The 221188-nt window shown below is 64.9% G+C and carries 220 protein-coding genes, 3 tRNA genes and 1 riboswitch (2 of these 224 only partly in view); of the genes, 125 read left to right on the top strand and 98 right to left on the bottom strand.

What is annotated here, in order from left to right; translation table 11 throughout:
- The 3 genes in view from bhcC to bhcA are tightly spaced (at most 1 nt apart) and all read right to left on the bottom strand, a layout consistent with a single transcriptional unit that may run on beyond the window.
- Positions 1-908 carry the 5' portion of a 3-hydroxy-D-aspartate aldolase BhcC gene (gene bhcC, locus OEW28_RS12375; RefSeq protein ID WP_263735082.1) on the bottom strand. It extends 259 nt beyond the left edge of the window, so the window shows 908 of its 1167 coding nt (coding positions 1-908); the start codon lies at positions 906-908; its stop codon lies beyond the left edge, outside the window.
- On the bottom strand, positions 905-1891 hold the full coding sequence (gene bhcB, locus OEW28_RS12380) for a beta-hydroxyaspartate dehydratase BhcB (RefSeq protein ID WP_263735083.1): 987 nt from the start codon (positions 1889-1891) through the stop codon (positions 905-907). The genes bhcC and bhcB overlap by 4 nt, the downstream gene beginning before the upstream one ends.
- A gap of 1 nt (position 1892) precedes the next feature.
- Complete coding sequence (gene bhcA / locus OEW28_RS12385) at positions 1893-3083, bottom strand: L-aspartate--glyoxylate aminotransferase BhcA (protein WP_263735084.1); 1191 nt, start codon at positions 3081-3083, stop codon at positions 1893-1895.
- Positions 3084-3262: 179 nt separating this feature from the next.
- Between bhcA and bhcR the strand changes: the two genes are divergently transcribed.
- Both bhcR and OEW28_RS12395 read left to right on the top strand, forming a co-directional pair.
- Positions 3263-4114 carry an HTH-type transcriptional regulator BhcR gene (bhcR, locus tag OEW28_RS12390; RefSeq protein WP_263735085.1) on the top strand — a complete coding sequence of 284 codons (852 nt, stop codon included), beginning with the start codon at positions 3263-3265 and terminating at the stop codon, positions 4112-4114.
- A 31-nt stretch (positions 4115-4145) separates the two neighbouring features.
- Complete coding sequence (locus OEW28_RS12395) at positions 4146-4466, top strand: antibiotic biosynthesis monooxygenase family protein (RefSeq protein WP_263735086.1); 321 nt, start codon at positions 4146-4148, stop codon at positions 4464-4466.
- A gap of 5 nt (positions 4467-4471) precedes the next feature.
- Here OEW28_RS12395 and OEW28_RS12400 read toward each other — a convergent pair whose 3' ends face one another.
- Entirely contained in the window at positions 4472-5380 is a 909-nt protein-coding gene (locus OEW28_RS12400) for a zinc ABC transporter substrate-binding protein (RefSeq protein ID WP_263735087.1), read from the bottom strand.
- Between the two features lie 75 nt (positions 5381-5455).
- Between OEW28_RS12400 and OEW28_RS12405 the strand changes: the two genes are divergently transcribed.
- From OEW28_RS12405 to OEW28_RS12415, 3 genes are read left to right on the top strand one after another with little or no spacing between them, the layout of a single operon-like run.
- The gene (locus OEW28_RS12405; RefSeq protein WP_412174800.1) at positions 5456-5950 is read left to right on the top strand and encodes a transcriptional repressor; all 495 of its coding nucleotides are present in this window, start codon (positions 5456-5458) and stop codon (positions 5948-5950) included.
- Positions 5941-6729, top strand: a complete 789-nt coding sequence (locus OEW28_RS12410) for a metal ABC transporter ATP-binding protein (protein WP_263735089.1) — start codon at positions 5941-5943, stop codon at positions 6727-6729. Before OEW28_RS12405 ends, OEW28_RS12410 begins: the two co-directional genes overlap by 10 nt.
- Positions 6722-7507, top strand: a complete 786-nt coding sequence (locus OEW28_RS12415) for a metal ABC transporter permease (protein ID WP_263735366.1) — start codon at positions 6722-6724, stop codon at positions 7505-7507. Before OEW28_RS12410 ends, OEW28_RS12415 begins: the two co-directional genes overlap by 8 nt.
- A 60-nt stretch (positions 7508-7567) precedes the next feature.
- Here OEW28_RS12415 and OEW28_RS12420 read toward each other — a convergent pair whose 3' ends face one another.
- The 4 genes from OEW28_RS12420 to OEW28_RS12435 form a co-directional block, all read right to left on the bottom strand.
- Positions 7568-8188 carry a trimeric intracellular cation channel family protein gene (locus OEW28_RS12420; RefSeq protein ID WP_263735090.1) on the bottom strand — a complete coding sequence of 207 codons (621 nt, stop codon included), beginning with the start codon at positions 8186-8188 and terminating at the stop codon, positions 7568-7570.
- On the bottom strand, positions 8175-8654 hold the full coding sequence (rnhA, locus tag OEW28_RS12425) for a ribonuclease HI (protein WP_263735091.1): 480 nt from the start codon (positions 8652-8654) through the stop codon (positions 8175-8177). The genes OEW28_RS12420 and rnhA overlap by 14 nt, the downstream gene beginning before the upstream one ends.
- A 68-nt stretch (positions 8655-8722) precedes the next feature.
- Positions 8723-9670: a 4-hydroxy-3-methylbut-2-enyl diphosphate reductase gene (gene ispH, locus OEW28_RS12430; protein WP_263735092.1), complete on the bottom strand. Its 948-nt coding sequence runs from the start codon at positions 9668-9670 to the stop codon at positions 8723-8725.
- Positions 9671-9950: 280 nt separating this feature from the next.
- Positions 9951-10511: a LabA-like NYN domain-containing protein gene (locus OEW28_RS12435; RefSeq protein WP_263735093.1), complete on the bottom strand. Its 561-nt coding sequence runs from the start codon at positions 10509-10511 to the stop codon at positions 9951-9953.
- 110 nt (positions 10512-10621) lie between these two features.
- On the opposite strand from OEW28_RS12435, the gene folK reads away from it, so the two are divergent.
- From folK to OEW28_RS12485, 10 genes are all read left to right on the top strand, one after another.
- A complete protein-coding gene (folK, locus tag OEW28_RS12440) occupies positions 10622-11203 on the top strand; it encodes a 2-amino-4-hydroxy-6-hydroxymethyldihydropteridine diphosphokinase (protein ID WP_263735094.1) in 582 nt (193 codons plus the stop codon).
- A 79-nt stretch (positions 11204-11282) separates the two neighbouring features.
- On the top strand, positions 11283-11636 hold the full coding sequence (gene rpoZ / locus OEW28_RS12445; RefSeq protein WP_263735095.1) for a DNA-directed RNA polymerase subunit omega: 354 nt from the start codon (positions 11283-11285) through the stop codon (positions 11634-11636).
- 28 nt (positions 11637-11664) lie between these two features.
- A complete protein-coding gene (locus OEW28_RS12450) occupies positions 11665-13785 on the top strand; it encodes a RelA/SpoT family protein (protein ID WP_263735096.1) in 2121 nt (706 codons plus the stop codon).
- Between the two features lie 25 nt (positions 13786-13810).
- On the top strand, positions 13811-14467 hold the full coding sequence (locus OEW28_RS12455; RefSeq protein ID WP_263735097.1) for a DUF2062 domain-containing protein: 657 nt from the start codon (positions 13811-13813) through the stop codon (positions 14465-14467).
- Between the two features lie 39 nt (positions 14468-14506).
- The gene (locus tag OEW28_RS12460) at positions 14507-15298 is read left to right on the top strand and encodes a pyridoxine 5'-phosphate synthase (protein ID WP_412174797.1); all 792 of its coding nucleotides are present in this window, start codon (positions 14507-14509) and stop codon (positions 15296-15298) included.
- Positions 15295-15720, top strand: coding sequence for a holo-ACP synthase (gene acpS / locus OEW28_RS12465; protein WP_263735099.1), 426 nt, complete (start codon positions 15295-15297; stop codon positions 15718-15720). Before OEW28_RS12460 ends, acpS begins: the two co-directional genes overlap by 4 nt.
- 52 nt (positions 15721-15772) lie before the next feature.
- Positions 15773-16555, top strand: coding sequence for a signal peptidase I (gene lepB, locus OEW28_RS12470; protein WP_263735100.1), 783 nt, complete (start codon positions 15773-15775; stop codon positions 16553-16555).
- On the top strand, positions 16552-17241 hold the full coding sequence (gene rnc / locus OEW28_RS12475; protein ID WP_263735101.1) for a ribonuclease III: 690 nt from the start codon (positions 16552-16554) through the stop codon (positions 17239-17241). The genes lepB and rnc overlap by 4 nt, the downstream gene beginning before the upstream one ends.
- Complete coding sequence (gene era / locus OEW28_RS12480; protein WP_263735102.1) at positions 17234-18145, top strand: GTPase Era; 912 nt, start codon at positions 17234-17236, stop codon at positions 18143-18145. The genes rnc and era overlap by 8 nt, the downstream gene beginning before the upstream one ends.
- A complete protein-coding gene (locus OEW28_RS12485) occupies positions 18135-18476 on the top strand; it encodes a DUF1491 family protein (protein ID WP_263735103.1) in 342 nt (113 codons plus the stop codon). The genes era and OEW28_RS12485 overlap by 11 nt, the downstream gene beginning before the upstream one ends.
- Positions 18477-18568: 92 nt before the next feature.
- On the opposite strand, the gene OEW28_RS12490 is transcribed toward OEW28_RS12485, so the two are convergent.
- The 7 genes from OEW28_RS12490 to OEW28_RS12520 form a co-directional block, all read right to left on the bottom strand.
- Complete coding sequence (locus tag OEW28_RS12490) at positions 18569-19666, bottom strand: BMP family ABC transporter substrate-binding protein (protein WP_263735104.1); 1098 nt, start codon at positions 19664-19666, stop codon at positions 18569-18571.
- A 69-nt stretch (positions 19667-19735) separates the two neighbouring features.
- Positions 19736-20668, bottom strand: a complete 933-nt coding sequence (locus OEW28_RS12495; protein WP_263735105.1) for an ABC transporter permease — start codon at positions 20666-20668, stop codon at positions 19736-19738.
- Entirely contained in the window at positions 20668-21756 is a 1089-nt protein-coding gene (locus OEW28_RS12500; protein WP_263735106.1) for an ABC transporter permease, read from the bottom strand. Before OEW28_RS12500 ends, OEW28_RS12495 begins: the two co-directional genes overlap by 1 nt.
- Positions 21743-23272 (bottom strand): ABC transporter ATP-binding protein, encoded by a 1530-nt coding sequence (locus OEW28_RS12505; protein ID WP_263735107.1) that lies wholly within the window; start codon positions 23270-23272, stop codon positions 21743-21745. Before OEW28_RS12505 ends, OEW28_RS12500 begins: the two co-directional genes overlap by 14 nt.
- Positions 23269-24222: a xanthine dehydrogenase accessory protein XdhC gene (xdhC, locus tag OEW28_RS12510; protein WP_263735108.1), complete on the bottom strand. Its 954-nt coding sequence runs from the start codon at positions 24220-24222 to the stop codon at positions 23269-23271. Before xdhC ends, OEW28_RS12505 begins: the two co-directional genes overlap by 4 nt.
- Positions 24219-26624 carry a xanthine dehydrogenase molybdopterin binding subunit gene (gene xdhB, locus OEW28_RS12515; RefSeq protein ID WP_263735109.1) on the bottom strand — a complete coding sequence of 802 codons (2406 nt, stop codon included), beginning with the start codon at positions 26622-26624 and terminating at the stop codon, positions 24219-24221. Before xdhB ends, xdhC begins: the two co-directional genes overlap by 4 nt.
- A complete protein-coding gene (locus OEW28_RS12520) occupies positions 26621-27985 on the bottom strand; it encodes a xanthine dehydrogenase small subunit (RefSeq protein WP_263735110.1) in 1365 nt (454 codons plus the stop codon). The genes xdhB and OEW28_RS12520 overlap by 4 nt, the downstream gene beginning before the upstream one ends.
- Positions 27986-28251: 266 nt before the next feature.
- On the opposite strand from OEW28_RS12520, the gene OEW28_RS12525 reads away from it, so the two are divergent.
- The 3 genes from OEW28_RS12525 to OEW28_RS12535 are packed head-to-tail and all read left to right on the top strand — an operon-like array spanning position 28252 to position 34188.
- Entirely contained in the window at positions 28252-29064 is an 813-nt protein-coding gene (locus OEW28_RS12525; RefSeq protein WP_263735111.1) for a DUF6544 family protein, read from the top strand.
- 46 nt (positions 29065-29110) lie between these two features.
- Positions 29111-32614 (top strand): DNA polymerase III subunit alpha, encoded by a 3504-nt coding sequence (gene dnaE, locus OEW28_RS12530; RefSeq protein ID WP_263735112.1) that lies wholly within the window; start codon positions 29111-29113, stop codon positions 32612-32614.
- Positions 32611-34188 carry a phospholipase D family protein gene (locus OEW28_RS12535; RefSeq protein ID WP_263735113.1) on the top strand — a complete coding sequence of 526 codons (1578 nt, stop codon included), beginning with the start codon at positions 32611-32613 and terminating at the stop codon, positions 34186-34188. Before dnaE ends, OEW28_RS12535 begins: the two co-directional genes overlap by 4 nt.
- A 15-nt stretch (positions 34189-34203) precedes the next feature.
- Here the strand turns inward: OEW28_RS12535 and OEW28_RS12540 are convergent, their stop codons facing one another.
- From OEW28_RS12540 to OEW28_RS12550, 3 genes are all read right to left on the bottom strand, one after another.
- On the bottom strand, positions 34204-35280 hold the full coding sequence (locus OEW28_RS12540; RefSeq protein WP_263735114.1) for an AbrB family transcriptional regulator: 1077 nt from the start codon (positions 35278-35280) through the stop codon (positions 34204-34206).
- Between the two features lie 88 nt (positions 35281-35368).
- Positions 35369-35575, bottom strand: coding sequence for a SlyX family protein (locus tag OEW28_RS12545; RefSeq protein ID WP_263735115.1), 207 nt, complete (start codon positions 35573-35575; stop codon positions 35369-35371).
- Between the two features lie 28 nt (positions 35576-35603).
- Positions 35604-37868, bottom strand: a complete 2265-nt coding sequence (locus tag OEW28_RS12550) for an adenosylcobalamin-dependent ribonucleoside-diphosphate reductase (protein ID WP_263735367.1) — start codon at positions 37866-37868, stop codon at positions 35604-35606.
- Between the two features lie 112 nt (positions 37869-37980).
- Between OEW28_RS12550 and OEW28_RS12555 the strand changes: the two genes are divergently transcribed.
- The 4 genes from OEW28_RS12555 to hisG all read left to right on the top strand — a co-directional run bounded on the left by OEW28_RS12555 (position 37981) and on the right by hisG (position 41826).
- Positions 37981-38412 carry a DUF1489 family protein gene (locus tag OEW28_RS12555; protein ID WP_263735116.1) on the top strand — a complete coding sequence of 144 codons (432 nt, stop codon included), beginning with the start codon at positions 37981-37983 and terminating at the stop codon, positions 38410-38412.
- Positions 38413-38519: 107 nt separating this feature from the next.
- Complete coding sequence (gene hisS, locus OEW28_RS12560) at positions 38520-40031, top strand: histidine--tRNA ligase (protein WP_263735368.1); 1512 nt, start codon at positions 38520-38522, stop codon at positions 40029-40031.
- On the top strand, positions 40031-41119 hold the full coding sequence (locus OEW28_RS12565; RefSeq protein WP_263735117.1) for an ATP phosphoribosyltransferase regulatory subunit: 1089 nt from the start codon (positions 40031-40033) through the stop codon (positions 41117-41119). Before hisS ends, OEW28_RS12565 begins: the two co-directional genes overlap by 1 nt.
- On the top strand, positions 41116-41826 hold the full coding sequence (gene hisG, locus OEW28_RS12570) for an ATP phosphoribosyltransferase (protein ID WP_263735369.1): 711 nt from the start codon (positions 41116-41118) through the stop codon (positions 41824-41826). Before OEW28_RS12565 ends, hisG begins: the two co-directional genes overlap by 4 nt.
- A 132-nt stretch (positions 41827-41958) precedes the next feature.
- Here the strand turns inward: hisG and OEW28_RS12575 are convergent, their stop codons facing one another.
- Positions 41959-43047 (bottom strand): GlxA family transcriptional regulator, encoded by a 1089-nt coding sequence (locus OEW28_RS12575; RefSeq protein WP_263735118.1) that lies wholly within the window; start codon positions 43045-43047, stop codon positions 41959-41961.
- A gap of 148 nt (positions 43048-43195) precedes the next feature.
- Here OEW28_RS12575 and OEW28_RS12580 point away from each other — a divergent pair, with 148 nt between their 5' ends.
- Together OEW28_RS12580 and OEW28_RS12585 are read left to right on the top strand one after the other, a co-directional pair.
- Positions 43196-44617, top strand: a complete 1422-nt coding sequence (locus OEW28_RS12580) for an FAD-binding oxidoreductase (RefSeq protein ID WP_263735119.1) — start codon at positions 43196-43198, stop codon at positions 44615-44617.
- 412 nt (positions 44618-45029) lie between these two features.
- Positions 45030-45554 (top strand): hypothetical protein, encoded by a 525-nt coding sequence (locus OEW28_RS12585; protein ID WP_263735120.1) that lies wholly within the window; start codon positions 45030-45032, stop codon positions 45552-45554.
- 39 nt (positions 45555-45593) lie between these two features.
- Here OEW28_RS12585 and OEW28_RS12590 read toward each other — a convergent pair.
- Positions 45594-45667, bottom strand: a tRNA-Cys gene (locus OEW28_RS12590).
- A gap of 141 nt (positions 45668-45808) precedes the next feature.
- Here OEW28_RS12590 and OEW28_RS12595 point away from each other — a divergent pair.
- The 3 genes from OEW28_RS12595 to OEW28_RS12605 all read left to right on the top strand — a co-directional run bounded on the left by OEW28_RS12595 (position 45809) and on the right by OEW28_RS12605 (position 48922).
- Positions 45809-46462 (top strand): protein-L-isoaspartate O-methyltransferase family protein, encoded by a 654-nt coding sequence (locus OEW28_RS12595; RefSeq protein ID WP_263735121.1) that lies wholly within the window; start codon positions 45809-45811, stop codon positions 46460-46462.
- Between the two features lie 44 nt (positions 46463-46506).
- Positions 46507-47862, top strand: coding sequence for a TolC family outer membrane protein (locus tag OEW28_RS12600; RefSeq protein ID WP_263735122.1), 1356 nt, complete (start codon positions 46507-46509; stop codon positions 47860-47862).
- A gap of 70 nt (positions 47863-47932) precedes the next feature.
- Positions 47933-48922, top strand: coding sequence for a hypothetical protein (locus tag OEW28_RS12605; RefSeq protein WP_263735123.1), 990 nt, complete (start codon positions 47933-47935; stop codon positions 48920-48922).
- Between the two features lie 69 nt (positions 48923-48991).
- On the opposite strand, the gene OEW28_RS12610 is transcribed toward OEW28_RS12605, so the two are convergent.
- Positions 48992-49312 carry a DUF6280 family protein gene (locus tag OEW28_RS12610; RefSeq protein ID WP_263723030.1) on the bottom strand — a complete coding sequence of 107 codons (321 nt, stop codon included), beginning with the start codon at positions 49310-49312 and terminating at the stop codon, positions 48992-48994.
- 214 nt (positions 49313-49526) lie between these two features.
- Between OEW28_RS12610 and efp the strand changes: the two genes are divergently transcribed.
- Positions 49527-50090: an elongation factor P gene (gene efp, locus OEW28_RS12615; protein WP_263735124.1), complete on the top strand. Its 564-nt coding sequence runs from the start codon at positions 49527-49529 to the stop codon at positions 50088-50090.
- A 57-nt stretch (positions 50091-50147) separates the two neighbouring features.
- Here the strand turns inward: efp and ygfZ are convergent, their stop codons facing one another.
- Together ygfZ and OEW28_RS12625 are read right to left on the bottom strand one after the other, a co-directional pair.
- On the bottom strand, positions 50148-50900 hold the full coding sequence (gene ygfZ / locus OEW28_RS12620; protein ID WP_263735125.1) for a CAF17-like 4Fe-4S cluster assembly/insertion protein YgfZ: 753 nt from the start codon (positions 50898-50900) through the stop codon (positions 50148-50150).
- Positions 50897-52690, bottom strand: coding sequence for an ABC transporter ATP-binding protein (locus OEW28_RS12625; RefSeq protein ID WP_263735126.1), 1794 nt, complete (start codon positions 52688-52690; stop codon positions 50897-50899). Before OEW28_RS12625 ends, ygfZ begins: the two co-directional genes overlap by 4 nt.
- Before the next feature lie 152 nt (positions 52691-52842).
- Here OEW28_RS12625 and OEW28_RS12630 point away from each other — a divergent pair, with 152 nt between their 5' ends.
- Positions 52843-54027 carry a pyridoxal-phosphate-dependent aminotransferase family protein gene (locus tag OEW28_RS12630; protein WP_263735127.1) on the top strand — a complete coding sequence of 395 codons (1185 nt, stop codon included), beginning with the start codon at positions 52843-52845 and terminating at the stop codon, positions 54025-54027.
- Between the two features lie 7 nt (positions 54028-54034).
- Here the strand turns inward: OEW28_RS12630 and OEW28_RS12635 are convergent, their stop codons facing one another.
- A complete protein-coding gene (locus OEW28_RS12635) occupies positions 54035-54400 on the bottom strand; it encodes a DMT family protein (RefSeq protein WP_412174798.1) in 366 nt (121 codons plus the stop codon).
- A gap of 208 nt (positions 54401-54608) precedes the next feature.
- On the opposite strand from OEW28_RS12635, the gene OEW28_RS12640 reads away from it, so the two are divergent.
- The 8 genes from OEW28_RS12640 (at position 54609) to scpA (ending at position 63778) form a co-directional block, all read left to right on the top strand.
- On the top strand, positions 54609-56141 hold the full coding sequence (locus OEW28_RS12640) for an acyl-CoA carboxylase subunit beta (RefSeq protein WP_263735128.1): 1533 nt from the start codon (positions 54609-54611) through the stop codon (positions 56139-56141).
- A gap of 79 nt (positions 56142-56220) precedes the next feature.
- Positions 56221-56598 (top strand): DUF6497 family protein, encoded by a 378-nt coding sequence (locus OEW28_RS12645; protein ID WP_263735129.1) that lies wholly within the window; start codon positions 56221-56223, stop codon positions 56596-56598.
- Positions 56599-56800: 202 nt separating this feature from the next.
- The gene (locus OEW28_RS12650) at positions 56801-56929 is read left to right on the top strand and encodes a hypothetical protein (RefSeq protein ID WP_263735130.1); all 129 of its coding nucleotides are present in this window, start codon (positions 56801-56803) and stop codon (positions 56927-56929) included.
- A 108-nt stretch (positions 56930-57037) separates the two neighbouring features.
- Complete coding sequence (locus OEW28_RS12655) at positions 57038-57391, top strand: hypothetical protein (RefSeq protein ID WP_263735131.1); 354 nt, start codon at positions 57038-57040, stop codon at positions 57389-57391.
- 325 nt (positions 57392-57716) lie between these two features.
- The gene (locus OEW28_RS12660; RefSeq protein ID WP_263735132.1) at positions 57717-57917 is read left to right on the top strand and encodes a hypothetical protein; all 201 of its coding nucleotides are present in this window, start codon (positions 57717-57719) and stop codon (positions 57915-57917) included.
- A gap of 129 nt (positions 57918-58046) precedes the next feature.
- A complete protein-coding gene (locus tag OEW28_RS12665; RefSeq protein ID WP_263735133.1) occupies positions 58047-60047 on the top strand; it encodes an acetyl-CoA carboxylase biotin carboxylase subunit in 2001 nt (666 codons plus the stop codon).
- Positions 60047-61576, top strand: coding sequence for a hypothetical protein (locus OEW28_RS12670; protein WP_263735134.1), 1530 nt, complete (start codon positions 60047-60049; stop codon positions 61574-61576). Before OEW28_RS12665 ends, OEW28_RS12670 begins: the two co-directional genes overlap by 1 nt.
- A 72-nt stretch (positions 61577-61648) precedes the next feature.
- Positions 61649-63778, top strand: a complete 2130-nt coding sequence (scpA, locus tag OEW28_RS12675) for a methylmalonyl-CoA mutase (protein ID WP_263735135.1) — start codon at positions 61649-61651, stop codon at positions 63776-63778.
- A gap of 219 nt (positions 63779-63997) precedes the next feature.
- On the opposite strand, the gene OEW28_RS12680 is transcribed toward scpA, so the two are convergent.
- On the bottom strand, positions 63998-64705 hold the full coding sequence (locus OEW28_RS12680) for a sulfotransferase family protein (RefSeq protein WP_263735136.1): 708 nt from the start codon (positions 64703-64705) through the stop codon (positions 63998-64000).
- A 128-nt stretch (positions 64706-64833) separates the two neighbouring features.
- Between OEW28_RS12680 and OEW28_RS12685 the strand changes: the two genes are divergently transcribed.
- The 5 genes from OEW28_RS12685 to OEW28_RS12705 are packed head-to-tail and all read left to right on the top strand — an operon-like array spanning position 64834 to position 68109.
- The gene (locus tag OEW28_RS12685) at positions 64834-65475 is read left to right on the top strand and encodes a VOC family protein (RefSeq protein WP_263735137.1); all 642 of its coding nucleotides are present in this window, start codon (positions 64834-64836) and stop codon (positions 65473-65475) included.
- The gene (locus tag OEW28_RS12690) at positions 65472-65960 is read left to right on the top strand and encodes a GNAT family N-acetyltransferase (RefSeq protein WP_263735138.1); all 489 of its coding nucleotides are present in this window, start codon (positions 65472-65474) and stop codon (positions 65958-65960) included. The genes OEW28_RS12685 and OEW28_RS12690 overlap by 4 nt, the downstream gene beginning before the upstream one ends.
- A gap of 39 nt (positions 65961-65999) precedes the next feature.
- Positions 66000-66683, top strand: coding sequence for a molecular chaperone DjiA (locus OEW28_RS12695; RefSeq protein ID WP_263735139.1), 684 nt, complete (start codon positions 66000-66002; stop codon positions 66681-66683).
- 3 nt (positions 66684-66686) lie between these two features.
- A complete protein-coding gene (locus tag OEW28_RS12700; RefSeq protein ID WP_263735140.1) occupies positions 66687-67718 on the top strand; it encodes an endonuclease/exonuclease/phosphatase family protein in 1032 nt (343 codons plus the stop codon).
- 46 nt (positions 67719-67764) lie between these two features.
- The gene (locus tag OEW28_RS12705; protein ID WP_263735141.1) at positions 67765-68109 is read left to right on the top strand and encodes a hypothetical protein; all 345 of its coding nucleotides are present in this window, start codon (positions 67765-67767) and stop codon (positions 68107-68109) included.
- A 34-nt stretch (positions 68110-68143) separates the two neighbouring features.
- On the opposite strand, the gene OEW28_RS12710 is transcribed toward OEW28_RS12705, so the two are convergent.
- The 5 genes from OEW28_RS12710 to OEW28_RS12730 form a co-directional block, all read right to left on the bottom strand.
- The gene (locus OEW28_RS12710) at positions 68144-69718 is read right to left on the bottom strand and encodes a Ppx/GppA family phosphatase (RefSeq protein ID WP_263735142.1); all 1575 of its coding nucleotides are present in this window, start codon (positions 69716-69718) and stop codon (positions 68144-68146) included.
- 9 nt (positions 69719-69727) lie between these two features.
- Positions 69728-71893: an RNA degradosome polyphosphate kinase gene (locus OEW28_RS12715; RefSeq protein ID WP_263735143.1), complete on the bottom strand. Its 2166-nt coding sequence runs from the start codon at positions 71891-71893 to the stop codon at positions 69728-69730.
- Positions 71894-71935: 42 nt separating this feature from the next.
- Positions 71936-72622, bottom strand: coding sequence for a P-loop NTPase family protein (locus OEW28_RS12720; protein ID WP_263735371.1), 687 nt, complete (start codon positions 72620-72622; stop codon positions 71936-71938).
- A 1-nt stretch (position 72623) separates the two neighbouring features.
- A complete protein-coding gene (locus OEW28_RS12725; RefSeq protein ID WP_263735144.1) occupies positions 72624-73691 on the bottom strand; it encodes an AI-2E family transporter in 1068 nt (355 codons plus the stop codon).
- A gap of 166 nt (positions 73692-73857) precedes the next feature.
- Positions 73858-74637, bottom strand: coding sequence for a hypothetical protein (locus tag OEW28_RS12730; RefSeq protein ID WP_263735145.1), 780 nt, complete (start codon positions 74635-74637; stop codon positions 73858-73860).
- 218 nt (positions 74638-74855) lie between these two features.
- On the opposite strand from OEW28_RS12730, the gene OEW28_RS12735 reads away from it, so the two are divergent.
- The 9 genes from OEW28_RS12735 (at position 74856) to OEW28_RS12775 (ending at position 84082) form a co-directional block, all read left to right on the top strand.
- Positions 74856-75740 carry a serine acetyltransferase gene (locus tag OEW28_RS12735; RefSeq protein WP_263735146.1) on the top strand — a complete coding sequence of 295 codons (885 nt, stop codon included), beginning with the start codon at positions 74856-74858 and terminating at the stop codon, positions 75738-75740.
- A 23-nt stretch (positions 75741-75763) separates the two neighbouring features.
- Positions 75764-77323 (top strand): AMP-binding protein, encoded by a 1560-nt coding sequence (locus OEW28_RS12740; protein WP_263735147.1) that lies wholly within the window; start codon positions 75764-75766, stop codon positions 77321-77323.
- A 75-nt stretch (positions 77324-77398) separates the two neighbouring features.
- The gene (locus OEW28_RS12745; protein WP_263735148.1) at positions 77399-77623 is read left to right on the top strand and encodes an acyl carrier protein; all 225 of its coding nucleotides are present in this window, start codon (positions 77399-77401) and stop codon (positions 77621-77623) included.
- 15 nt (positions 77624-77638) lie between these two features.
- Positions 77639-78877 (top strand): type III PLP-dependent enzyme, encoded by a 1239-nt coding sequence (locus OEW28_RS12750; RefSeq protein ID WP_263735149.1) that lies wholly within the window; start codon positions 77639-77641, stop codon positions 78875-78877.
- A 55-nt stretch (positions 78878-78932) separates the two neighbouring features.
- Positions 78933-79988, top strand: a complete 1056-nt coding sequence (locus OEW28_RS12755; protein WP_263735150.1) for a glycosyltransferase 61 family protein — start codon at positions 78933-78935, stop codon at positions 79986-79988.
- Between the two features lie 202 nt (positions 79989-80190).
- Positions 80191-81528 carry a proline--tRNA ligase gene (gene proS, locus OEW28_RS12760; protein ID WP_263735151.1) on the top strand — a complete coding sequence of 446 codons (1338 nt, stop codon included), beginning with the start codon at positions 80191-80193 and terminating at the stop codon, positions 81526-81528.
- A 126-nt stretch (positions 81529-81654) separates the two neighbouring features.
- The gene (locus OEW28_RS12765; protein WP_263735152.1) at positions 81655-82941 is read left to right on the top strand and encodes a lipoprotein-releasing ABC transporter permease subunit; all 1287 of its coding nucleotides are present in this window, start codon (positions 81655-81657) and stop codon (positions 82939-82941) included.
- Entirely contained in the window at positions 82934-83611 is a 678-nt protein-coding gene (locus OEW28_RS12770; RefSeq protein WP_263735153.1) for an ABC transporter ATP-binding protein, read from the top strand. The genes OEW28_RS12765 and OEW28_RS12770 overlap by 8 nt, the downstream gene beginning before the upstream one ends.
- Before the next feature lie 66 nt (positions 83612-83677).
- Entirely contained in the window at positions 83678-84082 is a 405-nt protein-coding gene (locus OEW28_RS12775) for a c-type cytochrome (RefSeq protein WP_263735154.1), read from the top strand.
- On the opposite strand, the gene OEW28_RS12780 is transcribed toward OEW28_RS12775, so the two are convergent.
- Positions 84079-84525, bottom strand: a complete 447-nt coding sequence (locus tag OEW28_RS12780; RefSeq protein ID WP_263735155.1) for a DMT family transporter — start codon at positions 84523-84525, stop codon at positions 84079-84081. The genes OEW28_RS12775 and OEW28_RS12780 overlap by 4 nt on opposite strands.
- 128 nt (positions 84526-84653) lie before the next feature.
- Between OEW28_RS12780 and OEW28_RS12785 the strand changes: the two genes are divergently transcribed.
- The 4 genes from OEW28_RS12785 (at position 84654) to OEW28_RS12800 (ending at position 88118) form a co-directional block, all read left to right on the top strand.
- Complete coding sequence (locus OEW28_RS12785; RefSeq protein WP_263735156.1) at positions 84654-85055, top strand: c-type cytochrome; 402 nt, start codon at positions 84654-84656, stop codon at positions 85053-85055.
- A gap of 187 nt (positions 85056-85242) precedes the next feature.
- Positions 85243-85863, top strand: coding sequence for a 30S ribosomal protein S4 (gene rpsD, locus OEW28_RS12790; RefSeq protein ID WP_263735157.1), 621 nt, complete (start codon positions 85243-85245; stop codon positions 85861-85863).
- A gap of 249 nt (positions 85864-86112) precedes the next feature.
- On the top strand, positions 86113-87198 hold the full coding sequence (hisC, locus tag OEW28_RS12795; protein WP_263735158.1) for a histidinol-phosphate transaminase: 1086 nt from the start codon (positions 86113-86115) through the stop codon (positions 87196-87198).
- A complete protein-coding gene (locus OEW28_RS12800) occupies positions 87195-88118 on the top strand; it encodes a prephenate/arogenate dehydrogenase family protein (protein WP_263735159.1) in 924 nt (307 codons plus the stop codon). The genes hisC and OEW28_RS12800 overlap by 4 nt, the downstream gene beginning before the upstream one ends.
- Here OEW28_RS12800 and OEW28_RS12805 read toward each other — a convergent pair.
- On the bottom strand, positions 88115-89077 hold the full coding sequence (locus tag OEW28_RS12805) for a DUF2125 domain-containing protein (protein ID WP_263735160.1): 963 nt from the start codon (positions 89075-89077) through the stop codon (positions 88115-88117). The genes OEW28_RS12800 and OEW28_RS12805 overlap by 4 nt on opposite strands.
- A 72-nt stretch (positions 89078-89149) precedes the next feature.
- Here OEW28_RS12805 and OEW28_RS12810 point away from each other — a divergent pair, with 72 nt between their 5' ends.
- From OEW28_RS12810 to OEW28_RS12825, 4 genes are all read left to right on the top strand, one after another.
- Complete coding sequence (locus OEW28_RS12810; protein ID WP_263735161.1) at positions 89150-89704, top strand: gamma-glutamylcyclotransferase; 555 nt, start codon at positions 89150-89152, stop codon at positions 89702-89704.
- Positions 89705-89791: 87 nt separating this feature from the next.
- The gene (locus OEW28_RS12815) at positions 89792-91012 is read left to right on the top strand and encodes a biopolymer transporter ExbB (protein ID WP_263735162.1); all 1221 of its coding nucleotides are present in this window, start codon (positions 89792-89794) and stop codon (positions 91010-91012) included.
- Between the two features lie 3 nt (positions 91013-91015).
- Complete coding sequence (locus OEW28_RS12820) at positions 91016-92638, top strand: peptidoglycan -binding protein (protein WP_263735163.1); 1623 nt, start codon at positions 91016-91018, stop codon at positions 92636-92638.
- A 216-nt stretch (positions 92639-92854) separates the two neighbouring features.
- On the top strand, positions 92855-93124 hold the full coding sequence (locus OEW28_RS12825; RefSeq protein ID WP_263735164.1) for a RidA family protein: 270 nt from the start codon (positions 92855-92857) through the stop codon (positions 93122-93124).
- A 46-nt stretch (positions 93125-93170) separates the two neighbouring features.
- On the opposite strand, the gene clpA is transcribed toward OEW28_RS12825, so the two are convergent.
- On the bottom strand, positions 93171-95492 hold the full coding sequence (gene clpA, locus OEW28_RS12830) for an ATP-dependent Clp protease ATP-binding subunit ClpA (RefSeq protein WP_263735165.1): 2322 nt from the start codon (positions 95490-95492) through the stop codon (positions 93171-93173).
- A 189-nt stretch (positions 95493-95681) separates the two neighbouring features.
- Positions 95682-96449 (bottom strand): hydroxyacylglutathione hydrolase, encoded by a 768-nt coding sequence (gene gloB / locus OEW28_RS12835; protein ID WP_263735166.1) that lies wholly within the window; start codon positions 96447-96449, stop codon positions 95682-95684.
- A 67-nt stretch (positions 96450-96516) separates the two neighbouring features.
- On the opposite strand from gloB, the gene OEW28_RS12840 reads away from it, so the two are divergent.
- The 7 genes from OEW28_RS12840 (at position 96517) to OEW28_RS12870 (ending at position 102964) form a co-directional block, all read left to right on the top strand.
- Positions 96517-97263 (top strand): class I SAM-dependent methyltransferase, encoded by a 747-nt coding sequence (locus OEW28_RS12840; RefSeq protein ID WP_263735167.1) that lies wholly within the window; start codon positions 96517-96519, stop codon positions 97261-97263.
- A gap of 281 nt (positions 97264-97544) precedes the next feature.
- Complete coding sequence (locus tag OEW28_RS12845) at positions 97545-98105, top strand: F0F1 ATP synthase subunit delta (RefSeq protein ID WP_263735168.1); 561 nt, start codon at positions 97545-97547, stop codon at positions 98103-98105.
- Positions 98105-99643 carry a F0F1 ATP synthase subunit alpha gene (gene atpA / locus OEW28_RS12850; protein ID WP_263735169.1) on the top strand — a complete coding sequence of 513 codons (1539 nt, stop codon included), beginning with the start codon at positions 98105-98107 and terminating at the stop codon, positions 99641-99643. The genes OEW28_RS12845 and atpA overlap by 1 nt, the downstream gene beginning before the upstream one ends.
- Positions 99644-99666: 23 nt before the next feature.
- Positions 99667-100542 carry a F0F1 ATP synthase subunit gamma gene (locus tag OEW28_RS12855; protein WP_263722984.1) on the top strand — a complete coding sequence of 292 codons (876 nt, stop codon included), beginning with the start codon at positions 99667-99669 and terminating at the stop codon, positions 100540-100542.
- Between the two features lie 18 nt (positions 100543-100560).
- A complete protein-coding gene (gene atpD, locus OEW28_RS12860; RefSeq protein WP_263735170.1) occupies positions 100561-102003 on the top strand; it encodes a F0F1 ATP synthase subunit beta in 1443 nt (480 codons plus the stop codon).
- A 9-nt stretch (positions 102004-102012) separates the two neighbouring features.
- The gene (locus OEW28_RS12865; protein WP_263735171.1) at positions 102013-102411 is read left to right on the top strand and encodes a F0F1 ATP synthase subunit epsilon; all 399 of its coding nucleotides are present in this window, start codon (positions 102013-102015) and stop codon (positions 102409-102411) included.
- Positions 102412-102613: 202 nt separating this feature from the next.
- Entirely contained in the window at positions 102614-102964 is a 351-nt protein-coding gene (locus OEW28_RS12870; protein WP_263735172.1) for an H-type lectin domain-containing protein, read from the top strand.
- Between the two features lie 108 nt (positions 102965-103072).
- On the opposite strand, the gene OEW28_RS12875 is transcribed toward OEW28_RS12870, so the two are convergent.
- Positions 103073-104092, bottom strand: coding sequence for a ribose-phosphate pyrophosphokinase (locus OEW28_RS12875; protein ID WP_263735173.1), 1020 nt, complete (start codon positions 104090-104092; stop codon positions 103073-103075).
- Positions 104093-104208: 116 nt separating this feature from the next.
- Between OEW28_RS12875 and OEW28_RS12880 the strand changes: the two genes are divergently transcribed.
- Together OEW28_RS12880 and OEW28_RS12885 are read left to right on the top strand one after the other, a co-directional pair.
- Positions 104209-104820: a 2-hydroxychromene-2-carboxylate isomerase gene (locus OEW28_RS12880; RefSeq protein WP_263735174.1), complete on the top strand. Its 612-nt coding sequence runs from the start codon at positions 104209-104211 to the stop codon at positions 104818-104820.
- The gene (locus OEW28_RS12885; RefSeq protein ID WP_263735175.1) at positions 104820-105620 is read left to right on the top strand and encodes an alpha/beta fold hydrolase; all 801 of its coding nucleotides are present in this window, start codon (positions 104820-104822) and stop codon (positions 105618-105620) included. The genes OEW28_RS12880 and OEW28_RS12885 overlap by 1 nt, the downstream gene beginning before the upstream one ends.
- Here the strand turns inward: OEW28_RS12885 and OEW28_RS12890 are convergent.
- The 7 genes from OEW28_RS12890 to OEW28_RS12920 form a co-directional block, all read right to left on the bottom strand.
- The gene (locus OEW28_RS12890) at positions 105617-106669 is read right to left on the bottom strand and encodes a threonine aldolase family protein (RefSeq protein WP_263735176.1); all 1053 of its coding nucleotides are present in this window, start codon (positions 106667-106669) and stop codon (positions 105617-105619) included. The two genes, OEW28_RS12885 and OEW28_RS12890, sit on opposite strands and share 4 nt — an antisense overlap.
- Positions 106669-107133 (bottom strand): YcgN family cysteine cluster protein, encoded by a 465-nt coding sequence (locus OEW28_RS12895; protein WP_263735177.1) that lies wholly within the window; start codon positions 107131-107133, stop codon positions 106669-106671. Before OEW28_RS12895 ends, OEW28_RS12890 begins: the two co-directional genes overlap by 1 nt.
- A gap of 69 nt (positions 107134-107202) precedes the next feature.
- Complete coding sequence (locus tag OEW28_RS12900; protein WP_263735178.1) at positions 107203-108129, bottom strand: bifunctional riboflavin kinase/FAD synthetase; 927 nt, start codon at positions 108127-108129, stop codon at positions 107203-107205.
- A 29-nt stretch (positions 108130-108158) separates the two neighbouring features.
- A complete protein-coding gene (locus tag OEW28_RS12905; protein WP_263735179.1) occupies positions 108159-108602 on the bottom strand; it encodes a MaoC family dehydratase in 444 nt (147 codons plus the stop codon).
- Between the two features lie 123 nt (positions 108603-108725).
- Complete coding sequence (locus OEW28_RS12910; protein WP_263735180.1) at positions 108726-109607, bottom strand: TIGR01459 family HAD-type hydrolase; 882 nt, start codon at positions 109605-109607, stop codon at positions 108726-108728.
- 108 nt (positions 109608-109715) lie between these two features.
- Positions 109716-110636: a manganese-dependent inorganic pyrophosphatase gene (locus OEW28_RS12915; protein WP_263735181.1), complete on the bottom strand. Its 921-nt coding sequence runs from the start codon at positions 110634-110636 to the stop codon at positions 109716-109718.
- Between the two features lie 117 nt (positions 110637-110753).
- The gene (locus tag OEW28_RS12920; protein WP_263735182.1) at positions 110754-111755 is read right to left on the bottom strand and encodes a TraB/GumN family protein; all 1002 of its coding nucleotides are present in this window, start codon (positions 111753-111755) and stop codon (positions 110754-110756) included.
- Between the two features lie 195 nt (positions 111756-111950).
- On the opposite strand from OEW28_RS12920, the gene groES reads away from it, so the two are divergent.
- The 3 genes from groES (at position 111951) to OEW28_RS12935 (ending at position 114945) form a co-directional block, all read left to right on the top strand.
- Complete coding sequence (gene groES / locus OEW28_RS12925) at positions 111951-112238, top strand: co-chaperone GroES (protein WP_263735183.1); 288 nt, start codon at positions 111951-111953, stop codon at positions 112236-112238.
- Between the two features lie 48 nt (positions 112239-112286).
- A complete protein-coding gene (gene groL, locus OEW28_RS12930) occupies positions 112287-113930 on the top strand; it encodes a chaperonin GroEL (RefSeq protein WP_263735184.1) in 1644 nt (547 codons plus the stop codon).
- 157 nt (positions 113931-114087) lie between these two features.
- Positions 114088-114945 carry a DMT family transporter gene (locus OEW28_RS12935; protein WP_263735185.1) on the top strand — a complete coding sequence of 286 codons (858 nt, stop codon included), beginning with the start codon at positions 114088-114090 and terminating at the stop codon, positions 114943-114945.
- A 14-nt stretch (positions 114946-114959) separates the two neighbouring features.
- Here OEW28_RS12935 and OEW28_RS12940 read toward each other — a convergent pair whose 3' ends face one another.
- From OEW28_RS12940 to OEW28_RS12950, 3 genes are read right to left on the bottom strand one after another with little or no spacing between them, the layout of a single operon-like run.
- Positions 114960-115445 carry a GNAT family N-acetyltransferase gene (locus OEW28_RS12940; RefSeq protein ID WP_263735186.1) on the bottom strand — a complete coding sequence of 162 codons (486 nt, stop codon included), beginning with the start codon at positions 115443-115445 and terminating at the stop codon, positions 114960-114962.
- Positions 115439-115936 (bottom strand): GreA/GreB family elongation factor, encoded by a 498-nt coding sequence (locus OEW28_RS12945; RefSeq protein ID WP_263735187.1) that lies wholly within the window; start codon positions 115934-115936, stop codon positions 115439-115441. The genes OEW28_RS12940 and OEW28_RS12945 overlap by 7 nt, the downstream gene beginning before the upstream one ends.
- Positions 115933-116376, bottom strand: coding sequence for an NUDIX domain-containing protein (locus OEW28_RS12950; protein ID WP_263735188.1), 444 nt, complete (start codon positions 116374-116376; stop codon positions 115933-115935). The genes OEW28_RS12945 and OEW28_RS12950 overlap by 4 nt, the downstream gene beginning before the upstream one ends.
- Before the next feature lie 63 nt (positions 116377-116439).
- Here OEW28_RS12950 and OEW28_RS12955 point away from each other — a divergent pair, with 63 nt between their 5' ends.
- Complete coding sequence (locus tag OEW28_RS12955) at positions 116440-117165, top strand: alpha/beta fold hydrolase (RefSeq protein WP_263735189.1); 726 nt, start codon at positions 116440-116442, stop codon at positions 117163-117165.
- 5 nt (positions 117166-117170) lie between these two features.
- Here the strand turns inward: OEW28_RS12955 and OEW28_RS12960 are convergent, their stop codons facing one another.
- The 3 genes from OEW28_RS12960 to OEW28_RS12970 all read right to left on the bottom strand — a co-directional run bounded on the left by OEW28_RS12960 (position 117171) and on the right by OEW28_RS12970 (position 119023).
- A complete protein-coding gene (locus tag OEW28_RS12960; RefSeq protein ID WP_263735190.1) occupies positions 117171-118244 on the bottom strand; it encodes a 5-(carboxyamino)imidazole ribonucleotide synthase in 1074 nt (357 codons plus the stop codon).
- Entirely contained in the window at positions 118237-118722 is a 486-nt protein-coding gene (gene purE / locus OEW28_RS12965; RefSeq protein WP_263735191.1) for a 5-(carboxyamino)imidazole ribonucleotide mutase, read from the bottom strand. Before purE ends, OEW28_RS12960 begins: the two co-directional genes overlap by 8 nt.
- Positions 118723-118804: 82 nt before the next feature.
- Positions 118805-119023, bottom strand: coding sequence for a YdcH family protein (locus tag OEW28_RS12970; RefSeq protein ID WP_263735192.1), 219 nt, complete (start codon positions 119021-119023; stop codon positions 118805-118807).
- Positions 119024-119206: 183 nt separating this feature from the next.
- On the opposite strand from OEW28_RS12970, the gene OEW28_RS12975 reads away from it, so the two are divergent.
- Together OEW28_RS12975 and OEW28_RS12980 are read left to right on the top strand one after the other, a co-directional pair.
- Positions 119207-119620, top strand: coding sequence for an Hsp20 family protein (locus OEW28_RS12975; RefSeq protein WP_263735194.1), 414 nt, complete (start codon positions 119207-119209; stop codon positions 119618-119620).
- 11 nt (positions 119621-119631) lie between these two features.
- Positions 119632-119859 (top strand): DUF1150 domain-containing protein, encoded by a 228-nt coding sequence (locus OEW28_RS12980; protein WP_263735195.1) that lies wholly within the window; start codon positions 119632-119634, stop codon positions 119857-119859.
- Between the two features lie 74 nt (positions 119860-119933).
- On the opposite strand, the gene OEW28_RS12985 is transcribed toward OEW28_RS12980, so the two are convergent.
- The gene (locus OEW28_RS12985) at positions 119934-121640 is read right to left on the bottom strand and encodes a bifunctional sulfate adenylyltransferase/adenylylsulfate kinase (protein ID WP_263735196.1); all 1707 of its coding nucleotides are present in this window, start codon (positions 121638-121640) and stop codon (positions 119934-119936) included.
- Between the two features lie 258 nt (positions 121641-121898).
- Between OEW28_RS12985 and OEW28_RS12990 the strand changes: the two genes are divergently transcribed.
- Positions 121899-122480, top strand: coding sequence for a GNAT family N-acetyltransferase (locus OEW28_RS12990; protein WP_263735197.1), 582 nt, complete (start codon positions 121899-121901; stop codon positions 122478-122480).
- A gap of 18 nt (positions 122481-122498) precedes the next feature.
- Here OEW28_RS12990 and trxB read toward each other — a convergent pair whose 3' ends face one another.
- Complete coding sequence (gene trxB, locus OEW28_RS12995; RefSeq protein ID WP_263735198.1) at positions 122499-123443, bottom strand: thioredoxin-disulfide reductase; 945 nt, start codon at positions 123441-123443, stop codon at positions 122499-122501.
- Between the two features lie 164 nt (positions 123444-123607).
- Here trxB and OEW28_RS13000 point away from each other — a divergent pair, with 164 nt between their 5' ends.
- On the top strand, positions 123608-124108 hold the full coding sequence (locus OEW28_RS13000; RefSeq protein ID WP_263735199.1) for an Lrp/AsnC family transcriptional regulator: 501 nt from the start codon (positions 123608-123610) through the stop codon (positions 124106-124108).
- 48 nt (positions 124109-124156) lie between these two features.
- On the opposite strand, the gene OEW28_RS13005 is transcribed toward OEW28_RS13000, so the two are convergent.
- On the bottom strand, positions 124157-124798 hold the full coding sequence (locus OEW28_RS13005; RefSeq protein WP_263735200.1) for a Hint domain-containing protein: 642 nt from the start codon (positions 124796-124798) through the stop codon (positions 124157-124159).
- 442 nt (positions 124799-125240) lie between these two features.
- On the opposite strand from OEW28_RS13005, the gene OEW28_RS13010 reads away from it, so the two are divergent.
- On the top strand, positions 125241-125606 hold the full coding sequence (locus OEW28_RS13010; protein WP_263735201.1) for a hypothetical protein: 366 nt from the start codon (positions 125241-125243) through the stop codon (positions 125604-125606).
- A 29-nt stretch (positions 125607-125635) separates the two neighbouring features.
- On the opposite strand, the gene pgeF is transcribed toward OEW28_RS13010, so the two are convergent.
- Genes pgeF through lgt form a run of 3 tightly spaced genes read right to left on the bottom strand, consistent with a single transcriptional unit; the run spans position 125636 to position 128342 of the window.
- On the bottom strand, positions 125636-126391 hold the full coding sequence (pgeF, locus tag OEW28_RS13015; RefSeq protein WP_263735372.1) for a peptidoglycan editing factor PgeF: 756 nt from the start codon (positions 126389-126391) through the stop codon (positions 125636-125638).
- Positions 126388-127467 (bottom strand): class I SAM-dependent methyltransferase, encoded by a 1080-nt coding sequence (locus tag OEW28_RS13020; protein WP_263735202.1) that lies wholly within the window; start codon positions 127465-127467, stop codon positions 126388-126390. Before OEW28_RS13020 ends, pgeF begins: the two co-directional genes overlap by 4 nt.
- Complete coding sequence (gene lgt / locus OEW28_RS13025; RefSeq protein WP_263735203.1) at positions 127464-128342, bottom strand: prolipoprotein diacylglyceryl transferase; 879 nt, start codon at positions 128340-128342, stop codon at positions 127464-127466. Before lgt ends, OEW28_RS13020 begins: the two co-directional genes overlap by 4 nt.
- A 107-nt stretch (positions 128343-128449) precedes the next feature.
- Between lgt and OEW28_RS13030 the strand changes: the two genes are divergently transcribed.
- From OEW28_RS13030 to OEW28_RS13060, 7 genes are all read left to right on the top strand, one after another.
- A complete protein-coding gene (locus tag OEW28_RS13030; RefSeq protein WP_263735204.1) occupies positions 128450-128725 on the top strand; it encodes an accessory factor UbiK family protein in 276 nt (91 codons plus the stop codon).
- A gap of 256 nt (positions 128726-128981) precedes the next feature.
- A complete protein-coding gene (locus OEW28_RS13035; protein WP_263735205.1) occupies positions 128982-129485 on the top strand; it encodes a type III secretion system chaperone family protein in 504 nt (167 codons plus the stop codon).
- Between the two features lie 64 nt (positions 129486-129549).
- Positions 129550-130362, top strand: a complete 813-nt coding sequence (proC, locus tag OEW28_RS13040) for a pyrroline-5-carboxylate reductase (protein ID WP_263735206.1) — start codon at positions 129550-129552, stop codon at positions 130360-130362.
- On the top strand, positions 130359-130694 hold the full coding sequence (locus OEW28_RS13045) for a tRNA-binding protein (protein ID WP_263735207.1): 336 nt from the start codon (positions 130359-130361) through the stop codon (positions 130692-130694). Before proC ends, OEW28_RS13045 begins: the two co-directional genes overlap by 4 nt.
- Positions 130695-131648 carry a 2-hydroxyacid dehydrogenase gene (locus OEW28_RS13050; protein WP_263735208.1) on the top strand — a complete coding sequence of 318 codons (954 nt, stop codon included), beginning with the start codon at positions 130695-130697 and terminating at the stop codon, positions 131646-131648.
- 60 nt (positions 131649-131708) lie between these two features.
- Positions 131709-131915: a hypothetical protein gene (locus OEW28_RS13055; protein ID WP_263735209.1), complete on the top strand. Its 207-nt coding sequence runs from the start codon at positions 131709-131711 to the stop codon at positions 131913-131915.
- Positions 131916-132018: 103 nt separating this feature from the next.
- A complete protein-coding gene (locus tag OEW28_RS13060; RefSeq protein WP_263735210.1) occupies positions 132019-132315 on the top strand; it encodes a hypothetical protein in 297 nt (98 codons plus the stop codon).
- Between the two features lie 4 nt (positions 132316-132319).
- Here OEW28_RS13060 and OEW28_RS13065 read toward each other — a convergent pair whose 3' ends face one another.
- Complete coding sequence (locus tag OEW28_RS13065) at positions 132320-132910, bottom strand: thymidine kinase (RefSeq protein WP_263735211.1); 591 nt, start codon at positions 132908-132910, stop codon at positions 132320-132322.
- 298 nt (positions 132911-133208) lie between these two features.
- Here OEW28_RS13065 and OEW28_RS13070 point away from each other — a divergent pair, with 298 nt between their 5' ends.
- Complete coding sequence (locus OEW28_RS13070) at positions 133209-133670, top strand: hypothetical protein (RefSeq protein WP_263735212.1); 462 nt, start codon at positions 133209-133211, stop codon at positions 133668-133670.
- Positions 133671-133783: 113 nt separating this feature from the next.
- On the opposite strand, the gene carB is transcribed toward OEW28_RS13070, so the two are convergent.
- From carB to OEW28_RS13085, 3 genes are all read right to left on the bottom strand, one after another.
- Positions 133784-137113 carry a carbamoyl-phosphate synthase large subunit gene (gene carB / locus OEW28_RS13075; protein ID WP_263735213.1) on the bottom strand — a complete coding sequence of 1110 codons (3330 nt, stop codon included), beginning with the start codon at positions 137111-137113 and terminating at the stop codon, positions 133784-133786.
- Between the two features lie 76 nt (positions 137114-137189).
- On the bottom strand, positions 137190-138494 hold the full coding sequence (locus tag OEW28_RS13080) for a glycosyltransferase family 87 protein (RefSeq protein ID WP_263735214.1): 1305 nt from the start codon (positions 138492-138494) through the stop codon (positions 137190-137192).
- Between the two features lie 4 nt (positions 138495-138498).
- Positions 138499-139794 (bottom strand): glycosyltransferase family 87 protein, encoded by a 1296-nt coding sequence (locus OEW28_RS13085; RefSeq protein WP_263735215.1) that lies wholly within the window; start codon positions 139792-139794, stop codon positions 138499-138501.
- A gap of 172 nt (positions 139795-139966) precedes the next feature.
- On the opposite strand from OEW28_RS13085, the gene aspS reads away from it, so the two are divergent.
- Positions 139967-141748: an aspartate--tRNA ligase gene (gene aspS / locus OEW28_RS13090; protein ID WP_263735216.1), complete on the top strand. Its 1782-nt coding sequence runs from the start codon at positions 139967-139969 to the stop codon at positions 141746-141748.
- On the opposite strand, the gene OEW28_RS13095 is transcribed toward aspS, so the two are convergent.
- A complete protein-coding gene (locus tag OEW28_RS13095) occupies positions 141720-142655 on the bottom strand; it encodes a LysR family transcriptional regulator (RefSeq protein WP_263735217.1) in 936 nt (311 codons plus the stop codon). The two genes, aspS and OEW28_RS13095, sit on opposite strands and share 29 nt — an antisense overlap.
- Before the next feature lie 84 nt (positions 142656-142739).
- Here OEW28_RS13095 and OEW28_RS13100 point away from each other — a divergent pair, with 84 nt between their 5' ends.
- Entirely contained in the window at positions 142740-143507 is a 768-nt protein-coding gene (locus OEW28_RS13100) for a hemerythrin domain-containing protein (protein ID WP_263735218.1), read from the top strand.
- 367 nt (positions 143508-143874) lie between these two features.
- On the top strand, positions 143875-144594 hold the full coding sequence (locus tag OEW28_RS13105) for a GNAT family N-acetyltransferase (RefSeq protein WP_263735219.1): 720 nt from the start codon (positions 143875-143877) through the stop codon (positions 144592-144594).
- Here OEW28_RS13105 and OEW28_RS13110 read toward each other — a convergent pair.
- Positions 144591-145295 carry a response regulator gene (locus OEW28_RS13110; RefSeq protein WP_263735220.1) on the bottom strand — a complete coding sequence of 235 codons (705 nt, stop codon included), beginning with the start codon at positions 145293-145295 and terminating at the stop codon, positions 144591-144593. The genes OEW28_RS13105 and OEW28_RS13110 overlap by 4 nt on opposite strands.
- A 156-nt stretch (positions 145296-145451) precedes the next feature.
- On the opposite strand from OEW28_RS13110, the gene mce reads away from it, so the two are divergent.
- Positions 145452-145856, top strand: a complete 405-nt coding sequence (mce, locus tag OEW28_RS13115) for a methylmalonyl-CoA epimerase (protein ID WP_263735221.1) — start codon at positions 145452-145454, stop codon at positions 145854-145856.
- Positions 145856-146134 carry a DUF1467 family protein gene (locus OEW28_RS13120; protein WP_263735222.1) on the top strand — a complete coding sequence of 93 codons (279 nt, stop codon included), beginning with the start codon at positions 145856-145858 and terminating at the stop codon, positions 146132-146134. The genes mce and OEW28_RS13120 overlap by 1 nt, the downstream gene beginning before the upstream one ends.
- Before the next feature lie 12 nt (positions 146135-146146).
- Here the strand turns inward: OEW28_RS13120 and OEW28_RS13125 are convergent, their stop codons facing one another.
- From OEW28_RS13125 to OEW28_RS13140, 4 genes are all read right to left on the bottom strand, one after another.
- Positions 146147-146842 (bottom strand): EI24 domain-containing protein, encoded by a 696-nt coding sequence (locus tag OEW28_RS13125; protein WP_412174799.1) that lies wholly within the window; start codon positions 146840-146842, stop codon positions 146147-146149.
- Positions 146839-147417 (bottom strand): nitroreductase family protein, encoded by a 579-nt coding sequence (locus OEW28_RS13130; protein ID WP_263735374.1) that lies wholly within the window; start codon positions 147415-147417, stop codon positions 146839-146841. Before OEW28_RS13130 ends, OEW28_RS13125 begins: the two co-directional genes overlap by 4 nt.
- Positions 147418-147507: 90 nt before the next feature.
- Entirely contained in the window at positions 147508-148446 is a 939-nt protein-coding gene (locus tag OEW28_RS13135) for an ornithine cyclodeaminase family protein (RefSeq protein WP_263735223.1), read from the bottom strand.
- A gap of 16 nt (positions 148447-148462) precedes the next feature.
- Positions 148463-149563, bottom strand: coding sequence for a class II histone deacetylase (locus OEW28_RS13140; RefSeq protein WP_263735224.1), 1101 nt, complete (start codon positions 149561-149563; stop codon positions 148463-148465).
- A gap of 112 nt (positions 149564-149675) precedes the next feature.
- On the opposite strand from OEW28_RS13140, the gene OEW28_RS13145 reads away from it, so the two are divergent.
- The 5 genes from OEW28_RS13145 to OEW28_RS13165 all read left to right on the top strand — a co-directional run bounded on the left by OEW28_RS13145 (position 149676) and on the right by OEW28_RS13165 (position 154273).
- Positions 149676-149927 carry a DUF167 domain-containing protein gene (locus OEW28_RS13145; RefSeq protein WP_263735225.1) on the top strand — a complete coding sequence of 84 codons (252 nt, stop codon included), beginning with the start codon at positions 149676-149678 and terminating at the stop codon, positions 149925-149927.
- Between the two features lie 142 nt (positions 149928-150069).
- On the top strand, positions 150070-150942 hold the full coding sequence (locus OEW28_RS13150) for an AAA family ATPase (protein ID WP_263735375.1): 873 nt from the start codon (positions 150070-150072) through the stop codon (positions 150940-150942).
- Positions 150943-150951: 9 nt separating this feature from the next.
- Entirely contained in the window at positions 150952-152214 is a 1263-nt protein-coding gene (locus tag OEW28_RS13155; RefSeq protein WP_263735226.1) for a vWA domain-containing protein, read from the top strand.
- Between the two features lie 77 nt (positions 152215-152291).
- Positions 152292-153269, top strand: a complete 978-nt coding sequence (locus OEW28_RS13160) for an XdhC family protein (protein WP_263735376.1) — start codon at positions 152292-152294, stop codon at positions 153267-153269.
- Positions 153269-154273: a molybdopterin-binding protein gene (locus OEW28_RS13165; RefSeq protein ID WP_263735227.1), complete on the top strand. Its 1005-nt coding sequence runs from the start codon at positions 153269-153271 to the stop codon at positions 154271-154273. Before OEW28_RS13160 ends, OEW28_RS13165 begins: the two co-directional genes overlap by 1 nt.
- 7 nt (positions 154274-154280) lie before the next feature.
- On the opposite strand, the gene OEW28_RS13170 is transcribed toward OEW28_RS13165, so the two are convergent.
- The 3 genes from OEW28_RS13170 to OEW28_RS13180 form a co-directional block, all read right to left on the bottom strand.
- Positions 154281-156482, bottom strand: coding sequence for a hybrid sensor histidine kinase/response regulator (locus tag OEW28_RS13170; RefSeq protein WP_263735228.1), 2202 nt, complete (start codon positions 156480-156482; stop codon positions 154281-154283).
- Positions 156479-157654 (bottom strand): FIST N-terminal domain-containing protein, encoded by a 1176-nt coding sequence (locus OEW28_RS13175; RefSeq protein ID WP_263735229.1) that lies wholly within the window; start codon positions 157652-157654, stop codon positions 156479-156481. The genes OEW28_RS13170 and OEW28_RS13175 overlap by 4 nt, the downstream gene beginning before the upstream one ends.
- Before the next feature lie 91 nt (positions 157655-157745).
- Positions 157746-158420: a response regulator transcription factor gene (locus OEW28_RS13180; RefSeq protein ID WP_263735230.1), complete on the bottom strand. Its 675-nt coding sequence runs from the start codon at positions 158418-158420 to the stop codon at positions 157746-157748.
- Positions 158421-158568: 148 nt separating this feature from the next.
- On the opposite strand from OEW28_RS13180, the gene OEW28_RS13185 reads away from it, so the two are divergent.
- The 4 genes from OEW28_RS13185 to OEW28_RS13200 are packed head-to-tail and all read left to right on the top strand — an operon-like array spanning position 158569 to position 162805.
- Entirely contained in the window at positions 158569-159105 is a 537-nt protein-coding gene (locus OEW28_RS13185) for a CoxG family protein (RefSeq protein ID WP_263735231.1), read from the top strand.
- A 28-nt stretch (positions 159106-159133) separates the two neighbouring features.
- A complete protein-coding gene (locus OEW28_RS13190) occupies positions 159134-159619 on the top strand; it encodes a (2Fe-2S)-binding protein (RefSeq protein ID WP_263735232.1) in 486 nt (161 codons plus the stop codon).
- A 13-nt stretch (positions 159620-159632) separates the two neighbouring features.
- Positions 159633-162005: a xanthine dehydrogenase family protein molybdopterin-binding subunit gene (locus OEW28_RS13195; RefSeq protein WP_263735233.1), complete on the top strand. Its 2373-nt coding sequence runs from the start codon at positions 159633-159635 to the stop codon at positions 162003-162005.
- Between the two features lie 11 nt (positions 162006-162016).
- Positions 162017-162805 carry an FAD binding domain-containing protein gene (locus OEW28_RS13200; protein WP_263735234.1) on the top strand — a complete coding sequence of 263 codons (789 nt, stop codon included), beginning with the start codon at positions 162017-162019 and terminating at the stop codon, positions 162803-162805.
- A 70-nt stretch (positions 162806-162875) separates the two neighbouring features.
- On the opposite strand, the gene OEW28_RS13205 is transcribed toward OEW28_RS13200, so the two are convergent.
- On the bottom strand, positions 162876-163124 hold the full coding sequence (locus tag OEW28_RS13205; protein ID WP_263735235.1) for a hypothetical protein: 249 nt from the start codon (positions 163122-163124) through the stop codon (positions 162876-162878).
- Between the two features lie 132 nt (positions 163125-163256).
- Here OEW28_RS13205 and OEW28_RS13210 point away from each other — a divergent pair, with 132 nt between their 5' ends.
- From OEW28_RS13210 to OEW28_RS13220, 3 genes are all read left to right on the top strand, one after another.
- Positions 163257-163979 carry a M48 family metallopeptidase gene (locus tag OEW28_RS13210; protein WP_263735236.1) on the top strand — a complete coding sequence of 241 codons (723 nt, stop codon included), beginning with the start codon at positions 163257-163259 and terminating at the stop codon, positions 163977-163979.
- A 74-nt stretch (positions 163980-164053) separates the two neighbouring features.
- On the top strand, positions 164054-164332 hold the full coding sequence (locus tag OEW28_RS13215) for a DUF6455 family protein (RefSeq protein WP_263735237.1): 279 nt from the start codon (positions 164054-164056) through the stop codon (positions 164330-164332).
- A 48-nt stretch (positions 164333-164380) separates the two neighbouring features.
- Entirely contained in the window at positions 164381-164743 is a 363-nt protein-coding gene (locus OEW28_RS13220; RefSeq protein ID WP_263735238.1) for a YigZ family protein, read from the top strand.
- Here the strand turns inward: OEW28_RS13220 and OEW28_RS13225 are convergent.
- From OEW28_RS13225 to rimO, 3 genes are all read right to left on the bottom strand, one after another.
- On the bottom strand, positions 164722-164997 hold the full coding sequence (locus OEW28_RS13225) for a DUF6455 family protein (protein WP_263735239.1): 276 nt from the start codon (positions 164995-164997) through the stop codon (positions 164722-164724). The genes OEW28_RS13220 and OEW28_RS13225 overlap by 22 nt on opposite strands.
- Before the next feature lie 172 nt (positions 164998-165169).
- Positions 165170-165544, bottom strand: a complete 375-nt coding sequence (locus OEW28_RS13230) for a hypothetical protein (RefSeq protein ID WP_263735240.1) — start codon at positions 165542-165544, stop codon at positions 165170-165172.
- Between the two features lie 151 nt (positions 165545-165695).
- Positions 165696-167081 (bottom strand): 30S ribosomal protein S12 methylthiotransferase RimO, encoded by a 1386-nt coding sequence (gene rimO, locus OEW28_RS13235; protein ID WP_263735241.1) that lies wholly within the window; start codon positions 167079-167081, stop codon positions 165696-165698.
- Between the two features lie 389 nt (positions 167082-167470).
- On the opposite strand from rimO, the gene OEW28_RS13240 reads away from it, so the two are divergent.
- Positions 167471-167938: an MmcB family DNA repair protein gene (locus tag OEW28_RS13240; RefSeq protein ID WP_263735242.1), complete on the top strand. Its 468-nt coding sequence runs from the start codon at positions 167471-167473 to the stop codon at positions 167936-167938.
- Here the strand turns inward: OEW28_RS13240 and OEW28_RS13245 are convergent.
- On the bottom strand, positions 167913-168131 hold the full coding sequence (locus tag OEW28_RS13245) for a DUF6324 family protein (RefSeq protein WP_263735243.1): 219 nt from the start codon (positions 168129-168131) through the stop codon (positions 167913-167915). The genes OEW28_RS13240 and OEW28_RS13245 overlap by 26 nt on opposite strands.
- A gap of 285 nt (positions 168132-168416) precedes the next feature.
- Between OEW28_RS13245 and OEW28_RS13250 the strand changes: the two genes are divergently transcribed.
- Positions 168417-168493 (top strand) — tRNA-His (locus OEW28_RS13250).
- Positions 168494-168815: 322 nt separating this feature from the next.
- Here OEW28_RS13250 and OEW28_RS13255 read toward each other — a convergent pair.
- From OEW28_RS13255 to OEW28_RS13275, 5 genes are all read right to left on the bottom strand, one after another.
- Positions 168816-169379 carry a PqiC family protein gene (locus OEW28_RS13255; RefSeq protein WP_263735244.1) on the bottom strand — a complete coding sequence of 188 codons (564 nt, stop codon included), beginning with the start codon at positions 169377-169379 and terminating at the stop codon, positions 168816-168818.
- Between the two features lie 3 nt (positions 169380-169382).
- Positions 169383-171467, bottom strand: a complete 2085-nt coding sequence (locus OEW28_RS13260) for an MlaD family protein (RefSeq protein ID WP_263735245.1) — start codon at positions 171465-171467, stop codon at positions 169383-169385.
- Entirely contained in the window at positions 171464-172099 is a 636-nt protein-coding gene (locus OEW28_RS13265; RefSeq protein ID WP_263735378.1) for a paraquat-inducible protein A, read from the bottom strand. Before OEW28_RS13265 ends, OEW28_RS13260 begins: the two co-directional genes overlap by 4 nt.
- On the bottom strand, positions 172066-172722 hold the full coding sequence (locus tag OEW28_RS13270) for a paraquat-inducible protein A (RefSeq protein WP_263735246.1): 657 nt from the start codon (positions 172720-172722) through the stop codon (positions 172066-172068). Before OEW28_RS13270 ends, OEW28_RS13265 begins: the two co-directional genes overlap by 34 nt.
- A 357-nt stretch (positions 172723-173079) precedes the next feature.
- On the bottom strand, positions 173080-173310 hold the full coding sequence (locus OEW28_RS13275; protein ID WP_263735247.1) for a hypothetical protein: 231 nt from the start codon (positions 173308-173310) through the stop codon (positions 173080-173082).
- 101 nt (positions 173311-173411) lie between these two features.
- Here OEW28_RS13275 and OEW28_RS13280 point away from each other — a divergent pair, with 101 nt between their 5' ends.
- Positions 173412-175370, top strand: coding sequence for a BTAD domain-containing putative transcriptional regulator (locus OEW28_RS13280; RefSeq protein ID WP_263735248.1), 1959 nt, complete (start codon positions 173412-173414; stop codon positions 175368-175370).
- 102 nt (positions 175371-175472) lie between these two features.
- Here OEW28_RS13280 and OEW28_RS13285 read toward each other — a convergent pair whose 3' ends face one another.
- The 5 genes from OEW28_RS13285 to dctP all read right to left on the bottom strand — a co-directional run bounded on the left by OEW28_RS13285 (position 175473) and on the right by dctP (position 181164).
- A complete protein-coding gene (locus tag OEW28_RS13285) occupies positions 175473-176984 on the bottom strand; it encodes a malonate--CoA ligase (RefSeq protein WP_263735249.1) in 1512 nt (503 codons plus the stop codon).
- A gap of 8 nt (positions 176985-176992) precedes the next feature.
- Positions 176993-178240 carry a malonyl-CoA decarboxylase gene (locus OEW28_RS13290; protein ID WP_263735250.1) on the bottom strand — a complete coding sequence of 416 codons (1248 nt, stop codon included), beginning with the start codon at positions 178238-178240 and terminating at the stop codon, positions 176993-176995.
- Positions 178237-179556: a TRAP transporter large permease gene (locus tag OEW28_RS13295; RefSeq protein ID WP_263735251.1), complete on the bottom strand. Its 1320-nt coding sequence runs from the start codon at positions 179554-179556 to the stop codon at positions 178237-178239. The genes OEW28_RS13290 and OEW28_RS13295 overlap by 4 nt, the downstream gene beginning before the upstream one ends.
- The gene (locus tag OEW28_RS13300) at positions 179556-180113 is read right to left on the bottom strand and encodes a TRAP transporter small permease subunit (RefSeq protein WP_263735252.1); all 558 of its coding nucleotides are present in this window, start codon (positions 180111-180113) and stop codon (positions 179556-179558) included. Before OEW28_RS13300 ends, OEW28_RS13295 begins: the two co-directional genes overlap by 1 nt.
- A 64-nt stretch (positions 180114-180177) precedes the next feature.
- Positions 180178-181164, bottom strand: a complete 987-nt coding sequence (dctP, locus tag OEW28_RS13305; protein ID WP_263735253.1) for a TRAP transporter substrate-binding protein DctP — start codon at positions 181162-181164, stop codon at positions 180178-180180.
- Between the two features lie 134 nt (positions 181165-181298).
- On the opposite strand from dctP, the gene OEW28_RS13310 reads away from it, so the two are divergent.
- Both OEW28_RS13310 and OEW28_RS13315 read left to right on the top strand, forming a co-directional pair.
- Positions 181299-181955 (top strand): GntR family transcriptional regulator, encoded by a 657-nt coding sequence (locus OEW28_RS13310; RefSeq protein ID WP_263735254.1) that lies wholly within the window; start codon positions 181299-181301, stop codon positions 181953-181955.
- A 67-nt stretch (positions 181956-182022) separates the two neighbouring features.
- On the top strand, positions 182023-182229 hold the full coding sequence (locus tag OEW28_RS13315) for a hypothetical protein (RefSeq protein ID WP_263735255.1): 207 nt from the start codon (positions 182023-182025) through the stop codon (positions 182227-182229).
- Positions 182230-182384: 155 nt separating this feature from the next.
- Here OEW28_RS13315 and OEW28_RS13320 read toward each other — a convergent pair whose 3' ends face one another.
- The 6 genes from OEW28_RS13320 to OEW28_RS13345 all read right to left on the bottom strand — a co-directional run bounded on the left by OEW28_RS13320 (position 182385) and on the right by OEW28_RS13345 (position 190668).
- Entirely contained in the window at positions 182385-183095 is a 711-nt protein-coding gene (locus OEW28_RS13320; protein ID WP_263735256.1) for a cytochrome c family protein, read from the bottom strand.
- Positions 183096-183151: 56 nt separating this feature from the next.
- Positions 183152-184447 (bottom strand): sulfite oxidase, encoded by a 1296-nt coding sequence (locus OEW28_RS13325; protein ID WP_263735257.1) that lies wholly within the window; start codon positions 184445-184447, stop codon positions 183152-183154.
- A 187-nt stretch (positions 184448-184634) separates the two neighbouring features.
- The gene (locus tag OEW28_RS13330) at positions 184635-185627 is read right to left on the bottom strand and encodes an ABC transporter substrate-binding protein (protein WP_263735258.1); all 993 of its coding nucleotides are present in this window, start codon (positions 185625-185627) and stop codon (positions 184635-184637) included.
- Positions 185621-188368: an MFS transporter gene (locus tag OEW28_RS13335; protein WP_263735259.1), complete on the bottom strand. Its 2748-nt coding sequence runs from the start codon at positions 188366-188368 to the stop codon at positions 185621-185623. Before OEW28_RS13335 ends, OEW28_RS13330 begins: the two co-directional genes overlap by 7 nt.
- A 146-nt stretch (positions 188369-188514) precedes the next feature.
- Positions 188515-189030 (bottom strand): protein-tyrosine phosphatase family protein, encoded by a 516-nt coding sequence (locus OEW28_RS13340; RefSeq protein WP_263735260.1) that lies wholly within the window; start codon positions 189028-189030, stop codon positions 188515-188517.
- Positions 189031-189096: 66 nt separating this feature from the next.
- Entirely contained in the window at positions 189097-190668 is a 1572-nt protein-coding gene (locus OEW28_RS13345; protein WP_263735261.1) for an FAD-binding oxidoreductase, read from the bottom strand.
- Positions 190669-191300: 632 nt separating this feature from the next.
- Between OEW28_RS13345 and OEW28_RS13350 the strand changes: the two genes are divergently transcribed.
- The 3 genes from OEW28_RS13350 to OEW28_RS13360 all read left to right on the top strand — a co-directional run bounded on the left by OEW28_RS13350 (position 191301) and on the right by OEW28_RS13360 (position 193816).
- Positions 191301-191705 carry a hypothetical protein gene (locus tag OEW28_RS13350; RefSeq protein WP_263735262.1) on the top strand — a complete coding sequence of 135 codons (405 nt, stop codon included), beginning with the start codon at positions 191301-191303 and terminating at the stop codon, positions 191703-191705.
- Between the two features lie 78 nt (positions 191706-191783).
- The gene (locus OEW28_RS13355) at positions 191784-192674 is read left to right on the top strand and encodes a hypothetical protein (RefSeq protein ID WP_263735263.1); all 891 of its coding nucleotides are present in this window, start codon (positions 191784-191786) and stop codon (positions 192672-192674) included.
- Positions 192675-192682: 8 nt separating this feature from the next.
- On the top strand, positions 192683-193816 hold the full coding sequence (locus OEW28_RS13360) for an ATP-binding cassette domain-containing protein (RefSeq protein WP_263735264.1): 1134 nt from the start codon (positions 192683-192685) through the stop codon (positions 193814-193816).
- A 164-nt stretch (positions 193817-193980) separates the two neighbouring features.
- Here OEW28_RS13360 and OEW28_RS13365 read toward each other — a convergent pair whose 3' ends face one another.
- The 3 genes from OEW28_RS13365 to OEW28_RS13375 form a co-directional block, all read right to left on the bottom strand.
- Complete coding sequence (locus OEW28_RS13365) at positions 193981-194451, bottom strand: 6,7-dimethyl-8-ribityllumazine synthase (RefSeq protein ID WP_263735265.1); 471 nt, start codon at positions 194449-194451, stop codon at positions 193981-193983.
- Between the two features lie 70 nt (positions 194452-194521).
- Positions 194522-194651: riboswitch (FMN riboswitch) on the bottom strand.
- 91 nt (positions 194652-194742) lie between these two features.
- Positions 194743-194829, bottom strand: a tRNA-Leu gene (locus OEW28_RS13370).
- 116 nt (positions 194830-194945) lie between these two features.
- The gene (locus tag OEW28_RS13375) at positions 194946-196190 is read right to left on the bottom strand and encodes a peptidoglycan-binding domain-containing protein (protein WP_263735266.1); all 1245 of its coding nucleotides are present in this window, start codon (positions 196188-196190) and stop codon (positions 194946-194948) included.
- Positions 196191-196337: 147 nt separating this feature from the next.
- Between OEW28_RS13375 and lipB the strand changes: the two genes are divergently transcribed.
- The 4 genes from lipB to OEW28_RS13395 all read left to right on the top strand — a co-directional run bounded on the left by lipB (position 196338) and on the right by OEW28_RS13395 (position 200113).
- Complete coding sequence (gene lipB, locus OEW28_RS13380) at positions 196338-197009, top strand: lipoyl(octanoyl) transferase LipB (protein WP_263735380.1); 672 nt, start codon at positions 196338-196340, stop codon at positions 197007-197009.
- 230 nt (positions 197010-197239) lie between these two features.
- Positions 197240-197650, top strand: coding sequence for a c-type cytochrome (locus OEW28_RS13385; protein WP_263735267.1), 411 nt, complete (start codon positions 197240-197242; stop codon positions 197648-197650).
- A gap of 145 nt (positions 197651-197795) precedes the next feature.
- Positions 197796-199490 (top strand): cytochrome c oxidase subunit I, encoded by a 1695-nt coding sequence (gene ctaD / locus OEW28_RS13390; RefSeq protein WP_263735268.1) that lies wholly within the window; start codon positions 197796-197798, stop codon positions 199488-199490.
- 128 nt (positions 199491-199618) lie between these two features.
- Positions 199619-200113, top strand: coding sequence for a DUF2244 domain-containing protein (locus tag OEW28_RS13395; protein WP_263735269.1), 495 nt, complete (start codon positions 199619-199621; stop codon positions 200111-200113).
- Positions 200114-200203: 90 nt separating this feature from the next.
- Here OEW28_RS13395 and OEW28_RS13400 read toward each other — a convergent pair whose 3' ends face one another.
- Complete coding sequence (locus OEW28_RS13400) at positions 200204-200662, bottom strand: GatB/YqeY domain-containing protein (protein WP_263735270.1); 459 nt, start codon at positions 200660-200662, stop codon at positions 200204-200206.
- Between the two features lie 183 nt (positions 200663-200845).
- On the opposite strand from OEW28_RS13400, the gene carA reads away from it, so the two are divergent.
- Positions 200846-202012 (top strand): glutamine-hydrolyzing carbamoyl-phosphate synthase small subunit, encoded by a 1167-nt coding sequence (gene carA / locus OEW28_RS13405; protein WP_263735271.1) that lies wholly within the window; start codon positions 200846-200848, stop codon positions 202010-202012.
- A gap of 113 nt (positions 202013-202125) precedes the next feature.
- Complete coding sequence (locus tag OEW28_RS13410; protein ID WP_263735272.1) at positions 202126-204078, top strand: glycosyltransferase; 1953 nt, start codon at positions 202126-202128, stop codon at positions 204076-204078.
- 18 nt (positions 204079-204096) lie between these two features.
- Here the strand turns inward: OEW28_RS13410 and OEW28_RS13415 are convergent, their stop codons facing one another.
- Positions 204097-205257, bottom strand: coding sequence for an acetate/propionate family kinase (locus OEW28_RS13415; RefSeq protein ID WP_263735273.1), 1161 nt, complete (start codon positions 205255-205257; stop codon positions 204097-204099).
- Between the two features lie 3 nt (positions 205258-205260).
- Positions 205261-207036, bottom strand: coding sequence for a sulfoacetaldehyde acetyltransferase (gene xsc, locus OEW28_RS13420; RefSeq protein WP_263735274.1), 1776 nt, complete (start codon positions 207034-207036; stop codon positions 205261-205263).
- 159 nt (positions 207037-207195) lie between these two features.
- Between xsc and pdxR the strand changes: the two genes are divergently transcribed.
- Positions 207196-208680, top strand: a complete 1485-nt coding sequence (pdxR, locus tag OEW28_RS13425) for a MocR-like pyridoxine biosynthesis transcription factor PdxR (protein WP_263735275.1) — start codon at positions 207196-207198, stop codon at positions 208678-208680.
- 13 nt (positions 208681-208693) lie between these two features.
- On the opposite strand, the gene OEW28_RS13430 is transcribed toward pdxR, so the two are convergent.
- Entirely contained in the window at positions 208694-209590 is an 897-nt protein-coding gene (locus OEW28_RS13430; protein ID WP_263735276.1) for a LysR family transcriptional regulator, read from the bottom strand.
- A gap of 142 nt (positions 209591-209732) precedes the next feature.
- On the opposite strand from OEW28_RS13430, the gene OEW28_RS13435 reads away from it, so the two are divergent.
- Positions 209733-211094, top strand: coding sequence for an MmgE/PrpD family protein (locus OEW28_RS13435; RefSeq protein WP_263735277.1), 1362 nt, complete (start codon positions 209733-209735; stop codon positions 211092-211094).
- A gap of 138 nt (positions 211095-211232) precedes the next feature.
- Positions 211233-213650, top strand: coding sequence for a GcvT family protein (locus OEW28_RS13440; protein WP_263735278.1), 2418 nt, complete (start codon positions 211233-211235; stop codon positions 213648-213650).
- A 10-nt stretch (positions 213651-213660) separates the two neighbouring features.
- On the opposite strand, the gene OEW28_RS13445 is transcribed toward OEW28_RS13440, so the two are convergent.
- From OEW28_RS13445 to OEW28_RS13455, 3 genes are read right to left on the bottom strand one after another with little or no spacing between them, the layout of a single operon-like run.
- Positions 213661-214422 carry an aldolase/citrate lyase family protein gene (locus OEW28_RS13445; protein ID WP_263735279.1) on the bottom strand — a complete coding sequence of 254 codons (762 nt, stop codon included), beginning with the start codon at positions 214420-214422 and terminating at the stop codon, positions 213661-213663.
- A 38-nt stretch (positions 214423-214460) separates the two neighbouring features.
- Positions 214461-214901 carry a type II 3-dehydroquinate dehydratase gene (gene aroQ / locus OEW28_RS13450; RefSeq protein ID WP_263735280.1) on the bottom strand — a complete coding sequence of 147 codons (441 nt, stop codon included), beginning with the start codon at positions 214899-214901 and terminating at the stop codon, positions 214461-214463.
- The gene (locus OEW28_RS13455) at positions 214898-215620 is read right to left on the bottom strand and encodes a GntR family transcriptional regulator (RefSeq protein ID WP_263735281.1); all 723 of its coding nucleotides are present in this window, start codon (positions 215618-215620) and stop codon (positions 214898-214900) included. Before OEW28_RS13455 ends, aroQ begins: the two co-directional genes overlap by 4 nt.
- A 119-nt stretch (positions 215621-215739) precedes the next feature.
- Between OEW28_RS13455 and OEW28_RS13460 the strand changes: the two genes are divergently transcribed.
- From OEW28_RS13460 to OEW28_RS13485, 6 genes are all read left to right on the top strand, one after another.
- Entirely contained in the window at positions 215740-216414 is a 675-nt protein-coding gene (locus OEW28_RS13460) for a GntR family transcriptional regulator (RefSeq protein WP_263735282.1), read from the top strand.
- Between the two features lie 143 nt (positions 216415-216557).
- Positions 216558-217562 carry a sialic acid TRAP transporter substrate-binding protein SiaP gene (locus OEW28_RS13465; protein WP_263735283.1) on the top strand — a complete coding sequence of 335 codons (1005 nt, stop codon included), beginning with the start codon at positions 216558-216560 and terminating at the stop codon, positions 217560-217562.
- A gap of 24 nt (positions 217563-217586) precedes the next feature.
- Positions 217587-218135, top strand: coding sequence for a TRAP transporter small permease (locus OEW28_RS13470; protein ID WP_263735284.1), 549 nt, complete (start codon positions 217587-217589; stop codon positions 218133-218135).
- On the top strand, positions 218132-219427 hold the full coding sequence (locus tag OEW28_RS13475) for a TRAP transporter large permease (RefSeq protein WP_263735285.1): 1296 nt from the start codon (positions 218132-218134) through the stop codon (positions 219425-219427). The genes OEW28_RS13470 and OEW28_RS13475 overlap by 4 nt, the downstream gene beginning before the upstream one ends.
- Positions 219428-219432: 5 nt before the next feature.
- Positions 219433-220275, top strand: a complete 843-nt coding sequence (locus OEW28_RS13480) for a shikimate dehydrogenase family protein (RefSeq protein WP_318527551.1) — start codon at positions 219433-219435, stop codon at positions 220273-220275.
- A 207-nt stretch (positions 220276-220482) separates the two neighbouring features.
- Positions 220483-221188, top strand: partial view of an ATP-binding cassette domain-containing protein gene (locus tag OEW28_RS13485; RefSeq protein WP_263735286.1) — the 5' portion only. Its footprint extends 923 nt past the window's final position; the window shows 706 of its 1629 coding nt (coding positions 1-706); its start codon is at positions 220483-220485; the stop codon falls past the right edge of the window.

A 221188-nucleotide genomic window follows, 5' to 3' on the forward strand; every position in this document is an offset into this window, starting at 1 on the left:
CAGATCGCCTTGTCGGCCTTGGCGTGGCTCATGACGCTGGTCAGGATGAAGAAGGCGTTCTCCCACTCGCCGGCGTCGATGCGGCGGCCGTCCTGGTCGAGGATGCGGCCGTAGTCGGCATCCATGAAGGCGTAGGAGCCGCACTGAAGCTCGTTGTAAAGGCCCGAGTTCGACTCGAAGTAGTAGGATCCCGTGCCGCCGCCCGACACCAGGTCGGTCTCGATGCCCTCGGCCTTCAGCGCCTCGACGGCGTCCCTGACCTGGGCAATCGCCGCGTCGATCTTGGCCTTGCGGTCCTCGAAGCTGTCCATGTGCTGCATCGCGCCCTGATAGGCCTGGATGCCGCGGTAGACCAGGGCATCGGCGGCCATGACGGCCCGGGCGATCTCGACGACCGCCGGGGTCGTGGTCACGCCGCAGCGCCCCGCGCCGCAGTCGATCTCGATGAAGACGCCCAGCGTGGTGCCGTGCTTCGTCGCTGCCGCCGACAGATCGGCCACATTGGCCACGTCGTCGACACAGACGATCACCTCGCCGCCGCTGATCTTCGGCAGTTGCGCCAGCCGCTCGATCTTGGCCGCGTCGCGCACCTGGTTCGAGACGAGGATCTCCTTGATCCCGGCCCGGGCGAAGACCTCGGCCTCGGACACTTTCTGGCAGCAGACGCCGACCGCGCCGCCCAGCTCCATCTGCAGCTTCAGCACGTCCACCGACTTGTGCATCTTGCCATGCGCGCGGTGGCGCATCCCGTGCGCCCGGGCGTAGTCGCCCATCTTCCGGATGTTGCGCTCCAGCGCGTCAAGGTCGAGCACCAGGCAGGGCGTCTGGATGTCGGCCTCGTCCATGCCGGGCTTGGCGGGAATGTCGAAGCCCACTTCGCAGGCGTCGAAATCGACGAACTCTTTCATCGGAACTCTCCTTCTCGGCCCTGCATCCAGGGCAGTTTGTCCAGATCGACGTTGCCGCCGGTGATGATGACGCCCACGCGCTTGCCGGCGAAGCGGTCGCGGTTCTTCAGGATCGTGGCCAGCGGCACGGCGCTCGATGGCTCCATGACCACGCGCAGGTGTTTCCAGGTCAGCTTCATCGCCTCGACGATCTCGGGATCGGACGCGGTCAGGATGTCGCTGACATGGGACTTCACGAAGTGCCAGGTCAGGTCCTTGAGCGGCACCAGGAGCCCGTCCGCCACGGTCTTGGGCGCGTCGTCGGCGATGATGTGGCCGGCCTTGAAGCTGCGGTAGGCGTCGTCGGCCTGCTCGGGCTCGGCCGCGATCACCTTCGTTTCCGGCGCCAGCGTCGAAAGCGTCAGGCAGGTGCCTGAGATCATGCCGCCGCCGCCGATCGGGGCGACCACCCTGTCGAGCCCGTCCACCTGTTCCATGAACTCCTTCGAGCAGGTCCCCTGCCCGGCGATCACGCGCGGGTCGTTGTAGGGATGGACGAAGTCGCCCCCGGTCGCCGCCTGCACCTGCGCAAAGGTCGCCTCGCGCGAGCTTGTCGAGGGCTCGCATTCGGTGATCCGCCCGCCGTAGCGGCGCACCGTGTCCTTCTTGGCCTGCGGCGCCGTCCGCGGCATCACCACGTTGCACGGAATGCCGCGCAGCATCGCCGCATAGCTGAGGCACGAGGCGTGGTTGCCGGACGAATGCGTGGCGACGCCCTTCGCCGTCTGTGCGTCGCTCAGCCCAAAGACCGCGTTCGCCGCACCCCGCACCTTGAAGGCGCCCGGCTCCTGGAAGTTCTCGCACTTGAAGAACAGCTGACAGCCCGCCAGATCGTCCAGATAATCCGACGTCCGAACCGGCGTCCGACGAATATGCGGCCTGATCCGATCATGCGCCGCCAACATGTCGTCATAAGTCGGGATGTGCATCGCGTGATCCTTCATCCTACGCCGCCGCCCTGGCGGTTTCGCCGGCGGTCTTGCGATAGTACTCCTGCGCCGCCGCGACCCCGGACCCCAGCGTGATCGGATAGCCAAGGTCGGCCATGCACATCTCTGCGGTGGCGAGGCCGGACAGCATCATCGCATCCGTCAGGCTGCCCAGATGCCCGATGCGGAAGACCTTTCCCGCGACCTCGCCCAAGCCCACGCCGAACGCCATTCCGTATTTGGATGCGGCCAGGCTCACGACTTCGGTGCCGTTGAAACCGTCCGGAACCACGACGGCGGTCACTGTATCAGAATAAAGATCCGGCGTCGCCGCGCAGGGGCGCATGCCCCAGGCGGCAACGGCGCGGCGCACGCCCTCTGCGATGCGGCGGTGGCGTGCATAGACCTTGTCCAGCCCTTCATCCTGAAGCATCTGCACCGCGGTGGAGAGCCCGTTGATCAGCCCGACCGCCGGCGTGTAGGGATAGCCCCCGGCCGCGTAGCTTTTCTGCATGTCGCGGAAGTCGAAGAACGTTCGGGGCAGGGTGGCCGTTTCCATCGCCGCGACGGCCTTCTTCGACAGGCCCAGGATCGCGAGGCCGGCGGGCAGCATGAACCCCTTCTGGCTTCCCGCGACCGCGATATCGACCCCCCAGCGGTCCATCTCGAACGGCATCGAGCCGATCGAGGACACGCCGTCGACGAACAGCATTGCCGGATGGCCGGTCCGGTCCATCGCGCGGCGGATCCCGGCGATGTCGCTTTTCACGCCGGTTGCGGTTTCGTTGTGCGTCGCCAGGACCGCCCGGATCCGGTGCGCGGTGTCGGCGGCCAGCGCGGCCTCGATCGCTTCCAGGGGGGCGCCCTCTCCCCAGGGCGTTTCGATGATCTGGGCCTTGAGCCCATGGCGCTGGCACATGTCGATCCAGCGATGGCTGAACATGCCGAAGCGGGCGGCAAGGATCGTGTCGCCGGGCGACAGCGTGTTCGTGATTGCCGCTTCCCAGCCGCCCGTGCCGGTCGAGGGGAACAGTATGATCTCACCGTCGCGTGTGCCCAGAACAGCCTTCACGCCCGCCACAGCCGGCTTGAAGATTCGCGCAAAGGCGGGCGAGCGGTGGTCGATCGTGGGCATGTCGCACGCCTTGCGGATGACCTCCGGAATGTTGGTCGGGCCGGGAATGAAGACCGGATTCTGATAGGACATGTACTTCCCCCAATTCGGAACGGGATGACGATAACGCGGGGGCGGAGCGGGGCGCAATTTTTTCGAAAAATAGTTTCGCAAGATGGAAAAATATCTCAAGGCACGGAAATATATAGTTTATTAGTTTTTCATTGCGCGGAATGGTTTTTCGAAAGTAAAAAAGGGCAAGGAGGAGTCACATGACCGAACCACGTCCCCGCGGGCGCCCCAAGAGCTTTCACGACCGGACCGAACAGAACACGATCCAGTCGCTGGACCGGGCGCTGATGATCCTGAAGGTGGTCAGCGAAGCCGGCGGGCTGACGCTGTCCGAGCTTGCGGCGCGTACCCGGCAGGCCGCCCCGACCGTCTACCGGGTGCTGACCACGCTGCAGTCGCATGGCTTCGTCGAGGTCGAGGAACCAGGCCAGCTTTGGCATGTCGGGGGCGGGGCCTTTCGTGTCGGCTCCGAATTCCTGCGCCGCACCAAGGTGGTCGAACGGGCCCGGCAACCGATGGACCGGCTGATGCGCGCGACGGGAGAGACGTCCAACCTCGGCGTGGAACACCGCGACCGGGTGCTGTTTCTCAGCCAGGTCGAAACGCACGAGGCGATCCGCGCCTTCTTTCCGCCCGGCACGCTGTCTGACATGCATATCTCGGGGATCGGCAAGGCGCTTCTGGCCTGGTACCCGGAAGCGCGCGTGCGCCAGATCGCGGCGCAGGGATTGCAGGCGCTCACGCCCCGTTCGCTTTCGACCGAGGCGGCCCTGCTGGCCGATCTCGCCGCGACGCGCCTGCGCGGCTACGCGATTGACGATCAGGAACGCGCCGAGGGCATGCGCTGCGTCGCGGCCCCCGTGTTCAACGCGCACGGGGAACCGGTCGCTGGCTTGTCGGTATCGGGCCCGGCGTTCCGGATGGCGCTGGACGAGGCTCCGCGTATCGGCGCCAAGGTCCGCGCGGCGGCCGACGAAGTGACGATGGCGACGGGCGGGCGCATCCCGGACCAGGGCGAAAGCCGTTTACAGACCCGGCCACGGGCGCGATAGTCAGGGAAGGACGCGCGCCAAGGAGGAAGCCATGCCCACGATTTCCAAGGAATTTTCCGGCCAGACCGTCATCACAACATTCGAGATGACACCGGGCACGGCGCAGGACCTGATGGACGAACTCAGCGATGCCTACGAAAGCTTCATATCCAAACAGCCCGGATTCATCGGTGCAGGTCTGCACATGAACGACGCGCAGACCCGGATCGCGAACTATTCACTGTGGCAGCGGCGCGAGGATTTCCAGGCCATGCTCCGAACGCCCGAGATGCGCGAACGCAACCGCCGGATCGCCGCGCTTTGTTCCCGGTTCGAGCCGGTCATGTACGAGGTCATGGCCAGCTACAACTGACCGCTTCAGGACGCCTCTGCCAGGCAGTCCCGGATCGCCGCCGACATCGCCGTGAGCAGTTCGGTGTAAAGGCCCGGTCCGGGTTCCAGCGCGCGTCCCTCCGGATCAAGCGCCCGGCCGATGCGGGCGGGCGTATCCTGATCCAGCGTCTCGATCGACTTTGGGTCGGTTCCCGCCTCGGGGAAGATGCAGGCCACAGCGCCGCTTTCCAGCAGCATGCGGGTTTCTGACAGGTGGCCAGCGCCGGGCGCGGCGGCGTCGCCCTTCGCGACGCTTGCGGCAATGGTCAGGCCGAAGCGATCCGCGAAATAGCCAAGCGCGTCGTGGGCAACGATGATCGGGGCCTTGGGGGTCGACGCCATCTCCGCCTCGATCGTAGCCGTCAGGTCGCGCAGCCCGGCCTTGGCCATAGCTGCGTTGGCCAGGTAGACGCCGGAATGTTCGCCATCTTGCCGGATGAGAGTCTCTGCGATCGCGTCCAGCCAGACCGCCGCATTGTCCGGGTTCAGCCAGGCATGCGGATCGATCCCGCCTTCGTGGTGGTGTTCCCCTTCATCGTCATGGCCGTCCGGTTCGGGGTCCCCGTCGAAGTGGCGAAGCGACGTCGCGGAGACGTCCAGCAGCGCCACCGTCTGATCCGGCGTCACGGCATTCAGCGCGCGGTCAAGCCAAGGGGTCATCTCGGGTCCGATCCAGAACACGACGTTCGCCTCACCCAGGGCGGCCCGCTGAGATGGGCGAAGCTGGAAGTCATGGGCATCGGCGCCCCTGTCCAGCAGAACCTCGGGCGCGCCCAGATCGCCCATGACTGCCGCGACAAGAGAGTGCACGACCGGCATGTCGGTCACGACGCGCGGCACCTCGGCTGCGGCGGGCTGGGCTGCAAGAAGGGCAAGAATGGGAAGGATGCGCATGTGAACCTCGCTTGCTCGGGCATCGGCGATATCATATGTTATATCGTAACAGTCAAGGGGCGAATCATGACGGATATGGCAGAGGGCGCGGCGCTTGCGTTCGCCAAGCACGACCACGGCCACTGCGCCGGCGACGTGCTTGCACGTGCCGAGGCGCTGGCCGAAGAGCGCGGGGCGCGGCTGACGCCCGTCAGGCGGCGCGTGCTGGAGATCCTGCTTGAGGCGCACCGGGCCATGGGCGCCTACGAGGTTCTGGACCGGCTTGCCGCCGAGGGGTTCGGGAACAAGCCACCGGTCGCGTATCGTGCGCTTGAGTTTCTGGTCGATCAGGGGCTCGCGCATCGCATCCGGCGGCTGAATGCCTTTGCCGCCTGCATGCACCCAGGCGAAAGCCATGCGCCTGCCTTCTTTATCTGCAACACTTGCGGCAGCGTGGCCGAGGCGCCGGCGGAACCCGTGCGCGCCGCAATGGAGGCCGCGGCGCGCGCCGTCGGCTTCACGATCGAGCGGATGAATGCGGAAGCGGTGGGCCAATGCCCAGCGTGCGCGGAGGCGGCGCAATGCAACTGATCTCGGCCCGGGGCCTGTCGGTCCGGCATGGCGCGCAGATCGCGTTGTCATCCGTCGATTTCGCGATCTCGAAAGGGGAGATCGTCACCGTCGTCGGGCCGAACGGCTCTGGCAAGTCCACGCTTCTGAAGGCGCTGATCGGGCTTGAACATGCGGCCGAAGGGCAGGTGACGCATGCGCCCGGGTTAAGCATCGGCTACGTTCCGCAAAGGTTGCACATGGACGCCCGCCTGCCCATGTCTGTGCGCCGTTTCCTGTCTCTGCCCCATCGGGTGCCCGACACAGAAGCCGAGGCCGCGCTGCGGCGGGTCGCGGTGCCTGGCATCGGGTCGCGCCCGATGTCGGCGCTGTCCGGCGGCCAGTTCCAGCGTGTGCTGCTGGCCCGCGCACTTCTGGCCAAGCCGGAAATCCTGATTCTGGACGAACCGACCCAAGGTCTGGATCAGCCGGGCGTCGCCGCGTTCTACCGCCTGATCGAAGAGGTGCGCGCCGAAACCGGCGTGGCCGTCCTGATGGTCAGTCACGACCTGCATGTCGTGATGAGCGCGACGGACAGGGTCATCTGCCTGAATGGTCACGTATGCTGCGAAGGCGCGCCGCGCGTCGTGTCCGAGGCACCAGAATACCGCGCACTCTTCGGGCTGGGCACCGGCGGGGCGCTGGCCCTCTATCGCCACGTTCATGACCATGACCATGACCATGACCATGACCATGACCATGAACACGGCCACGCCAATCATCACCCCCATCACCATCACCACGAGGGCGCGGATGCCTGAGGACTTCCTGATCCGGGCAGCCCTTGCAGGCTTGGGCCTGACGCTGGCGACCGGCCCGCTTGGGGCTTTCGTCGTCTGGCGGCGCATGGCGTTCTTCGGCGACGCGACCGCCCACGCGGCCATTCTCGGCGTGGCGTTGGCGTTGGCGACGGACCTTCCGGTCTATGCCGGCACATTGGCGGTCGCGATGGCGATGGGCCTGGCGGTGTCCGCCCTGACCGGCCGCGGGCAGGCCGCGGATTCGGCGCTGGGCGTGCTGGCCCATTCCGCGCTGGCGCTGGGGCTGATCGCGGTTTCCTTCCTGCCGGGCGTTCGCTCCGACCTGTCAGCCTACCTGTTCGGCGACATCCTCGCCGTGACGGACGCCGATCTGATCTGGATATGGGGCGGCGCCGCGCTGGTCCTGGGGCTGATCGCCTGGCGATGGCAGGCACTGCTGACCGCCACCGTGGACGAGGCCCTGGCCCAGGCGTCGGGCATAGATCCCCGGCGCGAAAGGCTCGTCCTGACGCTTGCGCTCGCGCTCGTTGTCGCGGTGGCGGTCAAGATCGTCGGTGCGCTCCTGATCGCGGCGATGCTGATCATCCCCGCCGCCGCGGCGCGCGGGCCCGCCCGTTCGCCCGAGGCAATGGCCGCGATCGCCGCCCTTTTCGGCGCGCTGGCCGTCTTGGGCGGTCTGGCGCTTTCGCTGCGTTTGGACACGCCGGCCGGGCCTTCGATCGTGGCTACGGCCGCCGCGATCTTTGCGCTGAGCCTGATCCCCCGCCGCCCGACCTAGCCGGCCGAGCGGGACCGGAGGAGGCGCGCGTGGCTCCTCCAGCCGCTATCCGGTTCCCGGCTAGCGCCGAGGCGGGCGCGAGCGGTAGACCGGAAGTCGCCAGCCAAACAGCAGGCTACCCGCGCGCAGCACGAAGGTGACGACGGCGCAGGCCACTAGCGCCACACTCTGCGGCGCAGCCTGCGCCGTCAGCAGGGCCGCCGCCGCACCGGCCAGGGCCGCGGTGACGTAAAGCTCACCCTGTTTCAGAACCAGCGGAACCTCGTTGCAGACGACGTCACGCATCAATCCGCCCAGACATCCGGTCGCCACCCCCATCAGAAGCACGATCGCCGCGCTGTGACCCAGGGTCATCGCCACCCCGGTTCCCGCGGGAACGGCCACGGCCAGGGCGAGCGCGTCCAGCCAGGTCAGAACCCTCAGCCGGCTTTCGAACATGTGCGCGGTGAAGAAGACCAGGACCGACGCCAGGACAGCAATTGCCACGAACATGGGTTCCGCTACCCAGAAGACCGGATTGCGGTCAAGGATCACGTCGCGAACGGTCCCTCCGCCCGTCGCCGTCAGCGCCGCGACGAAGGCGAAACCCACGATGTCCAGCTGCGCGCGGCTCGCGACCAGCGCCCCTGTCAGAGCGAAGACGAAGACCGAGGCAAAGTCGAGCAGCTCAAGCAGCGTCATCCGGTCCGGCCTTCTTGCGCTTGAAGGGCTTCATGCCCGTGCGCGCCAGCTCATCCGCGCGCTCGTTCTCGGGGTGCCCGGCATGGCCCTTGATCCACTCCCAGGTCACGCGGTGGCGTGCCTGCGCCGCTTCAAGCCGCTGCCAGAGATCGACGTTTTTGACAGGCTTCCGGTCGGCCGTGCGCCAGCCGTTGCGCTTCCAGCCGTGAATCCATGCCGTCACGCCGTTTTTCACATAGGCGCTGTCGGTGACGATCGTGATGGTCGAGGCCCTGGTCAGCGCCTCGAGCGCCGAGATGGCTGCCAGAAGCTCCATCCGGTTGTTGGTGGTATCGGCCTCGCCGCCATGAAGCTCGCGCTCGCGCAGGACGGTCTCGCCCTCCATCGCCCGCATCAGAACGCCCCAGCCCCCCGGACCGGGATTTCCCGAACATGCCCCGTCGGTGAACGCGAAAAGCTCCGGCATCTTCTTCTTTTCTCAAGTATCCTCGGGGGTGCGGGGGCAGACAGCCCCCGCTGCACTCGCTTCCGGCTTCACGCCGGTTGACGCAGCACGCGCGGCACCTTGAACTCGACCTTTTCGCGCGCCGTCTCCACCAGCTCCAGCGTCACGTCGAAGCGGGCCCGAAATGCGTCGATGACCTCGTTCACCAGCACTTCCGGCGCCGAGGCACCCGCCGTAAGTCCGACCGCGCCCGCGCCTTCCAGCGCGCGCCAGTCGATGTCCGCCGCGCGCTCGACCAGTTGGGCATGGGCGCATCCGGCGGCCCGGCCCACCTCGACCAGCCTTCGGGAGTTCGAGGAATTCGGCGCCCCGATCACCAAAAGCGCGTCGATCCGGTCGGCGATGGCCTTGACCGCTTCCTGCCGATTGGTGGTCGCGTAGCAGATATCCTCCTTGTGCGGGCCGATGATCGTCGGGAACCGCGCCTTCAATGCGGCCACGATCCCCGCGGTGTCATCGACCGAAAGCGTCGTCTGGGTGATGAAGGCCAGCCGCTGCGGGTCGCGCGGCGCGATTGTCGCGACGTCCTCTGCCGTCTCGACCAGGATCACCTCGCCCTCGGGCAGCTGGCCCATCGTGCCCAGCGTCTCGGGGTGGCCCGCGTGGCCGATCATGACCATCTGCAGCCCGTTTTCGTGATGGCGCTCGGCCTCGATATGCACCTTTGAGACAAGCGGGCAGGTCGCGTCGACATAGACCATCTCGCGCCGCTCCGCCTCAGCCGGAACGGACTTGGGGACCCCATGGGCCGAGAAGATCACGGGACGGTCGTCCGGGCAGTCGCCCAGGTCCTCGACAAAGACGGCGCCCTTCGCCCTCAGCCCATCCACGACGAAGCGGTTGTGCACGATCTCGTGGCGGACATAGACCGGCGCCCCCCATTTCTCGATCGCCATCTCGACGATCTTGATCGCGCGGTCCACACCGGCGCAAAAGCCGCGCGGCGCGGCGAGGTAAAGGGTCAGGGACGGTTTCATCGCGCTCTCCTTGCTTGCCCTTCACGTAAGCGCGCGGCGAGGTCAGGTCCAGCCCGGATTTGCCGCGGCGTCCATGAGCGGCATTCCGGCCAGTCAGAGGGACGCGGCAGCTTCGCCCGGTTCGTGCAAGTTTCATCGTGCCGAAAGCCTGGGGTCGGCCCATCGGCCGCAGACCTGGATCCGTGACGAAAAAGGCATCACGCTTTGCGGGCAAGCGCGGCTTGCGGAGCCTTTGGTTTTTGCGCTGATTCCGCGTCCGGCGCCCTTGCGCGGCGCCGGTTCACTTCCCCGAGGCGAAATCCTCGCGCGGCTCGCGTGGAGGGCGACCGATGACTTCGCGAAGGGCGTCCAGTTCGATGAAGTTGTCGGCCTGGCGGCGCAACTCGTCCGCGATCATGGGCGGTTGCGAGCGGATGGTCGAGACCACGGACACCCGCACGCCCTGGCGTTGCAGGCTTTCGACCAGCGGCCGGAAATCGCCGTCGCCCGAGAACAGGACGATGTGATCGACACGCGGCGCAAGTTCCATGGCATCCACGGTCAGTTCAATGTCCATGTTGCCCTTGACCTTACGGCGGCCCTGGCTGTCGATGTATTCCTTCGCGGGCTTGGTGACCATGCAGTAGCCGTTGTAGTGCAGCCAGTCGACAAGCGGACGGATCGGCGAATATTCGTCGTTCTCGAGAAGCGCGGTATAATAGAAAGCCCGCAGAAGCTTGCCGCGCCGCTCGAACTCCTGCCGCAGAAGCTTGTAGTCGATGTCGAAGCCCAATGCCTTGGCCGCCGCATAAAGGTTCGATCCATCGATGAACAGCGCAAGCCGTTCGTCCTTGTAGAACATCAATAGTTCCTTTCAAAAAGTGCTCACCGGTCGGAGGCGGGAACGCGACTGGAAAGACCTGGCGGCATAAGGCAAAGATAGGCGTCGAATTCCGGTTGGCAACGTGGGCAATGGTATCTGTGGCTATACAAAAGGATAACAACGCGCTGATTGCTCTGGGCGGCAACCTTCCCACGCGATCTGGCGACAGCGCCGAACTGCTGCGCGCGGCGCTTGCGGACCTGGCCGCTGCGGGGTGCGCGCTGCGGGCCGTTAGCCGCTTCTTCGCGACGCCCGCCTACCCGGCGGGATCGGGGCCGGACTTCGTCAATGCGGCGGCAGTGATTTCAACCGATCTCGCGCCGAGGGACCTTCTGGAGCTGCTTCACGTGATCGAGGCGCGCCACGGCCGCGAGCGTCAACAGCGCTGGGGCGCGCGCACCCTTGATCTTGACCTTCTGGCGGTCGGCGATCTGGTCCTGCCCGACAGCGCGACACAGGACGAATGGCGGGCCCTTTCGCCCGAGCGTCAACGAGAGGTCGCCCCAGACCGCTTGATTCTGCCCCACCCCCGGCTTCAGGACCGCGGATTCGTCCTGGTGCCGCTTCTGGATGTGGCGCCGCTCTGGCGTCATCCCCGGACCGGGAACAGCGTGGAAGCCATGGTTCGCGCCCTGCCTGAGGACGACAAAGCGGCAATACGTCCGATCTGAACGGGATTCATTGCTTGTCAAGCCCGAACATAGGGCATAAATAGCGGTTTCCACCTTCCCAGTCGGATTGGAGTAGGCAATGGCCCGCGTGACGGTTGAAGATTGCGTTGACAAGGTTCCGAACCGGTTCGAGCTCGTTATGCTCGCCGCGCATCGTGCGCGCGAGATCGCGTCGGGTTCGCCGCTGACGATCGACCGCGACAACGACAAGAACGCCGTGGTGTCCCTGCGTGAAATCGCGGAGGAAACCCAGACGGCCGCCGATCTGCGTGAACGCATGATCGAAAGCAACCAGACCCAGATCGAGGTGGACGAGCCCGAAGAAGACGCGATGGGTCTTCTGATGGGGGGGGAGGTCGATCGCCCCGCCCAGGATGACATGGACGAAGAACGCCTTCTGCGCCAGCTCATGGAAGCTCAGGGCCAGGGCTGAGACAAGGCCCTGAGGCGAGCGGACCAACATGATCGACGTCGAAGACCTGATCGCGCTGGTCCGCAACTACAATCCCCGAACCAACGCTGACCTGATCCGGCGCGCCTATGAATACGGGCGCCGCATGCACGATGGCCAGAAGCGCCACTCGGGCGAAGATTACTTTACCCATCCGGTCGCCGTCGCCGCGATCCTGACGGAGCAGCGGCTGGACGACGCCACGATCATCACGGCCCTGCTGCACGACACGATCGAGGACACCAAGTCCACCTACGCCGAGGTTTCCCGCCAGTTCGGCGAAGAGATCGCGGAACTGGTCGACGGCGTCACCAAGCTGACCAATCTGCAACTGTCCTCGACCGCCTCGAAGCAGTCGGAAAACTTCCGCAAGCTGTTCATGGCGATGTCGAAGGACCTGCGGGTGATCCTGGTGAAGCTGGCCGACCGGCTTCACAACATGCGCACGATCAAGTCGCTGCCCCACGAAAAGCAGGCCCGCAAGGCGCGCGAAACGATGGACATCTTCGCCCCGCTGGCAGGCCGCATGGGCATGCAGTGGATGCGCGAAGAGCTTGAGGATCTTTCGTTCCGGGTGCTCAACCCCGAGGCGCGATCCTCGATCATCCGGCGCTTCATCACGCTTCAGAAGGAAACCGGCGACGTCGTCCAGAAGATCAGCGCCGACATCCGCATGGAGCTTGAAAAGGAGACGGTTGACGCCGACGTCTTCGGGCGCGCGAAGAAGCCCTATTCCATCTGGCGCAAGATGCAGGAAAAGCAGCTTGCCTTTTCACGCCTGTCCGACATCTACGGCTTCCGCGTGATCTGCCAGAGCGAGCAGGACTGCTACCGCATCCTGGGCGCGATCCACCGCCGCTGGCGCGCAGTGCCGGGCCGCTTCAAGGACTACATCAGCCAGCCCAAGTCGAACGGATATCGTTCGATCCACACGACCGTTTCCGGCCGCGACGGCAAACGGGTCGAGGTGCAGATCCGCACCCGCCAGATGCACGAGGTGGCCGAGGCCGGCGTCGCGGCGCACTGGTCCTATCGCGACGGCGAGCGCGCGCAGAACCCCTTCGCGGTTGATCCCGCGAAATGGATCGCGACGCTGACCGAGCGTTTCGACACTGGCGACGACCACGACGAGTTTCTCGAGAACGTGAAGCTCGAGATGTACTCGGACCAGGTCTTCTGCTTCACGCCCAAGGGCGATGTGGTGCAGTTGCCGAAAGGCGCGACACCGATCGACTTCGCCTATGCGATCCATACGCGAATCGGTAACTCCTGCGTGGGCGCCAAGGTGGACGGCATCCGGGTTCCGCTTTGGACCCGTCTCAAGAACGGCCAGTCGGTCGAGGTCATCACCGCAACGGGCCAGCGCCCGCAAGCGACCTGGATCGACATCGTCGTGACTGGCCGCGCCAAGTCGGCGATCCGGCGCAGCCTGCGCGAGGAAGACCGCGAACGGTTCGTGAAGCTTGGCCAGGAACTGGCGCGCGTCGCCTTCGAGCACGTCGGGCGCAAGGTGACCGAAAAGGCTTTGAAGATCGCGGCCAAGAACCTTGCTCTTCTAGACGAAAAGGAAGTGCTGGCACGGATCGGCTCGGCCGAGTTGACCGCAAGCGAGGTTCTGGCGGCGATCTATCCGGACCTGGCGCAGCAGACGGCCGAAGAGGTCGATTCGCGCCGGGCCGTCGTGGGCCTTACCGCGGACCAGAGCTTCCGCCGGGCCAACTGCTGTCAGCCGGTGCCGGGCGAACGCATCGTCGGGATCACATATCGCGGCCAGGGCGTGGTGGTTCATGCCATTGACTGTCCCGCCCTTGCCGAATTCGAGGAACAGCCCGCGCGCTGGATCGACCTGCGCTGGCATTCCGGCCGACACGCCGCCGTCTACACCGTCAGCCTGAACCTTACGATCGCGAACGATGCGGGGGTCCTGGGACGAATCTGCACCTTGATCGGCGCGCAGAAGGCAAATATCTCCGACCTGACTTTCGTTGACCGCAAACCGGATTTCTACCGGCTGATCGTCGAGGTCGATTTGCGGGATGCCGAGCATCTACATGCCCTGCTGACCGCGCTCGAAGCGGAACCGGACGTCGCCCAGGTGGAACGTTACCGGGACCTCAACCGCAAGCCCTGACCTGGGGCAGGAAGGAAGCGGATCGGTGGTCTTCAAGCGGCGCAACCCGCGGACCTATCTTCAGATCATCGCCCAGGCGTTCTGGCCGCGCGGTGGATGGACCCGCGCCTTCCACTACGTCAAGCATCGCATCCGGCGCCTGCCAGACAACCCCAAGAGCATCGCGCGCGGCGTGGCCGCCGGGGTCTTCGTCAGCTTCACGCCGCTGTTCGGCCTGCATTTCTTCACGGCCTACGTCGCGGCCCGCATGGTGCGCGGCAACGCGCTTGCGGCTCTGCTTGGCACCTTCTTCGGCAATCCCCTGACTTTCCCCATCATCGCTTTCAGTTCGCTCAAGATAGGGCACTTCATCCTGGGAACGCATTTCGACGTCACCGGCCATTCGACCCTGGTGAGCGAGTTCGTCGGCGCGGGTCAGGATCTGAAGCACAACTTCCTCGCCCTTTTCACGGAAGATGTCAGCCAATGGGGAAATCTGATCGGCTTCTTCCAGCGGGTCTTTCTGCCCTATCTCGTCGGGGGGATCGCGCCGGGGCTGCTGTCGGGCTTCATCAGCTACTGGCTGTCCGAACCCGTGATCGCCGCCTACCAGAAACGCCGGCGCAAGCGACTGAAGGAACGGCTCGAAAAGCTCAGGGCCAAGCTTCACGCCCGCGCCGAAGAGCGGCGAGAAAAAGGGTGATGGCAATTGTGCCGGTCACGATTCCGCCGTTCACAGCGGATGCCGGGCCGGTCTAACCTGCGCGCAACCAGACAGGAACGGAGTAGACCGGTGACCCATCTCAGGCTTGGTGTGAATATCGACCATGTCGCCACCGTCCGCAACGCGCGCGGTTCGGCGTATCCCGATCCCGTGCGCGCCGCCATTCTGGCGGAAGAAGCGGGGGCCGATGGGATCACCGCGCACCTGCGCGAGGATCGCCGCCACATCGTCGACGGCGACGTCGAGCGGCTGATGGCGGCGCTGACCAAGCCGCTGAACTTCGAGATGGCCGCCACCGCCGAGATGCAGACAATCGCCTTGCGCCACAAGCCGCACGCCGTGTGCATCGTCCCGGAAAAGCGCGAGGAGCGCACGACGGAGGGCGGGCTGGACGTTGCCGCGGACATCGCGCGGCTGACCGACTACATCGCGCCCCTCAGCGAGGCGGGAAGCAGGGTGTCCATGTTCATCGGACACGACCCGCGCCAGATCGAGGCCTGTGCCAGGATCGGCGCGGCGGTGGTGGAACTGCACACGGGGCACTATTGCGACCTGCACCACGAAGGCCGATTCGACGAGCGCGACGCAGAGCTTGCCGCCCTGACCGAAGGCGCCCGGCTGGCGCATTCGCTTGGGCTCGAGGTTCACGCGGGCCATGGCCTGACCTACGATACCGTGGCGCCGATCGCGGCCCTGCCGGAGGTTCGGGAACTTAACATCGGACACTTCCTGATCGCGGAAGCCATCTTCGCGGGGTTGAAGCCCGCCATCGTCGAGATGCGCCGTCTCATGGATGCGGCCCGGGCATGATCCTGGGCATCGGGACCGACCTTGCGAACATCGAGCGGATCGCCGCGACGCTGGACCGCTTCGGCGACCGGTTCCGCAACCGCGTCTTCACCGAAGTCGAACAGCGCAAGGCCGAGCGCAGGAAGGACCGCGCGGGCACCTATGCCAAGCGCTGGGCCGCGAAGGAGGCCTGTTCCAAGGCGCTTGGTACCGGGCTTCGCATGGGGATTTCCTGGAAGGACATGGCGGTGGCGAACCTGCCCTCGGGCCAGCCTGTCATGCACCTCTCCGGCTGGGCCGCGGACCGGCTTGCCCGCATGACGCCGCCGGGACATGAAGCGATCGTTCACGTGACGCTGACCGACGATCACCCCTGGGCGCAGGCCTTCGTCGTGATCGAGGCCCGACCCGTCGCCGCGGTCATTCCAGCCAAGGAAACTTGACACTTACACCCTGCGGCCCCATGAAGCGGTCGCAAAGATGACAGGACAGGCCATGTCGAGCAAAGCCAGCGACGGTATCGTCGAAACCTTCAAGACGATCGTGTACGCACTCTTGATCGCAGGGGTCTTCCGGACCCTTTTCTTCCAGCCTTTCTGGATCCCCTCGGGCTCGATGAAGGACACGCTGCTGATCGGCGACTTCCTGTTCGTCAACAAGATGGCCTACGGCTATTCGCGCTATTCCTGTCCCTTCGCGATCTGCCCGATCTCGGGCCGGATCCTGGGCTCCGAACCCGAACGCGGCGACGTGGTGGTGTTTCGCCACCCCGCGAACGGCAATGACTTCATCAAGCGCCTGATCGGAATGCCGGGTGACACCATCCAGGTCCTGGACGGCGTGCTTTACATCAATGGCGAAGCCGCGCCGCAGACGCCCGCGGGCACGTTCGAGGAAATCAAGCAGCCCCAGGGCTCTGAGGGTCTGGTGCCGCGCTGCGTCAACGATCCCGTTGGTCAGGGCGGCATCTGCGAGAAAGAGCGATTCACCGAAACGCTGCCCAATGGCGTCAGCCACGATATCCTGAACATCACCGACAACTGGGGCGCCGACAACACGCCGATCTTCACGGTCCCGGCGGGCAACTACTTCTTCATGGGTGACAACCGCGACAACAGCCAGGACAGCCGCATCGCGGTGCAGTCTGGCGGCGTGGGTCTTGTGCCGGCCGAATACCTGATCGGCCGGGCCGAGCGTGTCATGTTCTCGTCCGCGGGCCGGTCGCTGTTTGCCTTCTGGACCTGGCGCGGCGACCGCTTCTTCAAGGCGATCGAGTGAAGCTGGGAACCGATCTTCAGGCCTTCGCGGCCAGGATCGGGCACGACTTCCGCCGTCCCGAACTGTTGCTGCGCGCGCTGACGCATGGATCGATCGCGACACTCACGCGGCCCGACAACCAGCGGCTTGAGTTCCTGGGCGACCGGGTGCTGGGCCTGGTCATGGCCGAGGCGCTTCTGGCCGCGGACAAGGGCGCAAGCGAGGGCCAGCTTGCGCCGCGCTACAATGCCCTTGTCCGCAAGGAAACCTGCGCCGCCGTCGCCGCGACCGTGGGTGTGGGCGAGGTGCTGAAACTTGGCCGGTCCGAAATGATGTCGGGCGGCCGCCGGAAAGAGGCGTTGCTGGGCGATGCGATGGAGGCGGTGATCGCCGCCGTCTATCTGGACGCAGGTTTCGAGGCCGCCAAGGGCATGGTGCTGCGGCTTTGGGGCGACCGCATCGGGGCCGTCGCCGAAGACGCGCGCGATCCCAAGACGGCGTTGCAGGAATGGGTCCAGGCCCGCGCCATGCCGCCCCCGGCCTACACCGAGATATCTCGCGAAGGCCCGCCCCACCAACCGGTGTTCACCGTCGAGGTCAGGATAGCCTCGGGTCAGGCGGCTCAGGCGAAGGCCGGCGCGAAACGGCTGGCCGAACAGGCGGCGGCGAAGGCGCTTCTTGCGCGAATGGAGGATGGCAATGGCTGATACGCGCGCGGGCTTCGTTGCCCTGATCGGAGAGCCGAACGCGGGCAAGTCGACGCTGCTGAACCAGATGGTCGGCGCCAAGGTGTCGATCGTCACCCACAAGGTGCAGACGACCCGCGCCCGCATCCGCGGGATTGCGATGGAAGGGTCTGCCCAGATCGTCTTTGTCGACACGCCCGGTCTTTTCCGCCCGCGCCGCCGCCTTGATCGGGCGATGGTCGCCGCCGCTTGGGGCGGCGCAGCGGATGCCGATGTCGTGGTGCTGCTGGTCGAGGCGCATCGCGGCCTGACCGAGGGCGTTCGCACGATCATCGAGGCGTTGAAGGACCGGCTGCCCGCCAGGACACGCGTGGCGCTGGCGATCAACAAGATCGACAGGGTCAAGGCCGAAGAGCTTCTTGGCCTGTCGAAGACGATGAACGAGGCCTACGGCTTCGAAAAAACCTTCATGATCTCGGCCGAAAAGGGCTACGGCGTGAAGGATCTCAAGGAATGGCTTGCCGCCGAGCTGCCCGAGGGCCCCTGGTTCTACCCCGAGGACCAGATCGCCGACCTGCCCATGCGCATGATCGCGGCCGAGGTGACGCGCGAGAAGCTGACGCTCAGGCTGCACGAGGAACTGCCCTACCAGCTGACCGTCGAGACCGAGCGGTGGGAAGAGCGCAAGGACGGATCGGCGCGGATCGACCAGATCGTCTATGTCGCTCGCGACGGCCACAAGGGCATCGTACTGGGCAACCGGGGCGAGACGATCAAGGCCGTGGGCAAGGCCGCGCGCGAGGAGCTGACAGAATTCCTGGGCCGTCCGGTCCATCTGTTCCTGACCGTGAAGGTGCGGCCGAACTGGCTTGAGGAAAGCGAACGCTATTCCGAGATGGGGCTTGATTTCCGGGATGGCGACTGAGCCGCGCCTGACCGCCGATTTCTGGATCCGTGCCTATCTTGCGCGGCTCCAGATGGCGGGCATACCCGCCTATGTCACCTTTCGCGGCGATCCGACGGCCGGGGCGATCCTGGTCAAGCTGGCCACTCTGGACGGCGCGGCGCGGCTTTACCAGCGTAGCTTCGACCTGATGACCGGCGCGCGCGCCTGGGTCACGCTGGCCGACGGGCCCGAGCCCGAGGTCGACGCCGCCGCCCGGCGTCAGCGCCAGATGGATCCCGACCTTTGGGTGATCGAGGTCGAAAGCCGCGAGGGGCGGACGCTGCTGGACGAAGAGGGGCTGGCGGACTGATCCGGGCGGGAGGCGGCTCCTGGCCAAGCTCCGCCGCGACGCAACAAAAAAGGCCCCGCCGCGGCGGGGCCTTTCGTTTAGGGGCAGGCGGCTTACTGCGGAATGTCGCCGGTGATGCCCTCGATGTAGAACCCCATGCCAAGCAGGTCGCCATCCGGAGCGGTTTCCCCCTCGGCAAGCCAGGGCGAGCCGTCCTGCTTGTTGATGGGGCCGGTGAAGGGGTGATAGGTGCCCGCGGCGATTGCGTCACGCATTGCTTCGGCCTCGGCCTTGACGTCGGCCGGCACGGCGTCGGTGATCTCTCCGATAAGGACCTCGCCTCCGGCGATGCCTTCCCAGGCGTCCACCTGTTCATAGGTTCCCTCAAGCAGGGCGCCCACACGCTTCACGTAATAAGGGCCCCAGTTGTCGATGATCGAGGTCACGCGCGGCGAGGGCTTGTATTCGGCCATGTCCGAGGCTTGCCCGAACCCGATCACGGCGCCGTTCGACTTGGCCGCTTCGGCCAGAGGCGCGGTCGAGTCGGTGTGCGAGGCGATCACGTCGACGCCCTGTTCGATCATCGCCTTGGCTGCGTCGGCCTCTTTCGCGGGGTCGAACCAGGTGTAGGCCCAGACGACCGTCAGCTCGACATCGGGGTTCACCTGACGCGCGTGATGGAAGTAGGAGTTGATGCCCATGACCACTTCCGGGATCGGGAAGGATCCGATGTAGCCGATCTTGTTGGACTTGGTCATGCGGCCGGCGATCAGGCCCTCAATCGCGCGACCTTCGTAGAAGCGGGCGTTGTAGGTGGAAACGTTGGCGCTGTCGCGCTTGAAGCCTGTCGCATGTTCGAACATCACGTTCGGGAATTTCGCCGCGACGGCGTTCGTGGCATCCATGTAGCCGAACGAGGTCGTGAAGATGATGTTGCAGCCGCCCAGAGCCATCTGGGTCAGCACGCGCTCGGCGTCGGCGCCCTCGGGCACGCTTTCCTGCCACTGGATCTCGACCTTGTCGCCAAAGGCCTCCTTGACGTCCAGCGCGCCCTGATGGTGCTGGTAGGTCCAGCCGCCGTCGCCGATCGGGCCGACGTAGACGAAACACGCCTTGACGTTGTCCATCGGTCCGGCGGCCATCGCGCCGCCGCCCAGCGAAAGGGCGATGCCCGCCGCGGCGGCCGTGGTCATGAGGGTTCTTCTGAGCATTCCGATCTCCTGTTGGTAGGGCAAATGCCCTGTTGATTTGCCCGTTGTGGGCTTTGGGTTAACGCCGCCCTATCGGGCGGCGTGGAAATTCTGGCCAAGCGATGCGGGTGCGTTCAGGCTTGACCGGCCGCGGCCGGACGACATGATCACCAGCACGACGATGGTTACCAGATACGGCGACATCGACAAGTATTCTACGGGGATACCGGAACCCGCGGCCTGAAGGTTCAGCTGCAGGACGGTGATGCCGCCGAACAGATAGGCGCCGATCAGCACGCGCCAGGGACGCCAGCTGGCGAAGACGACGATGGCCAGCGCGATCCACCCGGCGCCCGCGGTTATTCCATCCACCCACTGCGGAACACGCACGAGGCTGACATAGGCGCCGCCAAGCCCGGCCATGGCACCCCCGAAGGCGATGCAGCCCAGGCGGATGCGGTTCACCTTGTAGCCAAGCGCATGGGCCGCCTCATGGCTTTCGCCCACGGCGCGGACGATCAGCCCAAGCCGGGTCGAGCGCAGCACCCACCAGACCAGCGCCACCAGCGCGATCGAGGCATAGACCATCCAGTCGTGGCCGAAGATGATAGGGCCAAGGATCGGGATGTCGGTGAGCGGGCCGAAGGGCACCTTGGCGGTCACCGGGGGCTTGATGCCGTTGTAGCCCTGGCCCATGAGCGATGACAGGCCAAGCCCGAACAGCGTCAGCGCCAGGCCGGTCGCCACCTGGTTGGCCAGCAGCACCTGGGTCACGAATGCGAAGACGAGGCTGAGTGTCGCGCCCCCCAAAGCGCCGGCAAGGAAGCCCACGACAGGGCTGCCCGAGGCGACGGCCGCGATGAAACCGCAGATCGCGCCCACGATCATCATCCCCTCGACGCCCAGGTTCAGCACGCCGGACTTTTCCACCACCAGCTCACCCAGGGCGGCCAGCATGATCGGCACCGCCGCCACCATCAACGAGGCGACAAGGATGACTGGATTGATACCGCCGATGTCCATCAGCTGACCCCCGGAATTGCGGCGCGGATGCGGAAGTTCGTCAGAACGTCGACACCGAGCAGGAAGAAAAGAAGCATGCCCTGGAACACCTGGATCGCGGCCGAGGGCAGGCCAAGGTTCGTTGCCGCCATCTCGCCGCCGACATAGGTCAGCGCCATGATGAAGCCCGCGAGCACGATGCCCAGCGGATTGAGCCGGCCAAGGAAGGCCACGATGATCGCGGTAAAGCCGTAGCCCACGTTGAAGTCGATCGAGATCTTGCCGGCGGGGCCGGTGACCTCGAACATTCCCGCAAGGCCAGCCAGCGCGCCCGAAAGGCCCATGCACAGCAGGATCAGCCGCTCGGGCTTGACGCCGTGGAAGCGGGCGGCGCGCGGTGCCTGTCCGGCAAGCTTGATCTGGAAGCCCAGGATGTGGCGTTGCAGCAGGATATAGGCCGCCACCCCCATCGCCAGCGCGAACACGCCGCCCCAGTGCAGCCCGGTTCCCGCGATCAGTTCGGGGTTGGAGGCCGCCGGGAAGGACGACACGGAAAAGCTGCGGCTACCGGGAAAGCCCGCGCCCTCCGGGTTCCGGAGGAAGCCGGTCGATGCCTTGGCAAGGATGGTGTCGGCCACATAGACCAGCATCAGCGAGACAAGGATTTCGTTGGTGTTGAAGCGCGTCTTGAGGATAGCCGGGATCATCGCCCAGGCGCAGCCGCCAAGCGCACCCGCAAGGATCATGGCGGGGAAGATGAGGCGGCTTTCCGTCGGGTAGAAGGCAAGGCCCACCCCGGCGCCGCAGATCGCGCCCATGATGTACTGGCCCTCGGCGCCGATGTTCCAGATCCCGGCGCGGAAGCCCAGCGACAGGCCGATCGCAATCAGGATCAGCGGGCCCGCCTTCACCAGAAGCTGGCCGCGAAGATAGAACGCGAACTCGCCGAAAAGCGGGTCCCAGAAGATCGTCTTGATCACCGCGATCGGGTTCTTGCCCAGCATGGCGAACAGCAGCCCGCCTGCGACCATCGTCAGGAACACGGCCAGGATCGGCGTCGCGTAAAGCCAAAAGCGCGAGGGGTTGGGACGTTTCTCAAGCCTCAGCATGATGCGCCACCTCCATTCCGTGGGCACCGCCCATCATCAGTCCGATTTCGTCGATGGTCAGGCCTTCGACGGGTCTTGGCCGGGTCAGCCGCCCTTCGTTCAGCACCGCGAACATGTCCGCGATTTCCAGAAGCTCATCCAGGTCCTGGCTGATCACCACGACACCCGCGCCCTCGGCCGCGCGGTTCAGGATCGCTTGCCTGATCGCCGCCGCCGCCGCCGCATCCACGCCCCATGTGGGCTGGTTGATCACGATGACCTGTGGGCTTTGGTCCAACTCGCGCCCGATCAGGAATTTCTGCAGGTTGCCGCCCGACAGGGCGCGGGCGGCCACGTGATTGCCGGGCGTCCGCACGTCATAGGTCTGGATCACCTCGTCCGCGAAGCCGCGCGTGGCGGCCCAGTCGATGAAGCCCTTGTGCGTCAGGTTGCGTCGGATCGCACCGGTCAGAAGCGCGTTTTCCACAAGCGACATGTCGGGCGCCGCCGCATGGCCGTAGCGGTCCTCGGGTGCTGCGACCAGGCCCGCCCGGCGACGGTCGCTCGGCCCCTGGTCGCCGGCGGCATGACCGCAGACGCGGATCTTGTCCGGGGCGACCCGCAGTTCGCCCGACAACGCCAGAAGCAGTTCGTCCTGCCCGTTGCCCGCGACGCCCGCGATGCCCAGAACCTCGCCCCGCGCGACGGTGAACGACACGTTCTTGAGGGTCGTTCCGAACGGAATGGGCGAGGCGACCGAAAGATCGGTCACGCCCAGCACGACCTCTCCCTTGCTGCCGGCGCGCCGTTCGGGCGGGGTCAGCGTGGCGCCGACCATGAGTTCGGCCATTTCGCGCGCGGTGGTTTCGCGCGGCACGCAGGTGCCGACAACCTTGCCGCGTCTGAGGATCGTGGCCCCGTCGCACAGCGCCCGTATCTCTTCAAGCTTGTGCGAGATGTAGAGGATCGCGGTGCCCTCGGCGGAAAGCTGGCGCAGGGTCTTGAAAAGGATCTCGACTTCCTGCGGGGTCAGCACGCTGGTCGGTTCATCCATGATCAGAAGCTTCGGATCCTGCAGCAGGCAGCGGATGATCTCGACCCGCTGGCGTTCGCCGGCCGAGAGGTCCCCCACCATGCGGGAAGGATCCAGCGGCAGGCCGTATTCCTCGGACACGGCGCGGATGCGTGCGGCCAGTTCCCGCATCGTGGGCGGGTTCTCCATGCCCAGAGCCACATTTTCCGCGACGTTCAGCGCCTCGAAGAGCGAGAAGTGCTGAAAGACCATGGCGACGCCCGACGCCCGCGCTTCGGACGGCTCTGAGGGGGAGAAGGGTCTGCCGCGGAAGGTCATCGTGCCCTCGTCCGGCTTGACCAGCCCGTAGATCATCTTGACCAGCGTGGATTTGCCCGCGCCGTTTTCGCCCAGCAGCGCGTGCACCTCGCCCACGCCGATATCGAACGACACGTCCTCGTTTGCCTTAACGCCGGGATAGGACTTGCTTATCCCCTTGATACTCAGAAGCGTTTCCCTCGTCATCCCGCACATTCCTTCTTGGTTCGGGCCTTGGCGGTTTTCATCATGATCAGTTCGGCCGCCACCCCGACGGCGATGGCTTGCGGATGCTTGCCGAGGTCGGGGTTTCCGATGGGGCAGCGGATGTCCGCGATTCGTTCGGGCGCATGGCCGAGTGCCGCCAGCCGCGATCGGAAACGCGCCCATTTGGTGTCCGATCCGATAAGGCCAAGGCTTTGGAACCCGTGCGCCAGCAGACGGTGACAAAGATCAAGGTCCAGTGTGTGCGAGAACGTCAGCACCAGGTGATCCGCGTCCTGCGGCGCCTCGATCACAAGGTCGGCCGGATTGGACGCGATCTTCTGGACGACACCTTCGGGGACCGCCGGAAACCGGGAGGCGTCGGTGTCGATCCAGGTAAGCCGGAAGCCGGGCAGGGGGCGCATGACCTCGATGATGGCGCGGCCGACGTGACCCGCACCCCAGATCCAGAGCTCACGCAAGGGGCGGGTCAGCGGTTCCACGAACCAGCCCTGGACGATGCGCGGCGCGGGCATGAAACCTTCGCCGCGGGCGCGCTTCAGGATGCGCGCGACCGCCATCGGCATCGGGCCTTGCGTGCCCGGCACCGGCCTCGCGACGACCGTTTCGCCCGCGACATCGGCCAGCAGGCCTTGGTCCCAATGTTCCGAAAGAAGCGTGACCGCCCCGCCGCAGCACTGGTTCAGCGCGGGCCCCAAGGGCATCCGGTCCAGCGCCGCCGATCTGTCCTCGGCCAGCATCGCGCGGGCCTTGGCGGCAGCCTCGTACTCCAGTGTGCCGCCACCGATCGTGCCTTCCTGCCCACAAGCCCAGACCAGCATCGCGGCCCCCGCTTCGCGCGGGGCCGATCCTGCCACGTCCGCGACGACGACGCGGATCACGGCGCCATGGGCCGCGACGGCGCGGGCGAGTTCTGCGTGATCGAAGCTCATGCCTGCCCCCGCGCCCGCTTCACCGCCGCCAGCACCGCCTCGGCGGTCGCGGGGGCCTGCAGGTCGGGATAGTTCGGCCCGCAGGCCGCGCAGGCCTGCGACAGCGCCATGAAGGCCGATATGCCGTGCATGAAGGGCGGCTCACCCACGGCCTTCGAGCGATAGATCGTCTCTTCCCGGTTCGCGCCATCCCAAAGGGCTACGTTGAACATCCGCGGCCGGTCCGAACATGCCGGGATCTTGTAGGTCGAGGGCGCATGGGTGCGAAGCCGCCCCTTGTCGTCCCACACAAGCTCCTCGGTCGTGAGCCAGCCCGCGCCCTGAACATAGGCGCCCTCGACCTGCCCGATGTCCAGCGCAGGGTTCAGGCTTGCGCCCGCGTCATGCAGGATATCGGTCCGCAGGATCCGGTTTTCGCCGGTCAGGGTGTCGATCACGACCTCGGTCACCGAGGCGCCGTAGGCGAAGTAGAAGAAGGGGCGGCCGCGGCCGGCCTTGCGGTCCCAGGTGATCTTGGGCGTGGCATAGAACCCGGTCTGCGACAGGCTCACGCGGCCCATGTAGCAGCGCCCGGCCGCCTCGGCAAAGCTCATCTCGTCGCCGCCGACCAGGACCTTGCCATTTTCGAAACGCACCTTCGCCGCGTCGGTCTGGTGTTGCTGCGCCAGGTACTCGGCCATGCGGTCGCGTATCCGGTCACAGGCGTCCTTGACGGCCATCCCGTTCAGATCCGACCCGGACGACGCGGCGGTGGCCGAGGTGTTGGGCACCTTGCCCGTATCGGTCGCCGTGATCATCACCGCGCCCACGTCCACCCCGAACGATGCCGCCGCGACCTGGCTGACCTTGCGGAACAGGCCCTGTCCCATCTCGGTTCCGCCGTGGTTCAGGTGGATCGAACCGTCCTGGTAGACGTGAACCAGGGCGCCCGCCTGGTTCAGGTGGGTCAGCGTGAACGAGATGCCGAACTTCACCGGCGTCAATGCGATTCCGCGCTTCAGGATCGGGTTGCGCCTGTTCCATGCGTCGATCTGCGCGCGGCGCTCTGCCAGCCCCGCATCGGCCTCAAGCCGCGCGACAAGCCCGTTCAGGATGAAGTCCTCGACCGGCATGTGATAGGGCGTGGTCTGGAACCCGTTCGCCTTCGGCATCGCGGCGTCCGAACGGATCATCGTCTCGGACCCGCGCGACCCCAGATCCACAAGCGGATCCTTGGGAAAACTCTCGTGCCCCGGTGCCGGCACCGGCGCGGCGCGATCCGTCGCTTCGGCGTAGAAGTTCCGCTTGCGGACCGCGGTCGGATCCAGCCCGAGATCATGGGCGATGTGGTCCATCACCCGCTCGATCCCCAGCATTCCCTGCGGGCCGCCGAAGCCGCGATAGGCGGTCGCGGATTGGGTGTTGGTCTTCAGCCGGTGGCTTTCGATGCGGACATGGTCGAGGTTGTAGGCGTTGTCGGCATGCAGCATCGCCCGGTCCGCGACCGGCAGGCTCAGGTCCATCGACCAGCCGCAGCGGGCAAGCTGAAGGAACTCGATCCCCTTGATATGCCCCTCGGCATCGACGCCCACGCGGTACTCGATCCGGAAATCGTGGCGCTTGCCGGTGATGGTCATGTCGTCGTCGCGGTCGTAGCGCATCTTGGCGGGGCGTCCCAGAAGCCGCGCGACCAGCGCGCAGGACACCGCCAGCGCATTGCCCTGGCTTTCCTTGCCGCCAAACCCGCCCCCCATGCGGCGGCTTTCGACACGGACCGCGTGCATGGGCAGGCCGATCGCCTCGGCGACCTTGTGCTGGATCTCTGTCGGGTGCTGGGTCGAGGACTGGACGACCACGCCGCCCTCTGCCGGCATCGCCAGCGCCGCCTGGCCTTCCAGGTAGAAATGTTCCTGTCCGCCCATCAGGAAGCGGCCCGCGATCACCTTGGGCGCGCCGTCGATTGCCGCGGCCGCATCGCCCTTGGACCAGACGACCGGACCGCCTTCGAACCGGCTGTCGGCGGCCAGCGCCTGATCGACCGTAAGGATCGCCGGTTTTTCGCGGTAAACGACCTTCCCCTTGCGCGCGGCCTTGCGCGCCTGAAGATGACTCTGCGCGATGACGAGAAAGATCGGCTGGCCGACATAGTGAACCGTTCCGGTCGCCAGCAGCGGTTCGTCATGCGCGGACGGGGACACGTCGTTGGTGAAGGGCAGGTCGTCCGCCGTCCACACGGCGATGACGCCCGGCGCGGCCCTGACCGCCGACAGGTCGATCGACACGATGTCCGCATGGGCCACGGTCGAAAGGCCGAAGGCCAGGTGCGCGGTGTTGGCCGGAAGCGGCACATCGTCGATATAGCGTGCGGCGCCGGTGACATGCAGTTCCGCGCTGTCATGGGGGATGGGTTTCGCGACGCTCATGCCTGCACCTCCAGGACATCGGCTTGTGCGCCCGTGCTTTCATGGAAGTAGCGGACAAGCATGTTCTGCGCTGATTCCAGCCGGTACGCGGCCGAAGCCCGCATGTCGGTCATGGGCGTGAAGTCCCGCGCGAAGGCGGGTAGTGCCGCCTCGACCGTGGCCAGTGTCCAGTCGCGGCCGACCAGCGCCGCCTCGACTGCCGCCGCGCGCTTGGGGATGCCGGCCATCCCGCCGAAGGCGATGCGGGCGGCGACCACCTTGCCACCCTCACGCGTCACGTTGAAACAGCCGCAAACGGCCGAGATGTCCTGGTCGAACCGTTTGGACAGCTTGTAGCAGGCAAGGTCGGGGGCGTTACCGGGTATGGTGATCCCTTCGACGAACTCGCCCTTCTCGCGGTCCTGCTTGCGATAGTCCAAGAAGAAGGCCTCCAGCGGCAGAGTGCGCCGGGCACCGCCGCGGCGCAGATGCAGCGTGGCGCCCATCGCGATCAGTGCGGGCGGCGTGTCGCCGATGGGCGATCCGTTCGCGATGTTGCCGCCGATGGTCGCCGCGCTGCGGATCTGCTCGGAGGCGAAACGGCGCAGAAGTTCGGCGAACTCCGGATGGGCCGAGGAGACGGCCGACCGCAACGCCGCGATCGAAACGCCGGCGCCGACGCGCCAGCCGCCATCCACCTTCTCGATCTTCTGAAGGTCCCTGCAGGCGTGAAGGAATGCGACCTCGGGCAGATCGCGCAGCTCTTTCGTGACCCAAAGGCCGACGTCCGTGGCGCCGGCGATCAGCGTGGCGTCCGGGTGCGCTTCGTACCAGTCGGCCAGCGCATCCGAGGTTTCGGGCGCGAAGGGGGCAGGGCCGTCGGCGGGGGCGGGCCTGTCCTTGACCCAGGTCGGAACCGGCTGTCCCGCCACCGCTTCGGCCGCGCGGATGATCGGCGCGTAGCCCGTGCAGCGGCACAGGTTTCCGGCAAGGTAATCGTCGTGATCGGTCGCGCCGTTCCTGTGCGCCGTGGCCATCGACATGACGAAACCGGGCGTGCAGAAGCCGCACTGGCTGCCGTGCCTGTCGATCATTTCCCTTTGCACCGGATGCAGTTCGCCCTTCGGACCTGTCAGCCCCTCGACCGTGCGCACCGCCTTGCCGTGCAGTTGGGGCAGGAACAGGATGCAGGCGTTCAGCGCGCGCGAACCCGTGTCGTCTGTCACCATGACGGTGCAGGCGCCGCAGTCGCCTTCGTTGCATCCTTCCTTTGTTCCCTTGAGCCCGCGGTCTTCGCGCAGCCAGTCCAACAGAGTCCGCGTCGGATTCGCTTCCGACACGCGGACAGGCGTTCCATTCAACAGAAACGCGATGTCATTCATCCTGTGGTCCCGCCGCCTTCTCTTCGACCGAGTTTTCGCGTGTCCGCCCGATGCGGCGTAAAGCGGTACACGCCCCGTCTCCCTTCGACAATGAAGCCTTCTTGCACGTCACATGGCAAGACTAATGTTTCATCTGAACCCGAATAGAGTTTCAGGAAATTATGTAAAATGGGGGAATCGATCTGCGTTCTTGCGGGAATGTCGCGCTTTTACGGGCGGACATGTTAAAGCCAAGCTGCAACATAAAGCTTGTCGGAGCGGCGTCAATGAACACGTTTCTTCTGTCTGCCGTGCTGGTTCTGGCGGGGCTTCTCGCTGTGCATCTCTTTTTGGTGTCGCGGTTTTCGCGCAGGATCGCCACCCGCGTCGCACAACTGCGCCAGGCAAGACCCGCCCTTGTTCGCGCGGATCTTCCCGAACCGGTCCGCGCCTTCGCCCTGCGGTGCGGGGCCGGGCCAGGCGTCCGCACCGCACGCTTCCGCCAGGTGGCCGAGATGCGACTGAAACGGGGCGCCCCTTTTCAGGAGATCCGCGCGACCCAGCACATCGCGCTTGGAGAGCCGGGATTTGCCTGGGATGCCGCGCGGTTCATCGGGCCCGTGACGATGTTTCGCGTGATCGACGCCTACGACCCAGGCGGCGGCCTGCTGGAGGCGCGGCTTCTGGGGTCGGTGCCTCTGGCCGCGAAGTCCGGCACCGAGATCGCACTGGGCGAGGCGCTGCGCTATCTGGCCGAGCTGCCCTGGGCGCCCGACGCGATCCTTGGCGACCCGGCGATCGGCTGGCGGATGACCGATGAAGGACGGGCCGAGGCCACGCTTGCGGTGGCGGACCAACTGGCGCGCGTTACCTTCAGTTTCGGCGCCGATGGCGACATCGAGACGGTCGAGGCCAAGAACCGCCCCGCCTTCGATGCCGAGGGGCGCGCCGCAACCTATGACTGGCGTGGCCGCTTCTGGGGATATCGCCAGTTCGGCGACCGGCGCGTCCCGGAATGGGGCGAGGTCGGCTACGTCTACCCGGAAGGTTTCGAGGTCTACTTTCGCGGCCGGATCCTGGAATACGAAATCCTGGGGTGACCTCGGACTGCTTCCGCTTGGCCCGCCGCTCGGCTAGTGTCGCTCCATGACCCGTGACCCTCGATTCATCCATCTTCGCGTCCACACCGAGTATTCGCTGCTCGAGGGCGCTGTTCCGGTCAAGAAGCTTCCCGGTCTGGCCGAAAAGATGGGCATGCCCGCCGTTGCCGTGACCGACACGAACAACATGTTCGCGGCGCTTGAGTTTTCCGTCACCGCCTCTGGCGCGGGCATCCAGCCGATCGTCGGATGCCAGCTTTCGCTGGATCACGACCCGGTCCAGCCTGGCGAACGCGCCAGGCCACCCGCGCCGATCGTCCTGCTCGCACAGTCCGAGGCGGGCTACATGAACCTGATGAAACTGAACTCCTGCCTGTACCTGCGCGGCGACGGATCGCTGCCGCACGTCACGGTGGACGAGGTCGAGGCGCATTCAGACGGGCTGATCTGCCTGTCAGGCGGGCCGGACGGTCCGATGGGCCGGCTTTTGCAGGCCGGGCAGCGGGGCAAGGCAGAGGCGCTTCTGCGCCGTCTCGCGGTGGCATTTCCCACGCGGCTTTATGTCGAGCTTCAGCGTCACCCCGGCGAGGGCGGGAGGCTGCCCGAGGCCGAACGCCTGACCGAACGCGGCCATGTCGAGATGGCATATGACCTCGGCCTTCCGCTGGTCGCCACGAACGATGTCTACTTCCCGAAAACCGGGATGTACGAAGCGCACGACGCGATGATCTGCATCGCGGAGGGCGCCTATGTCGATCAGCAGGAACCGCGCCGCCGCCTGACGCCGCAGCACTACCTGAAGACGCCCGAGGAGATGTCGGCACTGTTTGCCGACCTGCCCGAGGCGCTGGAGAATACCGTCGAGATCGCGCGCCGTTGCGCCTTCAAGGCGTCGAAGCGCAAGCCGATCCTGCCGCGCTTCGCCGATGACGAGGTCGAGGAACTGCGCCGTCAGGCGTGGGAGGGGCTGCGCGCCCGGCTTGCGGTCATTCCGCATTCCGCCCCGGTCGAGGAATACGAGGCGCGGCTGAAGTTCGAGCTGGACATCATCGAACAGATGGGCTTCCCCGGCTACTTCCTGATCGTCGCCGACTTCATCAAGTGGGCCAAGGATCACGACATCCCGGTAGGGCCGGGGCGCGGCTCGGGCGCGGGCTCTCTGGTGGCTTACGCGCTGACGATCACCGACCTTGATCCCTTGCGCTATTCGCTTCTGTTCGAACGCTTCCTGAACCCGGAACGGGTTTCGATGCCGGACTTCGACATCGACTTCTGCATGGACCGGCGCGAAGAGGTCATCGAATACGTCCAGCATCGCTACGGGCGGGAAAAGGTCGCGCAGATCATCACCTTCGGCGCGCTTCTCTCAAAGGCGGCTGTACGCGACGTGGGCCGCGTGCTGCAGATGCCCTATGGCCAGGTCGACAAGCTGTCCAAGCTGATCCCGGTCGAGGGCGTCAAGCCGGTCTCGATCGAAAAGGCGCTGGCCGACGAGCCCCGCCTGCGTGAGGCCGCGCGGGCGGAGGAGGTGGTCAAGCGCCTTCTGGACTACGGCCAGCAGATCGAGGGGCTGCTGCGCAACGCATCGACACACGCGGCGGGCGTGGTGATCGGCGACCGGCCGCTGGACGAACTGGTGCCGCTTTACCAGGACCCGCGCTCGACCATGCCCGCGACCCAGTTCAACATGAAATGGGTGGAACAGGCCGGGCTGGTGAAGTTCGACTTCCTCGGGCTCAAGACGCTGACCGTGATCCAGAACGCCGTCGACCTGATCCGCGACGGCGGCCGGCATCTGCACATCGCCGCCGACGGGCGGGAACTTTACGCCCCGCCGGAGGGGGCGGTCGATCAGATCAACGCCATCCCGCTGGAGGACGCGCCCACCTACGAACTTTATGCCCGCGCCCAGACCGTCGCGGTGTTCCAGGTGGAAAGCACGGGCATGATGGATGCGCTCCGCCGCATGAAGCCCACCTGCATCGAGGATATCGTGGCCCTCGTGGCGCTTTACCGTCCCGGCCCGATGGAGAACATCCCGGTCTATTGCGAGGTCAAGAACGGCCTGCGCGAGATCGAATCCATCCATCCGACCATCGACCACATCCTGGCCGAAACCCAGGGCATCATCGTCTACCAAGAGCAGGTGATGGAGATCGCCAAGGTCATGGCGGGCTATTCGCTTGGCGGCGCCGACCTTCTGCGCCGCGCCATGGGCAAGAAGATCAAGGAGGAGATGGACAAGGAACGCCCGAAGTTCATCGAGGGCGCCAAGAAGACTCACAACGTCGATGCAAAGAAGGCGGGCGAGGTCTTCGACCTTCTGGAGAAATTCGCAAACTACGGCTTCAACAAGTCGCACGCTGCAGCCTATGCCGTCGTCAGCTACCAGACCGCCTGGCTGAAGGCCAACCACCCGGTCGAGTTCATGGCGGCGGTGATGAACTGCGATATCCATCTGACCGACAAGCTTGCCATCTACAAGCGAGAGGTGGACCGCATGGGCATCGCGACGGTCTCCCCTTGCGTCAACCGCTCCTTCGCGACCTTCACGGTGAAGGACGGCAAGGTTGTCTATGCCCTTGGCGCACTCAAGAACGTGGGCGTCGAGGCGATGAAGATGATCGTCGCGGCGCGGGGCCAGAAGGCATTCGTCTCGCTCTTCGATTTCGCGCGCCGGGTGGATCTGAAACGGCTGGGCAAGCGCCCGCTGGAAATGCTGGTCCGCGCCGGGGCGTTCGACGTGCTTGATGCCAACCGCCGCCGGGTTTTCGACAGCCTTGACGCTTTGTCTGCGTGGTCGGCGGCGGTGCATGAAGCTTCTTCGTCCTCGCAGGTGTCCCTGTTCGGCGATGCGGGGGACGATCTGCCCGAACCGCGCCTGGCGCCCGTTGACGACTGGTTGCCCGTCGAACGACTTGCGGAAGAGCACAAGGCCGTAGGCTTCTACCTGTCGGGCCATCCGCTGGACGATTACATGCCCGCGCTCAGGCGCAAGAAGGTCATGACGCTGACCGAGGTCACCGCCGCGGCCGAGCGCGGTCCGCTGGTCGCCAAGATGGCCGGCACCGTGTCGAACCGGCAGGAACGCAAGTCCGCGCGCGGCAACCGGTTTGCCTTTGTCGGCCTGTCCGATCCGACCGGCCTTTACGAGGTCACGGTGTTTTCCGACACGCTTGAGACCGCGCGACAGCATCTTGAGCCCGGCAGCGCGGTTGTCCTGACGGTCGAGGCGAACCTTGAGGGCGAGACCCTGAAGTTGCTCGCGCGCGGTGCCCAACCCATAGACAGCGTCGCCGCCGACGCCGGCGCGGCCGGGCTTCGTATCCACGTCGAAACCGAGGCCGCCGTCACCTCGGTCGCCAATCTGCTTGCGCGGATGCAGGAAGAGGCCAGGGTCCGGTCACGCGGCCCGGTCAGCTTCCTTGTCGCGGACCGCGCGACGGGCACCGAGGTCGAGGTCGAGACAGGCCGCGATTTCCCGGTCAATCCCCAGATCAAGGGCGCCATCAAGTCGATGTCCGGCGTGGTGCTGGTGGAGGAGATATGAACGGCTGGCCGCGCAGGCTGGTCCGCGCGGTCTGGCACTTCTTGACGGTTGCCGCGACCTGCGCGTTGGCCGTTGTGCGGGCGCGCTCGCCCTATCCGCTGCCGTCGCTGGACGGCCGCACCGAAAGCCAAGCCATTCCCGCTTCGTCCGACACGGCCCTGGGCGCGGCCATCCTGCCGGAAGCGGCGCGGCATCCAGGCTGCTCGGGCATCCTTGCGCTGGAGAACGGGATCGACGCCTTTGCCGCGCGGATGGCGCTTGCCCACGCCGCGCAACGGTCGATCGACGCGCAGTATTACATATGGGAAGACGACCTGACCGGCATCAGGCTGCTTTCGGAACTGGCCGCCGCCGCCGAACGCGGGGTGCGTGTGCGCATCCTGGTAGATGACATCGGCACCAGCGCGCTGGATCAGGAGCTTCTGTCGCTTGCCAAACTGCCGATGGCAGAGGTCCGCATCTTCAACCCCTTCGTCCTGCGCTTCCCTCGCAACCTGAGCTACCTGTTCGATTTCCCGCGCCTGAACCGGCGGATGCACAACAAGTCCTTCACCGTCGATGGCGTCGCGACGATCATCGGTGGCCGCAACATCGGCAATCTTTATTTCGAGACGGGCAGCGGCAATCTGTATTCGGACCTGGATGTTCTGGCCGTAGGGCCCGCCGCAGCCGATGTCGCGACCGACTTTGACCGGTACTGGAACAGTCTGTCGGCCTATCCGGTCGAACGGCTGGTCAAGCCAGAGCCCGACGGCGCGACCAGGCTTGCGCGGCGCGACGCCGCCAATCAGCAAACCGCCCAGGCCGAGGCCTATGGCAAGGCTGTCGGATCGTCCCAGCTTTACGCCCGGATCATGGAGCACCGCCTGCCGCTCGACTGGGCCAAGACCCGGCTTTTCAGCGACGATCCCGCCAAGGCTCTTGGTGCGGTCGAACATGACGGGGTGATGATACGGGCGCTTCTGGACGAACTTGGACAGCCCGCGGCGGCATTCGATATCATTTCTGCCTACCTTGTGCCGGGAAAGCGGGTCATCTCCGATCTGAACGAAATGGCGCGTTCGGGGGTGCACCTTCGCACACTGACCAACGCCCTTGAGTCGACCGATGCGACGCCAGTGCATTCGGGCTACATGCGCTATCGCGATGCGCTATTGGACATGGGCGCCGAGGTCTGGGAACTGAAGAACGAGGACGGAGAGCGCAAGTCGGTCAACGACCTTGGGATCGTCGCCGTTTCCCGCACTGCGCTTCACGCCAAGACCTTCCAGATCGACCGGCGGCGCGCCTTCGTGGGGTCGCTGAATTTCGACCCGCGGTCAAAGCGGCTGAACTGCGAAATGGGACTTGTGATCGACAGCCCCGCGCTTGCCGGCCTGGTCGCGGACTGGCTGGACGAAAACCTGCCGAAGCTTGCCTACCGCGTCCGTCGCTCGCCCACGGGCACGCTGGTCTGGATCGAACGGCCGGGACATCCGAACGAGGTCCTCTGGACGGCCGAGCCGAACACGACCTTGCCCCTGCGCGCAATGGTCCGGCTTGTCAGCCTGCTGCCTGTCGAAGGTCTGCTGTGACGCGGCGGGGTCCCGCTAGCGCGCCAGTCGCCGCGCGAAGATCCGCACCACACTTACCGCAAGGATGATGCGCAGAAGATGATGCGCGGTCACGTAAAGGATCGACAGCTTCAGGCTGAGCGCGATCAGGCCCATCTCGACCAGGCCGCCGGGGGCGAAGGCCAGAAACACGGCGGGCACGCTTTCATCCACGACATCGGCAAGCCCCCAGGCGATCAGGCCCGCGCCGCCCATCATGATCGTCACGCTGATCAGCGACAGCCGCAGCGCCTCGAGGATCCGCCGCTTGGGCATTCCGCCGAAGCGCACGCCAAGCGAAGTGCCGATCACCACCTGCGTCGCCCAGACCAGTATCTGAGGGGGAACGGCCGAAGTGAGCCCCGCGATGTGGAATGCGCCCGACAGGACGATCGGGCCAAGGATGTGGCCCGCGGGCAGTCGCAGCTTCAGTCCGATGATCGCGCCCGCGACCCCCGCGAAGATCAGGATCGCCAGGTCGCCGGGGCCCATGTCGGAGCCCTGGACCGACGCGCCGCCGGCCGAACCCACGGCATGGCCGACCATCCAGGTAAAGAATAGCGGAATGAAGACGATCGTCAGGATCAGGCGCAGGAACTGCAGCATGATCAGCATCTGCATGTCCGCCCCCGCCTCTTCGCCCATCTGGACGGTTTCGACCAATCCGCCGGGCGCCGTCGCGAAAAGCGCCGTCACACGGTCAACCCTCCCTGTCGCGACCAGGACCCGGAAACCCGCGTAGTGGACCGCCGGGATGAACAGCGCGAGGATGGCGAGAGAGGGCAACCAGGCCGCGGCTTCCTGCATAAGCTCGGGACGTGCGGCCCCGCCGATCGCCACGCCGATGACGGGGATGAACAGCATGCGAAGTTGCTGGGGCGACTGCGGAAGCCGACCGAGGGGACGAAAACCGATGATCGACGCCGCGCCCACACCAAGCAGCGAGCCCAGAAGCATCGGAAGCGGCAGATGCGCGACCATCGCCAATATCCCGCCAGCCGCGCCGATGGCATAGGTCACAAGAACGGTCGGCCAGTGCGGCGCACCAAAGTAGGCGGAAAGGCGGGGCGTCATGCGGGGATCGGTCTGAGGCGGTTCTGACGCAGGTCTTGCCTGCGTTTCTGACACCAACCTGTCAGCCCCCGACCTGGGGCGCAAGCATCTACCAGTGGGGCGGCTTCTGATCGGGCAGGGGAATGGTGCCCGTCCGCTCGGCCTCCGCCTCGGCCGCGCGCTCCATCAGCATGAGCACGCGCCGATTCAACACGTCGAGCTCGCGCGACTGCCGCGCAACCACCTCGGACAGGTCATCGACCGTGCGCCGAAGATGCGCCAGCTCTTCCTCTGCCCTGTCCAGCCTGTCTGTCATATGGGTGTGCTCCTGGCTCCTCGGCCGCCTAGCCGCACTTGGAATGGCCGCAGCTCGGGCAGGTCAGGCAGCCCTCGCGTTTTTGCATGCCGAACTGGCCGCAGGCGGGGCAGGCGGGGCCACGCGGGGTCTCGCCCACTGCCATGACCTGCGCCGTGGGGTCCGACTTCAGCCCCAGCCCCTCGCCCTGCAGGAAGCCGATGGCCACCATGTGCCGCTCGATGACCCCACCGATCGCCGCAAGGATCGAGGGGATGTAACGCCCCTGCATCCAGGCCCCGCCGCGCGGGTCGAACACGGCCTTCAGCTCTTCGACCACGAAGGACACGTCGCCTCCGCGCCGGAACACGGCAGAGATCATCCGCGTCAGCGCCACGGTCCAGGCGTAGTGCTCCATGTTCTTCGAATTGATGAAGACCTCGAAAGGACGGCGATGGCCACCATGCACGATGTCGTTGATGGTGATGTAGATCGCATGTTCGCTGTCGGGCCACTTGAGCTTGTAGGTCGCGCCCTCCAGCGCCTGCGGACGGTCCAGCGGCTCGGACAGATAGACGACCTCGGCCCCGCTATCCGCTTCCGGCGCCTTTTCGGATGCTTCGGAAACCGACAACACGCTGCCCGTCACCGCATTCGGGCGGTAGGTGGTGCAGCCCTTGCAGCCCTGGTCCCAGGCGGCCATGTAGACGTCCTTGAAGGCGTCAAAGCTGATTTCCTCGGGGCAGTTGATCGTCTTGGAGATCGAGGAATCGATCCACTTCTGCGCTGCCGCCTGCATGCGGACATGGTCAAGCGGCGGCAGCGTCTGTGCGTTGACGAAGTGATCCGGCAGCGGCTTGTCGCCAAACCGTTCGCGCCAGAGCTGGACGGCGTAGTCCACGACCTCTTCCTCGGTGCGGCTGCCGTCCTTCTGCAGGACCTTGCGCTTGTAGGCATAGGCGAACACCGGCTCGATCCCCGACGACACGTTGCCCGCATAAAGGCTGATCGTGCCGGTCGGCGCGATCGAGGTCAGAAGAGCGTTGCGGATGCCGTGTCTGGCGATCGCGGCGCGCACGTCGGCGTCCATCTGCGTCATGTTGCCCGTGGCCAGGTACTTGTCCGCGTCGAAAAGCGGGAAGGCGCCCTTTTCCTTCGCCAGTTCGACCGAGGCCAGATAGGCCGCCCGCGCGATGCGGTGCATCCAGGCCTCGGTCTGCTGCGCGGCCTTTTCCGACCCGTAGCGCAGACCGACCATCAGAAGCGCGTCGGCCAGGCCCGTGACGCCCAGGCCGATGCGGCGCTTGGCCTCGGCCTCGGCCTTCTGCTGGGGCAGCGGGAAACGGGAGGCATCGACGGTGTTGTCCATCATCCGGACCGCCATGCGCACCAGGTCGTCAAGCGCCTCTTCCTCTATCCGCGCGCCGGCGCCGAACGGGTCCGTCACGAGCCTGGCCATGTTGATCGAGCCCAGAAGGCAGGCGCCATAGGGCGGCAGGGGCTGTTCGCCGCAGGGGTTTGTCGCCGCGATCGTCTCGACATAGGACAGGTTGTTCATCTGGTTGATGCGGTCGATGAAGATCACGCCCGGTTCGGCGTAGTCATAGGTCGCGCGCATGATCTTGTTCCACAGATCGCGCGCCCTGAGCGTGTGATAGACCTTGCCCTCGAAGCTCAGGTCCCAGGGGCCGTCGGCCTTGACCGCCTCCATGAAGGGGTCTGTCACCAGGACGGACAGGTTGAACATCCTCAGCCGCGCCGAATCCTGCTTGGCGTCGATGAAGGCCTCGATGTCGGGGTGATCGCAGCGCATCGTCGCCATCATCGCGCCGCGGCGCGAACCCGCCGACATGATCGTGCGGCACATCGCATCCCAGACGTCCATGAAGCTGAGCGGGCCGGAAGCGTCCGCCGCGACCCCGTGCACGGCCGCGCCGCGCGGCCGGATGGTGGAAAAGTCATAGCCGATGCCGCCGCCCTGCTGCATCGTCAGCGCCGCTTCCTTCAGCGCGTCGAAGATGCCCGCCATGCTGTCGGGGATCGTGCCCATGACGAAGCAGTTGAACAGCGTCACCGCGCGGCCGGTGCCCGCGCCCGCGGTGATGCGGCCCGCCGGAAGGTACTTGAAATCGGCCAGGGCGGCATAGAACTTGTCTTCCCACTTCGCGGGATCCTTTTCCACCGCCGCAAGCGCACGCGCGATCCGGCGCCAGGTGTCTTCGACCGTGGCGTCGACAGGGGTGCCGTCCGCCTGTTTCAGCCGGTATTTCATGTCCCAGATCTGCTCGGCGATAGGGGCGGCGAAAGCGGTCATCGGCATCCTCGGGGATCGTGGGGAAAGGGCGATCAAGTTACGCCCGCAGCGTCGCGCGGTCAACTTGATCTCGGGGTCGGGTGGAATAAAATAGCAATCTGTTGGGGGTGAGATGACCGGATTCGTCCACATTCTGAAATTGTGCGTCGGCGCGGAAAGCGTCGAGGATCTGGTGGATTGGTATCGGGTCAATCCCGCGCCCTATCCCGGCGGCGAACGCCGCCATGTCACCCGCATGTGGCCCAAGCGCGAGGCCGAGATCCTTGCCGGCGGGTCGCTCTATTGGGTCATCAAGGGGGTGATCCTTGCCCGCCAGCGCATTGTCCGGCTTGAGGAGATCGACCGAGGCGACGGGATTGCCCGCTGCGGCATCGTCCTTGATCCCGAGGTGGTGCGGACCGAGGCCGCGCCCCGCCGGCCATTTCAGGGCTGGCGCTACCTGGACGCCAAGGACGCGCCGCGCGATCTGCCCAAGGGCCGGGAAGGCGATAGCGCCCTGCCAGAGGAACTGGCGCTGGCGCTTTCCGAAATCGGCCTCAGGTAGGACCGGTCTGTTCCGGGCCGCTTGTCCCGACCCGCCCCATCCGCTACACCCGCGCGCGAATGCAGGCGAAGGCCGCCTTCGGGCGGGTGCAAGCGAAAGACCGGATGATGGCCAAGGACAAGGGACCGAGACGACCGCGCGCCGAGACCCCCAAGGGGTTCCGCGACTATTTCGGCGCCGAGGTGAGCGAGCGAAAGGCGATGCTCGACACGATCGCCGAGGTCTATCACCGCTACGGTTTCGACCCGCTCGAAACCTCGGCCGTAGAGACGGTCGAGGCCCTGGGCAAGTTCCTGCCCGACGTCGACCGCCCGAACGAGGGCGTATTCGCCTGGCAGGACGAGGACCAGGACTGGCTGGCGCTGCGCTACGACCTGACCGCGCCGCTGGCCCGCGTCGCCGCGCAGTACCGCAATGACCTGCCCACACCCTATCGCCGCTACGCGATGGGCCCGGTCTGGCGCAACGAAAAGCCGGGGCCGGGCCGGTTCCGGCAGTTCTACCAGTGCGATGCGGACACCGTGGGCTCGGGTTCGGTCGCGGCGGATGCCGAGATCTGCGCGATGCTTGCCGATGCGCTGGAAGAAGTCGGCATCCCTCGCGGCGACTACGTGGTGCGGGTGAACAACAGGAAAGTGCTGAACGGGGTTCTTCAAGCCATCTTCGGATATCTTGAGGGCAACGAGGATGCGCAACTCGGCGCGGCACATGACACTGCGACAAAACGTGATGCAGTCCTGAGAACGATAGACAAGTTTGACAAGGTGGGTGAAAGCGGCGTCCGCGAGCTTCTTGGCAAAGGACGCCTCGATGCCTCTGGCGCCTATATCGACGGAGTTGGCCTGGACGAGGGTCAGACGGATCGCGTCATCGCATTCCTGACGTCGAGAGGAGCTACGACTTTTGACACCTTGGCAAACCTTCGAGGTGCCGTAGGCGACAGCCACATCGGTGCCGAAGGCGTATCCGAACTCGAACAAATCGCAGCTCTCCTCGACGCCCAGGGCTACGGACCCGACCGTATCGTCATCGACCCTTCGGTCGTTCGCGGGCTCGGCTACTACACCGGCCCCGTTTACGAGGCCGAGCTGACCTTCGAGATCCTGGACGAAAAGGGCCGCAAGCGGCAGTTCGGATCCGTCGCGGGTGGCGGGCGTTACGATGACCTCGTGAAGCGATTCACCGGGCAGTCGGTGCCGGCGACGGGCGTGTCGATCGGGGTGGACCGGCTTCTGGCCGCCCTTCGCGCCAAGGGCCGGGTGCAGGGCGACGGGCGCGGGCCGGTCGTGGTGACCGTGATGGACCGCGACCGCATGGCCGACTACCAGGCGATGGCGACCGATCTGCGCCGCGCGGGCATCCGCGCCGAGGTCTACCTGGGCAATCCCAAGAACTTCGGCAACCAGCTGAAATACGCCGACAAGCGCAACTCTCCGGTCGCCATCATTCAAGGCGGGGACGAGGCGGCGCGCGGCGTCGTGCAGGTCAAGGACCTGTACCTGGGCGCGAAGATCGCGGCGGAAGCCAGCCACGAAGAGTGGAGGGCCCAGCCCGCCCAGACCGAGGTCGCGCGCGCGGACCTGGTGGCCGAGGTGCGCCGCATCCTGGGGCAGGGCTGATGGCGGAAAAGGCAGCGGCACGGGCCGAGGCGGCACGCCTTGTGGCCGCCTTCCGCGCAGCGGGCGCGGTCGAGGTCGAGGCCGACATCCTGCAGCCGGCGGAAGTTCTGCTGGACCTGTACGGAGAGGACATCCGCGCGCGCGCCTACGTGACCGCCGACCCCGTGCGGGGCGAGATGATGCTGCGCCCCGACTTCACCGTCCCCGTGGTGCAAATGCACATGGCCGAGGGCGCCGAGCCCGCGCGCTACTGCTACGCGGGTGAGGTGTTCCGCAAGCAGGAGCGCCCAAGCGCGCGGCGCACGGAATACATGCAGGTGGGCTTCGAGGTCTTCGACCGCGAAAATCCCGTGGCCGCCGATGCCGAGGTCTTTGCCCTTTTTGCCCGGCTCCTGGCGCCGCTGGGGCTGCGCGCGGCGACCGGTGACATCGCGATCCTGACGGCCGCGGTGCGCGGCCTGAAGACGCTGGAAAGCCGCAAGGCGGCCCTGTTGCGCCACATCTGGAGGCCGCGCCGGTTCACCGAACTTCTGGATCGGTTCGGAGGCCGTGCCCCGGTCTCGCCCAGCCGCGCGGCGTTGCTCAGGGTGCTTGCCACCGGCGAACGTCCTGCCGCGGCTCCACATCTCGGGCTGCGCTCGGAGGCCGAGATTGCCACGCGTCTGGCGGCGCTGGTCGATGACGCCGAGGCCCCACCGATTTCGACCGAGGAGGTCGCCCGCCTCGAAGACCTCTTGAACCTCGAGGCGCCAAGCCCGGACGCGCTGTCGCACTTGCGGGACCTGGCCGATGACATGCCCGCCATCGTGCCTGCCGTCGACCGGATGGAGGCGCGGCTTGACGCGCTTTCCCGCGCCGGGATCGACGTCGGCGCGCTTGCGTTTGAAGCCAGCCATGGGCGCACCACGCTGGAATATTACGACGGGTTCGTGTTTTCCTTTCACGCCGCCGACCTGGAGCTGCCGCCAGTGGCATCTGGCGGTCGCTACGACGCGCTGACCGAGGTGCTGGGCCAGGGCCGGTCGATCCCCGCCGTGGGCGGCATCGTCCGGCCAGGCCTTGTCGCCGACCTGGGAGGACTGGGCTGATGCTGAAGCTTGGTGTGCCCTCGAAGGGCCGGCTGATGGAGCAGACCTTCGACTGGTTCGGCGACCGGGGCGTGAAGCTTAGCCGGACCGGCTCGGACCGCGAATATTCAGGCGCGGTCGAGGGCGTCGAGGGGCTGGAGCTTGTTCTTCTGTCTGCCGGTGAAATCCCGCGCGAACTGGCTGCGGGGCGCATTCATCTGGGTGTGACGGGATCTGATCTTGTTCGTGAAAAACTGGCCGACTGGCCCTCACAGGTGGCCGAACTTGCTCCGATGGGTTTCGGGCATGCGGACCTGATCATCGCCGTGCCCGCCTGCTGGCCCGACGTAGATACGCTTGACGACCTGGATGCGGCGGCGGCGGCGTTTCGCCGCGTCCACGGGTTCCGTCTGCGCATCGCGACGAAGTACCACCGGCTTGTCCGCGATTTCCTGACACAGCATGGTGTGGCCGACTACCAGCTTGTGGACAGTCAGGGCGCCACCGAAGGCACCGTCAAGAACCTGACCGCCGAGGCCGTTGCCGACATCACCTCGACAGGCGAGACGCTGCGCGCCAATCACCTCAAGATCCTTTGCGACGGGTTGGTGCATCAAAGCCAGGCGACGCTTTACGCGGCGCGGGGCGCGGATTGGCGGGGCGCCGCGCGCGACACCCTGTCCCGGCTCGTTTCGCGGCTGGGGCTGCCGGCTGTCGACATGGCCTGAGCGGAGGCGCAAACACCCGCGTCGCGCCGAAGCCTGATGTGGCCAAGCTTGCGGGCCAGGGGCCGAACGTGGGCGATTGCCGGTGGCGATCGGAACCGGTCGACGCAAGCGGGCTCCGCGGCGCGGCCTTGCCTAGGTAGAGGCCGAGCCCGCTCTTGGCGCATCCGCGATCGCGGGCCGTGAGCCCCCCGTGGGCCCGGCGATCTGGGACAGCCGCTGGAACTTGCGGCGATAGGCCGCCGGGGTCAGCCCAACCCGTCTCTTGAAGATACGCCGGAACGACGCGGCATCCTCGTAGCCCACGGCTACCGACACTTCCTCGATCGGAAGGCTGTCGGTTTCCAGCGCCTGCTTCGCTTCCTCGATGCGGAGCGCCTGAACATAGTCGATCGGCGCGTAGCCGGTTGCGGCCCGGAACCTCCGGGAAAAGGTACGGGCATTGAGGCCAGATCGCGACACCATGGCTTCGACCGGGTTCGGCTGGTCATAACTGTTGGCGATCCATGCCTGGCAGTCGCTGATGGCGGCGTCCGTGGTGTCCATCGGCCTGGTCATGACCGCGTAGGGCGACTGCCCGTCGGAATGGCCCGAGATCAGAAAGACCTTGGCCGTCTCGATCGCGTGGCGGTATCCGCAGAACCGCGCGATCAGATAGACCGCGAGATCGTGCCATGCGCTGACCCCGCCGGCAGTGACAAGCCTGTCGGCCTCTGTCGTCAGGCAAAGAACGGAGTCGCTTCGGAAGCGCACCTTTGGGTAATGCCGGCCGAACATGTCGCGATAGGCCCAGTGCGCCGTCGCCTCGCGCCCGTCAAGCAGGCCCGCGTCGGCCAACAGAAGCGCGCCCGAACAGACCGAACAGACCAGCGCCCCGTTCGCGTGCGCCTGGCGCAGCCACGCTGTCGCGTGCGGGTAGCGGCCCGATGGAGTCGCGTGGATCGAGGTATACAGGTCGCAGACGATCACGGCGTCGGGCATCGCATCGGGGCCTGACATCTCATCAATGGCTGCATGCGGTTCCACGGGCACATTTCCGAGGCAATGAAACCCATTCCCGTCTTCCGACACGATCCGCACATCCAGAAGCTCTTCCCCCGGTGTGCCGGCAACCATGTCGGGATAGACAGCTCCGACCGAGAACAGCACATCGTAGAGCCCGTAAAGCACCGAGGCCGAGGTTTCGGGCGCCGCGAGCAGCGCGATGACGGGGCGTTTCGACATCAGGGTCCCGGCTCCTGTCCGATCGGGCACGGTTCCGATCGGAGTGCCCTGCCCGAGTGACCAATATGCCCTTTTTCTGGCGTGTCCGCCACTCTCGGGGCACGGCAAGCCTCTGGTATACTGGCCGGTGAATGGACAGGAGGTGGCGATGGACGATCTTCACAGAAGCTTGAATGACCTGTCAGGAGGGTTCGGCGGCGAGATTTTCCAAGGGGATGACCCGGGGTATGACACGGCGCGCGCGGTCTGGAACGCCATGATCGACCGCCGCCCGGCGCTGATCGCCCGATGCCGGGGAACAGCGGACGTGATCGCCGCGGTGAACCATGCCCGCGACCACGGCCTTGCGGTTTCAATCCGTGGCGGCGGGCACAACGTGGCCGGACATGCAGTGGGCGAAGGCGCGCTGATGATCGACCTGTCGCAGATGCGTGCCGTTCATGTGGATCCGGCCGGCCGCGTCGCGGTGGTCGAGGGCGGTGCGACATGGGGGGATCTGGACCGCGAAGCACAGGCTTTCGGCCTTGCCACGCCGGGCGGGCTGATTTCGGATACCGGGGTCGCGGGGCTGACGCTGTCGGGCGGGGTCGGCTGGCTTCGGGCGCGGCATGGGCTGAGCATCGACAATCTGGTCGCCGCTGACGTGGTCACCGCGGACGGGCGGCTGGTTCGCGCAAGCGAAACGGAAAACCCGGACTTGCTGTGGGCGCTCAAGGGCGGCGGCGGCAATTTCGGCGTCGTTGTCCGGTTCGAATTCGCGCTTCACCCATTCGGGCCCGAAGTGATGTTCGCGGCCCCCATCCATGCGATTGAGGACGGCCCGGCGCCGATCCGGGCCTGGCGTGACTTCGTGGCGGAACATTCCGACCAGGTAGGATCGCTCTGCGAATTCTCGACGGTGCCCGAAAGCGAGGATTTCGCGCCCGAACACTGGGGTAAACGCGTCTACACGCTGGCCTGCGTCTGGAACGGGGATCCGGAGGAGGGAGAAAGCGCGCTTGCGCCACTGCGCGACCTGGGTAACCCGATCGCGGATTTTTCGGGGCGAATGACCTACTGCGACGTCCAGAAGCTGTTCGACACGCAAATTCCGTTCGGCGATTTCCGCTGCTACTGGAAGGCGCGATACCTGACCGCCCTGCCCGATGAGATGATCGAGCTTGCGATGCGGAACGCCGCCACGGCACCCTCCTCCAATTCCATTTCGTCGCTGTGGAACTTCGGCGGCGCGACGGCGCGGGTGGCCGCTGACGCGACCGCGTTTGGTGATCGCTCGATGGGCTGGATGTATTCCCTGGACAGCATCTGGGACGACCCGGCCGATGATCGTGCCAATATCGATTGGTCACGCGAAGGTTGGGATGCTTCTGCGCGCTTCGGTCTTGCGGGCCGCATCTACCTGAACTTCCCCGGTCATGGCGAGGACAACGCCGCCTTGACCGAAACCGCCTTCGGCGCGAACTACGCGAAGCTGGTTGCGATCAAGACGAAATACGACCCCACCAACATGTTCCGCTTCAACCAGAACATCGCGCCCAAGGACCGGGAAGAGCGGTCTGGCGCCGGCTGACGCAAGCGCCCGCTGCGGCTTCCGTCCGGGGCCGGGATCTTCCGAAGGGACGGAAGGCGCCATTCTCCTCACGGGCGTGCCGGAAAGTGACAGTCCGGCACGGTTCGAGTAGAATGGCATCCGTGCATGCCGACGATACGATAGAGGTCCCGATCCGCTGGGGGCGCTGGTGTTGGCCATCGAGTCGAAAAGTCGCGTCTCCAGGGCACGGGTCCCTGGGCGCAAAACCGCATATGACCGGGAGACGTGCGAAGATGCAGTGCCAGAGGCCCGGCGCAAATCCGTTGTGCGCCCGTTTCTGATCCGCCTTTGGGCGGTCAGGCGGGCTGTCCTGTTCTACGCGCTTCTTCTTGCCGTTGGCTGGGTTTTTGGAGAGAAATTCCTTGGCATAGCCATTCCCGATTTGCGCCCCATGAACGAGACCTTGATGCATCGCCTGGTGATGGGCGCGCTGGTGGTCTATGTGGTGGCCGCCGCCATACCTTTCGTGCCTGGAGCCGAGATCGGCCTTGCGCTGCTGCTGGTCTTCGGCGCTCAGGCATCCCCGGTCGTGTATGCCGGCATGGTCGGCGCGCTTCTGCTTTCGTTCGGTGTCGCCAGTTTCGTTCCGCTTCCCATGCTTGCCTGGCTTGCGGACAGGCTGCTGCTCAAGAGGGTCGCCCGCTTCTTGGCCGAGTTGGCAGACACGCCCAAGCCTGATCGCGCCAGGCTGGTTTCCAGCAAGCTTGATGGTCGGCTCGGCACGGCAATGTTGCGCAATCGCTACGTTGTGCTCGCAATACTGCTGAATCTGCCCGGAAACTCGGTTCTGGGCGGTGGCGGTGGATTGGCGTTTCTGGCGGGTATATCCGGTCTATACAGCCCTTGGTGGTATCTGCTCACCGTTACAATCGCGGTTGCGCCCATTCCACTGGCGTTCCTGCTGATCGGGAGCTGACCTGCCACCCTGACGACTGAATGCCGTGCCGATGGAGTTTGGAGGCGGGTACCGGAATCGAACCGGTCTTCACGGATTTGCAATCCGCTGCGTAACCTCTCCGCCAACCCGCCGGAGGTGAAGGGGAGATATACTATGGCAAAACGCCGCGCAACCCATTCGCGGATGCATTCCGCAGTCTGCACCCGTTGCCGAGCGTTTCGTTCTGTGGCAAGACGACTTTCGACCGGAAACCAGACCGAAGAGTTCAGTCGATGACCGATTTCGCCGCCCGCCGGACCATGATGGTGGATAACCAGGTTCGCCCCAACGATGTGACGAAGTTTCCGATCATCGAGGCAATGCTTGCAATTCCGCGTGAAGCCTTCGTGCCCGGCGCCAAGCGCGAGGCCGCCTATGTCGGCGAAAACCTTGATCTCGGCGCGGGGCGGGTGATGCTTGAGGCCAGAACCCTGGCCAAGATGCTGGACGCGCTCGACATCGGGCCGTCGGACCTGGTTCTGGATATCGGCTGCGGGCTTGGCTACTCGACCGCGGTGATCGCGCGGATGGCCGAAGCAGTCGTCGCGGTCGAAGAGGATCCGGCGCTGGCCGAACAGGCGCAGGCGCGACTTTCGTCCGAGGGTTGCGACAACGCGGCCTTGATCGAGGGGCCGCTTGCTGCCGGATCGGCCAAGCACGGCCCCTACGACGCCATCACTATCCAGGGGGCCGCCGAAGCGGTTCCTCAGGCAATCATCGACCAGTTGAAAGACGGCGGCCGGATCGGCTGCCTGTTCATGGAAGGCACGCTTGGCCTGTGCCGGATCGGCCACAAGGCCGACGGGCGCGTCAGCTGGCGCTTTGCCTTCAATGCTTCGGCGCCTATTCTGCCGGGGTTCGAGGCGGCGCGCGGTTTTACCCTGTAAGCGGGCCGCACGGGCGGCACGAGGGGCGAGTTGGGAGTTGGGCGATGAAGGCAGGTTTGCGCGGCGGACTTCTGGCGTCTGCGATGGCGGTCTTGTCATTCTTGCCGGCTCATGCCGAAACGCTGGCTGACGCTCTGGCGTCGGCGTACCGGAACTCGAACCTGCTGGAACAGAACCGCGCCGTGCTGCGGGCTGCCGACGAAGATGTCGCAGCCGCCGTTGCGGCATTGCGGCCGGTCGTTTCCTGGGTCGCGGCGCTGGACTACACCGACAGCCCGTCCGGCGACAGTCTGGATGCGACGCTTTCCCTGGCTGCCGGCTGGACGGTCTATGACTTCGGGCGCAACCGACTGCAGATCGAGGCGACCAAACAGGTCGTGCTGGCAACGCGCGACGCGCTTGTTCAGGTCGAACAGCAGGTGTTGCTGGCCGCAGTGGCGGCCTACATGGATGTCCGCAACGCGGTTGAAAACCTCGCCATCACGCAAAATTCGGTCAAGGTGATCGGCGAGGAATTGAAAGCCGCGCAGGACCGTTTCTCGGTCGGTGAGGTAACGCGCACCGATGTGGCGCTGGCAGAGGCGCGTCTGGCCTCGGCGCGCGCCTCGCTGGCTGCGGCCCAAGGTTCGTTGGCCTCGGCACGCGAGGCTTATCGCGCGGCGACGGGCGCTTATCCGGGGTCGCTTGCGGTGCCGCCGCGCGCGCCGGACCTTCCGGCGAGCGTGGATGAAGCACAGGCGATCGCGCAGCGCATCCACCCCTCGATCCGCCGGGCTCAGGAAGCGGCCAAGGCAGCCGACATCGGGGTCGAGATCGCCGCTGCCGAACGCCGTCCGTCGCTGGACATGACCGCATCGGTTTCGCGTCTCGAGGGCGGAGAAAACAGCGCGCGGATCGGCCTGGAAATGTCCCAGGTGATTTACTCGGGCGGCGCGCTTCCGTCGCTTCATCGTCGGGCGATCGCCACCCGCGATGCGGCGCGTTCCGAGCTTTTGCAGACCGGCGTTCTTGTCGCCCAGAACGTGGGTAACAGCTGGGCCCAGATCGATGTCGCGCGCGCCCAGATCACGGCGACGCAACTGCAGGTCGAGGCGGCGACCATCGCCTACGAAGGCGTCCGGGAAGAGGCGAAGCTGGGCGCACGCACCACATTGGACGTGCTGGATACCGAGCAGGATCTGCTGGACGCCAAGGCGGCCCGAATCAACGCGCAGACACAGTTGCAGGTCGCGACCTATTCGTTGCTTGCCTCGATGGGGTTGCTGACGGCGGAACATCTGAAGCTTGGCGTGCCAGCCTACGATCCCGAAGCCTACTACAATGCCGTCAAGGCCGCGCCGCACACGTCGGTTCAGGGCAAGAGCCTTGATCGCGTCTTGCAGGCAATCGGAAAGAAGTAAGATTTTGCAGCCCGTTGTCGGGGGCATGTTGGCGGTCTAAACTCTACCTGCATTCAGCAACGGAGCCGTCATGTCTGATCACCGGACCAACCTGGACGTCGAAGACGTTCTTTCGTCCATACGCCGTCTGGTGTCTCAGGATACGCGTGCGGCGGCTTCGCCCTCGGCGTCCGCCGGGATGGACAAGCTGGTGCTTACGCCCGCGCTTCGTGTGAACGATGCCGGTCAGATCGGACCAGGCGCTGACGCCCTGGATGCGGCCGACGAGGCGGATCGGGTTCAGGACACCGCCACTTTGGAAAAGACGATCGTCGAACTGGAAGCCGCCGTCGCCAAGGTGGAGGCCGAGTTCGAAGCTGATCGCGGCGAATCCGGCGCCGAGGAAAACGCCCCGGCAGAGTTCGAGCAGTCCTTTGAGCTGGAGGCATCCTCGGACGATGGCGACGAGGGTCCCTTGCAAGACGCGGAAGCTTCCGAATTGGCCGGGTCGGAAGAAACCGATGCCGTATCAATGCACGCAGCCGAACCCGGGCAGGACGACGACGCGGAAGCCTTGGCAGATGAAGCGAAGGCCGCGGCGGTGGATATCGAGGACGCCATTCTGATCGATGATGCCGAGGCCGGGGATGAAGCCGCCGTTGCGCAAGAAGAGGGCGCGGCAGGCGACGCCGCCGCAAACGCCGGGCCTGTCGAGGCTGCTGCCGAAGATGCGGTGCAGGTTGCCGACGATGAAGAAGCCCGGGGGACGTCCGCAGATCACGATGATCGCTGGGAAGAGTCCGGCTCGACGACTGTCGGATTGGATGGCGGTGAGGGCATCGACGACGGGGTCGAGGCCGAGCCGGTAGAAGATGAAGCGGCGCGATTCCAGCCAGGCTTCGCGCAAAACATGTCGGTCATGGAGCCCGGAGAGATCGACGATGACCTCTTGCGCACGATGGTGGCTGCGCTTGTTCGCGAAGAACTTCAGGGCGCTCTTGGCGAACGCCTGACGGATCGTCTGCGCAAGCTTGTGCGGCGCGAGGTTCAATTGGCTCTGGGTCGGCGCGACCGGGACTGATCCCGGACGGAGGAATCAAAAGCGCGCCCGCATCGGGGCGCGCTTTTGCGATCCAGGATCGATATTTCGTCAGGCCGCTTCAGCCTCATCCGCGGCTGCGCGGCGTTCGCTTTCCTCGCGCGAAAGCGCGACCGAGGTGCGTACACCCTTGGAGACGAACTCCATCAGGCCCTTAACCACACGCTCGTTCGGGTCGATCCCGGCGCAGGACAGAACCTCACGTCCGTCGCGCGAACGTGCCCAACGGGCAATCTGTTCAGGCCCGTTGCCATATTTCTTGTCATCGGCGATCGCATCATCCAGCGCAGCCAGCACTACCGCGGCAAACAGCTTGCGCGACCTTTGGCCCTGCTCATAGTTGAATGCGGTGCCATCCACGAAATCCCGCATCTGATTTCCTTTTTTATTGCTCTTGCGTTTCCCGGCGTAGGGCTGAATAGTCTTAAACGGCCCTGATTCGATATTTCCGGTTTGATATGGCAGCTATGCATTTCTTGCATGGCTCGGGTCGCCCCACCCTGTGATCATGTCGGCTTGTCAGGCAGAGGCCCGGCATATATAGGAGCCGGCGATCCCCTTTCAACCTTCTGTCAAGGTTCATCCGATGCCCAAGATCAACGGCAATGAAATCCGCCCCGGCAACGTGCTGGAGCATGAAGGCGGCCTTTGGGCTGCCGTGAAAGTCAACCACGTCAAGCCCGGCAAGGGCGGCGCCTTTGCCCAGGTTGAACTGAAAAACCTGCGCGACGGCCGCAAGCTGAACGAGCGTTTCCGCTCGGAAGACAAGGTCGAACAGGTCCGTCTAGAGCAGAAGGACCAGCAGTTCCTCTACGAGAACGACGGCATGCTCGTGTTCATGGACAACGAGACGTTCGAGCAGATCGAACTGCCCGCCGATCTTCTGGGTGATCGCCGCCCGTTCCTGCAGGACGGCATGGTCGCAACGATCGAATACTACGGTGACGAGGCGCTGTCGGTTCAGATCCCGCAGAAAGTTACCTGCAAGGTTGTCGAGACCGAGCCGGTCGTGAAGGGCCAGACGGCTGCCAACAGCTACAAGCCCGCGATCCTCGACAATGGCGTCCGCATCATGGTCCCGCCCTTCATTGCACAGGACGAGGACATCATCGTTCACACCGAGACGATGGAGTATTCCGAACGCGCCTGAGGCCGGCGGAAGTCAGAAATAGGGCCGTCCCCGCGGGACGGCCTTTCGTTTTCCGGATCAGTCCGCCATCACGGTCGCGGCGCCCGCCTGCATCGGACCTTCCGCGCGGTCGAAGCGCAGATATGCGATGGCGCGATCGCCGGACCTGGTGCAAAGGCGCCCCGCCGGCTTGCCGTCCGACAGGATCTCGGTCCCCGGCGCAGCTTCGCCTTGCACCGTCACCGTGGCCAGCCCCTTGCGCAGGTCCGTCTTGTGCTTCATGCGCGCAGTCACTTCCTGACCGACATAGCATCCCTTGCGGAAATCGACGCCATGCAGGCGTTCGAACCCGCATTCGAGGATGTAACTTTCATCGGGCACGAGCTCGATCCCGGCTTGGGGCACGCAATGTTCAACCCTGATCGCGTCCCAGTCGATCCGGGGGGCGCTGCCGGGTTCCGTTCCATAGCGACGCCATCCAAGGTCCGGGTGGCGCGGATCGTCGAACGCCCCTTCCGGCCGCGGGCCGAGCCCGCGCGAAACCTTGGTGTCCGTCGCCGCGATCTGCGCATCGGCGCGCAGGCGGTACATCATCAACCGCCGCTCCAGCCCCGGCGCAACGTCGGCCGCGACGTCCAGCAGGATCGCGTCCTCTGCCGGAACAAGGAAGAAGTCGGCCAGGTATTTACCCTGCGGCGTCAGAAGTGCGGCATAGACCAGCCCGTGCGAGAGCCCCCGCAAGTCGTTTGTCACCAAGTTCTGAAGAAACGCTTCGCGGTCCTTCCCGGTGATCTTCAGGACCGTGCGGTCGTCGATGCGTTCCCCGATCATGCCTGCCTCCGCGGCTCGTCCGAAAACTGCAAGCGGCACAGGCTGGCGTAAAGCCCGTCCCTTGCCAGAAGGGTGTCGTGCGTGCCGACTTCGACGACAGCGCCGTCTTCCAGGACGACGATCTTGTCGGCGTTGCGCACGGTCGCCAGCCTGTGCGCGATGACAAGGGTCGTGCGCCCGGCGCTTAGACGGTCGAGCGCATCCTGGACCAGCCTTTCGCTTGTCGCATCCAGCGCCGAGGTTGCTTCGTCAAGAAGCAGGATCGGCGCGTCGCGCAGCACCGCGCGGGCGATCGCCACGCGCTGACGTTGCCCGCCCGACAGGCTTGATCCGCGCGGACCCGCCGGCGTGTCCAGCCCCAGCGGCAGGGCCTGAGCGAATTCGGCCACATGCGCTGCCTCAAGCGCGCGGGACAGCGCGGCGTCATCGATTCCGGTGTGTCCCAGCAGAATGTTTTCCCGGATCGACTCGTCGAAAAGCGAAGAGTCTTGCGACACGACAGAGAACTGATCGCGCAGACGGTCCAGGTCGAAGTGCTGGATGTCGGTTCCGCCCAGTTCGATCGTTCCGGACTGCGGGTCGACCAGCCGGGTAAGAAGGTTGAAGATCGTCGACTTGCCCGCGCCCGAAGGGCCGACAAGCGCGGTCGTCTTGCCGGCCTCGGCCGTGAAGGTGACGCCGCGCAGGACCTCGTGGTCGCCGTAGCTAAGGCGGACGTCCGTCAGGCGCAGCCCGGTGTCCGCCGGTTCGGGAAGGGATGCCGCGCCACGGGACCTGACCGCGGGAACGCGGTCGAAAAGACCGTAGATGCGGCGCAGGCTGACCAAGGCGATCTGCCATTGGCCCGCCATGTCGCCAAGCCGCCGCATTGGCTGAAAGGCCAACGACATGGCACTGAAGAAGGCCATGAAGTCCCCCACCGTGCGCTCGCCCGAGGCGATCTCGGCCCCGCCGAACATGATCACGGCAAAGAACCCGATCCCGGTGACCACGTCGATCAGCGCCGGGATCGCGGCACGGCTCGCGGCTGATTTCGTTTCTGCGCTGACGATCGAGGAAATGATCTGCGTGAAGCGGTCAAGCTGGTAGCCTTCGATCCGGTTCAGCTTGATCGCCGTGATGCCGTGGAAGATTTCGTCCAGGCGGGTCGCGCGGCGCTCGGACTGGTGGCGCAGGTGCTGGACCTTGCGGCGGATGTAGCGCTGTGCGGCCACGGCCGGAAGGATCAAGAGCGGCGTGCCGACGACCGCCACCAATGCCCAGACCGGATCGACCATGATCGCGACGATGGCGAGCGCGACAAGCGCCACCGCGTCGCGGCCGAAGCCCGTGATCAGCAGGGTCCAAACGCCTTGGACGGCGGCGGTGTCACCCTGGACCCGCTCGATCAGCTGGCCGGGTGAGTTCGTCTGGAAGAAGCCGCCCTCAAGCGTGAGGATGTGCCGCAGAAGGTCGACCTGAAGCGCCGCGGCGGTGCGCTGCGCGACCGAGGTCAGCAAAGCGCGGCTTGCCACTGATGTCGCCGCGCGGATCAGGAACAGCGACAGGATGAAGCTTCCGATGATCCAGATCGCGCCGATCTCGCCTCCGACGAAGACGCGGTCGAAAAGCGGCTTCAGCGCGTAGGACAGAAAGGCAAGCGTCGATCCTTCTATGATCATCAACAGCACGGCAAGCGCCATCGATCCGCGGTGCGGGCGCAGATACGCACGCCAGAGCCTGTTAAACAGGCGGCGCGAGGTATAGTCGGATGTCGCGTTCGGCGCGGCTTCCAAGACAGGCACCAGCATTGCGTCGGTTCGAGGGCTGATCTAGCCCGAACCCGGTGGCAGAGGCAAGTCGACCAAGGCGGGCGCCCGGCGCTTGCGGCCCTTGGGTCAACAGGCCGGATTGACCTTGCTCGGGCGCGCGCCTAGGCATTTGCGAAAGCCGGAGAACCTTGATGAATCTTGCCATGGGGCGCCCCTACCTGGCCATTCCTGGCCCCTCTGTCATGCCCGACCGCGTGCTGAACGCCATGCATCGCGCAGCGCCCGACATCTACGCTGGCGCGCTGCACGACATGACGGCCTCGCTTTACCCCGACCTGCGTGCGGTGGCGCGGACGGACCATCACGTCGCAATCTACATCGGAAACGGGCACGCCGCCTGGGAAGCAGCGAACTGCAACCTCTTTTCACGGGGCGAGCGTGCGCTGGCGCTGACGACCGGGGCGTTCGGCACCAGCTGGGCCAACTCGGTCGAGCGTCTGGGGGTGCGGGTCGACCGCATCGATTTCGGCAGGTGTGACGCCGCCGACCCCGCGCGCGTGGCCGAGGCGCTGGCGGCCGACCCGGGCCATCAGATCAAGGTTGTCCTGCTGACCCATGTCGACACCGCCAGCACGGTCAGGAACGACGTGGCCGCGGTCCGTGCCGCGATGGACAGCGCTGGACACCCCGCCTTGCTGGCAGTGGATTGCATCGCATCGCTTGCATGCGATCCGTTCCTGATGGACGAATGGGGCGTCGACGTGATGGTCGGCGCATCGCAAAAGGGTTTGATGACGCCGCCGGGGCTTGGCCTCGTCTGGTTCAGCGACAGGGCGCTTGAGTGTTGCAGCGGGTCGGACCTTCGCACGCCCTACTGGGACTGGACCCCGCGCGCCTTCGCGCAGGAATACTGGCAGCGGTTCTGCGGCACAGCCCCCACGCACCACCTATTCGGCCTGCGCGAGGCGCTGACCATGCTGGTCCACGAAGAGGGGCTGGAGGCGGCATGGGCTCGTCACCGGACGCTGGCGCGCGCCGTCTGGGCGGCGGTGGATGTCTGGGGGCAGGGGGGCGACATCGCGCTGAACATTGCCGATCCCGCGGCGCGCGGTCACTCCGTGACGTCGGTCAGGGTCGGTGGCGCGGCCACGCGGCTTCGGCGCTGGTGTGCGGAACAGGCGGGGGTGACGCTTGGCGTCGGGCTGGGCATGGAGGATGCCGAGGACGACTGGCTTCGCATCGCGCACATGGGACATGTCAATGCCCACATGACGCTGGGGGCCTTGTCCGTGATCGAAAGTGGCTTGTGCGCGCTTGATATTCCGCACGGGAAGGGCGCGCTAGAGGCTGCCGCGTCGGTGATCGCGTCGGCCTGAGGCCGCGTCAAGCCCAATCCTGGAACAGGAACCAGGCGCCTGCCGCGATCAGGGTGAACCCCACCCCGTGCTGCCAGGTGATCCGCTCACCGAGGTAGGCCCAGGAAAAGATCACGAATACGGAAAGCGAGATCACTTCCTGGATCGTCTTCAGCTGGGCCGCCGAAAAGGTGCCGTGGCCCCAGCGATTGGCGGGCACTTGCAACATGTATTCGAACAGCGCGATTCCCCAGCTTGCCAGGATCACGACCAGGATGGGAGCGGTCTTGAACTTCAGGTGGCCATACCAGGCGAAGGTCATGAAGACATTGGACGCGACAAGAAGGCCGATCGTCGTGATGGGCACGGGTGGCAATCCGGCAGGACTTTGCATGGTGACTCGCGCGCAGAGGATGCGACAGCGCTAGCGCGCCGAACGCCGCGCGGCAAGCTGGTTCGCGGAGTGAAGATCAGCGCGACATTCGCAATAATGCAATTTGCATCTTTTCCTCTGCCAATAGTTTGCAAATTTTCCGAATTCCGCTTTGTTAGCTTGCGCGCCGCGACTATGGTGCGCCAAACCGCGAGACCGGGGGGACACCATGAAGGACATTCTGACGGAACTGGAAGCGCGCCGCGCCACGGCCCGGCTTGGCGGCGGCCAGCGCCGGATCGACGCCCAGCACGCACGCGGCAAGCTGACCGCGCGCGAACGGATCGAGCTTCTGCTTGATGAGGGTTCCTTCGAAGAATTCGACATGTTCGTCGCCCATCGCTGTATCGATTTCGGGATGCAGGCCGACCGTCCCTCGGGTGACGGCGTGGTCACCGGCTGGGGCACGATCAACGGTCGCATGGTCTACGTCTTTTCGCAGGATTTCACCGTCTTTGGCGGGTCGCTCTCGGAAACCCACGCGCAGAAGATCTGCAAGATCATGGACATGGCGATGCAGAACGGCGCCCCCGTGATCGGCCTCAACGATTCCGGCGGTGCCCGGATCCAGGAGGGGGTCGCCAGCCTTGCGGGCTATGCCGAGGTGTTCCAGCGCAACATCATGGCTTCGGGCGTGGTGCCGCAGATCTCGGTGATCATGGGGCCCTGCGCGGGCGGTGCCGTATATTCGCCCGCGATGACGGACTTCATCTTCATGGTCAAGGACACCTCGTACATGTTCGTGACGGGTCCCGACGTGGTGAAGACCGTGACGAACGAGATCGTGACGGCCGAGGAACTGGGCGGCGCGTCGACGCATACCAGGAAATCGTCGGTGGCCGATGGCGCGTTCGAAAACGACGTGGAGGCGCTGATCGAAGTGCGCCGGCTTGTTGACTTCCTGCCGCTCAACAACCGCGACAAGGCGCCGACGCGACCGTTCTTTGACGATCCGGCGCGGATCGAGATGAGCCTGGACACGCTCATCCCCGACAACCCCAACCAGCCCTACGACATGAAAGAGCTGATCCAGAAAGTCGCGGACGAGGGCGATTTCTACGAGATCCAGAAGGATTTCGCGGCCAACATCATCACTGGCTTCGTCCGGCTCGAAGGGCAGACGGTGGGCGTGGTGGCGAACCAGCCGATGGTGCTTGCCGGATGCCTGGACATCGACAGCTCGCGCAAGGCGGCGCGGTTCGTGCGTTTCTGCGACGCCTTCGAGATTCCGATCCTGACACTGGTCGACGTGCCCGGTTTCTTGCCCGGCACCGGGCAGGAATACGGCGGCGTCATCAAGCACGGCGCGAAGCTTCTGTTCGCCTATGGCGAGGCGACGGTGCCGAAGGTCACGGTCATCACCCGCAAGGCCTATGGCGGAGCCTATGACGTCATGGCGTCGAAACACCTGCGCGGCGATTTCAACTACGCCTGGCCGACCGCCGAGATCGCCGTGATGGGCGCCAAGGGCGCGGTCGAGATCCTTTACCGCTCTGAGCTGGCCGAAAAGGACAAGATCGCCGAGCGGACGAAGAACTACGAGGACCGCTTTGCCAATCCCTTCGTCGCGGCGGAAAAGGGCTTCATCGATGAGGTGATCATGCCGCATTCCACGCGCAAGCGCGTGGCGCGGGCCTTCGCGTCGCTCAGAACCAAGAAACTTTCGAATCCCTGGAAGAAGCACGACAACATTCCGCTGTGATCCGTGGAGAGGCAGGATGGCGCATGGGCGGTGTGACCGCGATCGACGATCGGTGGCGCGCAAGGTGACGGTTCTGGCAATGTCGACAACCTTTTTGGCATCCTGGGCGGCAGCCGTGCCGGCGGAAGAGGCAATCACCCTGCCCTCGGGCATGGTCGTGACCTACCTCGACACCGTTCACACCGCGCCTGGCCCCGAGGGGTTGACGGTCAGGTTCCGGTTCACGTCCCCGGACCTGTCCACGCGCCCGGCAGACGATGGCACGCTGGAGGACATGACTTGGCTTTGCGAAACCTACGCCCTGCCACGTATCGCGGTCACCGGCCCCGAGCCTCAGCAAGTGATCATCACCCTGGCGGACCGGCCCGTTGCCTTCGGGGCTGCCGATCCGGAGGCCACTCAGTACTTCGAGGCGTTTCGCCCCGAGGGTCAGACCTGCATATGGGAGGCATTCTGATGATCCGGCGGGCCAAGCGGAATATCGCCTTCGCTTGTGATGCAACGGCACCACAATCCTGCATCTTGCACGCAGGGGAATGTGCAGTACTGCCGCTTTCAGCTAGGGTGGTCGCGGATCGCGGTAACGTGATCCCAGAAACAGAAGCAGATAAGGACGCGGTGAACGGTTCAGATGTCACCGCCGAGAGCAGGAGTATAAAATGTCGAAGAACGCCCTTCTCCTCGTGGCTTTCGTCGCCTTCGTGGCGGCCTGCGCGGCCAAGGAAGAAGTCATCATGGTCGAAGACCCGGTCACCAGCGAACCGACCTTCACCGGTAAGTACAACTAAGACGGCCGGCTGGGCCGGATCTGCAAGCATCCGGCCCGGCCGCCTCGCCTCGCGGCAGCGCGGCGCGAATGAACCGACTGGCATCGCCCAGGCAAATGGGGGCGTGCCATGCTGAAGCATCGCGGCTTTCCGGGGCGGCTTCCCGGAACAGATTTCCAATTCGTAATCCGTCGCGGCAATCCCAAGGGAGTGACGAAGCTCGTCGTCCGAGAGCGGTTCCGGGATCGCAGTCCCGCCGACCGCCGGGCGGATGTAGCGTTCATGGCCGCGCTTTGGGACCATTTCGGCGCCGAACCCTTCGAGCGTGGCAATCTTGACGCCGGACGCCTGTCCTGGCTTTTCGGGCGCGAAGTCGTTCCGGTCGAGCCCGATTTCGATCCAGAGAGCTACGAGGCGCTGCTGCGAATTGACGAGGATCGCGCCCGTGCGTCCTTCCCCGAAGTGTTCGAGGGAGGGGAATAAGCGTGTTCCCGCTGACCTATCGCACGCAACGGCGGCAGCCTGCCGATTGTTTCCAGTGGGGAAACTTCTTGTTTACGTATGCGAGCGATTGCTGGCAGACTGTTACAGGGGCGCCCCCCTCCAAAGCATCACGCGCCTCCGTTTGCAACAACCCTTCCCCTTATCTGAGACCTGGCCCCGTGGGGGTCAGGTCATTTTTCCGCTTCGCGCGCACTCGGCGCGAAGTTGCCGGGCCATTCGCGCGGCCTGCGAATTCCAGATGCCAGGTGCAAAGCGTTCGGATAAGCTCCGCGCCCATAACAAACTCTTCCGGAGGCGGAGCAACATGCGATTCACGAAGATCTTCCTTGGCCTGGCCCTTGTGTCGGGCCTTGCGGGATGCCTGGAAAACGACAGCGAGCGCGCACTTGCGGGTGCGGCCGCCGGTGCGGTCGTGGCCGACGCGCTTGACACCAACGTCGTGGCCGGTGCCGCGCTTGGCGGTCTTGCCGGCGCGACCTGCGACGATATGGGCATCTGTTACTGACAGCCTTTACCGCGCCGCCCGGCGGCGCGCATCAGCATCCAACCGGACCGCTGCGGCCCCGCGCCGCGGCGGTCCTTTTGTTTTCGAACCCGGGCAAAGCTCCGGGCGGCACGAGGGAAAGGGACAGCCATGTTCAAGAAGATCCTGATCGCGAACCGGGGCGAGATCGCCTGCCGCGTCATCAAGTCGGCGCGCAAGATGGGCATCAAGACGGTGGCCGTGTATTCGGACGCCGACCGCAACGCGCTCCATGTCCAGATGGCGGACGAGGCGGTGCACATCGGCCCGCCGCCCGCGAACCAGTCCTATATCGTGATCGACAAGATCATGGAGGCGATCCGCCAGACCGGTGCCGAGGCGGTCCACCCCGGCTACGGCTTCCTGTCCGAGAACATGAAATTCGCAGAAGCGCTGGAAAAGGAAGGCGTCGTCTTCGTCGGCCCGCCCAGCCCCGCAATCGAGGCGATGGGCGACAAGATCACCTCAAAGAAGATCGCGGCCGAGGCTGGCGTTTCGACCGTTCCGGGCTACATGGGTCTGATCTCGGACGCCGAAGAGGCGGTGAAGATCAGCCGCGAAATCGGCTATCCGGTGATGATCAAGGCCTCGGCCGGCGGCGGCGGCAAGGGGATGCGCATCGCCTGGAACGACGAAGAGGCACGCGACGGCTTCCAGTCGTCCAAGAACGAGGCGGCGTCCAGCTTCGGCGACGACCGGATCTTCATCGAGAAGTTCGTGACCCAGCCGCGCCATATCGAGATCCAGGTGCTGGCCGACAAGCACGGGAACTGCGTCTACCTGCACGAGCGTGAATGTTCGATCCAGCGCCGGAACCAGAAGGTCATTGAAGAAGCGCCAAGCCCGTTCCTTGACGAAGCGACCCGCAAGGCGATGGGCGAACAGGCCTGCGCGCTGGCAAAGGCCGTGGGCTACACCAGCGCCGGCACGGTGGAGTTCATCGTGGACGGGCAGAAGAACTTCTACTTCCTCGAGATGAACACCCGCCTGCAGGTGGAACACCCGGTGACGGAACTGATCACCGGCGTCGATCTGGTCGAACAGATGATCCGCGTCGCGGATGGTGAACCCCTGCCGTTCAGGCAGGAGGACCTGACGATAAACGGCTGGGCGATCGAAAGCCGCCTTTATGCCGAGGACCCCTACCGCAACTTCCTGCCCTCGATCGGGCGTCTGACGCGCTACCGCCCGCCGGTCGAATCCGCCACCACCAACGGCGTTGTGCGCAACGACACCGGCGTCTACGAAGGCGGCGAGATTTCGATGTACTACGATCCGATGATCGCGAAGCTCTGCACTTGGGCGCCCACGCGCGCCGAGGCGATCGAGGGGATGCGCAACGCGCTTGACACCTTCGAGGTGGAAGGGATCGGCCATAACCTTCCGTTCTGTTCGGCCGTCATGGATCATCCTCGCTTCGTCGAGGGTGCAATGACCACCGCCTTCATCGCCGAGGAGTTCCCCGAGGGCTTCAACGGCGTAACCCTGACCGAGGGGCGCTTGCGCAAGGTGGCGGCGTGCGCGGCAGCGATGAACCGCGTCGCCGAGATCCGGCGTACGCGGATCACCGGGCGGCTCGGCAACCACGAACGCCATGTGGGCGACGATTGGGTCGTGGCGATCCAGGGCGAGGAGATCGCTGTCAGGATCGCTGCCGACCGCGAGGGCGCGACCGTGCATTTCGAAGATGGCGCGGCGCACCGCGTGACCTCGGACTGGACGCCGGGCCAATCTCTTGCCCGGCTCGAAGTGGACGGCGAACCGGTCGTCCTGAAGGTCGACAAAATCCCTGCGGGCCAGCGCATCCGCACCCGCGGCGCCGATCTCAAGGTCTATGTCCGCACTCCGAAGCAGGCGGAACTTGCGCGGCTCATGCCCGAGAAGCTGCCACCCGACACGTCGAAGTTCCTGCTGTGCCCAATGCCTGGCCTGGTCGTGAAGATCAGCGTCGAGGAAGGACAGGAGGTGCAGGAAGGTCAGGCCCTTGCCACGGTTGAGGCGATGAAGATGGAAAACATCCTGCGCGCCGAACGCAAGGGGGTGGTCAGAAAGATCAACGCCGCCGCCGGTGCGAGCCTGAAGGTCGACGACGTGATCATGGAATTCGAATGATGAAGACGCCCGCCACCAGGCTGCCCGCGATATGCGCGCTGTCTGCAGCGGGCGGCTTCCTGCTGCTGCAGGTGCTTTCCTACCTGAGGGCGGGCGTCTTCGAGTATCCGCTGGACGACGTCTACATCCATCTGGCGATGGCCAAGGGGATCATGGGCGGCACCTACGGGATCAATCCCGGCGAACCCGCTTCGGCTGCCTCCTCGGTGCTTTATCCGCTGCTGCTGCTGCCCTTTCCAGGAACCGGGTTTCAGCGGATGCTGCCACTGGCCTGGAACTTCGTCGGGCTCATGGCCTTGGCCTGGCTCTTTGGCGCGCACATCGCGCGCAGCGGTGTTTCGCGCGGCGTGGCGCTGTTTCTGGCGCTGATCGCGCCCTTTGCGCTGAACATGCCGGGCGTCGCCGCACTGGGCATGGAACACACGCTGCATGCGCTGATGGTCATGGTCCTGCTGACCGGCTTCTGGCGCTTCCTCAGGACCGGGGAAATGGGCGCGGCGCTTGTCGCGGGCGCGGTGCTTTCGCCCCTGTTCCGGTTCGAAGGGCTGGCGCTGTCGCTTGCGGTGGCGGGCGTCCTTGTGCTGAAGGGCCGCATGCGCGCCGGTATCGGCCTGGGAATGGCCGTGATCCTTCCCGTGGCGCTGTTCGCGCTGTTCCTGGTTTCGCAGGGGCTGGAGCCACTGCCCAGTTCCGTCCTGGCAAAGATCGGGGGCCGGTATGGCGGGTTCGATCCGTTCTTTCGGCTTGCCGCGAATGTCCTGGGATACGGAGGCGCCGCCGCGCTCGCGGCCTACGTTCTTGTGACGATCGCGCTGTTGCATCCGGCGACCCGCTCCGACGAGCGGATCAGCATGTTCGTGCTGCCGGTCTGGGCCGCCGCGACTGCCCATATGCTGATCGGCCAGGTTGGGTGGTCGGCGCGCTACGAACACTACTACCTGGTGATGATCGGCGCGGCGCTGGTGCTTGCGCTGCCGCCGCTTGGCACGCTTCTTCGCGGTGCCGTTCTGTGCGCCGCGCTTGCGGCTGCGGGCTACTACACATTCGTGAACGTGACCGTCTACAACTGGACCGCCCGAGCCATCCACCTTCAGCAGCGCCAGATGGCGCGTCTTGCGGAGCTATTGCCGGGCGTGCCAGTTGCCGTGAACGATATCGGCTGGATGTCGTGGGACCGCAGGGGGCACATCCTTGATCTCTGGGGGCTTGCTTCGTCCGAGGCACGCCAGGCGCGCACGGCGGGCGCCGGCGGGCGCCCGGAGCCTGAATGGGCAGCTAGGCTGGTTGAAAATGCCAGTGCGCGCTACGCCATGATCTATGACGGATGGATCGAGGAGGGGATCGGGGCGCAATGGCGTCTGGTCGCCACCCTGGGCATGCACAACCCCCGGGGCAGTCTGACTGCCTACGGCGTCTCGATCTATGCCACCGACCCTGACTTTGAGCCGGAACTGAGGGAAGCGGTCCGCAAGCTGGCGAGGGATCTTCCGAAGGATGCCGAGCTGACAGAGGTCAGCGCGAACGAATAGCTGCCGCTCCGATCGGGGCGGAACGCAGGACGCGGCCATTCGGGCCGCCGCAGGATGGGAAAGGTGAAGTTGATGACGGAACGCATGCAGGACTGGCGCGCGCTGGTGGGCAAGGAGCTGAAGGGCCGCACGCCTGAGGACCTGACCTGGAACACGCTCGAAGGGATCGACGTCAAGCCGCTTTACACCGAAGCGGACACCGCAGGGCTGTCCCACATGGGATCGCTTCCGGGGCTGGCGCCATTCACCCGCGGCCCGCGCGCGTCGATGTATGCGGGCCGCCCCTGGACGATCCGCCAGTATGCGGGTTTCTCGACGGCCGAGGAATCCAACGCCTTCTACCGCAAGAACCTGGCGGCCGGTCAGCAGGGCGTGTCCGTCGCCTTCGACCTGGCGACCCACCGGGGCTATGACAGCGACCACCCCCGTGTCGAGGGCGACGTCGGCAAGGCGGGTGTCGCCATCGACAGCGTCGAGGACATGAAGATCCTGTTCGACGGCATCCCGCTTGAAAGAGTCTCGGTCTCGATGACCATGAATGGTGCCGTCATCCCGGTTCTGGCCAACTTCATCGTCGCGGGGGAAGAACAGGGCGTGGACCGTTCGCTTTTGTCCGGAACGATCCAGAACGACATTCTGAAGGAATTCATGGTGCGGAACACCTACGTCTATCCGCCCGAGCCTTCGATGCGGATCGTCGCGGACATCATCGAATACACATCAAGGGAAATGCCCAGGTTCAACTCGATCTCGATCTCGGGCTATCACATGCAGGAGGCCGGGGCGAACCTGGTGCAGGAACTCGCCTACACCCTGGCAGACGGGCGCGAATACGTCCGCGCGGCGATCGCGCGAGGCATGAATGTCGACGACTTCGCGGGCCGCCTGTCGTTCTTCTTCGCCATCGGCATGAACTTCTTCATGGAGGCGGCGAAGCTGCGCGCCGCACGTCTGCTGTGGCACCGCATCATGTCCGAGTTCGAGCCGAAGAAGGACTCGTCTCTGATGCTGCGCACCCACTGCCAGACCTCGGGCGTGAGCCTGCAAGAGCAAGACCCCTACAACAACGTCATCCGTACGGCGTACGAGGCGCTGGCGGCGGTTCTGGGGGGCACGCAGTCGCTCCACACCAACGCGCTGGACGAGGCGATGGCGCTGCCGACGGAGTTTTCAGCCCGTATCGCACGCAACACCCAGCTGATCCTTCAGGAGGAAACCGGCATCACCAAGGTCGTCGATCCGCTGGCCGGGTCCTACTACGTCGAAACCCTGACGGCTGAACTGGCCGAAAAGGCATGGGCACTGATCGAGGAGGTCGAGGCGATGGGCGGCATGACCAAGGCTGTCGCCTCGGGCATGCCGAAGCTTCGGATCGAGGAATCCGCCGCGCGGCGCCAGGCCATGATCGACCGCGGCGATGAGGTCGTCGTGGGCGTGAACAAGTATCGCCCTACGAAGGCGGACCCGATCGAGATCCTTGACGTCGACAACATGAAGGTGCGCGAGGCACAGGTCGCGCGGCTTGATAGGATCCGGAGCACACGGGACGCGGCAGCCTGCGAAGCCGCGCTTGCGGAACTGGAGCGCCGCGCACGCGAGGGCGGAAATCTTCTGGAAGCGGCGGTCGAAGCGGCCCGCGCGCGGGCATCGGTAGGAGAGATCAGCATGGCGATGGAAAAGGTCTTTGGCCGTCACCGGGCCGAGGTGAAGACGCTTGCCGGGGTCTATGGCTCCGCCTACGAAGGCGACGAGGGCTTCGCCCGTATCCAGAAGGACGTGGAGGCTTTCGCCGAGGAAGAGGGCCGCCGCCCGCGGATGCTGGTGGTCAAGATGGGTCAGGACGGCCACGACCGGGGCGCGAAGGTCATCGCCACGGCCTTCGCCGATATCGGCTTCGACGTCGACGTCGGCCCGCTTTTCCAGACGCCGGACGAAGCCGCGCAGGACGCGGTCGACAATGACGTGCACGTCGTGGGCATCTCGAGCCAAGCGGCGGGCCACAAGACGCTGGCACCGCAGCTAGTGCAGGCGCTGAAGGACAAGGGCGCCGAAGACATCATCGTCATCTGCGGCGGCGTCATTCCGCAGCAGGACTACGACTTCCTGAAATCGGCCGGGGTCAAGGCGATCTTCGGGCCGGGAACCAACATCCCGGCAGCGGCCAAGGATATCCTTGACCTGATCCGCGCCAGCAGAACCTAATCGGACAAATCCTGCGGCAAGCCCGGGGTTGGCCTGTATCAAGGTCATGCCCCGGTGCCTTCCGGGACGGGTCGCGGTCGCTGCGGTTGTTGCTATGAGGTTGCGACGCGGGCAAGCGCCCGGGTTGGCCCTGGGGCTCTCCGTCGGCGCGGTTGCGTCCAATCGTTTGGCGCATCCTTTCCTGGAGGCAACGATCGGCGACGGTAGACGTGATGCGGGTCAGTTCGGCTCTGCCGAATATCCGAACAGTTCGAAATCGCGCGCGTAAAGCCTGCGTATCAGTCCGACCGCCTGATCCGAGAGTTGTTCGCGCAGATTGGAGCGTTCAGCGCGCTCGGTCTTCCGGCGATGCTCAAGCGGTGCGACTGGAACCTTGAGTTCGCGGCACAACCTTTCGAAATCGGAAGTGAGCGTTTCGAACTTCATCACGCGGTCTACTATCACCTTTCCTTTGCCGTCGACGACGAATGCAGCCTGATCGGGCAAGTGAACGAAGCGCCCTGTTTGCAGGGTGCGGTCCCAGGGTCTGGCTGCCATCCGCCAGCGCAGATATTCTTCGATCGACATGCTCGCGACACGGCGGGCAACGCGCTCATAACGATATAATTTCAAGTACTCGTAGTGCGACAGCGCATGATCGAACGGGTTGCGCACGAACGCAAAACTCGTGAACTGGGCGTAGGCCTCGCTTCCCATCTTGCGTCTGATTTGCGCTGCGGTGGAATGCATGGGCATCACCACCCTGTCTGGCGCAACTGGGAAGGGATTGAGCTTGGCAAGCAAGTGCCGGCCGCGTGTCGCCCTGGGCAGGCTATGGTCCCTCAGCGCAAGGTCGATCGAAGTACCCGCAGTTTTCGGAATATGCACGAATATGAAATGGTGTGAGGTTGAAACGAGCATGGTTTTCGGGCCGGCGGTCTGATTCACCAGAGCCCTCTACTGGACGCAGGGCTTCAATGCGACGGGATTCTGCGAAAGCTGGGGCGACCGATGCCTCGCACAGGCTTATGCCGCGACGTTGACGCTGACCGGGGCTTGCGGGCGCGGCGGTTCCCGTGGATGCTCTGCCGCGACGGGCAGGGGGCGAAGTGCTGTATCTGGATCATATCGCAATCGCGGGCTCCACGCTTGAGGATGCGGTGGACCATGTGGAAATGGCGCTGGGCTGCGCGCTGGGGCCAATCGGCAAACACGCCCACATGGGCACGCAAAACCGGCTTCTCGGGCTTGGCCCCGACGTCTATCTTGAGGCGATTGCGATCGACCCGGTGGCTCCCGCCCCTTCTTTTCCGCGCTGGTTCCGCCTGGATGAGTTTTCGGGCCCGCCGCGCCTGACGAACTGGATCCTGCGGACCGACGATTTGGACGCAGCCCTTGCCGCGGCCCCGGCCGGGGCCGGTGTGGCGACACGCTTGGCGCGCGGAGAATTCCACTGGCGCATGGGCATTCCGGCCGATGGGCGGCTTCCTTACGACGACGCCTTTCCCGCGCTGATCGAATGGAAGGGCGGGCTGAAACCGCAAGACCGCCTGCCCGATGCCGGCTTCCGCCTGACCCGGCTGGAGGTCGCGCATCCTGAGGCCCGGGCGCTTTGCGAGGCATTGCCGCTCCGGGATCCGCGCGTCGTCATCCTGCCGGGCTCCCGGGCGATCCGGGCCACATTTTCCACGCCGCATGGCGAAAGGAGCCTTGAATGACGATCCGCCCGGCGGACCCCATGGATTACCCCGCGATCCTGGACCTTTGGAACCGCTTCATTCGCGATACCACCGTCACCTTCACCAGCGAGCAGAAGACAGAAACCGGACTGGCCGAGATGATCGCGACGCGCCGCGCCGCGGGCAAGGAATTCCTGGTCGCGGAGCTTGGCGGTGTCTTTGCGGGCTTTGCCACCTATGCACAGTTTCGCGGCGGCAACGGTTATGCCCATGCGATGGAACATTCGATCATGCTTGAGCCCGCGACAACGGGGCAGGGGATAGGACGTCGGCTGATGCGGGCAATCGAGGATCACGCCCGCGCAAGCGGCGCCCACACCCTTTTTGCCGGGGTCTCCGGCGAAAACCCGGCGGGAGAGGCATTTCACGCGAGCCAAGGCTTCCGCGTCGTCGCCCGCATTCCCGAGGTCGGGCGCAAGTTTGATCGCTGGCTCGACCTTGTCCTGATGATGAAACACCTTTGACGCACTGACAACGCGCTGCGGCGCGGCTAGAATGGTCACATGTCGATCTGGACCCGCATCGCCGACGCACTTGCCGCCCTTGCCAAGGGCGAGGGGCTGGCGGCCGTCTTCGAGACGCTGAAGGCACCACCCGAACGTTCGGTGGCCTTCACCATCGCCGTCATCGCGCTTGGCGCCAAGATGGCCAAGGCCGATGGGCAGGTGACCCGCGATGAGGTGGCCGCCTTCCGCGAGGTGTTCACGATCGCCCCCGCGGATGAGGCGGATGCCGCAAGGGTATTCAACCTCGCGCGCAAGGATGTCGCAGGGTTCGAGCTTTATGCAGCCAAGATCGCGGCCATGTTCGGCCCCGGCGACGAAGTGCTGGTGGACCTGATGGAAGGGCTTTTCCACATCGCCGTCGCAGACGGGGAATACCATCCGCACGAGGATGCCTTCCTGCGAGAGGTGGCGCGCATCTTCGGTGTCGGTGACCGCTGCTTCCGGTCCCTCGTGGGGCGCTTCGTTCCTGACGCGCCGGCCGATCCTTATGACGTTCTCGGTGTGGCGCACGACACGCCATTGGAGGACGTGCGTGCCGCCTGGCGGCGCGCGGTGCGCGAAAACCATCCCGACAGGCTGCTCGCCCGCGGCCTGCCCGAGGAAGCGGTCCGCCTGGCCGAAGCGCGGCTGGTCGCGATCAATCGCGCCTGGGAGGAAATCAGCCGCAAGCAGGCGGCCTGAGCCATGCGCATCGCCACCTACAACATCGAATGGTTCACGAACCTTTTCGACAAGCACGGGGCGATGCTTGAGGATGGCGAATGGTCGGCACGCTACAACGTGACGCGGGCCGACCAGCTTGGCTCGCTCGGGATCGTCTTCACCGCGATGGATGCCGACGCCGTCATGATCATCGAGGCGCCGAACAACAACCGCCGTCGCAAGACGGTGGAAATGCTGGAAGCCTTTGCCGCGCGTTTCGAACTTCGAACTCGAAAGGCGCTTCTGGGATATGAAAACGAAACCCAGCAGGAAATCGCGCTTCTCTACGATCCCGAGAAGCTGACGGTCGAGCACGACCCGATCGGCCTGCCGGACCAGCCGATCGACAACAGGGCCAGCCCGCGCTTTGACACCAGCTACAAGATCGACCTGGACATCGACGCGACGCTGGATGTGGTCCGCTTCTCGAAACCGCCGCTAGAGGTCGCGGCGCGCAGTGCGGCGGGCAAGGCGTTCCGCATGATCGGTGTCCACTTCAAGTCCAAGGCGCCGCATGGCGCATCGACCGAGGCGCAGTTGCATCGGCTAGCGATCGAGAACCGGCGCAAACATCTGGCGCAATGCATCTGGCTGCGCGAACGGGTGCTGGAGCATCTGAAATCGGGCGAAAGCCTGATCGTTCTGGGCGATTTCAACGATGGTCCTGGTCTGGACGAATACGAAAAGCTGTTCGGCCGCTCGGGCGTGGAAATCGTGCTCGGCTGGGACGAGCCGAGGGAGCTCAGGCTTTTCGACCCGAACGCCCGGGTCGCCTTCGGCAAGAAACTGGCCGCCATGCCGTCGACCGCGCGCTTCTATCTGGACGACAAGGGGGCGTATTTCTCGGCGCTTCTGGACTACGTCATGGTTTCGCCGGATCTGCGCGCGCTTTCGCCCAAGTGGCGGATCTGGCATCCGTTCGACGACCCCGGATGCTACAGGGTGCCCGAACTCAAGGAGGCGCTTCTGGCGGCCTCCGATCATTTTCCGGTCACCGTCGATCTGCCGATCTGATCGCCGTCCCCTGTAAATCCCGCCCTGTCCGCGTTATATTGGGCGCATGAAAGTCTTGGCCGCCGCATTCGTCGTTGTTCTGGCCTGCCCCGCCTTCGCGGAGACGGGCGAAGAGGGCGTCGAGGAGGGCTTCAGCCTGCTTGAGGAAGGCGCACGCATCATCATGCGCTCGATGTTGGACAACATCGGTCCCAAGCTGGACGAGATGCAGGACGGTCTGGACGGCGCGATGCAAGAGATCGAGCCGCATCTGACCGAACTGATGGACATGATCGGGGATCTGCAGAATTACCACGCGCCCGAACGGCTGCCGAACGGCGATATCATCCTGCGCCGCAAGGTGCCCGAAGAGGCCATTGAACTTGGCCCCAACGGAGAGATCGAGATTTGATTGACCCGTGACGCGGAATGAGCCGCGTGCAGGATCAGCCCGCCGCCACCGAAACCTCTGCCTTGGCGCCAAGCGAATCAGCCAGCGACTTGAAGCGCGCTTGCACGACCTCGCCGAACAGCGCCTCGGCATCCGCGTTCAGGATCAGTTCCAGCACTTTCTTCCGTGGTCGCCAGAGCAGCGATCCGGCTTCGTCCGGCGAGCGGACCGCGAACATGGCGCCAAAGCGCATGGCCTTGCCCAGCACTTCGGCCTCCTTGATCTGACGTTCGGTCAGCAGACTGAACAGCGGCTCAAGCCGCGAACCCGCGCGCGAGTTCTTGTAGCGGTGCAAAAGCGCGAGCCCGAGGAACACGCGCTCCGCGTGGCTGAGCCCGCCAAGGTTCGCGCGCGTGGCGTTGTCGAAGCAGACCTCGGCCCGGTAATCAGGATGCGCCCGCCAGGTGGTGTCGTGCAGCAGGCAAGCAGCGCGCACCAGCCGCAACTTTTCGTAGGTCGCATTCTGGTAGAGCGGCATCAGGAAGTTGAACAGCTTCTTGCCGAACCCCGGCATGCGGGCCGATGTACGTTCGGCGTGCCGGCAGGCTTCGATCAGGGGGTCGCGCATCCTAAGCCGCTCGGGCATCTGTTCGTACAGAAGCCCCTCGCGAATGCCGTAGGACGAAACGTCGATTTCCTTGGGATGGAAGGTCAGCACAAGCTTGCGCAGGACCTGGCTTGCCAGCGGCAGCAACTCCATCCGCGCCGCCGAGGTCCCGGTCTTGGCGCGCAGCGTGTCCAGGTTGTTGTCGGCGATCCAGTGTACGGTCTGAAGCACGGACTGCGGCCCCATGCGGTATTCGTGCAGCACCGTCATCGGGTACTTTCGCCGCTCCATGTCCAGCCGCGCGAAGGCACGCCAGGAGCCGCCAACAAGATAGATGCGGTCGTGCTGCGTGCCCATCGCGGCCGCAAGCTTTTCGACCTCGGCCCGGATGAAGTCGGCGACGCCCTTCTTGCCGCCCTTCACCTGCTGAAGCCGGAACGGACCAAGAGGAGAGGTGACGCGGCGTCCGACCTTGCCCTTCGAGACTTCCGCCAGTTCCATCGAGTTGCCGCCGATGTCGCAGACCAGCCCCTCGGCCTCGGGCCAGCCCAGAAGCACGCCCTGCGCTGAAAGCCGGGCCTCTTCCTGTCCGTCGATGACCCAAAGCTTCAGCCCGGTGGCGCGTTCGACTTCTGCACGGAATTCCGGGCCGTCCTCGGCCTCGCGCACCGCAGCGGTGGCGACGCAGGTCAAGGACGGAAGCCGCATCCCCTTGGCAAGAGCGGCGAAGCGTTTCAGGGCGGCCAGCGCGCGCGCGCGGCCCTCGGGATTCAACCGTCCGGTCCGTGCCAGCCCCTGGCCAAGGCCCGCCAGGACCTTTTCGTTGTAGAAGTATGCGGGGCTGCGCGCGGCCCCGTCGAAAACGACAAGGCGGACAGAGTTCGAGCCGACATCCACCACTCCGACACGTTCCAGCGCGCGAGCGGAGGGATCTTCGAACAGCGGGCGGCCGAACAGCGCGACATCGTCTTCGCCGATCGCGGACTTCCCGGACTTCCGCTTCGTTCCGTCGCTTTTTGGCATACGGTTTCCTCAGTCCATCGAATGGGCGAGCTTCGGAACGTCCTTGGCACCTGCCGAGCCGCGGCCTGATAGGGAAGGATTTTCCATGAAGAAGCGGTGGCAGTTGAACAGGTCATCGCGACCTTCGGGCAGGTCGCGTTCGAACCGGCCATCGGGGCGCAGCACCCAGCTCTGCGCTTCGTCCGCAAGGTTCGCGGCCATGATCTGGCCCACGATCTGCGCCTTGACGGTGTCGTTCTTGATCTCGACCAGCGTTTCGACCCGGCGCGTCAGGTTGCGCCCCATCCAGTCGGCGGAAGAGATGAAGACCCTGGCCTTTTTCGAGGCCAGGCCGTGGCCATTGCCGAAGCAGACGATGCGGCTGTGTTCCAGGAACCGGCCGACGATCGACTTGACGCGGATGTTCTCGCTCAGGCCCTGGATGCCGGGGCGCACGCCGCAGATGCCGCGCACGACCAGGTCGATCTTCACCCCGGCCTGGCTGGCCGCATAAAGCGCGTCGATCACCACGGGTTCGATGAGCGAATTGAGCTTGACCCAGATCTGGGCGGGCCGCCCCGCGCGGGCGTGCTCTGCCTCGGCGGCGATCAGGTCCAGCAGTCGCGACTTCAGGCTGATCGGCGAAATGGCCAGGTTCTCAAGGCCCTCGGGCTGCACGTAGCCAGAGAGGTAGTTGAAGACCTTGGTCGCGTCGCGCCCCAGGGCCGGATCGCAGGTGAACAGGCTTAGGTCGGTATAGATGCGCGCGGTGATCGGGTGGTAATTGCCCGTGCCGTAATGCGTGTAGGTGACAAGGTTGTCGCCTTCGCGCCGCACGACGGTCGAGATCTTGGCGTGCGTCTTGTAGTTCACGAAGCCGTAGACCACATGCGCGCCCGCGCGCTCCAGGCGGCGGGACTGGCGGATGTTCGCGGCCTCGTCGAAACGCGCTTTCAGTTCGACAAGCGCGGTCACGGACTTGCCCGCCTCTGCCGCCTCGCACAGCGCGGCCACGACGGGACTGTCGTGCGAGGTGCGGTAGAGCGTCTGCTTGATCGCAAGGACATTGGGATCCCGCGCCGCCTGTTCGATGAAGCGGATCACCATGTCGAAAGTTTCGTATGGGTGGTGCAGCAGCATGTCCTTCTGGCGGATCGCCGCGAACATGTCGCCTTCATGATCCTGCACGCGTTCGGGCACGCGCGGCGTGAACGAGGGCCACTGAAGGTCGCGGCGGTTGTCCAGAACCAGTTCCTTCAGATCGGCCATCCCGATCATACCCCTGACCTCGACCACCTCGTCCGGCGCGACGCCCAGATCGTGCATGATCAGCGCGCGCAGCGCCTCGGGCGCGCCCGAGGTGATCTTCAAGCGGATCACCTGGCCGCGGCGCCGACGCTTCAACGCGGTTTCGAATTCCCGCACCAGATCCTCGGCTTCGTCCTCGACCTCGAGATCGCTGTCGCGCAGCACGCGGAAGGTGCAGTGTCCCGTATCGCGATACCCGGGAAACAGCGAGCCCAGATGCAGAAGCAGAAGCTCCTCCATCGGCAGGAAGCGCGTGCCGCCGGGCAGGGCGACAAAACGGGCGATCTGCTGCGGAATGGGCAGCAGCGCCTGCAGCGTCCGCTTGTCGGTGGCGCGTTCCAGCTGAAGCGCCAGGCAGAAGCCGGTGTTCGGGATGAACGGGAAGGGGTGCGCGGGGTCGATCGCCAGGGGCGACAGGACCGGAAAAACCCGATTGAGAAAGTACTCTTCAAGGAACTTCTCGTCCTTGCGGCCGAGCTTCGAGCGGGTCATCAACGAGATGCCTGCCGCCTCCATCTCACGCTTGAGTTTGTTCCAGACCGACTGCTGCGCGTTCATCAGCCGCCGCGCGTCCTCGTTGATCAGGACAAGCTGTTCACTTGGGGTCAGCCCGTCGGCGGCAGGGGTGGCGTTCCCCTCCCGGCGCAGCTCGCGCAGACCCGCGACGCGCACCGTGTAGAATTCGTCCAGGTTCGTGGCCGAGATTGACAGGAAGCGCAGGCGCTCAAGCAGCGGAACGCGGGGGTTGCGGGCTTCATCCAGTACGCGCCAGTTGAAGGCGAGCCAGCTGAGTTCGCGATTGAAGAAGCGTCCGGGACCGGCGATCTCCGCCTCGGGCAGGGTGACGGGCTTCGGAGCGGAGGACTTGAGGAAATCGGCTTGCGTCATGGCGGACTTATGCGCGGCCTCTGTAAAGGTTCTGTGACGCCATCATTGACCGCGTGCGCCAAGCCTGTCCAGCACCTCGGCCGCGAGCTTTTGTCCCACGGGCCGTGACTGGGCAAGCGCGCGGGCGTCCAGTTCCGCCGCGATATCGCGGGCGGCGGCGAAGGATCGGTCCATCCGCGCCACGAGCCAGGGAATCAATGCCGCTGGAACGCGCAGCTGGCGGTCCGTGAAATGCTTGACAAGCACCGCCGCCAGAAGCGCGTCGTCCGGAGACTCAAGCGCGACGATCTGCGTGGCCTGCATCCGGCTGGCAAGATCGGGCAAGGAAAACTTCCAGTGGGCGGGGGCGATGCGCGCTGTCAGCAGCAACGGACTGCCCTCGGCAAGGGCCAGGTTGTGCAGGTGAAACAGCGCAGTCTCCGAGGCCATGTCGCCTGCGATGCGATCGGCGTCCTCGACCACGACCGCGCCCGCCGATACCAGCTGCGCAATGTCGGTCCCGGTCAGGTGTTCCGACTTGACGATGGCGGCACCACAGGCGGTGGCGAAAACCTGGCCAAGATGCGTCTTGCCCGCACCTTCGGGACCGATCAGCAGCACCTTTCCCTGCGGCCATCCGCGCGGGTCGTCCAGCACCGACAGCGCCAGCGCGTTTGCGGGAGAGACGAAAAAATCCTCGCGTCCCAGTGCGGGGCGCACCGGCAGGTCAAAGGTCAACTGGCGCGACATGTCAGTCATCTTCCTGACCGCTGCGGCCCTGGTAAAGGCGGCTGCCCATGTAACGGGAAATGCCGAACCGCGTCAAAACCCCGATCGATGCCGCGACAGGCACCGCAACAAGCATGCCGACGAAGCCGAAAACGGTTCCGAAGGCAGAAAGCGCGAACAGAAGCCATACCGGATGAAGCCCGACGGATCCCCCGACCAGGCGCGGGGTCAGGACATTGCCTTCAAGAAACTGGCCAGCGGCGAAGACCGCGGCAACGGCGCCGATATAGCCCCATTCGCCCCAGAACTGAAAAAAGGCCAGCCCGATCGCCAAGGCTCCCCCGACCAGGGCGCCGACATAGGGGATGAACGTGATCAGTCCAGCGGTGGCGCCCACCACCAGGCCGAAGTCGAGCCCGACCATCATCAGTGCGACCGAGTAGAACGTGCCGAGCGCGAAGCAGACGGATACCTGGCCGCGAACGAAACCGGCAAGCACCCGGTCGATGTCGCGGGCGATCGTGCGGACGTCCTCGGCATGGTCCCGCGGCAGCCAGGCGTCGACCTTGGCGACCATCTTGTCCCAGTCCAGCAGCAGGTAGAAGGCCACGACCGGCACGACTACGATGAACAGGACGGCATTGATCAGCGATAGCGCCGACGACAGCAGCCCGGAGGCCAGCTTGCCGCCTTGCGACTTGATGGCCTGGCCGATGGATTGAAGCGTTTCGTGTACGACGCTCTGGCTGTCCATCGCCTGGGGGAAGTTTTCGGCAAGGAATTGCTGGAGCTGTCCGAAGATCGTGGGCGCCGCGTTCACCAGTTGCACCAGCTGCCGCGCGATGGCGGGCAGGATAAGCAGGGACAGAAGGACAAAGATCAGCAGCGCCACGACCGAGATCGTTACGGTCGCCGCGGTGCGGGAAAGCCCAAGCCGTTCAAGCCGGTCGGCGACCGGATCCAGGAAATAGGCGACCGCGCCCCCGACAAGGAAGGGCAGAATGACGTCGCCCAGAAACCAGAGCGCGGCAAAGAAGACCGCAAGCGCGATCCCCCAGTACTTCGCCTGTTGCCGGACGGGCAGGGCCATGGGTCACTCCTTTCCCTTCTCATGGCTGAAGCTGGCGCGGGTCGCAAGTCGCAACTCTTAAATCACGTGGCTGCCGGCAATGGATCAGCCGATGATCCGGGCCGCCAATCCGCTTGCGAAGGGCGTATCGATACCGTGGGCCACCCCGGGTGATGCAGGGCGGCTATCATTCCGTCTTGGCGTCACGGGACGTTGAATCAGGATAGGAAAAGCCCACCTGCCGCTCCAGGTCGAGGTCAAGATTCTCGAGAATGAACGCGCGATCGGCGTCCGAGATCGTCTTCACCTTGCGTTCGGGCGTGTCGGCGAAACGGTTCCACGGCCATCCGAAGCGGCCCTTCGGCACCGTGACCTGCTCAGGCTCCGGCAGGCCGTGCAGGCGCGCGACATCCGTCACGACACCTCCCGGATCAGCGACGATCCGGTCATGCGTCCAATGGACCACCTTGATCCCGCGCTCAGACAGGCCCTGAAGGGCCTGCATTTTCCATCGGCGCAGTTCGAGAAGGTTGATCGGCGGTTTTCCTGTAAGGGGGTGCCTGTCCTGCTGCAGGATTTGACAGTTGAGCGGATCGTCGGTCGCGAGCAGGAATTTCTTGTCGACGACGCTTCGCCACTCGGCTCGGATGAAGTCCGAAAACGGCAGGTCGCAGAGATCAGGTTCGGCGTGCCAGGGCTTTTCGTACATGCTGAGCAACCAGCCAAAGACTTCGCGGTAGACTGCGACGAAGACGACGTCATCCGGCACCGCCAGGAAACTTGGGAACCCGTGCTTCCAACCGAACTCCCGACCATCCCGGACGGGAAGGTTCTGCATGATCAGAGCCTCGGTGAAGTTCGTCCCCGAGCAGCGTTCGCCGATGACCTGCACCTTCGGCTTGCCGAGGCGCCGGAACTCTCCAAGCGTCTGGCGCACTCGAAGGTGGACGTAGGGGCTGAAGATCATCTGGCAGTCTCCGAACGGGTCTCGGGCGGGGCGGCACCTGCCCCGAACAGGGACGGCGCCGCGGTGATTGCGGGGTGTCCGGCCATGATTGCCTGAGCCTTTCTGGAAGCACATGGGGTAGGGTCGTTTTCCGGTAATCCGCGAGCTTGGGCAAGCTGTTGCGGGGAATGCGGGAACTCCTCTGTGATTTTGTTTCCTTGGGCGCACAAGTCTGAGGCATGGCGCGCAATCGTTTAGTAGCGGTGTCAATGCGGCTGGGCGTGTCAGACAGGCGGCTTTTCAAGGCATTGCGCCTGAGCAAGCGCGCTGCGCGGAGTGACGCCGCAGAAGGATTCAGGCTGAATGCGGCCTATTTTATCCGCATTTCTGGTCCCTTATCCCCTAACGGCCCGATGTCCGACCGCTGCCGGGCAGTCAGCGCGCGTCCGGCGAAGGACTTGGCTCAGCGGGGCGCCTCCCTCTGCTGCCGTCGAACCGCGTTGACTCCAGAAAACATTAACCTGAAACATGAACCGTCACGATTGCGTGCCGCAGCCCTGCCGGGGGAGAGCGGGCATTTTGAGTGGAAGTTGCGGATGTTGAATACTCTTCGGGCGGACTATCGACGACACAAGGGGGAAGGTGCGGCTTTCGTCGCGTTGACAACCTATCGTTTCGGCCGCTGGGCATTGAACCTCCGCAATCCCGTCCTGCGATGGTTTCTTTTGAAGGTCTACGGGCTGACGAACATGTTCGTCGCCAATGTGACGAAGATCTGGCTGCCTCCGCAGACCACCATCGGCAAGGATTTCCACATCATCCATGGGTCCGGTTTCCTAGCCGTGCATCCGGACGTCATCATCGGGGACCGCTGCGGCGTAATGCACAACGTCACCATCGGCATGAATATGACGGGCGGGGTTCCGCAGATTGGCGACGACGTGTTCATCGGTGTCAACGCCACGATCCTTGGACCAGTGAAGATCGGCGATCGGACGAGGATCGGTGCGAACACGGTCGTCGTGACTGACGTGCCTGCGGACTCCGTGGTTCAGGCGCCAGCGCCACGCATCTTTCCCAGTCTTTCCATTCAGAGCCTGAAGGCTTCTCGCCCTTCGACCTGAACCGGCTTGCCAGGAGGCACTTCGTGAACGCTCTGACAACGACATTCTACCAGTTGCTGTCCGACAACATCCCTGCTCGTCCGGGCAAGACGGCGCTGGTGGATCCGACCCGATCGATTGACTACGCTAGCCTCGGCGCTGAGGTCGACCGTGTCGCCAGCTATCTGAGCGAGCGGGGCATCGCGCGGGGCGACCGCGTCATCGTTCATCTGCGCAAGAGCATCGAGGAAGTCGTCGCCATGCTGGCCGTTGCCAAGGTGGGTGGTGTGGTCGTGAACGTGAATGCCCAGTGGACGCTTGAGCAGCTTGGTTATGTCGCGGACGACTGCGGCGCGGTCATGGTCCTGACGGACGGACGCACCGCCGCCGCGATGTCGAAGCAGGAGCTTCCGGGGAAGGTGCGCCGCATCCTCGCGCTAGACCTCAAGTCAGAGGCCGAAGGTTTCGACAGCTGGCGTCTTCTCCCCGAAGCGTCGACGCCCGAGGTGCCGGTTCTCGATACGGAACTGGCCATGATCATCTACACCTCCGGCTCCACGGGCCGTCCCAAGGGCGTGATGCTGAGCCACCGCAACATCATCGCCGGTGCGCGCTCGGTGGCGCGATATCTTCGGCTCTCGGAAGACGACCGATTGATCAGCATTCTTGCCTACAACTTCGATGCGGGGCTCAATCAGCTGACGACCATGCTACTGCTCGGCGGGACGGTGGTGCACCAGCCGGTGATCATGCCGACGGAGATCGTGCGCGCCATGGTCAAGCACGACGTCACGGGTCTTGCTGGGGTGCCGCCGCTGATCAACCAGATCGTCCGGCTCTTGCGCGACAACCCCGTCGCATTGCCGTCTCTGCGGCGGGTCACGAACACCGGCGGACGGATCCCGCCCGACATTCTGGATGTCATGCCGGATGTCTTTCCCGGTGCCGACATCTACCTGATGTATGGCCTGACCGAGTCCTTCCGCTCGACCTTTCTTGCGCCCGAGCTGTTCCACGCCAAGAAAGGATCCATCGGCAAGGCGATCCCCGGCGCCGAGGTCTTTGTCATCAAGGAAGGTGTCGGCATCGCCGGACCCGGGGAGCAGGGGGAGCTGGTCCATCGCGGCCCTCTGGTCAGCATGGGCTATTGGGGCCGCCCGGACCTGACCAACGAAAAGATCCGGACCTGCCCGGAGCTGCGCCACCTGATCGGGGAGGAGAAGGTGGTCTACAGCGGTGACATCGTCAGGGTCGACGAAGACGGCGATCTCTGGTTCATCGGCCGCAACGACGCGATGATCAAGACGAGCGGGGTTCGCACCAGCCCCGACGAGATCGAGGATCACATCTACAGCAGCGGCATCGTCGCCGATGCCGTGGCCTACGGTGTCGAAGACGATGACCTGGGACATGCCGTGCATGTCGCCGTCACGCCTCTGGAGGGGTTCGACAAGGATCGCCTGATCGCGCACTGCTTTCGGACGATGCCGAGCTATATGGTGCCCAAGGAGATCAGATTGTGGCGGGAGGCCATGCCGCGGACGTCCAGCGGAAAGCTCGCCCGCCCCGAAATCGTAAAGATCAGCCGAGGCCTGCAGGATTAGACCCTTTGACACCAGAATGAAAGGATAGGACGTGTGTGTGATTGATGCTTCGGGTGGTTCCAAATGAGCATGAAGATGGACGAACTCCTGGAATACCTGACCGGCGTGCTCGAACCCGATGAGCCGATCGAGCCGGAGACGGAACTGTTCTCCTCCGGATTGCTCGACTCTGTCTTGATGATCGGTCTGATCATGTTCATCGAACAGAAATGCGGCATTCAGGTGCGTGCCGAAGACGTAACGCTCGACAACTTCGACACGCCTGAGAGGATCAAGAATTTTGTCGAGAGCGCAAGCTAGGTAGTGACTGGTAACATGTTGGAAGCGCACGAAGATGACGCCGCCCTGGCCCGAGTCGCATCCGATTTCGGGACGCCGGCCTATGTCTACTTCACGGACAAGATCGAGCAGCGGATCGCGGATCTGCGGGCCGCATTCGGGGGGCGCTTCGCGCTGAGCTACGCCGCCAAGAGCAACCCCAACCCCGAGCTTCTGCGCTGGCTTTCGAGCCGGATCGAGAACCTCGACATCTCCTCGATCGGCGAGATGCGGCTCGGTCTTCGGGCCGGCTGGGAGCCGGAGAGGATGAGCTTCACGGGCCCCGGGAAGCGTGACGCCGAACTGGCCGAGGCCATCGGGAACGGCGTGGGCGAGCTGATCGTCGAATCCGTGGACGAGGCGATCCGCGCCGATCGCATCGCGGCCGAGGCCGGCAGTGTCCAACGCATCATGGTCCGCATCGCGCCCGACAGGGTTCCGAAAGGCTTCGGCGACCAGATGGCCGGCAGGCCAAGTGCATTCGGGGTCGACTATGAAGCGATCCACGAGGAGCTTCCGAAGATCCTCGCGCTCAGGAACCTTCGGCTGATCGGGCTTCACATCTACGCGGGAACGCAGTGCCTGGTCCCGGAGGCGATCTGCGAGAATTACCGGATATTCATGAGCATCTTTTCCGATGTCTGCGAGCGGCATGATATCTGGCCGGAGAAGCTTGTCTTCGGATCGGGTCTGGGCGTTCCCTACTTCGAGAACGATGCGCCGATTGACCTGAAGGCCGCCGCGCTTGGCATCCGAAAAGAGATCGACGCTTTCTGTGCGCTTCCCAGGTTCGCCAAGACCGATCTGGCGCTTGAACTGGGGCGCTACCTCGTCGGAGAGGCGGGATATTTCCTGACCGGCATCACCACGATCAAGGAATCGCGCGGAACGCGTTTTGGCATCTGCGACGGCGGCATGAACAACCACCTGCCCGCCTCCGGCAACTTCGGCATGGTGATCCATCGCAATTACCGAATGCATCGGGTCGGCGGGGGAGAGCCCGCGCGAAAGGTCAATCTTGTCGGCCCGCTTTGCACGCCGCTAGACCGGATCGGCGTTGGCGTACAGCTGCCGGAGATCGCAATCGGCGACGTGATAGCCGTGCACAACAGCGGAGCATATGGGCTGACTGCCAGCCCCGTATACTTCATCAGCCACGAGTTGCCGCGCGAAATTCTTATGGAGGGCGGGCAGGCACGGGATGTAACGCGGCAGTTGGGCGATCTGGCGCGGTAACGCGCGGCGGCCTCGCCGTTTCTGGCGCGGATCGCTTCTGTAAGGTTGGAATTGGATGATCTCTGTTCGGCCAGCGTTGTCTGCTCTCGGGATCGGCGCCGCCGATCTGTTCGAGGTCGCGGATGAGCGCTGGGAAATCGCGCCCGCTTGCCCGCGTGAAATCCGGCCGGGGATCGCCCTGTCGGGCCAGTTCGACCGCATTCGGGGGACCGAGTTTCGGACGCTTGAGCAGGTGCAGCGGGAATTGACCGGTGGGTACGTGGAAACGGCCGGACCGACATTCGGCTTTCGCCTGAAGGATGTCGATCTGGTCGATGGCGTGCTCTATTCGGCAAAGGGTATCCGCCACCTGCGCCAGCGCTCGCGATGGCGGCCGACATATGTTGAGCCACAGGAGGTCGCGAGCGGCGCGCTTTACGAAAGCTGGTGGGGCAACAGGTGGTTCGGAAACTGGCTGAGCGACGACTGCCCGCGCTACAGCCTCGCGAAGGAATATGGAAAGCCTGTCTGTTCTTCGCTTGGGTCTTCCGGCCATGTTCCCGACTATGAGGCGCGGCTGGAGATCGCGCCGCTGCGACTGGAAAAGGCGCACTTCCGGGAACTTCTGATGTTCGATGACTTCACCAAGAACGACGAGCGCCGAGGTCGGGCCGAGGCAATGCGCGCGCAGCTCGTGGCGGCTGTCCCGCACGAGTCGCACCCGGGTGTGTTTCTCACGCGCGGAACAACAGGCGAAGCGCGCGTGCTTGCCAACGAAACCGAGATCGCCGCACACTTGGAGTCGCGTCACGGCTTCCGTGTGCTTGATCCCGCCACGTCCACCGTCGAGGCGATCATCGCCGCCTGCGCTGGCGCGAGGGTGGTTGCAGGGGTGGAGGGCAGTCATCTTGTCCACGGTCTCGCCGTTATGCCGCCCGGTTCAGCGCTTTTCGTCATCCAGCCGCCGGCGCGGGTCACCTCGGTCCTGAAGTTCGTCACCGACCGCCAAGGGATGGACTATGCCTATCTCGTGGCCACCGGTCCGGACGAGGCCTTCACCGCGAGCATCGAGGAAGTCGACCAGACCCTCGATCTCTTGATGGCGGGCGGCCACAAGGCTGCTGCCTGGTAGGCGCGGATGCGCGGCATCCCGTTTCGGCATCCAGGACGGGAACCCATGATTTGTCGCCGCGCCTCGTGGCGTTCCGCCCGCAGGGCGTCCGGCTCAGCCGGGTGAGTGGAATCCTTGGCAGGTGGCAAGGGGGCCGCCTTGCCTGCATGACGGCTTTCGCATAATCCCTTGCGCAACCGAAGCCACAGGATGCGAGCCTTTCATGCGCCTTTCCCGCTATTTCCTCCCCGTCCTCAAGGAAAACCCCGCCGATGCGCAGATCGTCAGCCACCGCTACATGCTGCGGGCCGGCATGATCAAGCAGCAGGCGGCTGGCATCTATTCCTGGTTGCCGCTCGGGTTCCGGGTCCTGCGCAGGATCGAGGAAATCGTGCACCAGGAACAGGTGCGCGCAGGCCACATCCCGCTTCTGATGCCGACGCTTCAGCCTGCCGATCTGTGGCGCGAAAGTGGCCGCTACGACGACTACGGCGAAGAGATGCTGCGCATCAAGGACCGCCATGGCCGCGACATGCTGTATGGCCCGACGAACGAAGAGATGATCACCGACATCTTCCGCAGCCACGTGGGGAGCTACAAGGACCTGCCGCTGACGCTTTACCACATCCAGTGGAAGTTCCGCGACGAGGTCCGTCCGCGCTTCGGCGTGATGCGCGGGCGCGAGTTCCTGATGAAGGACGGCTACAACTTCGACGTCGACAAGGAATCCGCGCTGCACGCCTACAACCGCCACATGGTCAGCTACCTGCGCACCTACGAGCGCATGGGCCTTACCGCCATTCCCATGCGTGCGGCCTCCGGCCCGATCGGCGGGGACAACACGCACGAATTCCTGGTGCTGGCGCAGACGGGCGAAAGCGAGGTCTTCTACGACGACCGCGTCACCACGCTGAAGCTTGGCGCGCGCGACATCGACTACGATGACCGCGACCAGGTCGCCAAGGTCTGCGAGGAGTTCACGACGCTTTACGCCCGGACCGACGAAACTCACGACGAAGCCGTGTTCACGCAGGTCCCCGAGGATCATCGCAAGGTGGGCCGCGGCATCGAGGTCGGTCAGATCTTCTACTTCGGCACGAAGTATTCCGAACCCATGGGCGCGGTCGTCGTCAACGACAAGGGCGAAAGGGTGCCCGTCCACATGGGGTCGCACGGAATCGGCGTGTCGCGGCTTCTGGGCGCGATCATCGAGGCCAGCCATGACGACAAGGGCATCATCTGGCCCGAAGGCGTCACGCCCTTCCCGGTCGGCATCGTCAACCTCAAGCAGGGCGACGCGGCGGCGGACGCGGCCTGCGAGGGCCTGTACCTGGCGCTGAAATCCAAGGGGCTTGAGGCGCTGTACGATGATCGCGACGAACGGGCGGGCGCGAAGTTCGCGACGATGGACCTGATCGGCCTGCCCTGGCGCATCACCGTCGGTCCGCGCGGGCTGGCCAACGGCGTGGTCGAGCTGACCTCGCGCCGCACCGGCGAAAGCGAGGAGATGAGTCCCGAGGCGGCGGTCGCCCGCGTGGCCGAGATCTACGCGGGCCGCTGAGGCCCGTACAAGACCTGTCGGGGCGGCCCCCACCTCGGCGGAAAAGCGTCGATGTCGGGTCGAAGGCCGCCTTGACCTTTCGCCTGCGCACCGCCACCTTGCGCCCGCTTTCGCACCGGAGCCCTCATGGCACAGGCCACCCGACCCTTCGCCCCGTTCGAGTTCATGATCGCCTGGCGCTACCTTCGCGCTCGGCGCGCCGAGGGCGGCGTGAGCGTGATGACCTGGATCAGCCTTGTCGGCATCGCGCTGGGCGTAATGGCGCTGGTTGCGACGCTGGCCGTCCGGTCGGGCTTCCGCACCGAATACGTCCAGACGATCCTTGGCGCGAACTCGCACGCCGAGATCGGGGCCTATCCGCAGGCGGTGGAGAACGGTGTCGTCAACATCTCGATCCCCGATTTCGCCGATGTGGCGGCCCGGATCGAGGCGATCCCGGGTGTCACCCGCGCCAATCCGCGCATCGCCGGCTTCTCGATGATCACCTACGGCGATCGCGCAACGGTGGGCGAAGTGCTGGGCGTCGCGCCCGAGGTCTTGGCTGCGCTGCCCACCTTCCGCGGCGCGCCCGAGGCGCTGGGCGATATCGACCGCTTCGAACAGGGCATCGCGATCGGCTCGGGCATCGCGCGGGCGCTTGGGGTCATTCCCGGCGACAAGGTCAAGCTTGTCCAGCCGAACGGGGTCAAGACCGCGTTCGGAACCTCGCCGCGCGTCAATGTGTACGAAGTCACCTACATCTTTTCCGTCGGACGGGCCGACGTGGACAGCGCCCGCATCTACATGCCCTTCGAAGAAGCGCAGAGCTTCTTCAACCGCGAGGGCGTCGCCGACCAGATCGAGATTTTCGTCGACGATCCCGAGGGCATCGACGACCTTGTGCCGGAGCTTCTGCAGGCCGTCGGAAACGGGCGCTATGTCTGGACCTGGAAGGATCGCTCCTCTGCCTTTCTCGCGGCGCTGTCGATCGAGGATGACGTGATGTTCGTCATCCTGTCGCTGATCGTGCTGATCGCGACGATGAACATCACCTCGGGTCTTGTCATGCTGGTCAAGAACAAGGGCCGCGACATCGGCATCCTGCGCACCATGGGTCTGACCGAGGGGTCGATCCTGCGTATCTTCTTCCTGTGCGGCGCCTTCGTGGGCGTGATCGGGACCATCGCGGGGGTGATCCTGGGGTGCCTGATCGCCTGGAATGTCGACGGCATCATGTCGGCGGTGAACTGGGCGACCGGGGGCGGGGCCTGGGATCCGTCGATCCGGGGCATCTACCGGCTTCCGGCCGAGCTGCGCGGCTGGGACGTTTTCCGCGCCGTCGCGCTGTCCTTGAGCCTGTCCTTCATTGTCACCATCTTTCCCGCCCGGCGCGCGGCGCGCATGAACCCGGTGGAGGCGCTGCGGTATGAGTGACGTGGTCCTGGATCTTCACGGCATCGAAAAGACCTACAACCTGGGGCTGCCGAGCCAGGTCGAGGTGCTGCGCGGGCTGGACCTGCGCGTGGCGGCGGGCGAGGTCGTGGCCCTTGTCGCGCCCTCGGGGGCGGGCAAGTCGACGCTTCTGCACATCGCCGGGCTTCTTGATGCCGCCGACGCCGGGACGGTCAGCATCGCAGGCCGCCAGATGTCCGGTCTGTCGGACCGCGCCCGGACCGAGGCGCGGCGGCGCGATGTCGGCTTCGTCTACCAGTTCCATCACCTGCTGCCGGAATTCTCGGCGGCTGAAAACATCGTCCTGCCGCAGCTCGCCAATGGCGTCGGGCGCAAGGCGGCAGAGGACCGCGCGGCCGAACTTCTGGACATGGTGGGTATCGCCCCACGGGCTGGCCACCGCCCGGCTGCCCTGTCGGGGGGCGAGCAGCAGCGCGTGGCCTTTTGCCGGGCTCTTGCCAACAGGCCGAAGCTTCTTCTGGCGGACGAACCGACCGGAAACCTGGACCCCGAAACCTCTGACCGGGTGTTCGCGACGCTTCTGTCGCTGGTGCGTGAAACCGGGCTGGCAGCGTTGATCGCGACCCACAACCTGGACCTTGCCCGCCGGATGGACCGGATCGTCAGGCTGGAGGCCGGCGGGATCATCTGATCCGGATCAAGGCGCAAGGGGGGGCGAACGCGCGACACTGGCAGCGAACCAGCCCGGAGATCCGTCATGCGCATCGTGTCCTTCTGCCTAGCCCTGCTTGCCGCTTTGTCCGTGGCGCCGCCCGCCGCGGCGCAGGAAAACGCCCTGGGCCGGGAGATATTCGTCGGCGCCTGCGCGGGCTGCCACGGCGCGGATGGAACCGGGAACGGCCCGATGTCAGAGCTTCTGACCGTGCCCGTGCCGGACCTGACCGGAATCTCCGAACGCGAGGGCGGAAGCTTTCCATGGCTGAGGGTCGTGCATGTCGTCGACGGCCGCACCGGCTTGCGCGGTCACGGCGGGCCGATGCCCATCTTCGGCGCGCTTTTCACGGGCGACACGGTTGCGGCGGACGGCCCCGAAGGCGCGCCGGTCATCACCTCGCAACGCGTTCTGGATGTGGTGGACTACCTGATGGCGATCCAGCGCTAGGCTTTCTGGCAGAGGAAGACGCCGATCGCCATGAGGCATAGCCCCGCGATCCGCATCGGGCCCACGGTTCGGACCGCTGCACCGAACAGGCCGAACTGGTCGATCAGCGTGGCCGAGATCAACTGGCCAAGCAGCACGAAGAAGATCGCGTTGCCTATGCCGAAGCGCGGCGCGACCCAGGTGATGGACAGGACATAGAAGGCGACAAGCAACCCCGCCAGCAGAAGATGCCGGGGCTGTGCCGGAATCAGCGCGACCTTGGCCAGGCTTCCCGTCGTGCCCGTTACCAGCAGGGCGGCAAGGCAGGCCACGACGAACAGCACCGAAGCCGCCGCCGCGGGCGATCCGATCCGTGCCCCAAGCTGGGCGTTGAGCGCGGCCAGAACCGGGATGCCGATGCCCGCCGACAGCATGATGAGCGCGTAGCGAAAGCTGTCGGCCATGTTTGAACTCCGTTTCGTCCGGTCAGACCCTAGGGTTGCGTCCGGCCCTTGTCACGGCCTGATTCAGATCATATTGCCTTGGCCATGGCGCAAGTATCGTCGATACCGATACCCACGGGAGGAAGGACATGAAGCTTACAGTCGCTCTGCCAGTGGTCACGCTTGCGATCCTCGGTGCCTGCGCGCCGGAACAACAGGTGTCGGGACGGTCGCTCTATCTTGATTATTGCGCCTCCTGCCATGGTGTCGGCGGCAAGGGCGACGGTCCGGCGGCAGAGGGCCTTGGCAAGATGCCTGCGGACCTGACCCGGATCGCGGCGCGGAACGGCGGCGTCTTCCCGAAGGTCAGGGTCATGTCCACCATCGACGGCTACACACGGCGCGGGGATCGGTCTTCGGTCATGCCGGAACTGGGTGTCGTGCTGCAGGAGGGGCCCCTTGTGCTGGTCGACACCGGCGACGGGGTGATGACGCCGACGCCCGTGAACCTTGTGGCCTTGGCCGATTACCTGGAAAAGCTGCAAAACTAGCGGCAGAGGCTGGGCGGCCTTGACTCCCCCGGCGCGGGCTGTATAAGCCGCCCGTCCCGGGACGAAGTGCCCGGGCAATTCATTTGGTGTTGGTGGCCCCCGCAAGGGGAATCCTGTCGCCCGAAAGGGAAAGGACAACGCCCTTCATGGCCGCCACGCGCGGCGCACTATGCGAAGGAGATCAGCGGTGACCAAACGCACCTCTGCCAAGTACAAGATCGACCGCCGGATGGGCGAAAACATCTGGGGTCGTGCGAAATCCCCGGTCAACAAGCGTGACTACGGCCCAGGCCAGCATGGTCAGCGCCGCAAGGGCAAGCTGTCGGACTTCGGCACGCAGCTGCGTGCCAAGCAGAAGCTCAAGGGCTACTACGGCGATCTGACCGAAAAGCAGTTCCGCCGCATCTACTCGGAAGCCGAACGCGTCAAGGGCGACACCGGTGAGAACCTGATCGGTCTGCTCGAGCGCCGCCTGGACGCCGTCGTCTACCGCGCCAAGTTCGTGCCGACCATCTTCGCCGCGCGCCAGTTCGTGAACCACGGCCATGTGACCGTCAACGGCAAGCGCGTGAACATCGGTTCCTACCGCGTCAAGGAAGGCGACGTCGTCGCCGTCCGTGACAAGTCGCGCCAGCTCGCCCTCGTGCTCGAGGCCGTCGGCCTTGCCGAGCGTGACGTGCCCGACTACATCGAGGCGGATCACAACAAGATGACCGCGACCTTCGTGCGCACGCCGGCCCTGGGCGACGTCCCCTACGCCGTGCAGATGGAACCGCACCTCGTCGTCGAATTCTACGCGAAGAACTGATCTTCGCCATGTTCAGGAAAAGGGCCGTCCTTCGGGGCGGCCCTTTTTCTTGGCGCGCTGGTGCCATGGGCGGACGGGGCGGGCAGGCCCACCTTGGTCCGCAATGCCTGGTGGCGCGCGGCGGTCGGCGCGCGCGAAGGGCGCAAAGTCTGCAACACTTGGGCCTTGGCGCGATGGCACCTGGCGTTCGGGTCTGGCCTATGCGGGCGGCGCCCGATAGAAAGCGCCCGAACTTGCGGAGTCGCTGCCATGACCGATCCGATCCGCCCGCAGCCGGGCATTATGGACATTGCCCTGTACGAGGGCGGTGCGGCGCATGTCGCGGGCATCAGCGACGCGATCAAGCTCAGTTCGAACGAAAACCCGTTTGGCCCGTCGGACAGGGCGAAAGAGGCGTTTCAGCGCGCCGTGCACAAGCTGCACCGCTACCCCAACACCGACCATGCCGCGCTGAGGCAGGCGATCGGCGATGTGCACGGACTTGACCCCGAGCGGATCATCTGCGGCGTGGGCTCGGACGAGATCATCCACTTCCTGTGCCAGGCCTATGCGGGTCCGCGCGACGAGGTGCTTTTCACCGAGCACGGGTTCCTGATGTACCGCATCTCTGCCATGGCGGCGGGCGCGACGCCCGTATCGGTCCCCGAGCGTGAGCGGACGACGGATGTGGACGCCCTGCTCGCAGCCTGCACGCGGCGCACGAAGCTGGTGTTCATCGCCAACCCGAACAACCCGACCGGCACCATGATCGGCCCGGCCGAGGTCGAGCGTCTGGCAGCCGGCCTGCCGAAACAGGCGATCCTGGTGCTGGACGGCGCCTATGCAGAGTATGTCGAGGGCTTCGACGGCGGCGCGGACCTTGTCAACCGCCGCTCCAACGTCTTCATGACGCGGACGTTCTCAAAGATCTACGGGCTTGGCGGGCTGCGTATCGGCTGGGGCTATGGACCCAGGTCCATCATCGACGTCCTTAACCGCATCCGCGGGCCGTTCAACCTGTCGACCGCGCAGCTTGATGCCGCCGAAGCGGCCGTGCGGGACCGGGATCACGTCGACCGCTGCCGCGCGGAGAACACCCGGTTGCGCGCCTGGCTGGCCGAGGCGCTGGCCGAACGCGGCGTGCCCTCGGATACATCGACGGCGAACTTCATCCTTGCGCGCTTCGTCGATGAGTCCGAGGCAGCCGCCTGCAACGAATACCTGCAGAGCCAGGGCCTGATCGTGCGGCGTGTTGCGGGCTACGGTTTGCCCCATTGCCTTCGCATCACGATCGGCGACGAAGCTTCCTGCCGCCGGGTGGCGCATGCCATCGGCCAGTTCAAGGGGCAGAAATGAGCCGTCCCATCTATGACCGCGTGGCGCTGATCGGACTTGGACTGATCGCGTCCTCGATGGCGCACGCAATGAAGAAGTGGGGGCTGGCGGGCTCGGTCGCCGGACACGCGCGCACCGCCGAGACCCGCGCCGCCGCTCTGGAGATCGGGTTTTGCGACGAGGTCTTTGAAACCGCGGCCGAGGCCGTCAAGGGCGCCGACCTGGTCGTTCTGGCGGTGCCGGTGGGCGCGATGCGCGCGGTGGCCGAAGAGATCGGTCCGCATCTGAAGCCCGGCGCGACAGTCACCGACGTGGGTTCGGTCAAGCAGGCGGTGGTCGCGGCGGTTGCCCCCCATGTCCCGGAAGGGGTCCATTTCGTTCCCGGCCACCCGCTGGCCGGCACCGAACATTCCGGCCCGCATTCAGGCTTCGCGACGCTTTTTCAGAACCGCTGGTGCCTTCTGGTGCCCGCAAACGCGGATCCCGAGGCGGTCGCGCGCCTGCGCGCGCTGTGGGAGGGGATGGGCTCCTACGTCGACGAGATGGATGCGGCCCACCACGATCTGGTCCTGGCCGTGACCAGCCACACGCCGCACCTGATCGCCTACACGATGGTTGGCGTGGCCGACCACCTGAGCCGCGTGACCGAGAGCGAAGTCATCAAGTACTCTGCCGCGGGCTTCAGGGATTTCACCCGCATCGCGGCCTCGGACCCGACGATGTGGCGTGACGTGTTCCTGACCAACAAGGAGGCGACGCTGGATATCCTCGGCCGCTTCACCGAGGAACTGTTCGTGCTTCAGCGCGCCATCCGGATGGGCGACGGGCAGCATCTGCATGACTATTTCACGCGCACGCGTGCCATCCGGCGCGGCATCATCGAGGCCGGGCAGGACACTGCCGCACCGGATTTCGGGCGCACGAAATCTGCAGGCGACTAAAGACGCGGCGCGGGTCCAAGCGGGAACGGGCCAAGATAGACCATTCCCTGCCGCAGGTCGAAGGGCAGGCTGACGCTGTCGGGGTCCGCCGAATTGCGCGCCACTCCCTCGAACATGCGTTCCAGGTTCGAGGCATCGACTGATGACAGCAGGCCCAGCGTCCTGGCGCCCGCGAGCATCTGCCGCCACTCGGTCAGCTTGACCGTCAGCTTTCCTTCGGGTGTGCCTGAGGCGGTGACCTCGACCGTTCCCTCTGCCTCGATCCGCATCGGTCCCCAGATGATCCGCGCCGACGAAATCTCTGCGCGCGAAAGCCGGGGCGGCGTTTCCCCGGCGAAACGGTCGATCGGTCGATCGAAGCTGAGCGTCGCGTCAAGGTAGGCGCGATCGATCGTGGCGGGGACGTCGGCGCCGGTTTCAAGGCCTGTCAGATCGGTATCCATCACATCGACGCCAATCCGATGCGTCCGGCCGTCTTCTTCCGTCGCCTGGCTGGCAACTCGGGCCTCTCGGGCCTTTGCGAACCAACCGGAGGCGGCCAGTGAGGGCGCCTTTACCACCATCTGTGCATGGTCAAGCGGCAGCTTCGTCTCGGTTCCGAAAAGCGCGGAGGCCCGCATGTCTTCGGCTTTCAGTTCGATCCGCTGTCCCGCCACGGTCAGGCTTTGTTCGTTCGGCCAGACCGCTATGATCTGGTTGGGCCTGTAGGACAGCGCGAAGACCTGCAGAAACGGCGCGGTCCATCTGATGTCCCGGCCGCGCACCTCGGGTGCCTCGACCGTCAGGTCGAAGCGCGAGGGGAAGCCGACCAGTCCGACCGAGGCGTAGTTGACCTGCCCTTGGGCCCGAAGCTGGGTCAGCGCCGACTCGACCCCTGACAGGACGGCGCGCGAACCCACGAACCAGTACCCCCCGTAGAGAGCCGCCAGAACGACGGTGAGTGACAAGAGCTTGCGCATTCTGCGCCCCCGTGGGTCTTTCCTGAGACTTGCAGATGGTGTTTACAGGCCCGGCGGGAAAGGGGCCAGAGCATGAACGTGAACAGCCTGTGGGTCTTCGGCTATGGATCGCTTATCTGGGAGCCGGGTTTCCCCTATACCGAACGCGTCGTCGCGCGGCTTTCGGGATGGCACCGGTCGTTCTGCATGCGCTCGATCCACCACCGCGGCACGCCGGAGGAGCCGGGCCTGGTGCTGGCGCTTGACGCGGCCGAAGGGGCGCACTGCGACGGCGTCGCGTTCGCCGTTGCCGACGATCACGCCGAGGCCACGATTGCCTATCTGCGCGAAAGGGAACTGGTCTCTGCGGCCTATCTGGAACGAACCGTTCCGCTCTTGCTGGCCGACGGACGCGCGGTCGAGGCATTGGCCTTTGTCATCGACCCCGATCATGTCCAGTATTGTGGTGGCCTCGAGCTTGAGGAGCAGGCGCGGATCATCGCCCGGGCCGAGGGCGGACGTGGGCGCAACAGCGACTACCTGTGGAATACCGCCGCGCATCTTGTCGAGCTTGGGCTTGCCGATCCGGACCTTGACTGGCTGGCAGACCGCGTGCGCGCGCATCTGGCGGGTGACGCAAGGCGGTGACGTCGGGGCCGGGGCCTCGCATCGCGGGCTTGGCACGCTGCGCGGCCCCGCCTATTGTCGGCCCGACAGAACGGGGACCGCACCAAGATGATCAAACCCGCGCGTGAGGCCGAGCCGCTATTTTCGCAACCCGTCCGCCAGGTCGTGATGATGCTGATCGTCATCGGGCTTGTCGGCGCGGGCGCATATCTGGCCTTCGCGCGGATATCGCCGATCTTTCTGGCCAACCCCTATCTCAACGGCCTGATCCTGGGCGTGTTCGTCCTGGGCGTGTTGACCTGTTTCTGGCAGGTGGTGCAGCTGGTCCAGTCGGTCAGCTGGATCGAGGGCTTCGCCGCCAACCGTCCTGGGCACGAGGTGACCGTGCCGCCACGCATGCTTGCGCCGCTCGCCGCCCTTTTGCGCAGCCGCACCGCCCGCAGCAGCCACATATCGAACTCTTCCGCCCGATCGATCCTGGAGTCGGTTTCCGCGAGGATCGACGAGGCGCGCGACATCACGCGCTATCTGATCAACCTTCTGATCTTCCTTGGTCTGCTCGGGACCTTCTACGGGCTCGCGACGACGGTCCCCGCCGTCGTCGACACCATCCGCGCGCTTGCCCCCCACGAGGGCGAGACCGGGATGCAGGTTTTCGACAAGCTGATGACGGGTCTCGAGGCGCAGCTGGGCGGCATGGGCACGGCCTTTTCCTCGTCGCTTCTCGGCCTGGCCGGGTCGCTTGTGGTGGGGCTGCTCGAACTGTTCGCAGGGCACGGCCAGAACCGCTTCTATTCGGAGCTTGAGGATTGGCTTTCCTCGTTCACCCGCCTCAGCCTTGCCGGGTCGGACGGCGAAGGCGGGGTCGACGGCGCGGGGTTGGCGGATGTCATCGACCAGATGGCCAACCAGGTCGAGGCGCTGACCGACCTGTTTTCCCAGGCCGAGGCCGGGCGCATCCGCACGGATGACGCGCTTGTCCAGCTTGCGCAGGCGGTTCACATGATGGCAGAGCGCAACGAGACCGCGGCGGGTTCGGGTGCGGCGCTGGACCGGATTGCCGCCGGGCAGGACAAGATCGTGCAGGGGCAGGACAAGCTTGTCTCGATCATGGAAAAGGGCGCTGCCGAGCCCGCGGTCGACGGCAGCGACGCAGAGGCGAGGATGCGCCTGCGTTCGATCGACGTGCAGCTTCTGAAGATCCTGGAAGAGGTCGCGGCAGGCCGTCAGGAAGCGGTCGCGGAGCTTCGTTCGGATCTTGCGCAGCTGACGCGCGCCGTACGCTCGCTGGTTCGCATCGAACCGTCGGCCCCACCCAGGAAGGACTAGGCCATGGCGCAGTCGAACGGCCGCGGCGGGCAACGGTTCTCGACCAACATATGGCCCGGTTTCGTCGACGCGATGACGGCGCTTCTGATGGTGCTGATGTTCGTGCTGACGATCTTCATGATCGTGCAGTTCACCTTGCGCGAAACGATCAACACGCAGGATGACGAACTTGCGGAACTGACCGACCAGCTCACGGGGCTGGCCGACGCGCTTGGACTGGAACGCGACCGCACCGCCGCCTATCAGGTGCAGGTGCAGGGGCTGAACGCGGATCTGGCCGCCGCGCGGACCGAGGCCGACCGCCAGTCCGCGCTGATCGCAACCCTGACCCGCCAGGTAGAGGATACGACCGCCGATCTGGCCGAGGCGACCGCCAGAGTCACCAGCTTCGAAGCGCAGGTGGCCTCGCTTCTGTCCGAACGAGACAGTGCGCGCGCCCAGGTCGCAGACCTGACGCAGGCACGCGACAAGCTTCTGTCCGACCAGGAGGCGCTGAACCTTGCCCTTGCCAAGGCGCGCGACGAGGTCGACGCGCAGGCAGAGGCAGCCCGGCTTGCCGCTGCCCGGCGCGAGGCGCTGAACGCCCTGATCGCCGACCTGCGCGCACGCGCCGCCGCGCAGGGGCAGGAGCTGGCCGCGGCCCAGGACAGCCTGTCCCAGGCCGAAAAGGAGAGGCTCGCCGAGGCCGCCGCGGCCGAGGCGTTGCGCGACCGCCTGCGGAATTCCGAAAGCGAGCTGACGGCGATGACGCTGGCGCTTGAGGAAAAGCGCAGGGAGGCTGAGGAAACCCTGACCCTGCTTGCCGCCGCGCAGGGCAGGGACGCCGAGGGCCAGACCGAAGCCGAGCGCAAGGCCGCCCTGCTGGCGACGGCGGAATCCGAGCTGGCGAAACAGAAGGAGGTTTCTGCCTCGGCGCAACGGCAGGTGGCGGTTCTAAATCAGCAGCTTGCGGCGGTGCGTGGGCAGCTTGGCGCGCTTCAGGCGCTTCTGGATGCCGCGGCGGACCGCGACGCCGAAGCGAAGGTGCAGATCGAGGCCCTTGGCAGCCAGCTGAATTCCGCCTTGGCCCAGGTCGCCTCCGAGCAGCGCCGCAGGGCCGAACTGGAAGAGGCGGAGCGGCTTCGGCTTGAGGAAGAGGCGAAGTCCTTGCGCGACGAGGCCAAGCAACTGTCGCGCTACCGTTCGGAGTTCTTCGGCAAGCTTTCCGAGGTCCTGTCGGGCCGGGAAGGTGTGCGGGTGGTCGGCGACCGTTTCGTCTTTTCCTCGGAAGTGCTTTTCGAAACCGGATCGGCGGAACTGTCCTCCGAAGGACGCTCTCAGATCGCCGGCGTCGTGTCGATCTTGCGCGACATCTCGGACCAGATCCCGTCTGCGATCGATTGGATCGTCCGGGTGGACGGGCATACCGACAATGTTCCGATATCCAGCGGCGAGTTTCGCGACAACTGGGAGCTGAGCCAGGCGCGTGCGTTGTCAGTCGTGCGCTACATGCAGGATGACCTTGGATTCCCGCCCGAGCGCATGGCCGCGACAGGGTTCGGCGAATATCGTCCCGTCGCCGAGGGTGACACCCCGGAAGCGCGCGCGCAGAACCGTCGCATCGAACTTAAGCTGACCGAGCGGTAGCACAAGGCCGGACGCGCGCCGTGCTAGAGTGTCGCCGATCCGCCGCTGACCGGCAATCGGGCCGACATGCGACGCCGGATCGAAGCGGGGGCAAGCCCATGTCGACAAGGTTCATCGTTTCGGTGGACGGCGTGCCACAATCGCCGTCACCGATCAGCAATGCCGTCGTGGTCGGTAATCAGTGCTGGATCAGCGGCCAGCTTTCGGTTGGACCCGATGGCAAGTACGTCCCCCGGCACAACGCGGCAGGAGGCCGAGCGCGCCTTCGATCACGTATTTCGCATCGCGGAAGCCGCGGGCTTCCATAGATCGGAGATCGTTTACGTCGATCTGGCCTTCCTGGATCTGGCCGATGTGGGCGAGGTGAACGCGCTTTACGGAGCGCTGTTCCCCGAGGGGAGGCGGCCTGCGCGCACGATCCACCAGGCAGCCGCATTGCCGTTTGGCGGCAGGATCAAGGTTCAGGCGATCGCGGCGCGCGCATGAAAAAAGGGCGGCAATGGTCGCCGCCCTTCCTTGCCAGTCGCAGGGTTCAGTCCGCCGTCAGAAGCGGCGGCTTGGACCCGGAGATGCGGCGCTGCTGGGGTTCTTCCACCTGCAGCTCGATCTTGCCGTCCTTCACCAGGACCCGCACCACGCCGCCCTTGGTCAGCTTGCCGAACAGAAGCTCTTCCGCGAGCGGCTTCTTGATGTGTTCCTGGATCACGCGCGCCAGGGGTCGTGCGCCCATCTTGTCGTCGTAGCCCTTCTCGGCGATCCAGTTCGCGGCCTCGGGCGACAGCTCGATATGGACGTTGCGGTCCATCAGCTGCGCCTCGAGCTGGAGGACGAACTTGTCCACGACCTGCATGACGACGTCGCGCGACAGCGGTGCGAACGAGATCACGGCGTCCAGGCGGTTGCGGAATTCCGGCGTGAAGGTCCGCTCGATCGCGGCCGTATCCTCGCCCTCGCGCCGCTCACGTCCGAAGCCGAAGGCCGCCTTGGCCATATCCGACGCACCCGCGTTCGAGGTCATGATCAGGATCACGTTGCGGAAGTCGACCTGCCGCCCGTTGTGGTCGGTCAGCTTTCCGTGGTCCATGACCTGCAGCAGGATGTTGTAGACATCCGGATGCGCCTTTTCGATCTCGTCGAGCAGGAGCACGCAATGCGGGTGCTGGTCCACGCCGTCGGTCAGCATGCCGCCCTGGTCAAAGCCCACATAGCCCGGCGGCGCGCCGATCAGGCGGCTGACCGCGTGCTTTTCCATGTATTCCGACATGTCGAAACGCAGGAGCTCGACGCCGAGCGTATCGGCCAGCTGCTTGGCGACCTCGGTCTTGCCGACACCCGTCGGCCCCGCGAACAGATAGTTGCCGATCGGCTTTTCGGGTTCGCGAAGTCCGGCCCGCGCCAGCTTGATCGCCGAGGACAGCGCGTCGATGGCGCTATCCTGGCCAAAGACCACGCGCTTGAGCGTCCGTTCCAGATCGCGCAGAATCTCTGCGTCGTCCTTCGACACGTTCTTGGGCGGGATGCGGGCGATCTTGGCCACCACGGCCTCGATCTCCTTGGGGCCGATGGTCTTGCGCCGCTTGGATTCCGACACAAGGTGCTGCGCGGCGCCGGCCTCGTCGATCACGTCGATGGCCTTGTCGGGCAGCTTGCGGTCATGGATGTAGCGCGCCGAAAGTTCCACCGCCGACTTGATCGCGTCCTTGGTGTAGTGCAGGTCGTGATGCTTTTCGAAATAGGGCTTCAGGCCCATCAGGATCTTCACGGTGTCATCGACCGTGGGTTCATTGACGTCGATCTTCTGGAACCGGCGCGACAGCGCGCGGTCCTTTTCGAAGTGCTGGCGGAACTCCTTGTAGGTCGTCGAACCCATGCAGCGCAGCTTGCCGCCCTGAAGCGCGGGCTTGAGCAGGTTCGAGGCGTCCATCGCCCCGCCCGAGGTCGCGCCGGCGCCGATGACAGTGTGGATCTCGTCGATGAAGAGGATCGCGTCGGGGTGGTCCTCAAGCTCTTTCACGACGGCCTTCAGCCGTTCCTCGAAATCGCCGCGGTAGCGCGTGCCGGCCAGCAGCGCCCCCATGTCGAGCGAGAAGATGGTCGAGCCCTTCAGCACCTCGGGCGTTTCGCCGCGCGTGATCTTCAGTGCCAGGCCTTCCGCGATCGCGGTCTTGCCCACGCCAGGATCGCCCACCAGGAGCGGGTTGTTCTTGCGCCGCCGGCACAGGACCTGGATGCAGCGTTCGATTTCGGATTCGCGGCCGATCAGCGGATCGACGTCGCCCTTCTTGGATTTCGCGTTCAGGTCCACGCAGTATTTGGCCAGCGCGGATTCCTTGGATTCTCCATCGGCCTTGTCGTCGCCCTTCGCCTCTTGCTCGGGCGCGCCGGTCACCGGACGGCTTTCGCCGAAGGACGGGTCCTTGGCGACGCCATGGGCGATGAAGTTGACCGCGTCGTAGCGGGTCATGTCCTGTTCCTGAAGGAAATAGGCGGCGTTGGATTCACGCTCGGCAAAGATTGCGACAAGGACGTTGGCACCCGTAACCTCGGTCCGGCCGGACGACTGGACGTGGATCGCGGCCCGCTGGATGACCCGCTGGAACGCGGCGGTCGGAACGGCCTCGGATCCCTCGACATCCGTGACAAGGGTCGACAGGTCGTCGTCTATGAAGTCCACCAGCGTCTTGCGAAGGGATTCCAGATCGACCGAACAGGCCTGCATCACCTTGGATGCCTCGGGTTCGTCGATCAGCGCGAGCAGAAGGTGTTCGAGCGTCGCAAGTTCGTGCCGGCGCGCATTTGCCAGCGCCAGCGCTGCGTGGATCGCCTGTTCAAGCGTGTTCGAAAATGACGGCACCTTCGTGCTCCTTCTCCTCGGGGGCGGGATGGGGAAGGCCTCTTTCCCGCCGTGGCCTCATATCTTTAAGGTTTGGTGGAAACGACGAGGCTTCAAGCGTTTTCCACGCTGAAACTCATCATCAGTGCAAAAGCTGCACAAAATGTGATCCGATTGCGACTTTCGAGGGCCGTTCCAAAGACAATTGTATCAGAAGCGGTCCTTGCGCGCCCGGATCTCGGCAAAGCATTCAGCGTCCGAAGCGCTTTCCATGCCGATATGTCGTTTCACCTCGGGCAGGTTCGCACGAAGGAACGGATTCGTCGCCAGTTCCTCAGCCAACCGTGACGGCACGGTCGCGCGGCCCATCTCGCGCGCCTCGGCCACGGCCTTGATGCGCGATATAAGCGCGGGATTGTCCGGTTCAATGGTCAGCGCGAAGCGGCCGTTTGATTGCGTGTATTCGTGACCCGAACAGACCAGCGTGCGGGGGGGCAGGGCGGAAAGCTTCGACAGGCTGCGCCACATCTGTTCCGGGGTGCCTTCGAACAGGCGCCCGCAGCCAAGCGCCATCAGGCTGTCACCCGTGAAGACGACGTCGGAATCAGGGAAGTGGTAGGCGATATGCCCCACCGTGTGACCCGAAACGTCGATGACATGGCCAGCGGACATGCCGATGCGGATGCTGTCGCCCTCGGACACGGCCTCGCTCAGGGGCGGCAGGCGGTGCGCGTCGGCGGCCGCACCGATCACCCGCGCCCCGGTCGCCGCCGCCAGCGTTTCCACCCCATCTATATGGTCGCCGTGATGATGCGTTATAAGGATGTGGCTTGCCCGCCATTCGCGTTCACGCAGCACGTTCAGGATCGGTGCCGCTTCGGGCACGTCGACAACGGCCGTGGCGCCCGTCGCGGGGTCGTGTGCCAGAAAGGCATAGTTGTCGCTGAGACACGGAATGGTAACGATTTCCAAGGGCATGGCGTTTCGCGAGACTTTGCTTATGTTTCCAGAAACCGACTTTGACCCAATCGCGGGGTCTCGTGCAATGCATCTTGATGTTCTGGACCTGAGGAATTTCTACTACCGCACGCAGCTTGGCCGTGCGGCGCAGAGGGCCATTCGCGACCAGGTCCTGACCCTTTGGCCCGAGGCGAAGGGCCGAACCGTCGTGGGTTTCGGCTTCGCGGTGCCGCTGCTCAGGCCCTATCTAGCCGACGCCCGGCGGGTCGTCGGGCTGATGCCCGGACAGCAGGGCGTCATGCCCTGGCCCGCCGGAATGGAGAATGTATCGGTCCTTTGCGAGGAGACGCAGTGGCCGGTGGACACCGGCATGGCCGATCGAATTGTCGTGCTTCACGGGCTCGAGACCTCGGAGAATCCATCGGCGGTGCTGGACGAATGCTGGCGCATCCTTGGTCCGGGGGGGCGGGCACTGTTCATCGTGCCGAACCGGTCTGGCCTGTGGTCGCGCAGCGACAAGACGCCGTTCGGCTTTGGCCGTCCGTATTCCATGGGCCAGCTCGACGCGCAGCTGCGCAAGCACAACTTCGTGGCCGAGCGTCACCAGACGGCGCTTTATGTGCCCCCCTCGTCGCGGCGCTTCTGGCTCAGGACCGCGCCGATGTGGGAAAGGGTCGGCCACAGGGTGTCAACCGTGATGTCGGGCGGTGTGCTGATGCTCGAAGTCTCGAAGCAGCTTCACGCTCCGATGCGCCCGGGCCTGCGCGCGGCGGTTCAGCGACCTCTTCGGGTGCTCGAAGGGATGCAGAAGCCGGTGGCGGGCCCGGTCTGAATCGCGGCCCAGATTTGGCCGCACGCGGCGGGATTCCCGTGTGTGAATCCCATGTTAACGCCCAAACCCGGGGCGCCTGACAATGCGCCGCAGGGCGGAGTTGATCCAAGTCTTTGAAAAGCAAAGAATTGAACTTGTGAAATATGTTGTCCAAGGCGGTTGCGGCAACAAATCCGCTCTGATACACCCGCGCCGAACTAAGACGTGCGTGACGCGCGCGAAGGGGTGGCCTCTGTCCCGATTTCCCCGGGCGAAGAGGCAAAGTCATCGGAAGGGTGGACGTGTCGGAACCAGCTTCGATCTCCGCAGGGATTGCCGGGCGCTATGCCACGGCTGTGTTTGAACTCGCCAAGGAGGCCAAAGACCTCAAGGCGCTTGAGGCCGATGTCGCCGCGCTGCAAGCCGCGCTCGACGCCAGTGCCGATCTTCGCACGCTGATCGGGTCGCCGGTTTACAGCCGCGATGAACAGGCCGCGGCCGTCGCCGCGCTCTCCAAGGCGATGTCGCTTTCGGGAACCGTTGTGAACACGCTCGGACTGATGGCGGGCAACCGCAGGCTTTTCGTGCTGCCCCAGCTTCTGGCTGCGCTGCGTGGCATGATCGCCGACGAAAAGGGCGAAGTGACCGCGGAGGTCATCTCGGCCGCCGCCCTGACCAAGGCGCAGGCCGACCAGCTTGCGAAGACGCTGAAGGCCAGCGTCGGAAAGACCGTGAAACTCAATACGACCGTCGATGAAAGCCTCATCGGCGGTCTCGTCGTCAAAGTGGGCTCGAAGATGATCGATACCTCGATCCGCTCGAAGCTCGCTTCCCTCCAGAATGCTATGAAAGAGGTCGGATAATGGGAATCCAGGCAGCCGAGATCTCTGCGATCCTTAAGGAGCAGATCAAGAACTTCGGTCAGGAAGCGGAGGTGGCCGAAGTTGGCCGCGTGCTCTCCGTCGGTGACGGTATCGCCCGCGTTCACGGGCTGGACAATGTCCAGGCCGGCGAGATGGTGGAATTCCCCGGCGGCATCCGCGGGATGGCGCTGAACCTCGAAGTCGACAACGTCGGTGTCGTTATCTTCGGCTCCGACCGCGACATCAAGGAAGGCGACACCGTCAAGCGCACCAAGTCCATCGTGGACGTTCCGGTCGGTGACGAGCTGCTGGGCCGCGTCGTCGACGCGCTTGGCAACCCGATCGACGGCAAGGGCCCGCTGAAAACCGAAAAGCGCGCGGTTGCCGACGTCAAGGCTCCGGGCATCATCCCGCGCAAATCGGTTCACGAACCGATGGCGACTGGCCTCAAGTCGGTGGACGCGATGATCCCGATCGGCCGCGGCCAGCGCGAACTGATCATCGGCGACCGCCAGACCGGCAAGACCGCCGTCGCGCTCGACGCGATCCTGAACCAGAAGGTCTACAACGAAGCCGCCGGCGACGACGAGAGCAAGAAGCTCTACTGCGTCTACGTGGCCGTCGGCCAGAAGCGCTCGACCGTCGCCCAGCTGGTGAAGAAGCTGGAAGAAACCGGCGCCATCAACTACTCGATCATCGTGGCCGCGACCGCTTCGGACCCGGCGCCGATGCAGTTCCTCGCGCCCTACTCGGCGACAGCGATCGCGGAATACTTCCGTGACAACGGCCGTCACGCGCTGATCATCTATGATGACCTGTCCAAGCAGGCCGTCGCCTATCGCCAGATGTCGCTGCTTCTTCGCCGTCCGCCCGGACGCGAAGCCTATCCGGGCGACGTCTTCTACCTGCACTCGCGCCTGCTGGAGCGTTCGGCGAAGCTGAACGAGGACAACGGCGCCGGTTCGCTGACGGCTCTGCCGATCATCGAAACCCAGGGCGGCGACGTGTCGGCCTTCATTCCGACCAACGTGATCTCGATCACCGACGGCCAGATCTTCCTTGAAACGGAACTCTTCTACCAGGGTATCCGTCCGGCCGTGAACACCGGTCTGTCGGTTTCGCGCGTGGGCTCCTCGGCCCAGACCAATTCGATGAAGTCGGTCGCAGGCTCGGTGAAGCTGGAACTGGCGCAGTACCGCGAAATGGCTGCCTTCGCGCAGTTCGGTTCGGACCTCGACGCCGCCACTCAGCGCCTGCTCAACCGCGGCGCGCGCCTGACCGAACTGATGAAGCAACCGCAGTACTCGCCGCTGACCAACGCGGAAATCGTCTGCGTCATCTTCGCGGGCATCAAGGGCTTCCTCGACAAGCTGCCCGTGCGTGACGTCGGCCGGTTCGAGCGCGACCTGGTCAAGCACCTGCGCACCAACCGCAAGGACATCCTCGATTGGATCACCAAGGACGACCCCAAGATCAAGGGTGAAGCCGAGGACAAACTCCGCGCTGCGATCGAAGAATTCGCCAAGACCTTCGCTTGACGCGCTGAGGAGGGGACAGGGATATGCCCAGCCTTAAGGACCTGAAAAACAGGATCGGAAGTGTCAAGTCGACGCGGAAGATCACCAAGGCCATGCAGATGGTCGCGGCCGCCAAGCTCCGCCGCGCCCAGGAAGCCGCCGAAGCCGCTCGCCCCTATGCCGAGCGGATGAACGCGGTCATGGCCGGACTTGCCGCCTCGGTGGGCGGTTCGGACAGCGCGCCCCGGCTTCTGGCCGGGACGGGCGCCGACAAGACCCATATGCTGGTGGTCATGACGGCGGAGCGCGGCCTGTGCGGCGGCTTCAACTCCTCCATCGTGCGGCTTGCCCGCGCGAAGGCGGCGGAACTGATCGCGGCGGGGAAGACCGTCAAGATCATCACCGTCGGCAAGAAGGGGCGCGAGCAGCTCAAGCGCGACTACGCGGATCATTTCGTGGCCCATGTCGACCTCTCCGAGGTCAAGAAGATCGGCTACGACAACGCGCAGTCCATCGCGCGTGACCTGATCCACCGCTTCGACCATGGTGAGTTCGATGTCGCCACGATCTTCTTCAACCGCTTCCAGTCGGTGATCAGCCAGATCCCGACCGCGCAGCAGGTTATCCCGGCGAAGTTCGAGCAAGCCGAGGGCACGGGTTCCGCCGCGCTCTACGACTACGAGCCGTCGGAAGAAGAGATCCTGGCCGATCTGCTGCCGCGCGGCGTCGCCACCCAGGTCTTCACCGCGCTGCTGGAAAACGGTGCGTCCGAACAGGGTGCGCGGATGTCCGCCATGGACAACGCGACGCGCAACGCGGGCGACATGATCGACAAGCTGACGATCCAGTTCAACCGCTCGCGCCAGGCCGCGATCACCAACGAACTCATCGAAATCATTTCGGGCGCCGAGGCGCTCTAAGGGAACCGGAGAAACTCTATGGCAAAAGCACCGAAAGCAGCTGCCGCAACCGGCCGGGTGACGCAGGTCATCGGCGCGGTCGTGGACGTGCAGTTCGACGAACACCTCCCCGCGATTCTGAACGCTCTTGAGACCACCAACAACGGCAAGCGTCTGGTTCTGGAAGTCGCGCAGCACCTGGGCGAGAACACCGTCCGTACCGTGGCCATGGACGCGACCGAAGGTCTCGTGCGCGGCGCCGCGGTCGTTGACAAGGGTGAGCCGATCTCGGTTCCCGTCGGCAACCCGACGCTGGGCCGCATCCTGAACGTCATCGGCGAGCCGGTGGACGAAAAGGGCCCGGTCGTCTCGACGGAAACCCGCGCGATCCACCAGCCGGCGCCGGAGTTCAACGAACAGGCGACGTCCTCGGAAATCCTCGTCACCGGCATCAAGGTCATCGACCTTCTCGCCCCCTACTCCAAGGGCGGCAAGATCGGCCTGTTCGGCGGCGCCGGCGTGGGCAAGACTGTTCTGATCATGGAACTGATCAACAACATCGCCAAGGTGCACTCGGGCTTCTCGGTGTTCGCGGGCGTTGGCGAGCGGACCCGTGAGGGCAACGACCTTTACCACGAGATGATCGAGTCGGGCGTTATCGTTCCGGACGACCTGGAGAAGTCCAAAGTGGCCCTTGTCTACGGTCAGATGAACGAGCCGCCGGGGGCCCGTATGCGCGTCGCCCTTTCGGGCCTGACGCTGGCCGAGCAGTTCCGCGACCAGTCCGGGACCGACGTTCTGTTCTTCGTGGACAACATCTTCCGCTTCACGCAGGCGGGTTCCGAAGTGTCCGCGCTGCTGGGTCGTATCCCTTCGGCCGTGGGCTACCAGCCGACGCTCGCGACCGACATGGGCGCGATGCAGGAACGCATCACCTCGACCAAGGCGGGCTCGATCACCTCGGTGCAGGCCATCTACGTTCCGGCCGACGACCTTACCGACCCGGCGCCGGCGACCTCGTTCGCTCACCTCGACGCCACCACGGTTCTGTCGCGCGCCATCTCGGAGCTTGGCATCTACCCGGCTGTTGACCCGCTCGACTCCACCAGCCGGATCCTCGACCCGGCCGTCGTCGGCGAAGAGCACTATCAGGTCGCGCGTGATGTCCAGGGTATTCTTCAGCGCTACAAGTCGCTGCAGGACATCATCGCCATCCTCGGCATGGACGAACTGTCGGAAGAGGACAAGCTGACCGTGGCCCGCGCCCGGAAGATCCAGCGCTTCCTGTCGCAGCCCTTCGACGTTGCGAAGGTCTTCACCGGTTCGGACGGCGTTCAGGTTCCGCTCGACAAGACCATCGCCTCGTTCAAGGCGGTTGTCGCGGGCGAGTACGACCACCTGCCCGAAGCCGCCTTCTACATGGTTGGCGACATCGAGGAAGTCAAAGCCAAGGCGCAGCGTCTGGCCGCGGAAGCGGCGTAAGGGGGCGAGATGGCCGATACGATGCAGTTTGACCTTGTGTCCCCTGAACGGCGGCTTGCCTCCGTTCAGGCGCGCGAGGTCCGCATTCCGGGCGCCGATGGCGACCTGACGGCGATGCCGGACCACGCGGCTCTGATCACCACGCTGCGTCCCGGCATCCTGACCGTCGTGTCTGCCGAAGGCACTTCCGACTATGCCGTGACCGGTGGCTTCGCCGAGATTTCGGCGACGGGCGCTTCGGTTCTTGCCGAACGGGCGATGCCCAAGGGCGAGGTGACGGCCGCAGACATGGATGCGCTGATCACGGATGCGATCGCCGAGGCGGGGGAAGCCCCGGCCGAGGGCAAGGACGCGGCCAACAAGCTGGTTGCCGACCTTCAGGCTCTGAAATCCGCTCTGGGTTTCTGAGCGGGCTGAGAATGTCAAAAGGCGGGGCTTACGCCCCGCCTTTTTGCTTGCCGATAGGCCGAGAAAGCGGATCCCGCCTGTTTGCGCGCTCAGGTATTCGCCGTTTCTTCATAAAAGCTTTGTAATCAACGGCGCGGTCACATGTCGGGGCTTCCAACCGCAGATTGTTCGGATAGCATCGACCCAGTCTGTGGGGGATGGAATGCGGCGTTTTACCAGTCATGTGCTGGGGGTTGATCGCGGATCGATCCCCCTGTTTTCCGACTTTGAGGATGGCGGCCCGATGTGGACGGACACCGGCCCCCGGGAAGTGCGCCGCAGCGTCGCGTTTTCAGAAAGCTTCCGTGACGTGCCCGTGGTCCAGATATCGCTCAGCATGTGGGACGTTCATCACGCCACGAACATGAGGGCGGAAATCCTGGCTGAAAATGTGACGAGCGAAGGTTTCGACGTGGTGTTCCGCACCTGGGGCGACACGCGGATCGCGCGCATGCGGGCGGACTGGCTGGCGCTAGGGGATGTCCCACACGAGGACAACTGGGACATCGGCTGAGACTGCAGCGCGCCACCGTACGCACCAAACCCACACACGCCACCGCGCGTTGCTGGCGCGGTAGGGAGAGAAGGGAATTAAAAGCGCCGGTATGCCCGCGCCTTGCCGTCAGCCGCGCGTGTACATGCCTTCATAGATCGGGCCAAGCGTTTCGGTTTCGAAGAGCGACGATACCGAGGTGCCGGACCAGATGTTCAGGATCGCTTGGGCAAACATCGGCGCGGTGGGCACGATGCGGATGTTCTTGGCCTTGCGCACGGCATCGGTCGGTTCGATCGAATCCGTCAGGACCAGGCTTTTCATGACCGAGTTCTGCACCCGCTCGACCGCCGGTCCGGACATGACGCCATGGGTAATATAGGCGTGGACTTCGGCAGCGCCGTTCTGCATCAGCACCTCTGCCGCCTTGCAGAGAGTGCCTGCCGTGTCGCAGATGTCGTCCACGATGATGCAGGTCTTGCCGGTCACGTTGCCGATGACCGTCATCTCTGCGACCTCACCGGGCTTTTCCCGGCGCTTGTCGACGATGGCCAGCGGCGCATTGATCCGCTTTGCCAGCTCGCGGGCACGGGCCACGCCGCCAACGTCGGGAGAGATCACCATCACTTCGCCAAGCTTGCCCTTGAAATGATGCTCGATATCGAGGGCGAAAATCGGCGAGGCATAGAGGTTGTCGACGGGGATGTCGAAAAAGCCCTGGATCTGGGCGGCGTGAAGATCCAGCGTCAGCACCCGTTCCACCCCTGCCTCGGTCAGCAGGTTCGCGACCAGCTTGGCCGAAATCGGCGTCCGCGCCTTGGCTCGGCGATCCTGGCGTGCATAGCCGAAGTAGGGGATCACGGCCGTGATCCGCGCCGCCGAGGACCGGCGCAGCGCGTCGGACATGATCAGCAGTTCCATCAGGTTGTCGTTGGCGGGGTTCGACGTCGACTGGATGATGAACATGTCCTCGCCCCGGACGTTCTCGAACACCTCGACGAAGATTTCCTGATCATTGAACCGCTCTACCCGAGCGTCCACCAGCCCGACATTGACGCCCCGGTGCATCGACATCCGCCGTGCGATGGCGTTGGCAAGCGGGCGGTTGGAGTTGCCGGAAATGAGCTTTGGCTCGGTCATGGACGGCATGATCGGTTCCTTGTCGAAAAGGGCGGGGACGTGTCAGGTGACAGATTCGTGACGTTGCACCCCGCTTATCACCGGGCTAGCTTGCCCGCAAACCCAAGCACGAGGAGAGCGGCACCGTGGCGCATATCGACTACTATTTCTCCACACTGTCGCCGTTCACCTATCTGGCGGGCGTCCGGCTGGAGGCATTGGCCAAGCGCCACGGCGCCACGATATCCTACAAGCCGGTAGACATTGGCGCGCTGTTCGCGCGCACGGGCGGAACGCCGCTGCCCGACCGGCACGACAGCCGCAAGGAGTATCGCTTGCAGGACCTGCGGCGCCAGGCCGCCAGGCTGGGGATGCCGCTCAACCTTCGTCCGATGTTCTTTCCCACGAACGCGGCGCCCGCCGCCTATGCGATCATAGCCGCGCAGGTGGCGCAGGAAGGCGGCGCTGCGGGCGATCTTGGCGGGCTTGTCCACGGCGTCTTGCGCGCCTGCTGGGCGGAAGACCGCAACATCGCCGAGGACGAGGTCGTGACAGCGCTTCTGCAAGCGCATGGCTTTGACGCCGGGCTTGCCTTTTCGGGCATGCTGGTGGGCGCCGAAACCTACGCCCGCAACCTGGAGGATGCCGTCGCGGCAGGCGTCTTCGGTTCCCCCTTCTACGTTGTCGACGGCACGGAAAGGTTCTGGGGACAGGATCGGCTGGACGACCTTGACCTCTATCTGGCTGGAAAGCTCTGATGCCAGTGACGGTCCGGGCGGGCCACCGCACCTTCTGGCGTGAACTGGGGTCGGGCGAACGCCCCGCGCTTGGCATTCACTGCGCGCTTGCCCATTCCGGCGCGTGGACCGGGGTCATGGCGCAATTGGGAGAGCGCATCACCATGACCGCCTTCGACCTGCCGGGCCATGGAAAGTCCGACGACTGGGATGGGCAGGGCGACTATCCCCGGCTGTGTGCCGAAATCGCGGCCAGCTTCATCGACCGGCCGGTGGACCTGATCGGTCATTCCTTTGGGGCGGTGACAGCCTTGCGTCTGGCCTTGGCCGCGCCCGAGGCTTTCCGCACCTTGACCCTGATCGAGCCCGTGCTGTTCGCTGCCGCCCGCGGAACCGAGGTCTGGACCGACCACCATGCCGCGATCGGTCCCTTTTACCAGGCGATGCAAGACGGCCGTCGAGAGGACGCGGCGCGTATCTTCACCGGAATCTGGGGCACCGGCATCGACCTTGACCGCGCGAACATGGAAAGCCGCAGCGCGGTCGTGGAGCGGATCGACATGATCCCCGCCGCCGATCCCGCGCTTGAACACGACAGTGGCCGGGTCCTGCGCCCCGGCGGCCTTGAAAGCCTGGACATGCCGGTGCTCCTGATCCGAGGGGAACGTTCCCCAGCGATCATCGAAGCCATCGCCGAGGCCCTGGCTGCCCGGATGCCCGACGTCGGTGTGGCCTCGGTTCCCGGGGCGTCGCACATGTTGCCGATCACCCATCCAAGGCAGGTGGCAGGCCTGATCTCGGTGAACCTCGACCGCGGCTAGCCGCGCACGCAGGCCAGGAAGCGGTCGACCTCGTCCGCCGTTGTGGCCCAGGATGTGACCAGACGGCACAAGAGCCGTTCGTCGCCGTCGCCCTCGATCGGCGTGCCGTGCGGCATCAGGTAATAATGGGCCCCCGCCGCCATCGCGCGCGCATGCGCCCTGCGCGGCATCGTCACGAACTGGATGTTGGCGCCGCGCGGGTGGGCGTGGGCGACGTCGGGCAAGGACCGAAGCCCCTGTTCAAGCCGGGTGGCCATGTCGTTGGCCTGCCGGGCAAGGTCCAGCCAGAGCCCGCCTTCCAGGTAAGCGTCCATCTGGGCGGCCAGAAAGCGGTGCTTTGAGAACAGGTGTCCGCCCCGCTTGCGGCGAAGCTCGAATTCCCACGCCGGCGCGGGATCGAACATGACCACCGCCTCGACCCCCAGACAGCCGTTCTTGGTGCCGCCGAAGGACAGGACATCGACCCCGGCCTTCCAGGTCATCTCGGCGGGCGTGGCGCCGGTCGCCACCAGGGCGTTGGCAAAGCGCGACCCGTCCAGATGAACCGGCAGGTCGAAGCCCTTGGCTACCTTGGCCAGCGCCGCGACCTCGGCCGGGGCGTAGACGCTGCCCGCCTCGGTCACGTTGGTCAGGGTCAGCATCCCGCGTTGAACCGAATGCACGTCGCCCTGGCCCGTCGCCCGGATCCGGGCGGCGAGCTCTTCGGGCGTCATCTTGCCATCAGCGCCCGAGACCAGCCTGATCTTGGCGCCGGCAGTGTAGAACTCGGGTGCGCCGCATTCGTCCTGTTCGACATGGGCACCTTCATGGGCGTAGATCGCGCCCCACGGCGGGCAAAAGCTTGCGATCGCCAGCGCGTTGGCCGCCGTTCCGGTTGCGACCAGGAAGACTTCGGCCCCTGGCGCATCGAAGAGGGTGCGGATCCGGTCGCGGACCCGATGGGTCAGAGGATCGTCACCGTAGGACAGGGCGGGACCCGCACTGCAGGCAACCACCGCGTCCAGGATCGCGGGCGCCGCGCCTGCGTTGTTATCCGATCCGAATTCCATCACAGATCCTCGATGATGTGGTCTTCCCAGTCTTCTTCGGGCACTTCGAATTCCGGCAGGGTCCAGCCTTTGACGGACATTCCCGCCTTGTGGACGCTGTCCGGGTCACCGGTCAGCAGCGGATGCCATTCCGGCAACGGCTTGCCTTCAGCCAAGAGCCGGTAGGCGCAGGTCGACGGCATCCAGTAAGCGATGTCCTTCAGGTTCCTGGGCGTCAGCACCACGCATTCGGGGACGAAGCTCTTGCGGTTTTCATACTGGCCGCAGCGGCAGGTGTCGCCGTCGAGCAGACGGCAGCCGATGCGGGTGAAGAAGATCTCGCCGGTTTCCGCATCTTCAAGCTTGTTCAGGCAGCACTTTCCGCAGCCGTCGCAAAGCGCCTCCCACTCTTCCGGCGAAAGGCTGGAAAGCGGGCGCGTCCAGAACTCGGGGCGCAGGCGTGGTGTGGGGCGATGTGTCGTCATGGGCGGCAAGATAGGCGCAAGGCTGCTGGAAAGGGAAGGGTTGAAGCTGGCTTGTGGCGCCGGAACCGATCACGCTTCGGCCAGGATCAGGCGCGCGCGGTCGCAATCGGCATGCATTTGCGAGATCAGTGCGTCGAGCCCGTCAAACTTCATCTCTGGCCGCAGATAGTCGACAAGCGCGACAGACAGGTGCTGTCCGTAAAGGTTGCCGTCGAAGTCGAACAGGTAGGTTTCGAGGTTGGGCTGGTTTTCCCCGAACATCGGCCGCACGCCCAGGCTTGACGCGCCGATGTAGCTTCCCGCCTGCGGGCCTGTCAGCACGTCCACCTTGACGGCGTAGACGCCCAGGCGGGGCAGGTGCAGACCCTCCACCCCCATGTTGGCCGTCGGAAAGCCAAGCCCCTTGCCGCGCTTGTCGCCGTGCTGCACCGCGCCTTCGATCCGGTGCCAATGGCCCAGCATCCGCGCCGCGTCACGTGGGCGGCCCTCGCTCAACGCGGTCCGAATCGCGGTCGAGGATATTTCGACCCCGTCGATGCCGACCAGATCGGCGACCGTCACACCGAAGCCAAGTTCCGCGCCAAGCGTCCTAAGCGTCTCTGCCGTTCCCTTGCGGCCCCGCCCGAAGCAGAAGTCGGACCCGACCGTGACGTGCGACACCCCAAGGCCCTGAACCAGCACGTCGCGGACGAAGGTTTCGGCCTCCATCCCGGCGAGGGTCCCGTCGAATGGCAGCACGTAAAGCTGGTCGACCCCCAGCTTTTCCAGGCGGTGGCCCCGCGCCTCGGCATTCATCAAGCGAAAGGCAGGGGCCAGCGGCGCGAAGAACTGGCGTGGATGGGGTTCGAACGTGACAATCCCAAGCGCGGACTCGGCGCGCCGGGCCTGGGCGATGACCGACTGGTGGCCAAGATGCACACCGTCGAAGTTGCCCATGGCAACCGAAGCGCCGCGGTCATCGGTGGAAATGTCAGTCCAGTGGTTGTGCGTCCGCATCGGCCCCCGTTGGCGGGCGGCCCGCCGGATCAGTCGAACTTGCGGCTTGGCGCCAGAACCAGCGCCTCACCCTTGAGCACAACCGTATCGCCCACCGCGCAGTGGGTTTCAAGGGTTACCCGGCGCCTTGCGTGGTCGATCGCGGCGACCTTGACCTCGGCATAGACGACGTCGCCGGGACGCACGGGGGCCATGAACTTGAGGCTTTGGCCAAGGTAGACGGTTCCATGTCCTGGAAGCTGCTCCCCGATCACCGCCGAGATCAGTCCCGCCGTCAGCATGCCGTGTGCGATCCGTCCCTCGAAGATCGTGTCGCGGGCATAGTCGTCGTCCAGATGCACCGGGTTCCGATCGGTCGAGACTTCTGCGAACATCTCGATGTCGCGATCCGTGATCTCCTTGCGCAGATAGCGGGTCATCCCGATCTCAAGGTCTTCGATGCAGATCGTGCCGCGGGGGAAATTGTCCAGCATCATCGCGAATCCCGATAGGTTACTGCGGTGCGGCATAGCACGTGCGGCATCCGCAGCGCAATCCGGCTGGTAATATTTTTACGCGACTTGCGGTATCGCCGCAACAATATTGCGGAGGCAGCCTTAGCGCAGGCGGCCGATCGCATATGTCGGAGTGATCTGCTGCGTCTCGATCCAGGGTGCAAGATGGTCGGGGTCGGGGTTTTCGACATCCGCGCCAAACTCTGCCGCTGCAAGGCCGCCCGTGATGAAAAGCGTGTCTATCCCTTCACCCAGCCCGCCAAGGACGTCGGTCGCGATGCCGTCGCCCACGGCCAGGATGCGCCCCGCATCGGGAACGGTTCCCGTCAGTGCCGTGGTCCGGCGTCGGGCAAGGTCGTAGATCGGCGGATGCGGCTTGCCGAAATACAGGCTTTCCCCGCCCATCTCGGTGTAAAGCCGCGCCAGGGCTCCGGCACACCATTCCCGTGTTTCGCCACGGTCGACGACGATGTCGGGGTTGGCGCAAAGAAGCTTGAGCCCCTTGGCCTTGGCGTAAAGAAAGTCGGGCCGGTTGACAGCGGGGTCTGCCAGCGGATCGCGCGGGCCGGTGCAGACGATGCCTTCGGCCTGGTCCAAGGGCACGATCTCGATCTCGACGGGGTTTTCGAGGATCTTCAGCGGGGCGAAGAATCCCATGTCGGTTTCGGGGTTCCCGATGAAGTGCACCTTGTGGCCGACCACGCCCTGGAACATGGCCGAACGCGCCGAGTCGCCCGAGCTTGCGATAGTGTCCCAGGCATCGCGGGGCACGCCGATCCCGTCGAGCTGCGTCGCGACCTCGGAACGGGGGCGCGGGGAATTCGTGACCAGCACGACCTTGCCCCCGTTCGACCGAAAGTGCCGAAGCGCGGCGACCGCGGCGGGGAACGGGCGAAGCCCGTCGTGCACGCATCCCCAAAGATCGCAGAACAGCACATCGTAGTTCGCGGCGATGTCGGAAAGCGCAGAGATGATCCGGGTCAAGGGCCTGATCCTTTGGTGCCTTTGGCTTGAGTCAAGTCGGTCGGTGCGCGCCGACAGGCGGCGAACACGCCGGGGTCGGGCGCCGAGCCAGTCGGCGCCCGATCGGCATTACATCTTCAGGGCCGGGATGATCTGCTTCTTCCGGCTCATGATGCCGGGCAGCACCACCGTGTCGCCGCTCACGGTGCAGCCGAACGAGGCTTCCGCGATCTTCTTCACGGTCTCGTTCGGAACCAGAAGCGTCGCTTCTTCCTTGATGATGTCCACGACAAACAGAAGCACCTGGTCGGCGCCGTCTTCCTTGGCGACATCGGCCATCGACGCCATCAGGCTGTCCTTGCGGTCCAGGACCATCTTGGGCGAGGTCGTCTCAAGCACCGAAACGCGCAGATCCACGCCCTCGACGGTGTATTCCTTGGAATCCATCCGCAGAAGTTCCGCGTCCGAGAACGCCGAGACGTCGGATTTCGCCGCGAACAGCTCGGCCGCGTATTCGGGGATCGAGATCCCAAGCTCGCCCGCCAGCTTTTCGGCAACGGCGCGATCGTGCGGGGTTGTCGTGGGCGAACGGAATTCCAGCGTGTCTGACAGGATGCACGAAAGCATCGCGCACTTGATGCTGTCCGGCATCCTGTGTGTGTCGTCGCCCATCAGGTCGTGCATGATCGTCGCGGTGCAGGCGAGCGGACGGATGGTGATGTCGATCGGGCCCTTCGTCTTGAGGCCGCCTGCCAGAAGATGGTGGTCGATGATCTGCACCACGTTCGCGTCGTTGATCGAAGCGGGAAGCTCCGCCGGGTTGTTGGTGTCGACGACCACGCAGGTATCGCCGGCGGCCACGTCCGTGATGATCTCCGGCTTCGCCAGGTCCCAGCGTTTCAGGACGAAGGCCGCCTCGGTGTTCGGCTCACCCAGAAGCACGGGCTTCGCCGGGGTGCCTTTCACCTCGGAAAGATACCAGGCCCAGATGATGGGCGAGCCTGTGGAATCGGTGTCGGGGGATTTGTGGCCAAAGACCTTGATCGTCATGGGGGCGTCCGTTCGTTCAGGGATTTCGCGCGCGTTATAGGCAGGTTAGTCGGCGTTGTCACGCGCGCGGGATCGACGCGGGCAAAGGGCCGGGGTTCTGCGCCGAACGAGCGCCCTTTACTCGAAAGATTCCCTGTCTATCCGGTAGCCGTGTTCCTCGACCAGGGCCAGCAGGCCGTTAACGCCCGAAAGATGCGCCGCGCCGACGGCCACGATGATCTCGTTGCCTTCGGCGGCCTTCAGGATCGGGTCGATCCAGCTGTAGTTGCGCCGGATCAGGAGCGCATCCTCCATGCGGGCAAAGTCGGCGGCGGCGGTTTCGGGATCCTCGGGAGACTCCGCGACGGAACGTTCCCGCGTGTACTCCCAGAACAACCGGTTCTTTTCGCCGAAGTATGACTCGATCAGTGTCTCGTACACGTTCTCCGACTCTGACAGCAGCGGCAGGGAAGAGCGCAGGATGTCCAGCTGATCGGCATCGTCCATGTCGGTGAATACGCGGATCGCGGCGTCGTAGGGTTCAAGCGCGAAAACGGGCACGCGGGCGTTTGCGGCCTCGTCCATGATCAGCTTGTCCAGCCCGTTCGCCTTGCCGCCCAGTTCCTTGATGGCACAGGGCGGCAGGCCAAGGATCGCGGTCGCATACCAGGGGCGGAGCTTCGAGGCGAGCACGGCAGGCATCCCGCGCGCCGCCAGTTCTCCCGACAGAAGCGTCCAGTCTTCCTGTCCAAGCCGCTCTGGCAGTGTCGCGCCCTCGGTCGCGAAGATCAGTTCGGGGCGCTTTGCGATTTCCGATTTCAGCTGCTGCTGCTCGGCATCGGTCGCCTCGACGTAGATCGCGTCGGAATGGGCGATGACGCTTTTCAGGCGCTCAAGCGGTTCGTCCATCCTGCTGTCATAGACGTGAAGCGTGCCGACGAAATGGATGATGTTGTCACCCTTGGTCGCCACGTAGCGATTTCCGGTCGCGTAGGGATGTGACTCGGAGCTTGCCTCCAGGGCCGCGAAGGCGTCGGGGGGCATTGCGTCCAGCAGGTTCTGCCCGGCGCATTGCGCCCAAGTCGTTCCCGGCGAAAGAAATGCTGCCAGGGCAAGGGCCAAACGGAAAGGGGAAGTCATGTAGCCGCAATTCCTTGGATCGTCTCTTCGGCACGCTGACACGGGCGGCCCTTCAAATCCAGTGCGGAGGCAAAAGAAATTTCGTCGCCAAGGCTGTTGACTCACGCTTTTGTCATCCCTAACTACGGCGCGTTAGCACTCGTGATTGGTGAGTGCTAATCACATTCAAACCTGGAACCTAGGGAGTGTTACCAGATGGCATTCAAACCGCTTCATGACCGCGTTCTGGTCAAGCGTGTGGAAAGCGACGAGAAGACCAAGGGCGGTCTGATCATCCCCGACAGCGCGAAGGAAAAGCCGGCCGAGGGTGAAGTCGTCGCCGTCGGCGAAGGCGCGCGCAAGGATTCGGGCGAGCTGATCGCGCCCTCCGTCAAGGCCGGCGACCGGATCCTGTTCGGCAAGTGGTCGGGCACCGAGGTGACGATCGACGGCAAGGAAATGCTGATCATGAAGGAAAGCGACATTCTCGGCATCATCGCCTGAGACTGTTTCTGACCTTCCATTCAAACCAGACAACCAGGAGAAGCCAAGATGGCAGCCAAGGACGTCAAGTTCGATTCCGATGCCCGCGACCGCATGCTTCGCGGCGTCAACATCCTCGCCGATGCGGTGAAGGTGACCCTCGGCCCGAAGGGCCGCAACGTTGTGATCGAGAAAAGCTTCGGTGCGCCCCGCATCACCAAGGACGGTGTGTCGGTCGCCAAGGAAATCGAGCTCGCCGATCGCTTCGAGAACATGGGCGCGCAGATGGTGAAGGAAGTCGCCTCGCGCACCAATGACGAGGCCGGCGACGGCACCACCACCGCCACGGTTCTGGCCCAGGCGATCGTTCGCGAAGGCTTGAAGTCGGTTGCGGCCGGCATGAACCCGATGGACCTCAAGCGCGGCATCGACCTGGCCGTCCACAAGGCCGTCGCGCACATCAAGAACGCCGCCCGCAAGGTCGCGGATTCCGCCGAAGTCGCCCAGGTTGGCACGATCTCCGCAAACGGCGAGGCCGAAATCGGCCGTCAGATCGCCGACGCGATGCAGAAGGTCGGCAACGAGGGTGTCATCACCGTCGAAGAGAACAAGGGCCTGGAGACCGAGACCGAGGTCGTCGAAGGCATGCAGTTCGACCGCGGCTACCTCTCGCCCTACTTCGTGACCAACCCCGACAAGATGATCGCGGAACTCGATGACGCGATGATCCTCCTGCACGAAAAGAAACTGTCGTCGCTCCAGCCGATGGTTCCGCTGCTCGAGTCGGTCATCCAGTCGCAGAAGCCGCTCCTCATCATCGCCGAGGACGTGGAAGGCGAAGCGCTGGCGACTCTCGTCGTCAACAAGCTGCGCGGTGGCCTGAAGATCGCCGCCGTCAAGGCTCCGGGCTTCGGCGACCGCCGCAAGGCCATGCTGCAGGACATCGCGATCCTGACCGGCGGCCAGGTGATCTCGGAAGACCTCGGCATGAAGCTTGAGAATGTCGGCATCGACATGCTGGGCCGCGCCAAGAAGGTCTCGATCTCGAAGGACAACACCACCATCGTGGACGGTGCCGGCGAGAAGGCGGAAATCGAAGCGCGTGTCGCCCAGATCCGCACCCAGATCGAGGAAACCACCTCGGACTACGACCGCGAGAAGCTGCAGGAGCGTGTTGCCAAGCTCGCCGGTGGCGTCGCCGTCATCCGCGTCGGCGGCATGACCGAGGTCGAAGTGAAAGAGCGCAAGGACCGCGTCGATGACGCCCTGAACGCGACCCGCGCGGCCGTGCAGGAAGGCATCGTCGTCGGTGGCGGCGTGGCCCTGGTGCAGGCTGCAAAAGCTCTTGACGGTCTGAGCGGTGCGAACGCCGACCAGAACGCCGGTATCGTGATCGTCCGCAAGGCGCTGGAAGCGCCGCTGCGCCAGATCGCGCAGAACGCGGGCGTCGACGGTTCGGTCGTGGCCGGCAAGGTTCGCGAATCCTCGGACGCGAAGTTCGGCTTCAACGCCCAGACCGAAGAATATGGCGACATGTTCAAGTTCGGCGTCATCGACCCGGCGAAGGTCGTGCGCACTGCGCTTGAGGATGCAGCATCGGTCGCCGGCCTGCTGATCACCACCGAAGCCATGGTTGCCGACAAGCCGGAGCCGAAGGGCGCGGCGGGCGGCGGCATGCCGGGCGGCATGGGCGGCATGGACGGGATGATGTAATCCCGGCCGATTGGCCAAGCGACAGGGGGCCCCGGCGACGGGGCCCTTTTCTTTTGCGGATCCGCCTTCGGGACTGAAAAGCGTGCCGAACGCAGTGGGGAATTCGCTGGCCAGAAACGACAATCGCGTTATGGTGGCGCCGATAGCGAGGCTCCGGATGCGCCTGTTCCTGCTGACTGCCTTGACGATGACCGCCTTTGCGGCCAACTCGGTTCTCAACCGGCTTGGCGTCGGGCCGGGTCACATCGGCCCTGTGGACTTCGCGATCGTCCGGCTGCTGGCCGGCGCGGCCATGTTGGGGCTTCTGATCCTGTGGCGTTACCGGTTCCGGAGCGGGCGGCTATCCCCCGGCGCGCCGGGCCGCAGGGTATTGGGGGCGTGCTCGCTTCTGATCTACCTGTTCGGCTTCTCGCTGGCCTATGGCGCGCTCGATGCCGGGGTTGGTGCGCTGATCCTGTTCGGCATGGTCCAGATCACGATGTTCGCCGGCGCGCTGTTGTTTCGGGAACCGGTTCCGCCCCGGCGTTGGATGGGCGCGGCCCTGGCGTTCGCGGGCTTGCTCTGGCTGTTCGCACCGGGCGAAGGGGCGGCCTTGAGCGGCGTTCACGCGGGGATGATGTGCGCGGCAGGCGTTGGCTGGGGCATCTATTCGCTGTCGGCGCGCGGGGCCGCGGATCCGTTGGGTGCGACGGCATGGAACTTTCTGTTCGCGGCGGTGCCGGGCCTGCTGGCGGCTGCAGTGCTGGTTTCACGAGGGATCGCCGCCGATGGCCTCGGGCTTTCCCTGGCGATCCTGTCCGGCGCCGTGACCTCGGGCCTTGGCTACGCGCTTTGGTACGCGATCCTGCCCGCGCTTGGTGCGACCCGCGCGGCCGTCGCGCAGCTGTCGGCCCCGGTGATCGCGGCCTTCGGAGGGCTCGTGCTGATCGGTGAACCGGTGACCCTGCGGCTTGTGGTGGCGTCGCTTCTTGTCCTGGGCGGGGTTGCCATCGCCAGCGTGCCGCGCCGCGGTTGAACGCGCGCCAATGGTCAGAGCGCCTTGACCATGCGGCGCAAACGGTGCCGCGCCTCGGCGTCGTCGCGCCAGACCCCGGTGTCGACGAACCCCTCGCGTTCCCAGAAGGCGCGCCCGCGTGGGTTTTCATCCAGAACGGCCAGGTAAAGCCTTTGGGCACCCGCGCGGCGGGCGCGGTCCTCGGCCTCTGCCAGCAAGCGGCGTCCCAATCCCTGTCCCCTCAGGCGCGGGGCAAGGATCATCAGGCCCAGGTAAGCGTCCCCGGGATCGGGAAACCCGAAGGCCAGTTCGGCGACGCCGCTCAGCCGGTCATCGACGAACAGGCCCAGGTGGTGAGAAGCTGCAACATCGCAGCCCGGCGGCGCATCGGTAAAGAACTCTTCCGCCTTGGCGCGATCCGGGGCGGTCCGGTCGGCAAGGATCCAGTAGTCGGCGGCCTCGGCGTACAGCGCCTCGATCCGGTCGGTGTCCGAGCCGGGCGACAAATCGCGGATCAGCATGGCAGTGGATCGATCGCAATGATTTCAAGGCTGACGGTGCCAGCAGGTCGGCGCCATTCGACGACGTCACCGACGCGCGCGCCGATCAGGGCGCGCGCCAGCGGTGATTGCGGGGCGATGCGGCCAAGGGCGGCGTCGGCCTCGTCCTCGCCCACAATCTCGAACTCATGCTGGGCGTCGTCCTCGTCCACGACGGTGATGCGTGTACTGAAGGCGGCCTCGGACGGTGCCGTATCCGTGGGTTCGACAAGGATGGCCGAACGCAGCCGCGCCTCCACATACCGGATATCGCGTTCCGCGGCACGCTCTGGCAGGCGGTCCAGCCGATCCGCACGCGCGCGAAGACGGGCAAGTTCTGCCTGAAGCGCAGTCAGGCGGTCGCGAAGCGCCGCCAGCCCGCGCGGGGAAACATAGTTCGGATGCGGGCTGATCGGCAGATCGGGCAGCGGTTCGTTGTCCGGCCCGTCTTCCTTGACGAAAGCGCGGCTCATCGCACGATGACCTCCAGCGGATCGTAAAGGATCCCCTCGCCCCAGGCTGCCTTGGCCAGGCTGTCGGGCTTGTGCCGCAACCGGCCAAGTTCATCGCGCGTAACGAAGCGGCGCTGTGTCACGATGCCTTCCGGGTCGCGCCATACCGGGGGAAGAGCGTTGAGGGGCCGGCAACGAAAATAGACGTCTACCTGGTGAAAGCCCGTCGCGGGGTCGTGAAATTCGTTCACGAGACACGGCTCCTGCACCATGACCTTTAGGCCCGTCTCCTCCTCGACCTCGCGCGCGAGATTGTCGGGCAGCGAGCTGCCGACGTGGGCGCCCCCGCCCGGCGCGCACCAAAGGTCCGACTTGCCTTCGGGGTAGGCGTTCACAACCAGCAGCCGATCCTCGGACAGGATCAGGGCGCGGACGGCAAGGCGGGGAGAGCGGCGTGTCATCGCCGCACACTGGCCTGCGTCGCGGGCATTGGCAAGTCGCCCGCTCTGGCCTATCTGGTGCGGATGCGGTTCGTTACGCTCCTTCTTGGCCTGCTGTTGCTTTCCTTGCCCGCACGCGCGGATTGCGTCGTGCTGCTGCACGGACTCCACCGTTCGGAAGGGTCTCTCATCGTCCTGCAGAAGGTGCTTGAGCGGCATGGCTACCGCACGGTGAACCCCGACTACCCTTCGACCAAGGCACCGATCGAAACGCTGATGGAAACCTGGGTGACGCCGGCGGTCGAGCGCTGCGGCGGGGATCGGGTGCACTTCGTTACGCATTCGATGGGGGGGATCCTGGTCCGCGCGTGGCTTGCCACCCACAAGCCCGCGAACCTGGGCCGGGTGGTGATGCTCGCCCCGCCGAACCGCGGGTCCGAACTGATCGACCTCGCGGATAACTATGATTTCCTGTCCCGGGTTCTGGGTCCTGCCGGATTGCAGCTTGGCACATCTCCGACATCGGAGCCAAATACCCTGGGTCCGGCACGGTTCGATCTTGGCATCATTGCAGGCGACGTGAGCTTCAATCCGCTCTATTCCTGGGTCATCGGCGGAAAGGATGACGGCAAGGTCTCGGTCGCATCAACCAGGATGGCAGGCATGACCGATCACATCGTCCTGCCCACCAGCCATACGTTCATCATGAACAATCCAAGGACGCTCGCCCAAGTCCTTGAGTTTCTTGAGAACGGACGGTTCGATCACATGCTGACGCTGACCGGGGCGGTCGAGCGCATCTGGCGCTGAGTGCCTCAGGCGGGTTTGCGGACCCGGTTGACGTGACCCATCTTGCGGCCCGGGCGCGCTTCGGCCTTGCCGTAGAGATGGATCGCGGCATTGGTCTCGCGCGCGATGGCGGGCACCTTCAGCACATCGTCGCCGATCAGGTTTTCCATCACCACGTCGGCATGGCGCGACCCGTCGCCCAAGGGCCAGCCCGCGACGGCGCGGATATGCTGTTCGAACTGGTCGACGGCACAGCCGTTCTGCGTCCAGTGACCGGAGTTGTGGACCCTGGGCGCGATTTCGTTCACGACCAGCCCGCCCGGTGTCACGAAAAGCTCGACCCCCATCACGCCGACGTAGTCCAGCGCATTCAGGATGCGCGCCGCCAGCAGGACTGCGTCCGTGCGCTCACTTGCACTCAGCGTCGCGGGCACCGTCGTCGTCGACAGGATGCCACCGAGATGGACGTTTTCGCCCGGATCGTAGGCCGCTACCTCGCCCGTCAGCCCGCGCGCGGCGATGACCGAAACCTCGCGCGTGAAGGTGACGAAGCCTTCCAGAACGGCAGGCGCGCCGCGCATTTCGGCAAGGGCTGCGGGCGCCTCCGACCGGTCCATGATCCGCGCCTGGCCCTTTCCGTCATAGCCAAGCCGGGTGGTCTTCAGGATCGCGGGTGCACCGATATGGGCCAACGCCTCGTCCAGCGTGGCTTCGTCGTCGACTGCCGCATACGGGGCCGTGGTCAGGCCGATCCCGCTGAGGAAGTCCTTTTCCAGGATGCGGTCCTGGCTGACGGCCAGGGCGCGCCGGTTCGGGCGGATCGGCCGCAGGCTTTCCAGAAGGTCCAGCGCCGCGGTTGGAACATTCTCGAATTCATAGGTGATGACGTCCACGCCCTCGGCGAAGGCACGAAGCGCAGCCGCGTCCTCGTAGGGCGCGGTCACCACCTTTTCCGCGACATGGGTGGCGGGCGGGTTTGCCGATGGTTCGTAGACATGGGTTCTGTAGCCGAGTCGCGCGGCGGCGACCGACAGCATGCGGCCCAACTGACCGCCGCCCAGGATGCCGATCACCGAGCCGGGGGGCAGCATGTCACTCATCTTTCGGCTCCTCGGGGATGGAGGCGGACAGCGCCTCGCGCCAGGCGTCGAGCCTGGCGGCCAGATCGGCGTCGTTCACGGCCAGGATTCCTGCGGCCATCAGACCCGCGTTGGCCGCGCCCGCTGCGCCGATCGCCATGGTGGCGACGGGATAGCCCTTGGGCATCTGCACGATGGAATACAGGCTGTCCACGCCCGACAGTGCCCTTGTCTGGATCGGCACGCCGATCACCGGAACGCGGGTCTTCGATGCCATCATGCCGGGCAGGTGCGCGGCGCCGCCGGCGCCCGCGATGATGACCTGAAGCCCCCGTTCAACGGCCGTCCTGCCGTAGGACCAGAGCCGGTCTGGCGTGCGGTGAGCCGAGACGATCTTCTGTTCGTAGCGCACGCCCAGTTCGTCAAGAATCAGCGCCGCCTCTTTCATGGTGGGCCAGTCCGACTGGGATCCCATGATGATACCGACTTTCACGCCCATTCGGACCTCCCCAGCGGATGGAGCGCGCAATATAGCGGCGGGCGTGCAGGCGACAAGGGCCGAAAGGCCGCTGCCGCCGCCATCACGCGATGATGTCGGGGGTCAGAAGATCCTCGATCCGGGAGATCCGGTCCTTGAGGCCAAGTTTCTGCTTCTTGAGCCTGCGCAGCGTCAGTTGATCAGCGCGGCCCGATTCCTCCATCAGGTGGATGGCTTCGTCCAGATCGCGGTGTTCCGTCTTCAGTACTTCCAGTTTGACGCGCAAGACGTCATCGCTGTCCATTGTCGTTGGGGCGTTCATGTTCTTGTGGCCCGAGTCGATTCCCTGCAGTTGCAAACTATACCAATGCCCGCCCTCTGCGGGAAGCTTCACGCAAACGTATGCACACTTGCCCACCGTGCGGCCGCATCCCATATTGTAGGTCAGGGTTGCCGGAATCGGGGCCCTTTCTGCACGTCGCTTGACTTCGAGGACCTGCCCGAGATGACGAAACTGACCTTTGGCGCCCATCCCTTCCTTCTGGGGTTCGATCAGCTGGAACGGCTGGTTGAACGCACCGCGAAATCCGGGAACGAGGGCTATCCGCCCTTCAACATCGAACAGTCCTCGGAAAACACCTTCCGGATCACGCTCGCCGTGGCGGGGTTTCGGGAAGAGGATCTGGCGATCACGGTCGAGGACCGGCAACTGGTGATCCGCGGTCGCCAGGCCGAAGAGCCGGAGGGGCGCATCTATCTTCACCGAGGCATAGCCGCCCGCGCGTTCCAGCGCAGCTTTGTGCTGGCCGAGGGCGTGGATGTCGCGGGGGCCCAGATGGAAAACGGGCTGCTGCACGTGGACCTCAATCGGTCCGTTCCCGATCCGGTCGTGCAGACCATTCGCATCTCGCGCAAGTAAAGGAGGCAGGCATGCATACGAAATTCGACTTCGGACCCGAAGCGGACGATCGGATCGTCTATGTCCGGCCGGTCGCGGTTGACGACCTTCCGGACGAGGTCCGCGAACAGGTTCCCGGCGTCAAGACGCTTTACGCCGTCTGCGACGCGGACGGAGAGCGGCTGGCGCTGGTCAAGGACCGCCGGATGGCGTTCCTTCTGGCCCGGCAGAACGACATGTCGCCCGTCAACGTCCACTAGCGGGCTTCTTTCGGGTTGCCGAAAAAGGAAAGGCCGGGCGATCATGCCCGGCCTTTGTCTTTCTGTCCGCCCGCTCAGGCCTTGATCAGCCCCATGCTTTCAAGCTTGAGCAGCACCTGGTGCGCGCAGTTGTCGACGTCGACGTTTTCGGTCTCGACGCGAAGTTCGGGATTTTGCGGCTCTTCGTAGGGGTCCGAGATGCCGGTGAACTCCTTGATCTTGCCTTCGCGGGCAAGCTTGTAGAGCCCCTTGCGGTCGCGGCGTTCGCATTCCTCGATCGACGTCGCGACATGCACCTCGACGAAGGCGCCATAGGCCTCGACCATCTCGCGCACGCCGCGGCGGGTCGCGGTGTAGGGCGCGATCGGCGCGCAGATGGCGATGCCGCCGTTCTTGGTGATCTCGGAGGCGACATAGCCTATGCGGCGGATGTTGATGTCGCGGTGTTCCTTCGAGAAGCCGAGTTCCGACGACAAGTGCTTGCGCACCACGTCGCCGTCGAGAAGCGTCACCGGACGCCCACCCATCTCCATCAGCTTGACCATGAGCGCGTTGGCGATCGTCGACTTGCCCGAGCCGGACAGGCCGGTGAAGAAGACGGTGAAGCCCTGCCTCGCGCGCGGGGGCGAGGTGCGGCGCAGTTCCTTGACCACTTCGGGGAAGGAGAACCAGTCGGGGATTTCAAGACCTTCGCGCAGGCGGCGGCGCAACTCGGTGCCGGAGATGTCGAGCACGGTGGAGCCTTCGGGAACCTCGTCGACCGGATAGTACTGCGCCTTTTCCTGGACGTAGACCATCTGCTTGAAGTCGACCATCTCGATGCCGACCTCCTCCTGGTGCTGGCGCACCAGTTCCTGCGCGGCATAGGGGTCGTAGAAGTCCTTGCCCTGGCTGTTCTTGCCGGGGCCGGCATGATCGCGGCCGACGATGAAGTGGGTCAGCCCGTGGTTCTTGCGGATGATCGCGTGCCACAGTGCCTCGCGCGGGCCACCCATGCGCATGGCGAGGTTCAGCAGGCTCATGTGCGTCGTCGAGGCCGGGTACTGGCCCAGCACTGCCTCGTAGCAGCGCACGCGGGTGAAGTGGTCGACGTCGCCGGGCTTGGTCATGCCGACCACCGGGTGGATCAGCAGGTTCGCCTGCGCTTCCTTGGCCGCGCGGAAGGTCAGTTCCTGGTGCGCGCGGTGCAGCGGGTTGCGGGTCTGGAACGCGACGATCTTGCGCCAGCCGAGCTTGCGGAAGAAGGCGCGCAACTCGTTCGGCGTGTCGCGACGGCCCTTGAAGTCATAGTGGACGGGCTGCTGGATGCCGGTGATCGGCCCGCCAAGATAGATCTTGCCCGCCTTGTGGTGCAGGTAGTTGACCGCCGGGTGGGCGACGTCATCGGCGCCGAAGACCTTTTCGGCCTCCCGGCTCTTGTTCGGTTCCCACTTGTCGGTGACCGACATGATGGCAAGGATCACGCCCTCGGCGTCGCGCAGCGCTATGTCCTGGCCCGGTTCCACCTTGGCCGCGAAATCCTCGGTCACGTCGAGCGTGACCGGCATCGGCCACAGATCGCCGGTCGTCAGTCGCATCGTGTCAACGACGCTGTCGTAATCCGCCTCGGTCAGGAAGCCTTTCAGCGGGTAGAAGCCGCCGTTCATAAGAAGCTCCAGGTCGCAGACCTGCCGCTGGGACAGATCCCAGGACGGCAGCGCGCCCGCTTCGTGTTTCAGCTTCTGCGCGGACTCGTAGGATACGTAAAGCTCCGGGATCGGAGCGAGGTTGGAAAGCTGCATCGGGGTCGGGGCCTCTGACGAAAACGCGGCGGGGTGCCGCCTTGGCGGCGACTTGCCCCGAAACGGGAAGAAGTTCAAGGTTCCCGGCTGAACTTGGCGCATATTTGGGACAAAGGTGCTAAGATTGCCCGCAAGTGCGGAAACTGTCGCAGATTGCCGCCAAACCGAAAAACTGTCGGCGCTTTCAACCTGCGGGACGAGGACGCCTGTCGGGTTGACCGGCGCGGACGCGTCGCGATTCAGCAAGGGGGGTGATGGATGAGCAGCATCTCTGTGCGTGACGCCACCCCTGCCGATGCGCCCGCCCTTGTCGATATCGTGTTGATGGCGGGCGAGGGGTTGCCCGAGCGCGTCTGGGCGGAAATGGCGCACCCCGGCGAAACCCTTCGTGATGTGGGCCTGCGCCGCGCAGCCAGGGGCGAAGGATCCTTCAGTTTCCGCAACGCGCAGATCGCGACGCGGAACGGCGATCTGGCCGGCGGCATGGTCGGCTATCCGCTGCCTGATGATCCGGTGCCGATCGGACCCGATTTCCCAGCCGAGTTTGTCCCCCTGCAGGAGCTTGAGAACCTCGCCCCAAGCACGTGGTATCTGAACATCGTCGGGGTTTACGACGGGATGCGTGGCCAGGGCGTCGGCTCCGCGCTTTTGGCCCATGCCGAGGGTGTGGCGCGCCGGGCGGGCCTGCGCGCCGTTTCCCTGATCGTCTTCTCAGGCAATCCCGGCGCAAGGCGGCTTTATGAAAGGGCCGGCTTCCGGGAACGCGCACGACGTCGGATGCATGTTCCGGGCTGGGAACATGACGGCGCGAACGCCATCCTGATGGTCAAGTCCGTATAGGCAGGGCGTCGCCCGGCCTTAGCCCTCGTGCCCGGCCAGCCAGCGCTCTGCGTCAAGCGCGGCCATGCACCCCATCCCGGCAGAGGTTACCGCCTGACGGTAGACATGGTCGGTCAGATCGCCCGCCGCGAAGACGCCAGGGGTCGAGGTTTCGGTCGTGCCCGGCTTGACCTTCACATAGCCACCGTTGTGCAGTTCAAGCTGGTCCTTGACCAGTTCGGACGCGGGCGCGTGGCCGATCGCCACGAAGAACCCGTCGCAGGGCACCACGGTCTCGGCGCCCGTTGCGACGTTGCGCGCACGGACGCCGGTCACGCCAAGCGGCTGCTCGTTGCCAAGGACCTCTTCGACGACGTGGTCCCAGAGGATCTCGACCTTGGGGTTCTTGAAGAGCCTGTCCTGAAGGATCTTTTCGGCGCGAAGCGAGTCGCGGCGGTGGATCAGCGTGACCTTGCTTGCGAAATTGGTGAGGAACAGCGCCTCTTCCACGGCGGTGTTTCCGCCGCCGATCACGACGACCTCGCGCCCACGGTAGAAGAAGCCGTCACAGGTCGCGCAGGCGGAAACGCCGAAACCCTTGAACTTCTCCTCGCTCGGAAGGCCCATCCACTTGGCCTGGGCGCCTGTCGCAAGGATCACCGCGTCGGCGGTGTACGTCGTGCCGCTGTCGCCGTGGGCCGTGAACGGGCGCTTGGAAAGGTCGAGCGACTGGATGTGGTCCGATATGACCTCTGCCCCCATCGCCTCGGCATGCGCCTGCATCCGCACCATAAGGTCGGGACCCTGCACTTCCGTGTCGCCGGGCCAGTTTTCAACCTCGGTCGTGATCGTCAGCTGTCCGCCCGGCTGGATGCCTTGGACGAGGATGGGGCTAAGCATCGCGCGGGACGCATAGACCGCCGCGGTGTAGCCCGCCGGTCCGGAGCCGATGATCAATACCCTGGTGTGGCGCGTCTCGCTCATGTTGCCCCTCTTCACAAACGGTTTGAGGCCATATAATCAGCGCCGCGCGCGGGGGAAAGCCCCAACGGATCGCAGCGCACATGCCGGAAATTGCGCGGGTGCGAAATAATATTGCGCAGGTCAGGCCCTGCGGATAAGTTCTGCGATAATTTCAGGAGAGACCAATGGCCGGACACAAGCTCGACGAGATCGACCGCAAGATCCTGTCGGAACTTCAGGCGGACGGCCGCATGACCAACGTCGAACTGGCGCGCCGGGTCGGCATTTCGGCGCCGCCGTGCCTGCGCCGTGTGCGCACGCTGGAAGAGGCGGGCTATATCCGTGGCTATCACGCTGACGTGAACCCGCGCGAACTTGGGTTCGAGGTTCAGGTCTTTGCCATGGTCGGCCTGCACAGTCAGGCAGAGGTGGACCTGTCCGCATTCGAACAGCGCTGCCGCGAATGGCCGCTTGTCAGAGAGTGTCACATGCTGAACGGGGAAATCGACTTCATCCTGAAATGTGTCGCCCCGGACCTGTCCACCTTTCAGTCGTTCCTGACCGAAAAACTGACCTCTGCGCCGAACGTGGCCAGCGTGAAAACCTCGCTCGTCATCCGCTGTGCGAAGGATGAGCCCGGCGTTCCCTTCGATGTGCTCGAGGACCGCCTGGCCCGATTGGCCTGACGGTCCCCGCATTCCCGCCCGCGCCTGGAGCCGCGGCCGGTATTTCCTTCACCCGTAAAGCACCCGCTCCATCTCGGCCATGGACAACTGTCCGTGGGCGACCCGGCCGAAGTCTGCAAAGCCTTTCACCTGCGGGAAAAGCGCCAGGAAAAGGGAGGCGAGCTGTGTATCCATCATCTCGGCGATTCCCGATCCCGGATGATAGCTTTCCACCTCGAGACCCGCCGCCCGGATCGATCCGTGGCGTTCCAGAACCAGATGATAGACCGGCACCGGCGCGATGGGCGTCACCTCGACGATCGACACGCCGTCCACGAAGGCGGCCGCCGGCGCATAGGCCGAAGCCATGCCGGTGGCGGCCTGGAAGCGGTCGTCCCGCAGCAGGATGCGGGCGCGGGGGCCAAGCACCAGATCGGGATTCGGCCGGCCAAGCCCAAAGGCATCGGCAGTGACCCGCGTCATCAGTGCAGGCTCGATGCCGCTGACCGCGTTCGGCGGAAAGATCGTCATCGACCCCACCCACGTCACCCGCTCGGATCCGCCCTCCGCGGTCTGCACGCGCGTGCCGGGCATCAGGTCTTCGATCGCCACCGGCCCGTCTTCGGTCTGAACCACGGTGCCCCGCGCAAAGGCGGAAAAGGCTTCCTCGAACTGGCTTATCGCCGGGGCAACCCGCGTGGCGAATTCCACGTCGCCAGATGAGGAAAGCCAGGCGATTTCATATCTCCGGGTGCGTACCGGCGCGCGCTGTGGGCGAAGCCCGGGGCGCTGGTATGCGAGAGCCGGAGAAGATTTGGACTTTGCCGGCGCAATGCCGGCTGAACCCGCGGATACCGCCGCGGAACGATACGAGAACGACATGCGAACAGCCTTTCGGTCTGTCACATCTGCACACACCCACACCCGGAAACAGCAGACTGACTACATGATCAAATTTGCGGGTCTGAGGCGGCGCTGTCAAAGAGACGCACCTGATAAGCGCTGATCGCGCCGCCAATCCGGGCGATGCGGAAAGGTTTGTTCGCCTGCGGCGACAGTTTCACCTCGGCGGCATATTTTGCCTTTTTCCCGCCACAATTCGCGCGGGGAATCGGGGGCGAACTGGCATTCCGATCAAGGCGCGCGCGGGCGCTTGTCCGACCGCGCCGAGGCAATCGCGCGCGGGTTCGGCAGTTTTGGACAGGCGGTGCCTTATTCGGACTGTGCCGCGTCGCGCCGTCTTGCCCGGCTCCAGGGGGGCACGAAATCGAAACTTCTGATTTCTGCCAACATGCGTGTCATCCAGCGGCGCTTGCTGCTCATCGTTTGCCTCTTGCCCGATGGGTCGGCAGCTTCAAGGGCTGCGGACCTGTTTCTTTGGGAACGATGCACACCCATTGCGGCGGTCTTTTATTTCTTTCTGCGAAATAAAATCAAGCTCCTTCGGCGGCGAAACCTCGGAAATATTGATTTTATTCAGAGTTTTATTGCGATCCCGGGGCAACATCGGATGCCGTGATCGTGGCGGATCCGGGGCCGCTGGCGCGCCTACAGGCAGATCGCCGATATCAGGCGACCGTAATCCGCTTCGTGCTGGTGGACCGAGCGGCGGTAGGAATAGAAGCGGGCGGGGTCGGAATAGGTGCAGTGCCTGATCCATTCGGCGTGGCCGACCCCTGCCTCGCGCAGGCGGGAAAGGCCAAAAGCCGGAAGGTCGAAAAGATACCGGTCGCCATCGCCACTCGCAAAAAACCGGTCGTAGCGGTCGTTCTCGGCCAGGAACGCGTCCAGGAACTCGGGTCCGACCTCATAGGCGCGCTGACTGATCGATGGTCCGATCACGGCGGCGATCCGGCCCCGGTCGGCGCCCAGCCGTTCCATGGCCTCGATCGTTGCTTCCAGCACGCCTTGAAGCGCGCCGCGCCAACCGGCATGGGCCGCGCCGATGACGCCTGCATCCGCATCCGCGAACAGAACCGGCTGGCAGTCGGCGGTCAGCACCGTCAGCGCAAGGCCCGGCGTCCGGGTCACCAGCGCGTCGGCGCGGGGTTGATCCTCCAGCGGTCCCGTGACGGTCACGACGTCGGCAGAATGGACCTGGTGCGCGCCGACAAGCGCGGGCGGTGCAAGATCCAGTGCCGAGGCGACGCGCGAACGGTTGAGGGCGACGGCCTCGCGCTGATCGGATGACCCGAATCCGCAGTTCAGTCCTGAAAAGATCCCCGATGACGCCCCGCCCTTGCGCGTGAAAAAGCCGTGCCGCAGCGGCGAGAGCGCATCATGGGTCAGGATTTCAAGCGTCAGGTGCACGGTTCGACATCCAATCCGGCTGGCGCCGGCGTTCCGGTCGGGTGGCAGGCGATCACCTTGAATACCTCGCCCATTTCCTCGGGGTGGGTCAAGCGGCGATGGGCCGCGACATGTTCGGCCAGCGCAGCGTCACGAAGTTTGCGTGCAAGCGCCTGCGCCCGCGCGGTGATGCCAAGCCGCTCCAGGAACACGCCTTGCGGCGTCATCCGGGTGACCGCCGCGCCCGCATCGCGCATCGCCATCGCCAGCGCTTCAAAGTCGACATGCGCCGTCAGGTCGGCGTCACCGGGATCAACAAGAGGATCGACCGGGCGATGGCCTCGGACGGCCTGGAACGTGTCACCCAGCGAATGCCAGCCGCCGTAGTCGATGACCAGGGCCGCGCCGCCGAAGCGGGCGATCCGGTCCGCGATATCCGCCGCGATCGGCCCGGCCGCGGGGCAGAGTTCGACGATATCGCCATCGACCGTGTCGGCAATCCGATGCGCCAGCGCCGGGAACCGTGTTTCCGGACCAAGGCCAAGGGTCAACCGGCCGTCGGACAGGCCAACCTGGCGTTCGCACCAGCCCCTGCCATGGCGGACGAACTGGCGGATCGGCAGGGCGTCGAAGAACTCGTTCGCAACAAGGAACAGCGGGCCGTCGGGCAGGCTTTCGATGGTCGCGTGCCATTCAGCCGCTCCGCCAAGCCTTTCGCGCTGGCGCGACCTGAGAACCGGCGAGGCTTCAACAAGGTGCACCTGAGCCGCATCCGCCATCCCCGCCACTGCGCGAATCGCGCGCAGGACGTCGGACATCAGCGTGCCGCGGCCCGGGCCGATCTCGGCCAGAAGGAAGGGGCTTGGTCGGCCCTGGTCCACCCAGGCCTGCGCCAGGCAGAGCCCCAGCATTTCCCCGAACATCTGGCTGATTTCAGGTGCGGTGGTGAAATCGCCCGCCCGCCCCAGCGGGTCGCGCGTTGCGTAGTAACCGTGCTGCGGATGCAGCAGGCAGGCGGCCATGAAATCCGCAAGGCTCATCGGTCCTTCGGTCGCGATCTGCGCGGCGAGGATCGGCGCAAGGGGGCTCACCTGCGCGACCTTGCCAGAAGCCAGACGCCAAAGGCGATCATCGGCAACGACAGGAGCTGCCCCATCGACAGGCCCAGGCTGCCCCAGTTGATGACGTGGCCCCAGGGATTCTGCGGCGTGATGAACTGCGCATCGGCTTGCCGAACGAACTCCACCAGGAACCGCGCGACGCCGTAGCCCAGAAGAAAGGCGCCGGTGATGCGGCCGGGGTGCCTCAGCGCGCCGCGGCGGAACAGCGCCAGAAGGATCAGGCCGAGGATCAGCCCCTCCATCCCCGCCTCGTAAAGCTGGCTGGGGTGGCGCGCGCAGAGGCCGGGCGTAATGCCGGGGCAATCCTGAGCGGCGTCTCCGGGAAAGATCACGCCCCACGGTAGGGTCGTCGGACGGCCCCAAAGCTCTGCGTTGACGAAGTTCGCAAGGCGGCCAAGGAACAGCCCGATGGGCGCGACCAGCGCCATGGCGTCGGCCAGTTGCAGGACCGGAACGCCATGCCGGCGGCAGAACCAGACCCCCGCGGCGACCACGCCCAGAAACCCGCCGTGGAAGGACATGCCGCCTTCCCAGACCTTCACGATATCAGCCGGGTGCTCGATGAAATGGGCCGGTTGATAGAAAAGAACGTAGCCAAGCCGCCCGCCCAGGATGATGCCGAGGATGACGGCGGTCAGCAGATCCTCGACCTTGTTGGCCTCGACCGGCGCCCTGTCTCCTGGCCAAAGCCGGGGGCGGCGCATGAGCGCAAGCAGGATGCGCCAGCCCGCAAGGATGCCCGCGATGTAGGCCAGCGCATACCATCTGAGCGTCAGCGTCAGGCCGAAGACGGTGAACGAAAAGATTTCGTTCGAGATATTGGGGAACTCGATCGCGGCCTGCATCCTCACTCCTTATTGGCCCGGTCAGGGCTGCGGCGACGATCTGCTTGAGCTTTCCGTCGCCCGTGGCCATATAGGCCGCATCCGCGCCGGAAGGGAAGGTTGCCGACATGCAGGGTTCGAACAAGTTCCTCGACGATCTGTCGAAGTTGATGACCAATGCGATGGGCGTTGCCCAGGGTGCCCGGACCGAGGCCGAAACGGCGATGAAGGGCTGGATGGACCGCTGGCTTGCCGATCGCGACTTCGTCACGCGTGAGGAGTTCGACGCGGTCCGCGCCATGGCGCAGAAGGCGCGCGAGGAGAACGAGGCGCTGAAGGCGCGGATCGAGGCACTGGAAGGTGTCGCGAAACCAGCCCCCAAGGCCAGCTCCAAGAAGGCCTGAGCCCCGCCAATCGGCGTGCCAAGACCGCGCGTCGCGCGATCTTGTGGAAAAGCCTGTGGAAACAATCCCGCCCGGCGGATTTTGTCCGCCGGCTTTGCTCTTTCATGGGGACAACTGCAAATAGCGCTTTACAGAGTCCGCCTTTGGCACCACCATATCTGGTAAGGACGGCAGCGGGCAACCGCCGATCCTTGCGGGGGTACCCAGCTTTTGTGGGTCTTGGCCCATCAAGAGCTAGCAACAAAAGAGGCCGGGCATGGCGCTTTCCGAAGACTTTCTTTCAACGGACGACCTGCATCCGATCGACATCGTCGAGACACTGGCAGAGCATCATGAATGGGACTTTGACCGTGTCGCCGACGACCAGATCGCCATGGCGGTCGAGGGACAGTGGCGCACATATTCCATAACACTTGCCTGGTCGGGCTACGACGAAACACTGCGGCTGATCTGCACGTTCGAGATGGATCCGCCGTCAGAAAAGCTGCCCGCGCTCTACGAGGCGATGAACCACGCGAACGACATGGTCTGGTCTGGCGCCTTCACCTACTGGCGCGAACAGCGCATGATGGTCTGGCGCTACGGTTTGTGCCTGGCCGGTGGCCAGGTGGCGGGGCCCGAGCAGATCGACCGGCTGATCGGTCAGGCGGTGGCGGCCTGCGAGCGCTTTTATCCCGCGTTTCAGCTGACGTGCTGGGGCGACGACAGTCCTGAACGCGCCATGGACGTGGCGATGGCCGAGGCCTACGGACGGGCCTGAGCTTTTCGGGTTTTCCTTCCCGCCCGGTCGGGTAATCTCTGCCCCGACCGACGGGAGGCTGACTATGGATATGGAAACCGTGCGTGACCGGGGGCTGGTGCTTCTGGGTTGCGGCAAGATGGGCTCGGCGATGCTTGCGGGCTGGCTGAAGGGCGGTCTTCCCGCTGCCAGCGTATGGGTGACGGACCCGCATCCGTCCGAGTGGCTGAAGGCGCAGGGCGTTCATCTGAATGCCGATCTGCCGGAGTTGCCAGCCATCGTTCTGATCGCGGTCAAGCCGCAGATGATGGGCGAGGCACTGCCCGCGATCGCCGCCCTGGGTGGCGGTCGGACGCTTTTCCTGTCCATTGCCGCGGGTACGACCATCGCGACCTTCGAGGCGGCTCTTGGCGCGCAAACGCCGATCGTTCGCGCAATGCCCAACACGCCTGCCGCGATTGCACGTGGCATCACCGCCATCGTCGGCAACGCCCATGCGACCGAATCGCACCTGTCGCTGGCCAGGTCGCTTCTGTCCGCCGTGGGCCAGGTTGTTCGGCTTGAGGGCGAACACCAGATGGACGCCGTGACGGCGGTGTCGGGTTCGGGCCCCGCCTATGTCTTTCACCTGATCGAGACCCTGGCCGCGGCGGGAGCCGCCGAGGGGCTGCCGCCTGCGCTTGCCCTGCAACTGGCCAAGGCGACCGTAGCGGGCGCTGGCGCACTGGCGGAGGCGGCCGAAGAGGATCCCGGACAGCTTCGCGTCAACGTGACCTCGCCCGGCGGGACCACGGCTGCGGCGCTGGACGTGTTGATGAACGAGGATCGCGGCTTCCCCGCGCTTCTGAAGGAGGCCGTCCATGCGGCCGCCGAACGCGGACGGGAGCTTGGCAAATGACCATCACCTTCGACGATTTCCTCAAGGTCGACGTCCGCGTGGGCCGCATCACCCGCGCCGAGCCCTTTCCCGAGGCGCGAAAACCCGCCTTCAAGCTCTGGCTCGATTTCGGTCCGGAGATCGGCGAACGCAAGTCGTCGGCGCAGATCACGAAACACTACGCGCCCGACGATCTGATCGGCCGCCAGGTTCTTGCCGTCGTCAACTTCCCGCCGCGCCAGATCGGACCGGTTCGGTCCGAGGTACTGGTTCTGGGCGTTCCCGACGCCGAGGGCGAGGTCGTCCTGATAGGGCCGGGCCACGACGTGCCCCTGGGTGGAAGGCTGTTCTGAATGAAGCTCTTCGTTTCACGCCCCTTGCCCGATGCGGTGCTCAAGCGCGCCCGCGCGCATTTCGACATGACCTACCGGACCGAAACGCGCCCGATGAGCCAGGATGAATGCGTGGCTGCGCTGGAAGGTTACGACATCGTGCTGCCCACGCTTGGAGATATCTACCGGGCTGAAACCTTCGCTGCGGCGAAAGGCGGGCGCTGCAAGCTGTTGGCCAATTTCGGGGTGGGCTATAACCACATCGACGTGGCCGCCGCCAGGTCCGCGGGCATTGCCGTGACCAATACGCCCGGCGCCGTCACCGACGCCACGGCCGACATCGCGATGATGCTGATCCTGATGTCCGCCCGTCGGGCGGCCGAGGGCGAAAGGCTGGTCCGCTCGGGGCAGTGGGAGGGCTGGCATCCAACGCAGATGCTGGGGCTTCACGTCACCGGCAAGACGGTCGCGATCATCGGCATGGGCCGGATCGGCAAGGCCATCGCGCGGCGCTGCCACCATGGATTCGGGATGGAGGTCGTGTTCTTCAACCGATCGCCCGTTGCCGACGCGGGCGTGCCCGCGCGCCAACTGCCCACGCTTGAGGCCGCGATGGCGGCCGCCGATGTGGTCGTGATCGCCGTGCCGGGCGGGGCGGAGACGCGCCACCTGATCGGCAAGGGCGCCATCGCCGCCATGCAACCTCACGCGCATCTGGTCAACATCGCCCGTGGCGACGTTGTGGAGGAAGCCGCATTGATTGCCGCTCTCCAGAGCAACCGGATAGGCGGCGCCGGCCTTGACGTATATGAACGCGAACCGCAGGTGCCAGAGGAGCTGATCCGGCTCGATAACGTCACGCTCCTGCCCCATCTCGGCACCGCCGCGCTTGAGGTCAGGACGGCGATGGGGATGATGGCGCTCGACAACGCCATCGCCTTCGCCGAGGGGCGGGACCTAACGAACCCGGTCTGACGAAGCCGCCCCAGTGAACGCATTCTTCTCCTGATCGCCCTACTCCTCCTCCTCATGCTAATGAGCTGCAGGGAACGCTACCACTGGCGCCAGAACATGACCGTGGCGGTCGAGACGCCGTCGGGCGAGGTCTCCGGGTCATCGGTCAGCGAGGTGAGATGGCAAGAGATGCTCCTCCGCTTCGAGGGCATGGGCTGGCACTACAAGCGGACGGGCTGGAGGTCGCGCCGGGGCGGACGATGCGATCTGGGCCATGTGACGAAATGAACCCACTGACACTGCAAAATGAAAGCCCGAGAGGGTGGGACAATCCACCTGCGACGAACTTTTGGTCTCTTGACTGTCTTCAGAGAATTTGCGGGAGAACCAGATGACCATTTCCACCGGGCTACTCTATTCACTTCTTGCGCTTGACTCATGCAATTGTGGAAACGACCTGGGAGTTTCCGGACTTGGTGAGGCTTCGAATGGTAGTGCTGCTGTCGGCGGCGCATCAATTCCATTCAATTTGGCAGACGCGAATACGGAGGCCGAAGCCACGGCCGCCAGCTTCTACGTCGTCGCCCACCAGACCGACGCCGGCATCGTGATCTCCTACCGCGGGACGGACAACCCGCTCGTGGACTGGCATACCGGCTGGAACATTGGCGCGGGAGAGTCGCGCTGACCGCTCACGTCCCCGTCAAGTCTCCAACCTCTTCCCGCCAGTGGCGGCGGCAGAGCGAAACATAGGTCTCGTTCCCGCCGATCTGCACCTGCGCGCCTTCGCGCAGCGCGCGGCCGTCCGGGCCGCGGCGCACTACCATCGTCGCCTTCCTGCCGCAGTGGCAGATCGTGCGCACCTCGCGCATCTCGTCGGCAAGTGCCAGCAGGGCGGCGGAGCCGGGGAACAGCTGTCCCCGGAAATCCAGGCGCAGTCCGTAGCACATCACTGGCACGCCCAGATCGTCGACCGCGCGGGCCAGTTGCCAGACCTGTTCGGGCGTCAGGAACTGCGCCTCATCCACGAAGACACAGGCGACCGCGCCCCGCGCAAGCCGCGCCCGGATCGTCTGGTCAAGATCGGTCGACGCATCGAAGGTATCGGCCGCTTCGCCGATCCCGATGCGGCTGCCGATGCGGCCCGCTCCTGCGCGGTCATCAAGGCGCGCGGTCAGAAGATAGGTTTCCATACCCCGTTCCCGATAGTTGTGGGAGGCCTGGAGAAGCAGCGTCGACTTCCCGGCGTTCATCGTGGAGTAGTGGAAATAGAGCTTGGCCATGCGCCGTGATAGCCTTGCCATGATCGCGCCCGCAAGCGGCGGCGGAGCAAAAAAAACAGGCCCCGGCGCCGAGGGGTCGTGCGCCGGGAGCCGGGCACTCGTTACAGCCGCTCCTCACCCTGTCAGGCGAGATGGCTCGGGCGGTAGCCGCCCGGACCGGTGCCGAAGCGCCGGTAACTCGTCCCCGTTCCTACAGTGGAACTCTTTCCAAATGACAAATGTGATCGGGTTGATTAAGGGGAAAGCAAGGACCCAGTTCCCCGTTCCGGCGGGAATGACAGAGACAGGGAAGGCTCACATGGAACCGTCGGCAATGGGCAACTATCTGAAAAAGCACACCGAAGCCTTGGTCAAGGATGTCGGCATCGAGGCCGCGGCGGGTCTGAGCGGCAAGTCGAAGGCGACGCTTGGGCGCTACTATTCCGCCGATGCCGAACATTCGGACCGCTACATGCCCATCGACGTGGTGGCCGCGATCGAGGCGGCGGCGTCCTTTCCGCACGTTACCGTCGCGCTGGCCGACCTGCGGGGCGTCACGCTCAGCTACGGGGAAAGCCGCCGCAACACCCGCAACGGCGGGGTCAATTCGGACGTGGTCGCGTTGTCGCAGCGCTTCGCCATGCTGATGGCTGAATACAACCAGTCGATCGAGGATGGCCGCATCTCGATCAACGAGGCCAAGCGCCTGCTGGCCGAAACCGTCGCCATGCAGCGTGTGCTTCTGGACATCAAGCTGCACCTCGAGGAAGAGATCGCCTGAGGGGAGCCCGACAAGGCACTGCGCCGGATCGCGCGAACGCTGCGCCGGCTGGATGGCAAAGCGCCCGGACGAATGGATCATCCGAGCGCTTTTCATTCCATTGCAGCAGTGGCTTAGCCCTGAAGCGTCCTGACCCCGTAGCCCTCGCCCCGGGCCTGCATCGCCTGGACGGCGGCAATGGCGGCGGCGGCGGTGGTGAAGTAGGGGATCTTGTCATAAAGCGCGACCGCGCGGATCTCGCGGCTGTCGGCGATGGCCTGCGCCCCCTCGGTCGTATTCAGGACCAGGGTGATCTCGCCGTTCTTTAGGCGGTCCACGATGTTCGGGCGGCCTTCGTAGACCTTGTTCACGACTTCGGATTCGACGCCGTTTTCGGACAGGAAGGCGGCGGTGCCGCGGGTTGCCACGATCCCGAAGCCAAGATCGATCAGGCTCTGCGCCGCTGCGGCCATCTCTGCGGTCTTGTCCATGTCCTTGATCGACAGGAACACCCGGCCTTCTTCCGGCAGATGCGTTCCCGCGCCCATCTGCGCCTTGAGGAATGCGAGCGAGAATGAACGGTCCCATCCCATGACTTCGCCGGTCGAACGCATTTCCGGCCCGAGGATCGTGTCCACGCCAGGGAAGCGGGCGAAGGGCAGCACGGCCTCCTTGACCGAGTACCAGGGGGTCTTGGGGTTGGCCAGGGTCATCGGATCGGCATAGGGCAGCGGCGTGTCGGGGCCCACGCCCTGCGGATAGGGTTCGCGTTCCGGGAAGCTCGACAGCGGTTCGCCCGCCATCAGCCGGGCGGCGATCGAGGCGATGGCGCTGTCGGTGGCCTTGGCCACGAACGGCACGGTACGCGAAGCGCGCGGGTTCACCTCAAGCACGAAGATTTCGCCGTTCTTGATGGCGAACTGCACGTTCATGAGGCCGACGACACCCAGAGCCAAAGCCATCGAGACGGTCTGGCGCTTCAGTTCCGCGACGGTTTCATCCGTCAGAGAGTGCGGCGGCAGGCAGCAGGCGCTGTCGCCCGAGTGCACGCCCGCTTCCTCGATATGCTCCATGATGCCCGCGACGTGGACGTTGGTTCCGTCCGAGAGCGCGTCGACATCGACCTCAATGGCGCCCGACAGGTAGCTGTCCAGAAGCACCGGGTTCTTGCCCGACACGTCCACCGCGGTTGTGATGTAGCGCTTCAACTGGTCCATGTCGCGCACGATTTCCATCGCCCGGCCGCCCAGCACGTAGGAGGGGCGGATCACCAGTGGGAAGCCCACGCGTTCAGCGATGGCAATGGCCTGCTCGTCCGAGGAGGCGATGCCGTTGACGGGTTGCTTCAGGTTCAGGTCATGCAGGAGTTTCTGGAACCGCTCGCGGTCCTCGGCCAGGTCGATGGCGTCCGGCGTGGTGCCGAGGATCGGGATGCCCTCGTCATGCAGCGCATTGGCAAGCTTCAGCGGTGTCTGGCCGCCGAACTGGACGATGACGCCATGAAGCGTGCCCGCCTCTTGTTCGACGCGCAGGATTTCCAGGACATGTTCCAGGGTCAGCGGCTCGAAATAGAGCCGGTCCGAGGTGTCGTAGTCGGTCGAGACGGTTTCAGGGTTACAGTTGACCATGATCGTCTCGTAGCCCGCGTCCGTCAGCGCGAAGCAGGCGTGGCAGCAGCAGTAGTCGAATTCGATCCCTTGGCCGATGCGGTTCGGGCCACCGCCCAGGATGACGACCTTCTTCGCCTCGGACGGCCGCGCCTCGCATTCGACATCGCCCATCGCGGGGGCTTCATAGGTCGAATACATGTAGGGCGTCTGAGCTTCGAATTCGGCCGCGCAGGTGTCGATCCGCTTGAAGACGGCCTGAACGCCCAGATTGCGCCGAGCGCGGCGCACCTGCGCCTCGTCGCGGCCGGTCAGCTTGGCAAGGCGCGCGTCGGTGAAGCCCATCATCTTCAGCTTGCGCAGCCCCTCGGCAGCCAGCGGAAGGCCACCCTTGCGGATCTGCGCCTCGGTATCCACGATCTCGCGGATGCGGGCCAGGAACCAGGGGTCGAAGGCGGTGACGTCCTGGATCTCCTCGTCGGTGAGCCCGTGACGCATCGCCTGCGCGATCAGACGCAGACGGTCCGGGGTCTGGCCCGAGATCGCCTTGACGATGGCGGTGCGTTCCGGCGCGCCGGGGATCGCGATTTCGTCAAAGCCGGTCAGCCCGGTTTCAAGCGAGGCGAGCGCCTTTTGCAGTGACTCGTGGATGGTCCGGCCGATGGCCATGGCCTCGCCCACCGACTTCATCGCGGTGGTCAGCTCTGGCTTCGATCCGGGGAACTTTTCGAACGCGAAGCGCGGGATCTTTGTGACGACATAGTCGATGGTCGGCTCGAAGCTTGCGGGCGTGACCTTGGTGATGTCGTTGTCGAGTTCATCCAGCGTGTAGCCCACCGCCAGCTTCGCGGCGATCTTCGCGATGGGGAAGCCCGTTGCCTTGGATGCCAGCGCCGAGGACCGCGAGACGCGCGGGTTCATCTCGATCACGACCATGCGGCCGTCCGCGGGGTTGATCGCCCACTGGACGTTCGATCCGCCCGTTTCCACGCCGATTTCACGCAGCACGGCGATCGAGCCGTTGCGCATGATCTGGTATTCCTTGTCGGTCAACGTGAGCGCGGGTGCCACGGTGATCGAATCGCCGGTGTGCACGCCCATCGGATCGACGTTTTCGATCGAGCAGACGATGATGGCGTTGTCCGCGCGGTCGCGCACCACCTCCATCTCGTATTCCTTCCAGCCCAGAAGGCTTTCGTCGATCAGAACCTGCGCCACGGGCGAGGCATCGAGGCCCGAGCGCACGATGGCTTCGTAGTCGTCGCGGTTATAGGCGACGCCGCCGCCCGTGCCGCCCAGTGTGAAGGCCGGGCGGATGATCGCGGGCAGGCCGATATGCTCCAGATCCCCGATGGCCTGCGCCACGCCCGCGTTGATGTCATACTTGCCATTGGGCAGTTTCGGCGCCGCTACGATCGTCGCCTTGGGGTTTTCCAGCCCGATGCGGTCCATCGCCTCGCGGAATAGCTTGCGGTCCTCGGCCATTTCGATGGCTTCGCGATTCGCGCCGATCAGCTCCACGTTGAACTTCTCAAGCACGCCCATGTCAGCAAGCGCGAGCGAGGTGTTGAGACCCGTCTGCCCGCCCATGGTCGGCAGCAGCGCGTCCGGACGTTCCTTTTCGATGATCTTGGCGACGACCTCGGGGGTGATCGGTTCGATATAGGTTGCGTCCGCAAGTCCCGGATCGGTCATGATTGTCGCGGGGTTGGAGTTGACCAGAATCACCCGGTAGCCCTCTTCCCGCAGGGCCTTGCACGCCTGTGCGCCCGAATAGTCGAACTCGCAGGCCTGACCGATGACGATAGGTCCTGCCCCGATGATCATGATCGACTTGATATCGGTTCTTTTCGGCATCGTCCCGGACCCCTCATGCGCAAATTGCCGGGGTTTATAGTCAAGAAGCGCCGGGGCGCAAGAGCGGATGGCGCATTCAGGCGCTTCGTGCGGCCTGTTCCTTGCCGGAGAAGCGCCACACAAGCAGCAGTACCGCGAACCACAAAGCGGCCACCGAGATGTTCATGAACGTCCAATCCAGTCCGAAACTCAGCACCGACTGGATGTAGAGCGTTGATGAGGAAATCGCGCCAAACACCACCAGACTCAGCGCGGCGATGCGCGGCGGGGCCAGAACCGCCAGCTGAGGCAAGAGAAGAAGGCTGATCACGTAGTAGTGGAGCCAGCCGACCGGGCTGAACAGCGCGATCAGGATCGACAGCACGAGCAATCCGCGCGCAAGGCGCAGCCGCGGCTCAAGCGGCCAAAGGCGGCGTGCAAAGAGGGCCAGCGCCGCAAGGAATGCCAAGCGCGCCCCCCATGTGACGAGCGGTAGCGCCGGGAAATCCTCTCTCGACAGGAAGGCTCCGGCATCGGTCAGAGGAAGCGTGACAAGCCCCGCGTGTTCCAGCAGCAAGAGGATGGAAACATGCACCGATGCGTTCGAGGGGACAGCGGGCAGCGTTCCTTCGATCCTGTCGAATGCCTTCAGGAAATCGGCATGCAGCGCGGGGCCCGCCAAAAGGAAGCTCAGTGCGACAAGGGACGCGACGGTCAGGGCGAAGGTGGCGGCAGCCCGCCAGCGCCGTTCGAACAGCAAAAGGAGAAGGAACACACCGGGCAGGATCTTGATCGCCGCCGCCACCCCCAGAAGCAGGCCCGCCGTGCGCTCCCGTCCCGCCTGCAGCCGCTCAAACGCCAAGAGCGTGAGGAACATCACCGTGATCTGCGGCTGGTTGAAATGCAGCGCGGTTTCCGAAAAGACCGACGTTTCCAGCAGCGCGATCGAGATCAGGACCCAGATCAGCGGGCGCATGCCCGCCGGCCGCGCGATACGTGCGGCGACCGCGACGCCCGCGGCCATCAGCGCAGCATGCAGCGCCATCACAGCCTTGGTGAAGGTCACGGGTCCGATGTGGGGCGTCACGAAGGACATGAGCTTTGCCCAGATCGGGGGGTAGATATAGGGAAAGGCGTGGGGCCAGGGATTGCCCATCGCCGCAAGCGTCGGTTCCCAAGCCGACGGGGTTCCGCCGAAGAACGCAGGCGGTGCGGCGTAAACCAGATCGGGACGCCCCTCTGCCAGGAAGTGGCCAGCCATATAAAGCGGGGCCAGATCCGAGGACGGGTTGTTCCAGTGCTGAATCAGCGCCAGCGCGAACCAGAGCGCGAGGAGCAGATAGCACAGGCGCAAATCGTTGGCCCGGCGTCCTTCGGTCTGATGTGGCTGCGTCGGGATCATGGGGTCATATCGTTGGGCGTGGGATTGGTGCGGGCTTGTGCGCGATTCGATAGAGGTCGGCCAGGACGGCGAGCCACAGCGCCGTAAAACCGGTGGCGGTCCACTCCCATGTCAGCCCCAGGTCGAGAACGAGCCAGGAGAAAACGCTTTGGGACGTGAGCGTTATCGCGAACGCATAGAACAAGATCCAGCCCCGCCCGTGGTGCACGCCGACAAGCGCCGGCAACAGCAGAAGCGGAAGCAGGTAGTAATGAAGCCAGCCGATGGGACTGGACAGCGTAAGTAAAACCGACAGGGCAAGCAGCAGGAACGCGATCCGGCGCTGGTCCGGAAGGGTCGTCATGCGCCGCACGAAGAGCGCGAAACCCGCCACCAGAAACAGGCGCATGAACCAGGAGATCGCGTGAAAGACAGGCGTGCCCGCCACTGCGGACAACACCTTCGGGTCCGCCACACCCAGATATGAAAGCACCGCCGCCAGTGCCAGTTGCGCGCTGGCATTCGCCGGAACGGTGCGAAGCGTGCCGGAAGCCTTTTCCAGAGTGGCTGCGAAGTCGCGATGAATCTCGGGGCCGGTGATCAGCAGGCTCGCGCCGGCGAACACAAGGCACGTCACGGCGAAAGCTCCCGCTGCGCGCCATCGTTTTTCCACGAGCATGATCACAAGGAACGCCCCGGGAAGAAGCTTCATAGCCGCCGCCACGGCCAGAATGGCCCCGGCGGTCCGGTCGGCACCCGCAACCAGTCGCTCGAAGGACAGCAGCACAAGGAACGTGACGATGATCTGCGGTTGGTTGAAGAACAGCGCGGTTTGCGAGAACACGGAGATCTGCGCCAGAAGGCAAGCGGCAAAGCACCATGTGAACAGCGAAAGGTTCGTCGGCCGGCAGATCCTTCGGGCAAGAAAGACGGATGCCGCGATCAGCGAGACGTTCAGGACAAGGAATCCGTGGTGAAACGCTGGGGGTGACGCAAGGGGCACAACCCACGATGCCAGCCACGCCCAGATCGGCGGGTAAAGATACGCAAACGCCAGATTGTGCGGAATTCCCAGGCTTTCCACCGCGGGCTGCCAAGCCGGTGGTGTCCCATGCGAGTAATTGGCAATGGCGGCGTAGACAAGCTCGGGCTTCCCCTCGGCCAGAAAGTGGCCGGCCATGTAAAGCCCCCAAAGATCCGACGCCGGAGAATTCCAGTGAGTCACGATCGCGAACACGCCCCAGGCGCAAACCAGGGCGACAGCCGGGGTGCGATTGGTCCGCACGGGGTCTAGAAGACGGCGGATGAATTCTGGCCACATGTCCTTCCGCGCAATCTTTTGCCGGGGGGCGACCCTGTTCCGGGCGCACCGCACTGTGGCCCGGTTGATGCCGAAAGCCAAGGCCCACACTGCGCCCGGCCCTTGACTTCGTGCGCGTCGCAATGTGTATCGGCGCGGACCACGGGAATTCGCCTCTTGAAAGGGGACGCTCATGCACGCCTATCGCAGCCACACCTGCGCCGATCTCAACAAATCCCATGCCGGGCAGACGGTCCGGCTCGCGGGATGGGTTCACCGGGTGCGCGACCACGGCGGGGTTCTGTTCATCGACCTGCGCGACCACTACGGCATGACGCAGGTGCTTGCCGACGGCGACAGCCCGGCCTTCGCAGCGATCGAGAAGATGAAGGCTGAAACCGTGATCCGCATCGACGGACGCGTCAAGGCGCGCGACGAAAGCCTGGTGAACCCCAAGATCCCCACCGGCGAGATCGAGGTCTATGTGACCGAGGTCGAGGTCCTGGGCGCGGCCGAAGAACTGCCGCTGCCGGTCTTCGGCGATCTCGACTACCCGGAAGAAACCCGTCTGACCTATCGTTTCCTGGACCTGCGCCGCGACAGTCTGCATCGCAACATGATGCTGCGTTCGCACGTTGTGCGGTCTTTGCGCAACCGCATGTGGGACATCGGTTTCAACGAATTCCAGACGCCGATCATCACGGCATCCTCGCCCGAGGGCGCGCGCGACTTTCTGGTGCCCTCGCGGCTTCATCCGGGCAAGTTCTACGCGCTGCCGCAGGCGCCGCAGCAGTTCAAGCAGATGATCATGGTCGCGGGCTTCGACCGCTACTTCCAGATCGCCCCCTGCTTCCGCGACGAGGACCCGCGCGCAGACCGTTCACCCACCGACTTCTACCAGCTTGACGTCGAGATGAGCTTCGTCACGCAGGAAGACGTCTTTGCCGCCGTCCAGCCCGTCATCCAGGGCGTGTTCGAGGAATTCGGCGGCGGTCGCCGCGTCGATCCCGACTGGCCGCTGATTTCGTACGCCGATTCCGCGCTGTGGTACGGCACCGACAAGCCCGACCTGCGCAACCCGATCAAGATGCAGGTCGTCAGCGAACATTTCCGCGGCTCGGGTTTCGCGATCTTCGCCAAGCTGCTGGAAAACGAAGGGACCGAGATCCGCGCGATCCCCGCCCCCACGGGCGGCAGCCGCAAGTTCTGCGACCGCATGAACGCCTTCGCGCAGAAGGAAGGTCTTCCGGGCATGGGCTACATCTTCTGGCGCAAGGCCGAAGACGGTTCGGGGATGGAAGCGGCTGGCCCGCTCGCCAAGAACATCGGCCCCGAGCGGACCGAGGCGATCCGCGTGCAGCTTGGCCTGGGCGAGGGCGACGCCGCGTTCTTCCTTGGCGGCAAGCCCGAGGCATTCGAGGGCGTCGCCGGGCGTGCGCGCACCGAGATCGGACGTGAACTGGGGCTTACGGACGAAAACAGCTTCAAGTTCGCCTGGATCGTCGACTTCCCGATGTATGAGAAAGATCCGGAAACAGGCCGCATCGACTTCAGCCACAACCCCTTCTCGATGCCTCAGGGGGGCATGGAAGCGCTGGAAGGCGATCCGCTCAAGGTTCTGGGCTACCAGTACGACCTGGCCTGCAACGGCTACGAACTGGTGTCGGGCGCGATCCGCAACCACAAGCCCGAAATCATGTTCAAGGCCTTCGAACTGGCGGGCTATGGGCATGAAGAGGTCGAAAAGCGCTTTGGCGGCATGGTCAAGGCGTTCAAGTACGGCGCACCCCCGCACGGTGGCTGTGCCGCGGGCATCGACCGGATCGTGATGCTTCTGGCGGATACCGCGAACATACGCGAGGTCATCATGTTCCCGATGAACCAGCGGGCCGAGGACCTTCTGATGGGCGCGCCGAGCGAACCCAGCAACGAACAGCTGCGCGAACTCAGGCTGCGGGTTCTTCCGAAGGAGTGATCCCGGGCTCGGTCCCGATCCGCCAGCGGCGGCCGTAGCGGCGCACGGTTTCGGTCAGGAACGCTTCGAACACGCGAAGCTTGCGCGGTTTGCGCGCAAGTCGAGGTGTGACCAAAGAGATTTCGGGCCCGGGATAGAGCCAGTCGTCAAGTACCTGAACCAGGGCGCCGCGTCTCATTTCCTCTGCCAGAAGATATGTGATCATCTGCAAGAGCCCGCCGCCGGCAACGGCGGCGGCCACAGCTGCCTCGCTCGAATCGAAGGCAAGCGCGCTTGGCACGGGAACGTGAATGTCTTCGCCGCCGCGGCGAAACCGCCAGTCAAGGCGCTGGCCTGACTGGCCTGACAGGATTCCGATGCAGTCATGCGCGGAAAGGTCGCCCGGTGTCGCGGGGCGACCGCGACGGTCAAGGTAGCCGGGGGCGGCCGTGACCATCAGGGGCACGCGTCCCAGCGACCGGCGCAGGACGTCGCGCTCGGGCAGTTCGCCAATGAAGATCGCGGCATCCAGGCGCCGGGTCTGAAAGTCGGGCAGTCCGCTGTCGCTGACGACCTCGACCGAAAGGGCGGGGTAGCGCTGGGTAAAGGCGACAAGCGCCGGGCCCGCCAGCATCCGTGACAATCCCGAGGGTATCTGCACGCGGAGCTGCCCGCGCACCTGACGCTCCGCCCCGCCGACCTCATCCTCAAGCTCCGCAACGTCGGCAAGGATCAGGCGCGCGCGGGCGGCGTAGCGGGTGCCTTCCTCGGTCGGGCGCAGGCTGCGGGTCGTTCTGACAAGAAGCGACACGCCCAGATGCGCCTCAAGCTCTTTCACGATCTGGCTCGCGGCACCGGGGGCAAGGCCCGCATCAAGGCTGGCGGCTGTGAAGCTGCCCAGATCCAGCACCCGCAGAAAGGTGCGCATGGCGCGCAGGTGGTCCAAGGAAGGTCGCCTCTATTGTCTGAAATTATCGGATAGACAATCCGATTGTCTGCAATTTCTCGAAGAATGCAACGGCGCTATTTCGCACTCATCCCGGCCGCGACGCCGGAACACTATCGCGAAAAGGAGGGCGACATGAATGCCAACGCCGATATTCGGGCCGCCGATCAGGTGGCGACCCACGATCTTTACTACGCCGTTCACAAGGGAATTCGACTGGCCAACGCGCGGATGCTGATCGCGTTGGGGCAGGCGGACGCCGAAAACGAAGGTCAGCTGATGCGGGCCCTGGGCGCGCTTTCGGCGCATCTGGACCTGGGCCTAAGCCATCTGACGCACGAGAACCAGTCCATTCACACCGCGCTTGAGGCGCGGATGCCGGGTGGCGCTGCTCATGCGGAGGACGACCATGACGACCATCTTGCCGCCTTTGCCGAGCTTCGCCGCATGTCCGAGGCCGTGGCCGTGGCGCCCGTGGCGGAACGGGCGGCCCTGTTGCGCCGTCTCTACCAGAGGTTCGCGTTGTTCGTGGCGGACGACCTGCGCCACATGCACGAGGAGGAAACCGAACTCATGCCCCGCATCGCGCGCAGCTTCACCAATGATGAGGTGATGGCGATCGAGGGGGCGATCGTGACTCGCATCCCGCCGGCCGAAATGGCGCGCTTCCTGAGACTGATCCTTGGTGCGGCATCCCGGTCAGAGCGGGTCGCGATGGTCGGCGCAATGCAGTCGCAGATGCCGGAAGCGGCATTTTCGGACCTGTTTTCCGCGATCGTCGGCCCCGATTGGCGCGCCGGTGACTGGGAGGCGATGGAGCTTGCTCTGTGCTGACCCGCCCGTCGCCGGACATCTGCGCGGGCTGCGCGCGGCGACAGTCCGGCCTCTGTCCGCAGTTTCCACCGGCTGAGGACGACCAGGGCGGCCAAGGGGGGGATCCGAACCAAGGGACCGCGCCGTGCAGGGTGCGGTCCCCTTGTCGCGATCAGAAAGCCGAGGCGGTGGTCGCCAGAACGGAAAACACCAGGGTCGCGGCGCTGATGGCGAAAAAGGCCCAGCCGACGATCGGCTTTTCGACGATATCAAGCAAGCGTCGCTTCATCCGCATCCTCCCGACCTGTCAGTTCGCTTGTGCCTGATCGGACTTTCCCTCAGAAATGCGGCAGGAATCTGATCTGATTGTTTCCGGAAAGGGGCGGCGATGACACAGGCGCGCGATATCGGTGAGCGGATCGAAGGCTGGCGCCCACCTGTCTGGCCCGGCCCCATGGCGATTGAGGGGCGCTACGCCCGGCTTGAGCGGCTGAGTGTCGATCACGCGCAAGAACTGGATGCTGCGGCGCGCGCGGACGACCGGGTCTGGGACTACATGCCCTATGGCCCCTTCGCGACGGAGGCGGCCTATGCGGACTGGGTCGCGGTCATGGCGGCCAAGGCGGATCCATGGTTCTACGCGGTGCGCAACCTTGACACCGGGCGGGCCGAGGGCGTTGCAAGCTGGCTGCGCATCACCCCCGAAGCAGGCTCGATAGAAGTCGGCCACATCCTGTTTTCTCCCGCGCTGCAGCGGACGCGGGCGGCCACGGAGGCCATGTTCCTCATGATGGGATGGGTCTTCGGCGCGGGATATCGGCGATACGAGTGGAAGTGCAACGCACAGAACCTGGCGTCGCGCCGTGCGGCCGAAAGGTTCGGCTTCACCTATGAGGGCGTGTTTCGTCAGGCGGCCGTCATCAAGGGACGCAACCGAGACACCGCCTGGTTCGCCGCGATCGACAGGGAATGGCCCGCGTTGCGCGCCGCTTACGAAGCTTGGCTTGACCCAGCCAACTTCGACGCCGCGCAGCGCCAGAAGCGCTCGCTCGCAGAGCTGACGGCGCCCATCCTCGTGACCCGGGATCTAATGGCGCGCGCGCTCTAGTCACCAGCGCAAAGCCTTGCCGAAACAAGTCCGCGCACCACGTCGACACGGGCTGCGGTTTCGGCCGGCGACAGGCCGCGCAAGGCTTCGGCCGCGTGCTGAAGGTCGCGGTCGCGGGCGCTGCGGCCCAATCCGGCCAGAAACTGCGCAACGTAGTCAAGTCGGCTGCCTGTCACCCCCGACGCCAGGTAGACGTCTGCCTGGGCCAGGTCTTCGCGCAAGGCCATGGAGTCTGGCCGGATGACCACATCGCGCATGGTGTTGCGGTCAGTGCGGGCGTGACGGGGCAACGCCTTGATCACTGCCGACTGAAATGCCGCCAGGCTTTCAATCGGCTTGCAAAGAAACCCCTGGGCGCCCGCGCCGCACGCGGCGGACGCCAGCATGGGGTCGCCGCTTGTCGCCAGAACCACCGGCACGCGGGGGACCAACGACCCCAGGCGCCGGATCAGGTCAAGTCCCGACCCGTCGGGCAGGCCCAGATCGACGATGATGACCGAGGGACGGTACGACGACAAATGCCGCTCGGCCGACCTGAGGCAATCGGCCCGGCGGACACGGGCGCCGGAGCGCAGGCACATGAGCCTGAGCGCGTCTGAGGCGAATCTGCTGTCCTCGAGCACCAGCACGGTCAGTCCGCGCAGCGGGGCCGAGGCATCGGGGCGGTGCAGCGGCTGGAAGGCGTCAAGATCGTCGGCCATCATGTTCCTCCTCTGGTCCGGGTGCGAGTCGCGACCCGAGTGTCGGACGCGATTGGTAAACGCCGCGTGTATGGCCCAGGCCCTGCGGCGCCCTGCCGCTTGCACGCGACCGCCGCGCGCCCCATAAGGACTGCAAAGCGCGAAAGGAGCCTGCCCATGATCGGACGTCTCAACCACGTCGCCATCGCTGTTCCGGACCTCGAGGCCGCGGCGGCGCAGTATCGCGAAACACTCGGGGCCGCGGTCGGGGCGCCGCAGGATGAACCTGACCACGGGGTCACCGTCGTCTTCATCGAACTGCCGAACACCAAGATCGAGCTGCTGTATCCGCTGGGCGAAAACTCTCCGATCAAGGGCTTCCTGGAAAAGAACCCGGCCGGGGGCATCCACCATATCTGCTACGAGGTCGATGACATTCTTGCCGCGCGCGACAAGCTGAAGGAACAGGGCTCGCGCGTGCTGGGCACCGGGGAGCCCAAGATCGGCGCGCACGGCAAGCCGGTGTTGTTCCTGCATCCCAAGGATTTCAACGGCTGCCTCGTGGAACTGGAGCAGGTCTGATGAACCTTACCGGCGGCATCGTCCTTTTCGCGGTCATATGGTTCATCGTCTTCTATGTCGTTCTTCAGATTCGCCCCGGCAGCCAGGCTGAGTCCGGCGACGTGACGCCGGGCACGCCCGCCAGTGCACCAAGTGATGCAAAGATCCTGAAGAAGGCCAAGATCACGACGCTCATCACCATCGTCCTGTGGGCGGCGATCGCGGGCGTGATCCTGTCGGGCTGGGTGACGATCCATGATCTTGACTGGTTCGGCCGGCTGGACCCGCCCGCGAACTAGGGGCCAGAAGCGCTATCCGCGCCTTTGGTTCAGACGGTGGAAGATGTGGGTGAAGGTCGCCGCGCCAAGCACCGGTATGAACAGGTTGATGATCGGCAGGGTCAATGGTGCTGCCATGAGCATCCCGGCGGCGAGGATCGTCAGGCGATTATCCCGCCGCAGCTGTCGCGCGGCGGGGCGGCCGATCCGCCGCATCGCCGCCAGCTGGAAGTATTCCCGTCCGATCAGGTAGCCGTTGAGCGCCCACAGAACCAGGGGCCCAAGCGGCCCCACAGTGAACCACAGCATCAGCGCCAGCACGTTCACCGCGATCAGGACGCCGGTAAAGTTCACCGCCTCGATGATCGCATCCCACATCGGGATCCTGGGTGCGGGGGCAAGCTTGGGATAGTGCCGCGCCTCGACCGCATCCGCCACCGTGTCCAGAAAGATGCCTGAAAACGCGGCGGCGACCGGAACCATCAGGAAGATGGACAGGATCAGCATGATCAGAAGCGAACCCCACCCAAGAAGCGTGTGAAGCCCGTCGACCTCTCCGATCAGCGGAAGCGTGAGGGTGTCGGGCGTGAATGTGTTCCAGAACAGAAGCAGGCCCGCATAGAAGGCGGCCAGAAGCGCGACCGACAGCGCCACGCCCAGAAGCAGAACGCGCATGAAGCGGCGGTCGCCAAGCTGACCGACAGCGGCGAGGAAAGCGCTGAAGATCACGCCGAGACCCAGGTTGTCAGTGCCGCGACATCGGGCCGAGGCCGGTCTGGCGGCGTGTTGGTTTCGGTGCCGATGTGGATCATTCCCGCCACCCACTCGCCCTCGGACAGGTCCAGCGCCTCCTTGCAGAAGGCTTTGTCGTGGACGTGCCAGCCCGTCAGCCAGGTCGCCCCCCAGCCCGATGCCAGCGCCGCGTTCAGAAGTCCCAGGCATACGGCGCCAGCCGACAGCGTCTGCTCGATCTCGGGGACTTTCACCGTCTCGCGCGGCACCTTGACCACCGCCACGGCAAGATGCGCGTCGGCGAACTGGGCCGTGCCCTTTTCGATCCGGTCGGGCTCCATTCCCATCTCGGCCCCGCGGCGACGGGCCACTTCGGCCAGACGCAACAGCGCGCCGCGTTCCAGCACGATGAAGCGCCAGGGTTCCAGCTTGCCGTGGTCGGGCACGCGGGCCGCGGCGGTGAGGATCGGCACCAGGTCCTCGCGCGATGGCACCGGCGTGGTCAGGATCTTGGCGGGCCGTGAACGGCGGGTCAGGAAGAACTCCATCGCGGCGGGATTGGGGGCGGGCATCGGCGTCTCTCCTTGTTCGTGGGTCTTCATGTCGGACGGGCGGGCCGCAGGGTCAAGGCCTGTCGGCATCGCGCCCGGTGACGAAGAAATCTATCGCGCAGTGTGGCGCTGCCACGCGGCGACGGACAGGGCAAGGTCGCCAAGTGCGTGGCCGCGAAAAAGGAACGCGGTTCTATCCGCCGGTGTTCGCCGCCCTTCGACCCGGTCCAGCACGAGCCCGGCAAGATCGCCCGAGATCATTTCCCGTGGCGCCAGGGGGGCAGCCATCGCCGCCTCCTGTTCCAGATCGTCGATGAAAAGCCGATCGAAAGCGCCAAGGCCTGACGGCTCCCACGCGCGGCCCAGATCGGCCATGGCCACGAAGGTTCCGGGGGCCAGGCGCCAGGCGTCCAGGCGCGGCGCGAAGTCGCCCGAATGCGGAACCGAACTCACGATGATGTCGGCGCCCTCCACCGCTTCGTCTGCGCTGGCGGCCAGGATCGGCTGCAGGCCAAGATCCTGGGCAAGATCGCAGAACGCCCCGGTGTTGGCGGCGCCCCTGCCGAAGGCGCGGACTTCGGACAGGCCGTAGAGCCAGGCGAATGCCTTGAGGTGGCTCCTCCCCTGGACGCCGGTGCCGATGAAGGCCGCCCGTGCCGCATCGGGCCGCGCCAGGCGTTTCGCGGCGCAGGCGCTTAGCGCGGCGGTGCGGATCGCGGTGATCCAGTTGCCGTCGAGCGTCGCCAGCGGCTGCCCCGTACGGCTGTCCAGAAGCGTGACGATCGCGTTGATCGGCGGCAGGCCGATGGCCGCGTTTTCCTGGTTCAGAACCAGCGACTTGACCGCCACGACCGGCGGGTCGTCGGACGCCGCGAGCGTGGCCATTATATAGCGCCCGTCCTGCGGCTGGATCGTCGCCTTGGGGGCCGCCTGAACCGTCCCGTCCGCAGCGCCCCGGATGCACTGTTCGATGCTCGCCACGGCCGCTGCGGGCGTGATCCCCAGCGCCTCAAGGCGATCGCCGTCCAGATGCGGAATGCGGGTGGTCATGGCCCCGTCCATCCGGCTAAGGCAGGAAGTAGCCGGCCAGGGCGCCGATATGGGCCGAGACATGCGCCTGCCATTCCGCCCCCGGCTGGCGCTTCTTCAGCGTTTCGGCCAGCGGATCTGCGGCGCGAACGGCACTGCCCGACAACTCTTCAACCGCGGCATGGCCGCAGAAGGGAACGTGCAGTTCGGAATAACCGCCCTCGTGCACGAGGATCAGCCGTCCCCCGCAGAGATCCCGCGCCGCCGCCATGACCTGCCGCGTCATCTGGCGGAAGGTTTCGGCCGTGGCCAGCATACGGCCCAGGGGATCCATGGCCGAGGCGTCGTAGCCACACGCCACGATGATCGCCTCGGGCCGGAAGCGGGCCAGCGCCGGCAGCACGATCCGTTCCATCGCCTCAAGATAGCTTGCATGACCAGTGCCGGGGGGCAGCGGAATGTTGATGTTGAATCCATGGCCCTTGCCCTCTCCGCGCACCTCGGCCCCGCCGGTATCCAGCGGGTAGTTCCGGTCCTGGTGCAGCGAAATCGTCAGGACATCCGGGTCCGACAGGAAGATGGCCTCGGTGCCGTTGCCGTGGTGGACGTCCCAGTCGATGACGGCGACGCGCCGAGCAAGTCCCGCCGCCTGAGCGGCGCGAATGGCTATGGCGATGTTGTTGAGCAGGCAAAAACCGTTCGGCCAGTCGGCCAGGCAGTGATGCCCCGGCGGGCGCGACAGGGAATAGGCGTTGTCCGCCTGACCCCGCAGCACGGCGAAAAGAGCCGCCTTGGCCAGTCCCGCGGACAGCGCCGCGATTTCGTATCCGCCCGGTCCGAAGGGCGCGCGCAATCCCAGCTCGCCCCCGCCAGCGTCGGATGCCGATTTGAAGGCGTCCAGGTAACTGGCGGGGTGGACGCGCAGCAAATCCTCGCGCGTGGCCTCCGGAGCGGACTGCAGGGCCAGTTCGCGGGCAAGACCGGACACCTCGATCAGGTTGCGCAGGCGGCGCTTGGTTTCGGGTGTCTCGGGCAGTCCGCCGCCGGGTTCGACGAGCCCGCCGACGGGCACGGTCAGCACATAGTTCCCGCCGCCATGCCAGAAGCAGCGCTCGTCGGTGAAAAAGGCGGTGGTCATCGCAGGCTCCGCTTGGGGTGGGCGCAGTTTGGCCGAAGCGACCGCCCTGACGCAAGCCCGTGCGGCCGCCCGGACGATTGGCATTTTCCCGGCGTCGTGTCAGGTAGGAAGGATGGATGATCTGAAGCGCATGGCCCGTCCGGGCGCGGAAATCGCGGTCCGCGTGACCCCGCGCGCGTCGCGCAACGCCGTCGTGGTCGAAGAAGGCGCGATCCGCGTCTACGTTACCGTCGTGCCCGAAAGCGGCAAGGCGAACGAGGCGGTTCGCAAGCTGCTGGCAGCGGAACTTGGCATGGCGAAATCCCGGCTGGTTCTGGTTCGCGGACAGACGGCCCGGGACAAGGTGTTCCGCATCCAGGACTAGCGGGAACCCGTCCTTTGGTCGCATGTCCGACCATCACCGCAAGGCTTGACCGCATCGGCTGATGTGCCAGCATGATGCCACCGCGAGGGGGAGCCAGCGCACCGTGACACGCCTACCTGAATCCATCGATGCCGTGGAACGCATGCTTTCGGGCCAGAACTATGTCTGCGGCCGCGCGTTGGCGACCGTCGTGTTCCTGTCGCTGAAACTGGGGCGGCCGCTGTTCCTGGAGGGCGAGGCAGGCGTCGGCAAGACCGAGATCGCCAAGGCCATCGCCCTGGCCTTGGGTCGGCGGCTGATCCGGCTCCAGTGCTATGAGGGGCTCGATGCCGCCTCGGCGGTCTGCGACTGGAATTTCGCCGCCCAGATGATCGCGATCCGCACGGCCGAGGCGGGCGGCGGGGCGGACCGCGATGCGTTGCGGTCCGAGCTTTTCACCGAGGACTACCTGATCGAACGCCCGCTTCTGGCGGCGATGCGCCCCCAGCCCGGCGGCGCGCCGGTCCTGCTGATCGACGAGCTTGACCGCACCGACGAACCCTTCGAGGCCTTCCTGCTTGAGGCGCTGTCGGATTTCCAGGTCACGATCCCGGAACTCGGCACGATCAAGGCGCCGGAACCGCCGATCGTCATACTGACCTCGAACCGCACGCGCGAGGTGCATGACGCGCTCAAACGCCGCTGCCTTTACCACTGGGTCGACTATCCCGGTTTCGATCAGGAAATCGAGATCGTCCATGCCCGTGCGCCCGAAGCGACGGAACGGCTGAGCCGCGAGGTCGTGGCCTTCGTTCAGAAGCTCCGGACCGAGGATCTTTTCAAGAAGCCCGGCGTCGCCGAGACGATCGACTGGGCCAAGTGCCTGCTTGCGCTTGACGTGATCGCGCTGTCGCCCGAGGTCATCGCCGATACGCTGGGCGCGATCCTGAAATACCAGGATGACATCCAGAAAATCGCGGGCTCCCCCGCCAAGAAGATCCTCGACCAGGTGCGGGCCGACCTGGCGGCTGTCTGAGGGCCGGGAATGACCGCGGGCCGGTTCCTCGACATTCCGGAAAACGGGCGGCTTGCCGACAACATCACCCATTTCGCCCGCGCGCTGCGCAAGGCCGGGCTGAGGGTCGGGCCGGGGCGCGTGGTCGATGCGATCCGCGCGGTCGAGGCTGCCGGCTTCACCGATCGGCGCGACTTCTACTGGGTCCTGCACGCGGCCTTCGTGTCTCGCCCCGAGGAGCGGGCGGTCTTCGCGCAGGTCTTCCGGCTTTACTGGCGGGATCCGCAATACCTGGAACACATGATGAGCCTGCTTCTTCCCGCGTTGAGCGGGGTTCAGGACCAACGCGTCGCGACCGCTGCGGAAAAGCGCGCCGCCGAGGCGTTGCTGGACGGGGTCGAGCGTCCGCCACCGCCCCAGACCGGGCGCGAGGACGACGTTCAGATCGACGTTGACGCCACCGGCACGCAGTCCGAGCAGGAGCGCCTGCGCAGGCTGGATTTCGAGCAGATGTCGGTCGCCGAGATCGCCGAGGCCAAGCGGATGATCGCGCGGCTGTCGCTGCCCGTGCGCCCCATCGTTTCGCGCCGCAGTCTGGCCGACCCCCGCGGGCAGTTGGCCGACTGGCGCGCGACGATGCGCGCCGCGCTGCGCCGGGGAGGCGAGGTTTCCGACCTTGCGATGCGCCGCCGCCGGACACGCTGGCCGAACCTTGTCGTGCTGTGCGACATCTCGGGGTCGATGTCGCAGTACAGCCGCATGATCCTGCATTTCCTGCATGCCGTCGCCAATCACAAGGGGGCGGGCTGGGCAAAGGTTCACGCCTTCACCTTCGGCACAAGGCTTACCAACATCACCCGGCACCTCGCGCAGCGCGATGTCGATGCAGCCCTTGCCGCAGCTGGGGCCGAGGCGCAGGACTGGAAGGGCGGCACGCGCATCGGTTCCTGCCTGCACGAGTTCAACCGCGACTGGTCGCGGCGCGTGATGGGCCAGGGGGCCGTCGTGCTGCTGGTCTCCGACGGTCTGGATCGGGATCCGGCTGCCGACCTTGCGCGGGAAATGGAGCGTCTGCATCTTTCGGCGCGCCGCATGGTGTGGGTGAACCCGCTCTTGCGGTGGGACGGCTTCGTGCCCAGGGCGCGTGGAATCCGCGCGATGCTGCCCCACGTCGATGCGTTTCGCTCCGGTCATTCCATCGCCACGCTCGAGGCGCTTGGCCGCGCCATCTCGGAAACCGGCGACCGGGGTGAAAAGGACCGGCTGATGCGACTGATGGACCGCGATGCCTAGCTTGCGCCTCCGACCTTTTGCTACTGGCGATCGGCGGCACCCGCGCTCATATTGGTCACCGGAGGAGCGACATGGCCCTGATCACCCACGATGACATCCCCGAAATCGCGCTGGCATGGCACCGCGACGGGCGCGGCGCCGCGCTGGCGACCGTGATGGAAACCTGGGGGTCCGCGCCTCGTCCGACCGGCAGCCAGCTTGCGGTGTCAGCCAAGGGCGAAATGATGGGATCCGTGTCAGGCGGCTGCGTCGAGGGCGCGGTGGTCGAAGAGGCGATAGCGGCGCTTGGCGACGGGCGGCCGCGGGTCCTGACCTTCGGCGTCAGCGACGAAGAGGCGTTCGCCGTGGGGCTTGCTTGCGGGGGCAGGATCAGCGTCCTGATCGAACCGGTGGGAACGGCCCTGTCGGAAGCGATGCTGGCCGAACTGGTGGCGGCACGGGCCGCGCGCCGGCCCATCGCTTACGTGGTCGATCTTGAAAGCTGGGATCGGCGCCTTGAGGCGCCTGCCGACGCGTCCGACGATTGGCTTGCCGACCGCTTCCGCGCCGACAAGTCGGGGGTGGATGAGGGGCGCTTCATCGCGGTCCACAATCCGCCCTTGCGCCTTGCGGTGGTGGGCGCGGTTCACATCGCGCAGGCGCTGGTCCCGATTGCGCGGGCCTGCGGCTACGACTGCCTGGTCATAGACCCGCGCGAGGCCTTCGGCTCGTCGACCCGTTTCCCGGGCGAGGACATCAGCCACGACTGGCCGGACGAGGCGCTGGCGGCCTTCGGGCTTGACGCGCGCACGGCGGTCGTCACGCTGACCCATGACGCCAAGCTTGACGACCCTGCGATCCGCGCGGCGCTGGCGACCAAGGTGTTCTACCTTGGCTGCCTGGGTTCGACCCGAACCCACGCCAAGCGCGTCGCCCGCCTGACCGAGGCCGGGTTCGGACCCGAGGACATGGCCCGCATCCACGCACCCGTGGGGCTGGATATCGGGGCGAAGTCGCCCGCCGAGATCGCAGTGTCCATCATGGGGCAGATCACGGAAGTGTTGAGGAAGGGCTGATGCGGTTCGGTCCGGTCGCGATCGCCGAGGCGGAAGGGGCGGTTCTTGCCCATTCGATTCAGTTGGACGGGCGCAAGCTTGCCAAGGGGACGGTGCTTGGCGCGGATCATGTGGCCCGGCTTCTTCTGGCAGGGATCGAAAGGGTGACGGTCGCGCGCCTTGATCCCGGTGATGTGGGCGAGGATCGCGCGGCAGAGGCGCTCTCACTGGCGCTGGTGCCCGATCCGAAGTCGGCGGGGCTGTCGCTGTCGCGTCCCCATGCGGGCCGGGTGAATCTGAACGCCACGCGTCCCGGAATCGTCGAGATGGAGACAGCCGCGATCCAGTCGCTTAACCGAACGGATCCGGCGATCACGCTCGCGACGCTGGCGCCCCTGACCCGCGTGACGCCCGGAATGCTGGTCGGAACCGTCAAGATCATCAGCTACGCGGTGCCCGGTCCGGCGCTGGAGGCCGCCTGCGCGGCGGCACGGGCGGCGATACGGGTCCGACCGGTCACGATCGGATCGGTCGGGCTGATCCTGACCGAGGTTGCGGGCCATGACGGCAAGCTTGCCCGCAAGGCCGAAGCGGCGGTGGCCGCGCGGCTGGACGTGCTCGGCATCGACTTGGTGGAAGTGCGCGCCGTCGCCCATGAGGAAGAGGCCATCGCCGCTGCGCTGAGCGACATCGCCGGTGGCATGACGCTGATCCTGACAGAGGCCGCGACGTCCGACCTGTACGACACCGCGCCGCAGGCCCTGCGCCGTGCGGGAGGAGAGGTGTCGCGGTTCGGCATGCCGGTCGATCCGGGCAATCTGCTGTTTCATGGCCGGCTTGGCGAACGCCCGGTGATCGGCCTTCCGGGATGCGCCCGCTCGCCCGCGCTGAACGGCGCGGACTGGGTGCTGGAGCGCCTTGCCTGCGGCCTTGACCTGACGCCCGACGACATCGCCGCGATGGGGGTGGGCGGACTTCTGAAGGAGATCCCCCTTCGTCCGCAGCCCCGGGAAGCCCGCCGATAGCGCAAGTCTATTCGTTGCCCAGGACAAAGCCCGCAAGTGCCGCGGCGTCGACCGGCTTGTGCAGGATCCTGATGCCCGCGGATGCGCAGGCCGCCTCGAGCGCGGTTGACCGGATTGCGGTCAGGAGCCGCGACGGAACCGCGCCGTAGCGGTCCCGCAGCCTGCCCACAAGCGCAAGGCCGTCGATCCCGCTGCCCAGGTCCTGGTCGATCAGGAACCGGTCCGGGAGGATGCCGATTTCATCCAGAAGCGACAGCGCTTCCTCCCCCGAACCGACGTCGATCACCTCAAGCCGCCACTTTTCCAGGAGATGGCAAAGCGCGCGCCGCATGTCGGGATCGTTTTCGACAAGGCAGACGATGCGCCCGTCGGGACGAAGCGCCCCGTCGTCGCCGATGTCGGGCAGAGCGCCGCCCACCGGATTGTGCTGCGCCGCGCGCGGCAGGGTGATGGTGAAACGCGTGCCGCGCCCTGGCGTCGAGCGCAGCGCAAGCGGATGGCCAAGAAGGGCGGCCGCGCGTTCCACGATCGCCAGTCCCAGTCCCATCCCCTCGGACGCGGACGCGCGGGCGTTCAGGCGGTGAAACTCGCGGAAGACGTTGGCCTGTTCGGCTTCCGGGATGCCCGGCCCGGTGTCGATCACCTCGATCCGCAGGTTTGCGCCCGCTGGCCGTGCGCCGACAAGGATTCGACCCCGCTCGGTGTAGCGGATGGCGTTTCCGATCAGGTTCTGCAGGATGCGCCGCAGATAGGTCGGATCGGATTCGACGCTTGCGGCGCAGGGACGCACGCTCAGGCGCAGGCCCTTGACGGCGGCGAGGGGCGCGAATTCGTCCGCAAGCTGTGTGAGGATCCGGTCGACGGGAACGGGACCCACGTCGACCGCCGCGCGCCCGGATTCGAGCTTCGATATGTCAAGCAGCGCATCCAGGATCCCCTCAACGCTGACAAGCGCATTTTCTGCCTTGGCAATCGTCGCCTGCGCCTCGGGCGCGAGCCCGGCGTCGGCCAGCGAGGCGACGAACAGCTTGGCGGCGGACAAGGGCTGAAGCAGGTCATGGCTGGCCGCGGCAACGAAGCGGACGCGCGCGGCGTTGGCCTGTTCGGCGCGGCCCAGGGCCTCTGCCAGTTCCGCGGTGCGGCCAGCAACGCGCCGTTCAAGCGTTTCGTTCGCCTCCGCGATCGCGCGCAGGGCCTGCCGTTCGGCGGTGATGTCCGAAAAGCTCATCACAAAGCCGCCGTCGGGCATTTCCTCTGCCAGGACCGCCAGAACGACCTCTGATCCGACGCGCAGCTCGAAGGTCAGCGCGGGCCTTGGCCGGGGACCCTGAACCCAGGACACTATATCGTCCAGCGTCATCCCGTCGTTCGGGGTGAAGCGGGCGCCAAGCGCTTCGGACAGCGTGTCGAACGAAGCGCCAAGCCGGAAGCGCCCGGCCGGAACCGCCAGCAGAATACCAAGCCGCCGGTTCCATCCGACGAGCCGGGCCTCGGCGTCGAAAATGCCGACCCCCTGGCTGATATGATCAAGGGTCGCGCGGATCATCCGCGCCTGATCGTCCAGAAGCTTGCCGCGTTCCTGCCGCTCAAGCCGGATGATGTCGGTCACATCGGTCTGAAGGATGACGGTACCGCCGTCCAGCGTGCGATGTTCCGAAACCTGGACCCAGCGGTCGTCCGCGAGCTGCACGTTGAACATGACGTGCCGATCGGCGTGGCGGCGCATCCGGCCGATCGCCCAGCTTTCGGCGTCCTCGCCTGCGGGAAGCGCAAGGAAGCGCGACCGGCTGACCAACTGCACGAAACCGGCGAAGGCCAGGCCCGGCACCAGCCTTTCGCGGATGTCCGTCATGTGCATGCCGAAGCGCGAGTTGCACATGACCAGCCTGTCCCTGGCGTCGAAAAGCGCAAAGCCCTCTTGCACAGTCTCGATCGCCGAGGCGAGGTTCTGACGTGCGGCCTCGGCCTCGGCCGTGGCGGCGGCCAGCCGCGCGTTCGTGGCGTTCAGCAGATCAAGCGCCCGCTCAAGCTCGCGGGTGCGTTCACGCACCTCGTCCTCAAGCAATGCCGCCCGCTGGAACTGCTGGTAGGCCCGGCCGCCGTCATCGGTTTCCTGCTCCACCCGGCGCATCAGCACTTCCACGATCTGAAGCAGCTTCTGGCGCTGGCGCTCGGGCGTATCAGCGGGATTGATCAGGGAGTGGGTCACGGCTTTCCCCCTGCGGGCGGATAGATCGCGACGCCGGTCATGGTCTGGTTCACATGCATTGCGCCCAGCTGTTCGCCATAGGTCGAAAAGCCCACCACCCTGTTGTCGCGCAGCAGATCGGAGATCTGGCCGAACATCTGCCGGTCCTGTGCCTCGATCCGGCGCAGGATGCAGTCGCACGCCAGTATCGCGGCGGGCGCGCCGGGTTCGGTCAGGCGCCGAAGCTCTTGCTCAAGGTGCTGGACCATGTCCTGGGGTTCGGCCAGCGTCAGCACCAGCCCTTCGTCTATGGCCGAAAAGAAGACCAGATCGCCGTTCGGCATCATCCGCTGGATCGAGCGGACATGGTGGCGCCCGCCGATGCGGACGACGACCGGGTGGGCCGCGAAGGTGAAGGTGGTCAGCTGCGCCGGGTCCTTGCCCAAGAGGCGCGCGTATTCGAACGCCGCGGGCTCGGCGTTGATCTGGCGCACGATGCGGCGGGCGGGGTCGGCCTCGGTCACCACCATGCGCGCACGGGTGGGGCGCAGGTGGTCCAGGCTGAAGACCTTGACCGGACATGCCGTGCGCACGAAGGTCAGAACAGCCGCGTCCTGCAACGCGCGCCTTTCGTGGAAGACGAAGGTTTCGCGGAATCGGGTTCCGTCGCCTGCGGACCCGCCGAACAGTGGCACCGGCCCCAGTCCCGGCGCCAGTGCTGCGGCCAGTTCATCTTCGCGGATCGACAGGCCGTCGACCATCAGGAAGGCGAATTCGCCCTGCCAGCCGGGATGGGCGCGGGCAAGCCTCTGGCGCGCGCGGATCAGGGCGCCGGTCAGGTGCTCCGCCTCAAGTCGGTACAGGTCGGGCACCAGGATGGTTTCGGTCGCGAAATGCGCCGAGGGCAGGGCAAGCGCGACGATCTCACCCTCGGCATAGCCCTCCGAACAGATTTCACCGGCGGTGGTGCAACCGACGACGGGCGTCCCCGCGAACGCCTCGGCGGCGCGGTCGGGCAGGGACCGGGCATCGGCTTCGGAGGCGGCAAACAGGAAGACCAGCGAAAACGGGCCGGCGCCCAGTTGATCCGCGAGCCGTGCAAGAGCATCCGGCGCTTTGGCCGGGCAGTGCGCGCTTGCCAGCACCGATGAGCGGTCGCGCGCGGCCGCCAAGGCATCCTTCAGGGTGTGCATTCGAGCCTCCGCTTCGGGAAGGCTATGGTCGGGCAAACCGACAGGCAAGGGGCGAACCGAGCCGGCGTCCGGCGCGATCGTGGCCCCGCGATCAAGTGCCGGAGCCCTGGTCAAGCGCGAGGGCCGCGAAATCCACCTCCTTGGCCAGAAGGACCGCCTGCGTGCGGCTGAAGACGCCCAGCTTGCGCATGATCGCCGTGACATGGGCCTTGACGGTCGTTTCCGCGATCGACAGTTCCCAGGCGATCTGCTTGTTCAGCTTGCCCTCGCAGATCAGTTGCAGGATGCGCGCCTGCTGCCGGGTCAGCAGCGACAGGCGTTCCAGCGCGTCTTCCTGCGGCGTGGCAGCCGCGCTTTCCGAGACCGGGACGTAGGTGTCCGGGGTGTAGGTCCGCCCCTCGGCGATCGCGTCGAAGGCCGCGCGGAACACATCGCGCTGGCTGTGCTTGGGCACGAAGCCCGCCGCGCCCGCCTTGAGGGCCGCGCCGATCACGCGCGCGTCGGCCATCGAGGATACCACGACCACCGGAACCTGCCCCGCGACCTGCCGGATGCGGACAAGACCCTCCATCCCGTGCACGTCGGGCAGGTTCAGGTCCAGCACCACGACATCCGGAAGCGCGCCGCCGCTTAGCCGGTCTATGGCAGCTTCCAGCCGGTCCGCGGTTTCGATCCGCCCGATGCCCACGAAGGCCTTCAGCGTCATCGCGAGGGCGTCGCAAAACAGCGGGTGGTCGTCGACGATCAGCGCCGAATGCATGGTCATGGCTTGCGTCCCGGCAGAACTACCCCGTCACGATAGCAGCGTGGCGCGCGGCTGTAACCCGCGCCATTGGTCCTATGGGACTACGACCAAGGTAAGATAGCCACGAGGCCCCCTTCGGACTATCGTCGTCGATGATTGGGAGGATCGCATGGAACTCAAGGATACCCGCGCCATAGCCGCGCTGCCCGAAGCCGTGTGGGCGGCCATCCTCGATCCGGAGGTTCTGAAAGCCTGCATACCCGGATGCGAAAGCATCACCGGAACCCCCGAAGACGGGTTCGAGGCCGTGGTCGTCCAGAAGGTCGGCCCGGTCAAGGCGCGCTTCACCGGCGTCGTCACGCTTTCGGACATGGTTCCGGGCCAGAGTCTGACGATCAGCGGGGAAGGCAAGGGCGGACCGGCGGGTTTCGCGAAGGGCGGCGCCAGGGTCCGGCTTGAACCGGATGGCGAGGGCACGACTCTCAGCTACGAGGTTCAGGCTGCCGTCGGTGGCAAGCTTGCGCAGCTTGGCAGCCGGATCATCGACGGATTCGCGCGCAAGCTGGCAGACGAGTTCTTCGCGCGGCTTCAGGGTGCGGTCGAGGCCCCCGATGAGGACGATCAGCCCGAGGAAGCTGCGCTTGATGCGTCCGGCGAGGGTAAGGAGAAGAAGAAAGGCTGGTTCCGGCGCATGACTGGCGCCTGAGCCCTGAGGGTCACCAAGGGAGGATAGAATGACGAAGGTCACGATGACCGTGAACGGCCGGGCCGTTTCCGGCGAGGTGGAGGGGCGCACGCTCCTGTCCGCCTTCTTGCGCGAGGGGCTGGGCCTGACCGGCACCCATGTCGGCTGCGACACGTCCCAGTGCGGCGCCTGCGTGGTGCATGTGGATGGCAAGGCCGTCAAGAGTTGCACCGTGTTCGCCTCTGACGTCGATGGCGCCTCGGTCGCCACGATCGAAGGCATGGCCAATCCCGACGGGACGCTGGGCCGTGTGCAGCAAGCGTTCCAGGACCATCACGGGCTTCAGTGCGGGTTCTGCACACCCGGCATGGTCATGTCTGCCGCGGCGCTTCTTGCGGAAAACCCCAAGCCCTCCGAGGCCGATGTGCGCCATTATCTCGAAGGCAACATCTGCCGCTGCACGGGCTACCACAACATCGTCAAGGCAGTGCTTGCCGCGTCCGGTCAGGACGTGAGCGGCATGGCCGCCGAGTAAGGGAGGGAAGAACATGCCGAAGGATCATGGCATCGGCGCCAGCGTGAAGCGGCGCGAGGATGTGCGCTTCCTGATGGGGCTTGGCAAGTACACCGACGACATGGCCATCGCTGGGCAGGCGCATGCCGTCTTCGTGCGCAGTCAGGTGGCGCACGGGCGCATCAACAAGATCGACGCTTCGGATGCCGCGGCGATGCCCGGCGTGCTGTGCGTGCTGACGGGCGAGGACTTCAAGGACGTGGGCGGCAACCCGACCGGGTGGCTGATCAATTCGCGCGACGGAACGCCGATGCGCGAACCGAAACGTCCCGCGCTGGCCCATGGCAAGGTTCGCCATGTCGGCGACGCCTATGCCGTCGTCATCGCCGAAACCTATGCTCAGGCCAAGGAAGCGGCCGAGGCGATCGTGGCCGATATCGAGGAACTGCCGGCGATCGTCGACATGGCCGCGGCGGTTGCGGACACCTCGAACCGCGTGCATGACGAGATCCCGGACAACCTTTGCTACGACTGGGGTTGGATCGAGGACAACCGCGCGGCCGTGGACGAGGCGATCAGGAACGCGCCCCATGTCACGACGCTGGAACTGGTCAACAACCGGCTTGTGCCCAACGCGATGGAGCCGCGCGCCTCGATCGGAGAGTATTTCCCCGGCACGGGCGATTACAAGCTGACCACGACCAGCCAGAACCCGCACCTGACGCGGCTTCTGATAGCGGCCTTCGTGATGGGCATCCCGGAAAACAAGCTGACGGTGGTCGCGCCCGACGTAGGCGGCGGCTTCGGATCGAAGATCTATCACTACGGCGAAGAGGCGGTGGTGCTGACCGCGGCCAGAAAGCTTGGCCGCCCGGTGCGCTGGACGGCGGAACGTTCCGAAAGCTTCCTGTCTGATGCGCATGGCCGCGACCACGTGACCAAGATCGAACTGGCCTGCGAAAAGGACGGCACCTTCATCGCCTTCCGGACCGAAACGATGGCGAACGTGGGCGCCTACCTTTCGAACTTCGCAACCGTGACACCAACCTTCCTGCACGGCACGCTGATGGCGGGACCTTACAAGGTGCCGAACGTCTACGTGAACGTGAAGACGGTCTTCACCAACACGGCCCCCGTCGACGCCTACCGTGGCGCGGGCCGGCCCGAGGCGACCTATTCGCTTGAGCGGGTGATCGACAAGATGTGCCGTGAACTCGGCCTCGACCCGTTCGAGGTGCGGCGCAAGAACTTCATCACGACCGACATGTTCCCCTACACCACGCCGGTGGGGCTTGCCTATGACACCGGCGACTACCACGCCACGCTCGACAAGGCGATGGAGATGGCCGATGTCGCGGGCTTCGAGGCGCGCCGCGCCGCCAGCGCTGCCAAGGGCAAGCTGCGCGGCATGGGGCTTTCGACCTGGATCGAGGCGTGCGGCATCGCGCCATCGCACCTTGTCGGGATTCTTGGCTCGCGCGTGGGTCTTTACGATGCGGCCACCGTCCGTGTGAACGCCACCGGCAACATCAGCGTGATGACCGGCGCCCACAGCCACGGGCAGGGGCACGAGACGGTGTTCGCCCAGATCGTGGCGGACAAGCTGGGCGTTCCCGAAAGCTCGGTCGAGATCGTTCACGGCGACACATCGAAGATCCCCTTCGGCATGGGGTCCTACGGCTCGCGTTCGCTGGCGGTCTGCGGCTCGGCGGTGACCAAGGCGATCGACAAGATCGTGGCCAAGGGCAAGAAGATCGCGGCGCATATGCTGGAGGCCGCCGAAGAGGACATCGCCTTTGAAAACGGCAGCTTCACCGTCGCCGGGACCGACAAGGCGAAAAGCTTCGGAGAAATCGCGTTCTCGGCCTATGTGCCGCACAACTACCCGCTTGAGACCCTTGAGCCGGGGCTGGAGGAGACGGCGTTCTACGACCCCGCCAACTTCACCTATCCCGCGGGCGCCTATATCTGCGAGGTCGAGGTGGACGCGGAAACCGGCAAGGTCGACGTGGCAGCCTTCCACTGCGCGGACGATTTCGGCAACATCATGAACCCGATGGTGGTCGAGGGGCAGGTGCATGGCGGTGTCGGCCAGGGGATCGGCCAGGCGCTGTGCGAAAACACCGTCTACGACGAAAACGGCCAGCTTCTGAGCGGGTCCTACATGGACTACGCGATGCCGCGCGCCGACGACGTGCCGTTCTACAATGTCGACTATTCCTGCCAGACGCCCTGCACGCACAACCCGCTGGGCGCAAAGGGCTGCGGCGAGGCAGGCGCCATCGGATCGCCCCCGGCGGTGGTCAACGCGGTGATCGATGCGCTTCAGCGCGGCGGACACACTCACGTCACGCATATCGACATGCCGGTCTCGCCTGCGCGGGTCTGGGCGGCGATCCAAGGGTAAGGAGACGGGCAATGTACGCATTCGACTTCGAGAAACCGAAGACCGTGGCCGAGGCCGCAGCGGCGCTGGCGCGTGAAGACGCGATGCCGCTGGGGGGTGGGCAGACGCTGATCCCGTCGCTGAAGCAGCATCTGGCGGCGCCCTCGGCGCTGGTCAGCCTGACCGGCATCGCCGAGATGCGGGGGGTCTGCACCGGCGACGACGGCGCGCTTTGCGTGGGCGGCGCCACGCCACACGCTGCCGTCGCGGCGGACGCCGCGGGCAAATACCCCGCCCTTGCCGCCCTTGCCGGAAACATCGGAGATCCGGCGGTCCGCAACCGGGGCACGATCGGTGGATCACTTGCCAACAACGACCCGGCGGCGGACTATCCGGCGGCGGTGCTGGGATCGGGCGCCACGATCGTGACGAACAATCGCGCCATCGCTGCGGACGATTTCTTCGAAGGGCTCTTCACCACCGCCCTGGAACCCGGAGAGATCATCGTCGAGGTGCGCTTTCCCGTCCCGGAACGGGCTGCCTATGCCAAGTTCCAGCAGCCGGCATCGCGCTTTGCGCTGACGGGTGTGTTCGTGGCCAAGACAGCGGATGGTGTCCGCGTCGCGGTGACCGGGGCTTCGGAAGACGGTGTCTTCCGCTGGGCGGAGGCCGAAGAGGCGCTGTCGGAGAACTTTTCGGCCGATGCGATCGCCGGGCTGTCGGTGTCCGCCGAGGGCATGGTGGGCGACCTGCACGGCACCCCGGCATATCGCGCCAACCTGGTCAAGGTGATGACGCAACGCGCGGTACGCTCCGCCTGATCCGAAGTTGAAACTGGAACCGGCCCCTGTCGAAAGACGGGGGCCGTTTTCATTGGCGCTTTGCCCTGCGCTAGGGCTTTGGCGCCTTCTTGGTCGACAGCCGGTAGACGCCTTCGGGCAGGTTCAGCGCCGCGGCAAGCTCTCGGATCTGGGCCATGGACATGACGATCTTCACGACCTCGTCCTGGCGCGAATCGTATTGCTCGATGGTGACGCACTCGGCAAAAGCCTGGATCGTCACATCCTCTTCCAGATGCGGGCTTCCCTCGTCCACAAGGGTAATGACGGTCGCGTCGAAGTCGTGCTCGATGGTGAACATGGGCCAAGCCTAACGCGCGCCCGGCGTGCCGACAATGGCATTCGCGGCGAATTGCCGAGTGCCGACGGCGGCCCTTCCAGCGCTTGTGCGGCGGCGTTATCTACGCGTCCAGTTCATTCGTCGGAGACGCAGATGCGCAGACACCCGGGTTCCCTTTCGCTGATCTTCGCACTGATGCTTTCGGCCTGCGTGGGAATGCAGGACGAGACAAGCTATCCCATCGCCCCGGTCGCGCCGGCGGGGCCGCCCCTTGACGCCGCGACCGCGCAGGCGAACTTCGCCGAGGTTCTGGCGCGGATGGAACCGGTCATCGAAAATGAGTGCCGCACAAGGACGCGCGGGCTGAACTGCGACTACCGGATCTCGGTCGATGCGCGGCCCGGGCTTCCGCCCAACGCGCTTCAGACGCGCGACGGTGCCGGGCGTCCGGTGATTGCCTTCACGTCTTCCCTGATCGCCGAGGCGCGCAATCGCGACGAACTTGCCTTTGTCATGGGGCATGAGGCCGCCCACCACATCGCGGACCACATCCCGCGCCAGCGGCAGACGACGATGGCGGGCGCGATGTTCGGCGGCCTTGCGGCAACCTTCGTGGGCGCCAGCCAAAGCACGGTCGAACTGGCCCAGAACCTTGGCGCCACCGTCGGGTCGCGCGTCTATTCCAAGGACCACGAGATCGAGGCCGATGGATTGGGCACGGTGTTGACCTGTGCCGCCGGTTACAGCGCCCGTCGCGGCGCGGCTTATTTCGCCCGCATTCCCGATCCCGGCAACAGGTTCCTGGGATCGCACCCGCCCAATGGTCAGCGCATCGCAACAGTGGAGCGCATTTCCGGGGATATCGGCTGCCCCTGAGGCTTGATCTGGATCAATGCGGGCTCCCGTGTCATGCTCGACCCTGTAACAAGCATGCGTGCAAGGAGGGTTGCATGGTGAAGAGTGCAGGGGCCCGTGCCCCGCAAAATTGCGGCTTGCCGGAAGTGCCCTATTTCCTGACCCCGGATTTCGCGGAACGCCACGGCGTGGATCTGGGCGGCGCCGTTCATGGCGGTCTGCTCACGATCGAGGATTTCGTGGCGCTTCTTCAGTCCTGCCGCGAATGTCAGGATGGATCCGGCCGCCGTCATGAACACCCCGAGGGAACCGACGCCGCGCCAGCTTGGTGCGCCAATCGGACCGTTCTGGAAGGGCTTCGCGGTCTGGTCTGATCGCCGCGCGGGCTTGCAACGGCGCGGGTGACCGTCTATCGCCGGTCCATGCGCATCATCGAAAACGTGCTGAGCGACCGGGGGTCGAGGTATGCCGTCTCTGGCGGAGCGGTGAGCAATCGCGCCGAGGCTGCGGAGTTTCTGACGGAACTGAAGCGCGCGAAGAAATTCGCCAAGGCCACGCACAACAGCTGGGCAGTCCTGTTTGAACAGGATGGACAGCTGGACCCCCACAAGAACGACGACGGCGAATCGGGCGCAGGTGCCGTCATCCTTCGTATGCTGGAACGCGAGGGCCTGACCAACCACATCATCGTCGTCACCCGCTGGTACGGCGGCGTCAAGCTGGGTGGCGACCGCTTTCGGCATGTGACCGAGGCGGTGCGGACCTATCTGTCCGAACTGGTCTGAGGCGAATCCCTGAGACTCGCAAACACTGCGCGGTTGCAGCAGTAAACTGGCGCGTCCTTTGCCCCGGACATATGCGCGTCAAGCCAGCGTTCGCAGTCCCCGATCCCCTTGCAGGTCTGGCACGCGTCCACCATCGCGTCGAAGCTCATGCCCTTCAGTCGCGCGTCCAGGATCGCCTGGCCAAGGTCGATATCAAGCGTATGTGCCATGCGCCCCACAAGCGCGCTGTGGCGGAGCCATTTTCCGTCCGTCATCGGCCCTCCTCCCAGGGGTCAACGGGGGCGACACTGCAGCTTTTCGCCCGCTCTTTCCTTGACGCGGATCAATGCCGCGAAGAAACAACTCTGAAAGTCGGGGGCTGGTGTCGGAAGGATTTGCGCCCCAAGCAGGGTGACGGGGCCGAGGGATGCCCACGGCCCCGCATCGTCAGGCATTCTTGAGAACGTTGAGCCCGAATACGGCGGCCCCGACCCAGATCGCCAGTTCGGCGAGTGGGGCAAGCGGGAACATGGCCGCTTCGGTGATCGATCCCGACAGAAGCAGAACAAGCATCACCAGCAGGATGAATGCCCCGATCTGGTGAAGCCAGAAATGCGCCTTGGCAAGAATGCTGTCCGCCATGGCCGGGATGACGCGGTAGGCAAGCCCGAAGATCGTCATCAGTGTGAAGCCCAGCAGGTTGATGTGGGCATGCGCCGCAGACAGCGTGTGATCGCCGGATGCGCCCATGTGCATCCCGATGGCTATGCCGACCAGCAGATAAAGTACGGCGATGACCAGAAAGGCCTTGGATATGTTCATCGTGTTCCCCTGTTCGCGCAGGCCGGGTTTTCCCGGTCCGTGAAGCGGAACATATACCTGTACGCATTTCGGGCAATCAGGATTCTCCGCGGTCGCGTCTTGTCACGTCCAGCAGTCCCGGAGGCCTGCGTACCACGGTCGCGAAATCCGACTAGATTCGCCGCCCCCAGAGATCATATTCGCTGGCTTCGTCGACCTCGACCGTGACGATGTCGCCGGGGGTCAGGCCTTCGAAATCATCGTCGATGAAGAGGTTGCCGTCGATTTCCGGCGCATCCGCCTTGGTGCGGCAGGTCGCCCCCTCGGCGTCGACCGAGTCCACCAGAACTTGCTGACGGGTTCCGATCTTGGCGGCCAGCTTCGCTTCGGAAATAGCTTGTGCCTTTTCCATGAAGCGTTCCCAGCGGTCCTGCTTGACCTCGTCGGGAACGTGATCGGGCAGAGCGTTCGAGCGCGCGCCTTCGACATTCTCGTACTGGAAGCAGCCGACGCGGTCGAGCTGCGCCTCATCCATCCAGTCGAGGAGCGTCTGGAATTCCTCCTCGGTTTCGCCGGGGTAGCCGACGATGAAGGTGGAACGCAGGGTGATCTCGGGGCAGACAGCGCGCCAGGCGGCGATTTCGTCCAGCGTCTTCGCGGCGGCGGCGGGCCGGGCCATGCGCTTGAGTGTTTCCGGATGGGCGTGCTGGAAGGGAATGTCGAGATAGGGCAGCACCAGCCCCTCCGTCATCAGCGGGATCAGGTCACGCACATGCGGATAGGGGTAGACGTAATGCAGCCGCACCCAGGCGCCGAGGCTGCCAAGGTCGCGCGCGAGGTCCGTGATATGGGCCCGGTGTTCGCGCCCGTCGCGCCCCGACGAGGCCGCGTGCTTGATGTCCACGCCATAGGCCGAGGTGTCCTGGCTGATGACCAGAAGCTCCCTCACCCCCGCCTCGACCAGCTTTTCGGCCTCGCGCATCACGGCATGAGCAGGGCGGCTGACAAGGCGCCCACGCATGTCGGGGATGATGCAGAAGCGGCACTTGTGGTTACAACCCTCGGAGATCTTGAGGTAGCTGTAATGGCGCGGCGTCAGCTTCACCCCGGTCGCGGGCAGAAGATCCACGAAGGGGTCGGGCGAGGGCGGTACGGCGACATGGACCGCGTCCAGAACCTGTTCGTATTGATGCGGGCCGGTGACGGCCATGACCGAGGGATGGGCGCCGGTGATGTATTCGGGCTCCGCGCCGAGGCAACCGGTGACGATCACCCGGCCGTTGGCTGCCAGCGCCTCGCCGATCGCCTCAAGGCTTTCGGCCTTGGCGCTGTCGAGGAAGCCGCAGGTGTTCACGATGACCGCGTCCGCGCCCTGGTAGTCGGGGCTGATCGCATAGCCTTCGGCCCGAAGCCGCGTCAGGATGCGTTCGCTGTCCACCAATGCCTTGGGACAGCCAAGCGAAACCATCCCGATCCTGGGTTGGCCCGGGCGGGCAGGGGTGTCGAAGAGAGGCTTCGGCGCAAGGTCGGGGCGAAGGTTGGGCGGGTTCTGGGACATTGGCGCGATATAGCGAAGCCGGACGGCGCTGCCTAGGGGGCGAAAGGAAGGCCGGGTGGCGGGAACCGCGGCAGCCGTGCGGACGTGATTTTCCCGAGAGCCTGGACTTACCAGGTGGGCGCCAGGTACGCGGACCACGATCCGCGCAGAGCCAGCTCCCTCGGAAATGATTATCGGCCACTGGAAAAGGGCCCGACACGAGAGGGGCAGAACCCGCCGCCTAGAGAGTTAGGCGCAGACGGTGTCCCGTGCAAGCCCCTTGGAAAAAGGTGTGATCCGGTGCCATCACGTCGGCATGTTGCGGCGCCGGCGCGCCGATGCGAACCTGCCGACAACCTTGGCGTTCGCGGATGCTGGACAGATGTTCATGTTTCGTTCAGATTGTGTGGATGAATGGCGCATCCTCTCTTCCGCAGCTTCAACCCGGCCAGGTGCTGGCGCGGGGTGTCTGCAGGCACCTTCTGCACCACGGATTCGTCACGGTCGAGGAACTGGTGCCGACCCCGGGTCTGCGCGTCGACGTGATGGGGCTGGGCCCTAAGGGCGAGATCTGGATCGTCGAATGCAAGTCCGGCCGGGCGGATTTCACCTCTGACCGCAAGTGGCAGAATTACCTGGAATGGGCTGACCGGTTCTTCTGGGCGGTGGACGCCGACTTCCCGGTCGAGCTTCTGCCCGAGGAAACGGGGCTGATCCTGGCCGATGCCTATGACGCCGAGATCGTCCGCATGCCCGCGCCGTCCCCACTTCCAGGCGCTCGGCGCAAGGTGATGCTTCAGAAATTCGCCCGCCACGCAGCGCTCAGGCTGCAGGGCTACCGCGACCCCGGCGTCACCGTTTCCGGGGTGTCCCCTTAGAGCCGCCCTCGCCGATGCTGCGGGCCGCTTCCGCGGCGGCGCGCAGTTCCTCGGCGATCTCCTCGGCTTCCTCCGGGTCGAAATCCAACGGCAGTTCCATGCCCTCGGCCTCGACATAGATGCGGACCATGCCAAGCGAGGTCGGGCCGATCTGAAGATTGGCGGCGATTTCGCTTTCCTTGTCGATACCCATCTCAGGACCTCCGATGTTTCGGATTGCCTTTAGGGGACAGGGGCGCGGCAAGGCAAGCGCTGAAATGCGCGCGGCGCGCCATCTAACCCCGCGAAGGCCGCAGGTTCGAAGAAGAACCTGCCCCGATCTTCGGGCCGTCGCCCGGAAGAGGCCAGTTGAACTGGACCTTTGATCTTTGCGCCCCTATCTTGGGATTATCCGATCTGGCCCCGGCTGCGGAACCGATTTTCCGGTTGACCGCGGCCCGCGAAAGCCCTAATCGGACGCGCACCGCACGTCGGTCGTGCCGCCTTAGCTCAGTTGGTTAGAGCACCAGATTGTGGATCTGGGGGTCCCCCGTTCGAGCCGGGGAGGCGGTACCATCCTTTCTAGTTGAGATCACATCCTTTTCGCGACCAAGGCGCATCCCGCCTGTGCTTCGTTTGCAGCCGGTTTGCAAAGGATGTTGCCGGACTCTTCTGGCGCGCATGAATCGCCTCACGTGACATGGCTGAAGTCCGGGTCGCTGAAGTGGGGTTGCGCAGCCTTTTCGGCCTTGTTCATTTCCTCGAAGGCCTGACGTGGAATCCTGCCACGGCGATGTGCCTTCGCCCTTTCTTGCCGAACCCGTCGACGAACCTGTCGCAATGCGCTTCGTTCTACTCCCGCGAACGGATCGCACCATCAAACCCTGGGATCAAGCACCTAGGGCCGAAGCCGCTGGGCGATTTGATGGGCCAACATCTCAACCGCCCGGCCATTGGCTCGTGCGATCGCGGCAGGGCCGTCGCCGTCAAGTGCAACACTGATGTCGAAGCGGTCGATGAACTCTGTGATGCGGCCGTCCGAAGACGCGACAGCGAACTGCCCCGCAAGCTGGAACGCGCCGTCTGCGCGGGCAACCATGCTTTCAATTCGAACTTCCAGTTGCGCTGCTGCAGGCTCGGTCAGTGGCCAGGGCTCGGCTGCGACATCCGTGGTCGTCATAAGGTCAAGGCTGCGCGCCAAGGTCGAAGTCAGGGCGCGCGCCGATCCGTCCGCCCATTGCGCGTTTTCGACGACCTGGAGCGCGCCCGACTCGCTCTGCCTCAGTATCTCGGACGCTTCCGCGTAGGCAGGCACCACGACCTCTCTGATTTCGAGGCTGCCGACCCGTAGCACAATGCGCTCCTGCGCGCTTGACGGCTCGACCAGATAACGGTCGGCCGCAGCGCCACAGGCGGAGAGACCAAGCAAAAGAAGCAGCAGGTAGCTATGAATGGATGGCATGCCTCAGCGTCCGATGATGAGGGAATTGGGGTTGCGTTCGATCGCACGAGCAAGCTGCGCGATCGTTCGGGCAGCGGCGCGCACCTCACGCAAGGCTGCAAGCGCGTCCGCATTGAAGTTGGACTGCGCTCCGTAGGCGGTAACAAGTCTTTCGGATTGCGCGATCAGGGCGTCGAGCCGCGCCGAGAGTTCCGGCAGGGCGGCGGTGGCTTCGGCCACGGCATCTGCGGCCGCGCGCGTGGAGGTGAGCGTTGCGTTTGCGTTCTCGACAGCACCGCCTTCGCGAAGTTCAGACAGCGTTGCCTCCACCTCTCCGAGGGCGGCTGTCAACGCCGGTGGCAGCGCTCTGGCCTCGTCCGTTCCGATCAGTGCGTTCGCACTGTCGAGAACGCGCGTGGCTGAGGCCACCAGTTCCTCGGCGCCCAGTTCATTGGCCTTGGCCGCAAGCGCCCTTAGATCCTCGATCAAGGCCGGAACCCGTTCGGAAGCCGTAGACAGATTGGCGCTTGCTGCATCGGCATTTTCGAGCGCCGAGACCAGCCGGTCAATGGCGCCGCGGGCGCGAAGCTCATCGACGACGCCGCGCAGTTCGGCAATCGCAGCCCGGATCTCGCCCGGCAACGCTTGGGTTTCCTCAGAGGCGACAAGGGCACGGCTGTCCTCGATAAGAGAGACGAGCGCGTCGGGCATCGCGCGCGTTCCCTCGGCCGTGGCCACCGCCTCGATCGAGGCCATGACGCTGATCGCTTGGTCGATCAGTTCCTCGACGGGAAGCGCATTGATGCGCTCAAAGACGCCTTCCGCAGTGGCGGTGAAATCGGGCAGATCGACCTGAACCGAAGGCAGCACGGGATACCCTTTCTCCGGGCGCCCGAGCGTTGCCGGGGGCGCATCCGGAGTTTCCGCCAGTTCAATGATCAGTGCCGAGCTGAACAGGTTTGCGGGCGCCAGCCGCGCCCTGAGCCCCGCCTCGACTTCGGAGGCAAGGAAGTCGACCGACTCTTCGGTGCCCGCGTCCGCCGGCAGGCCCATGGCTTGCGGATCGAGCGCGACGGTGGCGCGCAGGCGCACTCGCTGCCCCTCTGTCGTTTCGGTCAGGAAGGCGGCGATGGCGCTGACCTCGCCGACGCGCAGCCCTCGGTACTCGATCGGCGATCCGACCGTAAGACCCTCTACCGACCCGTCGAAATCGATGCTGAAGCGAACCGCGTTCGGGCCGATGCCGGAAACCAGGCTTTGCCGCGCCGACTGCTCGTCGGCGAACAGCTCGAAGACGGATCCCGCCTCAACCGGCTCACCGCCGGAAAACAGCGTGTCGAAGGCGATTCCGCCTGTCACCAGCGAGGAAAGGTTGCCCACTTCCAGGTTAATGCCGGCGGCGCCCAGAGACACCGAGAAACCCGAGGTGTCCCAGAACCGCGTGGCTGTTGTCAGGAACCGGTCGTAGGGCGCGGCGATGAACGTGCCGACCACGACGCTGTCGCCAGTATCACTCAGATGCGGCGTCTCAATGCGCCCGACCTCGATCCCACGGTAAAGAACCGGCGCGCCGGGAGACAGCCGGTTGCCGTCCCGCGCGCGGATGGTCACGTAGGTGCCCTCTTCGCCGACCCCGGTCAGCGGCGCGTCGTCGAGCCCTTCGAACGACCGGGCGCTGCCGCCGGGGCTGGGCTTGAAGGACGCCTCGATGTAGACGCCGGAAAACACGGTCGACAGGCCGCTGATCCTTTGCGCGGTTACCTCCGGGCGTACGACCCAGAACATCGCCTCCTCCGGCAGCAGATCGGCGACGGTCTTGTCGATCCGCGCCGAGAGAACGACCCGGGACAGGTCGGTGGTGAAGTCCACGTCCTCCACCACGCCGACGACCACGTCGCGGTAGCGAATGGTGGTCTCGCCCGCAGTCACGCCAGAGGCGTTGCTGAGCGATATCTCGATCAGCGCGCCGCGTTCCGAATAGCTTCTCCAGGCGATGGCAAGAGACAAGACAAGAGCCAGGATCGGCACCAGCCACACGAAGGACAGATTGCGCAGGAAGGATTGACGCGGGCGCGAGACGTCAAGTTCGGCTGGCTTCGGGTCGGTCATATGTCGTCCGCTTCGTAGGCATCCCAGATCAGGCGCGGGTCAAAGCTGTGCGCGGAAAGCATCGTGAATGCAACAGAAAGAGCAAAACTGGCGGCGGCGATCCCGGGGTTCACCGTCGCCGCAAAGTCCAGCTGAACCAGCGCCGACAGGATCGCCACGACGAAAACGTCGATCATGGACCAGCGCCCGATGAATTCGACCACCTCATACAGCTTCTGTCGTCCGTGCCCACGGATCACGGCGGCCGAACGAACGCTGACGGCGAGGTAGGCGATCGCCAGGAACTTGCCAATCGGGATCACGACGCTTGCAACGAAGACGATCAGAGCGACGACGTAGGCGCCGTGGTGAAAAAGCTCGATGACGCCACCAACGATGCTGTTCTGGCTGGTCTTGCCAAAGGTCGTGGTCACCAGCATCGGATAGATGTTCGCGGGAATGTAGACGATGATCCCGGCGGCGAGCCAGGCCCAGACCCGCTGCAGGCTGTGGGGATCCCGGCTTGCGATGCGGCTGCCACAACGCGCGCAGACCTGCGCCGCGCAATCGTGGACCCGCCCACAGTTGCGGCAGCCGGTCAGGCCCGCCCGCCGGGCGGTCAGGACTTCCTGCGTTCTTCCAGCGTTTTCCAAATCGTCAGTCTGCACATGAAGTTGTCCTTTAGCACCGTCACCAGGACCAGTGTGACGAACGCCCAGAAAGCCGGCCCGAGCGAAAGCTTGGCCAGTCCCGAAATCTTTATCAGCGCCACCACCACGCCGACGATGAAAACCTCGGCCATCGCCCAGGGGCGGGTCGCCTCTGCAATTCGGAAGGCGCGCACGGCATGACGCGCCGGGCGCGCGCCCAGGGCCAGCGGTCCAAGGACGTAAAGCAGCGTTGCGAAACGAACCAGAGGAAGCACGATGATCAGCGCCGCGACCGCGAACGTGAGCGGAAGGAGCTTGCCGCTGGAAAAGGCCATCACCGCATCCAGAAGCGAACTCCGCTGCACTTTTCCGCCGGCGCTGAGTTCGAGGAACGGGAAGAAAACGGCGGACATCATCAGAACCAGCGCCGTTGCCGCAAGCGTGACGATCTGCGCCAGCGCGCCTTCGCGCGGCGCCAACAACAGCGTGCCGCAGCGATGGCAGCGCGCCCGCGCGCCGGCGGGCACGGCCATGTCGGCATGCAGCGCATCGCAGGCCGGACAGGCGATCAAGGTCTCGGGGTCGAACGCTTGTCGCGGCTGTGGCGGTGGGGTCAGTGATGTCATTCGCGTCTCTTGAGCACCTTGAACGGCGGCCGCATGGCCAGAATCGCCCACCGATAAGCCTTTCGTTTGCATAGACCAAACGGCAAGACGCGTTAAGGAACAGCAAGATCGCGCCTCGATTGCGGCTGACAACCGCCGATGGCGATGGGCGGGGCGCGACAGCGACCGCGTCGGACTTCACCACGTTCTCCGAACCGGTAACGGACCGGTCGTCACGAGCATGTTCTACCGGTCATCGCGACCACCACACGCAGCGAAAGGGATTCCACCCTGGTCTCTGCACCTCGCCCAGACTGTACACCGCTGCAAGGCAAGCGATCCAATTGAGCTCTCCTTGCGGCGCACCGGGCTTCGCGCCTAGCGCATCCAGCCGATCAACGCTGCCGGATGGTGGCTGAGAATGAGGTTGTCTGCCCTGTCCCCGCGCGCTTCCTGCAGGAGGCGCGCCCATTCCTCGGACGTGTATTCCCGAGGGGACGGATTTTCGGCGGTTCTTGCCGCGCGCCAGCCAAGCAGGGTGGATAGCGCAGCCTGCATGCGCGCGAATAACGGTTGCGCAGGGGCCAATTCACTCGAATGATCGGTCATGGGGTCTCTCCTTGATCCTGTGACGCCATTTTCGCCCATGACCGTCCACGCCGGCGTCAACGCGGTGCAAAAGCGGCGTCAAAAGCGAAGCGAAGGGAGACATGGCGGACGAAAGTTCACGCAAGGCGCGGCTGCAGCTGCTTGGGCGTTTCGGTCTTTTCGGATCCGGTGGGCAGGAAGTACCCGTTTCCGCAAAGAAGAACCGGGCGCTTCTTGCGGCGCTCGCGCTCGCGCCGAATGGCAGCCTGATGCGCGAGGATCTTGCCGCGCTTCTGTGGGGGGATCGCGCGGAAGCGCAGGCGCGGCGCAGTCTTCGGCAAGCATTGACGGTCCTTCGCAAGGAGGTGGCGCAGTGCGGCGTCAAGGTGGACCCCAGCGGGGACAAGGTCAGGATCGATCTGGGCTCGATCGTGGTGGATGCGGTGCTGGTTCGGCAGGCGGCGGCGACCGCCGACCCCGAACTGGTGCGTCTGGCCGCCGAAAGCGGGGACGGGACGCTGCTGGCCGATCTCGGGTTGCATGGCGCGTCGATCGACGATTGGCTGGCCGCCGAGCGCCGCCGTCACACGGGCGCCATGCTGACGGTCCTTGAGTTGTGTTCCGCCACGCAGACGGGCGCCGCGAGAGTGGAATTGCTGGAACGGCTGGTCGCGCTTGATCCTCTGCGCGAAGCATCGCATCGGGCACTGATGCAGGCACTGGCGGACGCAGGCGAAACGGCGCTGGCCCTGAAACAGTACGACGCCTGCCGGGCACGGCTTGATGACGATCTGTCGGTTGCCCCCGCGCAGGAGACGCGTGCGCTCAGGGCGCGGATCGCGCGCGGGGCAGTTTCACCCGCCCCGGCCTCGACTGCGAAGGACGTACGCCCCTCGATTGCGTTGCTGCCCTTCGCGAACCGGAATGGAGACGCGCAGACCGGTGTGCTTTGTGACGCCTTTACGGATGCGATCATTGCCGGTCTTGCGCGATTCCGCGATTTGCGTGTCACGGCCGCTGAGTCAAGCTTCGCGTATCGCGGCAGGTCGATTGCCGTTCCCGAAGCGGCGCGCGCCTTCGGCGTCCACTTCATCCTCGAGGGAAGCGTCCTGCGGCTGGACGGCCTGATCCGCGTCACGGCTGCGCTGGCGGACGGCGGCGACGGCGCGGCGCTTTGGACACAGACCTTCGATCGGCGGGATGGCGACCTGTCGTCGGTCCTTGACGGAATCACCGGTCAGATCGTGGCGCAGCTTGCTTCGGCCTATGGCGGCGGCCTGGCGCGGGAATGGCGGCGCCTGTCCTTCCATGCGGAAGAAAAGGACCTTCGCGCCTATGACCATTTCCAGCGCGGCCTTGCAGCCTACAACACCTTCACACCAGGCAGCACCGCGCAAGCGCGCAAGGAGTTCAATGCCGCTCTGGCGCTTCGGCCGGGTTACGGCAAACCCCTGGCCAAGGTGGCGTGGAGCCACATAACCGACATCACCGCCGGGTGGTCCCGCGATGTCGATGCCGACCTTGCAGCGGCACACAGGTTCGCCATGGAGGCGATCGCGTCCGAAGATGGCGAATCCTGGGGTTACTGGGCGCTGGCAGGTTGGCACATGACCCGGCTGGAGCATGACCAGGCCATCGCCGCCTGCAAGAAGGCCCTGGCACTCAATCCCAACGACGCCGATGTCTGGACGGATTACGGCTATTTCCTGAATTTTGCCGGACGGCATGACGAGGCGCTGAAGTCGGTGGCCCATGCGATGACGCTGAACCCGCACTACCTGGAATGGTGGCTGATGGAGCGGGGCCAGTTCCATTTCGATGCGCACAATTACGAAGAGGCGGTCGCGGACCTGACATCGTTGGAATTGATGGCCAGTTCATTCGTCGAGACCTACCTTGCCGCCGCGCTCGCGGCCCTCGGGCGGAACCTAGAGGCCAAAGCCTCTGTCCGTCGCCTTCTGGCGTTCGCGCCGAGCGAAACCGTGGCTTCGGCTACGGAACCCATGCGCGCGCCCTATGCGCGCGACAAGGATCGCGATCATCTGGCCCACTGGCTGCGCATCGCGGGCCTGCCGGACTAGCGGGGTCGCGGGCTGGATGCTTTCCGGCTGCGGGAAAAGGTCGACGAGAGGATCGCCGACCTCGCCTCGGAGGCGGGAGCGAACCGGGACGGGATCGGGCGCCTATCGGAACATGTCGGCGTAGCGTTCGCGAAGCACGTTCTTTTGCACCTTGCCCATGGTGTTGCGGGGCAACTGGTCAAGGACGATCAGCTTGCGGGGATGCTTGAAGCGCGCCAGCGACTTGCGCGCGGCCGCGTCGATGGCCTCAAGATCGGGGGTCTTGCCTGGCTTCGGCACCAGCACCGCCAGAACGGTTTCACCGAAGTCGGGATGCGGCACGCCGATCACCGCGCTTTCAAGAACGCCGGGCTGCTCGTCAAGCAGTTGCTCGATCTCCTTGGGGTAGATGTTGTAGCCGCCCGATATGATCAGGTCCTTGTTGCGTCCAACGATATGCACGTAGCCGTCGGCGTCGATGCGGCCGAGATCGCCGGTGATGAAGAAACCGTCGGGGCGCAATTCGGCTGCGGTCTTTTCGGGCATTTGCCAGTAGCCCTTGAAGACGTTCGGACCCCTGACCTCGATCTGACCGACTTCGCCCTGTTCGATGGTTTCGCCGGTCGCCGGATCGGTGATCTTGAGTTCGACGCCAGGCAGCGCAAAGCCGACCGTTCCCGCCCGGCGCTCTCCGTCGTAGGGGTTGCTGGTGTTCATGTTGGTTTCGGTCATGCCGTACCGCTCAAGGATGCGATGTCCGGTGCGTGCCTCGAACTGGGCGTGGGTCTCTGCCAGAAGCGGCGCCGAGCCCGAAATGAAGAGGCGGACGTGCGACGCCAGTTCGCGGGTAAAGCGCGGTTCGTCGAGCAGGCGGGTGTAGAAGGTCGGAACGCCCATCATCGCCGTGGCCTTGGGAAGCAAGGCAAGGATCCGTTCGACATCGAACCTGGGCAGAAAGATCATCGAGCTTCCGGCGGCCAGAGAAACGTTGGTCGCCACGAAAAGTCCATGCGTGTGAAAGATGGGCAGCGCGTGCAGCAGGACGTCGTCCTGGGTGAAGCGCCATTCGCTGACAAGCACTTCGGCATTCGACAGAAGGTTGCCCTGCGTCAGCATCGCGCCCTTCGACCGCCCGGTCGTGCCGGAGGTGTATAGAAACGCCGCAAGATCATCGATCGCGCGCGGGACGGTCTGGAACTCTGCGGGCATCGTTAGGGCCTTTTCGGCAAGCGATCCCGAGCCGTCCCCGTTCAACGTTTCGATGCCCGCGCCAAGGCTGGTGGCGACATCTGTCAGCGCAGAGCGGGATGTCTGGTCGCAGACGACAAGGCGCGCTCCGCTGTTTTCGATGAAGTAGTGCAGTTCATCGACGGTGTACGCGGTGTTCAGGGGAAGGAAAACGACGCCGGCCTGCGCGCAAGCGGCATAAAGCGCAAGCGCCTCAGGCGATTTTTCCACCTGTGCCGCGAGGCGGTCTCCGGGTTTAAGGCCCGCCTGCGTAAGGACATGCGCGAACCGGGACGCCATTTCCAGGAAGTCCTGGTAGGAGATCGCGCCACCGTCCTGCAGATGAAGGAAGGGGCGCGTGCTTTGGGCGTGACGGCCGAAAAGGCGGTCGTAAAGCGGATTGGCCATCGGAATGCTCACTTTCGGTTCTTGTCTTCTGCCGCGCTCAGACTGCGCACGGTGGATGAGGCGGCGATTTCATGCCTCGTCGCGAAACGCTCGTGGTTTTGCGACACTTTCTTGAGATCATAGAGGTAGTTGACCATCGCGCCGCCCGACTGCCTGATCCCCTTGGCCGAGGTGTCGGCTCCGGCGTGAACGTCATGGATCAGCGCGCCATTGCCAAGGTGGAAGCGGGCGACCGGGTCAACGGGAAGCCCGTCTTCGCGTCTTGCGGTCATCAGGTAGTGGGCGGCGATGCGGCGCATCGGCTCGGCTTCGGCGGGGTCGTGGGCGCGGCCTTCCCGCGTCAGCCAGTCGACAAGGCCGGGAATGGGCGAAAGCGTCACGAAGGTCTTCAATCCGGAAAGTTCCGCCGAAAGATCCGAGGCGACCTGCTTGATCAGCGAGTTGCCGAAGGAGATCCCCGCGAGGCCCGGCTGGCAGTTCGAGATCGAATAGAACACCGCCGTGTCGGCGGCCTCGGCCGTCATCGGCTCCCGGCTTTCTTCCAGCAACGCCTGGATCGAGCTAGGCACACCCTTCGTCAGCGCCACTTCGACGAATATCAGGGGGTCGTCGGGCATGGCGGGGTGGAAGAAGGCAAAGCAGCGCCGGTCCGCCGGAAGCAGCCGCCGCCGCAGGTCGTCCCAACTGTCGATGGCATGCACCGCCTCGTAGGCGATGATCTTTTCAAGGACCGAAGCAGCGCTTTGCCAACTGATCGGTCGCAGGACCAGGAAGCCGCGGTTGAACCAGGAGGCAAGCAGGTGCTGGAAGTCCAGGTCCAGCGCCTTCAGCGTGGGGTCCTTGCGCGCGAACTTCAGAAGGTCGGCCCGCATCCGCACCAGCCGCGGCGTCGCCCCCGGAAACTGGTTCAGGCGGCGGATCAATTCCTGGCGCGTCGGCTCTGCGGCGGCCATGAAGTTGCGGTAGCCTTGTGGTGTCGTCACCGCGTCTTCCTGGTCGAGGGCCGCCCGAACGCGTTGCGGATCGATCCCCATATCCTCGGCAAGATGCCGGAAGAAGCCCTGACGCCCATCGTCGTCCTGTGACTCGTAGCGATCCAGGATCGTTCCCGCCAGGGCTCCCCCGGAAACTTCTCCCGTGGCGCCCAGGAGCGCCGCGCAAAGTTCCGGCAGCGTCCGGCCGTCGCGCCCCGAGGGACCGGCGGCGCGGGCGCGCCGCTCGAACACCGTGGCCAGAAGGTCGGCCAGGAGGGTCATATCGCTTCCCCCATGACGGCTTCGGGCAACCAGGTCGCAAGGCCGGGGAAGATGCACAGAATGACGATCGCCAGCGCCATGCACAGCACGAAGGGCAGCGAGCCGACAAGGATCTTTCTGAGCGAGATATCAGGCGCGATCCCGTTGATGACATAAAGGTTCAGCCCCACCGGCGGGGTGATCAGCCCGATCTCCATGTTGATCGTCACGATCACGGCGAACCAGTAGGGGTCGAAGCCCGCCGACGTGATGATCGGCAGAAGGATCGGCGCGGACATCAGGATGACCGCGACCGGCGGGAGGAAGAAGCCCGCGACCAGCAGGAACAGGTTGATGACCGCCATCAGAACCCAGCGATTCACCTCAAGTGCTGCGATCCATTGCGCGACCGACTGTGTCACGAAAAGCGACGACAGCATGAAGCTGAAGACGCCCGCGGCGCCGATGATGAACAGGATCATCACGCTTTCACGGGTGGAATCGCGCAGCACGACCCAAAGGTCAGCGGCCCTGTACATCCGGTAGACGACGATCGCGACGGCAATGCACAGAAGCGCGCCGACGGCCGCGGTCTCGGACGGCGTGGCGATGCCGCCGTACATGGCATAGAGCACGCCGATGATGATGGCGATGAACGGGACGACGCGGGGCAGGATCTCGACCCGCTCGCGCCAGGAATAGCGCGCGCCGCTCAGCACCGCCGACGCAGCACCGCGCCGCCAGGTGTCGTAGATCGCCCAGACCATGAACAAGCCGGTCAGCAGCAGCCCCGGAAGGACGCCCGCCAGGAACAGCCGTCCGATCGAGGTTTCCGTGGCGATGCCGTAGACGATCATCGTGACCGAGGGCGGGATCAGGATGCCCAGCGTTCCCCCCGCCGCGATTGATCCCGCGGCGACCTCCTCCGGATAGCCGCGGCGCCGCATTTCGGGGATGCCCATCTTGCCGATCGCGGCGCAGGTCGCTGGCGAGGATCCCGACATTGCCGCGAACAGGGCGCAGGCCCCCAGGTTCGACACGACAAGCCCGCCGGGTACGCGGGTCAGCCAGCGTTCAAGCGCCTCGTACAGGTCGGGGCCGGCGCGTGTGGAGGCGATTGCCGCGCCCATGATGATGAACATGGGGATCGAGAGCAGCGCGAAGCTGTTCAGCTCTCCGAAGAAGATCTCGGGCAGCGCCTGAAGCGAACGTGCGCCGTCGAAGATCAAGAGGAATCCCGTCGCCACGACCAGAAGTCCGGTCCCGACCGAGATTCCGGTGAAAAGCACCACAACCGTCGCGAAGGCGACCATGAGGCCGATCGTCAGTGGTTCCATTACAGGTTCTCCCCGTCCGGGCTGATGCCGTGCACCGTGGTTTCAAGCTGCGCGCCGTCCGACTTCGCTGCCAGCCAGAGATCGGAGGCCAGCTGAAGCGCAAAGACACCGAAGCCAAGGGGCACGGACAGGTAGGGTATCCAAAGGGGAACGGCCCAGACCGTTTCGGACTTCCAGTTGCGGGACCAGGCAAGGTGGAACATCTCCCACCCGTAGAAGGTCATCACGCCGACCATCAGCAACGTCAGGAAGAGGACCGCGAACGCCAGCAGCCTGCGCATGGAGGGTGGCAGGAGGCCGGGGATCAGGTCCACGCCGACATGGCCGCGCTGGTGTTGAACGTAAGGCAGGCCGATCAGGGTCGCTGCGATCATCAGGTAGATCACCGCCTCGGTTTGCCAGATCGTCGACTGCCCGAGAACGCCGCGCACGAAGATCATCTGGCAGGTGATCAGCACCGAGGCCATGATCATGGTCGCCGCGATAACACCGAACATGTTGGACACGAGGCTGATCGCGCGCACCCAGCTTGGTGGCTTGATTGTTCCCTGACGCATCACGCCCCTCCCCTGGCTCTGGTGTGTTGTCGGCGGCCGGATTTCACGGCCGCCGGTCGTCGGTTCACTCGACCGCGAGTGCGAGATCGAGAAGCATCTGGCCGTCCGGGGTTTCCGCGACGAAGGCCGGGTATGCCGTTTCGGACGCCAGTTTGCGCCAGGCTTCGAAGTCTTCGGGCGACATTTCCGCGATCTCGACGCCGGCATTGGCAAACGCCTGGCGCGCGACGTCATCTCCGAGCTTGGCCTGCTCAAGATAGAACGCCTCGGCCTTTTCGGCGGCGGACATGAGCGCGGCCTGCTGTTCGGCGTTAAGCCCATCGAAGGTGGACTTGTTCATCAAAAGCGGCTGGTACATGAACCATAGCGCGGTGTCGCCTGCGGGAGTGTAGCACTTCAGTTGCTCGTAAAGCCGGTAGCTGACGAAGCTTTCGGACGAGGTGTTGGTCGCGTCCAGCACGCCGGTTTGAAGCGCCGGGTAGATCTCGGACGAGGCCATGGATGAAATCGAGGCCCCCGCACCGGCAAGCATCTGCTCGAACGATTTGCCGGCGGCGCGGATCGAGATGCCGCTGACGTCTTCGGGCTTGGTGATGCAACCCTTGTTCGAGCCGAAGCCGCCAGCAAGATAGCCGTGCACGAGGACCATGACGTCGTCGCCCGCCATGATTTCTGTCAGCTTGTCCATGAAGGGCGAGTGCGACAGGCGCGCGGCATGATCGTGATTGCGCACGAGGCCCGGCATCAGGGTCAGGTTGTAGGCAGGCTGCTGGCCGCCGGCATAGCTGAGCGGCAACACCGTCATGTCCAGCTGTCCACGGCTCAGCGGCGTGTACTGTTCACGCGCCTTGAACAGCGTCTGGTTTGGGAAGATCTGGATGGTCAGGTCGACGCCGGCGTTGGCGACATCGTCCGCGACCATTTGCGCGACCTGATGGCGTACGTCACCTTCTGCCCACTGGTGTGACAGGCGCAACTCTTCCGCGGATGCGGCTCCGGCGGCAAGAGAAAGCGCCACGACGGCAAGCGTCGATTTCAATCTCGGTTTCATGATTTCCTCCCTGGTGTGTATCCCGACACTGTCTGGATCGCATGGCAGATTGACATTTCTGCGTTCCTTGTCAAACATTTTGTATACAGGAATGTTGATCTTGCTTCTTCTTCGTCAGTCGCTAGGATTCTGCCATGGACCAGAAACTCGCAGATACGATCTTGAACGAACTTGAGGAGCTGATCCTCGACGGCACGTTCGAGAATGGCGAACGGCTTGATGAAGTCACTCTTGCCAAGCGCTTCGGCGTGTCCCGGACCCCGGTGCGGGAAGCGCTTCAGAAACTGGTTCTGGCAGGTCTTGTCGAGCAGCAGCCAAGGCGGGGGGCGTTCGTGCGCCAACCCGGTCCGGTCGAGTTGATCGAGATGTTCGAGGTCATGGCCGAACTGGAAGCAAGTTGCGCGCGCTTCGCGGCGTCCCGGATCAGTGACGAGGCGCTGGATGAACTGCGCGCCGCGAACCAGCGGTGTCAGGCCGCGGTCGAGGCGAATGACGCGGACCGCTACTACGAAGAGAACGAGGTCTTTCACAAGATCATCTACCGACAGTCGGGCAACGGCTTGCTTGAACAGGAGGCACTCCGTCTGCATCGGCGGCTGAAGCCGTTCCGGCGGGTGCAGCTCAGGCTCAGGGGGCGGATGCGCCAGTCGATGGCCGAGCATCTGGAGATCGTCGAGGCGCTGACGCGGGCGGACGCCAACGCCGCCGCCGAGGCCCTGCGCGCGCATGTCGCGGTGCAGGGCGAAAAGTTTCATCATCTGGCCGCGACCTTCAAGACAAGCGCGGCCTGAATCCGGCGGCCGCCCGATTTCCTTGCGCGGTTTTGACCTGAAGGGACCGTTGGCCCTATGGTTCAGGATGAAGTCGCCGGCGAAGATGGATATCCTGCTGCCGGAGCTGCGGGCCTACGCACGGTCGCTGCACTCGCAACCAGACATCTCGGAAGACCTCGTTCAGGACGCGGTCGAGCGCACGCTCAAGCTGTCCAACATTGCCCGCGCGCTTTGCGAACTCAGGCCCTGGATGTTCCGCGTCAGCACCCTGACCTGTCTTCAGCCAACCTGACGCTGGTCGGGATGGACGGGGGCCGGTTCGCCGCGATCGCCAGGCTGCTGCATGAATACACGCAGCGGAATCGTGCGGGACGCGACGCTTTGGTTGCCGTCCGCCGGGCGACGGCTGAAGCCATGCCCTGCGCCTGACCTGCGGTGCTGCCCATTTCAACGTTGGGGAAAGTTCGGCCGGTCGGTGTTGTAGTGCTGCGCAAGGTAATCGAGGATGGCATCGCGCTCGTCCGGCGGAAGTTCGGCCATCCCCTGCTCCTCGATCATCCAGTCCAGGAGCTTGTCCCATCCATCGCGTGTCTTGCCCTGCTGAACCACAATCATTTCCGAGTGGCAGGCGGTGCAGGCGTCGTAGGTTTCCTCGGCGCCGGCCCCGTCGACAAGCAGGCCGAAATCCTCGGCGCCATCTTCCCCGGAACTGCCGTCGGAGGGCCGCAAGTCAGCGGCGTTCTCATCTGCCGGCGTGTCCGACATCGTACGCAGATACGCGATGACATCGGCACGGTCCTCGGGATCGCGCAGGCCGGGGAACGCCATGCGCGTTCCGGGGATCGCCCGGCGCGGGTTTTCCAGATAGGCGTCGAGTTCCTGCGGCGACCACGCTCCGCCCGCAGTCGCGATGGCGGGCGAATAGCGAAACCCCTCCGCCGCGCCTTTTTCTTGGCCCACAATCCCATACAGGTTGGGTCCGACGCGGTTGGGGGCGTCCTTTTCGGCCGTGTGGCAGGCCTTGCATTTCCGGAAGACCCCTTCGCCAGCTTCGATGCTGGCGGTTGTCAGGCGTTCGTCGATGGTCTGCGCACTGGCCTGCGAGACAGTGGAAAGTAGCGCCGCGATTGTCGCGGCAGCAGTCCTGAAAAGGGTCATTAGCGGCTCCTGGCTCGGGCGGGCCGCCGGCGGCCGCTCGGCCGCCAGCCTTTCGGTCAGGCCACTTTCAGGCCCACGCGGTGCATCGTGTTGTTGAGATATCCCTTCGGGTTCCAGTCGATCGCGAATGGCTGCATCTCGCCTTCGCTGTCCGTCGCCCTTGCCCAGATCTCGTAGTAGCCGGGTTGCGGGAATTCCACGTTCGCGCGCCAGTTCTGCCAAGCGCCGTCGCTGGCGGGCGCGTCCAGTTCCGCGCTTTGCCACGTCGCGCCGAAGTCGATCGATATGTCCAGCCTGTCGATGCTGCGGTCGCCCGACCATGCGTGCCCGCGCACCTCGGTCGAGGTGCCGGTTTCCGCGCCGTTGGCCGGGAAGGTGATCAAGGATTTGACGGGCATACGCTCGATGATCACGAAGTCCTCTTCCGGGACGTCCGTGCCCGGTGCGACAGGATAGGCCGGCACCCTGTAGGACGTTCCGGTCATCTTAGGCCCGTCGTGCACGACTTCGCGCAGCTGGATCCGTTTCAGCCATTTCTGCGAGCAGGATCCAGGCCAGCCCGGCACGACCAGCCGCAAGGGCGCGCCGTTCATCGGATGAAGGTCTTCGCCGTTCATCTGGAACGCGATCAGAACGTTGTCGGTCATCGCCTTTGCAATCGGGACGCCGCGGGAGATCGGCAGCTTGGACGGATCGCCCGAAAGGTGGGCGTCCGCGCCGTAGTGCGCCGTGTAGACGACGTTGTCCTGCACGCCAGCGGTTTCAAGAACATCCTTGAGCCGGACGCCCGTCCAGTTGGCGCAAGCCACGGCGCCGTATGTCCACTGGTTTCCGCTTGCCGGCGGATCGAAGAACGCCCGGCCATTGCCGCCGCATTCGAGGGTCAAGGCCATCGTCACGACCTCGAACTGGTTCTGCAGGTCTGCGATCGACATCTCCATCGGATTGTCGACCAGGCCATCGATGGTCAGCGTCCAGCCATCCGTCGCCATGTCCTCTGGCACGATGCCGTTATTGCGGATGAAGTGACGGTTTGTGGGCGTGATCGGATCGTCAAGCAGTTCCGGTGGCGTCTCGGCATTGACCGGACGGTCGTTCAGCAGGCTCAGGCCGTCCTTCCCGGAAAGAGCGTCGCCCTGCGCGAAGGCGGCGGGCACGAAGCCCGGGGGAATGTTGCGGTGGAAGGGGATGGTCATTCCGACTGCGGCCCCCACCGTCATCAATCCGGCGTTTCTGAGAAAGCTGCGCCGGTTCGGGGCGGGCGCCCGTACGAGGACATCGACCCCAGCGGTTGCGGGGCTATCTGCGAAGTGCTTGCCCGGCTCCTGTCCGTTCTTGTCGTCGTAGCCCATTGTCTTCCTCCCGAATACTGTTCACGCGGCGCACATGACATGCGCTGAACAACAAACGTTCGGGGCAGGCATTCTGTTCCGCCGTCTCCGGCTCCAGGCTTGGCGGGGCCGGTTCGCGCTCATGGCGCCAGGCCCGCGCGGTTGCGGTGCGTCAGGGAGTGCGCCTGCGACGGCCGCGAAAGGCAGGCTATTCGACGATCTCCGCGATCTGTATCAGGTTCACCGGCGGATAGAGGCCGATCTGCTTGGCCATCGACAGGTTGATGGTCACTGCAAACTCGGACATCCGCGCGACAGGCAGGTCGCCCGCTCGTGCGCCGTCGAAGAGGATCGCCGCGGCCTGCCGTCCGGCGAGGCGCCCGACCTCGTAATAGCTTGCCGCTACGGACAGGAGGGCGTTCCCCTCGCGCGCGGCTTCTTCATAGGGGCTGATCAGGGGAAGCTTCGCATCGCGAACCGCCGCGCCAAGAATTGCGCTGTTCGCCTGCAGGAAGGAAGAGCTTCCCACATACAGGAAGTCGGCCCCCGCCTGCGCGACCTCGCGCACCTTGGGAGAGATATCCTCCACCGAAGGTTGCCCTGCCTGGGTCAGCGGAAGGGCCAAGGCCACAAGTTCGAACCCCTCGGTCTTGGAAAGTTCCTGCAGTTCCTGATACTTGAGAACCGAGTTCGGCTCATTTTCGTTGTAGATCAGTCCCAGTGTGCCAAAGCCCGGAAGGTAGCTGCGGATGGTCTGGATCGTGACGGTCTCGGGCATGCGGTTGTAGGTCCCGGTCAGGTTCGGCCGGCCCGTGTCGTCGAGCGATTCCACAAGTCCGGATCCGACCGGGTCCGCGACGATCATGAACACCTGCGGGATGTCGTGATTGAACGCCGGATCTTCCAGTTGCGTGAGGTCGCCGGCAATTGCCTTGGTCACGCTCGTCCCCCAGCTGACGATCAGATCTGCCTCGCTGGCGCGCGCCTCGCCCAGCAGTCGCGGCAGCACGGCCTTGTCCTGCCCGGCGTCGCGGACGGTCAGCCGCACGTCCTGCCCAAGGCTGGCCATGTGGTCCTTGAAGCCCTGGCAGGCATCCTCGCAACCGCGCCAGGTGGCGATCATGACGTCCAGGCCCTGGGCCCGGGCGACCGTTGACCCGCTGGCCACAACGGCCAGCGTGCACAGCAGGTACTTCAGCATGGATGCCCTCTCCGCGCTCTCGAAGCCACTGACGCTTCGGATATCACGAACAGCACGGCGCCCGCCATAGCGGCCAACCCTAGCGCGGTCGAAATCGTCGAATGATAGCCCAGTTGGCCAAGAGCGGCGGCGATCGACAGGCCCAAGATCGCGCCCAGACGTTCAAAGAGGCGAAGCAAGGCAATCGGGCGTGACGACGCGCCGCTCAGTCCGAGGGTGAGCGCGTAGATGGGCGAGCGCAGGAGCGTGTGACCGATACCGACCAGCAGCACCGCGCACGCCGCGATCCAGACACCGCCAAGAAAGGGCAGGGCCACCAGCGTCAGCCCCGAAAGCACGGCGCCGACCACGGCCGAGACGCCGCTGCCGTGTCCGCCTCGGTCTCCGGTTCCCATCATCGGGCCCAGAATGATCGCGGCAAGATAGTAGAGCATGACCACGCGCGCGACATCCGCCGACCTGAGCCCCTGCGCGTCAAGCGCCAGCGGCATGTAATACCAGATGAAGGCCGCCGTCACCGCGCTGAGCGGCATGGCAAGGCCGACAACCAGCGCGGCGAACCGGCGCATGTCCACGGGCGTGGCCTCTTCGACGCGCTCGGCGGCGACGGTGTCGCTGGGGGCGCCCGCCGGCCCAATCATCCACAGACGACAGGCCAGGCCGGAAGCAAGGATGAAGACCGCGCCCAACATGATCGCAGAGGGAAATCCCAGCCGGCTTGCCAATACACCCCCGATGACCGATCCGCAGAAGGTGCCGCCGATGATAACGCCGATGAAGCCGCTCATCGTCCTGGCGCGAGGCGCCGCAGGGTCGACCCGAAGCCCGTATTCCTGGCAGGCCACGGTCACGAGCGCGTAGCACGCCGCGACCAGGCCGCGCGCAAGGGCGATCTGCGTGACGCTTCCGGCCATGGCCATCCAGACCAGTGCGGCCATGGCCACGGGAACCGAGGCAAGGAAAAGCCGCGCTGCGCCGTATCGCCTGCTGATCGCTCCGGCAAAGGGTGACAGGGCTGCGACGGCCAGAAGGTAGATGACCATGGGCGCCGCTGCGGCGACCTCTGCCGTCAGCCAAACCGGGCGCGTCGCGGCCGAGGCGTAGACCGGCAGAAATGATGCCGTGATCTCGGACCCGAGTGCGAACAGGAAGAGTGGTAGCCGTATGTCGGCCCTGTCAGACATCTCGACAAGCTTCGGCGAAGCCGGGGGCTGATCATTGCCAAGCGCTCGCCGCCGCTTGGCGATGTCGAGCGCGTAGGAGTTGAACCGGGCCGCCAGCCTGCGGAAGGCGACCGGCCCCTGTTCGCGCATGACGTGGTTGAATTGCCCTTTGCGCTGCTCTGCGAGCATCTGTATCAGCTGCGCATGCGGTTTCCATACGGTCGCGCTCGCGATGGCGATGGCGAGTTCGACACCGATCAGCAACATCGCGATCGCCAGGATCGACACGTCCAGGACGACGTCGCGCAGCCGGGTCTGAACGAAGCGCTGGCTGCCCTCGATCCGGATCGTGCCGACGACCTGGCTCCCGGCAAGCACGGGCATTTCGACGGTCGATGCGCGAACGCCAACGGCGTGCCCGAACGAAGATGGGATGACCTCATCCCCAGTGTCCTCCCTCCTGGCCTCCGCGACCCGCTCGCCGCCGCCCGATATGAGGGATATCGCGGACACTTCGTCAAAGTTTTCGAGAATGCCTTCGAAGTGGGGCGACAGCCCACCAAGCGCGGACATCGGGATGCCAAGCTCCAGCGTGCGCTGCATCTCGGCTCGGACAAGGCTGCCGATCAGCGTTGCGCGGCTTTCCAGTTCTGGCTCGATGGCACGGTCGAATGCCAGAACGACGAGGGTGGAAAACACCAGAAGCGAGCTTGAGACGACCGCAAGCATCGCAAGCACGATGCGTCGGCGCAGCGCCTGGATTTGCGCCGGCGGCGCCATCGGTTGGTCGTCGGGTGTCGGTGTTTGCGTCCGTGCCGGCGTACCTGCGCTGCCCTCGATCTCTAAAGCGTATCGCCGTTCAACTTCGCCTATCAGCGCGGAAAGAGGGCGGGCCGAAGCCGAAGGCCTTGACGCTTCGCCGGTGCTGGCCGAGATCCGCGACAGCCAGCTTTCACGCTCGAACCGCTGGATCTGCTCTTCCACTTCGTCATAGGCGGTGGTTGCCCGCGCAAGGGCGCGGCGCAGCACGATCCATATCGCTGGCGCGAGCACCATGGTGAAGGCCAGACCGGCCAGCAGAAGTTGGCCGACCATCGCCCAGGATTGCGCCTGGCTTTGCCGACCGGAATAGGTGATCGCCACCCCGCCGGCCACGCGCCCCGAGGCGTCAAAGAGTCGGACGCCAGAATAGAAACCGTCGGTGGTGTCTCCGGACCAGGTCGCGCTTGCGTCGTCGCCCAACCCGAAAGGGCCACCCAGAAGCGCAGGCTCCCGGTCGGTCGACGTCGTGGAGGCGACGAGCGAGCCATCTGCCGCGAACAGATAGGCGCCTTCGATGGCGGGATCGAACTGGCGCGCAAGTTCAAGCAATGCCGCCGTGTTGCGAACGGAGGATACGGGAAGTCCGATCTGGGTGGCAGCCTTGAACGGGTCCGCAGTCCGGTTCGCCAGCACCGCAATTCTTTCGCGCTCCAGCTCGAATCGGACCTGATTGAATTGCAGCACCGCCAAGGCGATGAAGGCGAAAAGCGAGGACGCCGCGACGATGAAGATCGTCGGAAAGATCCGTCGGAACATCAGCAAGGGCACTGTCCTCCCGCGCCGAACCTAGCCGCCAATTCGCTGATCCTACAATAGGCCAAAGATGTGCGGGGACCGTCGGGCTGGCGTCTGTCAAGAAGCTCTGTTCCGAGCTGGCATGGTCGCGCGGCAAGGCACCCTGGCTAGCCGCGGACCCGGCGGACTTCCTGGCCGAAGCGATGCAGGAAGTCTTCCTGTTCCGGGCTTTCGACCCAGCGGGAGTTGCGCCGTCGCGCCTTGGTCAAGGCCTCCGTCGGGTCAAAGCCGCGCCAGATCAGCTGCGCGACCAGTGCCGTTCCCGTGCGCCCCTTGCCGGCATGGCAATGGTGTACGACCGCCTGTCCCGCTTCGATCCGCCTGTCCACCTCGCGGCAAATCAACGCTGCCTGCGCCATGTCCGGGGGCATCCGGTCCGGGATCGGGACATGAAGCGACTCCATTCCGTGGGCCGAGACGGCGTCGGCGTCGGGTTGCCATTCCTCCGTAAGCGACACCAGAAGGCGCGTTCCTACCCTTGCAAGCGCCGCAAGGTCGCCGTCCAGCGATGCGGAAAGACCCGGACGCGCCGTGCCGCCAAGCAGGCCCGGCACAAGCCAGACGAATCCCATCGGGCCGAAATAGTCGGACACCACCTGAAGGGGGCTAATATCCTCAAGCACGGTGATCCGGCCCCCTGCCGCTGTTTCGCATTGGCCGAAGCCGTTCCGTGCCCAATGCCCGTCGCGTCATGCGGCCAATCCACCCGAGGAATTGGATCGGCAGCGGTCGCAGAAGATTTCCCCCGTCCGCAGGTGATGTCGGACCGTCTCTCCGGCCGCGACCTCGTTCTGGCAGCCGTCACAGAGCGTGCCGAGTGTCATGACCTCGTCAACGAAGGCCGGCTTCGTCACCTCCTTGCCGTCGATCCACTGACCGCGCATGGATGACTTCACGATCTCGCGCCGGAACATCTCGTTCAACGCCGCCCAGCGGTTCATCAGGTGCTGCGGCAGGCCGTGCCGCGCGGCCACCGAGAAGAAAAGCCGCTCCCGGTAGTCGAACAGCTCGTCCGAGATGATCATCCAATGATGAGAGTTGAAGGGCCTTTCCCCGAAGTACCGGCGCTGGCCGGTGAACAGGTCTGCCATGAAGGAATACTGCTTTTCCACGAGCCGCGCCTTGGTGACCTTGCGGAAAAACGGCTCCAGCCGCGGGTCGGCGAAGACCAGCGTGTAGAAGTCCTCAAGGATCGCGGTCAGCTTGCTGCCGCTGTCCAGCGCGGCCCACATTTCGCTGTCCGCTTCAACGCCGCTGATCTTTTCCGAATCGCGCGGCCGATAGGGCGCCGGGCTTTCGAACGGGTCGGAGAACAGATCCTCCAACGCCGCGCCATGGCGCAGCGCCGCGATGCGGCCGGTCTCGACCATGTCCGGGGCGCCGCAGAGGTAGACCAGGTGCCCGCCAAGATCGGCCTCGGGGCCGATCGCGTTCCGTGCGACATCGCTGATCTCGGCGTCTGCCACCATGTAGTCGACGCTGAAGGTGGTGAAACGTGCCGCCATGTCATCCAGCCTTTCGCGAAGGTAGTGGTCCTCGGGGCGCCGGGCACCGTGAACCAACCGGATGGGTGCGCGGTGTCCGCGGGTCAGCGCGTCCTGTGCCACGGCTGCCAGAGTTCCCGCGCCGCAACCGCTTGCGATCAGCAAGAGCGGGCTGTCCGGCTGATCCCGGTAGTGGCAATGACCCGCAGGGCCGACAAAGTCGATCGTCGCGCCGACATCCAGCTGGTTGACCAGCCAGTCGCTGACGGCGCCCCCCTGATAATGGCGAATGTGAAGTTCAAGGTAGTAGTCCTCAGGGCAGCTCGCGATGGAGTAGCTTCGCATCTGCGTGCCGCTGCGCCGGATCGTTATGAACTGACCCGGACGCCAATCGAGGGCCTGATGCGTCTCAAGAACGACCTTGTAGATGTTTGTACCCAGGCGAACTCTTTCCACGATGTCCGCCTGCGAAACCGACCTTGCCGGATCCGGCATGCGGGCCTCAACCGCGTGGGGATGGCGCATCGTGCAAGGCAGGAAGAAGTTCTGGTCCCGGAGGTGCTTGGGAAGGGGCGAACGCGCTTCGGGACCCGGATCGCCCGATACTGCCTCCATCATGCAGGATCGGCAGGTTCCCTTGCGGCACGAGAAGACGACATTCGCGCCCCCCGCAAGCATCGCCTCAAGCCCCGACTGGCCCGGCGCCACATCGTAGCGTTTGCCTTCGAAAGCAATCCAGCTATCGCCAACGATCTGTTTAGGGTCTGATCCGTTCATTGCATCCTCCGGGGGCGGGCGAAATGCCCGGCTGACGGTCGAGACCGTCCTTCTCGCACAATCGAGTCGTCCGATGTTCACGGCCGACTTCGCGGCAGGCCAACGCGCGCAAGCAATGAGCGCATTGCGGCGATCCGGAGGCGTCGGGGCGTCGAAATCATGGCGACCCGGTGATTTCTGGGGCGGAACCCGCAAAGTGCGATCTTGTCGCACCCAGCGAGAATGTTGCGACAGCATTTGGCCTCAATCCTGCCGCATTGGATGGTCAGTTATCCGGCCCAAGGAACGGGCGAGTCGAAACCCGCAGTCCTTGGGCAGCACGGAAAGGTTATATCGAGCGTTTCATGGATTGTTGAATTTAAGATCAATCCAGATGCGCGTTTCCATTGACCCAATCGTCGCCGCCAAGATTTTAACTGTGCTTACCGAGTGAATGTCTACGAATGAAAGGTTCGGACAGATAATTAGCGCGAAGTATCATCTTGTGGGTTTCCCCATGAGAAAAACAAGAAAGCTAATATCTAGGAAACGCTGAACGTCGGTGCGCCGGATGATTTTTTTTATACGAGTTTCCGGTGCAATCAAACACCAGCACCGTCAGTATATCTGACCAACCAGTATTAGGATTCCCAATGTCTCTCGACAAAGCACTCGCCGAAGCAATGAACACGGTCCCGGAATGCGTTGCCGGCGCCTATATCGATATCGAGTCCGGCCTTCTGCTCAGCGTCAAGACGCTCGACTCCCATCCGCAGGCGGTTCTGGACATGGTCGCCGCGGCGACCGCCGACATGTTCCAGGGGCCGAATGTTTCGCAGATTGAAAAGCATTTCAAGGCGTCGCGCGGTCAGAAGGATGCGACGTCGCATTACTTCAACGAATTCCTCGTCTTCAGTGACAATCTCATTCACGTCTTCCTGCGCACCAAGAAGTTCCCCGATCATGTCGTGTCCTTCGTGTGCCGCAAGAGCGCGAACATCGGCATGGTGCTTGCGAAAAGCCGCATGGCGATCGACGGCCTGTCGAGTGCCGTCTGAGGCTTCACCGGAGTAAGTTCAACAATGACGGGTGCCTTATGAAAAAGGCACCCGCACATCGTGGGGCAAGAAGCGCAAATGTCTTTGCGAAGCCTATTTCTGGATCGTGTAAGGCGGGACCGAAGCGTCAAGCCGAAAAGCAGTGAAACACTGGCGGCGGATCTGTCTCCGCTTGATCGCCACGCCACTATTGCCAAGCTGATAGCGGACTCCGATAGCCCGCGTGAAATCCGGCTTTCCGGTCAGACGTGCGAGGCCATTCTGATTTCCTTCGGGCAGCGGCTTCTGCGTGCGGAAATAAGAGCGCCCGGATCTCAGGGTGAAGTATTCGATTTCGGCATGAAGGCGGATGCGCCTGAATTGGAAGGGTTGATCGCGCGGCTGAACGCATCTCTTTCCGAGTTTTGCGCGCGCAGCGGGGAATTGTCGGTTGATATCCTGACGGCGGACAAGCCCCAGGACGCGGCTGCGGGCCTGCGCCATGGGCTTGTGACATACGACGACGAGGCCGCGATCGAAAGCCTCTGGGAGACGACGCGTCCCCAGCAGGAAGACGATGCCGCCCGCGCCCGCGAACCCGGCAAGGGGCCGGAGGCCGCCTCCGATGTGCTGACACTTCAGTCGCCGCTGCGGCCGGAAGGTGCCGCATCGCTGAGGCCGTTCGAGTTCCTTGATGGCTGCCGCGGCTTCGCGGACGAGGTCACGTTCTTTTCCGAGCACGGCGAAGGCGCCTATGCGGCGAGAAGAACTGACGACATTGCGGGCGACCGCCGGGACCTGCCCGCCCTTGCTGACTGGTATGACCGGGTTTCGGAACACCTTGGCGCGGACATTTTCGTTGTCGCCATTCCCGCGCGTCGCGACGATCCTGCGACGGCCTTCGCTCTGAACGGCAGTCATGGCGCGGGCATACGTTTCCGGCGCGTGAACCTGGGGCAGGTGGCCCGTGTGATTGCCGGTTCAGACTGATCAGGCGCATGTCCGGCTGTGCCCTGTCGATCCGCAACCTGTCCGTCCACGCCAACGGGCGGCCGGTCCTCCTTGGCATCGATTTCGACCTGTCCAGCCACGGAATGACCGCACTGATGGGTCCGATGGGCAGCGGCAAATCCGCCTTTCTGAAGTGCATATGCTCATCCGACAGCGATCTGCTTGAGGTCCGCTGGGATGAGGCGGTGTATCGGGGCGCGCGGCTCGAACGGGATCGCCGCCCCGTGCTCATCCGCCAGAAGCCGCGGCAGGATGCGCGCAAAGCGAAGGCGTCGGGCCGCCTGCTTGATGAACGGATTGAGGAGATTTCGCAGGCCTGCGCTGGCAATCGGGATGTCCTGTGCATCGATGAGCCGACCGCCGGCCTGAACGCCCGGGACGGCGCCGGCATGATGCGGTTCCTTCAAGCACATGCACAGGCGCGACCAATCCTGTTGGTGTCGCACAATTCAAAGGAGGTGCGCGGCTTTTGCGACCGGGTGGCTCTGCTTGGGGGCGGGCGCATGATTGCGCACTGCCCGAAAGCCGAATTCTTTGCCCCCGGTGCCGGACGTCACGTCGAATGGTTCATAAGAACCGGCGGGCTAGACCTGCCCGGCGCGGGCACACCCCGTCACATGCTTTCGTCCGAACACCGGCCCCTGCCGCCCGAATTCGATCGCACCGCCGTCCGACCCGGTGTCGATCGGGCATGGATCATCGAACATGCGCTTGAACTTAGGTGGCCTGTGGCGGAAGGCGGGGGCAACCCACGGCCAAACCCTGACGATGGCCACATGATCGTGTCTGTCGGGCGCGATGCCACCACGCTGGCAGGCCCGGGGGGCAGGCGTGCCGTACAGCTCTGGGACCACGATCACACGCGCCCTGATCTGGACATGCCCGCGATCTTGAACATCTGCCGTCTTGTCGAGGAGGCGATATCCGAGGGGCTTCTGGTGATGATCGAGCCAAGGGAAAACGTCGTCGGCACGGCTGCGATCTTGGGTTCATTCATGGTCATGCGCGGGGCAGCGCCCGAAGACGCGGTTCGCCTTGCATCCGCGAAACTTCCCGAGCTTCATTTCGGCATGCGGATGGAACAGCTCTTTTGGGATATCGATACCGGCTTGACGATCTGACCCCACCGCCGCAGGCATTCGGACCGTCCGGGCCGTGTCGATGTCACGTTGTGCTGGTCCGCGCCCTCAGGCGGGCGCGGGGCTGAGGCCGTCGCGGATCGCTGTCCTGCCACTGTTTCCTGGCCGCGGCGGGACATGGGGCCATGCGCTCGCTGGGGAGCGGTCTATTCGGCGGCGATGCCGATCGACCGCGGCAGCGTGGCATGCGTCGCGGTGATCTGAACCGCAGCGTCGGCGGCCTCTCGGCCCTTCTTCACGAAGTGGTCGCGATAGAAGCCCTGGTGCTCTTGCGACGGCTGGAAGTGGTGCGGCGTCAGTGACACCGATAGAACCGGCACGCCGGTTTGCATGCCCGCTTCCATCAGGCCCGAAACCACGGCCTGAGCCACGAAGTCGTGGCGATAGATGCCGCCGTCCACGACTAGCGCCGCCGCCGCGATCGCGTCATAGCGTCCGCTTTCGGCCAGCTTGCGCGCGAGCAGCGGCATTTCGAACGCGCCGGGAACGTCGAACGCTTCGACCTCGGCCGCGATGCCCAGCTCGGCCAGTTTCTGCGTGAAGCCCACCAGCGCCTGATCGACGATATCGGCGTGCCAACGGGCCTTGATGAACGCGAATTTGGGGGATTTTGTCATAGCTCCGGATCCTTTCCACCAGACAAGATCCCAGAGCGCAGAGGCCGCACGGGCCTCGCGGCCCGAACGCCCACATCTCTCCCATCCGGACTGTGACCGTCGGCCCCGGAGTTCCACCGGATCTGCTGACCCGTCCCGAGGGACGGCGCTCGCGGGCTGTTACCGCCGGTGGGGAATTTCACCCCGCCCTGAGAATGTCGCCGGGATACCCTCATGCGCGGACCACGTCAAAGCCGGATACGGCGTGAACACGCCCGATAGCGACAGCTTCGTCTCAAAGGAAGAGAAGAGTGGTGCGGTTGAGAAGACTCGAACTTCCACGGGGGTTAGCCCACAGCGACCTCAACGCTGCGCGTCTACCAATTCCGCCACAACCGCACTCTTTTCCGGGGCGCGCCCCGGCGAGGTGCGCGCTTATTAGCCGAGCGTTCCGGGGATGTGAAGGGGATTCTTCGGACTTGCGGAAAATTCCTGCCCATCCCCGGAAACGGCTGTCAGTTCGAACTTTCGGGCACCTGGAAACTTGGCAGGGCCGCCGGAACCGGCGCCGCGGCCGCGTCATCTTCGCGACCAACCATCGCATATGCGGCCTTGCGCAGAAGCTGCATGCGCTCGGGTTGGCCGGGTGCGAAGACGGCTGTCCCCGGACGCTCGGCGCCTTCCAGCGCGATGCCATACCAGTCGAAGGCCAGGTCGCTGCGCTGGTTCGCGCCGAAGCCCTGACTCAGATGGTGGCCCAACAACTCGGCATAGGCCGTCTCGCCAAGCCCGGCCAGCAGCAGGGCTGAAGCCGTCGCCACGTCCATCGCATCATCGCGGTATCCGACCGAAAGGCAGATCTTGGCGGTCGATGACAGCTGCGCGGGGGGCATGCCGGTTCCCACAGCAAAGCCGCGCACCTTTTCCAGAACCGCAGGCGCGGGACTGAGCGACAGGTCGGAAAGCTCGGCCTTCATCGCCGGGCCGAAGCCTGCGCATTGCTGGGCGATCTGCTCGGGCGTCGTGCCGGGAACGCGCGCCGCCAGTTCCTCTCCCTGCGCGATCGCGTAGGCGCGGGTAAGGCAAAGCTGTTCTCCCAACGCCTCCATCGGGTTGGTCATGTCCGCGACCGTGGTGTAGCCGCCATTCGTCGTGGTCATCAGGCCGACGCGATTGCAGAAGGACGCGAGCGAAACCTGCGCTCCGGCCGCGTCCAGGAAGGTCGGAAGCCCGGTCGAGGGCGCAGTGGCGGTGGTCGTTTCGGGCTGGGCGGCGGCGACGGGCGCAGCGGCGGGCGCAGCGGTGGGCGCGATGCCCATGGCCTCGTCCCTCCAGGTCACCAGCAGCCCGCGCATGCCCATTGGATTTGCCGCCGCCGCCTGCATCGTCGCCGGACCGCCCGCGACGGCGCGGTGGTAGGAGGAGACCAGATGACTGCGCTCATACTCCGTCAGGTAGCCGGTGGGAGAGTAGCCCAAGGTCACCTGATACTGCGAAATCGCCGAGCGCGAGCGCGAGCCCAAAACGCCATCCGGCGTGCCGGCAGGATAGCCGAAGTAGTTCAGCGCCGTCTGCACCTCTGCGTTCGCGGCGCGCTGCGAGGAACTGACCTGCGGGGCGACATAGGTCCTCTGCTTTTTCTTGTTCGCCTCGTTGACGATCACGCCGCCGACGACGCCACCGACAACGCCGCCCACCAGCGCGTCACCGAAATCCGCGCGGGCCGGTGCCGTTTGCGCGGCAATCAGCGCCGCTGCCATGCATGATGTTGCAATTCGATTGGCTTTCATTCCATCTCTCCCGCGTCAAAGGCAATCTGGCCCGGCGAGTCGCCCCTTGGTGCGGCTGGCAAGGCGTTTGGAAATCCTCTCGAGTTTGCGCCCTCCGGTGCGCTCTTGCAACACGGGATATCCGACCAAAGCGAAAGGCGACCCATGGTCGAGTGGATCGAAAGCCGGGGGCTGGTTCCGTACGAGGTGGCACTGTCCGAGATGGAAAGGCGCGTCGCCGCCATGCACGAAGGCCGTGCAGGCGAGGCGATCTGGTTGCTTGAACATCCGCCGCTTTACACTGCCGGCACGTCCGCCAGGGCCAAGGATCTGATCGATCCCGACCGCTTTCCGGTGCATGTCGCGGGGCGCGGCGGCCAGTACACCTATCACGGGCCGGGCCAGCGCGTGGCCTATGTGATGCTTGATCTGAACCACCGCGGCCGTGACGTGCGCGCCTTTGTCCGCCAGCTTGAGGAATGGGTCATTGCGACGCTGGCAGAGTTCAACGTCGTCGGGGAAATCCGCGAAGGCCGGGTCGGAGTCTGGGTCCGCCGCCCCGAAAAGGGGTTGAACCCGGACGGATCGGTGAAGGAGGACAAGATCGCCGCGATCGGCATAAAGCTGCGCCGATGGATCAGCTTCCACGGCATTTCAATCAATGTCGAACCGGACCTCGGCCACTTTGGCGGCATCGTGCCCTGCGGCATCAGCGATCACGGGGTGACGAGCCTGGTCGACCTCGGCCTGCCCGTGACGATGGCCGATCTGGACGCCGCGCTGAAGAAAGCTTTTGAAGCGACATTCTGATTGTTCCGTGCTGCCGGCGACCGGCACTTCGCGCAGGGCGCGCGGCAGCCCGCCTCGTGGCGAGTTAAAGCCGATCCGGGATGGATCCGGTTGTTCTCGGTCCGGGCCTGTGATCTGACGGTGGCCGATCCCGCCTCTTGACATGTCTCAAGTCGCGACCGAGCGTCGCATGCTACGAGCCGCCCGAAGGGTTTAACTGCTTAGACGTAATCACAACCGAGGAAACAGAGATGAAAACCATCCTGATTGCAGCGATCGCAACCTTGTCCGTGGCGGGCCCCGCGCTTGCCGAGGGCGATCCAGCGGTGGGTGAAGCCGAATTCAAGAAGTGCAAGGCCTGTCACGCGATCATCGCCGATGACGGCACCGAGATCCAGAAGGGCGGCAAGACCGGTCCCAACCTTTACGGCGTCGTCGGTCGCGTGGTCGGAGCAACCGACTTCAAGTACGGCGATGACATCAAGGCGGTCGGAGAATCGGGACTTGTCTGGGACGAGGCGGAACTTGCCGCCTATGTCACCGACCCTGCGGCCTGGCTCAAGGAAAAGACCGGCGATGCCGCGGCGAAAAGCAAGATGAGCTTCAAGCTGAAGGACAAGCAGGCCGATCTCGCGGCCTATCTTGCCTCCGTAGCCCAGTAAGGGCCTTAAGAGACGGGGGTGAGGCAATTTTTCCTGCCTCATCCCGGTATCTGCGATTGCCCATTCCAAGGTTGCCAACTATTACGGGCATGTAGCTACGCGCGGGTGGGAGACCTGCGCCTTGCGAATGGAATGGGAGAACAGCATGGCCGACGCAGCCGTACATGGCCACGGCGAACATGGACACCCGGGGTTTTTCACCCGCTGGTTCATGTCGACCAATCACAAGGATATCGGCATCCTTTACCTCTTCACGGCCGCGGCCGTGGGGTTCATTTCCGTCGTCTTCACCGTCTACATGCGGATGGAGCTTATGGAGCCGGGCGTTCAGTACATGTGCCAGGAAGGCGCACGCCTGATGGCCAATCCCGACGAGGTCTGCACCCCGAACGGGCACCTATGGAACGTGATGATCACCTATCACGGCGTCCTGATGATGTTCTTCGTGGTCATCCCGGCGCTTTTCGGCGGCTTCGGCAACTACTTCATGCCGCTCCACATCGGTGCGCCGGACATGGCGTTCCCGCGGATGAACAACCTCAGCTACTGGCTTTATGTTGCGGGCACGTCCCTTGGCGTCGCATCGATGCTGGCGCCGGGTGGCAACGGTAGCCTGACGGAAGGTCTGGGTGCCGGTGCGGGCGTGGGCTGGGTGCTGTACCCGCCGCTGACGACCACCGCCGAGGGCGGCTACGCGATGGACCTCGCCATCTTCGCGGTCCACGTTTCGGGCGCTTCCTCGATCCTGGGCGCTATCAACATCATCACGACGTTCCTGAACATGCGCGCGCCGGGCATGACGCTGCACAAGGTGCCGCTGTTCGCCTGGTCCGTGTTCGTCACCGCGTGGCTCATCCTGCTGTCGCTGCCGGTTCTGGCGGGCGCGATCACCATGCTTCTGACCGACCGCAACTTCGGAACCACCTTCTTCTCGCCTTCCGGCGGGGGTGACCCGATCCTGTACCAGCACATCCTGTGGTTCTTCGGCCATCCCGAAGTCTACATCATCATCGTGCCGGGCTTCGGGATCATCAGCCACGTCATCGCGACCTTCTCGAAGAAGCCGATCTTCGGCTACCTTCCGATGGTTTACGCGATGGTCGGCATCGGGGCGCTGGGTTTCGTGGTCTGGGCGCACCACATGTACACCGTCGGCATGTCCCTGACCCAGCAGTCCTACTTCATGCTGGCGACGATGGTCATCGCCGTGCCCACGGGCATCAAGGTCTTCTCGTGGATCGCGACCATGTGGGGCGGTTCGATCGAGTTCAAGACGCCGATGCTCTGGGCCTTCGGGTTCCTGTTCCTCTTCACCGTCGGCGGCGTGACCGGCGTGGTGCTGAGCCAGGCGCCGGTGGACCGGGTCTACCATGACACATACTACGTCGTGGCGCACTTCCATTACGTGATGTCGCTGGGCGCGGTCTTCGCGATCTTCGCCGGCGTCTACTACTGGATGGGCAAGATGTCGGGCCGCCAGTATCCCGAATGGGCGGGCAAGCTGCACTTCTGGGCGATGTTCATCGGTGCGAACCTGACCTTCTTCCCGCAGCACTTCCTGGGTCGCCAGGGCATGCCGCGCCGCTACATCGACTATCCGGAGGCCTTCGCCTACTGGAACCACATCTCGTCGATCGGCGCGTTCATTTCCTTCGCTTCCTTCGTGTTCTTCATCGGCATCGTGTTCTACACGCTTCTTGCCGGCAAGCGCGAAACCCGGGCGAACTACTGGAACGAATACGCAGACACGCTGGAGTGGACCCTTCCGTCCCCGCCGCCGGAGCACACCTTCGAGCAACTCCCGAAGCGTGAGGACTGGGACAAGGGCCACGCCCACTGATCCGCAGAAAACCAGGTGCGGCCCCGGAGTAATCCGGGGCCGCCGTCTTTTGGAGCCGGCAGGTTTCGGTATGCGACCCTCTGGCTTCCGTGCGCCCGCAAACCCACATGGCTTCGTGCCTTCGACCCATGCCCTATGAATGGATCCACCCCGAAGCCTCGGGCGAAAATCCCGCCGAGCTTCACCTGTGGCCCTATCGTTCGCTGGGCCCCAGGGGCTTTGCCGTGTTCATCGGCGCGACGGTGCTGATGCTTTCGATTCCTCTGTTTTCGGTACTGGGCACCGTGATCCTCTGGGTGCTTCTTCCCTTCATGATCGCTGCGGTCGCGGGCATGTGGTGGGCGCTTGGCCGAAGCTGGCGTGATGCGCGCCTCACCGAGGTTCTGACCATTGCAACGGACCGCGTCGCGATCCGCCGGCAAGACCCGGACGGACGCCTTCGCGACTGGGAGGCGAACCCCTACTGGACCTCTGTTCACCTCCAGCCCACAGGGGGGCCGGTCGCGCAGTACCTTACATTGAAGGGCGGTGGTAGGGAGGTCGAACTGGGGGCCTTCCTCACGCCCGGTGAGCGTGCGGAGCTAGCGCAGGAGCTGCGCAAGAAACTTGGCGAGTTTCGCTAGAGGCTCGGATCAACGGGCGAACCCGTTCGGTCCTGCGTGGTTTCAGGAAGTTCTGGCGGGCGGGCCGATGCCGCCCGCCCGGCAAGAGGCTCAGCCCAGCCGATCCTTGACGCGCGGTCCCGCGGCGCCGAAATCCATCTGACCCGTGTAGCGCGCCTTCAACGCCGCCATGACCTTGCCCATGTCGCGGATCGTCGCCGCGCCGGTTTCGGCGATGGCGGCATCTATGGCCGATGTCACTTCGTCATCGCTCAACTGGCGCGGCAGGAACTCCTCGATCACCTTGATCTCGGCCTGTTCCTTTTCGGCAAGCTCAAGGCGCCCGCCTTCCTCGTATGCGCGCGCGCTTTCCTGCCGCTGCTTGACCATGCGGCCGAGGATCGCAAGAACCTCTGCATCGCCAACGGCGCCCTCGCCGCCTTCGCCGCGCGCGGCGATATCCTTGTCCTTGATGGCTGCATTTATCAGCCGCAACGTCGAAAGCCTGTCCGCATCGCGCGATTTCATCGCGTCTTTCAGAGCGGCGGCAATCCTGTCCCGCATGATCATCCGGTGTCCCATCCCCATGAGGTTCCGAAGGCCCACAATACCTGCTCCGCTTTCGTGATACAACCGTACAGTTTTCGGCTAACCAATTGAAAAATATAGGTAAGCTAAATCGCGCCGAGCCCCTTGACCACGACCTGCCATTCCCCTTAGTTTCCGCAGGATTTGAGCATCGGGAGTCGCGCCATGCCGCAAAGCCATGAGCCCACCGCAAGACCCACGGCCTGCATCGCGCTTGCCGACGGAACGCTGTTCTTCGGCCATGGTTTCGGTGCGACAGGAGAGACGGTGGCAGAGCTGTGCTTCAACACGGCGATGACCGGCTATCAGGAAATCATGACCGATCCATCCTACGCGGGACAGGTCGTGACCTTCACCTTCCCCCATATCGGCAACGTCGGCGTCAATCCCGAGGATGACGAGGCAGCAGAACCCGTTGCGGCCGGGATGGTCGTCAAATGGGACCCGACCGCGCCCTCGAACTGGCGCGCGGCCGAAGAACTGACGGCTTGGCTCACGCGCCGCGGACGCATCGGGATCGGCGGGCTGGACACGCGCCGTCTGACCCGCGCCATCCGGCAGCAGGGTGCGCCCCATGTGGCGCTGGCCCATGACCCGTCCGGTAACTTTGATGTCGCGGCGTTGGTCGCCAAGGCCCGCGCCTGGTCGGGGCTTGTCGGACTCGATCTTGCCAAGGACGTGACCTGCGCACAGAGCTATCGCTGGGACGAAACCCGCTGGGCCTGGCCCGAGGGCTATACGCGGCGGGAGGGCGACGGGCTTCGCGTCGTCGCGATCGATTACGGCGCAAAGCGGAATATCCTGCGCTGCCTCGCGTCGGCGGGCTGCGACGTAACGGTCCTGCCGGCTTCCGCAACCGCCGAGGACGTGCTGGCACTGAACCCCGAGGGCGTTTTCCTTTCGAACGGTCCCGGTGACCCCGCGGCGACCGGCGAATACGCCGTGCCGATGATCCAGGGCGTTCTGAAGCACGATCTGCCGCTCTTCGGCATTTGCCTGGGCCACCAGATGCTTGCGCTTGCACTGGGTGCCAAGACGATAAAGATGAACCACGGCCATCACGGTGCCAACCACCCGGTCAAGGACATCGAATCCGGCAAGGTCGAAATCACGTCCATGAACCACGGCTTCGCGGTCGACAGCCAGACGCTGCCCTCTGGCGTGGTGGAAACGCATGTCAGCCTGTTCGATGGTTCGAACTGCGGCATCCGTATCGCGGATCGGCCCGTGTTCTCGGTACAGCATCACCCGGAAGCAAGCCCTGGCCCGCAGGACAGTTTCTACCTGTTCGAACGGTTCGCGCAGGCGATGCGGGCACGACGCGCCGCCTGATCCCGTTAACGCGGCGTTAACCGACCGCGTGCAGCATGGCTCTCGTTCCGGACGGAGAAGTCATGCCGCGCTCTAAACGAAGGGTCGTATCCGTTGCGCGCCCCCCGCTGCCGATGGCCGTTTCCGACGGTCCGCGTGCACGCGAACGCCCAGGTCGACCGCCGCTGGGCCGTATCCTTCTTGAGCGCCGCGCGGTCGCGCCGGGAAACATGCTCAGGGCGCTTGCGCTGCAAGCCCGCCACGATGCGCGGCTTGGTGACATTCTGCTTTCGCGCCGCTGGGTCAGCGAACATGACCTGACCAGGGCCTTGTGCGAACAATGGGGCACCGAAGCGGCAGATCTGTCTGCAGAGCCGCCGGACTCGCGGCTGGTGGACCTGGTGGGACCCGAACGGTGTTTGGCCGAGGCCGCCGTGCCCTGGCGCCGCATCGGGGCCGTCACCGTGATCGCGACGGCTCGGCCCGAAGACTTCGACAGGGTGCGGCGTGACATGGCGCCCCTCATCGGGTCCTGTGTCATGGCGATCGCCCCTGAATCAAAGATCCAGGCCGCCATCGCGGATTCGGGCGCGCGCAGCCTGGTCCGCAGGGCCGAAACGCGCACGCCCGAACGTGAAAGCTGCCGCGCAATGGGATCGGCACGGGCCGCGCGGGCAGGATGGGTCGTCATCGCCTGCCTGGTCGGCCTTACGTCCTTCGCGCCGCGCGCGGTCTTTGTCGCATTTGCGCTCTGGGCGATCGTGACGCTTTTCCTGACCTCGGCGCTCAAGGCCGTCGCCTTCTGGGCGGAGTGGCGTGCCCTTCAGCGACCTCTGCCCCCTTCGGCTGGCCGATCGGACGCGAAGTTGCCCGTCGTATCCGTCATGGTCCCGCTGTTTCGCGAAGACGACATCGCGCCGCGCCTTGTCGCGCGTCTGGGGCGGATCGACTATCCGAGGGAACTGCTCGACATCGTGCTTGTGGTCGAGGAGGTCGACATTCACACACAGGCCGCATTGTCGGCAGCCAAGCTGCCCACGTGGATGCGCGTCGTCCTGGTTCCCGACGGGCCGATCAGAACCAAGCCGCGCGCGTTGAACCTTGCGCTCGACTTCTGCCGGGGTCGGATCATCGGTGTCTGGGACGCGGAGGATGCGCCAGAACCGGGCCAGATCCGTCAGATCGTTCGCCGCTTCGCTGAAGCAGGGCCACGCGTCGGCTGCCTTCAGGGCGTTCTTGACTACTACAACGCTGACCACAACTGGCTGACGCGGTGCTTCACGATCGAGTACGCCGCATGGTTCCGCGCGATGTTGCCCGGTCTTGCGCGACTTGGGCTTGTCGTTCCCTTGGGCGGCACGACCGTCTTCTTTCGAAGGGAGGTTCTGGAGAACCTTGGGGGCTGGGATGCCCACAACGTGACCGAGGACGCCGACCTGGGACTGCGGCTGGCGCGGCACGGCTATCGGACCGAGCTTGTGCCGACCGTGACGGAAGAGGAACCGAATTCGCGGGTCGTGCCGTGGATTCGTCAACGGTCACGCTGGCAGAAGGGCTACGCCATAACCTGGGCCGTGCACATGCGTGATCCGTCCCGGCTGTGGCGCGAGCTTGGCGCGAAGCGATTCATCGGGATCCAGATCCTGTTTCTGGGTTCGCTGTCCCAGGCTGTGCTGGCGCCGATCCTGTGGTCATTCTGGGCGCTGAGCCTGAAGCTGCCTCACCCTTTTGCACCGCTGTCTGACAGTGGATGGATGACAGCGCTATGGTCGCTTTTCTTGGCCAGCGAGGCGGTCAGCCTTGTGGTTGCGGTCTGGTCGCTGAGGGAGCCCAAGCACAGGCACCTGATCAAGTGGGTGCCGCTCCTGCATCTCTACGCGCCACTCGCCTCCCTTTCCTCGTACAAGGCGATCTACGAGGTGGTGGCAAAACCGTTCTACTGGGACAAGACCGCGCACGGCATCATCGACGGCGCGCCCGGCGCGGGTCCGGAGGCAACGCCGCGGGCCGAGGGCACAAGGCCGATCCTGATCCGGCTGCGCGGGCGCGTTCCGACTCCAGCTTCGGCGCTAAAGGACATCGCCTGATCGCTTTGGGCGCCCTGCTCAGGCCGCGTGGCTGATCAGGCGGCGCGCTTCCTCGGCGATCCAGCTTTCCTCATCGGCGGGATGGATCAGCGCCATGATCGGGGATCCCGGTCTATCCAGCCGGCGCGCGCCTGCGGCGTTGTTCTCGGCATCGTAGGCAAGCCCCATGTAGGCAAGACCGTCAAGGATGCCCGCCCGAACACGGGCCGAGTTTTCACCAATTCCGCCCGTGAAGACGACCGCATCGCAGCCGCCCATGTCGGCGATCATCGCGCCCGCGTGGTGCACGGCCCAGTGGACGAAGTGATCGAGCGCAAAGGTGGCCTTTGCAGTCTCGGCGCGCTCAAGAACTCGCATGTCGCTGGCTCCGCCCAGCCCCTTGAGGCCGCTTTCGCGATTGAGAATCTGGGCCGCCCGCTCGATCCCGACGCGGCGGGCGAGATCCAGCACGGCGTTTCCGTCGATCTCCCCCGTGCGGGTTCCCATCGTCAGCCCGCCAAGTGGCGAATACCCCATGGTGGTCGCCGCCGACCGCCCGTCAAGAATGGCGCACAGGCTTGCCCCGTTCCCCAGATGCGCCGCCAACAGACGGCGGGGCAGCTGAACGCCACTCGCCGAAGGCAGGCGCGCGGCAAGGCTTGCATAGGAAAGACCGTGAAAGCCGTAGCGACGGATGCCGCGCGTTTCCGGAAGGTCGGGCAGGGCATAGCGCCAGCCGATCTCCGGGATGGTCGCGTGAAAGGCGGTGTCGAAGCAGGCGACCTGACGCAGGTTCGGCCAGGCGCGCCCGATGGCAGCGATGACGGCAAGGGCGGGCGGGTTGTGCAGCGGGGCAAGCGCCGCCGCCGCCCGAGCGCGCGCAAGCACATCTGGCGTCAGCTCGCACGAAGCTGTCAAGTCGGGCCCACCGTGCACCACCCGATGCGCCGCCGCGCCAAGGGTCGCCGGGTCGAAACCGTCAGCGCGCGCCGCGTCAAGCAGAGCGGACAGCGCGCCGGCATGATCGGCCAGCGCCGCCGTCCGCGATTGCCCCCGCAAGACAAGCTGCGAGGTCCCGCCGATCTCGGCGGCGACGCCGGTGAAAAGCGTTGCTCCGCTGCTGTCGAAAATGCGGATCTTCAGGGACGAAGACCCGGCGTTCGCGACCAGGATCGGCGCCTTCGCCGGGGCTTCGCGCATGGGTCAGACCTGCTGAGGGCGCATGTCGGCTGCGTCGATGCCAGCGACCTCGACGGGCTTCTTCATCGCGTCGCGCCGGAACGGCTCGCCCAGCTCCTGGTTGATCATCGCCTCGATCAGCGTTGTCTTGCCATGTTTCATCTGGTCCTCGATCGCTTTTGAAAGTGCCGCGGTCAGTTCCTCCATCGTCCGCGCAACGACGCCCTGAAGTCCGCAGGCCGTGGCGATACCGGCATAGGAAACCTTTACGTCCAGCTCGGTGCCGACGAAGTTGTCGTCGTACCAAAGGGTCGAGTTGCGCTTTTCCGCGCCCCACTGGTAGTTGCGGAAGACGATCTGGGTAATCGCCGGCCACTCCTCGCGGCCGATGGCGGTCAGTTCCGTCACCGCGATGCCGAAGGCGCCGTCACCCGAAAAGCCCACGACTGGAACGTCGGGGCAGCCGATCTTGGCGCCGACGACCGAAGGCAGGCCGTAGCCGCAGGGGCCAAACAGGCCGGGGGCAAGATACTTCCGTCCCTGTTCGAACGACGGATAGGCGTTGCCGATGGCGCAGTTGTTGCCAATGTCGGAAGAGATGATCGCATCTTTCGGCAGTGCGGACTGGATCGCCCGCCAGGCCATGCGCGGGGACATCCAGTCGGGCTTCGCCGACCGCGCGCGCTGGTTCCAGGTGGTGCCGGGATCGTCGTCTTCGTGATCCATCGAGGAAAGCTGCTGGGCCCAGGCCGATTTGGTGGTCGCGATCAGGTCCAACCGGGACTGGCGCCCTTCGTCGCCCGCCGCCGGCGTCAGCCTGTCAAGGATCGCTGTCGCAACCTTCCTGGCATCGCCGACGATGCCGACCGTCACCGGCTTGGTCAGCCCGATGCGGTCTGGGTTGATGTCGACCTGGATGATCTTGGCTTCGCGCGGCCAGTAGTCGATGCCGTAGCCCGGCAGAGTCGAGAACGGGTTCAGCCGCGTGCCCAGGCACAGGACCACATCGGCCTTGGCGATCAGTTCCATGGCGGCCTTGGATCCGTTGTAACCCAGCGGGCCTGCATGCAGCGGGTGGGATCCCGGGAAGGCGTCATTGTGCTGATAGCCGCAGCAAACCGGGGCGGAAAGCCGCTCGGCCAGCGCCTTGGACGCCGGAATCGCGCCGCCGATGACGACGCCCGCGCCGTTCAGGATCACCGGGAAGCGCGCGTTCGACAGAAGCTCTGCCGCGCGATCAAGCGCGTCCTCGCCGCCCGCCGGGCGCTCGAAATCGACAATGGCGGGCAGGGCGATATCAACGACTTGGGTGAAGTAATCGCGCGGCATGTTGATCTGCGCAGGGGCGCTGTTGCGCTTGGCCTGCATGATGACGCGGTTCAGAACCTCGGCCACGCGGGTCGGATCGCGCACCTCTTCCTGGTAGCAGACCATGTCCTTGAAGGCCGCCATCTGCTCGACCTCCTGGAAGCCGCCCTGGCCAATGGTCTTGTTGGCCGCCTGCGGCGTCACAAGCAAAAGCGGCGTGTGGTTCCAGTAGGCGGTCTTCACCGCGGTGACGAAGTTGGTGATGCCGGGCCCGTTCTGGGCGATCATCATGCTCATCTTGCCGGTGGCGCGGGTGTAGCCATCGGCCATCATCCCGCCCGACCCTTCGTGCGCGCAGTCCCAGAAGGTGATGCCCGCCTTGGGGAAAAGGTCGGAGATCGGCATGAAGGCCGAGCCGATGATGCCGAAAGCATGTTCGATCCCGTGCATCTGAAGCACTTTGACGAAGGCTTCCTCGGTGGTCATCTTCATGATCTTGTCTCCGGTGTTGCGGTCTTTGCCACAGGTCTGGTGTTTTCAGGGTGGAGATCCGGCCGAATCTGCCCCGGTCTGCGGGGGACGTTGTCAGACCTGTGCCCGGATCGTTATATCCAGAGTGACTTAGATACCGTTCCAGATCGGGTGGTTGGAATGTCCTCGGCGGACCGCATCGCGGCGGAAATGTTCTTTGTGGATCGTCGGGATGGCCGGACGCTGCAGATGCAGTTGGCGACTTCGATCATCGCGACGATTCTCGACACGCGCGCGGGCGCGGGAACGCGCATGCCCTCAAGCCGCAAGCTTGCTGAATATCTGGGCGTTTCCCGGCTGACCGTGACGCTGGTGTACCAGGAGCTTGTGGCCCGCGGATACCTGGACGCGTTGCCGCGGTCCGGTTTCGTGGTGTCCGAGCGTGCGCCGCAAAGGCGCATCGACCAGCCCCCGAGGTCGCGTCCGACCCGTGAGGTGGATTGGAGTGAATGGCTTCCGCGCAGGCTGGCGGCGCGTCGGCAGATCCTGAAGCCGCATAACTGGCGCAGCTACGACTTTCCGTTCGTATATGGCCAGGTGGATCCCAGGCTGTTCGACCATAGCGCCTGGCGCGACTGCGCCCGCCGCGCGCTTGGCACGCGTGACTTCACGGGACTGGCCGACGATCAGCTGACGCAGGACGACCCGGTCCTTGTCGACTACATCCGCAAGAACACGCTGCCCCGTCGGGGCATACGCGCCGCCGCGGACGAAGTCCTTATCACGCTGGGCGCTCAGAATGCCCTTTGGATCGCAGTGCAACTGCTGGCGCGGTCGGATCGCACCGCTGCCGTCGAGGATCCGGGCTTCCCGGATTTCGCCGAGGCGCTGCGCTATGCCCGCATGCCGATCGAGTACGTGCCCGTGGACGGGCAGGGGCTTGATCCAGCGGCGCTGTCGGACCGGGTGGGGCTGGTCATCGCGACGCCCAGCCACAACATCCCCACAGGCGCGACGCTTCCGCGCGCGCGCCGGCTTGATCTTCTGCGGCGCGCGGATGCGCAGGATTTCCTGGTCATTGAGGACGATTACGAATTTGAGATGAGCTTTCTTGAGCCCCCTTCGCCGGCGCTGAAGTCGCAGGATGCAGGGGGACGCGTGATCTACATCGGAAGCTTCTCGAAGTCGCTCTTTCCCGGACTGCGGATCGGCTACATGGTGGCCCCGCCAGAGTTCATCCGGGAGGCGCGCGCGCTGCGCGCCATGATGTTGCGCCACGCGCCCGGCCACATGCAGCGCGTCACGGGCTACTTTCTGGCGCTTGGTCATTACGATGCCCATGTCGTACGCCTGCGCCAGACCTTCCGCCGCAGGCGCGAGGCAATGGTCGCGGCGCTGGAGAGAACCGATTTCGAGATTCTGGGCGCTGCGCGGCACGGTGGGTCCAGCCTGTGGGTCGCGGCCCCGGAAGGCATCGATAGCGGATTGTTGAACCAGCGGTTCAGCGAACAGGGGGTGCTGGTGGAGCCTGGCCATCCGTTCTTTGCCGAACCGCCCGAGCCCTGTCGCTATTTCCGCATGGGCTATTCCTCGATCGACGAGGGGCGGATCGCCCAGGGGGTCGCGCGGATGCAGTCATGCTTGACCTCGGCGCTTGCCCGGTAGAAGGGGCCGCCGATCAACCGCCGCCGGGTGGCGAAGGCTGGACAGAGGCATATCCCAGGATGTGATCCAGAACGCGCGCGGCCACGCTGCCACGCTGCGCGCGGCGGTTGGCGATGAAATAGCTCCAGGGGCTGGGCGGGCGATGCGGCAGCGGTTCCGCCAGCAGGCCGCGCACGAGGTAGGTCCGGCACAGCGAACTGAGCGCCACCGTCGCGCCGAAGCCCTGCGCCGCCAGTTCCAGCGATATGTTGGACGAATTGGTCTTGAACGGCGTGTCGATCTCCTGCGAGGTCAACCCCATCGCCTGCGCGAAGATCGACCAGTATTCCTGCCGCCCCGCCACGAGGATCTTGGGGATCTCGGAAAATCCGCCCGGCCGGGCAAGCGCGGCAGCCAAGGCCGGGGCACAGACCAGTGACAGGGTTTCTGGCCAAAGCATATGCGCGCCGGACGGGACCGCATCATCGCGATGGACCGAGATCACAAGGTCGGCGATCGGATCTTCGTCGCTTTCCCAGACGGTGCCGTTGATGACCAGGTCAACGTCCGGGTGATCGGCGTGGAAGGGCGCAAGGCATTCGGGAAGCCAGTTTTCCGCAAGGCTCATCGGACAGGCGATCACGACCGAGCGGTCGCGCGAGGTCGTCGCGATCGCGTCAGTTGCCGTGTCGATCAGCGCGAGGCCCTGACGCAGCGTGGGCAGAAATGCCTCTCCCATCTCGGTCAGCTCGATGCTGCGCGCGTTTCGCACGAAAAGATCGCGCCCCACGTATTTTTCAAGCGCGCGGATATGGGTGCTGATCGCGGCTTGGGTATAGCCCAGTTCTTCCGCCGCCTTGGTGAAGCTCAGGTGACGGGCGGCGCATTCGAACGAGCGGATGAAATTCAGGGGTGGTGGCGGGCGCGACATGGTGACCTCGCATTCGCGGGCAGAAAACCGTTGGAACGGCCGATTGGCAACGAATAATTTATGAATAGGGCACGAATTTATCGCGTGATCTGTCCGACGCGCAAAATAGTCTTGCCAAGACGCTCATACCGGGGAGGTTCCGATGCGCGATGAAGGCAGCCAGGCCGTTCTGAAAAAGGTTCAGGACTTCGTGCTTGGACTGACGCCCGATCAGATCCCGGAAAGTGCGATGGAACGCGCCGCGCTGATGCTGCTCGACACGCTGGGGATCTGCGCCGCGGCATCGCCGATGGAGGCAGGCCTGATCGCCCGCCGCGTGGCAACGCAGCTGTATTCGACCTCTGACAGCACGACGGGCGCCCGCATGCTGTTCGATGGCCGAACCGTCAGCCTGGCCGGCGCGGCCTTCGCCGCAGCGACGCAACTGGACAATCTTGATGGGCACGACGGCTACAACCCGACCAAGGGACATATCGGTGTCGTGGCCTTGCCCACGCTGGCGGTTCTGGCGCAGCACATCCCTGGTCTTGCCGGGCGTGACGCGTTGACCGCCTTGATCGTCGGCTACGAAATCGCGGGACGTGCCGGGATCGCGCTGCATGCGACGGTCAGTGACTATCACACCTCCGGCGCCTGGAACGCGCTGGGCGTTGCCGCGATGGCCGCGAGACTGCGCGGGCAGACGCCCGCCATGCTGCGCGAGGCACTTGGCATCGCCGAATATCACGGCCCCCGCAGCCAGATGATGCGCGAAATCGCGACGCCGACGATGCTGCACGACGGTTCGGGCTGGGGCGCGCTTGCCGGCATGACGGCGGCGATCCTGGCCGAAGAAGGCTTCACCGGCGCCCCCGCAGTGACGGTCGAAGCGCAGGAGGTCGCGCCCTGCTGGGACGACCTTGGCCGCTTCTGGCAGATCGAGCATCAGTATGTGAAGCCTTATCCGATCTGCCGCTGGGCCCATGCCGCGATCGATGCCGCGCGTGAGCTGAAGCTGGCACACGGCTTCACGCACGAGGACATTGAAGGGCTGACGATCCGCAGCTTCAACTACGCGGTCGAATTGTTCCCTGGCGTTCCCGACACTACGTCGAAGGCGCAGTACGCCTTGCCGTTCCCGGTCGCCGTGATGCTCGTGCATGGCGAAATCGGCCTGCAACATATCTCCGGTCCCGGACTCGCCGACCCGGAAGTCGCCCGGCTGGTCGGGCTGACCCGGCTTGAGGCGACGCCCAGGCACGAGGTGCGCTACCCAGGTGGCCGTTGGGCGGATGTGGAAATACGGCTGAAGGATGGACGCGTGCTTCAGTCGGTCGACACGCACGCCCGTGGCGGACCGGAACGGCCATTCGAGCGCCAGGCGGTGCTGGACAAGTTCATGGCCTTTGCGGTTCCCGCTTTGGGTTTCGCGCGCGCCGAGGCAATCCGCGACGCGACGCTCGCGCTGACCGGACCGGGCAGCCGCTTCGACCGGCTTGGGTCGCTGATCGTCGATCCGCTGTAGCCGGCAGGCCCGGACCACGAAATTTCCGGGGCCTATGACGGCAATTAATTTGTAAAGCACTTCCCCCCGGCGGCGCCTATTGTGCCGCCCGAACGTGCCCCCGTGGCGCACTGAATCATGTCTTGGAAAGGAAGCCCCATGCGTTCTCATGCACAGGCGGTTGTCATCGGCGGTGGCCTTGTCGGCTGCTCGATCCTCTATCACCTCGCGAAGAAGGGGTGGACGGATGTCGTGCTTCTGGAGCGGTCCGAGCTGACCTCGGGCTCGACCTGGCATGCCGCGGCCAACATCCACGGCTTGCACGACGTCACCAACATTTCGCGCCTGCAGCACTACACGATGAAGCTTTACAAGGAGCTCGAGGCCGAGACCGGCCAGGGCTGCGGCATCTTCCAGCCGGGTTCGCTTTACCTGGCCCAGACCGAGGCGCGCGAACACCAGTTGCGCATCCAGGCCGCCAAGGCGCGCCGCTACGGCATGAACTTCCACGAAGTCAGCCGGGATGAGGCCGAGCGCCTGCACCCGCTGGTCGACTTCGACGGCATTCGCTGCATCATGTACGAACCCGATGGCGGCAACGTCGACCCGTCGGGCGTGACCCATGCCTATGCCACCGGCGCGCGCCAGATGGGCGCCGAGATCCACCGCTTCACCCCCGTTACCGGAACCGAGCAGCAACCTGACGGCACCTGGATCGTGCGTACCGAAAAGGGCGACATCGCGACGCCCTGGGTGATCAACGCCGCCGGGCTCTGGGCGCGTGAAGTGGCGAAGATGGCGGGCCTCGACCTGCCGCTCATGCCCACGGAGCACCAATACTTCGTCACCGAGACCATCCAGGAGATCGCCGACCTTGGCCGCCGCCTGCCGTCGGTCGCGGACCGCGACGGCGAATATTATCTGCGCCAGGAAGGGCTGGGCCTGCTGGTCGGCGCCTACGAGAAGGACATGAAGTTCTGGGCCGAGGACGGCACGCCCCAGGGCTTCGGACACGAGCTTTTCGCCGATGATCTGGAACGGATCGAGCCCAACATGATGCGCGCCATCGACCGGGTGCCGGCGGTGGGCGCGGCGGGCATCAAGCGCGTGATCAACGGTCCGATGATCTGGTCGCCTGACAGCTCTGCGCTTTTTGGCCCGATCCCCGAACTGACCGGCTATTTCTGCTGCAACGGCATCATCCCCGGCTTCTCGCAATCCGGCGGCCTTGGCAAGCTTGCCGCCGAGTGGATCGTTGAGGGCGAACCGACGCTGGACATGTTCGGCTGGGATCTTGCGCGCTTCGGCAACTGGGCGACCAAGGCCTTTACCAAGGCTCGGGTTCAGGACCAATACTCCCACCGCTTCAAGATCCACTTCCCGAACGAGGAACGCACGGCCGGCCGTCCGGTGCGCACCCGCCCCGCCTACGAGTTGCAGAAGGGCATGGGTGCGATCTTCGGCCTGAACTACGGCTGGGAACATCCCCTCTGGTTCGCGGCCGAGGGCGAGCCGGACCATGAAACCTACGGCTTCACTCGTCAGAACTGGTGGGTTCCGGTGGGCCGCGAGGCCAAGATGCTGCGCGACAGGGCAGGGATCATCGACATCTCGAACTTCGCGAAATACTCGGTCATGGGGCCGGGAGCCGAGGACTGGCTGAACGCGCTGTTCGCCAATCGCATGCCAACCCAGGTTGGCCGGTCCTGCCTGACGCCGCTGATCGGCAAGCGTGGCGGCATCGCTGGCGACTTCACCGTGACCCGGCTGGGCGCCGAGGAATTCCTGATCGTCGGCTCGGGCATGGCGGAGCGCTTCCATCAGCGCTTCTTCCGCCAGATCCCGCTGCCCGAGGGCACGACTTTCGAAAGCCGGACCGAGGCCATGTGCGGCTTCAACGTCGCGGGGCCGAAGTCGCGCGATCTTCTGGCGCGGCTCACCAACGCCGACCTGTCGAACGAGGTTTTTCCGTTCATGCGGTCCGCCCGCATCACCGTCGCGGGCGTGGAGTGCGTCGCGATCCGTGTCAGCTTTACCGGTGACCTTGGCTGGGAACTGCACTACGACGCCGCCGACCAGGTCACGCTGTATTCCGCGCTGCTCGAGGCCGGCAAGGAGTTCGGCGCAGGCCCGGTGGGCAGCCGTGCGCTGATGAGCTTGCGTGTCGAAAAAGGCTACGGGTCGTGGGGACGCGACTACAGCCCGGAATACTGGCCGCAGGAAAGCGGTCTGGCGCGGCTGGTCAAGGCGGACAAGGATTTTCTGAACAAGGACGCCTGGCAGCGGATCGCCGGGGAACCGGCGCGCGACGTGATGACGATGCTTGAAATCGACGCGACCGAGGCCGACGCGACCGGGGCGGAGCCCGTGTTCCTTGCCGATGGCACTCCGGCAGGGCAGGTCACGTCGGGCGCCTACGGCTATTCCGTCGGCAAGTCGCTTGCGATCGCCTATCTGAAGGCGGGACTGGCGAAGCCCGGTGATACCGTCGAGGTGGCGATTCTGGGACGGCCGCATACCGCCCGCGTGCTGGCGGAACCGCCCTTCGACCCCGATGGCAGGCGGCTTCGCGACTAAGCCGGCAGAGCTAGAACCGCGCGCGCAGTGCCTTCACCCCGTCGGCCAGAACGGCCAGATCGACGCCGACGGCGGTGAAGGTGGTGCCAAGCTCCATGCAGCGGCGCGCGAAGGCTTCGTTCAGCGTCAGGATGCCTGACGGCTTGCCGATTTCCTTGAGCCGGGTGATCGCACCTTCGATCGCGGTAACGACCTCGGGGTGCCCCGGGTTGCCGGGATGGCCAAGGCTGGCGGCAAGATCCGCGGGGCCGATGAATATTCCGTCGACGCCCTCGACAGCCGCGATCTCGTCCAGCGCGTCCAGCGCCGCGCGCGTCTCGACCTGCAGAACCAGGCAGATTTCAGCATTCGCGCTGGCGATGTAGTCGTCGACCGCACCATACCGGCTGGCGCGCGTCATGCCTGCGACGCCGCGAATGCCGGCGGGTGGATAGCGCACGGCACGCACCGCCGCGCGCGCCTCCTCGGCCGACTGGATGTAGGGGAGAACAAGCGTCTGGGCGCCGAAATCAAGGATGCGTTTTATCAGCACGGGATCGTTGAAGGCGGGGCGCACGACCGGGCTGACCTCGGGCCAGGCGGCCATCGCCTGAAGCGCGGGCAGGACCTCTACGGCCTCGACCGGGCTGTGCTCGGTGTCGATCACGACCCAGTCAAATCCGCAGCCTGCAAGCAGCTCGGGCACGGTGTTGCCGCCGATCGTGTTCCACAGGCCGATTTGCTGGCGCCCGGCCTGCAACGCCGCCTTGAACCTGTTCCTCGGGTTCTTCATGGTCCGCCTCCTTCCATCAACTCCGCCTTGCCCCGCAGTCATCCCGCCAGAAGCGTCGCGACCCGCCGGACGGCAAGGGCGTAGCCTTCGACCCCGCAGCCCGCGATCACACCTTCGGCGCGCAGGGACACATAGGAATGATGCCTGAATGATTCCCGCTTGTGGATGTTCGAGATGTGAACCTCGATCACCGGCCCCTCGAAGGTGTTCAGCGCGTCAAGAATAGCGACCGAGGTGTGAGTCAACGCGCCGGGGTTGATGACGATCGCGGCGGCTCTTTCACGAGCCTCCTGTATCCAGTCCACGATCTGGCCCTCATGGTTCGACTGCCTCAGTTCCACGGACAGGCCGAAGTCGGCGGCGACGGCCGCGCAGTCCTTGGCGACGTCTTCAAGGGTGGCGTGGCCGTAGATTTCCGGCTGCCGCTTGCCAAGCAAGTTCAGGTTCGGGCCGTTCAGGATGTGGATGGTCTTGGTCATTTCGGTTCCTCGGGATTGGTCGGCCGGTCGGGGGCGCTGCTGCGGGACGGTGTTCGCTTCGGCGTATAGGTCTGAAAGCGACGCATCAGAAGCGCGCCATCGTGATTTATCTGATCGCGCAAGAGTTGACGTGCCCGATCGGCGTCGCGCCGCACCGCTGCAGCCTCGGCGATCGCGGCGTACTGGGCGACCATATCATGCGGCGCCGTATCGCCGCATAGTCGCCGGTAACGTTCGCCAAGTGTCAGCAGCATGCGGCAGAATTCGGACAGAATGGGCAGGCCGGCCCCGTCGACCAGCGTCTGGTGAAAGTCGGTGTGCGCGCCTTGCCATGATGCAAGTCTTGTCGGATCGGCGCGGTTCAAGCGGTGCAGCGCCGCCATGACCGCCGCCTCCCAATCCAACCCCGCGGTTTGTGCCGCGATGCCCGCCGCAAGACTTTCCGTCTCGGACCGAAGCCTGGTAATCTCTGCCAGGTTCGCCGCCGAAACCTCGGTTGTGCGGTAGCCGCGCTGGTCTTCGAACTGGACAAGGCCGGTGCTCGTGAGCCGTGCCAGGGCTTCCCTCAGCGGACTTAGCGAGACGTGATGGCTTTCGCGCATCCGATCAAGGTTGAGCTTTGCGCCCGGACGCAGGTCCCCGCTGAGGATGGCCTCGCGAAGATCATCCACAAGGCGGCTTGCCCGCGTTGCCTTGGCTGGATTTTTCGTCGCCTGCACCGGGGCTCTCTGTCCGCTTCACCACACGCTGGTCAGTTTAATCGATTTTGGGTCGGATGCTATGATGGAATTGCGTTCTCGGCTATCAATGTTCGAAGCCCGTTGAAACGGAGAAACCAATGCATCCAAGAACCGAGTCCGGCCTTGTCGGGCAGGACGTCTACCGCGCCATCCGGCGTGACATCATCTTCGGGCAGCTCGAAGCGGGCGCCAAGCTGCGCCTGGAAAAGATGAAGGCCAGTTACGGCGCCAGCGTCTCGACCATCCGCGAGGCGTTGAGCCGGCTCGTGACCGAGGGTCTGGTCGAGGCGGCAGGCCAACGCGGTTTCTCCGTGGCCGGCATGTCGGACACGGAATTGCGCGAAATCGCGGATCTCAGGATTCTGGTCGAAAGTCATGCGCTTGGTCTGTCCATTGCTGCCGGCGACACCGAGTGGGAGGGGGCGATCGTCGCCGCCCATCACAAGCTGAGCCGCATGGAAGAGCGGATGGCCGCAGGGGACATGTCGGTCAGGGAAACCTGGAAGCAGTACGACTGGGAATTTCACCAAGCGTTGATCCTCGCGTGCGGGTCGCGCGCGCTGATGGAGGTGCATGGAACGATTTTCGACAAGTATCTACGCTACCAGATGCGGCGCCTGACATATCGCGGTGAAACTGCGTCAGCCGAACACCGCGCCTTGCTGGAGGCCGCGCTGGATCGGAATGCACTCCGTGCCCAGGAGATACTGCGCACCCACATCGAGGGCGGCGTCGCCCACAGCCTGAGCCGGAGTGTCGTCCACGGGAGATGAATAATCGATGTTTTATTGAAATATCGGCTATAAGCGACTGTGCTCTATGAAATCATATTCACTGGTTGATTGAATCGCGTTTGCCCTTATGCTCGCTCGAATTCATCGCCCGCGGGGACCGGGCGAATCTCAGGGAGGAACAGATGACAGTCAATTTGAGCCGCCGGATGCTTCTGTCCGTCGCAGCCGCTGCGATTGCCGCCGGAACTACCCCGGCCTTCGCGCAGGACAAGATCCGTCTCAGGCTTTCCGCCGTTCAGTCGGAAACCGATCAGCGTTCGGTCGCCATGCTGGAAAAATTCGGCCCGATGGTCGCGGACTTCGCCGACTTCGAGCCGCACTGGAACGGCACTCTGTTCCAGCAGGGGACCGAGCTTGAAGCCATCGCCTCGGGCGATCTGGAAATGTCGATCACCTCGGCGCAGGAACTTGCGACTTTCTTCCCCGAGTTCTCGATCTTCACGGCTGGCTACGTCCACCAGAGCGCCGAGCACCAGGTCAAGGTCTTCAACGATCCGCTGATGGAGCCGTTCAAGAAGAAGGTCGAAGACGAACTGGGCGTGAAGCTGCTCTCGGTCATGTACCTTGGCCGCCGGCAAGTGAACCTGCGCATGCCGAAATCCGAACGCACGGTGATGACGCCCGCCGACCTTGCAGGGGTGAACCTTCGCATGCCGGGCACGGACGCATGGCAGTTCCTGGGCAAGGCGTTGGGCGCGAACCCGACGCCGATGGCGTTCACCGAGGTCTACACCGCGCTTCAGACCGGCGCGGTCGACGGTCAGGACAACCCCCTGCCGACCGTCGTGGACGCCAAGTTCTACGAGGTCACGAAGCAGATCGTCCTGACCTCTCACCTCGTCGACCTGAACTACATCGCGCTGTCGAAAGCGGCATGGGACGCGATGAGCCCTGAACAGCAGGCAAAGGTCCAGGAGGCCGCCGATGCCGCCGCCGACTTCGGCCGCCAGAACCAGCTCGCGAAGGAAGGCGAGCTCGTGTCCTTCCTTGAGGAACAGGGTCTGGACGTCTACGAACCCGATGTGGCAGCCTTCCGCGACCATGTGCAGAAAGCCTATCTTGAATCGGATTTCGCCAAGGACTGGCCGGCGGGCGTTCTGGAACAGATCAACGCGCTTGGCGGCTGATCCGAAATCGGGACGTGACGCGCGATGAAACGCCTTGCCGCGATCTTCGCGCGTCTGACCGAGGGCGCGGCGGCCATGATGATGGCCGCCATGTTTGCCACGTTCCTGATCCAGATCGCGGTGCGCTACATCGCCGGATCCGACTGGTTCATGTTGCATCTTGGCCATGTCGTCGATGCCTCATCCTTTGGCTGGACGCTTGAGTTCTGCCTGGTGCTGTGGCTTTGGATCGTGTTCTGGGGCAACGCCTTCGTGGTGCGCGAACGCGACCACGTCACCTTCGACATTCTCTATCTCTGGGTACGGCCGGGGGCCAGGAAGTGGCTTGCCGTGATCGGTGCCGCAATCATCGCGGCCGCACTCCTTCTTTCCATCGGGCCGACCTGGGACAAGCTCAAGATCCTGCGGCTTAAGTCCTCGGCGACGCTGCCGGTGAAGATGCTGCCGATCTATTCGGTCTACTTCCTGTTCCTTGGGGCGGTGGGCCTGCGATACCTATGGCGAATCGTTCAGGTCCTGCGTCACGGCGCGACCGACGACACCCATCACCATCCACAGGGCGGCGTGGAATGAGCGTCGAATTCCTGGTTTGTCTCGGGTCTCTTTTCTTCCTCGCCGGAATCGGCGTGCCGGTGGCCTATGCGATCCTCGTGGCCGCGATCATCTATGTCGGCGCGGGCGGGCAGGGGATCGGGATCGTCGGCAAGAACCTTCTGGACGGCTTGTACCAGAGCTTCCTGTTGCTGGCCGTGCCGCTGTTCATCGTCGCGGCGAACATCATGAACGCGGGCACGATCTCGGACCGGCTCCTGGGTTTCTGCGTTGCGGTCGTGGGCCGGTTCCGTGGGGGGCTGGGTCATGTCAACGTCATGGCCTCGCTGATTTTTTCCGGCATGTCGGGCTCGGCTGTGGCGGATGCGGCGGGAATCGGGCGGATCATCATCGACATGATGCGCAGGGATGGCCGCTTCCCGCCCGGCTACGCGGCCGCGATCACCGCGGCCTCGGCGACGATCGGGCCGATCATCCCGCCGTCGATCCCGATGGTGCTGTACGCGCTCGTCTCGAATGCCTCGATCGGCTACCTGTTCCTTGGAGGGATCCTGCCCGGTCTGTTCATGGGGGCGGTGCTGATGGCCATGAACGGGTGGCTGTCGCATCGGCGCGGCTTCGCGATCGAGGATCCCGTGCCCCTGCGCGCGCTGCCGCGTAAGACCGCGAACGCATTTCCCGCGCTGCTGATGCCCGCGATCCTGCTTTACGGGATCTACGGCGGGGTTACCACGCCGACAGAGGCCGCGGCGGTCGCCGCCTTTTACGCGCTGCTTCTGGCATCCCTGTTCTACCGCGCCTTGTCGCTGCGCGCGCTCTACGCGATCCTGGTGGAATCCGCGCGGTCTTCGGCGGCGGTTGGCCTGGTGATCGGCGGCGCGCTGATCCTGAACTACATCGTCGCATCCGAGAACATTCCGAACCTTCTGGCGGGATGGCTGGTTGCGATCGACGTGTCTCCGTTCGCGTTCCTGCTGACGGTGAACCTGCTGCTTCTGGTCCTTGGATGCTTCCTTGACGCGACGACGATCATTCTGGTCGTGATTCCCCTTTTCCTGCCGACGTGTCGCAACCTGGGCATCGACCTGGTGCACTTCGGTGTCGTCGCGGTGGTCAACTGCATGATCGGCCTGATCACGCCGCCCTACGGGATATTGCTGTTTGTCATAAACGCGGTCACTGGGATCCCCCTGCGCGAGATCATCGCAGAGGTCTGGCCGTTTCTGGCGGTGCTGATCGTGGCCCTGCTGCTGATGATCCTCGTGCCCGAAATCGTTCTCTTCCTGCCGCGCCTGGCAGGCTACGAAGGCTGAAACCCGTGCCAAAGATTCGCCTTGGACTGATCGGTGACAACATCCGCGCCTCACGCTCTCCCGACCTTCATCGGCTTGCGGGAGTGATGACCGGTCTCGATGTCAGCTACGATCTGTTCATACCGCCAGCGATGGGGATGGCTTTCGACACCGTTCTTGAAAACTGCCGCCGCGACGGCCTGGTTGGTGTGAACATCACTCTGCCCTACAAGGAGCGTGTTGTGAGCCTGGTGCGCATCGACGATCCCGCCATTGTCAGGATCGGATCGGCCAACACCGTGCGGTTTACCGACCGGGGCGCGCGTGGGTTCAACACCGATTACTCGGGGTTCGTCTCTGCCTACCGGCATGCGTTCGGAACCGCAGGCCCGGGGCGCGTCGCGCTGATCGGGGCGGGTGGTGTCGGCCGCGCCATCGCATTCGGCCTTTTGGCGCTAAAGGCCGATGAAATCGTACTTGTCGACACGGATCAGGTCCGCGCCGGTGCTCTTGCCACCACATTGTCAGCAGATGGCGTCGCGCGTGTGCGTATCGCGGGGATCGAGGCGCTGGCGCAAGCGGACGGTGTCGTGAATGCGACGCCCCTGGGGATGGTGGGCTATCCCGGATCGCCAGTCCCCGAGGGCATGTTTCCCCGCGACGGGTGGGCCTTCGACGCAGTCTACACCCCGGTGACCACGCCTTTCCGGGCTCAGGCGCTGGCAGCGGGCGCGCGATTTCTATCGGGATGGGAGCTTTTCTTCTTCCAGGGCATCGACGCGTTCGAGATTTTTACCGGATATCGGCCAGACGACCTGCCGGCGCTGAGGCGCGCGCTTGGCGATCCCGGGCTTCGCATTGCGTCCTGACCGCAGCCGACCGTCTGGTATGGTGTTGCCTTGGCCGATCGCTGCCGCCTGATCCAAGGTGCTCGCAAGGCCCCATGAAGCCGATTATCGCGCTGCCCTGCCGTTGAACTGCACCTGGAACGGCGTGGCCAAGCACCGCCATCTGTTTGCGCCGTGTTTACCTGTCGTTGCGATGCTTCGCCACGATCTGCGACGGGCGGTGCGACGGTGGCGGGAAGGGATCATAACCGGACAGAAGTCTCAACCGGTGGCGCCATCGCCGCTCTGGCGGTCTTTGGCTTGGCCTCGAACATCCTGTCGCTTTCGGCTCCGCTTTTCATCCTGGTCGTCTATGACGTCGTGCTGCCCGCCGGTTCGACCGAGACTCTCGCGGCGCTGCTTCTGATGCTGGCGTTTGCCCAGATCGTTCAGTCTCTTGTCGATCTGTCACGCGCGCGGATCCTTGCCCGGATCGGCGCCCGTTTGCGTCAGGCGGCACCGGCGCCCGCGGTGTTTCATGGCCGGACCGACAGCACGCCCGGCGCCGGCCTCCTGCAGGGACTGCTCTCATCCCCCGCAGCCTTGCAGGCGCTTGATCTGCCGCTGCTTCCGATCGTGTTGTGCGCGCTTTTCCTGCTTCATCCGCTGATGGGGTGGCTCGCCGTTTCTGGAATGGTCCTGCTGGCGGCGATTCGCGCGGCAGAATGGCGTCTTGCCGCCGACCCCGCGCAGCGGTTGGAGGTCTTGTCGGCGCAGTCGGCCTCGGACATGGCGCGGGCCGCGACGGCGGCGCCATTTCTGGCGGCAACCGGACAGGCGTCGGCCACGGCGCTTCGTTGGAAGGCCATCGATAGCGTTCTGTCCCACGGACATCTCCGGCTTTCTGACATAGGGGCTATGTCGACGATCCTGGCGCGCGGGCTTCGCGGTTTTC

This window comes from Albidovulum marisflavi (genome assembly GCF_025751435.1).
Classification (GTDB): Bacteria; Pseudomonadota; Alphaproteobacteria; order Rhodobacterales; family Rhodobacteraceae; genus Albidovulum; species Albidovulum marisflavi.

Coding starts and splice junctions, on each gene's coding strand:
- OEW28_RS12485 (WP_263735103.1), top strand. CDS start 18,135: ATGGCGACTGAGCCGCGCCTGACCGCCGATTTCTGGATCCGTGCCTAT.
- bhcB (WP_263735083.1), bottom strand. CDS start 1,891: ATGAAGGATCACGCGATGCACATCCCGACTTATGACGACATGTTGGCG.
- OEW28_RS12870 (WP_263735172.1), top strand. CDS start 102,614: ATGCGGCGTTTTACCAGTCATGTGCTGGGGGTTGATCGCGGATCGATC.
- OEW28_RS13140 (WP_263735224.1), bottom strand. CDS start 149,563: ATGACCACCGCCTTTTTCACCGACGAGCGCTGCTTCTGGCATGGCGGC.
- OEW28_RS12940 (WP_263735186.1), bottom strand. CDS start 115,445: ATGCTGATCCGCGATTTGTCGCCCGGCTCGGACACCGACCGGATCGAG.
- OEW28_RS13230 (WP_263735240.1), bottom strand. CDS start 165,544: ATGAACATATCCAAGGCCTTTCTGGTCATCGCCGTACTTTATCTGCTG.
- OEW28_RS12980 (WP_263735195.1), top strand. CDS start 119,632: ATGCATACGAAATTCGACTTCGGACCCGAAGCGGACGATCGGATCGTC.
- OEW28_RS12410 (WP_263735089.1), top strand. CDS start 5,941: ATGCAACTGATCTCGGCCCGGGGCCTGTCGGTCCGGCATGGCGCGCAG.
- OEW28_RS12705 (WP_263735141.1), top strand. CDS start 67,765: ATGAAAGTCTTGGCCGCCGCATTCGTCGTTGTTCTGGCCTGCCCCGCC.
- OEW28_RS13275 (WP_263735247.1), bottom strand. CDS start 173,310: ATGACCGATCATTCGAGTGAATTGGCCCCTGCGCAACCGTTATTCGCG.
- OEW28_RS13215 (WP_263735237.1), top strand. CDS start 164,054: ATGGTGAAGAGTGCAGGGGCCCGTGCCCCGCAAAATTGCGGCTTGCCG.
- OEW28_RS12970 (WP_263735192.1), bottom strand. CDS start 119,023: ATGAACGCCCCAACGACAATGGACAGCGATGACGTCTTGCGCGTCAAA.
- OEW28_RS13460 (WP_263735282.1), top strand. CDS start 215,740: ATGCATCCAAGAACCGAGTCCGGCCTTGTCGGGCAGGACGTCTACCGC.
- OEW28_RS13195 (WP_263735233.1), top strand. CDS start 159,633: ATGCCGAAGGATCATGGCATCGGCGCCAGCGTGAAGCGGCGCGAGGAT.
- OEW28_RS12820 (WP_263735163.1), top strand. CDS start 91,016: ATGGCGCAGTCGAACGGCCGCGGCGGGCAACGGTTCTCGACCAACATA.
- hisS (WP_263735368.1), top strand. CDS start 38,520: ATGGCCAAGGACAAGGGACCGAGACGACCGCGCGCCGAGACCCCCAAG.
- OEW28_RS12655 (WP_263735131.1), top strand. CDS start 57,038: ATGCTGAAGCATCGCGGCTTTCCGGGGCGGCTTCCCGGAACAGATTTC.
- OEW28_RS13175 (WP_263735229.1), bottom strand. CDS start 157,654: ATGCACACCCTGAAGGATGCCTTGGCGGCCGCGCGCGACCGCTCATCG.
- rimO (WP_263735241.1), bottom strand. CDS start 167,081: ATGTCCCAGAACCCGCCCAACCTTCGCCCCGACCTTGCGCCGAAGCCT.
- lepB (WP_263735100.1), top strand. CDS start 15,773: ATGTCGAGCAAAGCCAGCGACGGTATCGTCGAAACCTTCAAGACGATC.
- OEW28_RS13365 (WP_263735265.1), bottom strand. CDS start 194,451: ATGACAAAATCCCCCAAATTCGCGTTCATCAAGGCCCGTTGGCACGCC.
- OEW28_RS12785 (WP_263735156.1), top strand. CDS start 84,654: ATGAAGCTTACAGTCGCTCTGCCAGTGGTCACGCTTGCGATCCTCGGT.
- OEW28_RS12525 (WP_263735111.1), top strand. CDS start 28,252: ATGAACACGTTTCTTCTGTCTGCCGTGCTGGTTCTGGCGGGGCTTCTC.
- OEW28_RS12745 (WP_263735148.1), top strand. CDS start 77,399: ATGGACGAACTCCTGGAATACCTGACCGGCGTGCTCGAACCCGATGAG.
- xdhB (WP_263735109.1), bottom strand. CDS start 26,624: ATGAGCGTCGCGAAACCCATCCCCCATGACAGCGCGGAACTGCATGTC.
- lgt (WP_263735203.1), bottom strand. CDS start 128,342: ATGCAGGCCGCGATCGAGTTCCCCAATATCTCGAACGAAATCTTTTCG.
- purE (WP_263735191.1), bottom strand. CDS start 118,722: ATGGGCGTGAAAGTCGGTATCATCATGGGATCCCAGTCGGACTGGCCC.
- OEW28_RS13110 (WP_263735220.1), bottom strand. CDS start 145,295: ATGGCCGACGATCTTGACGCCTTCCAGCCGCTGCACCGCCCCGATGCC.
- OEW28_RS12945 (WP_263735187.1), bottom strand. CDS start 115,936: ATGAGCCGCGCTTTCGTCAAGGAAGACGGGCCGGACAACGAACCGCTG.
- xsc (WP_263735274.1), bottom strand. CDS start 207,036: ATGAAGATGACCACCGAGGAAGCCTTCGTCAAAGTGCTTCAGATGCAC.
- OEW28_RS13260 (WP_263735245.1), bottom strand. CDS start 171,467: ATGACCGACCCGAAGCCAGCCGAACTTGACGTCTCGCGCCCGCGTCAA.
- OEW28_RS13220 (WP_263735238.1), top strand. CDS start 164,381: ATGCGCATCATCGAAAACGTGCTGAGCGACCGGGGGTCGAGGTATGCC.
- era (WP_263735102.1), top strand. CDS start 17,234: ATGGCTGATACGCGCGCGGGCTTCGTTGCCCTGATCGGAGAGCCGAAC.
- OEW28_RS13150 (WP_263735375.1), top strand. CDS start 150,070: ATGCTTTCGGGCCAGAACTATGTCTGCGGCCGCGCGTTGGCGACCGTC.
- OEW28_RS13035 (WP_263735205.1), top strand. CDS start 128,982: ATGGCGCTTTCCGAAGACTTTCTTTCAACGGACGACCTGCATCCGATC.
- OEW28_RS12600 (WP_263735122.1), top strand. CDS start 46,507: ATGAAGGCAGGTTTGCGCGGCGGACTTCTGGCGTCTGCGATGGCGGTC.
- OEW28_RS12775 (WP_263735154.1), top strand. CDS start 83,678: ATGCGCATCGTGTCCTTCTGCCTAGCCCTGCTTGCCGCTTTGTCCGTG.
- scpA (WP_263735135.1), top strand. CDS start 61,649: ATGACGGAACGCATGCAGGACTGGCGCGCGCTGGTGGGCAAGGAGCTG.
- pdxR (WP_263735275.1), top strand. CDS start 207,196: ATGTCCTCGGCGGACCGCATCGCGGCGGAAATGTTCTTTGTGGATCGT.
- OEW28_RS12950 (WP_263735188.1), bottom strand. CDS start 116,376: ATGACACGCCGCTCTCCCCGCCTTGCCGTCCGCGCCCTGATCCTGTCC.
- OEW28_RS12755 (WP_263735150.1), top strand. CDS start 78,933: ATGATCTCTGTTCGGCCAGCGTTGTCTGCTCTCGGGATCGGCGCCGCC.
- OEW28_RS13285 (WP_263735249.1), bottom strand. CDS start 176,984: ATGGCCAATCCGCTTTACGACCGCCTTTTCGGCCGTCACGCCCAAAGC.
- acpS (WP_263735099.1), top strand. CDS start 15,295: ATGATCCTGGGCATCGGGACCGACCTTGCGAACATCGAGCGGATCGCC.
- OEW28_RS13225 (WP_263735239.1), bottom strand. CDS start 164,997: ATGACGGACGGAAAATGGCTCCGCCACAGCGCGCTTGTGGGGCGCATG.
- OEW28_RS12670 (WP_263735134.1), top strand. CDS start 60,047: ATGAAGACGCCCGCCACCAGGCTGCCCGCGATATGCGCGCTGTCTGCA.
- OEW28_RS13185 (WP_263735231.1), top strand. CDS start 158,569: ATGGAACTCAAGGATACCCGCGCCATAGCCGCGCTGCCCGAAGCCGTG.
- OEW28_RS13475 (WP_263735285.1), top strand. CDS start 218,132: ATGAGCGTCGAATTCCTGGTTTGTCTCGGGTCTCTTTTCTTCCTCGCC.
- efp (WP_263735124.1), top strand. CDS start 49,527: ATGCCCAAGATCAACGGCAATGAAATCCGCCCCGGCAACGTGCTGGAG.
- OEW28_RS13415 (WP_263735273.1), bottom strand. CDS start 205,257: ATGCGCGAAGCCCCGGCGAAGGCGCCGATCCTGGTCGCGAACGCCGGG.
- OEW28_RS13435 (WP_263735277.1), top strand. CDS start 209,733: ATGCGCGATGAAGGCAGCCAGGCCGTTCTGAAAAAGGTTCAGGACTTC.
- OEW28_RS12855 (WP_263722984.1), top strand. CDS start 99,667: ATGCCCAGCCTTAAGGACCTGAAAAACAGGATCGGAAGTGTCAAGTCG.
- OEW28_RS13385 (WP_263735267.1), top strand. CDS start 197,240: ATGAAAACCATCCTGATTGCAGCGATCGCAACCTTGTCCGTGGCGGGC.
- atpD (WP_263735170.1), top strand. CDS start 100,561: ATGGCAAAAGCACCGAAAGCAGCTGCCGCAACCGGCCGGGTGACGCAG.
- OEW28_RS12635 (WP_412174798.1), bottom strand. CDS start 54,400: ATGCAAAGTCCTGCCGGATTGCCACCCGTGCCCATCACGACGATCGGC.
- OEW28_RS12800 (WP_263735159.1), top strand. CDS start 87,195: ATGAGCCGTCCCATCTATGACCGCGTGGCGCTGATCGGACTTGGACTG.
- OEW28_RS13155 (WP_263735226.1), top strand. CDS start 150,952: ATGACCGCGGGCCGGTTCCTCGACATTCCGGAAAACGGGCGGCTTGCC.
- OEW28_RS12975 (WP_263735194.1), top strand. CDS start 119,207: ATGACGAAACTGACCTTTGGCGCCCATCCCTTCCTTCTGGGGTTCGAT.
- OEW28_RS13200 (WP_263735234.1), top strand. CDS start 162,017: ATGTACGCATTCGACTTCGAGAAACCGAAGACCGTGGCCGAGGCCGCA.
- OEW28_RS12810 (WP_263735161.1), top strand. CDS start 89,150: ATGAACGTGAACAGCCTGTGGGTCTTCGGCTATGGATCGCTTATCTGG.
- OEW28_RS13310 (WP_263735254.1), top strand. CDS start 181,299: ATGGACCAGAAACTCGCAGATACGATCTTGAACGAACTTGAGGAGCTG.
- OEW28_RS13465 (WP_263735283.1), top strand. CDS start 216,558: ATGACAGTCAATTTGAGCCGCCGGATGCTTCTGTCCGTCGCAGCCGCT.
- OEW28_RS13245 (WP_263735243.1), bottom strand. CDS start 168,131: ATGGGTATCGACAAGGAAAGCGAAATCGCCGCCAATCTTCAGATCGGC.
- OEW28_RS12890 (WP_263735176.1), bottom strand. CDS start 106,669: ATGGAATTCGGATCGGATAACAACGCAGGCGCGGCGCCCGCGATCCTG.
- carA (WP_263735271.1), top strand. CDS start 200,846: ATGCCGCAAAGCCATGAGCCCACCGCAAGACCCACGGCCTGCATCGCG.
- OEW28_RS12715 (WP_263735143.1), bottom strand. CDS start 71,893: ATGACGCAAGCCGATTTCCTCAAGTCCTCCGCTCCGAAGCCCGTCACC.
- OEW28_RS13280 (WP_263735248.1), top strand. CDS start 173,412: ATGGCGGACGAAAGTTCACGCAAGGCGCGGCTGCAGCTGCTTGGGCGT.
- OEW28_RS13055 (WP_263735209.1), top strand. CDS start 131,709: ATGAGCTGCAGGGAACGCTACCACTGGCGCCAGAACATGACCGTGGCG.
- OEW28_RS13325 (WP_263735257.1), bottom strand. CDS start 184,447: ATGGGCTACGACGACAAGAACGGACAGGAGCCGGGCAAGCACTTCGCA.
- OEW28_RS13135 (WP_263735223.1), bottom strand. CDS start 148,446: ATGACCACCCGCATTCCGCATCTGGACGGCGATCGCCTTGAGGCGCTG.
- OEW28_RS12490 (WP_263735104.1), bottom strand. CDS start 19,666: ATGCTCAGAAGAACCCTCATGACCACGGCCGCCGCGGCGGGCATCGCC.
- OEW28_RS13105 (WP_263735219.1), top strand. CDS start 143,875: ATGACACAGGCGCGCGATATCGGTGAGCGGATCGAAGGCTGGCGCCCA.
- OEW28_RS12875 (WP_263735173.1), bottom strand. CDS start 104,092: ATGCCGTCCATGACCGAGCCAAAGCTCATTTCCGGCAACTCCAACCGC.
- OEW28_RS12900 (WP_263735178.1), bottom strand. CDS start 108,129: ATGCGGACGCACAACCACTGGACTGACATTTCCACCGATGACCGCGGC.
- OEW28_RS12750 (WP_263735149.1), top strand. CDS start 77,639: ATGTTGGAAGCGCACGAAGATGACGCCGCCCTGGCCCGAGTCGCATCC.
- OEW28_RS13000 (WP_263735199.1), top strand. CDS start 123,608: ATGGCCGGACACAAGCTCGACGAGATCGACCGCAAGATCCTGTCGGAA.
- OEW28_RS12695 (WP_263735139.1), top strand. CDS start 66,000: ATGTCGATCTGGACCCGCATCGCCGACGCACTTGCCGCCCTTGCCAAG.
- OEW28_RS13060 (WP_263735210.1), top strand. CDS start 132,019: ATGACCATTTCCACCGGGCTACTCTATTCACTTCTTGCGCTTGACTCA.
- rpoZ (WP_263735095.1), top strand. CDS start 11,283: ATGGCCCGCGTGACGGTTGAAGATTGCGTTGACAAGGTTCCGAACCGG.
- OEW28_RS13190 (WP_263735232.1), top strand. CDS start 159,134: ATGACGAAGGTCACGATGACCGTGAACGGCCGGGCCGTTTCCGGCGAG.
- OEW28_RS13255 (WP_263735244.1), bottom strand. CDS start 169,379: ATGCCATCCATTCATAGCTACCTGCTGCTTCTTTTGCTTGGTCTCTCC.
- OEW28_RS12565 (WP_263735117.1), top strand. CDS start 40,031: ATGGCGGAAAAGGCAGCGGCACGGGCCGAGGCGGCACGCCTTGTGGCC.
- OEW28_RS12595 (WP_263735121.1), top strand. CDS start 45,809: ATGACCGATTTCGCCGCCCGCCGGACCATGATGGTGGATAACCAGGTT.
- OEW28_RS12640 (WP_263735128.1), top strand. CDS start 54,609: ATGAAGGACATTCTGACGGAACTGGAAGCGCGCCGCGCCACGGCCCGG.
- OEW28_RS12610 (WP_263723030.1), bottom strand. CDS start 49,312: ATGCGGGATTTCGTGGATGGCACCGCATTCAACTATGAGCAGGGCCAA.
- OEW28_RS13145 (WP_263735225.1), top strand. CDS start 149,676: ATGGATGATCTGAAGCGCATGGCCCGTCCGGGCGCGGAAATCGCGGTC.
- OEW28_RS12555 (WP_263735116.1), top strand. CDS start 37,981: ATGACCGGATTCGTCCACATTCTGAAATTGTGCGTCGGCGCGGAAAGC.
- atpA (WP_263735169.1), top strand. CDS start 98,105: ATGGGAATCCAGGCAGCCGAGATCTCTGCGATCCTTAAGGAGCAGATC.
- OEW28_RS12580 (WP_263735119.1), top strand. CDS start 43,196: ATGGACGATCTTCACAGAAGCTTGAATGACCTGTCAGGAGGGTTCGGC.
- OEW28_RS12415 (WP_263735366.1), top strand. CDS start 6,722: ATGCCTGAGGACTTCCTGATCCGGGCAGCCCTTGCAGGCTTGGGCCTG.
- OEW28_RS12625 (WP_263735126.1), bottom strand. CDS start 52,690: ATGCTGGTGCCTGTCTTGGAAGCCGCGCCGAACGCGACATCCGACTAT.
- OEW28_RS13335 (WP_263735259.1), bottom strand. CDS start 188,368: ATGTTCCGACGGATCTTTCCGACGATCTTCATCGTCGCGGCGTCCTCG.
- OEW28_RS12735 (WP_263735146.1), top strand. CDS start 74,856: ATGGCGCGCAATCGTTTAGTAGCGGTGTCAATGCGGCTGGGCGTGTCA.
- OEW28_RS13050 (WP_263735208.1), top strand. CDS start 130,695: ATGAAGCTCTTCGTTTCACGCCCCTTGCCCGATGCGGTGCTCAAGCGC.
- proS (WP_263735151.1), top strand. CDS start 80,191: ATGCGCCTTTCCCGCTATTTCCTCCCCGTCCTCAAGGAAAACCCCGCC.
- OEW28_RS12905 (WP_263735179.1), bottom strand. CDS start 108,602: ATGCTGGACAATTTCCCCCGCGGCACGATCTGCATCGAAGACCTTGAG.
- OEW28_RS12660 (WP_263735132.1), top strand. CDS start 57,717: ATGCGATTCACGAAGATCTTCCTTGGCCTGGCCCTTGTGTCGGGCCTT.
- OEW28_RS12780 (WP_263735155.1), bottom strand. CDS start 84,525: ATGGCCGACAGCTTTCGCTACGCGCTCATCATGCTGTCGGCGGGCATC.
- OEW28_RS12825 (WP_263735164.1), top strand. CDS start 92,855: ATGGCAAGTACGTCCCCCGGCACAACGCGGCAGGAGGCCGAGCGCGCC.
- trxB (WP_263735198.1), bottom strand. CDS start 123,443: ATGAGCGAGACGCGCCACACCAGGGTATTGATCATCGGCTCCGGACCG.
- OEW28_RS13375 (WP_263735266.1), bottom strand. CDS start 196,190: ATGGCAGCGGCGCTGATTGCCGCGCAAACGGCACCGGCCCGCGCGGAT.
- OEW28_RS13030 (WP_263735204.1), top strand. CDS start 128,450: ATGCAGGGTTCGAACAAGTTCCTCGACGATCTGTCGAAGTTGATGACC.
- OEW28_RS12545 (WP_263735115.1), bottom strand. CDS start 35,575: ATGACAGACAGGCTGGACAGGGCAGAGGAAGAGCTGGCGCATCTTCGG.
- OEW28_RS13240 (WP_263735242.1), top strand. CDS start 167,471: ATGAATGGCGCATCCTCTCTTCCGCAGCTTCAACCCGGCCAGGTGCTG.
- groES (WP_263735183.1), top strand. CDS start 111,951: ATGGCATTCAAACCGCTTCATGACCGCGTTCTGGTCAAGCGTGTGGAA.
- OEW28_RS13320 (WP_263735256.1), bottom strand. CDS start 183,095: ATGACCCTTTTCAGGACTGCTGCCGCGACAATCGCGGCGCTACTTTCC.
- OEW28_RS12605 (WP_263735123.1), top strand. CDS start 47,933: ATGTCTGATCACCGGACCAACCTGGACGTCGAAGACGTTCTTTCGTCC.
- OEW28_RS12535 (WP_263735113.1), top strand. CDS start 32,611: ATGAACGGCTGGCCGCGCAGGCTGGTCCGCGCGGTCTGGCACTTCTTG.
- OEW28_RS12985 (WP_263735196.1), bottom strand. CDS start 121,640: ATGCAGCTTTCCAACCTCGCTCCGATCCCGGAGCTTTACGTATCCTAC.
- bhcR (WP_263735085.1), top strand. CDS start 3,263: ATGACCGAACCACGTCCCCGCGGGCGCCCCAAGAGCTTTCACGACCGG.
- OEW28_RS12585 (WP_263735120.1), top strand. CDS start 45,030: ATGAACGAGACCTTGATGCATCGCCTGGTGATGGGCGCGCTGGTGGTC.
- dctP (WP_263735253.1), bottom strand. CDS start 181,164: ATGAAACCGAGATTGAAATCGACGCTTGCCGTCGTGGCGCTTTCTCTT.
- OEW28_RS12770 (WP_263735153.1), top strand. CDS start 82,934: ATGAGTGACGTGGTCCTGGATCTTCACGGCATCGAAAAGACCTACAAC.
- OEW28_RS12915 (WP_263735181.1), bottom strand. CDS start 110,636: ATGACGATCAAGGTCTTTGGCCACAAATCCCCCGACACCGATTCCACA.
- dnaE (WP_263735112.1), top strand. CDS start 29,111: ATGACCCGTGACCCTCGATTCATCCATCTTCGCGTCCACACCGAGTAT.
- OEW28_RS13045 (WP_263735207.1), top strand. CDS start 130,359: ATGACCATCACCTTCGACGATTTCCTCAAGGTCGACGTCCGCGTGGGC.
- rnhA (WP_263735091.1), bottom strand. CDS start 8,654: ATGCCGGAGCTTTTCGCGTTCACCGACGGGGCATGTTCGGGAAATCCC.
- carB (WP_263735213.1), bottom strand. CDS start 137,113: ATGCCGAAAAGAACCGATATCAAGTCGATCATGATCATCGGGGCAGGA.
- OEW28_RS13295 (WP_263735251.1), bottom strand. CDS start 179,556: ATGGAACCACTGACGATCGGCCTCATGGTCGCCTTCGCGACGGTTGTG.
- aspS (WP_263735216.1), top strand. CDS start 139,967: ATGCACGCCTATCGCAGCCACACCTGCGCCGATCTCAACAAATCCCAT.
- OEW28_RS13440 (WP_263735278.1), top strand. CDS start 211,233: ATGCGTTCTCATGCACAGGCGGTTGTCATCGGCGGTGGCCTTGTCGGC.
- bhcA (WP_263735084.1), bottom strand. CDS start 3,083: ATGTCCTATCAGAATCCGGTCTTCATTCCCGGCCCGACCAACATTCCG.
- hisC (WP_263735158.1), top strand. CDS start 86,113: ATGACCGATCCGATCCGCCCGCAGCCGGGCATTATGGACATTGCCCTG.
- aroQ (WP_263735280.1), bottom strand. CDS start 214,901: ATGACCAAGACCATCCACATCCTGAACGGCCCGAACCTGAACTTGCTT.
- OEW28_RS13270 (WP_263735246.1), bottom strand. CDS start 172,722: ATGACATCACTGACCCCACCGCCACAGCCGCGACAAGCGTTCGACCCC.
- OEW28_RS12665 (WP_263735133.1), top strand. CDS start 58,047: ATGTTCAAGAAGATCCTGATCGCGAACCGGGGCGAGATCGCCTGCCGC.
- OEW28_RS12725 (WP_263735144.1), bottom strand. CDS start 73,691: ATGGCCCTGCCCGTCCGGCAACAGGCGAAGTACTGGGGGATCGCGCTT.
- OEW28_RS12520 (WP_263735110.1), bottom strand. CDS start 27,985: ATGAATGACATCGCGTTTCTGTTGAATGGAACGCCTGTCCGCGTGTCG.
- OEW28_RS12700 (WP_263735140.1), top strand. CDS start 66,687: ATGCGCATCGCCACCTACAACATCGAATGGTTCACGAACCTTTTCGAC.
- OEW28_RS12955 (WP_263735189.1), top strand. CDS start 116,440: ATGCGGTTCGTTACGCTCCTTCTTGGCCTGCTGTTGCTTTCCTTGCCC.
- OEW28_RS13345 (WP_263735261.1), bottom strand. CDS start 190,668: ATGAACGGATCAGACCCTAAACAGATCGTTGGCGATAGCTGGATTGCT.
- OEW28_RS13180 (WP_263735230.1), bottom strand. CDS start 158,420: ATGACCATGCATTCGGCGCTGATCGTCGACGACCACCCGCTGTTTTGC.
- OEW28_RS12395 (WP_263735086.1), top strand. CDS start 4,146: ATGCCCACGATTTCCAAGGAATTTTCCGGCCAGACCGTCATCACAACA.
- OEW28_RS13100 (WP_263735218.1), top strand. CDS start 142,740: ATGCAACGGCGCTATTTCGCACTCATCCCGGCCGCGACGCCGGAACAC.
- OEW28_RS13355 (WP_263735263.1), top strand. CDS start 191,784: ATGTCTTTGCGAAGCCTATTTCTGGATCGTGTAAGGCGGGACCGAAGC.
- groL (WP_263735184.1), top strand. CDS start 112,287: ATGGCAGCCAAGGACGTCAAGTTCGATTCCGATGCCCGCGACCGCATG.
- OEW28_RS12895 (WP_263735177.1), bottom strand. CDS start 107,133: ATGACGACACATCGCCCCACACCACGCCTGCGCCCCGAGTTCTGGACG.
- gloB (WP_263735166.1), bottom strand. CDS start 96,449: ATGCCCTTGGAAATCGTTACCATTCCGTGTCTCAGCGACAACTATGCC.
- OEW28_RS13205 (WP_263735235.1), bottom strand. CDS start 163,124: ATGTTCACCATCGAGCACGACTTCGACGCGACCGTCATTACCCTTGTG.
- OEW28_RS13070 (WP_263735212.1), top strand. CDS start 133,209: ATGGAACCGTCGGCAATGGGCAACTATCTGAAAAAGCACACCGAAGCC.
- OEW28_RS12540 (WP_263735114.1), bottom strand. CDS start 35,280: ATGACGCCCCGCCTTTCCGCCTACTTTGGTGCGCCGCACTGGCCGACC.
- OEW28_RS13350 (WP_263735262.1), top strand. CDS start 191,301: ATGTCTCTCGACAAAGCACTCGCCGAAGCAATGAACACGGTCCCGGAA.
- OEW28_RS12805 (WP_263735160.1), bottom strand. CDS start 89,077: ATGCGCAAGCTCTTGTCACTCACCGTCGTTCTGGCGGCTCTCTACGGG.
- OEW28_RS13430 (WP_263735276.1), bottom strand. CDS start 209,590: ATGTCGCGCCCGCCACCACCCCTGAATTTCATCCGCTCGTTCGAATGC.
- OEW28_RS12650 (WP_263735130.1), top strand. CDS start 56,801: ATGTCGAAGAACGCCCTTCTCCTCGTGGCTTTCGTCGCCTTCGTGGCG.
- ispH (WP_263735092.1), bottom strand. CDS start 9,670: ATGAAACCGTCCCTGACCCTTTACCTCGCCGCGCCGCGCGGCTTTTGC.
- OEW28_RS13410 (WP_263735272.1), top strand. CDS start 202,126: ATGGCCGTTTCCGACGGTCCGCGTGCACGCGAACGCCCAGGTCGACCG.
- OEW28_RS13080 (WP_263735214.1), bottom strand. CDS start 138,494: ATGATCCCGACGCAGCCACATCAGACCGAAGGACGCCGGGCCAACGAT.
- OEW28_RS12405 (WP_412174800.1), top strand. CDS start 5,456: ATGGCAGAGGGCGCGGCGCTTGCGTTCGCCAAGCACGACCACGGCCAC.
- proC (WP_263735206.1), top strand. CDS start 129,550: ATGGATATGGAAACCGTGCGTGACCGGGGGCTGGTGCTTCTGGGTTGC.
- OEW28_RS12420 (WP_263735090.1), bottom strand. CDS start 8,188: ATGACGCTGCTTGAGCTGCTCGACTTTGCCTCGGTCTTCGTCTTCGCT.
- OEW28_RS12815 (WP_263735162.1), top strand. CDS start 89,792: ATGATCAAACCCGCGCGTGAGGCCGAGCCGCTATTTTCGCAACCCGTC.
- OEW28_RS13210 (WP_263735236.1), top strand. CDS start 163,257: ATGCGCAGACACCCGGGTTCCCTTTCGCTGATCTTCGCACTGATGCTT.
- OEW28_RS12765 (WP_263735152.1), top strand. CDS start 81,655: ATGGCACAGGCCACCCGACCCTTCGCCCCGTTCGAGTTCATGATCGCC.
- OEW28_RS12720 (WP_263735371.1), bottom strand. CDS start 72,622: ATGTCGCGCCAGTTGACCTTTGACCTGCCGGTGCGCCCCGCACTGGGA.
- OEW28_RS13065 (WP_263735211.1), bottom strand. CDS start 132,910: ATGGCCAAGCTCTATTTCCACTACTCCACGATGAACGCCGGGAAGTCG.
- OEW28_RS12400 (WP_263735087.1), bottom strand. CDS start 5,380: ATGCGCATCCTTCCCATTCTTGCCCTTCTTGCAGCCCAGCCCGCCGCA.
- ctaD (WP_263735268.1), top strand. CDS start 197,796: ATGGCCGACGCAGCCGTACATGGCCACGGCGAACATGGACACCCGGGG.
- OEW28_RS13300 (WP_263735252.1), bottom strand. CDS start 180,113: ATGCGTCAGGGAACAATCAAGCCACCAAGCTGGGTGCGCGCGATCAGC.
- OEW28_RS12630 (WP_263735127.1), top strand. CDS start 52,843: ATGAATCTTGCCATGGGGCGCCCCTACCTGGCCATTCCTGGCCCCTCT.
- OEW28_RS13120 (WP_263735222.1), top strand. CDS start 145,856: ATGAACCTTACCGGCGGCATCGTCCTTTTCGCGGTCATATGGTTCATC.
- OEW28_RS12935 (WP_263735185.1), top strand. CDS start 114,088: ATGCGCCTGTTCCTGCTGACTGCCTTGACGATGACCGCCTTTGCGGCC.
- OEW28_RS12495 (WP_263735105.1), bottom strand. CDS start 20,668: ATGGACATCGGCGGTATCAATCCAGTCATCCTTGTCGCCTCGTTGATG.
- OEW28_RS12960 (WP_263735190.1), bottom strand. CDS start 118,244: ATGAGTGACATGCTGCCCCCCGGCTCGGTGATCGGCATCCTGGGCGGC.
- OEW28_RS12460 (WP_412174797.1), top strand. CDS start 14,507: ATGCCGGGCCGGTCTAACCTGCGCGCAACCAGACAGGAACGGAGTAGA.
- OEW28_RS13360 (WP_263735264.1), top strand. CDS start 192,683: ATGTCCGGCTGTGCCCTGTCGATCCGCAACCTGTCCGTCCACGCCAAC.
- OEW28_RS13095 (WP_263735217.1), bottom strand. CDS start 142,655: ATGCGCACCTTTCTGCGGGTGCTGGATCTGGGCAGCTTCACAGCCGCC.
- OEW28_RS12550 (WP_263735367.1), bottom strand. CDS start 37,868: ATGACCGCTTTCGCCGCCCCTATCGCCGAGCAGATCTGGGACATGAAA.
- OEW28_RS12450 (WP_263735096.1), top strand. CDS start 11,665: ATGATCGACGTCGAAGACCTGATCGCGCTGGTCCGCAACTACAATCCC.
- folK (WP_263735094.1), top strand. CDS start 10,622: ATGGTATCTGTGGCTATACAAAAGGATAACAACGCGCTGATTGCTCTG.
- OEW28_RS13130 (WP_263735374.1), bottom strand. CDS start 147,417: ATGCCCGCCCCCAATCCCGCCGCGATGGAGTTCTTCCTGACCCGCCGT.
- OEW28_RS12865 (WP_263735171.1), top strand. CDS start 102,013: ATGGCCGATACGATGCAGTTTGACCTTGTGTCCCCTGAACGGCGGCTT.
- OEW28_RS12885 (WP_263735175.1), top strand. CDS start 104,820: ATGCCAGTGACGGTCCGGGCGGGCCACCGCACCTTCTGGCGTGAACTG.
- OEW28_RS13445 (WP_263735279.1), bottom strand. CDS start 214,422: ATGAAGAACCCGAGGAACAGGTTCAAGGCGGCGTTGCAGGCCGGGCGC.
- OEW28_RS12575 (WP_263735118.1), bottom strand. CDS start 43,047: ATGTCGAAACGCCCCGTCATCGCGCTGCTCGCGGCGCCCGAAACCTCG.
- OEW28_RS13400 (WP_263735270.1), bottom strand. CDS start 200,662: ATGATCATGCGGGACAGGATTGCCGCCGCTCTGAAAGACGCGATGAAA.
- OEW28_RS12840 (WP_263735167.1), top strand. CDS start 96,517: ATGCATCTTGATGTTCTGGACCTGAGGAATTTCTACTACCGCACGCAG.
- OEW28_RS13290 (WP_263735250.1), bottom strand. CDS start 178,240: ATGACCCTCCTGGCCGACCTTCTGGCCACGGTGTTCGAGCGGCGCGCC.
- OEW28_RS12435 (WP_263735093.1), bottom strand. CDS start 10,511: ATGTTCTACAAGGACGAACGGCTTGCGCTGTTCATCGATGGATCGAAC.
- OEW28_RS13315 (WP_263735255.1), top strand. CDS start 182,023: ATGAAGTCGCCGGCGAAGATGGATATCCTGCTGCCGGAGCTGCGGGCC.
- OEW28_RS12645 (WP_263735129.1), top strand. CDS start 56,221: ATGTCGACAACCTTTTTGGCATCCTGGGCGGCAGCCGTGCCGGCGGAA.
- OEW28_RS12500 (WP_263735106.1), bottom strand. CDS start 21,756: ATGCTGAGGCTTGAGAAACGTCCCAACCCCTCGCGCTTTTGGCTTTAC.
- xdhC (WP_263735108.1), bottom strand. CDS start 24,222: ATGAGCTTCGATCACGCAGAACTCGCCCGCGCCGTCGCGGCCCATGGC.
- OEW28_RS12505 (WP_263735107.1), bottom strand. CDS start 23,272: ATGACGAGGGAAACGCTTCTGAGTATCAAGGGGATAAGCAAGTCCTAT.
- OEW28_RS12690 (WP_263735138.1), top strand. CDS start 65,472: ATGACGATCCGCCCGGCGGACCCCATGGATTACCCCGCGATCCTGGAC.
- OEW28_RS13165 (WP_263735227.1), top strand. CDS start 153,269: ATGCGGTTCGGTCCGGTCGCGATCGCCGAGGCGGAAGGGGCGGTTCTT.
- OEW28_RS13470 (WP_263735284.1), top strand. CDS start 217,587: ATGAAACGCCTTGCCGCGATCTTCGCGCGTCTGACCGAGGGCGCGGCG.
- OEW28_RS13395 (WP_263735269.1), top strand. CDS start 199,619: ATGCCCTATGAATGGATCCACCCCGAAGCCTCGGGCGAAAATCCCGCC.
- ygfZ (WP_263735125.1), bottom strand. CDS start 50,900: ATGATCGGGGAACGCATCGACGACCGCACGGTCCTGAAGATCACCGGG.
- OEW28_RS12710 (WP_263735142.1), bottom strand. CDS start 69,718: ATGCCAAAAAGCGACGGAACGAAGCGGAAGTCCGGGAAGTCCGCGATC.
- OEW28_RS13085 (WP_263735215.1), bottom strand. CDS start 139,794: ATGTGGCCAGAATTCATCCGCCGTCTTCTAGACCCCGTGCGGACCAAT.
- OEW28_RS12730 (WP_263735145.1), bottom strand. CDS start 74,637: ATGATCTTCAGCCCCTACGTCCACCTTCGAGTGCGCCAGACGCTTGGA.
- OEW28_RS12920 (WP_263735182.1), bottom strand. CDS start 111,755: ATGACTTCCCCTTTCCGTTTGGCCCTTGCCCTGGCAGCATTTCTTTCG.
- OEW28_RS13330 (WP_263735258.1), bottom strand. CDS start 185,627: ATGCTGAAGTACCTGCTGTGCACGCTGGCCGTTGTGGCCAGCGGGTCA.
- mce (WP_263735221.1), top strand. CDS start 145,452: ATGATCGGACGTCTCAACCACGTCGCCATCGCTGTTCCGGACCTCGAG.
- OEW28_RS12990 (WP_263735197.1), top strand. CDS start 121,899: ATGAGCAGCATCTCTGTGCGTGACGCCACCCCTGCCGATGCGCCCGCC.